Source organism: Achromobacter xylosoxidans (assembly GCF_001457475.1).
Classification (GTDB): domain Bacteria; phylum Pseudomonadota; class Gammaproteobacteria; order Burkholderiales; family Burkholderiaceae_B; genus Achromobacter; species Achromobacter xylosoxidans.
This window is the reverse complement of the sequence record NZ_LN831029.1, coordinates 2896609-3127294: the sequence shown is the minus strand read 5'-3', so window position 1 is coordinate 3127294 and position 230686 is coordinate 2896609. Positions and strand designations below refer to the sequence as shown.

Sequence of the window (230686 nt, the reverse complement as noted above, 5' to 3'; positions counted from 1 at the left end):
TCCGATGCCGCCTGCGCCTCGGGCGCGGCCGGCGCCGCGGACTCGGCCAGGTCCGGGCTGCGGGCGCCGATGTCGCGCTCGAACTGGTCGAAGGCGCGCTGCAGCGCCAGCGCCTCCTCGGTGTGCTGGTCGAGCCTGCGGCTGGTCAGCGCGACGCTGTCGATGGCGCGCCAGGAGATCAGGCTGATGACGGCCATGATCATGATGGCGATGACGACTTCGATCAGGGTGAAGCCGGCCTGGCGCTGCCCGGTCATGGCGGGCGGTTCTCCACGATTCCCGACAGCGTCGCCAGGCGCGGCGTCGGGCGCTGGTCCAGGTAGACCTCGACCGTGACCCTCCGCGCGCCCTGGCGGGCGTCGGCATAGCGGCTGTCGCACACCAGGTTCAGCGCGCCCTGCGGGCAGGCCGCCTTGTCGCGGCTGGCGGTCAGGGCCGGCGGCGCCAGTTGCAGTTCCACCAGGCGGTTCTGCGCCGACAGCAGCGCCAGCGCGCGCTCGCGCAGCACGCCATTGTTGGTCGTCAGCATGCCGGTGGTGCGCATGACGGCGGCCAACGCCACGCTGACGATGGCCAGCGCGATCAGGATTTCCAGCAGCGTGAAACCCGCGGCCCGCGCCAGCGGGCGCGGCGGACGGGACGGCGGCGCGCGACGGATCATGCGAGGCTCCGGCTGCATGGCGGACGGCTCATTGGACCAGGAAGCGGCCGTTGGCATCGCGGCGCACTTCGACCTGCCCCGCCGCGCTGGACAGCGTCAGGCGCCACGGCTGCCCGAACCACTCCGGGGTCAGCAGCACCGGCACGGCGGGCGCCACCCGCACCGGTCCCGCCTGCCATTGCCGCGGCCGCAGCGCCGGATCGCGCGGGAAATCGTCGATGCGCGTCGGGTCCAGCACCGGCACCGGCCCGTCCAGCATCCAGGCGCCGCGCACGAAACGGTAGCCGTCGGCGTCGGCCTGCCAGGCGATCGCGCGGCCATCGATGCGCACCTCGCTTTGCGCCGCCGCCAGCCGTTCGACCAGCCGCTGGGCGTCATCGCGCAATTGGCGCGCCGGGTCGGAGCGGATGCTCAGGCCAAGCGCGGCGGTGGCCACGCCCACGATCACCAGCACCACCATCAACTCGATCAGCGTGAAGCCGCGCTGCGTCCGCCGCGAGCGTGCCGGGCGCGCCGGCGCGGCGCTCGAAGGCCGGGCGACGGCGCGACCGTTCATGCCTGCAACCGGGCCGCCTGGCTTTCGACATGCTGGCGGGCATCGCGCAGATGGCGCCTGACAATGCGGCCGGACACCCCGTAGCGCGCCGCTGCCTCGCTTTGCAGCATGCCCTCGATGCGCACGCCGATGTAGATCTCGCGCTGTTGCCGCGGCAAGGCCTCGATCAGGCGCATCAGTCCGCGCATCGACGAGCGCGCCTGCGCGATGCGCAGCGGGCCGGGCGCCGCGTCCTCGACGTCTTCGAGCACGACGTCGGTGGCGCTGAACGGCCGTTCGGCGCGCAGCCGGTCGATGGCGATGTTGCACGCCATGCGGAACACGTAGGCGCCCGGATTGGCGATGGCGGGCGCTGGCGGCGCCGCGCCGTCGGCCAACCGCAGCCAGGCGTCGTGCAGGCTGTCGGCGGCCAGGTCGGCGCATCCCAGGTGGCCGCGCAGCGCCTGCATCAGCCGCGCATAGTTGGCCGCGACGAATTCGCCCAGGCAGGCCGGCCGCGGACGCGCCGCCAGGGCGCCGCCGGCGCAGTATTCGTCGCGGCGCCGCTGCGCCTGGGGCGCCGGTTCAAGGCATAAGGACATGGCGGTTCTCCGTGGCGGCCCTGCCCCCGGGCGCAAGCGGGCGCCGTCCGGTGCCGGCCGGACGCTGGGCGGCCCGCTTGCGCATTGCCCAGTTGGCGGGCGCCAGCAGGCCATCGTCGAGCGCCTGGCGCAGCAGCGCGGCGACGCCGGCATGCGCGGCGATCGCCTCCAGTTCCTGATCGAAGCTGGGCGCGCATTCGCAGCCATTGCCTTCGGACAGGCCGGCGAACCAGCGGAACAGCAGGTTGTAGGCGATCTGTTCATGGAAATACGGTTTGCTGCCGGCCGGATACAGCAATTGCAGGATATGCGTGCGGCACAGGATGGCGGCGTCCAACGTCAGCCCGCACTCGGCGCTGGCCGCGCGCAGCAGGTCGGCATGCGCCCGCAGCGTGTCGTCGACGTGCTCGCGCAAGGCCACCAGCGGATGGCGCGGCGGCACATAGCGGGTCAGCTGGATCTGGCCGATCCAGGTTTCGTGCGACACCACCCAGACCCACGGGGATCCGTAGCGGGACACCGATACGGGTTGCTGCCTGGCGCAATCGAGCACCTTGGACAACTTGCGATCCAGTTCGAGCATGCCTACGTTGACGGTCGCCGACACAACGCTCTCCCAGGGCCGGATGGGCCCATGTCCGGTTGGCCGCGCTGCGTGTGGCGCGGCCTGTACCCCTAAGACGACACGGCGCGGCGGAACCCGCCAGGTTTTTTAATCAGGACGGATGGCGCGTTCACGCCAGGCACGCAGCAGCGCCCGGTTCAGGGCGATGCCGGTGGCCTGCTCGATGGGGGCGACCGGCGCGCCGGCCAGCGCCCGCCCCAGGATGTCGACAATATCGGCGCTGGCCAGCGCCCGTTCGAGCGCGTGGCCGAAATCCTGCGGGCTCCAGATCTCCTGGTCCAGCGACAGCCCGACGAACCAGCGGAACAGCAGGTTGCACGAGACCTGCTCGTGCAAGCCCGCCTCGGTGTCGATGCCATAGAGCAGCTGGATCACCAGCGCCCGCAACAGCGGCGGCGCCTCGATGCGCAGCATGGCGCGGATCGCGGCCGCGTGCAGCCGCGGCTGGCTCGCCGCGAGCGCGCGATCGACGTGGTCGCGCAACGCGGCCAGCGGATGGCCGGCCGGATTGAACTCGACCCGGCGCGTATTGCGCGACCAGACCTCGTGCGACACGATCCACACCCACGGCGAGCCGTAACGGTGCACCGACACGGGATGCTCCCATGCCGAATCCACCACCGCCGACAGATTCTCCTTCAGTTCCCGGATACCGATATTCGGTTTACGCGACACGACTGCTCCCCATCGCGCGGACGCGGCATGCGCCCTCGATGGCGGATATGCGCGGCCTGCCTTCTTAGGACGACATGGGCGGGCCAAACCCGCCACCGCGCGCGCCAGGCCGGGCAAAGGCGTCGTCGCGGCGCCTCAGGCCAGCACCACCACGTTGCCCGGCAGGTGCGTGGCGCTCAGGCCGAACGCCTTCTCGATCTGCACCAGCACCTTGTCGGTGTCGCGGATCTCGAAGCGGCCGCTCAGCGCGCTGGCGCCACGGGCGCCGTCCAGCAGCACCACGCGGCCGCGGCGGTAGCGGTTGATCTCGGCCACCACCTCGGCCAGCGGCGTGTTCCGGAACACCAGCGAGCCCTGGCGCCAGGCCGAGGTCTCGGCCGGATCGATCTGCTGCACCGCGCCCAGGCCCCGCCGGTCATAGAACAGCCGTTGGTTCGGTCCCAGCACCGTGGCGCCATTGCCCAGGGCTACGCGCACCGAGCCGGACAGGCAGGTGACGCAGACCGTGCCGTCCAGGTTGCGCAACTCGAAGCGCGCGCCGCGGGCCTCGGCGCTGCCGCGCCCGGCCACGACGGTCAACGCGGCGGACGAGGACTGGCCGTCGAAGGCGGCTTCGCCGGCGATCAGCTCGACCCGCAAGGCGCCCGGCTGCTCCGAGCGCAAGGCAATGCTGGTCTGGGTGTTCATGTCCACCTGCACCCGTTCGCCCAAGCCGAACTGGCGCCGGTCGCCGGTGTCGGTGCGATAGTCGGCCAGCCATTCGTCCCACGCCGGCCACAGCCGCAAGGGCGGCGCCACCACCGCCGCCACGGCCGCGGCGGCGGTGCCCGCCAGCGCCGTGCCGAGGAAGGCGCGTCGGCCCCAGCCCGGGGCGGGGCCACGGGCGGGTTGGCGGGCGCGCTGCCGTTGCAGCGCCAGGCCGGCCGGCGCCATCAGGCTCCAGAGCTGGCGCTGCGCGGCAAAAGCCTGGGCGTGCCGTTCGCTGGCCGAGCACCATTGCCTGAGCGCATCGGCTTCGCGCAGCGTGGCCTGCCCGGACGCGATCAGGCGGATCCAGGCGCGGGCCTCGCGTTCGATATCCGCCTGTCTGCGATCGGCGGGCTGGCTTGCGGTCTTCATTGCTCACTCTCTCGATGCCGCCGCGCCGCCACTGCGGGCGTTGGCGCGCGGTTTTTCCCCTTGACATCCATAGGACGACTCTCGCAGCCGGAACCCGCCTCATGGTGACAATAATTTACGTGTTCGCCGCGCACAGTACTCATGGGCGTTGCGCAGTTCGCGTTCGACGGTGCGCAACGACACGCCCAGCCGCTCGGCGATGTCGTTCTGCGGCAGCCCCTCGACCCGCACCGCCAGCAGGATGTCGCGCTGGCGCGCCGGCAGCTCGCCCATCGCGCGGGTCAGCGCATCGAGTTCGGCGCGCCCCTCGGCGATACGCTCGGGCCCGGGTGCCGGGTCGGCGATGTGCAGCAGCACCTCGGCCTCGGCGACGGTCAGGCGCCGGTTTTCCACGCGCTGCTGGTCGACCGCCACATTGACCGCCATGCGCATCAGATAGGGACCCGGGCTGTCGACCGGGCCGAGTTCCTCCTTGCCTTCGAGGCGCAGCCAGGTGTCCTGCAATGCGTCGCTGGCCAGGTCCGGGCAACCCAGGCGCCGCGTCAGGCGGGCCTTCAGGTCGTCGTAGCGTTGCAGCATGAAATCGCGCAGGACCGACAGGCTGGAGGGCATCATGGATCGCGGGGCAAGGATTGACGGCGCGCGTCAGTACGCCGGGCAGCCCCGGTCGTGTTCCGGCGACTGCGGCATGACCAGCATCACGAACGGCTGCAGCAGGTCCGGTGGCGGCGCCTTGTCGAACACGGCCTGGTCCAGCGCCAGCACGATCTCGTCGTCCTTGGCGCGGTCGCCGGTCGAATCGAGCACGCGCGCCCGCTCCACCCGGCCCATCGGCGAAACTTCGAAACTGATGGCCGCGCGGTAGTCCCCGGCACGGGTGGCGGGGTTGCGGCACAGCGCCTCGCGCACGCCGGCCTGGACCACGCCGTAGTAGCTGCGGTAGAAGGCGCCGCGGCTGCCGTCGGTGCGGCGCGTGGCGGACGTCGCGCGGTCCTTGCGGGCGGCGTGTCGCAGGATGAATGCGTTGGCGGCCGTGTATTCGGCCGCCAGTCCCGAACCTTCGATCAGCATGCGCAAAGCCGCCTCCGGCGTATGGATTCCCTTGACCGCGGCCGAACGCCGCCCCACCGCCAACGCGGCGCGATACACCACCGAACTGCCGGTGACATTGCTGTATTGCTCGAGCGCCGATTGCAGCGGTTGCGCCGGCAGGTCGAACTCGAAGACCCGCAACAACGGTTCCTGGGCCATGGCCGGGCGCCAGCACAAGGCCGCGCAGACCCCCCACAGGATCCACCAGCCCAACCATTGGCGCCCCTGGCCACGCGCCGGCCGCTTGCCCGCCCTGATTGGCTCCAGATGCATGCCCTGCCCTTGTCGCGCCCCGGCGGCTGAGGGGGAGCCGCAACACGTCGTGCTAATCGGTGAATGGGCAATGTAGGTCGCGCTTGTGACTGCGGCATGACAGCGGATCGTCAGCTTTCCAGCTCCTAGCCACCTGACAGGCCACGCTGCTCCGGTTCGGTCAGGCGGGCCTTCTGCGCCGCGTCCAGCTCGCCGTTGCCGACCATCTGGAAGATGCTGCGCGGGTCGTAGCCCTGTGTCGCGGCCGCCGCGCCCGGCCCCGGATTGCGGCCGGCCGGCGCGGTGGCGCCGGGCGATCCCGCGCCCGACAGCGGCTCGCTGCCATTGCCCAGGATCTGCACGCTGATGATGGACGGCAGGTTGCGGCGCGCCGCCGCCTGCTGCTGGCGCGAGGTCTCCTGCGCGCCCTGGGTCGCCCCCGCCGCGGCCGCGCTGGCGCTGGTCAACGCCGCGACGTTCACCGCCGCCAGCGCCGGCACGCCGGTGGCCTTGCCCTGCCCCACCACGTTGGCCGCGTTGACCACCTGCAGCGCCGCCAGGTTGACGTTGCCCGAGTAGCGGATGCCCGCCTCGCCCGCGTCGATGGTGCCCAGCGGCGCCACCAGGTCGACGTCGCCCGGCGGCACCTCTGGAATCGGGTTGAGGGTGGCGATCCCGGCGCCGGTGCTGGGCACGGTGGGCGACAGCGTCACGTTGCCGACGTCGTCATACAGGCGCCGCTGCGGCGTATACACCACGGTGCTCTTGGCGCCCCGGCCGCTGTTGATGTCGCCCTCGGCCGACCAGCCCAGGATGTTGCCGCCAAAGGTGGTCATGACCCGGCTCTGGCCCAGCAGGATGCTGCCCTTGGCGTACATCTGGATGTCGCCGGCGCCCTGGGTGATGATGCCGGCGGTGGACGGCGGCGCCACGCCCTCGACGCCGAAGACCACCTGGCCGCCCGGCGCCATCAGGTGGATCGAGCCGCCGTACAGCGTCTGGATGCCGGAACCGCCGAACAGCGTGATGTCGCCCTGGTAGCGGATCGGCCGGCCATCCGCGCCGGTCGTCGGGTACAGCTCGGCGATCGCCTGGCGACCGCGGGCGTAGCTGCCGGCGCGCGGCCCGATCGGGTCGTTGTACTCGCGGCCGCCCGCCGTCAGTTCGGCGTAGTAGACCTGGCGCAGGAACACGCGCTGCTGCTCGGCCGGCAGCGCATCGAAATAGGCGCGCGCCCCGTCCGCGGCGCCGCCGTAGCCATGCTGCGCGCGCAGCCAGTCGAGCAGTTCGCCTTCGTAGGTCTTGGCCGTCTTGCCCGCCTGGCCGGACAGCGGCTGGCCCGGATCGGCGCGATTGGCCGGGTCCAGGTAGCGGCGCGCAAACGCCGCGTAGTCGCCTTGGCCGCCGGCGCTGGCAACGATGCCTGCACCGCCCTTGCCGGTGGTCTGCCCGCCGTTGATCGGGCCGATGCTGGTGAGGCGGCCCTTGTCTTCCTGCGTCAGGTTGCGGCCGGCGCTGACTTCCAGCCAGCCGGGGCCGGCCACGTCGACGTTGGCATAGAGGATGTCACGGCCGGCGACGACGCGGGAAACGTCGTTGGGTTGGTGATTCAGGACCAGGGCCTTGAGGTTGACGATGTCGCCGCCAGCCTGGATGCTGACGGGACGGGCGGCGTGGTACTCGATGCCGTCCTTGGTCGTTATCGTGCTGCCGGTAGACAGGCCCACGATGTCGCCACCCGCATAGAAGCGCGCGATCCCCGCGTTGGACAGGGCGGGACGCCCCGCCGCCGAGTCCGTGCCGAAGGCGAGCAGGCCGCCCTCCAGGCCCACGGCGTTGCCGGCGCTGACCGCCCCGCTGTCCCATGTGGCCTGGTAGGCGGGGCGTTCCGGCGCCGCGATCGACGTCGGGTCGGCGCCCGACACGCCGGTGCGATAGCCGCCGCCATAGAGGCCGCCGCGCGCAAGCATTTCCACGCTGCCCTGGCTTCCCGGCGCAAAGGACCATTCCGTTGCGGCGTTGGCCGAGCTGGCGTGATAGAAAATGCTGCCCGAAGCCGCCACCACGCTGACGCGCGAAGGATAGGCAAAGACGTTCGCATACCCACTGGCACTGTATTGGTACTGGTTCTTGGTCGCCAGGTTGTCGTTGTGGCCGGCGGTGATCGGCGTCAAGGCGCCGCCCGCGGCGAACAGGTCCAGCGAGGTCCTCGCCGTCCACAACGAGAACCAGCTATTGGCCCCGCCCGGCTGTTCCACGCCCTCGTGAATGAAGGGGGTGGCCGACAGCTGGTACATCCTGCCGGCATCGCCCACGCCGCCCAGGACCAGATCCCCGCGTGCGTTCAGCGCGGCGGTGGCGTCGCCGGCCACGATGGCCGGACCGCCGGATGGCGCCGCCAGCGTGGGACGCAATGGGTCCAGGCCACGGGAATCCGATCGGTCCACCGCCCGATACAGCGGATCGACCCGTCCGATGCTGCGCGCGTCCACCTTGATGGCGCCGCGCAGGTTGGTCAGGACGCCGTTCAGATCGGAGTACGGCGCGGAAATGTCATTGACCCCATCGCTCGAGCTGGTTCGCAAGGGATTCAGCGCGCCGCCGACGCGCAGGCTCAAGTCCCCGCCACCGGTGGACACACGCTTGCCGTCCGGCGTGATCCGCCCGGTGCTGCCCACGGCAAGCGCCAGACCCTGCATGGTGGGATAGGTATTCTGCAACGCCACGGGCTGGGTCAGCACGCCTGCGTCGCCGCCCACATTGACCGACAGATTGCCGCCACCGAGCGTGCCGAAGCCGGTAAAGCCTTCCACCGATACGCCCGGTGTCTCGAATATGGAAAAGTACGGCGACGGCAGGTAAGTCCCGAAGTTGATCCACCAGGCCGTCTGCTGGCCGATGCCGGCGCCCCCCTGGCGCCACAGCCAATAGCCGGGGTAGCTTCCCGGCGCGGGCGCCGCGCCACGGGGATCCTGGCCGTCGAACTTCGACGGCAGGCCCCGCACCGCGCCGCGCATGTCGCCTTGCACATTCAACAGCAGGTCGCCGCCCCGCTCGGGATACCAGGCGGCATACTGCCCGCCGGTGACGAGCGGCTCGTAATTGGCCGCGGCGGCGCCGAGTACGGAACCGTAGCCATCCGCGCGGCTCATCAGCTCGTCATAGGCCCGCGGCAGGTTGTAGGCGTCCCTGCCCAGCGCATCGAGAATGGGATTGCCCTGGGCGTCGCGCACGGCGTCCGACGGCGTGCCGGCGGTGTAGATGCCGTAGTAGGAACCCTGCTGGAAGTTGCCGCCGGCCAGGATGTCGAGATCGCCGCGGCCGGTGCGGATCACGCTGAAGATGGGCGATTCGCCCAACAGGCCGAAGCTCAGGTCCTGCAGGTAATGCGGATCCGACAGCTTCACATGCCCGCGGTCGCCCAACTGGAAAGCCGGCAGCAGCGCGCGGGTGTCGGCCGAATCCAGGTCGGCGCCGCCGGCCAGCCGCAGACTCCAGGACGAAGCGCCCCGGCCCAGCATGGGCGCGACGGCCCAGATGCGGCCCTGTACCCCATCGGCGTTCAGGTCCCGCAGTTCCACCGTGCTGCCGTTGAAGCGCAGGTCGGTTCCGCTGGGCAGGTAGGCGCCGGCCGCCAGCGGCAGGTCGGCGGCCAGGGCCAGCGGGGCATTGAAGATCGACAGCGGCGTGCCTTTGGGCACGGTGAAGGTCCGCACGGAGATCGCCTGGTTCAATGCCATGCCCGCGCCCAGGCGGGCGCCGGCCGTCAGCGTCAAGGCGGCCGGCAGCACGCTGCCCTTGGCGTAGAGCGTGCCGTCCGCCGCGCGCACGTCGGCCTCCAGCACGGTGCCGGCCGCCAGGGTCAGGGGCTGAGCCAGTTCGACCTGGGCCGGCAGGCGCGCGTTGGCCTTGATGGTGTTGGGCTGGATCGGCAGGTCGAAATTCAGCGATTCGGTCTCGGTGTTGGGAAACACCGTGCCGCCGGCCAGCGTGACCGCGCGCGGCAGAATCAGGCTTTGGCCGGCCACGTCCACGCCATTGGCGTCATCCGGCCCCGCCCGGCCGATCAGGCGCCAGGCGCGGACGTCGTCATCGGTGCCCAGCGGCGGCGCGAAACCGTCGGTGATGCTGCCGTAGATGTTCAGGTCGCCCTTGGCGCGCACCAGCAGCACGCCGGCCGCGCCGAAGCCGCGGCGCGCCGGATCATTGCGGTCCGCGTCGGGGCCATAGCGGTAGTTCGACAGGTCCAGGTCGCCCTCGACGCGCAGATCGCCGTCGGCGGCGCGGCTGACGATCTCCACGCCGGGGCGCAACCCGTAGCCCCGCAGCCGCGCGCCCAGCGCGGCGTTGGCCAGCGCGGCGTTCATGTAGGTGACGCTGTCCGCGTCGATCTGGTCCAGATAGGCCTGGGTGATCACCTGCGGCGTGCGGCCGGTGATGTCCGGGGCCGTGGCGAGGGGCGCGTCGTCGTAGCGCCGGAAGGCATTGACCGACACGCGCTCGGCGCCCAGCACGTTGGGCGTGCCGAGGATGTCCAGCGCCACGTCATCGGCGCCCAGGCGCGGCGCGTTCAGGTCCAGCGTGCCGCGCGGGCGGCCATCATGCTGGCCGGGGCCATTGCCCGCCGCCACGCCGGTGCCGGCCCGCAGGTCGATGGCCGCGTTGGCGCCGAGCACCAGACGGCCCTGCGTGGCGGTCAGTTCGACCACCGCGCGGTTGGGGCTGTCGATGATGTCGCCCCGGCTGTCCACGCGCAGCAAGGCGCCGTGCGCGTCCAGCAGGCCGTTGACGATCAGGTCGCGCCGGGCCGACAGGCGGATGCTGCCGACCTGCGCGCCGCCGGCGTCGACCACGCCATTGACCGTCAAGCTGCCGCCGTCGACCGCGATGTTGATCCGCCGGGCCTTGATTTCATTGCCGATCACCAGGTCGCCGCGCTTGAGCTGGAAGGCGCGCGAGCCGGTCACGCCGCCTTCGGTCAGGCGCTGGTTCAGCGCCACGAAGTCGGCGATGGCCTGGGCCCGCAGCGCGATGCCGCCAGCCTCGAACGGCACCAGGGTGCCGCCGGCATCGTACTCGCCGCTGGACTGCCCCTTGATTGCGCCGCGCAGGTCGATCAGGCCGGCGCCGGCGTCCAGCGCCGTGGCCGTGAGCCTGCCGGCCTGGTTGTAGCGCGCCGACAGATCGATGATGGACCCGGCCGCCTGGACGATATCCCCCTTGCGGCTTTCGAGCTCCACGTCGCCGCCCCAGCCATAGCGCGTCTGGTCGCCCAGGGTCACGGCGCGACCGCCCAGGTCGAGCCGCGCCCCGCTGGCCAGCGTCAGGCCATGCTCGGCCTGCGCCACCAGCTTGCCGCTGGGCAGCACGATGGCGCTGTCCAGCTCGACTTTGCCGCCTTGCAGGGTCAGCGTGGCGCCCCACGGCGCTGCGGCGTCGGCCGGCGCCGCGCCGGTGCCCGTCAATTGCAGCAGGTCGCCCGCCGTCAGGCGCGTGACCGAGCCGTTGCCGCCCGTGAGCATGGGCGTGCGCAATAGCAGCGAGCCGCCCTGGTACTGGAACTTGCCATCGACGAAGTCGCCGCGCGCCTGGTGGACCTCCAGGCTGCCCTCGCCGCCCGCGGTGATCTGCTCGGCGGCATCCATCCGCACGCTGGAGAAGCCCAGCGCCTGGCGCCGCATCTGCTGGTGCGGCACCTGCAGCGTGCCGTTGGCGTCGCCCAGCACGATCCGGCGCGCGCTCAGGTTCAGCGTGCCCAGGCCGGTTCCCGCCCCGCCGGCCGCGATCGGGGCGGGCTCGGCGTTGGCGACGCCGTTCCAGACCAGCGTATCGGTGGACAGGGTGGCGACGTCGCCGGCGCCGCCGTAGCCATAGATGGCGGGCGTGTTCAGCACCAATTGCGCCAGGCTGGAGTTGCCGGTGGCGGCATCCAGTGTGCTGAGATTGACGTTGCCGAAGAAATTGACCGAGTCGCGCAACGAGAAGATCACCCGTTCCAGCGCCGGCGCGCCGACGCTGGTGTCGCCGTCCAGCAGGCGGCGCAACAGGTCCTGCGACAGGCGCAGCCCCGCGGGCAGAACGCCGCGCGCCATCGCGTCCGCCAGCGCGGCATCGCCGCCCGCGTTCAGGCTGCTGGCGGCCACCACCAGGTTGCGGGTGCCATAGCGCAAGGCGTCGTGCAGCACCAGATTGTTGCTGCCAAAGACCACCGTGCCATCGGAGTAAAGCTGGGTCGTGCCTGCGCAGGCTGTCGCCGGGCAGGCGCCAAGCTCGATGCGGCCGGATTGCGCGCCCAGCCCATTGCCGAAATCCAGCCAGCCATTGGAGATGGCCAGGATGCTGTTGTTTCCTCCCGCGCTGCCGAACCGGTAGCCCTGGCGCGCGTCATAAGGGGCGGCGCCCATCCCCAGCGTATTGATGGCCGCGCCGCGTTCGACCACGATCGACTTCGCCTGGTCGACGATCAGCAGCACTTCGGGCGCGCGCAACTGGGCGCCGGCGCGCACGATGACGTCGCCGCCGGAGCCGGCTGCCGTGCCCAGCTGGCGGTCTCCCGCCGTCACCGGCTGGTACGCCCAGCCGCCGAGCGACAGGCGGTTGGCGGCCACCGCGTTCAGATCCCTGTCCCGCAGCGCGATGCCGGCCGGCGAGGCCGTGGACGCGTCGTTGACGATCTCGAGCGCCGCGCCGTTGGTGCGAACCAGCAACTGGCCGCCATAGCCGTCCCTGGCGGGCGTGAAGCGGGCCTGGCCGTCGAACCGCAGCGCCGGCCCGGCGCCGGGCAGGTTGCGATAGTTGAACTCCAGCGCCGCCGCGTCGGCGGGCAGCATCGGCCGCGGCTGGCCACTGCGCGCGGCCTCGGCCAGCACGAAGGCGCTGTAGTCCATCTCGTTGTACTGGGCATGCCGCCGCAGCACGTCGCCGGGGGTGACCAGCGCCTGCCGCGGCATGGCATCCACGGCGCCGGTGTTGGACAGGCCGCGGATGGCCGCGACCGACCAGGATCCCCCCCGCAGCGTACTGGCGTTGCCGCCCAGCGCGCCCTGCCCCAGCTCGACGCGGTAGGCGCCGGGCAACAGGGCGTAGTAGGACGGCAGCAAGGTATAGGTGCCCGCGGGCAGGCCGGGCACGCCGGCGCCGATCGTGATGGTCTCGCCGGCGCGCGGACGCGAGCCGGCGTAGCCGCTGGCTTCGTCGCGCGGCGCCACCGGCGCGTAGCCGTCGGCCAGGCCCGGCATGATCGCGTAGACCGGCCGGTCCGACAGCGCCGGCAGGTCGAATTTGCCGCTCGCGGCATCGAACCGCGGCAAGGGATGGAACAGCGGATCGGTGGAGCCGCCTCGCCCGCTGATGAACCCCGCGCCCGCCAAGGTGCCTCCGCCGGACAGGTCGATGACCGCGCCGGCATCCACCGCGATCGATCCGCCCAGCAGGGAAATGCCCCTCACCACCTGGAAGATGTTGGTGCCGCCGACGCCCACGGCCTCCACCGGCGCGCCTTGGTAAAGGTAGCTCAGGCCGTCGACGGTGCCGCCATAGGGCACGGTGAGGCCCGCCGCGCTGACGGAGGTCAGGCTGCCGGGCAGCAGCCGCACCTGGCGGGTATCGCCGTTGATGCCGATGCCCATGACGATACGTCCCAACGGCGCAAACACGTTACCGCCCTGCTCCACGTTGGGCGCGTTCAAGGTCAGCGCGCCGAACACGGACAGCGGCGCGACGCCAGCCTGCGGACCGGCCACGCCCTCGATCCGCAACACCGCGTCGGCGTCATAGGGAACGCCGCCGCCGCGCCACCCGGCCACCGCCAACCCCTTCGCGCCCGTGGCGGGATAGACCCGCTGCCCGGCCAGCAGCAGGTTGCCCGCCGTCAGGACGGCGCTGGTGTCGCTCTGCCCGCTGATGGGGATGTCGGTGGCGCCCGCGGTGGCCAGGAACCGCAGGTCACCCCGGCTGCGCAGGGCCACGTTGTCGTAGCCACGACGTTCGATGGCCAACTGGCTGCCGCCGCCCAGCCTGGCCGCGCCGGACATGCCGGCATTGACGCGGTTGCGGATATCGATCTGGTCGGCGTCGACTTCAAACAGCGCGGCGCCCGGTAGCGTCGACGGCTTCCACGCGTTGAGCGTGGCCTCGACCTGCTGCACGATCGCGGGAGTCAGATTGGTGCGGCCGCTCAACAGCACATAGGGCGCGATGATGCGGACGGTGGCGCCCGCCCGGGTGTTGCCCAGCGCGCCCTGGTACAGGCTGATCGATTGCCGCGCCTGCAGCGTCACGTCGCCGTCGAAGGTCAACAGGTCGCGCGCATACAGCGACACGTCGCCAAAGCCTCCCGCCGCGATCTGGTCCATGCCAATACGGCCCAAGCCATAGTCCAGCGCGGCGCTTTCCGGGGCGATGCCGGCCGGCAGCAGGCTCGCGCCCGCCGTCTGCGAAATGCGCAGCTCACGCGGCCGTATCAGGGCCTGCTGCGTGCCGGTCGCGTACAGCGGGGTTTCCAGCTTCAGCGACAGGGCTCCGCCCGCGGCGCTGGCGCCGCCCGCCGCGGCCCGCATCGCGCCATCCAGGTAGAGGCCGGCGGTGGCGGCCAGCGCGATCTCGCCGCCCTTGCCGCCAACCCGCCTGGCGCCCGCGCCGGCGCCGTCATCCACCGGCACGTCCACGGTCATCGCCGAACCCGACGCTTCCAGCTCCGCGCCCGGCCGAATGACGACGAACTCGCCGTCGATGGCGATGCGCCCGCCATCGAGCTGCTTGCCGTAGCGGCGGCCACGGGCGTCCACGGCCGTCGCCGCAATGCCGCCCACGTCGAGCCTCGCGCCCGATTCGATCCAGACCGAGTTGGGCAGGCCGCCCAGTTGCGCGGTGGCCCCCTGGTCATCCGCGCCCCGCGCCACCACGATCTGGCCGCCGGGCGCTTGCAGCGTGCCTTGCACCCGCATCAGCCCGCGCGATTGCAGGCGGATGGTCTGGCCCGGGTCGACCCGCAGTACGGCATCCTGGCCGATCCGCAAGGCGCCCACCGTCTGCGGCGTCGCCGCAACGAAGGCGGACAGCGACAGGCTGGCCCCGAGCCGCTGGCTCATCCGGCCGGTGACGGCATTCTCCTGGAACAACGGCGGCGTCCACAGCGTCAGCGCGTCATCGAAGCCGGCCAGCTGCGGATCCGGCGTCTCGGACCTGGGACGATAGACCGGCATCGCCACGTCCAGCGCCATGCCGTCGGCAACGGTCAAGCCCTGCGCGCCGTTGATGTCGTAGCGCGCGAACCCGCGCTGGAACAGGTCGCCGCGCAACACCAGGCCATCGGCGCCGGCATCGGCATCCGCCGCATCGCTGATCAACACGCGGTTGGCGCCGACCCGCAGGGTGCCGCCGCCGTTGACGCCGTAGCCATATACCGTGCCGGCCAGCGACACCCCCACGGGTCCCGGACCGGGCACGCTGCCGTTCAGCGCCACCTGCTCCAGCGCCACGTCGCCGCCCTTGCCGCCGCTCAGCCGGCCCTTGACGTCCAGTGTCGCGCCCGAACGCGCATCCAGCACGCTGCCCGCCGCCACGGCAACCGCGCCGGTGCCGCGCAGCGCGATCTGCCCGCCATTGCGCCAGGCCAGCGCATCGACGTCTTGCGGCGCGCGCCGCAGATTGGCCCACAGGCCGCTGACATCGATGCTTGTGCCGGGCGCGACCTCGACCCGCGCCGAGGTATTGGCGGCCGGCGCCAGGAAAACCTCGCGTTCGACGCTCTGCAGCACATTGCCGGCAGCCACGCGGCCGCCGCGCGCCGTCAGGTCGCCCTGGATGGAGACGTTCGGCGCGTATAGCTCGATCAGGCCCCCGGACGCGACCCGCAGATCCTGCCCGACGGTCACGTCCTGCGCCGCCACGGCGGTGACCTGGCCCAGGCCCGCGCGGCTCAGCGCCGCAGCATCGAGCCACACGGTATCGCGGCGGTCCGCCGGCATGGCGCCGTCCAGCCCGAGCCTGTCGGCCAGCGGCGGCATGGCATCGGTGAACAGGATCTGCCTGGCCGCGGCCGCCAGGTCGTACCCCCACGAAGTCGTCGTTGCGCCGGTGATCTGGCGTGCCACATAGCGGCCAACGATCAATTGGCCCGCCTGCGCCCGGGCCAGCTGCGACTGCTGGTAGCCGGTCTGCTGCCGCAGGCCCGCCTCCACCGCCTGTCGCGCCTGGGTCTGGCGTTCGCCCTGGAAGGCCTCGCCCACGATACTGCCTTCCATCACCGCGGTGCGCGTGCCGATGACCAGGCGGCCCGCGTCGCGTCCGGCCGTATAGCCGTCTTCGTAGCGCTGCCGGGGCGCCAGCAAGGCGCTGTAGAAATAGCGGGTGGCGCTCTGGCCCCAGCGCGCGTGGGTGTCTTCGAAGCCGCGATACAGGCCCTTGTAGAGCAGGTCGCCGGGCGCGCGCGAGACTTCGTACAGGCGGCCGTCCTCGCCCCGCAGCCAGCTCTGCTGGATGTTGCCGCCCGCCACGTCCAGCGTGCCGCCCGAGATGTTGATGAGCGCCCCCCGGCGGGCGACCAGCTCGCCGCCCTCCACCGTCACCGTGCCGCCGATCGCCGCCCACTCGCCGATGCCGTGGCGCTCGGTGCCCAGGTAGCCGCCCACCTCCAGCAGCCCGCCGGCGGTGTACCAGCGCTCGCGTTCATAGCCGTTCACGCCCTTGGCCACCTGCACCAGCGCGCGGCGGTCGATCCAGATTTCACTGTTGTTCAAGACCTTGCCATCGCGGTTGAGCGGCGCGTCGCGCAGTTCGTTGCCCTGGATATTGATCTTGAGGTTGTTGGATTCCATCGTCACCTTGACGCCGACCGCGCCGGCGACGTCCAGCAACGCACCGTCGTTGAGCAGCGTGCGGCGATTGGCCGCGATGGCGATCTGCCCCCCCGTGGCCAGCGCCAGCGCGCCGTCCCGGGCCTCGACCGTGCCGCCGCTGGTCACCTCGATGCGCGACTGGTCGCGGCGATCGGGCAAGGCGCTCAGGTGATCGAAAGCCTGGCCCGCGGTCCGATGATTGTCGCCCTCCTCCGGCGCTGGACGCACCAGCGTGTCGCGCTGCGCATCCAGCGCGACGGTGCCGTCGTTCTCGATCAGGATGGCGGTGGTGGAATCCCGGCCGAACACGACGCTGCCGCTGGCGTCGCTGGCCGAATTCAGCAGATGCACCGTGCCGCGCGTGGTCACCGACGTGGTGGCGATGGCCGCGCCCTGCTGGCGGACCTCGTGTCCGGTCAGCGTGATGTCGCCCAAGGGCGACTGGATCAGGCCGGTGTTGGCCGCCACGCCCGCCTGGCTGCCCGCATTGCGGCGCGCCGATACCTCGTTGCCACGGGTGGTGGAACGGACGTTGGCGTCCGATCCCAGGCCGCGGCGGATGATGAAGGTATCGCCCGCCGCCAGCACCGTCTGGCCGCTCGGCGTCGTGATCTGGCCGGCGTTGTGGACTTCGCGGCCCAGCAGCAGGACGTAGCCGCCGCCCTGGGTGACGCCGCCAGGCGCGCTGGTCTGGATGCGCGCGCCGGCCTCGACGCGCACGTCGCCGGTGGCGTTGCCGGCGCGGGCGGCGTCGCCCTGGCCGACCAGGTCGTTGCCGAAGCTGGGCGTGTAGCGCTCGTTGGCGCTTTCACCCGTCTTGCCACTGTACAGGCCGCTGCGGAACTGGGCGTCGCTCATCCCCACCGCGGCGGCGACCAGGTTGCGCGTATTGACCTGGCTGGAACCGCTGAAGACGATGCCGTTGCGGTTGACGATCATGACGGTGCCGGGCGCTTCGATCTGGCCCTGTATCTGGCTGGGCCGCGCGCGCGGGTCGTTGACCCGGTTCAGCACCGACCACGAACTGGCCTGCTGCTTGAACGATACGGTGGTGTTGCGGCCGACGTTGAAGGTCTCCCAATTCAGGATGGCCTTGTCGGCGGTCTGGTCGACCGTGACGACGGTGCGGCCGCCGCGCGAGGATTGCGAGCCGGGCGTCAAGGGACGCGCATTGAGCCAGCCGGCAGTCAGCGGATTGGTGTCGACCTTCAACCCGTCTTCGGCCATCCCGTCCGGCACCGGCGACCCCTGGTGCAGCGCCGCCTGGCGCGCCGCGGCCTGGGCCGCCTGCTGCGCCGCGATCGCCGCCGCGCCCCGGTTCAGGTTGGCGAGCGAGCGCTGCAGCTGCTGGTTGGCGCGCTGCTGGTCGCGCAGCGTCGACGGAATGCCGGCCAGGCCGCCGCCGGGCAGGCGCCCGGTCGCCGCGGTCTGCGCCTGCGTGGCGCGCTTGTCGGAGAACCAGCCGGGACCGAACGCCGGGCCGGCCGCCAGCGCCGGCGCCGCCGACAGGGCGAGGACCAGGGCGTGCATGGCTGGCGACAGCCGGAATGCGGGGGCGCCCCGTTGTCCGCCCTTGTCACGTCGGGTCACGCTGCCTGTCTGCTGGTTCATGCCGTATCTCTGATCCTGGGTATGCGCCGCTGCGAAAGGCGGCTGTCGATATGGGTGCCGGGCCGGGCGCGCTCGCGGCATGCGCGAACGCGCGGCAAATGGCCGCGACACCGGCAATGATGTGTCCGCCAGATGACAGCGGCGGGAAAAAAGGTGTGGAGTGGCGTAACAGTGCGGCGCGCGCCTCAGCCACGGCCGGCGACGTCGCCGCACACGGCCGCATTGCCGAGGTTCAAGCGCGCCGGCGTCCCCGCGGGGCTGACGAAGGTGGCCAGCAGGTGCGCGCGCAGCGTGGCGGGCAGCGGCGCCAACTGATGGCTGGCGATGGCCGCGGGGTCCTCGTACAGGCGCTTGAGAAACACCCGCAAGGCGCTCGTGACGATGGTATCGGCATAGCACTGGCTCAGCACCAGGTTGGTGGAGCCCACGATCGGATAGCCGCTGGGCGGATCCGCCACGATCCGCACCCAGTTGGCCGGATTGCCCGGATTGTCCGGCGACGACCAGCCCGGCGCGCCCGGACCGCGCCCCACCGCCGTGCCGTTGGGCAGCGCCGGCGCGCCGGTCGATTCCATTGCCGCGAGGACATTGGCGGACGTCGGCAGGTAGGCCACCCCATCATGCAGGTTGACCAGCCAGGCCTGTTTGATCCCGGCGGTGTAGGCGGGGTCCGGTCCGATATAGGTGATGGCCGAGACATTCCCCGCCATCGCCGCGGCGGCGCCGTCGTCTCCATGCGCCTCGACGAAATGGGCCGGCAAGGGCCCGGGCGGGAACTCCTCCCGGAACACACTCTTGCCAGTGAACCGCAAGGCGCCGCCGGTTTCGCAGACGGCACGCAGATGACGGGTCAGCAACGCGGTAGTGCCGCTGCCGTCTGCACGGTAGACCAGCTTGAAGGCGTCCAGCGAGGGCGGCACCGACACACCCAACTGGCTCCAGCGATCCACCATGCCCGAGAAGATCGCGCAAAGCTGCCGGGAACTCAGCGTGACGGGCTGCGACGGGCCCTTGTAGGAAATCGTGACGGCCACATACGCGGCCGGGATCTGGATCAACGGCCCATGGCCGGCGGGGTCGCCCTGCCGGCCCCAACCCTGGACCAGGTAGTCGGCGATCTGCGCCTGGGTCAACGGCGTCTCGCTGCCAATCCAGTGGACTGCCCCGTTGCGGCCGAACGTGTCCGCGGTATTGAGCAGGAACGCGCGCAATCCGGCCGTGCTGCCCGTGCCCACGTAGGACGGAAAAATCCCCGGCGGGAGTTTGGCGAGGGTCTCCTGGTACAGCGGCAGGGGCAAGCTGGCGCCGCCCGAGACTATCGTCTGGCCGGCGGCCGCGCCGTGGATGCAGGCCTGGGCCAGCAGGCACAGCGTGGCGAAGCGGCGAAGGTAATTGCTCATGGCGAACTCCGGGCATCGGGCGCCTGCCGGCATGTAGCGCCGCGCCCTGGAAAAAAAGGGCGAAGCCCCGTTGCCGGTTGCTCCGCCCCGCTCTGCCTTGACGGCCAGTGCTAGCGAACCATCGTGAAATCAACCACGGCCGGCGTAGCTGCCGCAAACCGTCGCGTTGTTGATGTTCAGGTTGGCGGTGGTGCCGTTGATGAAGGCGGCCAGCACGCGCGTGCGGTTCGCCGGGGTCAGCGGAACCAGCTTGTGCTGGTCGATCTTGCCGGGGTTGCTGCCACCGACCGTCGAGTTGGCGGTCGAGTAGTGCGTGGTCAGGAAGTTCTTGATCGCCGTGGCCACGGCCGCGTCGGTGTAGCACTGGCTGAACACGAAGTTGGTGTAGCCCACGATCGGGTAGCCCGAACCCGGGTTGACCGTCGAACGCACCCAGTTGAACGGGTTGGCCTGGTTGTTCGTGTCGGTCCAGTTGGCGCCGGCCGGGTCACGTTGCACCACACCGGTGGCGGGCGGCAGGGCCGCCGCGCTACCCAGGGCGGTGCTGACGTTGGCCGAGGTCGGCGCGTACGCCACGCTGTTGTTCTTGTTGATCAGCGAGGCCTGTTCGAGCGCAACGGTGAAGGAGGGATCCGGGCTCAGGTAGGTGATGGCCGAGGCCTGGGCGCTGATGGCCGTGGCCACGCCGCCGCTGCCGGCGGCGGCCAGGAAGTTGGCCGGCGGCGTGTTGCCCGGGAATTCCTGGGCGAAGGTGCTCTTGCCGCTGAACGCGACGTTGGCGTCGGTGCCGCAGACGGCCTGCAGGTGGCGGGTCAGCAGTTCGGTGGTGCCGCTGCTGTCCGAACGGTAGATCACCGTGAAGGCGTCGGGCGCCGAGCCGGAGGAGACACCGACGTCGCTCCACTTGGTGTACTTGCCCGACAGCACGCCGCACAGCTGCGCCTTGTTCAGCGTGACGCCGGCCGCGGGACCCCTTGTACGAGATCGTCACGGGCGTGCCCACCGACGGGATCTGGACCAGCGGGCCATGACCCGAGGTATTGCCGATCTTGCCCAGGCCGGTCGTCAGGTAGTCGTTGATCTGGGTCTGGGTCAGGATCGAGTCGCTGCCGATCCAGTGGACCACGCCGGTGCTGTCGAAGCCGACGGCGCTGTTGGTCAGGAAGGCGGTCTTGCCCGCGCCGCTGCCTTTGCCGACGTAGGCCTTGAAGGTCGACGCCGGGAAGCTGTTGATTTCATCCTGGTACAGCGGTTGGGGCAGCGTCGCGCCACCCGACACCACGACCTGTTGCGCCAGGGCGGCGCCCGACAGGGACAGCATGCCGACCGCCGACAGCGCGGCGACCAGGGAATTGCGATTGAACATGTCTTGCTCCTTGCACTCGTTTAGGAGAGAACTGCGTGGGGAGAAAAGAACGAATGGACCCGAGAACGCATCCGGCGGCGCTCTGCAAAGACCGGCCTGACGCGTTGGAGACATGTTGATCAGACGAGGTGACAGCGACGGGAAAAAAGGTGTGGAGTGAGGTAAGAATGTGCGGAGATGTGCGGAGTTCGCCACGCCCGCGCGGATTGCGCTTTCACGTTGCGGCGCGCGTGTCGATACCGTCTCAGCCCACCATCTGGTTGATCTCCATGATCGGCAGCATCACCGCCAGCACGATGGTCAGCACCACCCCGCCCATGATCAGGATCATCAGCGGTTCGAGCATCGCCGTCATGGCCATGGCGCGCCGCTCGATGTCGGCGGACAGCGTCTGCGCGGCGCGGTCCAGCATGCGCGCCAGCGTGCCGGTCTTCTCGCCGCTGGCGACCAGGTGGCAGAGCAGCGGCGGAAACACCTTCTGCTGGCGCAGCGCCGCGCCCAGGCCCGACCCGCCTTCGATGCGTTCGGTGGCGTCGAGCACCGCGCGGCGCAGGCAGTCGTTGGCCAGCGTCTGCCGCGCGGCGTCCAGCGCGCGCAGCAGCGGCACGCCGGCATCGGCCAGGATCGCCAGCGTGGCGGCGAAACGCGCGGTGTTCACGCCCAGCGCGAAGCGGCCGATCATCGGCAGCCGCAGGATGCGCCCGTGCCACGCGAGCCGCGCCGCCTCGGCGCGCTGCGACAGGCGCCACAGGCCGAACAGCAGCGCCGCGACCAGCGCGTTCAAGCCGCCCCAGGCGCGCACGTAATCGCTGGCGGCGAGCATGGCGCGGGTGATCCAGGGCAGCTCCTGGCGGGCCTGCGAAAAGGCGCTGACCACCTGCGGCACGACGTAGGCCAGCAGGAACACCACGATGCAGATCGACACCACCCCGACGATGGCCGGATAGATGAACGCGGTCAGCACTTTCGAGCGCAGCGCATTGCGCCCCTCGATGTAGTCGGCCAGCCGTTCCATGATGCGGGCCAGGTCGCCGGAGTCCTCGCCGGCCTTGATCAGGGCGCGGTAGATCGGCGGGAAATCGCGCGGCCGGGCGCTCAGGGCATCGGAAAAGCGTTGCCCGCCGCGCACGTCGGCGCGCACGCCGGAAAACGTGGCGGCGATATGCTTCTTTTCGGCCTGCTCGACGGTGGCCGACAGCGCGCCTTCCAGCGGCAGCCCGGCGGCCAGCAGGCTGGCAAGCTGGCGCGTGGCCCAGGCCAGATCGCTGTCGGACAGCCGCGCGGCGAACAGCTCCGCCGAGCCGGCTCCGCGCCGGGCCGACAGGCGCACCGCCAGCGCGGTCAGCCCCTGGGCCCGCAGCTGCGCGCGGGCGGCGCGGGCGCTGTCGGCGCTCAACACGCCGCGCTGGATCCTGCCGAGCGCGTCGGCCGCTTCGAAACGAAAATCCGGCATGATTCGCCCTACCCGTCCCGCGTGACGCGGATGATTTCCTCGCGCGAGGTCTGGCCGGCAAGCACCCAGCGTTCGCCGTCCTCGCGCATCAGCTTCATGCCGGCGCGCTGCGCGGCCACGCGCAGCTGCTGTTCGCCGGCGCCCTCGTGGATCAGGCCGCGCTGGGCGTCATCGACGATGTACAACTCGTGGATGCCGGTGCGGCCGCGATAACCCGTGTGGTTGCAGGCCGGACAACCCACGGGCTCGAACAGGCCCGGTTCCTGCGGCGATGGCCGGCGGCAGTCCGGGCACAGGCGCCGCACCAGGCGCTGCGCCAGCACGCCCAGCAGCGACGAGGCCAGCAGGAAGCGTTCCACGCCCATGTCGGTCAGCCGCGTCAGCGCCGAAACGGCATCGTTGGTGTGCAGCGTGGCCAGCACCAGGTGGCCCGTCAGCGAGGCCTGCACCGCGATCTGCGCGGTCTCCAGGTCGCGGATCTCGCCGATCATGATGACGTCCGGGTCCTGCCGCAGGATGGCGCGCAGCGCCACCGCGAAGCTCATGTCGATCTTGGCGTTGACCTGGATCTGGCTGATGCCCGGCAGGTCGTATTCCACCGGATCCTCGACCGTCAGCACGTTCGAGGTGGCGGCGTCGATCTGGCCCAGCGCGGCATACAGCGTGGTGGTCTTGCCGCTGCCGGTGGGCCCGGTGACCAGCACGATGCCATGCGGCTGGTGCACCAGGCGATCCAGTTCGCGCAGCACGCCCGGCGCCATGCCCAGCTTCTCCAGCCGCAGGCGGCCGGCCTCCTTGTCCAGCAGGCGCAGCACCGCGCGTTCGCCGTGGCCGGTGGGCACGGTGGAAACGCGGATGTCGATCGGCCGGCCGCCCACGCGCAGCGCGATGCGCCCGTCCTGCGGCAGCCGTTTTTCGGCGATGTCCAGGTGCGCCATGATCTTGATGCGCGAGATCAGCGCGCCGTGCAACGCCTTGCGCGGGCTGACCACGTCGCGCAGCCCGCCGTCGACCCGGTAGCGCACCACCGAATGGGTTTCATAGGGCTCGATGTGGATGTCGCTGGCGCCGTCGCGCGCGGCCTGCGTGAAGAGCGCGTTGATCATGCGGATCACCGGCGCGTCGTCCTGCGCGTCCAGCAGGTCGGTGACCTCGGGCATCTCGTGCAGCAGGCGGTCCAGGTCGACCTCGTTCTCGGCCGCGCCGACCACCGAGGCGGCGTCGCCGGCATCGGCGTAGGCGGCGGCCAGCAGCCCGTCGAACTCGGCGTCGGCGGCGCGGCGCAGCGCCATGGGGCCATGGCGACGCCGCGCCTCGATCACGGCCCAGGCCGGCGTCTGGTCGGTGATGATCAGTTCGCCGACACCCCCGCCCTGCCACTGCAGCAGCGCCCGGTGCTGCCGCGCCCAGGCATAGGGCAGCTTGTGACGCGGGCTGGCATCGCGCGCGTTCATGGCGCCAACGACGATGCCAGGGGCGGCACGCGGTCGATCGATACCTCGGCCACGGGACCAGCCTGCCGTTGCTGGGACGCGCACCCCGCCAGCGCCAGCAGCTTGGCCATGCTGGCGGCGGTGCGGCGGGCGGACGCGCGGTAGACGGTGCGCTGCAAGGGGTACTGCGTCACGGGATTACCTTTCGTTGGGGGAAATGGGACCGAGCAGCACCACGCCGGCCAGGCCTTCGCCCGGCGCTACGCCAGGCTCGGCGGGCTCGGCTTCGTCCTGGCGTTGCAGCTCGACGCGCGTCAACGCCAGCGGCAACGGCGCCGGGCCGGCCAGCAGCCAGGCCGCCAGCGGCGCGGCGGGCGCGTGGTCGAAGCGAATGCGCCAGGCGCCGGCGGCGTCGGCGCTGACCTCGTAGCGGCCCGCCAGTCCGGCCGCATCGAGCCAGCGGCCCAGTGTTTCGGCCGACACCGTCGCCTGCCGCGCCTTTGGCGGCGGGCCGGCCTGGCGCAATACGGCATCGAGTTCGCGCGCGCCCGCTTCCAGCTGCCGCAGCGCTTGCCGGCTGCGCTCGATGCGCGCCAGCGACGGTTCGATCACCGCCAGCCAGCACAGCGCCGCGCCGACGACGCAGGCACAAAGCGCCAGCAGGCGCTTTTCGCTGTGCGACAGGCGCGTCCAGGCCGCCACGCCGCGGGCTTGCCAGGCCTGGCGGCGCGCGCGCCAGCGACCGCGCCAAAGCGCCGGCAGGCCCAGCGGTCTGGGAGGAGGCGCCAGCGTCATGAGCGTTCCGCCTTCCCGGCCTCGGCATCCGCCGGCGCGCGGCGCAGGCGCCAACCGGTCGCGGTGGCCTGGACCGCCAAGCCCGCCTGGCGCGCCGCCTGGACCCAGCCGGGCGTAGCCGCCGGCTTGCCGTCGGCGGGCGCATCCGGCGTCCCGGGACGGGCCGCGGGCGGCATGTCCAGCTCCAGGCCGCCCGCCTCGTAGCGCCAGGCCAGCACGTCGCCCGCGGCGAAGGCCATGTGTTCGCGCGCCGCCCGCAACAGGAACCCGAGTTCGCGCCAGTCATCGCCCGTGCCGGCGCGGCGCGCGGCCAATTGCCGGCGCGCCTGCGCCAGCGGATCGACCACCGTGGTGATCGACGGAAACACCTGGCGCAACGCCTGCGCCTGTTGCTGGCGCAGGGCCTGCGCGCCATGTTCCAACCGGGTTGCCTGCAATGCCAGGCCGGCCATCCATACCGCGGCCGCAGCCATGGCCAGCGCGGTCGCCCTGCCCCAGCCCCATGCGCCGGCCGCCGCATGGCCGTCGGCGGCGGCCGCGATGCTCCAGGGGATATCGGCCATCACGCCGCAGGCCGCCTCCGGCAACACCGGGTCGGGCGCATCGCCACGCCACTGCGCCGGCACGGCGCCGATCCACTGGCGGGCGCCGGCGGCGCAAGCGGCGGCGTCCGGCCCCAACGTCCGCGCCAGTGTCGACGGCGTGTCGTCATCGGTCATTTCCCGCGCATACAGCGCGCCGCGTCCGTCGGGCTGGCGCGCCACCAGGTAGCCATCCAGGCAATACAGCGTCCAGCCCGACGCGGTCTCGGGCAGCCACAACGGCGTCGGCGCGAAGGCCGCCAGCGACAATCCGTTGGCGGAGAGCAACGACTGCGCATCCGCGGCCGCCTGGGCGTCGACCCAGGCCACGGCGACCCACCCATCGGCGTCGCGGGCGCCGTGGCCGATGCGCAAGGTGTCGGGTTCCCCCAGCGCCAGCGGTTCGATCGCGCCTTCCACCGCGATCCGCAAGCGGGCCCGCGTCAGCGGCGGCAACGACACCGACGTCAGCGTGAGGTCTTCGGGATGCAGGAAAACGGTGACGCGCGCGCCCGGCCAGCGCCGCCCCAGTTCCGCCAGGGCCAGGGGCGCCTGGCGGCGCCAGCCGGCCTTCTCTTGCACCGCCAGGGGCAGCGGCGTATCGGCCGCGAGAATGCGCAATGGCGGCAACAGCACGCGGATCGAGGCCATCACGCGCCTTCCCGCGACCAGACGATGCGCGAGGCGCCGTCGCTGGTGCGCGCCAGCAGCGCCTTCAACGGCAGGATCGCGCCGCCCAGCCGGGCCGCGCCGGTCAAGGTGAACCAACCGCTGGCCACCGCCACGCGCGGCGCTTGCGGCGCCGCCACGGGGGTGTCGCCGCGGGCGTTGTTGCTGGCGTTGCCGCTTGCGTTGTTGCCTGTATCGGCGCCCGCGGCCTGTCCGGCGCCGCTGGCGCTGGCCAGGCGATTGGCGAAGTCGCCCTGGTTGACGAACCAGAGGCCGCCGTCGCGCTGCGCCACCATGGCCCTGGCCTGCTCCAGCGACATGCCCGGCACGCGCGCCGCGATGACTTCGGCGCTGGCGGTGTTGACGTTGACCAGGGTGACGCGCGGCAGCACCGTCACATGGCGCCGCAGCCGCGCCAGCACCGCCGCGTCCACGCCCGCCACGCCGGCAAGCTCCTCCAGGCCGCGCGGCGCCGGCAGCACCGCGCCCGACGCCGCCCCCGGCTGCGAATCGAGCATGCGCTGGGCGATGGCCATGCCCACCTCGGGCGCCACGCCAACCAGGGCGCACAGGCGCAGCAGTTCCTCCACGCCGTCCTGGTGCAGCCGTCCTTCGAACACCAGGTTGCGCAGGTTGAACTTGCCCTGCTCGTCCTCCAGCCGGCCGACGAAGGCGGTATCGCGGCCGGGCGGTTGCAGACGCGTGTCGATGATGGGCGCGGCCCAGTCGCCATCGGCGCGTGTCGCGGCCTGGCGCCGGCTGTCCTCCCGCAGCAACTGGCGCGCCAGGCCCAGCCCGGCTTCGAGCACGGCCTGGGCCTGGGCGCGCGTCTGCGCCGCCTGCACCGCGCGCAGGAAAGTGTCCTGGCGCTGCAGCAACGACGCGACGATCATCGTCACCGCCGCCACCACCAGCAAGGCGCTGATCACCGCCATGCCGCGCTGCCGGTCACAGCTGCCAGGAACCGATGTCGGCATTGCCCGCGTCTCCATCCGGCTTGCCGTCCGCGCCCAGCGAAAACACGTCGATCTCGCCCCGGGTGCCGGGGTTCAGGTATTGATACGGGTGGCCCCAGGGGTCATTCGGCAGGCGGTCCAAGTAGGCGCGCCAGGCGCTCGAGGCGCCCGGCCCCGAAGCCGGTCGTTCGACCAGGGCGCGCAGGCCCTGCTCGGTATTGGGGTAACTGCCGTTGTCGAGCCGGTACAGCTTGAGCGCCTGCATCAGCGCGCTGATGTCCTGGCGCGCCGCCACCGCGCGCGCCTGGTCGGGCCGGTCCAGCAGCCGCGGCACGATCAGCGCCGCCAGGATACCCATGATGACGATCACCACCATGATCTCGATCAGCGTGAAACCACGCTGCCGGCGCCTGGGCGGGTACTGCCTATCCGTCATGAACCGGCCTGCTTTCATCGCGCTTGGACTCCGGGGCAATCACACGGGGAGCCCGGGGGACGGCATGGCGGGTGGCGGCGAAACCGCCCGCACCGCCCCTCGGGTCCGCACAGTGTGGCCAACCCGGATTTCACGCATTTGACCCATTGTGTGGAGCTTTGAAAGGCAGTCGACGCGCGCGCCGGCGGCATTTGCGGCGCCTTTGGATCCCGCAACCGCCTAGGGATTTCCCGCGTTTTGCCGGTGGCCTCGCCGGGGCGCCGCAATTTTTTCCGTTTCCTGAAAGGTGAACGGAAGTTTGGATTTTTAGACTCCCGCATTCATTGGAATGTCAGCTTTTTTTCAGATCCAAGTCAGTCTCGGAAGAAAGCCACAACAAAGGGAGGAAGGAATCCAATGCAATCCAAACGCAGCGTCATCAAGCGCGAGGCGTGGGCCGCGGGCACGATGATCGTGCTCGGCCTGGGCGCCATCGCGCAGGCATCCACGTACACCATCGGCAGCCTGGCCCGCATGGGCCCGGGCATGTTCCCCGCCATCCTCGGCGTGCTGCTGGTCCTGCTGGGGCTGGTCATCGCGCGCACGGCCTATTCGCCCCTGGCGGCGGAAGAGGACGCCGAGGACATCCCCCCGCCGGAATGGCGCGGCTGGGGCTGCATCATCGGCGGCCTGATGGCTTTCATCCTGATCGGCAAATTCGGCGGCCTGGTGCCCGCTACGTTCGCGCTGGTCTTCATCTCGGCCATGGGCGACCGCCAGCACACCGTGCGCAGCGCGGCGCTGCTGGCGGTAGGCGTGACGCTGCTCGGCGTCGCGGTGTTCTCGTGGGCGCTGCAGCTGCAGTTCCCGCTGTTCCGCTGGGGTTGAGCCATGGAAATCCTCAATAACCTGATGCACGGGTTCTCGGTGGCGTTCGCGCTCGACAACCTGTTGTGGGCCGTGTTCGGCGTGTTCATGGGCAACCTGATCGGCGTGCTGCCGGGCATGGGCGTGCTGGCCGCCATCTCGATCCTGCTGCCGCTGACCTACACCATGACGCCGACCGCGGCGCTGGTGATGCTGTCGGGCATCTACTACGGCTCGCAGTATGGCGGCGGCATCACCTCCATCATGCTGAACCTGCCGGGCACCGCCTCGCACGCGGTGGCCTGCCTGGACGGCAATCCGCTGGCGCGCAACGGCAAGGCCGGCTCGGCGCTGTTCATGCTGATGTTCTCGTCGTTCTGCGGTGCCTCCGTCGGCATCCTGGCGATGATCCTGTTCTCGCCGCTGCTGGTCGACGTGGCCTTCAAGTTCGGCCCGGCCGAGTACTTCTCGATGATGATGCTGGGCCTGCTGGCCGGCGCCACGCTGGCCAAGGGCTCGGCGATCAAGGGCGTGGCGATGGTGGTGGTCGGCCTGTTGCTCGGCGTGATCGGCACCGACGTCAACACCGGCACCATGCGCTTTCACTTCGGCATCCTCGAACTGAGCGACGGCCTGCAGATCGTGGCGCTGGCCATGGGCCTGTTCGGCGTGGCGGACTTCCTCAAGAACATCAACCAGATCGGCGGCGACACCAAGGTCACCAGCACCAAGGTCAGCATGAAGTCGATGCGGCCGGAAGCCGGCGACATCAAGCAGTCGCGCGGCGCGCTGGTGCGCGGCACCGCCATCGGCGCGGCATTCGGCATCCTGCCGGGCACCGGCCCGACCATCGCCTCGTTCATCTCGTACGCGGTGGAAAAGAAAGTGGCGCGCGAGCCGCGCCGCTTCGGCCGCGGCGCCATCGAGGGCATCGCCGGCCCCGAGGCCGCCACCAGCGCCTCGACCCAGACCAGCTTCATCCCCACCATGAGCCTGGGCATCCCCGGCGACCCGGTGATGGCATTGATGCTGGGCGCATTGATCATCCACGGCATCCAGCCCGGACCGCAGATGATGGTCGAGCACGCCGACATGTTCTGGGGGCTGATCGCCAGCTTCTGGGTCGGCAACGTGCTGCTGCTGTTGCTCAACCTGCCGCTGATCGGCATGTGGGTGCGCCTGTTGACCGTGCCGTTCCGCTACCTGTTCCCGGCGGCGCTGTTCTTCGTCTGCGTCGGCGTCTACAGCACCAACAACAACCTGTTCGACGTGGGCATGGTGACGCTGTTCGGCGCGGCCGGTTATGCGTTGATACGGTTGCGTTTCGAACCGGCGCCGCTGCTGCTGGGCTTCGTGCTCGGGCCGATGGTGGAAGAGAACTTCCGCCGCGCCCTGCTGCTGTCGCGCGGCGACCTGGCGATCTTCGTGACGCGTCCGATCAGCCTGGGCTTCGTGCTGGCCTGCGTGATGCTGATCGCCCTGCTGCTGGTATCGGCCGTGCGCCACAAGAACAGGATGCAGGCGGCCCTGCGGCAATCCGGTTCGGCGGCCTGAGCCACGCCGCGCCGATGGACGGCCGCCCCCGGGGCGGCTGTCCCATTTGCAGAGGCGCGACTCGCGCCGCGCCCGCGCTTACGCCCCGGACGGATCTTCGGGCGCGGCGCGATGGCCGTCGATATGGCCCAGCGGCCGACCCGGATCGAGGCGGTCGCGCACACGTTGCTTGAGCACCTTGGCCTCGGGAAAGCCGCCATCGCGCTTGCGGTCCCAGAGCAGTTCGCCGTCATAAGTGATCTGAAACACGCCGCCGGTGCCGGGCTGCAGCGCCACTTCGCCCAGGTCGGTGGCGAAGGTGGACAACAGTTCCTGCGCCATCCAGCCGGCGCGCAACAGCCATTGGCACTGCGTGCAATAGAGGATGACGATGCGGGGACGGGTGGCGGCGGTAGTCATGGCGCGGATCATTCTACGCCAGCCCGATGCCGCCGCGCGTTTGCCAACGCCTGGGCGGCCTTCGCCCGGCCCCCAGGCGGGGCGGCTTTCAGGGTGGACGCAGGCTGGTGGATAATGTCGGGTTTTCCCGGGCGTGCAACGCGCCCCGAGCCTGCCATGAAGTCTGCATTACCCGCCGCCCGCCGCCAATCCTGGCTGATCGGCCTCCTGATGGGGCTGGTCACGCTGACGCCCATGGGCATCGACATCTACCTGCCCTCGCTGCCGGCCATGGCGGCCGGCTTCGAGCAGCCGATCAGCGCGCTGCAGGCCAGCATCACCCTCTTCATTTTCGCGGTCGGCGTCGGCCAGGTCCTCATCGGCCCGCTGGCCGACCGCTACGGCCGGCGGCCGGTGGCGCTGGGCGGCGCGCTTGCCTACCTGCTGGGATCGGCGCTGGGCGCGGCCGCCACCTCGCTGGAATTGTTCTATGCCGCCCGCGTGATCCAGGGCCTGGGCGCCTGCTCGGCCTCGCTGGTGGCGTTCGCGGCGGTGCGCGACCGGTTCAGTCCCGCTGTCGGCGCGCGTGTCTACAGTTACCTCAACGGCGCCCTTTGCACGGTGCCGGCGCTGGCGCCGATGCTGGGCGGCGCCCTGGCCGTGCACCTGGGCTGGCGCAGCACGTTCGTCTTCATGGTGCTGTTCGCGCTGGCGCTGGCCCTGCTGCTGGCCTGGCGCTTCGACGAAACGCGGACCGCGCCGCCGGCCGGCCGCGCGCCGCTGTACAGCCTGCGCCGCTATGCGCCCATCATCACCAGCGGCCGCTTCCTGTACTTCGCCGTCTTCGGCATGGCCGGCATGGCGATGATCCTGGTATTCGTATCGGCCGCGCCGGTGGTGCTGGTGCAGCAGCTGGGCTATTCCGAGCTGGGCTTCTCGGCCTGGTTCGGCGGCAATGCCGCCATCAATATCGCGGCGTTCTTCCTGGCGCCGGTATTCATCGCGCGTTTCGGCCGCCATGCCATGCTGCGGGTCGGCATGGCCGCGCTGCTGCTGGCGGCGCTGATGCACCTGGCCGCGTGGCGCTGGGCGCCCTCGGCCGCCTGGATCTTCATGCTGCCGGTGGCGGTGCTGACCGTCGGTTTCTCGCTGGCGCTCGGTTCGGCCCTGAGCCTGGCGCTGGAACCCTTCGCCGACCGCGCCGGCACCGCCGCCGCCGTCTACGGGCTGTTCCAGATGAGCGGTTCGGCCGTCATCGCCACCGCCCTGCTCGACCACGGCGTCGCGCCGCAGGCGGCGATGGGACTGATCGGCGTGCTGATCGTGGCGCCGCTGCTGTGCCTGTCGGGCCTGATGGCACGCCGCGCGGGCGCGGGGCGCTGACGCCACCGTCGGCGCGCTCCGGCGCCCCGCCTCAGGCCGCGGCGCGCGGCGCGTTCGACAGATGCATCAGCAAGGCGCCGCCCGCGATCAGCGCGGCGCCGGCCAGGCGCCCGGGATTGAGCGCGCTGCCCACGAAGCCCACCAGCGCATAGCGATCCAGCAGCAGCGCCGCCAGCATCTGGCCCGCGATCACCGCCGCCAGGAACGCGCCCGCGCCCAGACGCGGCGCCAGCATCAGTGCGGCCGTGATGTAGAACACGCCCGACAGCCCGCCGGTCCAGCCCCACCACGGCAGCCGGCCGATCTCGCCGAAACTGGGCGCGGGCACCCGCAGCAGCGCCATCACCACCATGGCCGCGACAGCGCTGACCGCCAATGACACCATGGTGGCCCACAAGGGATGGCCCAAATGGCGCCCCAGGGCGGCGTTGGCGCCGGCCTGGATCGGCACCAGCGCGCCGGCCAGGACGGCGGCAGGAATGACGTAGGCGGTCGAGAAATTCATGGCCGGACTCCGGTAATGGATGAATGGGGAATGGGAATGGCGCTATTCTCATATTCATCAACCATTGAATCCAATTCGATATTCGTCTTTTGGATATGCACATCACGAATAATCTAAGGGCAATCGACCTGAACCTGCTGGTGGTGCTGGATGCCCTGCTGCATGAACGCCACCTCACCCGCGCCGCCGCCCGGCTGCCAATGAGCCAGCCGGCCATGAGCCACGCGCTGGCGCGCCTGCGGGTGTTGCTGGGCGACCCCCTGTTCCATCGCACCCGGGGCGGCTTGCGCCCCACGGCCCACGCGCTGGCGCTGGAGGCGCCGCTGCGCGATGTGCTGGCGCAGGTGCGCCGGCTACTGGCGGGCGCGGTGTTCGAGCCGGCGGCGAGCCGGCGCGCGTTTCGTCTGGCCATGTCGGACTACGGCGCGCGCGTGGCGCTGCCGCCGCTGTTGCGCCACATGCGGCGCGAGGCGCCGGGCATCGACCTGGAAATCAGCTATGCCAGCCGCAGCGGCATGATCGCCGGCGTGGCCGATGGCCAGCTGGACCTCGCGCTGTCGGTGTTTGGCGAAACACCGGCCGACATCCGCCGCGCGGTGCTGTTCCTGGAGGATTTCGTCTGCGCCGCCGATGCCGGCCAGGGCGTGCCGTCGACCTTGCAGGCGTATCTGGCGCGGCCGCACGTGCTGGTCGCGGCCGGACCGGACCAGCGCGCCGCCGAGGTCGATGCCGCGTTGGCCCGCCTCGGCCACGCGCGCCGTGTGGCGGTGCGCCTGCCGCACTGGACCGCGGCGCCTGCCATGCTGGCCGGCACCGATCTGCTGCTGACGGTGGCGCGCCGCACGGTCGACCCGGTCCCGCCGGGATTGGCGGTCGGCGCGGCGCCGTTTCCTATCGCGCCCCTGGCCTTCGAAATGATCTGGCATGAACGCGCCGATGCCGATGCCGGCCTGGCGTGGCTGCGCGCGCAGCTCGGCGCCGCGCTCGCCTGACGCATGCCGACGCGGCGCCGCCCGCTCGCTTTGGCCTACTATCGGCATATCCCTCTCTCCAGGAGATGTCATGCCATCCGAGCTTTCGACGCCTGCACGGCCCGCAACCGCCCCCGCCACGTCGCCAGACCCCTTGCTGTCGCACACGCTGCGGGACGGCGTCGCCACGCTGCGCCTGAACCGGCCGGCGCAGTTCAATGCGCTGTCCGAAGGCCTGCTGGACGCGCTGCGCGCCGCCATCGATGCGCTGGCGCGCGCGCCGGACCTGCGTTGCGTGGTGCTGGAGTCGGCCGGCCGCGCCTTTTGCGCCGGACACGATCTGCGCGAGATGCGCAGCCAGCCGTCGTTCGATTACTACCTGGCCCTGTTCCGCAAATGCAGCGGCGTGATGCAGGGCCTGCAGGCCCTGCCGGTGCCGGTAATCGCCAAGGTCCGCGGCGTGGCCACCGCGGCGGGCTGCCAACTGGTCGCCAGCTGCGACCTGGCGGTGGCCGAGGACACGGCGCGATTCGCCGTGTCGGGCATCAACGCCGGCCTGTTCTGCTCGACGCCGGCCGTGGCCCTGAGCCGCAACATCGCCGCCAAACGCGCTTTCGAGATGCTGGTCACGGCGCGCTTCATCGACGCCGAGCAGGCGCGCGACTGGGGCCTGCTGAACGACGTCGCGCCCGCGCAGGAGCTGGATGCGAGGGTCCAGGCCCTGGTTGACGTCATCGTGGCCAAGAGCCCCGCGGCCATCCGCTACGGCAAGCGCATGTTCTACGCCCAGCGCCAGATGCCGCAGGCCGAAGCCTACGAATACGCCGCCGAGGTCATGGCCCGCAACATGATGGAGGAAGACGCGGGTGAAGGCATCGACGCCTTCCTGCAGAAGCGCGCGCCGCGCTGGCGCCAATAGGCTGCCAGCCGCCGCGGGCGCGCCACGGCGGGCGCGGCGTCGCGCCGCCGGCGCGCGCAGTATCCTCGCGGCCGCTGGCCGTCAGGCCAGCCAGCCCAGCGCCCAACCGCCCGCGGCCGCGGCCAGCACCACCCACAACGGCGACCAGCGCGCATAGACCAGCAGGCCGAACAGCGCCAGCGCCAGCGCGAAATCCCACTTGCCGCGGATCGCGCTGGTCCATACCGGGTCATACAGCGCCGACAGCAGGATACCGACCACCGCGGCGTTCACGCCCGCCACCATGTTGCGCACGCCCGGCCGTCGCCGCAGGCTTTCCCAGAACGGCAAGGCCGCCGCCACCAGCAACGCGCCCGGCAGGAAGATGGCCACCAGCATCGCCAGGCCGCCGGCCCAGCCCGACAAGGGGCCGGCCGAGGCCGAGCCAAGAAAGGCGGCAAAGGTGAACAAGGGGCCGGGCACGGCCTGCGCGACGCCGTAGCCGGCCAGGAAATCCGCGTCCGGCACCATGCCGCCGCCCACCGCCGCCGTCTGCAGCAGCGGCAGGACGACATGGCCGCCGCCGAACACCAGGGCGCCGGCACGGTAGAACCCCGCCAGTTGGGCCGCCAGCGGCGCGCCCGACAGGTCGGCCCACAACGGCAGCGCCACCAGCAACAGGATGAACAGGGCCAGACAGACGTAGCCGCCGAGGCGCGACGCGCCCTGGGTCCGGTTGGCCAGGAGGGGCCGCGGCGGCACCTGCAACAGGGCGGCGCCGGCGACGGCGCCCAGCGCGATGGCGCCGATCTGCCCCAGCGTCGACGGCAGCGCCAGCGTCATCAGCGCGGTCACCATCGCCAACCCGGCGCGCGGACGATCGGGGCAGAGCGATCGGCCCATGCCCCATACGGCCTGGGCGATGACGGCCACCGCCGCCACTTTCAGGCCGTGCACCGCCGGCAGGCCCGCCAGGCCGCCAAACCGCGCCAACCCCAGGCCCAGCAGGATCATCGCCAACGCCGACGGCAGCGTGAACGCCAGCCAGGCGGCCAGCATGCCCGCCCACCCCGCCCGCTTCAGGCCCAGGGCCATGCCGACCTGGCTGCTGGCCGGCCCCGGCAGGAACTGGCAAAGCGCCACCAGATCGGAAAAAGCGTAATCGTCGAGCCAGCGGCGGCGGTCGACGAATTCCTCGCGGAAATAGGCCAGATGCGCCACCGGACCGCCAAAAGCCGTCAAGCCCAGGCGCAGGAAAGCCAGGAAGACCTCCATACAGGAGCCCCGTCCGGCCGGGACGGCTTCGCTGGCCGCCGTCTTGCTGGCGACGTGTTCATCATGAAAAGGCGGCTGCGGCGGCATCGGGGCGGCACTCTGACACGGTTGAAGCCCCCCGGGATGGCGGGTCTCCATGATTCAAGCTTATAGCCGGGCGGCGTCATCGTTTCAATCGTCCACCCGCCGCCGTGTCCGGATCACTACATGAATTTTCACAATTTCCATACAAATGCGGGCGGATTGCGATAGCCGCCTTCGGTAGCATTCCGCAGCCCACCGCGATGGAACTCGATGCGCCCGGACGGCAGATGTGCGGCCCTCGCGCCCCACAGGAATCACAGCATGCTCAAGTTCACGATCCGTATATTCGTGGTCGCCGCCATTGCCTATATCGCCGCCTCCCAGCTCGTGAACCGCAGCCTGGAATACCTGCTCGATTCGGTCAGCGCCGACCTCTCCTACCAGGCGGTGCGCGGCCAGATGTATGCGCTGCACAAGGAGCTGGACCCGATCGAACCCGAATCGCGCGCCGCCTTCATCCGCGATTCGCTGCGGCCCCATTACGGGCTGGAGCTCAAGCTGGTGACGCCGGAACGGATCGAGACCACCGAGAAGGAACGGCAGGACTTGGCCACGCGCGGCTTCATCATGCGCGACGAGTACAACACCTATCTGGCGCCCCTGCCCGGCGAGCCGCGCCAATGGCTCGAAATGCGCCTGCCGGGCGAACCGTCGCTGGAAAAATGGATCACCTGGGGCGCCTGGCTGGCGCTCTGCATGGTGCTGGCGATGGTGCTGCTGCTGTTGTGGGCGCTGCCGGTCTGGCGCGACCTGGATGCCCTGCGCAACGCCACGCTGCGCATGGGCCAGGGCGACCTGGCGGTACGGGTGCGGCTTTCGCATTTCTCCGGTATCCGGCACGTCGGCGAGAGTTTCAACCAGATGGCCGAGCGCATCGCCGCGCTGGTGGAAAACCAGCGCAGCCTGACCAACGCGGTTTCGCATGAACTGCGCACGCCGCTGGCGCGGTTGTCTTTCGAGGTCGACATGCTCGGCCAGGAAAAATTCCTGCCCAAGCGCGACCAGATCCTGCACGACATGCGCACCGACATCGGCGAGCTCGAGGCGATGGTGGGCGAACTGCTGGTGTACGCGCGGCTGGAGCGCCCCGCCGAAGACGTCGTCACCCAGGAAACGGTGGACGTGCGCGACTGGCTGGGCGAAGCGCTGGCCCAGGTCGCGCACCAGGCCGACGCGCGCGGGGTGCGCTGCCACGTGCGCGATGGCCTGCCGGCCCATGTCCAGCTACATCCGCGCTACATGAGCCGCGCGCTGCTGAACCTGGTGCAGAACGCGGTGCGCTACGCCAGCGGGCGCATCGAGATCGCGCTCACCAGCTGCCCCGCCGGGGGCTACGAATTGGTGGTGGACGACGACGGCCCGGGCATCCCGCTTGAACACCGCGGGCGCATCTTCGAACCCTTCATCCGCCTGGACGAAAGCCGCGACCGCGGCACCGGCGGCGCCGGCCTGGGCCTGGCCATCGTCAAGCGCGTCGCCGCCAGCCACCAGGGCACGATCGAGGTGCAGGACAGCCCCCTGGGCGGCGCGCGTTTTGTCCTGCGGTGGCTGTCGGCGCCGGTGACGGCGGATTGATCGCCGCTTCCCCGCCGCCCCGGCGAACGGCGCCCAAGGCTGCATGGCCCGTATCAGAACACCAGCGTGGCCGAGGCCATGAAGGTGCTGCTGCTGTCCAGGCGATTGGTGCTGCTGATGGTCGGCACCCAGCGCAGCCCGAGCGACAGCGATCGTTTGTCGGCCAGTTTGCGGTCGTAGGTGATGACCGGGCCGAGCGCCCAGTCGCGGCCCTTGAAGCCGTTCAGGCGATCCGCCGTCGGCCCGCTGTCGCTGCCCAGCTGCTGCTGCGTGCCCAGCACCAGCCCCACGGCCAGCCCGTTCGAAAAGGTCTTGCGCCCCATCACGTCTATGCCGAAGATCGGCGCGTTGCGGTAGTCGGTATCGTTGTTGCGGGTGTAGAACTGCACGCTGGCGACCGTGTCGAGCTGCAAGCCCGACTGCGGGAAGATATGGGTATAGGCCACCTGCGGGATGAAGGTCCAGTTGTTCAGGCTGGGATTGGCCAGGGCGTTGGCATCGTACTTGCCAGTGGGCGCCCACACGTTCAGGCTCAGCGCCATGTGCGAGGTTTCCGAAAAGTGGTAGCCGGCGATGATCGGCGAGAAATACAGGTCGAACAGGTTGGACGCGGTATCGCTCTCGCCCGTGCTGCGGCCCAGCGGCCCGGAAGCCCGCGCGTTCACCTTGGTCCAGACATAGGGCAATGTGACGCTGGACGCGAAGTTCCAGCGGCCCGGCCCGGTGTCCCAGGTCTTGAGCAAGGTGGCCAGCGTGAACGCCACCTTGCCCTCCACGTCGGCCGACACGCGCTTGCCCAAGGGCACGTCGCGGCCGCCGCCGACCTTGCCGTCCAGGTAGATCTCGGCGAAGTTCACCGCCCAGATGGGCTCGGGCGACACGATGCCGGCATTGGGCTGCACGCTGGTGCCCGTCACCTGTCGCCCCAGCGCGCCTTCAGTGGCATGCGCCGTGAAGGGCACGGCCAGCAGCGCCGCAGCCAGCAACGAAACGCCGCAAGAGCGCGAACTGCGATGACGCGACACTATCGACATGCTGCGACTCCCGCTGGGTATTGAAGGGGATGCGCGCTGCCGCCGAACAGCCTGGGCGTGTCGTGATTCTGGAAATTGAGCGAAGGAGCGAGATTGAGCGGATTATTGCTCTGGTTTGCGTCGTCCGCCGATTGCGCCCAGGCCTGGGCGCCGAGACATAATGGCGCGCAGGCGCCGATCAAGGCCAGAAAGCCTGGCCGTCCCCTTGTTCTGCCCGCAAACAACATCGTGCCCATGCTTCGTTCCCCATTGAATGGTTCATCGTGCAAAGACAAATTCGCTGCTGGTGCCGCCGATTTATTCGGCCCTTGCTGAATGAAAACTTATTATTAGCGGGCCGAAATTTTCGACAATATTCTCATAATCTTTTGAATTGACCAATAGTGCGATCAATCACGCCGTCGCCCACCCGGGTTGAAACGAATGCGTGGCCGCCCGTCGCCGTGAGAATACGGGAATGCCGCCACGGCATTCCCGCAGCGCGCGTGTAAACCACAGGCGGCGGCAGGCCGCGATCAGGCCGCGCCGGTAGCGGCGGTGGCGTCGGTCGCCTTGCGCGCATGGACCTGGTCGATGCGCAGGCCGTCGCGGCGCGTGACCTCGAAGCGCCAATCGCGCCATGCGACCACATCGCCGGTTTCCGGGATACGCCCCTCCGCCCTCAGCAGCAGGCCGGCCAGCGTGGCGTCATCGGCGTCATCGGCCAGTTCCGCCGCGTCCAGCAGCCGCGCCGCCTCGGCCAGCGCCAGCCGGCCATCGAGCAGCCATGATCCGTCCGACAGTTGCAGCGCCTCCGGCGGCGCCTCGGCATGTTCCGGAAGCTCGCCCGCCACCGCGGTCAGCACGTCCATCGGCGTCACCAGCCCTTCGCACACGCCGTGCTCGTCCACAACGATCAGCATGTGGTCGCGCGACGCCCGCAGTTCGTCCAGCACCTTGAGCACCGGCGTGGTTTCCATCACGTAGCGCGGCTCGCGCGCCAGTTCCACCAGGTCGATGGGGCCGGGGTTGCGCAGCAGCGCCAGCAGGTCCTTGAAGTGCAGCACGCCCAGCACGTTGGCCGGATCACCGGCGCACAGCGGCAGGCGCGAGTGGCCCGAGGCGAACTTGCGCACGATATGGTCGGGTGTGTCGGCGACATCCAGCCAGACCATGTCGCCCCGCGCCACCATGATGGCGCGCACGTCGTGCGCGCCGATGGCCAGCACGCGTTCGATCATCGAGCTTTCCTCCGGCGCGAACGCCGGTTCCTCGCCGACGCTGTCCACCAGCGCCACCACTTCGTCAGCCTGCTGCGGCACGTGGCCGCCACGGCCGGCGCGCAACAGCCGCAGCACCGCCTGCGCGGTGCGCTGGCGCCGTCCCAGGGCGTGCGTGCCCTTGGCGCGGTTGCGGCGCGCCAGCTGGTTGCACAGCTCGATGAGGATCGAGAAGCCGATCGCGGCGTACAGGTAGCCCTTGGGCACATGGAAGCCCAGGCCCTCGGCCACCAGGCTGAAGCCGATCATCAGCAGCAGGCCCAGGCACAGGATCACCACGGTCGGATGGCGGGCGACAAAGCCCATCAGCGGACGGCTGGCCAGCATCATGACGGCCATCGCCACCACCACCGCGATCATCATGATGCTCAGGTCCTGCACCATGCCGACCGCGGTGATCACCGAGTCCAGCGAGAACACCGCGTCCAGCACCACGATCTGCAGGATCACCTGCCAGAACACCGCGTGCTGCGGCTTCTGGCCGGAATCGTGAGCGCTGCCGCCCTCGACCCGTTCATGCAGTTCCATGGTGCCCTTGAACAGCAGGAACAGGCCGCCCAGGATCAGAATCAGGTCGCGCCCGGAGATCTCGGCGCCCAGCACCGTGAACAGCGGCGCGGTCAGCGTCACCACCCACGCGATGCTGGCCAGCAGGCCCAGGCGCATCACCATGGCCAGCGTCAGGCCGATCATGCGGGCGCGGTTGCGCTGCGCCGGCGGCAGTTTGTCGGCCAGGATGGCGATGAACACCAGGTTGTCGATACCCAGCACGATTTCAAGAATGACCAGCGTCGCCAGGCCAAGCCAGGCGGTCGGGTCGGACATCCAGTCGAAAATCATCAACGTTCCACAAAGAAAATTCGGGGCGGGCGGGCGTGGGCGCCCGGCAGCCCGCAAGCCGTCGGCAGGGACGGACGGGAAAGCAAGGGATCAGGGCCCGCGGCCCGTCCGGGAATCGCGGGCAAGAGGCGGCCCGGCGGCGCGCGTCCGCCTATGCGTGGCGTCGGCGCCGTCGCGCAATCATGGGGAGTCGGCCAGCAACGGCCGGATGCCGGAAGTCGGCAGGGAGGAGAAACCGGGCGCCGCTGCGTGAGCGGCGCCGTACTAGGAGGCGGGTCGTCGGTCATAGATGGCGAAACCGTCCTTGCTTGCCGTGGCAAACGCGGGCCGCATGTTCCGCCGCGCTCTCATTCTTTCAGGAACCTGAATATTAGCTGAAATGTAAAGAGAAGAAAAACCCGGGTTGGCCCGGATGCGCCAGTTGTCGCGGCCCCCAAATCAGTGACAAACTCAGCACACGAACACATATGCTGTCGCGGGATCCCTTTCACTCGGGAGCCGAACGCTCCGGAGGTCGTTGCCTCGCGGGCCGCAGCGCCGCAGGGCAAGCCTCGCCGGACGCCGGCTCCGCCGCTGGAGCGATGCATGGACGACCAACCAGTTTCCGGACGGCGCGGATTGCTCAAGGCCCTGGCCGTGGGCCTGCCCGGCGCCGCGTGGGCCCCGCGGCCCCAGGCCGCGCCCGAGCCCTCCCCGCCCGCCGCCGAACCGCCGAACCGCACGCTCAAGTTCTTCAATGCGCAGGAAGCCGCTGCCATGGACGCGATCGCCGCGCGCCTGATTCCGGCGGACGAGCTCGGCCCGGGCGCCAAGGAAGCCGGCGTGACCCAGTTCCTGGACGGCCAGTTGGCGGGCGCCTGGGGCGCGGGCGAGCAGTTCTATCGCCAGGGGCCGTTCGAAAGCGGCACCCCCGAACAAGGCTACCAGCTGTCGTTCACGCCCGCCGAGATGTTCCGGCGCGGCCTGGCCGCGCTGGACGCCGCCACCCGCAGGCAGGACGGCAAGCCCTATGCCGAACTGGACGCCGCGCGCCAGGACGCCTGGCTGCATGACATGCAGGCCGGCAAGCCCGACTTTTCACCGCTGCCATCGGACGTGTTCTTCCAGGCGCTGCTGGACGCCACCATCGAAGGCTTCTTCTCCGACCCCTTGTACGGCGGCAATGTCGACATGGTGGGCTGGAAGCTGGTGGGCTTTCCAGGCGCCTATGCGTCATTTTCCAACGACATCGAGCGCCATGGCGTGATCTGGGCCGGCAGGCCCGTCTCCATCGCCAACGCGCGCGGCCACATGGGCAAACCGGGAGACGGCCATGGCTAAGACGCTGCCCGCGGTGGATGTGGCGATCGTCGGCGGCGGCTGGACCGGCGCCATCATCGGCAAGGAGCTGGCGGCCGTCGGCCAGCGCGTGGTGGTGCTCGAGCGCGGCGAGGCGCGCTGGCCCTCGCCCGACTTCCAGGGCCCCTACGTCCATGACGAACTGAAGTACACGCGGCGCCACGAACTGCACCAGAACGCGGCGACCGAGACCTTCACCTTCCGCAACAACACCGACCAGAAGGCGCTGCCGATGCGCCGCTGGCAATTCGCCTATCCCGGCACCCACCTGGGTGGCGCCGGCAACCATTGGTCCGGCGCCTATTACCGCTTCGATCCCACCGATTTCCGTCTGCGCAGCCACTACACCGAACGCTACGGCGCGAAGATCTTCGATCCCGAACTGACCTGCCAGGACTGGCCGCTCACCTATGACGAACTGGAACCCTATTTCGACCGCTATGACTACCTGATCGGCGCTTCCGGCCAGGCTGGCAACATCAAGGGGCAGAAGCAGGAAGGCGGCAACCCGTTCGAGCCCTGGCGTTCGCGGCCCTACCCCAACCCGCCGATGAAAGTGCCGTACGCGCCGGCGCTGTTCGGCGAGGCCGCCAGACAGCTCGGCTATCACCCCTATGTGCAGCCGTCGGCGCTCTGTACCCGGCCCTACGTGAACAGCGAGGGGCTGCACATGAGCGCCTGTGTGTATTGCGGCTTCTGCTCCAACTTCGGCTGCGAACATTTCGCCAAGGCTTCGCCGCAGGTCTGTATCCTGCCGGTGGCGCTGAAGCTGCCGACCTTCGAGATCCGCACCGGGGCCCACGTGCTGCGGGTCGAACTGACGCCCGACAAGAAGCGCGCCCGCGGCGTGACCTACGTGGACGCGGCCGGCGCCGAGATCTTCCAGCCGGCCGAGATCGTGGTGCTGTGCGCCTTCGGCATCAACAACGTGCGCCTGCTGCTGCTGTCCGGCATCGGCCAGCCCTACGATCCGGTCACGGACAAGGGTGTGGTGGGGCGCAACTACACCCACCAGACCACCTCGGGCGTGAACCTGTTCTTCGACGAGTCGGTGAACATCAATCCGTTCATGGGCGCGGGCGCCGTGGCCGTCACCATGGACGACTTCAGCGCCGACAACTTCGATCATGGCCCGCATGGCTTTGTCGGCGGCGGCTATCTGCAGATCCAGGTGGTCAGCGGCGCGCCCATCGGCTTTCACCCCACGCCCAAAGGCACCCCGGCCTGGGGCGCCGAATGGAAGAAGGCGGTCAAGCGCTACTACAACCACGCCGCCAACATCACCATCACCGGCTCGGCCCAGCCGTGGCGCGGCGGCTACCTGAGCCTGGATCCGACCTACAAGGACGCCTGGGGCCTGCCGCTCCTGCGCGTCACCTACGACTTTCCCGACAACGACATCCGCATGTCGGCGTTCCTGACCGAGCGCGGCGACGAGATCGGCCGCGCCATGAAGGGCGTCACGCGCACCGAGCCCGGTCCTCGCAAGCGGCCGTTCTCCGCCACGGCGTACCAGTCCACCCATCTGACCGGCGGCGCCGCGATGGGCAACGACCCGGCCACCAGCGTGGTCAACCGCTACGGCCAATCCTGGGACGTGCCGAACGTCTTCGTCACGGGCGCAGCCTTGTTTCCGCAGAATTCGGGCTACAACCCCACGGGCACGGTAGGCGCCACCGCCTACTGGATCGTCGAGAAAATCAAGGCGGACTATCTGCGTTCGCCAGGGCGGCTGGTGTCATCATGATCGAACATCGCAACGGCATCCTGATCGCGGTGGCGCTGATGGTGGGCGTGCCCGCCATCACGCTGGTCGCCACCCTGCACCAGATGTTCGGCACTGGCGGCGAGGGCCCCATCCGGGCCAGCGCCGTCCAGGCCCCCGCGGCGGCGGCGCCGGCCGCATCGCCATCGCCATCACCATCGACAGCGGCGCCGACACAGGCCCCCCGCGCCGCGGCCGGCGCCACCCCGCCCGCCTCCGCCGCGGCAACGCCAGCCGCGCCCGCGCCGGTGCCCGGCCGCGGCGCGCTGGACTTCAGCGCGTCACGGCCGGTCTGGGAAGGCTATCTGCGCGGCGCCGACCCGGAACAGGGCAAGCAACTGGCCGCCGCCGGCAAGCCGGCCGCCGGCGTGCAGGCCTGTGTCGCCTGCCACGGCCAGGCCGGCATCACCCCCAGCGGCGGCATCTTCCCCAATCTCGCGGGACTGACCGCCGAGTACATTGCCAAGCAATTGGCCGATTTCCGCCAGGGCACGCGCAAGCAACCGCTGATGAACACTATCGCCCAAGGGTTGAGCGAGCAGGAGATCGGCCAGTTGGCGGCCTACTACGGCAGCCTGGCCGGGCCGCCACTGCACGTGGGCGAAGCCGGCGGCGAAGCGGCGCGCAAGCTGGACCAGGTTGGCGACGGCACCCGCGCCCTGCCCGCCTGCGCCAATTGCCATGGCCTGCGCGGCCTGGGCGAAGGCCCGCTGCTGCCCCGGCTGGCAGGCCAGTCCAAGGAATACTTCGCAGACCAGATCAACGCCTTTCGCAACGGATCGCGACAGAACGACGACGTCGGGGTGATGCGGGCGTTCGCGCAACGCCTGACCGACAGCGAGGTCGAGGCGCTGGGCCAGTATTACGCCGGCACGCGCTGAAGCCATCGCGGTGCGCGGCGGGCCCGGGCAAGCAGCCGGCCCATTGCCGCGCCGCTTGCGGCGCGCGCGCCGCCGCCGACGTGTCGAACAGGAATTTTCCCTTGGTGTTTTCCCTTATCCGTTCTTATAATTGCGGCACCTTCAACCACCCCGAGATCATTGTGGACAACGACGGATGTAGTCGATACACGACTGCTTGCGCCGCTTGACGCAGGATCCGCAGAGTTTTCTGCCGAGTCCTGCGTAAAGCCAGGACAAGGCCATCCGGCCCGGACACCAGCCCGCTCGCGCGCGCATCGACCGGCCCCGGCCCTCTCCCCCATCAGCTTGCCGACGCGAATCGCGGGCCTTGTCGCGCCCGCGCCGCGACCGGCTGGCGGCGCATGCATGTGGACCTTCCACCGTACTCCCCCTGGAGACGACCATGCGCATCAAGAAATTCCTTCCCTTCCTGGATGGCGGCGCCGCCGTGCGCGGCATGACGCCGGCGGCCCCGGCCGCGCGCGCCGCCACCCCCACCTACCAGTTCACCATCGTCAGCGTCGCCGACACGCTCAACGCCCTGCGCAAGCAGCTGTACTTCGAACTGCAGGCGCTCGACCTGCGCGTGCTGAACGTACGCATCTCGCGCCAGGAGGCCGGCCAGCTCGCCAGCACCACGGTCACGCTGCAGTGCCCGCCGCAATTGCGCGGCCTGCTCAGCGCCGTCGCCCTGCGGCTGGGCCAGAGCCCCGACGTGCGCCGGGTGCATTGGGAAAACGAGGACGGCGCCCGCATTGCCGTGCTGCCCGCCTGAGCCATGGAAAGGAGACTGTCATGAAAGACCCGTACAAATGCCTCCTCGTTGCCCGGGTGGTTGCATTGCTGCTGCTGTGGCTGGTGGCCTTCGGGCTGACGCTGGCCTCCGTCTGGCAATTGCCCTGACCCGGTCCGATACGACGCGACCTGCCGAATCCGAGAACAACAACATGAAGAACTTCGAAAACATCCAGCTGCTGACGCTGGCCAATACCCTGATCAGCCTGGCGACGGCATTCGTGCTGGGCTCCATCGTCGGTTTCGAGCGGCAGTACCGCCAACGCACCGCGGGCCTGCGCACCAATGCGCTGGTGGCGGTGGGCGCCGCGATCTTTGTCGACATGGCCTTTCGCGTCGGCGGTCCCGACGGCGGCGCGCGGGTGATTTCCTACGTCGTGTCCGGCGTGGGATTCCTGGGCGCCGGCGCCATCATGCGCGAAGGCGGCAGCATCCGCGGCCTGAACACCGCCGCCACGCTATGGGGTTCGGCCGCCATCGGCGCCTGCGCCGGCGCCTCGCTGATCCTGGAGGCGCTGGCGGCCACCGCCTTCGTGCTGGCCGCCAACACGTTGCTGCGGCCGCTGGTCAGCCACATCAACCGCCAGCCGGTGGATGCGCAGACCACCGAAGTCACGACCGTGATTCACGTCATCGCGCACGTGGACCAGCGCCAGGCTGCCATGACCGTGCTAGAGGACGTGCTGGAGGCCGAGCAACTGCCCCTGTCCGAACTGAAGATCGACCAGTTCGGCGAGAACGAGGTCGAGATCGAGGCCGCGCTGAGCGAGGCATCGGTCGACGAACTGGACCTGGACCGCGTCACGGCCCGCATCGCCGCCGCCCCGGGCGTGCGCACCGCCTTCTGGGCCGCCCGCACCGTGTAGTTCCCGGGCGGCGGCAAAACCTTCTAGAATGGGCGTCGACCATGCGCCCCCGCTTCATGCCCCTTGCCCGCAACGCCGCCTGCCTTTGGCTGGTGCTGGCGCTGTTTGCGCTCAAGGCGCTGGTGCCGCCGGGCTTCATGCCCGCGACGCCGGGCGGCGGCACGCTGATCCAGTTGTGCTCGGCCGCCGGTCCGGTCTGGGTGGCCGGCCCCGCCAAGCGCGGCGACGCGCCCGACGAACGCCACGCGGCGCAGGCCGCCACCTGCCCCATGGGCGCCATGCTGGCCGCGGTGGCGCTGCCCTCCGCGCCGGCGGCGCTGATCGCGGCCAGCGCCCTCATGACCCATCCGCTGGCGGCGCGCGCGCCGCCGGCCGTGGCCGAAGGTTCCCCGCCCGGCCCGCCACTGGGCGCCCGCGCCCCGCCCGCTTTCCCGGTACCCCGCTGATCGCTCCGCCGCGCCACGCGCGGCTTCATTGGCTTACCGAGAAATTCCATGTTCCATTCCCCCGCCAGGACGCCGCGCGTCCTGACACGGCGCCTGGCCGTCTGGGCCACGCTCGCCTGCGCCCCCGTCGCGCAGGCGCAATCCACGCCTCCCTCTTCTTCACCCCCCGCTGCGTCCACGCCGCGCGACGTCGCCACCCTGCCCGCCATCGCCGTGTCCGCCGATGCTCCCGCGCCCACCCTGCTCGAGCCGGCCAGCACGGGCACGCTGCTGGGCCTGCGGCCTTTCGATACCCCGGCCAGCATCGAAATCCTGGACAACGAACAACTGCGCGCGCGCGGCGCGGTCACCGTCACCGATGCCATCACGCAGGCCGCCGGCCTCAGCGCCATGCGCCATCCCGGCAACGGCGGCTCGTCGCTGTCGTCGCGCGGTTTCACCGATTCGAACTCCGTTGCGCAGTTGTACGACGGCGTGCGCCAGTTCGGCGGCGTCGGCCAGACCTTCCTCTACGATCCCTGGGCAGTCGACCGCATCGAAGTCCTGCGCGGCCCGGCCTCGGTGCTGTATGGCGAGGGCGCCATCGGCGGCGTGGTCAACGTGATTCCCAAGAAGCCGACCCGCGGCCCGATCGAGAACGAAATCCAGACCACCGTCGGCACCCACGACACGCAGCGCCTGGGCTTGGGCAGTGGCGGCGCGCTCGATGACAAGTGGTCGTACCGGCTCGACATCAGCGGCAACCATACCGATTCCGGCCTCAGCCTGGGCGACTCGCGCGATTTCGCCGTGACCGCGGCGTTGCGCCTGGACGTCTCGCCCGACCTGAATTTCACGCTGACACAGGCCTACGCCTGGCAGGAGCCGACACGTTACTTCGGCACCCCGCTGATCGACGGCAGGATCGACTACGGCCTGCGGCGCCAGAACTACAACGTGGCCGACAGCAAGATCATCTACCGCGACAACCGCACCGAGCTGAAGGCCGAATGGTCGCCCAACCCGGCAGCCCGCGTGCGCAGCCGCGTCTACTACATCGGCAGCGACCGCGACTATCGCGACGCCGAGAACTACACCTGGCAACCCGCCAGCGGCCTGATCCAGCGCAGCGCGTACACCGATATCCGCCACGACCAGCAGCAGGTCGGCACGGTCACCGACGCCGCCTTCGACGGCCATCTCTTCGGCCTTGCGAACAAAGTGGCGGTCGGATTCGAGCTGAACCACGCCTCGTTCAAGCACACCAACAATTCGCCGTACTCGGGCACCTCGCTGGTGGATCCGTACGATGTCGACCACGGCCGCTTCATCAACCTCGCCGGCACCACGCCGCGCTACCGCAACACCGCCGACCAGTACGCCCTGTTCGCCGAAGACCGGCTGATGCTGACACCCGGCTGGTCGGTGCTGGCGGGCTTGCGCTATGACCACATCGACCTGAAGCGGCGCGACCTGGTGGCCGGCCAGACCGCCTTCGACACCACGTTCAACAATGTCGGCTGGCGCGTCGGCACGGTCTACGACCTGCTGCCCACCCTGTCCGTCTACGGCCAGTATGCCGAAGCCGCCGACCCGGTCGGCAGCCTGTTGTTGCTGTCGCCGGCGAACAAGGACTTCGAGTTGTCCAAGGGACGCCAGGTGGAAGTCGGCCTGAAGCAGACGTTCTGGGACGACAAGGGCCAGTGGACCCTGGCCGCCTACCATATCCGCAAGGATCACCTGGTGAGCCGCGATCCCAATGACCCCGCGTTGCGCATCCAGGTCGGCAAGCAGTCCTCGCGCGGCCTGGAAGCCACGCTGGGGGTCGAACTGACGCCGGCTTGGCGTGTCGACCTGAACGCGGCCGTGCTGCGGGCTCGCTATGACGATTTCAGCGAATCGGTCAACGGCGTCGCCGTGTCGCGCGCCGGCAATGTGCCGACCGACGTGCCGCAACGCGTGGCCAACGCCTGGGTCAGCTGGAAATTCGCGCCGCAATGGACCGCCAGCGCCGGCCTGCGCTACGTCGGCAAGCGCTACGCCGACGCCGCCAACCGGCTGGAAATGGCCGGCTACACCACCACCAACCTGGCCCTGCAATGGGAACCGCGCCGCGACTTGAGCCTGGCGTTGCGGGCATTCAACGTGTTCGATCGACAGTACGCCGAGACGGCCTACTACAACCAGACGCAGTGGCTGCTGGGCGAAGGCCGCCGGGTGGAATTGAGCGCGAACTACCGCTTCTGACTCATTGGGTGAACAGGTCGGAAATCGCGTCGCCCAGGTCTTTCACCGCGCCGGCAACGCCCCCGGCCGCGCCTTCGGCCCCCACGCCGATGGCGCGGCCGAAGCCGCTCGCGATCTGCGCGGCGAACCCGCGCGAGGCCGAAAACTTGGGGTTGTCCAGGCTGCCGGAAAGCTTGAATTCCATACGCAGGACTCCCTTGCGATTCTCCAGCGCCGCCAGCACGGCTTTGCGCGGCAACGAAAACAGCGAACCGTCGCCGCTGAATGCCAGGTCGCGCAGCGCCACCACGCCCGACGCCTCCAGTTGGCGCCGGGCGATGGTGGTGCGCATGTCCAGGTCCATCGCGCCGCCGGACAGCGATCCCGCGCCGTTGCCGGCCAGGTATGGCGCGGCGTGACGGACGTCCATGTTGCGCACCGCCACCGTGATGTCGGCATCGCTGCCGCCGAGCGTCAATGTGCCGTTGGCCTGCACCGTGGACGCGCCGCCGCGGTTGTCGCGCACCGCGCCCTGGAACGTGATGTCGCTGCGCTGGTCGTTGGCGGGCAACACCAGCGGTTGCAGGCGCGCCGAGACGTGGTCGAAGGCAATGCGATGCGGCGGCGTGGCAACGGCGGCGTCGATGAAATCCAGCCGGCCTTCCTCCAGGATGACGGCATCGGCCCGCAGCGGCCGCCGGCCCCGCGCCGCGGCGTCGCCGCCGTGACCTTCACGCAGGGCGGCCTGCAACGCCGGCGAAATCTGCATGTCGCCGTCGGCGCCGCGCAGCACCGCAAAATCGAAACCTTGCACGGTGATGCGGCGAAAGACGGCGACCTGCCCCAGCAGCGAGCGCCATTCGGGTTCCGCCACCACCCGCCGCGCGCTGGCTGGCGCCATGCCCGCGGCGCCGGCAATCCTCACGTCCGTCAACACCACCTCGTTGAAGCCCAGCCGCACCTCGCCAACCTGCGCGCGCGGCCCCAGCAGGCCGGCGATGCGCCGCTCCGCCACCCGGGTGCCGACCCAGGCCAGCACGGCCAGCAGCACGGCGGCCGCCAGGAGGATGACGAGGACCTTGCCCAGGAGCGAGCGGCGGCGCGGCGTGGCGGCATTCATGGCGATGGAGTGTCTCGTTCTGTCGATGGCCGCTGCGCGATCGCGTGGCGGCGGGCCTTGGAGCGGCCCTGCCCTGGCACCTTAACGACGGGCCGCGCATGGCGCAAGGCGGATGGCATCACCGGTATGCGTGGACCATCCAGGGCGGCGCGGCGCCGTGCCGCCGCCAGAGGCGCGATGCGCCGCCGGCGGCACGGTGCTCGCGGACAAGACGATGCCCGCGCAGCACGGGTTGCGCGGGCATCGTCACGACTCGAGTGCGCCGGTGGGCGCACCGGCCTGTGCCAGGCTTGTTCCGCAAAAACCGGTATACCCGGGTTCAGGGTGTCAACGCTGCGTCTGCGAACGCTGGCCGCCCTGCTGGCCCGGCTGTTGGCCCTGGCCACGGTCCTTGTCCACCTGCTGGCCGCCAGGCTGCTGCCCCTGAGAACGGTCGCGGTGCTGCGGATTTTCCTGGGATTGCTGCTTTTGCTGCTGCTTTTGCTGGTCGGGCTGATTGGGGTTTGCCATCGCAAGTCTCCTGAGAGGCGGAACCATTCCGCCAGGGACTTGCCAGCAACTGGCGTGCCCGGCCCCCCCGCCCCTTGCGCCGTCAGCGGCTGTGGGGAATTTTGGCGGCAGTGGGCAGAAAAGGCGGCACGGCGCGCAGGCGCGGGAAAGACCGGACGCGGCGCGACTGCCGCGGCCTTATTGCGTGGTGACGTGCGCCGGCAGGCCGGCCTCGGCGTCCTGCGGATCGAAGGCGTCCAGCCAGGCCGAGGCATAGGTGGCGGGCGCGGCCAGCGGTTCGCCTCGGTCGCGCTGGACACGCAACCGCGTCATCAGGTCATCCAGCGGCATCGGCCGGCCCAGGGCGTAGCCCTGCCCGTAGCGGCAGCCGGCAGCCCGCAGGGCGGGAATGTCGGCAACGTTCTCGACGCCCTCGGCCACCACCCGCCAGCCCATCCGCGTGGCCAGTTCCGCGGCCGTGCGCAGCACCTCGAACGCCACCGCGCTGCGCCGCATCCGGGTGACGAAATACTGGTCGATCTTGACCTCGGACAACGGAATGGCCGACAGCAGTTTCAGGGAGGCGTGGCCGGTGCCGAAATCGTCCAGGCTGACCTCGCAACCGGCCTGTTCCAGCTTTTCCAGGGTCGCACGCAACGCCTCCAGTTCCTTGATGGGCTGGTCTTCGGTCAACTCGACCCGCAGCAGCGAAGCCGGCAGTTCGGCGGCATGGATGCGGCCCAGCAGGAATTCGACCGCGCGCTCGTCCGACAGCGTCGACGCCGGGGCATTGATTGCAATGGGAACCGCCATGCCGGCGCGCCGCATGGTCTGCAACATGTCGATGACGCGCTGCGCGACCCGCTCGAACAGCGTCCTGTCAAGCCCGAGCCGGTTGACGGCGGGCACGAACTCGGCGGGCATCACGATGCCCAGCTTGGGATGCTGCCAGCGCGCCAGCGCCTCGGCCGAAACGATGCGGCCGGTCAGCAGGTCGACCTGCGGTTGCAGCAACACCCGCAGGCCGTCTTTGCCTGAAATCATGGCGGCGACTTCCTGGTCGCTCACCACCGAGCTTGTGGAAGCCTCGTCGGTTGGCGTCATGTTCGCTCCTGAAGCACCCCGGAATATGACCTGCGCTGTCCGGGCGCATAACGGGGCGCATTGGACATGAGTATTCACATTCGGCCTGCAGGAATATGCTTACCGGCTCGTGTACTACCCAGCGTATTCGATCGCCAATGTTTTTTTATGCGATTTTGCGCATTTACTCCAGGCAATTCTGCGCCTGTGCGGCGCCAAAGTCACATATATGTAACCAGTAGTATTCAAGGCGAAGGATTCATGAAAATCGCATTATTCGGACGCTCGAATATTTCTTTGCGATTTCGCCTTGTCGACATGGTAGCGTTGCGCCTTTTCCGCCATTGCGGACTATCGTCCATTCGTGGTTTCCCGCGTGACTACCCTGCTATCCCGTTGGCGCCTTTCGCTGCGCCACGTCCTCTGGCTGGATGCCCTGCAAGCCGCCGCCATCAGCGCCGCGCCCGTGATCCTGGCCGTGCTCGCGCACGAGCCGCGGCTGGGCTGGACCGCCATCGCCGCGTTCTGGGCCTGCTTCGGCGATCCTGGCGGGCCCTTGCGCCAGCGCGCCGGCTCGATGCTGGCGCTGGGCCTGATCGGGGCGTTGTTCTGCTTCCTGGCCAGCGCCAGCGCCGGTCATCTGTGGCTGTTGTTGCCCTTGACCTTCGCCTGCTGCACCTTCGGCGGCCTGCTGCGCGTGCTTGGGCCGGCGGCCGCCATTGTCGGCACCCTGCTGTCGGCCGGCTTCGTGGTGGCGGCTGAACTGCCCGCGCCCACGCTTGCCGCCAGCCTGTCGTACACCTTGTTCTTCGTGGCCGGCGCGCTGTGGGCGATCCTGATGACCGCGCTGGTGTGGCGCCGCCGTCCCTGGAAGGACGCGACCCACGCGGTCGCGCACTGTTATCGTGGCCTGGCCGATTTCGCCGACGCGCTGGCCCGCATGTATTCGGGCCTGGCGCCGGCCGCCGGTCCGCAAGCCTGGAGCGCGGTCACCCGGCCCCAGCGCAGCGCACTGCGGGCCGCGCTGGAAGCGGCGCGCGTGCGCATCCGCGAGGTGCAGGATGCGCGCCCGTCGCGGCGCACCCGCGCCCAGCAATTGTTCTATCTGCTCGACAGCGCCGAAGACAGCTTCATCGCCCTGGTGGCCGCCGCCGACCTGCTGGAGTCGAACGCGCCGCGCTGGCTCGGCCGCGCCGCCGGCGCCCACCTGTCGCACGCCTTCCATCGCTACGCCAGCGTCGCCAACGCCATCGCCAGCACCTCGGACGTCGGCGACGCGCGCCAGGCCGAATGCCTGCGCGAACGGCTGGCCCACTTCGGCGCCGGCCTGCACGAGCTGCGTGGAGCCGCCATGGCCCATGCCCCCGACCTGGCGACCATGGTGCCGGTCCTGGACCGCCTGCAACAGACCGCCCAGTCGATCGCGCAGGCGCTGTTCGAGCGGGACGGGGCCCCGGTCGCGCCCGCGCCGGCGGCGCGCGCGGCCACGCCGGCCCGGCTGGCGTGGCGCAGCCTGCGGCAGAACCTGCGTTTCGAGTCCGACGCGTTTCGTCATGCCTTGCGCGTGGGCATCGGCGCCACCATCGCGGTGGCGCTGTCCAGGACCTTCGAGGTCAATCACGGCTATTGGATGTCGCTGACGCTGGTGTTCATCCTGCAACCCTATTTCGCCGGCACCTGGCGCCGCACGCTCGAACGGGTGATCGGCAGCGTGGCCGGCGCCATCGGCGCGTCGCTGCTGGGACTGCTGCTAAGCACGCCGCTGTCGGTGGCATTGGCGGTGCTGCCGATCGCGCTCGGCACCTTCGCCGCGCGCACTGTCCACTATGCCTTGTTCACGTTCTTCCTGACCTCGCAGTTCGTGCTGGTCAGCCACATCCAGCAACCGGACATCTACGAACCGATGCTGGCGGCGCTGCGGGCCTTCAACAGTGTCCTGGGCGGGGTGCTGGCGCTGCTGGTCGGTTTCCTGGTATGGCCCGAAAAGGAACCCCGCCAACTGGCGGGCGCGCTCAGCCGCGCGCTGGAACACCATGCCGCCTACGCGCTGGCGCTGATCCGCGCCAAGAGCGGCGCCGGGGCGGCCGGCGACATTGTGGGCCTGCGCCGCCAGGCCTGCCTGTCGGCGGACAACGCCGAGGCGTCCTTGCAGCGGCTGCAACAGAATCCCGTGCATCGCGACCGCAAGGTGGATACCGCCGTCAATCTGTTGAACGCGATGCGCCGGGTGACCGCGGCCGGCACGGTGCTGGAGATCCAGCCGCCGCTGCCCCCGGACAGCCCTGCCGCGCCGGCCCTGCGCGACTACGGCCTGGCGCTGGCGCATGCGCTGCATCCGCAGGAACCCGAACCGGCCGTCGCCATCCGCCAGCTGGCCTTGCCCGCCGCGGTGGCCGCGGCCGCGCCCACATTGGCCGGGCCGCTCGAACGCATCGCGCAGCAGGCGCGCCAGGTGCGGCAACTGCGCGACCGGGTGCAGCAGGCCTGATCCCGGCGCCGCCGCGCCCGCGGGTTGCGGCAACGCTTGCAAACTGCGGACCGGTTGACGCCCATCAAGGGCGTTGGCGCGGGAACGCGCAACGATGGAGGCCTACCGCACTCAAAAGGAGGCCGCCATGTACCGCCGCATTTCCGTCCACCTGGACCACGGATTCGATTGCCCCCGCCGCACCGCGGTGGCCCTGGCCCTGGCCAGGCGCCACAAGGCCGAATTGGTCGGCATCTACGCCAGTTCCGCGCCCCTGCAGTATTACTACGGTGAATCCGTGATGATGTCGCGGACCCTCGATGTGATGCGTGACCTGCAGGCGCAGAATCGCGGCGCGGTGCAGAACGCCTTCCTCGAAGCCGCCGCCGCGGCCGACGTGCCGGCCGTGGTGCGCGCCGGCGCCAGTTCGCCCAGCGCCAGCGTGGCGCTGCTTGGCCGCACCAGCGATCTGCTGGTCGTCAGCCAGCAGAACCGCGAGGACATCGAGGCCGCGCACGAAAACGAATTCGTCGAGCAAACGCTGCTGGCCGCCGGCCGGCCGGTGCTGGTGGTGCCGTCCAGCGGCGACTTCCCCGTGATCGGCGATCGCGTCCTGTATTGCTGGGACGGCAGCCGCGAGGCCGCGCGGGCGCTGGCCGATGCCGCGCCGCTGCTGCGCCTGGCCGCGCATCTGGTGGTGCTGACCATGGACGAAGGCGCCGCCACCCGCAAGGAGGAAGCGGTGCCGTTCGAGGACCTGGCCACCTATTGCATCGCCCAGGGCATGCCGGCTCCGGATCACGCGCGCCGCGACATCAAGGGCGTGGGCGTGGGCGGCACCATCCTGAACGCGGCGGCCGACTACAGCGCCGACCTGGTCGTCATGGGCGCCTACGGCCACAGCAAATTCCGCGAATGGGCGATGGGCGGCGCCACCGCGTCGATCCTCAAGAGCATGACCGTGCCGATCATGTTCTCGCATTGATCCCGGGCCGCGCGCCCGCGCCGCGTCAGCCGCGAGGCGGGGGCACCGGCGTCAGCACGGCCTGGCCGGCGAAATGCGCGCCGGCATTTTCCAGGAACAGGGCCACCGTCGCCGACACCGCCTCGGGCGAACGTCCGGCGCTGTGCGGCGTCAACACCACGTTGTCCAGCGCCAGCAGCGCCGGCGGCACCACCGGCTCGCCTTCCACCACGTCCAATCCGGCGCCGGCGATACGGCGGCCGGCCAGCGCGGCGATCAGCGCATCGGTATCGACCACGCTACCGCGGGCGATGTTCACCAGATAGCCTTGCGGCCCGAGCGCGTCGAGCACCGCGGCGTCCACCAGGTGGCGCGTTTCGGCGCCGCCGGGCGTGGCGACCACCAGAAAATCGCTGGCCTCGGCCAGCGCCCTCGGGCTGTCGTAGTACGCATAACCGCAATCGGGCCGCGCCCGCCGGCTGTAATACCCCACCGTCATGCCGAAGCCATTGGCGCCGCGCCGGGCGATTTCCAGGCCGATGCTGCCCAGGCCCAGGATGCCCAGGCGCTTGCCCGATACCTGCGGTCCCATGAACCCGCTCCAGTGTCCCTGGCGCACCCAGGCGTCGGCCTGCGGGAGGTGCCGCGCCACGCCCAGCAGCAGGGCCATGGCATGGTCGGCCACCGAGGTGGCGTTGGCGCCGGGACCGTGCGTGACCTGCACCCCGCGCGCGCGAGCGGCGGCCAGGTCGATGTTCTCGAAGCCGACGCCCAGCGAACAGATCAACGACAGCCGGGGCAGCGCCGCCATCTCGTCGACGCGAAAGCCGGTGGCCCCGCGGGTCAGCACGACCCGGATCTCGTCCGCATGGTCACGAATGGCGCGGGCACGTTCCTCTGGCGTGGTGGCGAGGATGCAGCGAAAGCCACGGTCTTCGATCGCGGGCAGGAAATCGTGCACGCTGTCTATCAATATCAACAAGGGGATCTTCATGTCGCTACAGGAGGGAGGCAGTGAAAACTCGATGGCGCCAAAAAGCGCCGGCAGATCTTACGCCTCGGTACAATTGCGCGCCACCCGCCTCCCCCGCCATCGACCGCGCCATGAAAGCCAAGCTCCGAAAATCCCTGCGCACCGCCGTGTCATTCCTGCACCGGTGGACGGGCCTGGTCCTGGGCGTGGTGCTGGTCCTGGCGGGCCTGAGCGGCAGCCTGCTGGCCTTCGATCATGAATTGGATGGATGGTTGAATGCCCGCATGCTGCGCAACACGGCCGGCGCCTGCAACACCGCGCAGCCCCCTTCGGCCGCCGCCGGCGCGGTCCAGCGAGCCTGGCCCGGCGCCGAGATCGGCGCCATCACCCTGCCCCAGGCCGCGGGCGACAGCTATCGAGTGCAATTCAGGCACGACGCGACCGCGGACAACGAGGCAGGCGTGGACGCCTGCTCCGGCCAGTTGCTGGCCAGCCGCAACCGCGATGCGGTCGCGCTGGACCGGTCCCATGTGATGCCATTGCTGCTGCGCTGGCACATGACGCTGTTGCAAGGCAAGACCGGCCGCGAAATCCTGGGTTGGCTGGCGCTGGCATGGCTGGCGCTGTTGGCGGCCGGCATCTATCTGGCGTGGCCCCGGCCCGGGCACTGGCGTCGCTCGGTGACCGTGACGCGCGGCGTCGGCGCCTTTCGCACCAGCTACGAACTGCATCGCGCCGCCGGGCTGATAGCCGCGCTATTCCTGCTGGTGGTGGCGGGCACCGGGTTTTTCCTGGGCCTGCCGCAACTGGGCCGGCAACTGGTCGCCAGCGTGGCCACGGTGCCGGTGGATGCGCGCGCCGCCGTTCTGCCGGCGCTGGGTCCGGCCGAACCGGAGATCGGCTGGGACGGCGCCGCGACCCGGGCGCGCGGCCTGGCGCCGGCCGACGCCACCCTGGTGATGCTGCGGCGCGATCCGGCGCGCGGCGTCTACCAGGCGCGCGTGCGCCGCGCCGATGACTGGCAGCCGGTCGGCACCCTGCGCATGTTCATCGACATGCGCAACGGCGCCCTGGTATCGGCGGCCGACCCCATTTCAGGCACGGCCGCGCAACGCTTCCTGGCGATGATGTTCCCGCTGCACTCAGGCAGCCTCTACGGCTTGCCGACCCGCATCCTGACGGCGGTGCTCGGCCTGCTGCCGCTGCTGTTCTTCGCGACCGGGGTGATCATCTGGATCAGCCGCCGGCGGCTGCAGCATCGCGGCCGGCAGGCGGCGCAGGCGCGCGCACGCGCGGCGCGGCAAGCCTGAGCCGGCCGTCGCGCCGCGCGCACGCCGCACGGCCCGTCCAGGGGCGGGTTGGCGGCGGCCCGCCCCTGCTCCCGCAGGGGCGGACGCGCCCGGGACGCCGCGCTACAGGCGTCCTGTCAGCAGCAGCACGATCAACACAATGAGCACGATCCCCAGCAGGCCGCTGGGGTAATAGCCCCAGCCCCGGCTGTACGGCCACGCGGGCACGGCACCGATGAGAAGGAGGATCAGGACGATCAGCAGAATGGTAGACATGATGGCTCCGTTTGTTCTTGGTTCAAGCGCGGCCCGCGCGCTCAGTGGACCGTGGCGGTCTTGTCCCGGGCGGGCGGCGGTTCAAGCGGCGGCAGGTCGACCTCGGGCTCATCGGTGTCCGGATCGACCGGCAGGTCGCCCGGCGGCGAGCCTGGCGGAATCGGCTCCGGCTTCGGCGGAACGTGCAAATACAGATGGTCTGGCATGGCGCTCTCCTGTAAATACGCTGCGGGTCGCGCGGCCGGGCGGTTCCCGGTCCGCTCCCCTCTGGACACGCTGGCGCTCAGGGGCGCGCCAGCGCAAAAACGCGCAGCAGTTCCCGATTGAATGCGGGGATGTCGTCCGGCTTGCGGCTGCTGATCCAGCGGCCATCCACCACCACTTCCTCATCCACCCATTGCGCACCGGCATTGCGCAGGTCGTCGGCCAGCGACGGCCAGCTGGTCATCTTGCGGTCCTTGACCAGGCCCGCCGAAATCAGCAGCCAGGCGCCATGGCAGATCACCGCCACGGGCTTGCCGGCCTCGTGCAGGGCGCGCACCAGCTCGCGCGCGTCGGGATGCAGGCGGATTTCGTCGGCGTTGACCACGCCGCCCGGCAGCAGCACGGCATCGAACCGGTCCGCTTCCGCGCGCGCTTGCGCGAACGTCAGGTCCACCTGGACGCGCTCGCCCTTGTCGTGGTGGCGCATGCCCTGCACGTCGCCGTGCCGCGCCGACACGATGACGGTGCGCGCTCCCTGCGCGCGCAAGGCGTCGCGCGGGTCGGTCAGCTCCACCTCTTCAAATCCGTCCATCACCAGAATGGCGACGTTGAAGTCCTGTAGTGTCTGTGTCATTCAATACTCCCGGTTTGCGGCAAGACATCCCTCAGCAAGCGGCGTGCCCGTTCGCCAGTGACTTGCCGCGGCCCCGCGGCGGGCCGGGCACGCGGCTTGCTCCAGGCCGGCGCCACCTGCAGGAGGGCCCATGGCAAACCGCAGCCCCGCGCCGCCCGAGCGCGGCGCCGATGACGCGCTGGTCTATATGGACGACACCGGGCCCGGCTATTCCCGGGTGCGGGTCAACGGCGCGACCTTCCATTACCTGGATACGCATGGCAGGCGCATCACCCGCGCGGCCGAATTGGCGCGCATCCGCGCCCTGGCGATCCCGCCGGCGTACGAAGATGTCTGGATCTGCCCATTGCCGCATGGCCATCTGCAGGCGACCGGACGCGATGCGCGTGGCCGCAAGCAATATCGCTACCACCCCGCCTGGGCACGGTTGCGCGACGCCGACAAATACCAGAGCCTGGGCGCGTTCGGCCTGCAGCTGCCCCGCATCCGGCGCCGGGTGCAGCACGACTTGCTGATGCCGGGCCTGCCTCGGGCCAAAGTGATCGCCGCGGTGGTGCGCCTGCTGGACGACACCCTGATCCGCATCGGCACGCGTGAATATGCGCGCGCCAATCGCTCCTACGGCCTGACCACCCTGACGCGACGCCACGCCAGCGTCAGTGGCGACCGCCTGCGCTTCCGATTCCGCGGCAAGAGCGGCGTGGCGCATGACGTGACGGTAAGAGACCGGCGCATCGCCCGGGTGGCCAAGCGCTGCCTGGAGATCCCCGGCCAGCAATTGTTCCAGTACCTGGACGAAACCGGCGAGGCCCATGGCATCGATTCGGAGGCGGTCAATGCCTATCTGAGGGAAGCCGGCGCCGCCGATTTCAGCGCCAAGCACTACCGGACCTGGGCGGGTTCCGTGCTGGCCTTCGCGGCGCTGCAGGCCTGCCCCTGGGTCGATGAACGGCAGGCGCGGCAGGCAGTGGTGGACGTCATCAAGCAGGTATCGCGACGGCTGGCCAATACGCCGGCGGTCTGTCGCGCCTGCTACGTGCATCCATCGATCATCGAGGAATACCTGGCGGGGCGACTGCCGCCGCGCGCCGCCGCGCCCGCGCGGCCGCGCGGCCTGAATGCCGACGAGCGGCGGCTGCTGGCCTTCCTGCGGGACGCCTGAGCGACCCCTGGCCGGGGTCGCTCAGAGAATCGACGAGCGGGCGTTCTTGGCGCGCGGTTGCGGCTGGGCGTTGTCGGCCCAGTTGGATTCGGTCTGGTCGTCGGCCACCCGGCGGCCGTCGCGGGCGGCTTCGTCCGGGGTGGCCGCGTCAGGCCTGGGGGGCTGGCGCGGCACGTCGACCGGCGACTGCGGCGGCAATACCTTGCCTGAAGCCGCAGCCGCGGCGCCGCTGCGCGCCTGCCGTTCGGCGCGGGGCTTGCCAGGCGATGATGATGGCGTGGAGGTCTTGGATGAAGTCATGCGAAACGCTCCCGATAAATCCGCTATGGTCCGATCCATGCTACGGCATGCGCCACCTGGACAGCATGCGCGCACGGCTCAAATTGCAAGCGGATGTGGCAGGACCCGCAGGAGCGCCGGTTCACGGTAAAACGAACATTCACAACGAGATGCAATGCAAGATCCCTACGGGGCCGATACATGCCAGCCTTTTCTCCATGCGCCGCGCCCGCGACGGAACGCGGCCATGTTTTCGCCAACGCAGACTCCAGGAGCTTCCCATGGCCAACAACCATACCCCCGCGCCCTCGGACTTTCCCGAGAACGGCCCCGACGACCGCGGCGCGCGCCGCCGCCGTCACCCCGAAAGCTGGATCGACGATCTCGAGGCCACCCTCAGCGACGCCTCGGCCACCGACCTGGAGGCCCTGAAGGCGCGGCTGGCCGAGCAGTTGCGCGATACCCGCCACAGCCTGCGCAACGCCTCCGACAGCGCCCAGGACATGGTGCGCGAGACCATCGACTGCACCGAGCAGTACATCCATGCGCGTCCCTGGCAGGCGATCGGCCTGGTGGCCGGCGCGGCATTCCTGTTCGGCGTGGTGGTGGGACGCCAGTAAGGCAGGCGGGTCGCCCGCGCGCGCCGCCGGCGCGCGCGGGCATGGCAGTTGCTCGGGATGGCCCGAGGGCGCACCGGCGCCCGCCATCCAGGGAGATCCGCATGACGCAATCCGACGACGCCGCGCCTGGCTCGCGACCCCATCCGACGCCGCCCATGCCGGCCCAGCACCTGCCCAAGCCTGGCGAAGAAGCGCGCATGGCGCTGCGGCCGCAGTATCTGGCGCCCGGCTACCAGGGCAGCGGCAAACTGGCCGGCATGGCGGCCATCGTCACCGGCGGCGATTCGGGCATCGGCCGCGCGGTCAGCGTGCTGTTCGCGCGCGAAGGCGCGGACGTCGCCATCGTCTATCTCAACGAACACGAGGACGCCCGCGAAACCGAGCGCGCGGTGCAGGCCGAAGGCCGGCGCTGCCTGCTGATCGCCGGCGACGTGCGCGAATCGGCTTTCTGCGACCGGGCCGTGGAACAGGCGGCGCAAGCCTTTGGCCGGCTCGACGTGCTGGTGAACAACGCCGCGTACCAACAGCACGACGAAGGGCTGTCGGCCATCAGCGACGAAAAGTGGGACAAGACCCTGCGCACCAACATCTACGGCTATTTCTACATGGCGCGCGCGATCCTGCCCCATCTGCGCGCGGGCGCCGCCATCATCAACACCGGCTCGGTCACCGGCCTGCGCGGCAGCGGCGGCCTGCTGGACTACTCCACCAGCAAGGGCGCCATTCATGCATTCACCCGCTCGCTGGCGTCGAACCTGACCAGCCAGGGCATCCGCGTCAATGCGGTGGCGCCGGGACCGGTCTGGACGCCGTTGAACCCCGCCGACCGCGACGCCGACGAAATCCCGTCTTTCGGCCAGGACACGGAACTGGGCCGGCCGGCCCAGCCCGAGGAAATCTCGCCCGCCTATGTGTTCCTGGCGGCGCCGGCCTGCTCCAGCTACATCACCGGCATCGTGCTTCCCATCACGGGCAGCGCGGGCGACTGAGGCCGCGGCCAGCCTGCGCCTGCGGACTGGCCTATTTCTGTGGCGCCACCGTCTCCGGGGCCACCGAGGCGGGCGCGCTGCGCTCGGCCGGCGACACCGGCGGGGGTTCGCCCTGTCGGGCAGGCGGCGCCGCCGCGTCCGGACGTGCCGCCGGATCCCGCTTGAGCGCGCGCGCCAGCGCAAGCTGGTCGGCCAGCACCGGCTGATGGCGCAGGGCGAAATCACGCACCTGGGCATCGGCGCTTTGCTCGGCCGCGGTGCGATACAGACGCTCGCTCTTCTCATGGGCCAGCAGCGCTACCTGCTCGATATAAAGGCTGTCGAACGCTTCTCCGGTCTTGCCGGCCATCGCTTCCAGCGCGCGCTGATCGCCGGGCTCCGCCTTGGCCGGCAGCGTGATCCGCTTCGCTCGCGCCAGTTGCCGCAGGCTGGCATCCCGTTCCTGGTAGCTCGAGCGCATCTTCTCGGCGAAGGCCCGCACTTCGGTGCTGGCCGCGCGTTCGCTGGCCAGGCGCGCCGCCTGCAGCTGAAAGGCATCGGCGGCCGCGGCCGCCTGCAGGAAGTGGCTGTCCGCCGGCGACAACTGCGCGGCGCGGGCAGCCAGGGGCGCGGCCAGCAGCATGAACAGGCAAGCGGCAAGCAGCGCTTGCAGCAGGGTTCTGTGATTCATCTGCGTCTCCTTGCCGCCATCGGCGGCTCATGGCGCCACCGACGGCGCCTCGACGTGGCGCGGCGGCTTCAGGGGATCGAAGTCCTGCCACTTGCCGTCCTGCCAGCGGCCCTGGGCGCGTTCGATATCGTGCCCTCCCGCCTCGCGCAGTACCCGCCGCGCCAGGGCTTCGCGCTCCGGGGACACGGGCAACGCCAGCATCACCCCGGCCTGTCGCAGGGCCGGATGCGCCTCGGCGGGTTCGGGCGCAGTCCTTGCCGGGCGCCGGCGGTTCTTGCCCGCCACCCGCAACGCGCCGGCCAGGGCGCCGATATAGGCTCCCGCGCCGGCCGCCACGATCACCACCAGCGTCGCGGCGCCCGACCACAGGGCCACCAGGCCGCCGGCCAACGCCAGCAGCAACCCCAGCACCGCGGCGCCCGCCAGCGCGCCCAGGTGCGCGCCGCGGGCATCCGGATCCGCGACGCGATCCCCGCCCAGCGGAAAGCGCGCATGCTCGCCCGCCGTGTTGATGTAGAACGTGTGCAGCTCGTCCTCGGAGAATCCTTCGAGACGCAGGCGCTGCGCCGCCTCGGTCGCCTCGTCGAACGTCTGGAAGCGCGCGGCAACAATCAGGGACATGGCAATCTCCTATCGGCTCGGACCCGTCGTGGGCCATGCCCTGCCGGCAGCAATTGGCATGCCCGGCCGGGTACGCGGCACGCCGCTTGCTGCATCGCCACCGGGGAAAGCGTGGTGGTTGCCGGCCGCGGTTGCGGCGCGCAAGCCATCCCGCGCCGCGAAGCGGCACCACCGCCGGCGGCGCATGACCCGCATGCCGCTGGCATCGGAGTGCGACATGCAAACCTATGGCGACGACGACGATCTCGCTTTTGCCACGAACGGCGACAACGTTGCCGGCAGCGCCCGCGACCGCCACGGCCTGCGGCCGCTGGATTGGACCGCCCTGGTCACGCTGGTGGCCGGCGGGTTGAACTGCGGCCTGATCGCGGCCGTCAACCTGGATGTGTTCGCGCGCATGCTGCCCTGGCCGCTGGCCGGCCGCGTGGCCTACGGCCTGGTCGGCTTGGCCGCGCTGCATTGCGTGGTGTTGCTGTTCCGGCTCGCCGCCGACGAGGCCTGAAGGTCGTCGGCCGTGCCCGCGCCGCGCTCACCGCCCCGCGCCGGGCTTGCGGGTGCCGGGATACTGGCCGCCTCGGGCTTGCGGGTGCCGGGATACTGGCCGCCTTCTTCATACTCGGCCCCCTTCGGATGGGGATGCTTGTCCGCGCGGCGAGGAGCCGCCGGCGTATCGCGCCCGGGTTGGTCCGCCCCGAACTGGCCGCTGCGGTGAGCCGCCGCCGTGTCGTCCTGCGGCGTGTTGGCTTTGCCGGCGTCGATGTCCCCGGAATGGCTCGCGGCGCCCGTCGCGCCGTCCTGGTTGCGGTGGCTGGTCGGCTGGGCGGTGGTGGTTTTGCTCATGGCTATCTCCCGATGTCGCGGATGCCGCGGACGGCACCCTGTCGGGCAGTTGCGCTGCAAGTGGCGTGCCTGGGCGGCGGCGGGCACGCCGCTTGCTCACCCGCGCACGGCGGCCCATTTTCCGGCCCGCCCTATTCCCATCCGAAGGAGCCATCCATGAATCTGTCCAAGATCCGCCTGTCCCTGACGCTCATTCCGGCCGCGGCGCTGGGCCTGTCCGCGCTGGCCCTGCCCGCGGCCGCGCAGACCGCCTCGGGCGCCTCCTCCGCCGTGCGCAGCAACGAACAGATCGACAATCAATACAAGATGGACAAGAAACAGTGCGACGCGATGAAGGGCAACCAGAAGGACGTCTGCGAGCAGCAGGCGCAGGCCACTCGCGACAAGGCCAGGGCCGACGCCAAGGCCGGCAAGGAAAAGGCTGAAGCCAATCATGACGCGGCCAAGGCGCGCAACGAGGCCGACTACAAGGTCGGCAAGGAAAAATGCGATGCAATGTCCGGCAATGCCAAGGACACCTGCCTGGCCGACCTGAAGACCCGCCACGGCAAGTGACGGGAAGCGGCGGGATACGAGGCGGAAGGCGGCCTCAGCGCGCGCCTTCCGCCGGCGCCTCGCCGGGCAGCGTGTAGCCCGCCGCCGCATACTCCTCGAGCCGGTTGTAGAGCGTCTTCGGGCTGATGCCCAGCACGGCCGCCGCCTGCTTCTTGACGCCCTTGCAGCGCTCGAGCGTGGCCAGGATCAGGCGACGGTCCGCTTCCGCCAACGTCTCCCCGACCGGCACGCTGACCTGCCCGCCTGCCACGTCGCCGCTGGGCGACACCTGCGGCGCCAGCAGGTCGGCATCGAGTTCGTCGCCTTCCGCCATGATGAAGGCGCGGCGCACGAAGTTCTTCAATTCGCGCACATTGCCGGGCCATTCGTATTGCGACAGCGCCGCCGCGGCACGCGCCGAAAACGCCTTGGAGCGGCCGGTCTCCTCGTTCTGCGCCTGCAGGAAGCGATCGGCCAGCAACAGGATGTCCTCGCCGCGCTCGCGCAGCGGCGGCAGTTCCAGGGGGAATACGTTCAGGCGGTAATACAGGTCCTCGCGCAGCTTGCCTTCCTGTACCGCCTGTTCGGGGTTGCGATTGGTGGCGGCGACGATGCGGATATCGCAACCGATTTCGCGATTGGTTCCGACCCGCATGAACTGGCCGGTTTCAAGCACCCGCAACAGCTTGACCTGCAGGTCGAGCGGCATCTCCGTGACTTCGTCCAGGAACAGCGTGCCGCCATCGGCGCGCTCGAAATACCCCTTGTGCTGGCGGTCCGCGCCGGTGAAGCTGCCGCGCTCGTGGCCGAACATTTCGCTTTCGATCAGGTGCGGCGAAATCGCGCCGCAGTTGACCGCGATGAACGGCCGTTGGCGCCGCGTGCTCAATTCGTGGATGGCATGGGCGGCCAGTTCCTTGCCCGTGCCGCTCTCGCCGACCAGCAACACCGTGACGCCGGTGGGCGCGACCCGGCCGATCTGGCGATACAGCTCGCGCATCGGCGCCGAGCTGCCGTACATCTTGCCGAAACGGCCGGGCGCCTCGAACGGCGTGCCCGGCAGTTCGCGGCCGGTATTGGACATGATGCGCGCCAGGATGCCGTTCAGCCGCTCCATGCAGATCGGCTTGACGAGATAGTCGGTGGCGCCGAGCCGCAGGGCCTGGACGGCATTGTCGACGGTGCCGTGCCCCGTCATCACCACGACCTCGGCGCTGGCCACCGCCACATTCTTGAAGATGTCCATGCCGCTGCCGCCAGGCAGGCGCACGTCGGTCAGCACCAGATCGGGCGCCTGGCGCTCGAGCTGGATCAGCGCGTCCTTGACACTGGCGGCCAGCGCCACCGTGAACCCGCTGTCGCGACCGAGTTCGGCCAGGGTTTCACGAATGGCATCGTCGTCATCGACGATCAGCAGGTGTGGCATGGCGTCTCCTGTAACCTGGGGCCCGGGCAATGGCGCCTGGCGCCGCTGCGGCCACGTTCGAGCATAGCGAAGCTGCGGCGGCGTGACGTAAATATTCGATACGATCCACTAAAGTTTTCGATTACTTGCAACTGGTCGCATCGCTGGCGCGTAGCGCCCACTACCATGGATGGCATCATGAACGTTTCCGGCCTGTCCCCCGTGATGCAGAAGCTGGCCACCCAGGTACGCCTGGCGGCCGAAACTGACGCCAGCGTCTTCATCGTCGGTGAAAGCGGCGCCGGCAAGGAAGTGGTGGCGCGCGCCATCCACGAAGCCAGCGAGCGCCGCGACCATCCCTTCATCGCCGTCAACTGCGGCGCCATCAGCGGTTCGCTGGCGCATGCCGAATTGTTCGGCCACGAAAAAGGCAGTTTCACCGGCGCCGTGGCGCAGAACGCCGGCTACTTCGAATCGGCCAGCGGCGGCACCCTGTTCCTGGATGAAGTGACCGAAATGCCGCCCGACATGCAGGTGCATTTCCTGCGCGTCCTGGAAACCGGCACTTACCAGCGCGTGGGCGGCACCGACCTGCTGCGGGCCAATGCGCGCATCCTGTGCGCGAGCAATCGCGATCCGGCGGCCTCGGTGGCCGACGGCCGCCTGCGGCAGGACTTCCTGCATCGGCTGCTGGTGATCCCCCTGCGCGTGCCCCCGCTGCGCGAGCGCGATGGCGACGCGGTGACGCTGGCGCGACACTTTCTGAATGAACTGAACGCCCGCCACGGCACCAGCAAGACATTTTCGCCACGGATGCTGCAGGCCATCGGCCGGCACGAATGGCCGGGCAATGTGCGCGAACTGCGCAACGCCGTGCAGCGCGCCTACATCCTGTGCGACGAGGAACTGGACGCGGAATTGCCGCGCGCGCGCGCCGCGCCCCACGCCGAGTTCAAGGACGGCGCCCTGAGCTTCCCGGTGGGCACCGCCCTGGGCAACGCGCAGCGCGACTTCATTCTCGCCACCCTGGCCCATCACGGCGGCGACAAACGCCTGACGGCCGAAACCCTGGGTGTCAGCCTGAAGACGCTATACAACCGCCTGGACGTCTACGAAAAGGATGTGGGCGGCGCCTGAGCGGCGTACCGGCGCGCGCGGCGGCGGCGACGGGATCGCTCCGTCCCCAGCCCGGGCGCAATATTTACCGTCTTGTTGTAAACCCGGCCGGCGCCGCAGGCGCCGCAAGCCGCGCTCCCGCCCGCTGGGCGGCTTGGCATGATTATTGCATCGTTCCAGGAATGCGCCGCCCTTCCGGCGGCCCGCGTTGCAGGAGAGTTTCTTGGGACACCCGATGCAAGAATTGCGCCTGCGCCAGCAGATGACGCTGGCTCCCCGGTTGCAGCAGTCCGTCAAGCTGCTGCAGATGTCGGCGCTCGAATTCACCACCGCCGTCGAGTTGGCACTGGCGAGCAATCCGTTTCTCGAGGAAGTCGAGGAGCAAGTGCCGGACCCGGCGCAGGACGCCACTGAACCCACCGCGCCACCCGTCGGCGATCCGTCCGAACCCGAAACACCAGCGGGCGAGACCACGCAGGTCACCCTGGAACCTGCCGCCACCACGCCCGAATACGCGGGCGACTATCCCGTTCCTTCCCGTGGCGACGGCGAAGACCACGACCTCAGCCAGTGGGCCAGCGCGCCCGTGTCGATGCGCGAAAAGCTGTCGCTGGAGCTGGGCAACTACCGGCTCGGGCCGCGCGACCGGTTGCTGGCCGAATTCATCATCGATGCGCTCGACGAGGACGGTTATCTGCGCACGCCGACCGCGAACCTGTGCAATGCCCTGAACGCCGATTTCACCCCCCCGCCGGATGACAGCGAATGGCTGGCGGCGCTGCGCCTGGTGCAGCAACTGGATGTGCCGGGCCTGGCCGCGCGCGATCTGCCGGAGTGCCTGGCGCTGCAACTGGAAGCCGCGCCCGGCATCGACGCGTCGCTGCGCAGACTGGCGCTGGATATCGTGCGCGGGCAGATCGACCGGCTCGCCAAGAACGACGTCGCCGGCTTGCGGCGGGCGCTGAACTGCTCCGACGACGCGTTGCGCGAGGCCTGCGCGCTCATCCGCAATCTGGACCCCAAGCCGGGTCGCCGCTATGACGGGCAGGCGCCGGTCTATGTGGTGCCGGACGTGTTCGTCGACAAATGGCGCTCGCGCTGGCGCGTCGTGCCCAATCGCAGCGCGATGCCGCAGGCCCGCCTGCACCAGGTCTATGCCGACCTGTTCCGGCGGGCCCGGCTGGACGACCGCAGCCCCATGGCGCAGGAACTGCAGGAGGCCCGCTGGCTGGTGCGCAATGTGGAGCAGCGCTACACCACCATACAGCGTGTCGCCGAGGCCATCGTCAAGCGTCAGCAGACCTTCTTCGAATACGGGGAAGTGGCGCTGCGGCCGTTGATGCTGAAGGAAGTGGCGGATGACCTCGACATGCATGAATCCACGGTGTCACGCGCCACGGTCAGCAAGTACATGGTGACGCCCCGCGGCGTCTTCGAGTTCCGCCATTTCTTCTCGCGTGAGCTGGCCACCGACTCGGGCGGGACCTGCTCGGCCGCCGCGGTGCGCGCGCTGATCAAGGAACTGATCGAGGCCGAAGACCCCGCCATGCCCTTGTCCGACGTCGCCCTGGCCCAGCAACTGGCCGCCAACGGCATCGTCCTGGCACGCCGCACCGTGTCGAAGTATCGTGGCCAATTGCGCCTTCCTCCCGCTGAATTGCGACGCGCCCATTGACCGTCTTGTCGTGTTGAAACGCCACGCGGGGAGCGATCAGGATCGCTCCCCGCGTGGCGTCCAGGGCCGACACGGCCCGCGCGCCCCGGCGGACGCGCGGGCCGCCGCCACATCTACTTGCTGCCGCCGGTGTTGGGATAGCCCGGAGGCGGCGTGGCGCCCGCCGCTGGGGTGCGCGGCACATTGTCATTGGCCTCGCTATTGCGGTTCGGCATTTCGCCGCTGCGCTTGTCCGAGGACGGCGTGGTACCCCGCTTGTCCACATTGGGCGGCATGCTCTGCGTGCTCGGCGTGGCGTTCGGCGCCGGGGCGGCCTGGCCCGGCGGCACCGGCCGGTTCGGTTGCACGGCGGTGCCGTCATTCGGGGTGGTGGATGGCGCCGTGGGGCTGGCGGATTGCGCCCAGGCGGAGGAGCCGCCCAGACTGGCGGCCACGACGACGGCATAGGTCAACGCACGGATTTTCATGGGTTCACTCCTTGGTCAGGTTGCCCTGTTCCTATAGCAATCCCCATTCCCGTGGCCCACCGCCCGCGGACGGCGTTGCGCCAGCGGCAATTTTTACCGCCGCTTGAAACCTCGTCATGCCCCCCGCACATGCAACCCGGTCATCGCGTCGGCAGGCGTGCGCTATCGGTATGCGCGCCGGAGGATTCCAGCATGCGTTGCACCCGCTGCGCCAGCGCATCCAGCGCGAACGGCTTGACGATCAGCTCCATGCCGGTGTCAAGGAAGCCCGAGCCCCGCGCGGCGCTTTCCGCATAGCCCGTCATCAACAGCACTTTCAGGCCCGGATGCGTGGCGCGCGCGGCGTCGGCCAGTTGGCGGCCATTCAGGCCGGGCAGCCCCACGTCGGAGATCAACAGGTCGATATCGGCATGGGCGCGCAGCCGTTCCAGGCCCGTGTCGCCGTCTTCCGCCGCCAATACCCGCATGCCGAGCTCGGCCAGGCATTCGCAGACCATTTCGCGCACATTGGCCTCGTCCTCCACCACCATGACCACCGCCTGGCGCGCTCCGCCGGCCACGGGCCCGGCCGTGGGCGCCAACGCGGCCGGCGCGATCGTGACGCCTTCGAAGCGCGGCAGGAAAATGCTGACCGAGGTGCCGGCGCCCACCTGGCTTTCCAGGGTCACGATGCCCCCCGCCTGCTTGGCGAAGCCGTAGATCATCGACAGGCCCAGGCCCGTGCCCTGCCCCAGCGGCTTGGTGGTGAAGAAGGGATCGAAGGCATGCGCCAGCACGTCCGGCGTCATGCCACAGCCCACGTCGGTCACCCGCAGCTCGACGAACGCCCCGGGCGGTATGCCCGGATAGGGCAGCAGGAAGCTTGCGTCCAGCTGTGTGTTCGAGCCCGACACCGTCAATGTGCCGCCGTCAGGCATCGCGTCGCAGGCGTTGATCACCAGGTTCAGCACCGCGCTCTCGAACTGGTTGCGATCGCAGCGCACCGGCCACAGGCCGGGTTCCAGGTCGAAGACCAGTGACACGGCCTCGCCGGTATAGCGATGGAACAGGTCCACCATCGACTGCAGCGTGGCGGCCACCGCGAATGGCTGGGGATCGATCGGCTGGCGCCGCGAAAACGCCAGCAGGCGCTGGGTCAGATGGGCCGCGCGGTTGGCCGAGTCCATCGCCACGCCGACAAACCGCGTCGCCTGCTCCGGCGTGCCCGCCGCCAGCTTGCGCTGGATCAGATACAGCGCGCCGGTGATCCCCTGCAGCATGTTATTGAAATCGTGCGCGATGCCGCCGGTGAGCCGGCCCACCGCCTCCATCTTCTGCGCCTGGCGCAACGCATTCTCGGTTTCCAGCAGCGTCTCGGCCTGCGATTTCAGGTCGGTGTCGTCACGGCCCGCCATGTACAGGCTGTCCTGCGCCCAGGACATGCTCCAGGTGATCCAGGCGTAGCTGCCGTCGCGCTTGAGGATGCGATTCTCCAGGTGCCGCACCCCCTGCGATGCCGGCGCGTGCCGGGCCTGCGCCAGCGCCGCGCGCGTGGCCTCGTAATCGTCCGGATGGATCTGCTGGCGCAATCCCATCGCCAGGAATTGTTCCGGGGTCCACCCCAGGATCGATCGCACCGCGGGATTCACGCTGGCATAGCGCCCCTGGCTGTCGATCACCGCGAGCAATTCCGGCGACAGGCGCCAGATGCGATCGCGCTCGGCGATGGCATGCTCGACGCGCTGCTCCAGCATGCGGGCGTACTGCGACCGCTCGACCGCGCCGCAGAGGCGCTCGGCCACCTCCTCGATGCAGGTGATATCGCCGCGCCGCAGATGGGCGCCGGGCGCCGGCCGGGCCACCAGCGCGCCGCCCTGGCGCCCCCAGCGGCCCATCGGCACCACGATGGCGGACGGCACGATATCTCCATCGGGCTGGGCCAGCAGCGGTTCCATGAAAGCGGTGCGCCCGCCGCGCAGCGCCTCGCACAAGCGCTCGTCCAGGAGCGTGGCGTCCGCCCCCGCCTGCATCGCGTCGCGGGCCGTCAGCGGCCGCCATTCGGTCGAGAGCACCGGTTCGGTCCCCTCCCCCGGCCAGTCCACCACCGCCACCAGGCCAAGCGCAAGGTGCTGGCCCAGGCTTTCGCAGGCAAGCTGCTCGATCGCCGACTGCTGCTGCAGTTCGCGCATGCGGTCGCCCAGCCCCAGCATGAAATTCTTGCGGTGCTGGCCTTCCCACAGCTCCGCCTCGGCGGCCTTGCGCGCGGTGACATCCAGGAACAGCGCCATCATCTGGTTATCGCCCTGGCGCCGCGCGCGCGCCTCGTACCAGGCCTGGCGCGGCGCGGGCACGGCGAACTCGAACTGCGCGGGCACGCCACTTTCGACCACCTGCGCAAACGTGTCCAGGATCTGGTCCGGCACGCCGGGAATCATCTCGCGCAGCGTATGGCCGAGCGTATCGCCTTCCTTCATGCCGCTTTGACGCTCGAATGCCGGGTTGACCTCGATAAAACGGAAATCGACGATACGGCCTTGCGCGTCGCGCAGCGCCTCGCTCAGGAAGAACGCCTCCTGCATGCCCTCGAACATGGCGCGCCAGCGTTCGCCGCTGCGGCGCAGCGCGGTCTCGGTCAAGTGCCGCTCGATCGCCAGCGCGGCGCTGCGCGTGACCACGGCGATGGCGTCGATATCATCGGCCGTGGGAGAGCGCGGCGCCATGTAGTAGTTCGAAAACACGCCGAGCAGATGCCCATCCGCCGCCTTGATGGGCGTGGACCAGCACGCCCTCAGCCCGTGCGCCAGCGCCAGCGAGCGCCACCGCGCCCAGGCCGGGTGGGTGGCGATGTCCTCGACGTACACCGGACAGCCGCAATGCGCGGCCGCGCCCCACGAGGCCATCTGCGGCCCGATCGGCGCCGGATCGATCGCGGCATTGAACGCCGCCGGCAGGCTGGGCGCGGCGCCATGGCGCAGGAATGCGCCGGTTTCGTCGACCAGCGCGATCGAGGCGCGCAGTTCAACGCTGGATTGGGCCTCGATGGCGTGCAGCATGTGCCCCAGCACCTCGGCCAGCGGCACGCCGGCGGCAATGCGTTGCAGCATGACGCGCTCGTCCTCGAGCCGCGCGAGCGTGTCGGTCCAGGGATGGGATACGCGGTCTCGCTGGGTCAGCATGGAATCTCCTGCAGGGTTTCCAGACTGTATTGCGAGCACGCCGCAACAGCCGCAACCCTAGGTAACGCGGCATTACGGCGATATAGCAGGACCCAGGGGGGGACTCAGCGCGGCGATTCGGCGCTTTCGCGCGCCAGCCCCAGCGCCGTCAGCGCCTCGGGCTTGTCGACCAGCACGCATTGCTTGCCGGTGCGGGTGCAGTGGTCCTTCACGCGCCAATAGGCGCCGTGGCTGACGCAACCTGTCTGGCAGATGACCAGGTCCGCCGCCACCAGGCTGGCTTCGAGGGTGTCGCCATCGGTGCTTTCACCGCCGCAATGGCCCAGGTAGCGCCCGCCAGCCATTTCCACCACCTTTCGCGTCAACATCAGGGCCATGGCATCCTCGCCCACGCACAGCACGGATTTTTCGCGCAGCGTGGCCGCGGCAATGACCGCGGCGGGCACCGTCGGCTCCGCCGCGGAATCGAGCGGATGGGCGCGCGCCTGGGCGGCACGGTCCTGCCAGGCCAGGCGCTCGCGCATCAGGTTCTGCACCCGCTCCATCAATTGCGCCACGCGCCGCGCCAGCGCCACGCGCCGGGGCAGCCCGGGGATCGCGCCCTCGAGCGCGGCGCGATCTTCCCGCGCCCAGGCCAGCGCCGTATCGCGCTGGATCACCGCCGCGCGCAGCTTGAAGACCTCGGCTTCCAGGCATTGGATGCGCTGCGCCTGGGCGCTCAGCAGGCGGCTGCAGCGCGCCTGGGCCTGGCCGTAGGCGACGAGCAAGGCCGCGTGTTCGCGGTGCAGCGAATTGGGCGCCTGGAAAGCTAGGGTCATCGGAGGCCTCTCGGAATGGCGGGCAACATGGCATCCGCGTGGGCGGCGCCGTCGACATGCGAGGCATTATAAATGAGAATGCGTCTGTTTACCGATATAACGATATCCCCCGCCCTGCTGCGGGAAATCCATTACTGACGGCCCCGGACCGCTTAAATATGATCAACGGACCATACCGGCACACAAGCCCGCGGCACGCAAGCCCGCCGGCTTGATCAGACGCCCCTCCAGGACGCTCGCGCCTTGTCTGTTCCCGGCCGCGGCCGCCTGGCCGCGGACTCAATGAAGTGAGGGGCACCCGATGCCGAGATCCGCCGAACTTCTGCGCGACATCCACGAAACCAATCTCATGTATCTGCTGCTGTTGCAGCGGATGGCGCGCACCGGCAACCTGCCGGCGCTGGCGGGCATGCAGATGTCGGTCCAGGCCTGCCAGTGGCTGGCCGCCCTGGGGCCGCAAGACCTCGCCCGCCTGTCCCGATGCAGCGTGGTGCTCGCCCAGTTGAGCCTCGAACCGCACCTGTTGCTGGCGGCCCTCAGTCAGGGCATGGACGCGACGCTGGCGGCCGAGGCGCCGTGCGCCAGTACAGCGCCGCGCTGATGACCAATGCCAACGCCAGCAGGCCGCCCGCCATGGCGGCCACGCCCGGCCAACGGCCATCGGTCCAGAAATGTCCGCCCAGCGAACCCAGCACACTGGAGCCGACGTAATACACCAGCAGGTACAGCGAAGCCGCCAAGGCCTTGTAGCCGCGCGACATCTGGCCGACCCAACCGCTGGCCACCGCATGCGCGGCGAAGAATCCGAAGGTGAACACCACGATGCCCGCGATCAGCAGCGGCAAGGCATCCGACAGGGTCAGCAGCAGGCCCGCCAGCGCCAGGCCGGTCGCGGCCGCCAGCATGGCGCCGCGTCCATGGCGATCGGCCAGGCGGCCGAAATAGGTGGAAGCGAAAATGCCGACCAGGTACACCACGAAAATGAAGCCGATGAACGTCTGGCTCAGCGAAAACGGCGGCGCCAGCAGGCGGAAGCCGACATAGTTGTAGACCGTGACGAACGCGCCCATCAACAGGCCGCCCATGGCGAACAGGCCGCATAGCGGGCCGTTGCGCAGATGCGCGCCGATGCCGGCGCGCACGTCGCCGGCCACGCCGGCCCAGCCGCGCGGGCGCCGCGGCGTGAAGCGCCGCGAGGCCGGCAGCAGCCAGATGAACAGCACGGCCGCCACCACGCCCAGCAGCCCCAGCGTGCCCAAGGCCGCGCGCCATCCGAAATGATCCGACACCAGGCCGGTGATGACGCGGCCGGAGAGCCCGCCGAAGGCGCTGCCGCTGATGTACAGCCCCATCGCGAAACCCAGCGTGTCGGGTTCGACTTCCTCGGCCAGGTAGGCCATGGCCACCGCCGGCACCCCGCCCATCGCCACGCCTTGCAGGGCGCGCAACGCCAGCAGGCTGTGCCAGTCGGGCGCGATCGCCGCCGCCGTGCCCAGGATGGCCGAGGCCAGCAGCGACAGCGCCATGATCCGCTTGCGCGGCAACGCCTGGGAAAACAGGCCGACCAGGAAGATGGCGATGGCCAGCAGGCCGGTACAGAGCGACAGCACCAGGCTGCTCTCGGCCGGGGACACGCCAAAGGCCTGCGTGAACAGCGGCATCAGCGGCTGCACGCAATACAGCAGCGAAAAGGTCGAAAAACCGGCCGCGAACAGCGCCCATTGGGCGCGCCGCAGGGCCGGCGTGCCGCGCGCCAGGTAATCGGGCTGCGGCGCGGGGGACGCGGCGCCAGGGGCGGAGGCGGAAGCGGCGGAAGCAGTGGACATCGGGATTCTCGAAAAACACCGGGCAACGGCCCGTGCGATCAAAGTAGACTTTTCCCCTGCATATGTCCAATATATGAAACCGGCACTCGCTATATTTAATAACGATGGAACTGAGACACCTGCGCTATTTCACCGTGGTCGCCGACGAGCTGCACTTCACCCGCGCCGCCGCGCGGCTGGGTATCGGCCAGCCGCCGCTGAGCCAGCAGATCCAGCAACTGGAGCGCGAGATCGGCACGCCGCTGTTCCTGCGCCTGCCGCGCGGCGTCGAACTGACCGAGGCCGGCGCCCAATTCCTGGAAGACGCGCGCGCCATCCTGGCCAGCGCCGACCGCGCCATCGACACGGCGCGCCGCCTCGGACGGGGCGAGCATGGCGCCATCACCGTCGGATTCACGGCCTCGGCCGTGTTCCATCCCTATCTGCCGCGCGCCATCCGGGCGTTCCGCGACCGCTATCCCGACGTGCGCATCAGCCTCACGGAAAGCAACACCATCAGCCTGCTGCGCGGCCTGCGCGAGAACGCCGTGGACGTGGCATTCGTGCGGCCGCCCTACGTGCTTGACCCGGAGTTCGAATCCGAGCGCGTGCTGGACGAACCGATGTTGATCGCCCTGCCTCCCGGCCATCCGCTCAGCCGCAAGCGCAGCGTGCCCATCGCCGCCCTCGCGGACCAGGATTTCGTGCTCTATCCGCGCCCGATCGGCGCCGGCCTGTACGATGCCATCCAGGGCGCCTGCCTGCGCGCCGGCTTCACGCCCCGCGTGATCCAGGAGGCGCCGCAGATGGCGTCCATCGTCAGCCTGGTGGCGGCGGGCGTGGGCATCTCGATCGTGCCGGCGGCCATGCGCCACATGGGCGCGCAAGGCATCGAGTACCGGCCGATCAAGGGCGATGCGCCGCATGCCTTGCTGGACATGGCCTACCGCCGCCACGACCGCTCCATCGCCGCGCGCAACGCGGTCCAGATGCTGCGGGGGCTGGCCCACCCGGAACACGCGGCGCCAGCGTGAAACCCGCCCGGTATCGCCTTGTCGCCTTTGTCACCTCCTGTAAACCCCGGCGGCGCGGCGCCCTGTAAATTGTCGCGCTATCGCCGCAGAGGCCCCCTGGCGGGGCCCGGCCGGCGCAACCCGCCCATAGGTGCACACGTGCAACGTACTCTCCTGGCTGTGGCCCTTGCCACGCTTCCCGGTCTGGCCGCGGCGGCCGGACTGGCCTCCTCCATCGGCGCCGTCACGGTCTACCAGGACCGCGCCGTGGTCACCCGCGCCGCCAGCAGCGACCTGCCGGCCGGCGAGCACGAGCTGGTGCTGGAAAAGCTGCCGGCCAGCCTGCAGGAAAACTCGCTGCAGGTGTCCGCCAAGAGCACCGGCCAGGCCACCCTGCTGGACGTGCGGGTGCGCGACGCCTTCCAGGCCGATACGCCCAACGACCGCGTCAAGCAGCTGGAAGATCAGATCCGCAAGATCGAGGGCCAGCAGGCCGCGCTCGACGACGAGGCGGCGGTGCTGGAGAACCAGCGCGAACTGGTGGCGATGATGCAACGGGGCGCCACCGAACCGGCCAAGGAGGGTCCGCGTCCGACCCTGGATGAACTGAAGGCGATCCAGTCGCTCAGCGCCGACACGCTCAACCGCGTGCTGGCCGGCCTGCGTCGTGTCGCCGAGCAACGCGAGGACCTGGAGCGCCAGTTGTCCGCCGCCCAAGGCGAATTGGGCCAGCTGCAGGGCCAGATCAACCGCCGCACCAAGACCGTCACGCTGCGCGTCAACCTGGCGCGCGCCGGCAAGCTCGACCTGAACGTCTCCTACGCAGTCGCCGGGGCCCGCTGGACGCCTGCCTACGACGCGCGCCTGCGCCCGGCCGACCGCAGCGTCGACCTGGGTTATTTCGGCGTCATCCGGCAGAACACCGGCGAGGACTGGAACAACGTCAAGCTGACGCTGTCGACCGCGCAACCAGCCCTGGGCGGCGGCGCGCCCAAGCTGAATCCGTGGATCATCGACGTGGCGGCGCCGCCGCAACCTGTCAGGCCGATGCCGGCGACGGCCCCCGCGCCGGTCATGCGCAACGAATCTCGCGCGCGCATGAGCCCCAAGGCCAGTGCCGAGATGGCCGCTGACGAGGCAGCGTATGCGCTGGAAGACGTCAAGGATTCGACCGCCGCGGTACAGTCGGAGGCCACCAGCGCGTCGTTCCAGATCCGCGCCCCGGCCACGCTGCCGTCGGACAACAGCGTGCAGCGCGTCGCCATCACCACCGCCAAGCTGCCCGCCACGCTGCAATACCAATCCACGCCGGCGCTGCGCGAGGCGGCCTTCCTGACCGCCCTGGCCAGCAACGGCACCGACTACCCGTTCCTGGCGGGCACGCTCAATACCTTCCTGGATGACGCCTTCGTCGCCGCCTCTTCCATGAAGACGGTGATGCCGGGCGAGAAACTCGAACTGGCGCTGGGCGCCGACGACGGCATCTCGATCAAGCGCCAGTTGGTCAATCGCTTCACCGAAAGCACCGGTTTTTCCGGCAACGGCAAGCGCGTGACCTACGAGTACAAGATCACCGTCAAGAACAACAAGGCCACCAAGGAACAGGTCACCTTCAAGGATCGCCTGCCGATCTCGCGCAACGAGAAGATCGAAGTCAAGCTGCTGTCGCCCGCCGAACGCGACATCAAGCGCGAAGACGACGGCGTGCTGGTCTGGAACTGGGAAATGGAACCGGGCAAGTCGCGCGACGTGGTGTTCAAGTTCTCGGTCGATCATCCGGGCGACATCGACGTGGCCGGCCTCTGACGACGACCGTCTTCGCGGCTGCCGCCGGGGCGCTCATCGCCGGCGGCAGAACGCGATGAAATCGTCCGGCGGCAGCGGCACCGAAATCCCATAGCCCTGCGCCACCTTGCAACCGAGTTCGCGCAGCAACTGGATGTCGCGCTCCTGCTCGACCCCTTCGGCCACCACCCGGCGCCCCAGGACGCGCCCCATTTCGATGGCGGCCGCCACCACCGCGCGCGACGCCGGCTCGCGGTGCATGTGGACGATGAAATCGCGGTCGATCTTCAGTTCCGTGAACGGCATGGCCGAAAACAGCCGCATCGACGCAATGCCGGCGCCAAAGTCGTCCATCGCCAGCTCGAAGCCGCGCACCCGCAGCAGGTTCAGCGCCGACGACAGCGTCAACCAGTCGGTGACCGGCTCGTCCTCGGTAAGCTCCACCTTGACCAGGCGGGTCGGCAGGCCGGCCTGCGTCACGCGCGTTTCCAGCGCGTCCGGCAGGCCGGGCGCGCACAGCGTCGAGGCCGATGCGTTGATCGCGATCGGCACCGCGATTCCCTCCGCGTGCATCGCCACCTGCACCTCGACCACGCAATCGGCAACGCGGTTGAACAGGGTCTGGTCCAGCCCCAGCCGGTGCGCGGCCGGCACGAAGTCAACGGCGGGAATGGCGCCCAACGATGGATGGGTCCAGCGCGACAGCGCTTCGGCCGCGACGGCGCGACCGCTGTCCAGGTCGACCTGCGGCTGCAGCACCACGCTCATGCCCTCGCCCGAACTCAGCGCATGGCCCAGTTCGGCCTCGATTTCATCGCGCCGCACGGCCGTCTGGCGCGGCGAAGCCGTCGTGCCGTGTTCGATGCTGTGCAGGGCCATTTTGACGGCATGCTGCATGGCGTTGCGCGAGACCGGCTTGGACAGCGCCAGCGACGACGGGCAGCCGCCCTGCAGCGCCAGCCGCACGTGCGACTGCAGCAGTTCGTCCGACAGGCTGCTGATCCAGATGATGGGCGGCATGCTCTTGAGCCGGCCTCCGTCGACCAGCTGGCGCAACTCGGTCGGCAGGCGCGTGCCGTCACCTTCGCCCATGACGATGTCGCTGATCACCACGTCGTAGGCCTGGCGCGCCAGCGCGCTGACGGCTTCGGTGCTGCTGCCCACGCCCGCGACCCGGCGATAGCCCAGCGCCAGCAGCATATTCTGCAGATAGGCCCGCTCCACGGGGTGGTCTTCCACCAGAAGGATCCGTCGGTTGGCACCGGCGTCGGTCTTGGGCATCGCGCACGTCCTCGGGATGTCGGCATGGTCCCTCCATGCTACGGCATCTTCCGCGACTGTAGCGCCGGCGACGACGGGCTAGGTCCTATTGCGCCCCCGCGGCCGCCGATCGGCCTAGACCGTGGGGGACATAGCCCGGACGGACGAAGCCCGCCGGTGCGATAATGACGCTCTTTTCCGCATCTATGGCACGGAGCTTCCCTTGACCCGCATTGACGATCCCCTGCACGACCGCGAGGTCGGCACGGCCGACGCCACCCAGGACAACACCCGCACGGACGACACCCGCATCAGCGCCGTGCGGCCGTTGATTTCGCCCGCCCTGCTGCAGGACGAACTGCCGGTTTCGGCCGAGATCCAGACGCTGGTCGAAGACAGCCGCGCCCGCATCGCCGACGTGCTTCACGGCCGCGACGACCGCCTGGTGCTGGTGGTCGGCCCCTGCTCCATCCACGACCACGCCCAGGCCATGGAATACGCGCGCCAGCTGCGCGCCGCCGCCGACCAGTATCGCGATGACCTGCTGGTCGTCATGCGCGTGTACTTCGAAAAGCCGCGCACCACCGTCGGCTGGAAGGGCTACATCAACGACCCGCGCCTGGATGGCAGCTTCCGCATCAACGAAGGCCTGCGCCGTGCCCGCGAGCTGCTGCTGGACATCAGCGGCCTGGGCCTGCCGATCGCCACCGAATTCCTCGATCTGCTCAGCCCGCAATACATCGCCGACCTGATCGCCTGGGGCGCCATCGGCGCGCGCACCACCGAAAGTCCCAGCCATCGCCAGCTCAGCTCCGGCCTGAGCTGCCCGCTGGGGTTCAAGAACGGCACCGACGGCGGCGTGCAGATCGCGGCCGACGCCATCGTCGCCGCCAGCGCCAAGCATGCCTTCATGGGCATGACCAAGATGGGCATGGCCGCCATCTTCGAAACCCGCGGCAACGTGGACACCCACGTGATCCTGCGCGGCGGCAAGCAAGGCCCGAACTACGATGCGGCCAGCGTCGACGCCTGTTGCGCCGTGCTGCGCGCCGCCGGCCAACGCGAACAGGTCATGATCGATTGCTCGCACGCCAATTCCAACAAGTCGCACCTGCGCCAGGTCGACGTGGCGCGCGACATCGCCGCCCAGCTCAGCCGCGGCGATCGCCGCATCACCGGCGTGATGATCGAAAGCCACCTCGAGGAAGGCCGCCAGGATCTCAAGCCGGGCCAGCCGTTGCGCCATGGCGTGTCGATCACCGACGCCTGCCTGGGCTGGGCCCAGACGCTGCCGGTGCTGGACCTGCTGGCGCAAGCGGTGCGCGAGCGCCGCGCCCACGCCTGAACCGGCGCCGCCTCAGCGGTTCAAGGCGTAAGGCGCCGGGTCCATGTCCGGCGCCTGCCCCGTCACCAGGCAGGCCAGCAGCTTGCCGGTCACCGGCCCCAGCGTGAAGCCGTGGTGCGCATGGCCGAACGCCAGCCACAATCCCGGATGGCGCGGCGCCGGGCCGATCACCGGCCGCATGTCCGGCATGCACGGCCGGCATCCCATCCAGGGCGTCTTCTCCACCGCGGCGCCCAGCGGCAGCAGTTGCGCCGCCAGCGCCCGGGTACGCGTCACCTGTACCGGCGTCGGCGCCGCGTCGCGCGGCGCGAACTCGGCCCCGGTGGTCAGGCGCAGGCCCAGCGTCATGGGCGATACCACGAAACCACTGTCGATATCGGCCACCGGCCGCGACAGCGCGGCGCCGCCCTCCAGCGCGAAATGCTGGTGATAGCCGCGCTTGACCGCCATCGGTATGCGATATCCCAGCGGCCGCAATACATCGGGCGACCAGGGGCCCAGCGCAACCACCACGTCGCGCGCCTCCAGCGGCCCCGTCGCCCCACGCACCCGCCAGCCGCCGGACACCGACTCCAGCGTGCGCGCATCCCCCCGCGCCAGTATGCCGCCGCGTTGCTGGAACAAGGCCGCGTAGCCGCGCGCCACCGCTCCCGGGTCCGATACATTGACCGGATCGCGCCAATGGATCGCGCCCACCAGGCGCGACGACAATGACGGTTCCAGCGCCGCCAGGCCCTGGCGGTCCAGCACCGCGTAATCCAATCCGTAGGCCGCCAGCGCGGCGGCCTCGGCGACCGCGCCATCGAGGCTGGCCTGGGTCCGCATGCCGTCGATCCAGCCATTGCGGCGGAACAGCCGGCCGATGCCGGCCGCGTCCTTGAGCGCGTCGTGCTCGGCCACGCTGCGCTCGATCAGCGGCAGCATGGCGGCGGCCGCCCGCGCCAGCCGGGGCGGCGCGGAATGCCACCAGTAACGCAGCAGCCAGGGCGCGATGCGCGGCAGGAAGCGCGCATGGTAGCGGACGTCGGGCCGGCGGTTGCCGGCATAGCGCAACAGGCTGCGCCAGTCGCGCGGAAAGGCATAGGGAATGACGCTGGCGCGTTCGATCAACCCGGCATTGCCGTAGCTGGTTTCCTCGCCCGGACCGCGCCGGTCCAGCAGGGTCACCGCGCGGCCGCGCGCCTGCAGATGCAGCGCCGCGCTCACGCCGACGATACCCGCGCCCAGGACTACCACGTCTGTTTTCATGCGCGGCATTCTGCGCCGCCGCGAGGGGTTCGGCAAGCCACGACCGCGGGCGTAGAATCATCCGTCGCCCCGGGGAGGCCTGCCACGACGGTCCGCGCCCGACCCCGACGCGCTCACGGAGCCACGCCATGCCCGCCCCCGCTTCCCTTCAACCGGTCACGCTCGATGGCCAGATCGTGCGTCTGGAACCCCTGACGCTGGACCACGCGGGTCCGCTCGCGCAAGTCGGCCTCGATCCGGAACTGTGGCGGCTGCAGCCCGAACCGGTGGCGTCGGCCGCGGACATGCGCCGCTATGTCGAACGCGCCCTGGCGGGCCAGGCGGCGGGCGCCTGCCTGCCGTTCGCCATCGTCCGCCGCGCCGACGGCCAGGTCATCGGCACGACCCGGTACATGGATATCGCGCTGCCGCACAGGCGCCTGGAGATCGGCGCCACCTGGCTGACACCCGCCAGCCAGCGCAGCGGCGCCAACACCGAAGCGAAATATCTTTTATTGCAGCACGCCTTTGAAACAATTGGTATCATACGCGTCGTATTCAAGACGGAGGCGGCCAATGTGCAATCGCGGCAAGCCATCCTGCGCATCGGCGGCGTCGAGGAAGGCGTGTTTCGCAAGCACCTGATCGCGCAGTCCGGACGCACCCGCGACATGGTCTATTTCGCCATTCTCGACGACGACTGGCCCGCCGCCAAAGCGCGCCTGCTGGCGCGCCTGCGGCGCGCGCCCTGAACGTCGCGGCGCTCGCTCTTTGTGGTTTCATCATGGCCGGCACTCAAGTTCCCGCGACTCGAGGCCGTTAACGCAGTACCGCGGGACGGGTTCTGCCCCTCCCCGCCCTTCTCAAGTCAGGTATGGATCGTTCTCCCCTCGCCCCGCCCGCGTCGCTCGGGCACAATCGCCGCAGCATCTTCATCTACACCGAAGAGCAACGGGGCAACCAGCTGGTCGAGTCGCCGGTCATCGGCATGCTGTCGGACGTCTCGGGCTCGGACAAGCTCGTCGTCGTGCGCGACCCGTTCAGCGGCATCAAATTCATCTACCGCGTCGACCACGAAAGCAACAACCTCGACGCGGCGGCCATTACTGAGCAGGACGAGTCTGCTTTCGATGGCAAGAACGCGGTGCAGATCAACTCCATGTCCTACAAACTGGGAACCGCCGAGAATGCGATGAAGCTGCTGCGCGGCAAGACCCAATGGATCCAGGACAAGGGCGCGGTGCTGTCGGTCCTGCTGCAGAATGCGGCCGCGCGCAAGACGCGATTCGCTCCGCCCCGCATCGAACGCGACCGCGTGCGCCGCGTGCCGCAGGGCGTGCCGGTCGAATACCTGGCGGACCCGCGAACGGGCGCCGAGTGATGGCGCCCTGGCGGTGAACAACTTCCAGCCGCTGTTTTTTATCCACAGTTTCTGTGGATAAAAAAGTCGCCCGCGCACGGCTGCTGGCCGTTCCCGCCACACGGCAGGGGCTGCGCATTTTTTGATCAGCCCCATTTCCTCGGCCGGACCGGCCGCGTCGGGCGCGTTGCATCGCAATATGCGGCGCCGCCGCAACGGCGATAATGATATTCTCCGCGAAGCGCCTCGAGGGGACCACACCGGTTGGCGTGCCTTCCGGTCCTGCGCCCGCGCCCGGCGGACTCACCCACACCAATAAGAAGCCGTAGCATGAAAGGAGCGGAAAGCGTGTTTGCCCTTGGAGCGCCTCGAGCACAACCGCTAGCTTGTCCGGCGCCGTGACCATCATCATCGTCGACGATCACGGGGACTGGCGCGACACCATCGCCGAATTCATCCACGACCTCGGCCTGGGCGAAGCCATCCTCACCGCCGGATCGCTGGCCGAGCTGGACCAGTTGCTGCTGAGCGTCACGCCGGGCATCCTGGTGCTGGACGCCATGCTGCCGGACGGCGATGGCCTGGCGCGGGTGTCGCACTTGCGCACCACCTATCCGTCAATGGGCATCATCATGCTGACCGGCCGCCTGCTGAGCGAAGACAAGGTGTCGGGATTGAGCCTGGGCGCTGACCATTACCTCACCAAGCCCGTCAACCTGGCCGAACTGGGCGCGACGCTGGTGTCGCTGTCGCGACGCCTGCGGGTGGTGCCGGCCGTCGACCCCGAAGCCCCCTCCGCCGAGATCTGGCGCTTCGACCCGGCGCGCCGCATGCTGGTGTCGCCCAAGCGCGTCCACGTCGACATCACCGATACCGAAAGCCGCCTCATCGGCGCCTTGATCCAGGCCGCCCCGCTGCCGCTTTCGCGCGGCCGGCTGGTCGAGGCCCTGGGCGCCAGCGCCGAAGCCTACGACACGCATCGGCTCGATGCCCACATGCACCGCCTGCGCCGCAAACTGCGGGCGCAGGCGGGCGCCGACATGGGCATCCGCACGGTCTATGGCGTCGGCTACGTCTGCACCATGCCTGTGCAGATCGTTGGCAACCTCCAGTCCTGAACAATCGCCGCCATGCCACTGACCGCACGCCCTCGCCGTTCCGTCCTCTACATGCCTGGCGCCAATGCGCGCGCCCTGGACAAGGCCCGCGACCTCGACGCCGATGCGCTGATCCTCGACCTCGAGGACGCGGTCGCGCCGGACGCCAAGGCGCTTGCGCGGCAACAGGTGGTGGCCGCCCTGCGCGCCGGCGGCTACGGGCGGCGCGAATGCGTGGTCCGCATCAACGCCCTCGATACGCCGTGGGGCCTGGACGATGCGCGCGCCATCGCGCGCGCCGGCGCCGACGCGGTGTTGCTGCCCAAGGTGCAATCGGCGGCCGAACTCGATGCGCTGGCGCGCGCCCTGGATGCTGCTGGCGCGCCCGCCACCTTGCCGCTGTGGGCCATGGCGGAAACGCCGCTGGGATTCCTGCGCCTCGACGCCATCGCCGGCGGCCATCCCCGCCTCGCCGCGATCGTGGTCGGCACCTCCGACCTGGTCAAGGACCTGCATGCGCGTCATACCCCGGAACGCCACGAAACCCTGCTGGCGCGCTCGCTGGCGGTGCTGGCGGCGCGGGCCCATGGCCTGGCGGTCCTCGATGGCGTGCACCTGGACCTGGACGACGACGCCGGCCTGGCCGCCGCCTGCAAGCAGGGGCGCGACCAGGGGTTCGATGGCAAGACACTGATCCACCCCAGGCAGATCGCAGCGGCCAATGCCGCCTTCGCGCCCACCGACGCCGAGCTGGCCAGCGCGCGCAGGCGATTGGAAGCCTGGCACGCGGCGCGGGCGGCGGGCCGGGGCGTGGCGGTGGTCGACGGCGCCCTGGTCGAGAACCTGCATGCGCGCGAAGCCGAACGCCTGCTGGCCCTGGCCGCCGCGATCGCCGGCCAACCGGATCCGGACTGAACACCACGCGGGGCGACGGTCCGCGCGGCCAGCTACAATAGCGGCCGCGATCGGATGGGCGCCCTGCCCCATCCGCCTGTCGCGCCTGGCGCGGCCCACCCTGCCACGCCGCCGGCGCGATTCCTCCACGGTTCCCCTTTTTGCGCCGCAGCTTGTGGCGGGAGCCTTGCCGCGCGCCCTGCGCGCCCTCCAGCCACACGATTCATGATCCGCTTCCAACAAGTTTCACTGATGCGCGGCGTCAAGCCCTTGTTCGACAAGGTCGACCTGCTGCTCAACCCCGGCGACAAGATCGGCCTGATCGGCGCCAACGGCGCCGGCAAGTCGAGCCTGTTCGGCCTGCTGCGCGGCACGCTGCACGCCGACCAGGGCGACCTCGATTATCCCGCCAGCTGGCGCATGGCCTACGTGGCGCAGGAAACGCCCGCGCTGGACCGTCCCGCCATCGAATACGCCATCGACGGCGACGTCACGCTGCGCAGGCTCGAAGCCGAGCTGGCCGCGCTGGAAGCGGAGCCCGAGAGCGCCGAGAACGGCCTGCGCATGGCCGATATCTACGCCGCGCTGGCCGACGCCGATGCCTACACGGTGCACTCGCGCGCCGAGCAATTGCTGACCGGCCTGGGCTTCACGCAGGCGCAGATGCAGCTGCCGCTCACCAGCTTCTCCGGCGGCTGGCGCATGCGGCTGAACCTGGCGCAGGCGTTGATGTGCCCGTCCGACCTGCTGCTGCTGGACGAGCCCACCAACCACCTGGACCTGGACGCCATCATCTGGCTGGAGGATTGGCTCAAGCGCTATCCGGGCACGCTCATCGTCATCTCGCACGACCGCGACTTCCTGGACGGCGTGGTCAACGTCATCGTCCACATCGACGAACGCAAGCTCAAGCGCTACTCGGGCAACTACTCGTCGTTCGAGCGCCAGCGCGCGGCTCAACTGGAACTGGCGCAGGGCATGATCGAAAAGCAGATGCGCCAGCGCGCGCACCTGCAATCCTTCATCGACCGCTTCAAGGCCCAGGCCAGCAAGGCGCGCCAGGCGCAGAGCCGCATCAAGGCGCTGGCCCGCATGGAAGAAGTGGCGCCGCTGCGCGCCGCGGCCGAGTTCTCGTTCGAGTTCCGCGAGCCGCTGCGCGCGCCCAATCCGCTGTTGACGATGGACAAGGTCAGCGCCGGCTACCGCAACACCGACGAGGACAGCGGCGTCACCTCCGACAGCATCATCGTGTCGGGCATCGACTTTTCATTGCAGGCGGGCCAGCGCCTGGGCCTGCTGGGCATCAACGGCGCCGGCAAGTCGACCTTCATCAAGACCATCGCCGGCGAGTTGCAGTCGCTGGCCGGCGAGACGCAGTTCAACAAGGGCCTGTCGATCGGCTACTTCGCCCAGCACCAGGTCGAGATGCTGCGCCACGACGAATCGCCGCTGTGGCACATGACCAAGATCGCGCCCACGGTGCGCGAACAGGAACTGCGCAACTTCCTGGGCAGCTTCAATTTCAACGGCGCCATGGCCACCAGCTCGATCGCGCCCTTCTCCGGCGGCGAGAAGGCGCGCCTGGCGCTGGCGCTGATCGTCTGGCAGCGCCCCAATCTGCTGCTGCTCGATGAACCCACCAACCACCTGGACCTGGAAACCCGCGAAGCGCTGACCACCGCGCTGGCGCAGTTCGAAGGCACGCTGGTGCTGGTCTCTCACGACCGCCACCTGCTGCGCGCCACCACCGACCAGTTCATCATCGTCGCCGACGGCCGCTTCAGCCCGTTCGACGGCGACCTGGACGACTACAAGGACTGGCTCTACAAGACCAAGCTGTCGGCCAAGGCCGCCGCCTGAGCGGGCGCCGCCGCAAACACCTTCCGACAGGAGGTCCACTGGCGGGACGAACGCGTTACAATCGCGTCGTTTGCACGCCGGGCGCAGGCCTATTCGCGTCAACCCCAACCACGTCCCGCTGTCCGCGGGACGCGTTTTTTAGCGCCCTAGATGCCGATCAAAGACCAACTCTTCCTCGCCAGCCAATACCTCGCGCCGCATCACCTGGTGTCGCGCCTCTTCGGCTACGCCTCGGACTGCCGGGAACCCGCGATCAAGAACTGGATGATCTCGCGCTTCGTACGCAAGTACGGCGTGGACATGCGCGAAGCCGAGCAGGAAGACGCGCTGGCCTTCGATTGCTTCAACGATTTCTTCACCCGCGCCCTCAAGCCGGACGCCCGTCCGCTCGATGACGAGCCCGGCGGCGTGCTGTGCCCCGCCGATGGCGCCATCAGCCAGATGGGCGCCATCGAACATGGCCGCATCTTCCAGGCCAAGGGCCACAGCTACGGCCTGACCGAACTGCTCGGCGGCGACGCCGAACGCGCCGCGCCCTTCCAGGGCGGGGAATTCGCCACCATCTACCTGTCGCCCAAGGACTACCACCGCGTCCACATGCCGGTGGCCGGCACGCTGCGTGAGATGATCCATGTGCCGGGCCGGCTGTTCTCGGTCAACCCGCTGACCGCGCGCAACGTGCCGCGCCTGTTCGCGCGCAACGAGCGCGTGGTCTGCCTGTTCGACACCGAACACGGGCCGATGGCCGTGGTGCTGGTCGGCGCCATGATCGTGGCGTCGATCGAAACCGTGTGGGCCGGGCTGGTCACGCCGTACAAGCGCCGCGTCAAGGCGGTGCGCTACGACGACGCCGCGCGCGCGCCGATCCATCTGGCCAAGGGCGCCGAGATGGGCCGCTTCAAGCTGGGTTCGACCGCGATCGTGCTGTTCGGGCCGGGCAGGATCCGCTGGGCCGACACGCCCTCGGTGCGTGGCCCGGTGCGCATGGGTGAATTGCTGGCGCTGCCGCGGGACTGAAACCGACGGCATGGGGCGGTTCGCGCGACTGCGCAAACCGATGAGCGCGTCGGTTCGCGCGACTGCGCAAACCGATGAGCGCGTCGGTTCGCGCGACTGCGCAAACCGATGAGCGCGGCGGTTCGCGCGAACGCGCAAACCGATGAACGCGGCAGTTCGCACAGCGGCGCCGTGTTGTCCGGAAAAAGTGAACAGGCAATAGCGGTTTTATTCGCTTTATACGATCAGGCGGGCTGGGTAGATTGGAGGTTTTTCGCCTCCTCCAATGACTACGAGCGTCCTGCCCGCCCCCGCGTCCGCGACCCGCGCCACGCCCCGTCCCGCCCGCGCCCTGGCGCGCATGCTGTCCCTGGACGATTTCGAGGCCGCCGCGCGCCGGCGCCTGCCACGCCCGATATTCGGCTACGTCGCCGGCGCCGCCGAGGACAACCAGTCGCTGCAAGCCAATCGCGACGCCTTCGGCCGCTACGCGTTCCAGCCGCGGGTGCTGGTCGACGTGTCGGGCCGCAGCCAGCACACGGAACTGTTCGGCCAGCGCTACGAATCGCCATTCGGCATCGCGCCCATGGGCATCAGCGCACTGTCGGCCTATCGCGGCGATATCGTGCTGGCGCGCGCCGCCCGCGAACAGGGCATTCCCGCCATTCTCAGCGGCACCGCGCTGATCCCCCTGGAAGAAGTCATCGAGCAGGCGCCCGGCACCTGGTTCCAGGCCTACCTGCCCGGCGATCCCGCGCGCATCGACGCGCTGGTGGCGCGCGCGGCCCGCGCCGGCTATGAAACGCTGGTGCTGACGGTGGACATCCCCGTCTCCGCCAACCGCGAGAACAACGTGCGCACCGGATTCTCGACGCCCCTCAAGCCCAGCCTGCGGCTGGCCTGGGACGGCCTGACCCGGCCGCGCTGGCTGGCCGGCACCTTCCTGCGCACGCTGCTGGCTCACGGCATGCCGCATTTCGAGAATTCGTTCGCCACTCGCGGCGCGCCCATCGTATCGGCGTCGGTGCTGCGCGACTTCAGCGCGCGCGACCATCTCAGCTGGGAACACGTGGCGCGCATCCGCCGCCAATGGCCAGGCACCCTCATCATCAAGGGCATCCTGCATCCCCAGGACGCGCGGCTGGCGCGCGAACACGGCGCGGACGGCATCATCGTCTCGAACCACGGCGGCCGCCAGCTCGACGGCGCGATCTCGCCGCTGCGCGCCCTGCCCGGCGTGGTGGCCGAGGCAGGCGCCATGCCGGTGATGATGGACAGCGGCGTGCGCCGCGGCGGCGACGTGCTCAAGGCGCTGGCCCTGGGCGCGCGCTTCGTGTTCGTCGGCCGCCCCTTCAACTATGCCGCCGCGGTCGGCGGCCAGGCCGGCGTGGCCCACGCCATCGGCCTGCTGCGCGCCGAAGTGGACCGCAACATGGCCATGCTCGGCATCAATCACCTGGAAGAGATGAACGCCGGCCTGCTGGCGCCGGCATGAACCGGGAGGCCGGGCGCGGCCGCGGCGCGCCGGCCCGCGGGCGCACGGCATAGAATGGCGGTTCCCCCGCTATCGCCGGGCGGGCCTGCGCGCCCGCCCTCGCCCCGCCGCCCGTGTCCCTACGCCAATCCTCGTTTTTCCTGCGCTTCCTGACCCTGGGCGCGCTGGCCCACGTCTATGTGGGCGCCCGCCTCATCCCCGATGCCGGTTTCGACGGCCCCGGCGCCGCCGCCGCCATCCTGCTGCTGATCCTGTCGTGCGTGCTGATTCCGTTGGGGATGCTGGGCCGTTCCTCGGTGCATCCGCCCTGGGGCGACCGCATCGCCTGGGTGGGCCTGATCGCCATGGGCCTGTTTTCGTCGCTGTTCGTGCTGACGGTGCTGCGCGACGCCGCATTGCTGGTGACATGGCTGGCCGGCCTGGCCATCAGCGCGGACCTGCCCTGGCCCGCGCTGCGGCGCGCCAGCGCGCTGGCGGTGGCGGCGCTGGCGCTGGCCGCCACGCTGCTGGGCTTCTACAACGCCCGCCGGCGGGCGCGCGTGGTGACGGTGGATGTGCCCGTCCGCGGCCTGCCGGCCGACCTGGACGGATTCACCATTGCCCAGATCAGCGATATCCACGTCGGCCCGACCATCAAGCGACGCTATGTGCAGGCCATCGTCGACGCCGTCAACGAACTGGCGCCGGACATGATCGCGATCACCGGCGACGTGGTGGATGGCAGTGTCGAGCAACTGGCGGCCCAGGCCAGCCCGCTGGGCCAGTTGCGCGCGCCCTTCGGCGCCTACCTGGTGACCGGCAACCATGAATATTATTCAGGCGCCGCGCCCTGGGTGGCGGAGTTCCGCCGCCTGGGCCTGCGGGTGCTGATGAACGAGCATGCCGTGATCCACCCGGCCGGCCTGCCGGTGGTGGTGGCCGGGGTCACCGACTACAACGCGGGCGCATTCGACCCGCAGCAGCGCAGCAATCCGGCCGCCGCCCTGGCCGGCGCGCCGCCCGACGCCCAGGCCAGGATCCTGCTGGCGCACCAGCCGCGCAGCGCGGCCGCCGCCGCGCCGCTGGGCTACACCTTGCAGCTGTCGGGCCACACGCACGGCGGCCAGTTCTTTCCGTGGGGCTTTTTCGTGCGGTTCCAGCAGCCCTACACGGCCGGCCTGCACCGGCTCGGCGGGATGTGGATCTACATCAGCCGCGGCACCGGCTACTGGGGCCCGCCCAAGCGCCTGGGCGCGCCTTCCGAGATCACCCGCCTGCGGCTGCGGCCGGCCACGCCTTGACGGCACGTCTGCGGCGCTCCCGCGCCCGGCCGGCGCCGACGCCAGGCGGGCCGCGCCTCAGGCATCCTCCGGCAACGGTCCGCGCTCCAGGTAGCTGGTGAGCGCGATATCGCTGGTGGTGTTGGTGATGCCCTCGATCTGGTGGATGCGCGCCAGCAGTGCCTCGAGCGCCTGGGTGTCGCGCACCCTCACCTTGAGCAGCATGGCGCTCTTGCCGGTAATGGTGTGGATCTCCTCGACTTCGGTCAGCTCCGCCAGGCCCAGCACCTGCTGGGTGATGCTCCAGTTGTTGGTGTCGACGTGGATGAATGCCAACAGCGGACGGCCGATGCGCGCGCCATCCAGCTTGGCGGCGATGCCCTTGATCAGGCCGTCACGCTTGAGGCGCTTGACCCGTTCGTGTACGGCGGGCGCCGACAGGTTCAGCAATTTGCCCAATTCGGCGTAGCTCGGCGAGGCGTCATCCGCCAGCAGCGTTAATAGTTTTCGGTCGCGGTCGTCGAGATCTGGCATTGGAATCTGGTTCTGCCTAACGGCATTCGAACTTTTACGGGATAAGGGAATATCGGTATTAACCCTTATTTTATTCCAATAAAATCCTCGCAATGCAGAACCGCAACACCGCTCGCGAGCCCGCGCGCCGCCAGCCGCTTCCCCCCGCCATTCCCGCCTTGATGTTCGCCGTCAGCGTAGTCGGCTCCAATGGCCTGGCCCTCAGTCCGATCCTTGCCGATGTGGCGCGCTCGTTCGCCAGCACGCCGCTCACCGTCAGCACGGCGATTTCGGCCTATGGCGCGGCCACCGCCGCCAGCGCCTTTCTACTGGCGGCCCGGATCGACCGCTGGGGCATCCGCCGCTCGCTGCTGATCGCGATGGCCGTGCTGATCGGCGCCCTGCTGCTGTCGGCCGGCGCGCCGCACTGGATCGTCCTGACCCTGGCCCAGGCAGTGGCCGGCGCCGCCGCCGGCGTGATCCTGCCCGCCGCCTATGGTTCGGCGTCGCTGGTGGCCGCCGCCGGACAGGAAACGCGGGCGTTGGGCCGCGTGATCTCGGGCTGGTCGGTGTCGCTGGTGGCCGGCGTGCCGCTGTCGGCGCTGATCTCCGACGCCATCGGCTGGCGCGCCACCTACGGCGTGCTGGCCCTTTGCGCGGCGGTGGCCCTGGCCGGCCTGCGCAAGCTGCCCGAACGCCGCGGCGCCCATGCCGCGCCGCCGCGCCTGTCGCGCCTGCTGGCGCCGCTGTCCTGCCGCGACGTGCCAGTGCTGCTGCTGGGCTGCCTGGCATTCTCGTCCGCATTCTATGGCGTCTATGCCTTCCTGGCCGACCACGTGCGGACCCTGTTGGCCTTGTCCGCGGGCCAGGTCGGCTTCATTGCGTTCGCCTATGGCGCCGGCTTCCTGCTGGCCGGCCTGGCCGGCGCGCCCCTGATCGAACGGCTTGGCCCGCGCCGCGCATTGCCATTGGCGCTGGCCGCCCTCAGCGCGGTCTATCTGGCGTTGTTGCCCGCGGCGCATGCGCTGGCCGCGGTATTGGCCCTGGCCGTGCTGTGGGGCGCCGCTTCGCAACTGAGCCTGAACCTGCTGGTGCTGCTGTTGTCGCGCGCCCGCCCGGAGGAACGCGGCGCGGTGCTGGGTCTCAATACCTGCACGACTTATCTGGGCGCCAGCGTCGGCACGGCCGTGGCCGGCACGCTCTATACCCACGCGGGTTTCGAAAGCCTGGGGCTGGTCGCCGCGGCCGCCTTGGCCCTGGCCGCGATCGGCCTGCACTGGCGCCTGAACGGCCGCCGCACGCGTGAAGGCCGCGTCACCGCCTGACGCCCGGCCTCAGGAGGGCAGCACCACCGCGCAATCACGTCCGGCGCGCTTGGCCTGGTAGAGCGCCAGATCGGCGCGCCGCAACACATCCGACATGCTGGCGTCGGTTTCCAGGAAACCGGTCACGCCGCCGCTGGCCGACAGCACCAGCGCCTGGCCATCGATATTGGCGGGATGCTGGCGCAGGCTGAGGCGCAATCGATCGCAGACCGCCAGCGCCACGTCCTTGTCGGCGTCGGCCAGCAACACCACGAATTCCTCGCCGCCCAGGCGGCCCACCGAATCGCCTTCGCGCAGGCAGGCCCGCAACTGGTCGCAGAAATGGCGCAGGGCCGCGTCGCCGCCCAGATGGCCATAGCGATCATTGACCTGCTTGAAATAATCCAGGTCCAGCATCAGCGCCGTATGGCGGGCGCCGCGCTTGGCGGCCTCCAGCATCGCTTTCATGCGCTGCAGGATTTCCGCGCGGCTCCAGCAACCGGTCAGGCCATCGACCTTGGCCAGGCGTGCCAGGGCGGCCTCGTTGCGACGGCTCTCGGTCATGTCCATGCCGATGTTGATCACGCTGCCGTCCGGCAGTCGCACATTGGACCACAGCACCGACAGGCGCTCGCCGTCGCGCGCCAGCGGGTGCCATTCACGGAACGAACGATGCGCCGCGAATCCGACGCTGTCGAGCACGCGCGCGCGGATGTCCGGGTCGGGATAGAACAGCGCCAGCGGCTCGGCGTGGCGGTTGATTTCCTCACGGGTCCAACCGAAGCGGCGTTCGCAGGCCTCGTTCCACAAGCTGCATTTGCCATGTTCGTCGAAGGCGTTGATCAACACCGGGGCCTCGTGGAACAGGGCCTCGTATTGCGCCACCACCTGGCGCAGGCGCGCCAGTTCCTGGTCGCGCGGGTCCCCGGCGTTGCCGCTGTCGGTCTCGGCGACGCGCGGCTGCGGCACAGTCAGGGCGTCATTCGAGGAAACGAGTCGCATGGGTTCGCTGGCAGGAAGAATCGTCGCGGCCCGGCGGCATTCGCCTGGGGCGTGAGAAGGCGCGGCCAGTATACGTGCTGGCCGCCGCCGTGACTGCCAAGAAACGTCAATTCGCCGTCATGCCCGGCGGCGTCTACCAGGGAAAGGCGATCAGGTCGCCATACAGGCTGCGCAGCCTGGCCTTGACCGCCTCCGAGTTCTGGTAGATGGCAATGAATTTCAGCAGCCGCGGGTCCTGCGCGTGATCGGGCCGGACGACCCAGCGGATCGCGTAGCGGCGCACATTGGCCGGATCGGTGTTGTCGAAGGCCAGGCCATCCTTCTCGTCCAGCCCGGCCTGCTTGGCGAAGGTGGTGTAGGTAACCGACGCGGTCACGTCGTCGAAGACGCGCGCCGATTGCGAACCTTCGATCTGCACGAATTTCAGGCGCTTGGGGTTGTCGGTCACGTCTTCGATCGTGGCCCGATGCGCCACGCCCGGCTTGAGCTTGATCAGCCCGATCGACTCCAGCAACAACAAGGCGCGGCCGGTGTTGACCGGATCGTTGGGGACCGCGACCGTGGCGCCGTCCGGCAGGGGCTGCCCCTTCTTGAGCTTCTTCGAAAACAGGCCGATGGTGGTGGAATAGCCATAGGCGATGGGAACGAGGCCGGCGCCGCGCCGCGCGTTGAACAGTTGCAGGAACGGTTCATGCTGGAAGAAGTTGGCGTCGATCGAACCGTCGGCCACGGCGATATTGGGCAGCACCCAGTCGCTGAACTCCACCAGTTCGACTTCCAGCCCCGCCTTGCGCGCCTCGGCGACCGCCAGTTCGGTGGCGCCGTTGGCCACGGACGGAATCAGGCCGATGCGCAGCGGCTTGTCGGCGGCCAGCGCCGGGGCGGCGCAGGCCAGCCCCAGGGCGGCCGCGGCGGCGCCACGCGCCAGAATGAGGAACAGGGAGTGCAATGACATGGAATCGTCCGGAAAGAAATCGCTCGACCCGGGTATTGTGCCGCAGCGCCGCCGCCGCGCGGCCAAAGGCCTTGGTCGCGCAATGGCGATGGCGTCGCGCCACGGCGCTACACTCGATGCCAGCATTGAAACCCCGCATGACGGAGCCTGATCTTGCAAAACACCGCCACCCTGCCCACCCAAGTCACCCTGATCGGTGCCCCGACCGACATCGGCGCGGGCGCGCGCGGCGCCTCGATGGGCCCCGAAGCGCTGCGCGTGGCCGGCATCGGCCCCGTCATCGAGGCGCAGGGCTTCCAGGTCACCGATCGCGGCAATCTCTACGGCCCGGCCAATCCGTGGCAACCGCCCGTCGACGGCTATCGTCACCTGGACGAAGTGACCGCCTGGAACCAGGCCGTGCACGATGCCATGTACCAGGCCCTGACGCAGGGCGCGTTGCCCATTCTGCTGGGCGGCGACCATTGCCTGGGCATCGGCTCGATCAGCGCGGTGGCGCGCCATTGCCGCGCCGTGGGCAAGAAATTGCGCGTGCTGTGGCTGGACGCGCACACCGACTTCAACACCAACGCCCTGACGCCGACCGGCAACATCCACGGCATGCCGGTGGCCTGCCTGTGCGGCCATGGCCCGGCCCAGATCACCGGCATGTCGGGCCAGACGCCCGACATCGATCCGTCGTGGGTGCGCCAGATCGGCATCCGCAGCGTCGACGAGGGCGAAAAACGCCTGGTGCACCAGGCCGGCCTGGAGGTGTTCGACATGCGCTACCTGGACGAAATGGGCATGCGCGCAACGATGGAAGCGGCGTTGGCCGGGCTGGATGAAGACACCCATCTGCACGTGAGCTTCGACGTCGACTTCCTCGACCCCGAGATCGCGCCCGGCGTCGGCACCACCGTGATGGGCGGACCAACCTACCGCGAAGCGCAACTGTGCATGGAAATGATCGCCGACACCGGGCTGATGCGCTCGCTGGATGTGGTCGAACTGAACCCCGCCTTCGACGTGCGCAACAAGACCGCCGACCTGGCGGTGGACCTGATCGAAAGCCTGTTCGGCAAGTCGACGCTGGTGCGCCGCGGCGCCTGACGCTTCAGGTCTCGCCGTCGCGGCGCACCGCCTCGGCCGCCGCCGCCAGGCTTTGCACGTGGGCCTCGCGGCGCGCCCGTACCCGCGGCGTGGGCCCCGCCAGGCACAGCGCGTACCATTCCCCGGCCCGCTCCAGCGCCACCGCCAGGCCGGTCAGGTCCGCCACGCTTTCGCCGGCATTCTCGGCCCAGCCCTGGGCCTCGGCCCGGGCCACGTCCGCCAGCAGCGCGGCCCGCGTGGTGCGGGTGTGATCCGTGTAGCGGCGGAAATCCGCCGCCGCCAGCACCGCCTCTCGCTCGCCCGGCGCCAGGCGCGCCAGGATCGCCTTGGCCACCGCGCTCGTGTGCAGCGGCCGCCGTTCGCCGGGGCGGGTGGCGTAATGCACCGGCTGCGCCGATTCGGCCACCTCCAGGAACAGCACCCCGCCGTCCTGGATCTTGCCCAGCATCACCGTCTCGTCGGTCCGGTCGCGCAGCGCCGCCAATTGCGGCCGCACCCGCTCCAGCCAGGGGTCGCCCGCCTGGATCAGGCCGCACAGCGCCTGTAGCCGCGGCGTCGGGTAGTAACCGCCGCGCCGCCGCACCTCGTAAAGATAGCCGCGTCCCACCAGCGTGCGCACCAGGGCCAGGCAGCTGGACATCGGCGCGCCCAGCCCTTGCGCCAGTTCGGTCAGCGACAGCGGGCGGCGCGCCTGCGCATACAGCTCGATCAGTTCCAGCGTCCGGACGACCAGTTTGACTTCCATGGCGATGGCCCCGCGATGATGTGTTGACTTTTCATATATGGGAACATAAATTCTTGCACAAGAATTTTTATTCACCAATAAGAATAAATTTTCAGCCGGATGGAGAACCGGCGCCCCGGCCCAGCATTCGCGTCACCCAAGAAAACCGATATTCGGCTCGCCCGACGGGCCGTGGAGACAAACCGATGCGTATCAATCCCTTGTGCGCGGCCGTGGCCGCCACGCTGGCCGCCTGTGCCATGCATGTTCCGGCCGTCCAGGCCCAAGCCGCCGCCGGCGCCGACGTCGTGCGCCTGGGCGTTTCCAACGACCGCTCCGGCATCTATTCGGACCTGGGCGGGCTGGGCTCCGAAGTGGCCGTGCGCATGGCCGTGGAGGACTTCGGCGGCAAGGTCGCCGGCAAGACGGTCGAGGTGGTCGGCGCCGACAACCAGAACAAGGCCGACGTGGCCTCGGCCCTGGTGCGGCGCTGGTTCGATACCCAGGGGCTGGTGGCGGTGGTCGATGGCGGCGCCAGCTCCGCCGGCCTGGCGGCCCAGGGCGTGGCGCGCGAGAAAGGCGGCACCGCGCTCATCAGCGGCGGCTTCGCCGGCGATTTCAGCGGCAAGCAATGCAGCCCGCTCAGCACCCAGTGGGCGCCCGACACCTACGCGCTGGCCAATGCGGTGGTCAAGAGCGTGGTCGAAAGCGGCGGCAAGTCCTGGTATTTCATCACCACCGATTACGTCTTCGGCAAGTCGCTGGAGGCCAACGCCAGCCGCTTCGTGCAAGGGGCCGGCGGCAAGGTGCTGGGCAGCACGCGGCACCCGCTGGGCGCCATGGATTTCGCCTCGTTCCTGGTGCAGGCGCAGGCCTCCAAGGCCGACGTGGTCGGCCTGGCCAGCGCCGGCGGCGATCTGGTCAATCTGATCAAGCAGGCCCAGGAGTTCGGCCTGACGGGAGGCAAGCAGCGTTTGCTGACCTTCCTGACCTTCATCAACGACGTGCAGGCCATGGGCCTGCCGGTGGCGCAGGGCCTGACCTTTCCCACCGGCTTCTACTGGGACGCCGACGACGACACGCGCGCCTGGACCCGCCGCTGGCAGCAGAAGATGGGCGTGACGCGTCCGCCTTCGATCGTGCAGGCCCTGAGCTACGTCGCCACCACGCATTACCTGCAGGCCGCGCAGGCCGCGGGCAGCTTCGAAGGCGCCGTTGTCAACCGGAAGATGCGCGAGTTGCCCATCACCACCAAACTGATCAAGAATGCCCGCATACGCCCCGAAGACGGGCGAGTCATCATGGACCTGTATCTGGTGGAAGTGAAAAAACCCGCGGAATCCAAGTACCCCGGCGACTTCTACCGCATCCTGTCCACGGTGCCCGGCGAGAAGGTATTCGTCTCGCTGGCCGACAGCGAGTGCCCCTTGATCAAGAAATAAAGCCAATTCCCCGAGGAGACATCCCATGAAGTGCTATTGCGTCGTCAACTTCCGCGAACCGCTGCAGCAGATGGACCAGGCCACGCCCGCGCCGCAAGGATCGCAGGTGCTGCTGAAGGTGCGCGCCGCGGGCGTCTGCCACAGCGATATCCACTTGTGGGAAGGCGGCTACGACCTCGGCCAGGGCCGCACGCTGTCGCTCAAGGACCGCGGCGTATCGCTGCCGCTGACGATGGGCCACGAGACCGTGGGCAGCGTGGTGGCGGCCGGTCCCGACGCGCGGGGCGTGGAATCCGGCCGCAACTACCTGGTCTATCCATGGATCGGCTGCGGCGCCTGCCCGACCTGCCTGTCGGGCCAGGAGAACCACTGCACCGCGCCGGCCTGCCTGGGCGTGCATCGCGCCGGCGGCTATGCCGACCACATCCTGGTGCCGCACCCGCGCTACCTGATCGACATCGGCGACCTGGACCCGGCCCGCATCGCGCCCTACGCCTGCTCCGGCTTGACCACCTATTCGGCGCTCCGGAAGATCGGCGAGGCCGTCTACCGCGAGCATCCGGTGGTCATCTTCGGCGCCGGCGGCCTGGGCCTGATGAGCCTGACGCTGATCAAGGCGCTCGGCGGCAAGGGCGGCATCGTGGTCGATATCGACCCGGCCAAGCGCCAGGCCGCGCTGGAGGCCGGCGCGCTGGCCGCCATCGACGGCGCCGCGCCGGACGCCGCGCAGCAGATCATCAAGGCGGCGGGCGGCAAGCCGCTGCAGGCCGCCATCGACCTGGTCGGCGCGCCGTCCACCACCGCCCTCGCCTTCGACTTCCTGACCAAGGGCGGCAAGCTCATCATCGTCGGCCTCTTTGGCGGCGCCTCGTCCTGGCCGATCGCGCTGATTCCCATGAAGGCCATGTCCATCATCGGCAGCTACGTCGGCAACCTGGCCGAACTGCGCGAGCTGATGGACCTGGTGCGCGCCGGCAAGGTGCCGCCGATGCCGGTGCACCGCTATCCGCTGGACGAGGCCGACAGCGTGCTGGCGTCGCTGCGCGCCGGCAAGGTGCTGGGCCGCGCGGTATTGACGGTGGATTGAAGTTGGCTTGAAGTTGGATTGAAGGCGGCGCCCCTCGCCAGGGCCCGCCCGGACGGTCGCGGCGAATGGGCCTATCATGTCATCTGCACACCCGCCCATCTTCCAGCAAAGGACCTCGCATGACCGACCGCCAGCTCACCATCCTCGCGGCCATCAATCTGCTGATCGCCGTCGGCGCCGGTGCCTTCGGCGCGCACGGCCTCAAGCGCCTGGTGACGCCCGAGCTGCTGTCGGTCTGGCAGACCGGCGTCATGTACCATCTGGTGCATGGCCTGGGCCTGTTCATCATCGCGCTGCTGGGCGCGCGCTACGGTTCGCCGTTGCTGTCGGCCGCCGGCCTGGTGATGTTCATCGGCATCGTGCTGTTTTCAGGTAGCCTGTACGTCCTGACCCTGACCGGCACCCATTGGCTGGGCGCCATCACGCCCGTGGGCGGCGCCGCGTTCCTGGCCGCCTGGGCCATGGTGGCGCTGGCCGCCTACCGCGCCCAGGGCTGAATCCACGCCGGGCCGGCGCCCGGCAACCCCGCATTACCCCTTCTGGCGGCCTCGGCCGCCTTTTCCGCTGAACCCCGATGTCGTCCCCTACCGTTTTTCCCGCCGCGCGTGACCACTCCGCCTTCGCAGGCATCGCCTGTGTCGCCGGCGGCATTTTCTTCCTGACGCTCAGCGATGCCAACGCCAAATGGCTGGGCACCACCTACAACCCGCTGCAGATCCTGTTCCTGCGCGCGCTGATCGCGCTGCCGTTCGTGACCGCGCTGGCCATCTGGCTGGGCGGGCGCCGGGTGCTGCGCACAGACCATCCCGCACTGCACCTGACGCGCGGCGCCATCAACGTCGTGTCGGCCTGTTGCTTCTACCTGGGGCTGCGCGCGCTGCCGCTGGCCGAAGCCACCGCCATCGCCTTTGCCGCGCCGCTGTTCGTGACGGCGCTGTCGGTGCTGATCCTGAAGGAACGGGTCGATGGCCGGCGCTGGCTGGCGGTGTTGGCCGGCTTCGCGGGCGTGCTGATCATCGTGCGGCCGGGCACCGATGCCTTCCAGGCGGCCACGCTGCTGCCGCTGACCACCGCGTTCCTGTATGCCGTCATGATGATCACCGCGCGCGGCATCAGCCGCGGCGAAGGGATGCTGACCACCACCTTCTACATCGTCGCCGGCCAGCTGGTGTGCAGCGCCGTGGCGCTGCCCTGGGTCTGGCATACGCCGGCCGTGGCGGACCTGCCCTATTTCGCCGCGGTGGCGCTGTTCAGCACGCTGGGCCTGGCGCTGATCACGCAGGGTTTTCGCATCGCGCCGGCCTCGGTGGTGGCGCCGTTCGACTACACCGGCCTGATCTGGGCCACGCTGCTGGGCTGGATCTTCTGGCGCGAGGCGCCCGACGCCTACGCCTACCTGGGCGCCCTGTTCATCGCCGGCAGCGGCGTCTACATCGCGCTGCGCGAGGCGCGCGGTTCGCACAAGCGACGCGCCAAGGCGTAGGCGTCCGGGACGCATTGGCCGCGGCGGCATCGCCGTGGCCAGGCGTGCGAGCTACTCGGTCGGCGGCGGGAAATTGCGCTTGAGCACGCGCGCCACGTTCGGTTCCTGCGCCGCCTGGCGCGCCACCGCCGTCAAGGCCGGACAGTTGGCCTCGAACCAGGCCGGGCCGGGCCGCCAATGCGTCATCACCGTCACGTACAGGTCCAGCGCCGAAAAGCGGCGGCCCAGCATGTGCGGGGTGCCGGCCTGGCGCTCCAGTTCCAGCCACACTTCGGCGCGGCGGCCGTGTATGCGTTCACGCAGCAGCTCGGCCGGCGCGCCCGGCGTGGTCCATTGCGGCGGGTCGTCGCCATAGGTGAAGGTCGGATAGACCGCCGCCACCAGCCGCACCAGCAGGTTCAGGAAGCGCGCGCGCTCGGGCCGCGAGGCTTCCGGCGCCAGGCCCGCCTGGGGCGCCACGTCATGCAGATGCAGCACCATGGCCGCGCTTTCGGTCATCACCTCGCCGTCCGGCGTGATCAGCGTCGGCACCTGCCCCAGCGGGTTCAGGCGCAACAGCCGCTCGCGCTCGGGCCCGGGCTTCAGGTACGGCACGTCGGTCAGCGTGTGCGGCACGTTGGCCAGCGCCAGCGCCATCTCGACGATGGCCGAACCGCAGCCCTGCGAGCCGATCAATTCGTAGGTTTTCATCATCGTGGTCATCCTCCGGTTTGCGCCGGCGCGAGCCGCAGCAGTTCGCCGGGCGACGCGTCGGTCAACACATAGACATAGCCATCCGGGCCTTGCCGCACGTCGCGGATGCGCGCCTTGCGTTCACCCAGCAGGCGCTCCTCGGCCACCACCCTGTCGCCATCCAGCGTCAGCCGGATCAGGTCCTGGTCGGCCAGCGCGCCGATGAACAGGGAACGGCGCCACGCCGGGAAACGGTCGGCGTCGTAGAACGCCATGCCGCTGATGGCCGGCGACCTGGCCCACCAGTACAGCGGCGGCTCCATGCCGGCCAGCGTCTCGCCCTTGGCTTCCGGTATCGGCTGGCCCGAATAATTGATGCCATAGGTCGCCAGCGGCCAGCCATAGTTCCTGCCGGCCTGCACCAGGTTGATTTCGTCGCCGCCGCGCGGACCATGCTCGTGCTCCCACAACGCGCCTGTCCACGGATTGAGCGCCATGCCCTGCGGATTGCGATGGCCGTACGACCAGATCTCGGGACGCGCGCCGGCCTTGCCGAAGAAGGGATTGTCGGGCGGCACCGAACCATCGGGCGCGAGGCGCACCACTTTGCCCTGGAGCTTGTCCAGATCCTGCGCGGTGGGCCGCTGGTTGTTCTCGCCGAGCGAAATGAAGAGGTGGCCCTTGCCGTCGAACACCAGGCGCGACCCGAAGTGCTGCCCTTGCGACAACTTGGGCGCCTGGCGGAACAGCACCTGGAAATCCTCCAGCGCGCCGGCGTCGGCCGACAGGCGGCCGCGGCCCACGGCGGTGCCGCTGCGCGAGCCGTCCGATTCGGCATACGAAAGGTAGACGTAGCGATCCCGCGCGAAGTCCGGCGACAGCGCCACGTCCAGCAAACCGCCCTGCCCCTGCGCCGCCACCTTCGGCACGCCCGCCAGCGGCTTGGACAAGCCGCCGGGCGTGCGCAGCAGGCGCAGGTGGCCAGGCCTTTCCGTGATCAGCACGCCGCCCCCGGGCAGGAATGCCATCGACCACGGGTGGTCCAGGCCGCCCACGACCACCGTCACCTGCGCGCGCGCGGCGGGCGGCTGGCCGGGGCTTTTCTGTGGCGTGGCCCAGGCCGCGGCCGTCCATAGCGCGGCGCCGGCGAAAGCGATCAGGGACGAGACGCGACGGATCGCGGGCGGGCGTGACGGCATGGACATCTCCGGCGGCTGGGTGAGGCGCGGCGGTGCTCGGCGGCGCCTTGCGGGTGGCGTACCATAGGAGCCTGTGACGGGCGGCCTCCCCGTCCTTTCCTTTCAGGAGACTCCCTTACATGAAACTGTACTACATGCCCGGCGCGTGCTCGCTCGCTTCCCACATCGTGCTGGAATGGATCGGCAAGCCGTACGAAACCCGCAAGCTCAGCCGTGACGAACTCAAGGGCCCCGAGTTCCTCAAGGTCAATCCGCTCGGCGCCGTGCCCGCGCTGGACGACGACGGTTTCACGCTGACCCAGAACGTCGCGATCCTCGAATACCTGGCCGAACAGGCGCCGCAAGCCAACCTGCTGGGCGACGGCTCGGCCCGTTCGCGCGCCGACGTGCGCCGCTGGCTCGGTTTCATCAATTCCGACATCCACAAGACGTTCTCGATGATCTTTGGCGCCGGCCGTTTCCTCAGCGAGGAAGCGCCGCAGCAGGAACTGGCGGCGTCCGCCTCCAAGCTGCTGACGCGCCTGTTCGCGCTGCTCGACGCCCAACTGATCAACCAGCCCTACCTGGGCGGCGAGGCGCCGTCGATCGCCGACGCCTATCTGTACGTGGTGCTGCGCTGGGCCCACGCCAAGCAGGTCGACCTGTCGGGCCAGGACCACCTGGCCGCGTTCTTCAAGCGCATGCAGGACAACGCCGGCGTCAAGGCCGCGCTCAAGGCCGAAGGCCTGGAATAAGCCCGCCAGGCCGGCATGACCGGCCGGCGCGAACGCCCCGCCGCCCTTGCGCGCCGGGGCGTTTTCTCTTGCGCGCCGGCCTGATTTCCTTCAGCCGCCGACCAGCGCCGGGGCCGCGCTGTCCAGCGTCTTCCTGACCGCCGCCAGGAAGCGCCGCGCCAGCAACGGCGGCGCGCTCAGGTTCGAATGCGTGGCCCAGATCTCCACGCTGGCGCCCGGCGCGATGGGCCGCAGCACCATGCTTTCGGTCTGGTCGGGCGACACGCACCAGGCATCCACCAGCGCCGGACCGAGCCCCTGCTGCACGAACGAACAGGCTGTCACCGGCGAATGCACTTCCACCGCCGCCGGACAGGCCGGCGCGCCGCCAAAGAACGATTGCAGCGCGCGTCCCAGTGGGGTGTCGCGCGGGTAGCCGATCCAGGCCGCCGAGGCGAAATCCTCCGGATGCACCACCTCGTGCGCCGCCAGCGGATGCCCCTTGGGCAGGACGCAGATCACCGGCACCGTCGCCAGCCTGACCGAGGTCAGGTTGGGATGGTCGGGCGGCCGCATCGAGATGCCGATATCGGCCTGGCCCGACAGGAAATACGCCGCCAGTTCGTCGAACGTGACGCTGCGGTAGTCGACCCGCGCGGCGCCATTGCGGTCGCGCAAACGCCCCAGCGCCATCGGCACCAGCCGCTGGCCGTAGCTGGCGCTGGCCACCACCTTGAGCATGCCCGCGCCCGACTGCCCCAACGCGGCCGCCAGGTCGTTGACGCGCTGGATCCCGCCGTAGACCTGTTCGACTTCGGCATACAGCCGGCGCGCCTCGGCGGTGGGCGACAGGCGGCTCTTGACGCGTTCGAACAGCCGGTAACCCAGGCGGCTTTCGGTCAGCGCCAGCACCCGGCTCACCGCCGGTTGCGAGACGTGCAGCATGCGGCCCGCGCCGCTGATCGAGCCGGCCATCATGATGGCGCGGAACACCTCGATCTGGCGCAGGTTCAGCGCGCGGCCGGCGCTGGGCGCGAGCGCGTCGGCATCGTCGTGCGCATCCATTTCGTTCCCCTTGGTCAATAACGGCGGATTATAGGTTTTCGACATTTTTCGATGACGCGGTGCCGCAACCCCGGTGCTAATCTGCCCGCCTCCACACAACAAAACAAGGGGAATCCAGCATGCAACGCACCATTTTCCGCAGTCTCGCCGCCCTGGCCCTGGCCGCCGCCTTCAGCGCCGGCGCACAGGCCGCCGGCGCCTATCCCGACAAGCCCATCACCTTCATCGTGCCCTCCGCGGCAGGCGGTTCGCCCGACGTGCTGTCGCGCCTGATCACCACGCAACTGGCCAAGGACACCGGCGCCACGCTGGTGGTGGAAAACCGCCCCGGCGCCGCCGGCAACATCGGCATCGCGCTGGTCAAGCGCGCCGCGCCCGACGGCTACACCGTGGGCTACGGCAACATCAACACGCTGGCGGTGAACCGCTCGCTGTTCAAGCGCCTGCCCTACGACGTCGACCAGGACCTGACGCCCGTGGCCCACATGTTCGACCTGTACAACGCGCTGATCGTGCCGGCCGATTCGCCCGTCAAGAGCGTGCAGGACCTGATCGACCGCGCTCGCAAGGAACCCGGCCGCCTGTCGTACGGGGCTTCCGGCGTCGGCACCACCGGCCACATGGGCGGCGAACTGTTCAAGGGCATGGCCAAGGTCGATGTCATGTTCATCCCGTACAACGGCGGCCCGGCCGCCATCCAGGACCTGCTCGGCGGACGCCTGGACTACCTGTTCGTCAACACTTCCGAAGCCACCCCGCTGGTCAAGAGCGGCAAGGTGCGCGCCATCGGCGTCAGCAGCTTGAAGCGCCTGGCGCTGATGCCCGACGTGCCGACGCTGGACGAAGCCGGCCTGAAGGGCTATGAGACCGTGGCCTGGGGCGGCGTGGTGGCGCCCAAGGGCACCCCGCCCGAGGTCGTGGCGCAGCTCAACGCCGCCATCCAGAAAGCCTTGCAGGCGCCCGAGGTCCGCACCGGCCTGGAAACGCTTGGCGCCGAACCCGCCAGCGGCAGCCCGGCCGAATTCAAGCAGCTGATCGATCGCGAAACCGCCAAGTGGAAGCACATCATCGAAACCGCCGGCATCGAGAAACTGGACTGAACCTGGCCATGACGGACCGCAGCACCCTGGACGACGCTCCCGCGCAAGCCGACTTCATCATCGCCGGCGCCACCCTCATCGACGGCGGCGGCGGCCCCGCCCGCCAGGGCGACCTGGCGGTGCGCGGCGGGCGCATCGTGGCGCTGGGCGACTTCGCCCATGCGCCCGGCGTGCCGGTGATCGATGCCCGCGGCCTGGCGCTGGCGCCCGGCTTCATCGACTCGCACACGCACGACGACGGCTACCTGCTGGCGCATCCCGAGATGCTGCCCAAGGTTTCGCAAGGCATCACCACGGTCGTCACCGGCAACTGCGGCATCAGCCTGGCGCCGCTGTCGCGCCGGCAGATCCCGCAGCCGCTCGACCTGCTGGGCCCGCCCGAGCTGTTCCGTTTCGCCACCTTCCGCGACTGGCTGCGGGCCCTTGCCGAAACGCCCGCCGCCGTCAACGTGATCCCGCTGGTCGGCCACACCACGCTGCGCGTGGCCGTCATGGACGACACCGGCCGCGCCGCCACCGACGCCGAACGCGCGGCCATGCGCGCCCTGCTGGACGAAGCGCTGCAGGCCGGCGCCTTCGGCGTCTCCACCGGCACCTTCTACCCGCCCGCCAGCGCCGCGCCCACCGACGAGATCATCGACGTCTGCCAGCCGCTGCGCGGCCGCGCCGGCGCGATCTACGCCACCCACCTGCGCGACGAGGCCGACCACATCGTGCCGGCCATGGAAGAGGCCCTGCTGATCGGCCGCGAACTGGACTGCCGCGTGGTGTTCTCGCACCACAAGCTGGCAGGCGAACGCAACCACGGCCGCAGCCGCGAAACGCTCGACATGATCAGCCGCGCCGCCGCCACGCAGCGCGTCTGCCTCGACTGCCACCCCTACCCGGCCACCTCGACCATGCTGCGGCTGGATCGCGCCCGCCTGGCCAGCCGCACCCTGATCACCTGGTCCAAGGGCTACCCCGAGGCCACCGGCCGCGACTTCGCCGAGGTCATGGCCGAGCTGGGCCTGGACGACGAAGCCGCCATCGCCCGCCTGGCGCCCGCCGGCGCCATCTACTTCCTGATGGATCCGGCCGACGTCAACCGCATCTTCAGCCATCCGCTCACCATGGTCGGCTCGGACGGCCTGCCGTTCGACCCGCACCCGCACCCGCGCCAGTGGGGCACCTTCACCAACGTGCTGCGCACCATGGTGCGCGAACAACGGCTGCTGTCGCTGGAAACCGCCATCCACAAGATGACCGGCCTGGCGGCGGCCCAATACGGCCTGACCGAGCGCGGCCTGCTGCGGCAGGGGTATCATGCTGACCTGGTGCTGTTCGATCCCGCCAACGTCACAGACACGGCCACTTTTTCAGCTCCCATTCAGGTCAGCCAGGGCATCCACGCCGTGTGGGTCAATGGCAGGCAGGTCTGGGATGGGGAACGGACCGGCGCCGAACGCCCGGGCCAGGTACTGGCACCCGGTGATGCAATACCTTGGAGTCAACAAAGTGAATAGCTATTCCCAGGGCTGTTACCTGGGTGTTCTGGGCGGCATGGGCCCCATGGCCGGCGCCGCCTTCGCGCTCCGCCTGGCGGCGCTCACGCCCGCCGACGCGGACCAGCAACACATCCCCACCCTGCTGCGCAACGACCCGCGCATCCCCGATCGTTCCAGCGCCTACATGGCCGGCGGCGAGAATCCCCTGCCCTACATGGTCGAAGGCGTGCGCTTCCTGGAACGCGCCGGCGCCCAGCTCATCGCCATCCCCTGCAACACCGCGCACCTCTGGTACGACGACATCGCCGCCGCCACCCAGCGCCCCGTGCTGCACATCATCCAGGCCGTCATCGACGACCTGCGCCGCCTCGGCCTGCAGCAGGGCCGCATCGGCCTCATGGGCACCGCCGCCACGCTCAAGCTCGGCCTCTACCAGCGCCACCTCGAAGCCCAGGGCTACGAATGCATCGTTCCCGACGACGATGAAGTCGAACGCTATTGCATGGCCTCGATCCGCGCCGTCAAGGGCAACCAGCTCGAAGCCGCCTTCGCCCCCGCCGCCGACTGCATCGCCCGCCTCAAGGCCCGCGGCGCCGACGCCGTCGTCCTCGGCTGCACCGAACTGCCGCTGGCCGTGCCCCACGCCCTGCGTCCCAGCCTCGGCATCACCCTGACCGACTCCATCGACGCCCTGGCCCGCGCCGCCATCGCCCACTACCTGGCCGACCAGCCCGAGCAACGCATCGCGGCGTAGGCAAGGCCTGCGAGTTGCACAACCGCGCGACAACCGGGAGAATCGATCCGTGGGCCACCCTGTCGGTGGCCCCGGACCATTCAGGAGTCAAGGACGTGCGCAACCCCGTTCTCGCGGCAATACCGGCCAGCGCCATGAAAGGCCGGCGCCGGCAAAGCGCTCAACGCAAACCCGCGATTGTGCACACCGTGGTCTGCGCCGTCCTCGCCAGCGCCCCGTTCCTGCCAGTCAAAGTCGCCCACGCCGCCGGCTTCGACTGCAAGGCCGCGAAAACCCATGTCGAACATCTCATCTGCGCCGACCCATCGCTGTCCAGGCTGGATGATCAGGTGAAGGATCTCTACGACAAGATCCAAGCCGAAACCGCCGGCCGCGACGGTGAAACCGGTGAACGGCGCGATCCCGTGGCGAACGAGCAGACGCAATGGCGCACCACCGTGCGCGACCGTTGCCCCGACGCCGCCTGCCTGAAATCCGCCTACGAGGACCGCATCGCCGCCATGAAAAAGAACTGGGCAGAAGCGCTGGGCCCCGCGGGCAAGTAATACGCGACGCGCTCCGGGGTGGTCGAGTTTTGCTATTTGAAAGCTCAGGCGCCCCGATCCCAGTGCCGGAGATTGAAGGCTGCTAACCGTTGAATTCGATATCGTCCGGGCTCCATGTTTGATGCAGTTCGGCATATCCCTCTCTCTCCCCTCCCCGGCGGGTCACCCCCTCCCCAAGCGCACAGCGTCATCCTCCCGACGCAAAATCAGCGCGTATGCAAAGATCGGCCGCCCGCGCGGCCGATCTTTGCGGGCCCCGCAAACGTCGCCCCTTACCCCACGCTCCAGCAACGCGACAAGCCTCGCAATCCGCAGCCCGAGGTGGGTGGCCGGTGGGCGCGGCGGGCCGTCGATGCGCCCGAGGGAAACCGAAGGGAGCCGAAGGCGTACGAGGTTGACGCAGGGGAAGTCCGGCGCCCGCGCGCCGGACCGCAATCGTTGGCCTGCCGTGCCCACCGGCCACCCGCCTCGGGCGACCTACGAAGCACCATCCGCGCCGACAAGACAAAAAAAGGGCGCCCCTTTCAGCAGCGCCCAAATTTCCCTTCGCGGGGAATAAACCGTAATTCGAATCACCCGCCCAGATACGCCTTCCGAACCTGGTCATTGACCAGCAGATTCGCCCCCGTATCCTGCAGCACGACCCGCCCGTTCTCCAGCACGTAGCCGCGATCCGCCACCTGCAGTGCCTTGTTGGCATTCTGCTCGACCAGGAACACCGTCACGCCCTGTTCCCGGATCTCGCGGATGATGTCGAAGATCTGCGCGATCACCAATGGCGCCAGCCCCAGCGTCGGCTCGTCCAGCAGCAGCAGGCGCGGCCGCGTCATCAACGCCCGCCCGATCGCCAGCATCTGCTGCTCGCCGCCCGACATCAACCCGGCGCGCTGGCTGGCCCGTTCCTTCAGGCGCGGGAACAATCCATAGACGTGGTCAATCCCCGCCTGGATCTCCTCGCGCTTGGAGAAAAAGCCCCCCATCTTCAGGTTCTCGGCCACCGTCAGGTCCTTGAACACGCGCCGCCCTTCCGGCGAAATGGCGATGCCATTGCGCATGATGTGGTGGGTGTCCTTGTTGGTGATGTCCTCGCCCTCGAAGGTGATTTTGCCTTCCTTGGCTCGCGGATTGCCGCAGACCGTCATCAGCAGCGTGGTCTTGCCGGCGCCGTTGGCGCCGATCAGGGTCACGATCTCGCCCTTGTTGACGTCCACCGACACGCCGTTCAGCGCCTGGATGGCGCCGTAGTAGGTGTGGATGTTTTCCAGCTTCAGCATTTATTCCTCCCCCAGGTACGCCTTGATGACGCGCTCGTCGTTGCGCACCTGCTCGGGGGTGCCGGTAGTGATGGGCTTGCCGTGTTCCATGACCAGGATGCGGTCCGAAATGCCCATGATCAGGCTCATGTCGTGCTCGATCAGCAGCACCGCCACGCCGAACTCGCGGCGCAGCTGGTCGATCAGCGATTGCAGATCGCGCTTTTCCTGCGGGTTCAGGCCGGCGGCCGGCTCGTCCAGCATCAACAGGCGCGGCTTGGTGATCATGCAGCGCGCGATCTCCAGGCGGCGCTGGTGGCCGTAGGCCAGGTTGCCGGCCTCGCGGTTGGCGTACTCGCGCAGTCCCATGAAATCCAGCCACTGGGCCGCGCGCGACAACGCATCGGCCTCCGCCTGGCGGTAGGCCTTGGTCTTGAGCAGGCCGGGCAGCAGGCGCGCCTCCACCTGCGTATGCTGCGCCACCAGCAGGTTCTCCAGCACCGTCAGCTGCTTGAACAGCCGCACGTTCTGGAACGTGCGCACCAGGCCATGGCGCGCCACCTTGTGGCTGGGCAGGCCGGTGATGGACTTGCCGTCCATCACGATATCGCCGGCCGTCGGCGCGTAGAAGCCGCCCACGCAGTTGAACACGGTGGTCTTGCCGGCCCCGTTGGGGCCGATGATGGCGAACACCTCGTCGGATTTGACTTCGAACGCCACGCTGTCGACGGCCAGCAGGCCGCCGAAGCGCATGGTCAGTCCGGATACTTTCAGCAATGCCTCGCTCATTTAGCCAGCTCCACGTGGGGACGCTTCATGGGCAACAACCCCTGCGGACGCCACATCATCATCAATACCATCACCAGGCCGAACATCAGCATCCGGTACTCGGCGAACTCGCGCGCCAGCTCGGGCAGCACCGTCAGCAGGATCGCCGCCAGGATCACCCCGACCTGCGAACCCATGCCGCCGAGCACCACGATGGCCAGGATCAGCGCCGACTCGATGAAGGTGAAGGATTCCGGATTGACCATGCCCTGGCGCGCCGCGAAGAACGCGCCACCGAAACCGGCGAAGGTCGCGCCCAGCGTGAAGGCCGACAGCTTGATGCGGGTCGGGTTCAGGCCCAGCGAACGGCAGGCGATCTCGTCCTCGCGCAGCGCCTCCCAGGCGCGGCCGACCGGCATGCGGATCAGGCGCGTGGAGACAAACAGCGTGACCAGCGCCAGCAGCAGCGCCATCATGTACAGGTAGATCACCATGTGCTGGTTCTGGAACGTCAGGCCGAAGAAGTCGTGGAACGTGGTCGCGCCCTCCTCGCTTGCCCGGCGCGTCATTTCCAGGCCGAACACCGACGGCTTGGGAATGCCCGAGATGCCGTCCGGACCGCCCGTGAGCGTGTTCAGGTTGATCAGCAGCAGGCGGATCATTTCCCCGAAGCCCAGCGTCACGATGGCCAGGTAGTCGCCGCGCAGGCGCAGCACCGGAAAGCCCAGCACGAAGCCGAACAAGGCGGCCATGGCGCCCGAGAACGGCAGCGCTTCCCAGAAGCTCCAGCCGCCCCAGTGGTACAGCAAGGCATAGGTGTAGGCCCCCACGGCATAGAACCCGACGAAGCCCAGGTCCAGCAGCCCGGCGAAACCGACCACGATGTTCAGGCCCAGGCCCAGCATCACGTAGATCAGCACCAGCGTGGCGATGTCGACCGAGCTGCGGCCGGCGAAAAATGGCCAGGTGACGGCCACCGCCAGGATCAGCAGCATCAGCAGCTTGTTGTTCTTGGCCGGGGCCGACGGCAGCGTCGGCAGGCCCACCTTGAGCTTCTGGAACGGCTTGGCGATCCAGGGCCGCAGCAGCTGGAACACGAACACGACCGCGGCGGCGATGGCCACCAGCGACCAGTGCGACTCCATCGAGGTGCGCGCGCCCTGGCGGATCAGTTGCAGGCCGAAGACGGGGGTGACGATGACGGCGGTCAGCACCGCCGCCATGGTGGCGTTTTTCAGGTTGTTGTTCGACATCAGACTTTTTCCACCTCAGGTTTGCCCAACAGCCCGGTGGGACGGAACAGCAGGATCAGGACCAGCAGCGAGAACGCCACGATGTCCTTGTACTGCGACGAGATATAGGCTGCCGCGAACGTTTCGGCCAGGCCCAGCAGCACGCCGCCCAGCATGGCGCCGGGAATGCTGCCGATGCCGCCCAGCACCGCCGCCGTGAAGGCCTTGATGCCGGCCAGGAAGCCGATGAAGGGATTGAGCTTGCCGATGGTGATGGCGATCAGCACGCCGCCCACCGCCGCCAGGATCGCGCCCATCACGAAGGTGAACGAGATCACGCGGTTGGTGTCGATGCCCAGCAGGTTGGCCATGTGCATGTCCTGCGAGCAGGCGCGCGAGGCGCGGCCCATGCGGGAATACTTGATGAACAGCGTCAGGCCGACCATCAGGGCGACGGTCACCAGGATGATCATGATGCGCGAATACGGCACCGTCACATCGAAGTCGGAACCCATGTGGAACTGCACCGCGCCGGACACCAGCGAAGGCACCGCCATGTCGCGCGCGCCCTGGCCCAGGGCGACCCAGTTCTGCAGGAAGATCGACATGCCGATGGCCGAGATCAGCGCCACCAGGCGGGGGCTGCCCCGCACCGGGCGGTACGCGACCCGCTCGACGCTGAAACCGTAGATGCCGGTGACGACGATGGCCACCAGCAGCATCGCGGCGATGATGAACGGTACCGGCAGGCCGCTATTGGTGCCGATGGCCGTCAGGGTGACCAGGCCGACATAGGCGCCGATCATGTAGATTTCGCCGTGAGCGAAGTTGATCATACCGATGATGCCGTAGACCATTGTGTAGCCGATGGCAATCAACGCGTAGATCGCGCCCAGAGACAATCCGTTGAAGAATTGCTGGGTAAGTTGGGGTATGAGGTCGGACATTATTTCTCTTGCTCCAAATAGTTCCGGCTCCGGTAGAGAGACCCGGAGCCGGAAACCTGGGCGTATTTTAAGGGCCTGTGATCACCGCCTGCCGGCCGCACAGCGCTTTTGGCGCATCGCTACGCGGATTACGGCACAACGACGACGACAGGCCCTCGCGCCGGCACCACGCCGGCGGAATCGCGGGAGTTTACAGCTGGGTCTTCTTGCCGTTCTTGTCCCACTTGTAGACGGCGAACTCGAAGTTCTTCAGGTCGCCCTTGGCGTCGTACTCGACCTTGCCGATACCGGTGTTGAAGGTGGTCTTGTGCATGTAGTCGGCCACCTTGGCGGGGTCCTCGCCCACCGCGGTGATGCTGTCGGCCAGGATCTGGACCGCGGCGTAGGCCGGCATCTGGAAGGCGCCGTCCGGATCGCGCTTGGCATCCTTGAAAGCCTTGACGATGCTTTCGTTGGCCGGCAGCTTGGTGAAGTCGGCGGGCAGCGTGACCAGCAGGCCGTCGATGGCCGGGCCGGCGATCGCCACCAGGTCCTGGTTGGCGGTGCCTTCCGGACCCATGAACTGGACCTTCAGGCCCTGTTCACGCGACTGGCGCAGCAGCAGGCCCAGTTCGGGGTGGTAGCCGCCGAAATAGACCAGGTCGACGCCGGCCGACTTGAGCTTGGTGATGATGGCCGAGTAATCGCTGTCGCCGACGTTAATGCCTTCGAACAGCGCCACGTTCACGCCTTCCTTGGCCAGGGTGTCCTTGACCTGGGTGGCCACGCCCGAGCCGTAGGTCTGCTTGTCGTGCAGCACGGCGACCTTCTTGGGCTTGAGGGTGTTGGCGATGTAGCGCGCGGCGTACGGACCCTGCTGGTCGTCGCGGCCGATGGTGCGGAAGAAGAAGTGCGGCTTGATGGTGTCGGTGACCAGGGGCGAGGTGGCGCCCGGGGTGATGCCGACGATGCCTTCCTGTTCGTAGACGTTGACGGCGGCCACGGTCACGCCCGAGCACGCATGGGCCACGGCGAACTTGGCGCCGGAATTGACCACGCGGTTGGCGGCCGGCACGGCCTGCTTCGGTTCGCAACCGTCGTCGATGAGGATCGGTTCGAGCTTCTTGCCCTTCACGCCGCCCTTGGCGTTGATGGTCTCGATGGCAGTCAGCGCGCCAGCCTGGATCTGGTCGCCGTACTGGGTGTTGGGGCCCGTCATGGGCTGCGGGATGCCGATCTTGATCGTATCGGCGGCGTGCACGGAACCTGCCAGGGCAAGCGCCCCGAATGCCATAGCTACCGGGGTAAGGCGATGCAGAAACTTCATGCGGAGTTCTCCAGCGAGGTTTTGAGCGGCTCTGTTCGATCCGGTTTATCGGGTGGATACCCCTAAACCCGCATCGCCCGTCGCCGGCTTCTTGGGCAAAAACACGGTGTGGGCGGTATTCTGGAAGCAAGCAGACATACTGTCACTGCGTGTAATCCCCAATATTTCAGGAGAAACCTTTAATCGTGACGGATTAGTACGACAAGTGCGTGAAATCGCAGGGGAAATCCGCGCCGCGCCTTGGATTGCCCATGGCGCGGCGCGCGAATCGATGGCAGGTGATTTATATGAATAATCATTAATACGCCGTTTGACCGCGCATTTTCATACAGTACTTACGCGAGTCTTACGGATAATGATTATCCCGTTAATTAATCCCGACTGATTTTCGACAATCACACGCTGGCCGGCTTGGCCAGGTTCCACATCAGCGCGCGGAACGGCGCCAGCATGCTGATATTGACCGCCAGCTTGATCGCCAGGTCGCCCATCATCCAGGTGACCCACGGCGCGCCGCTGGCGGCGAAGGCCACGCTGAAAAACACCGCGGTGTCGAGGATCGCGCCCAGCACGCCGGAAACCAGCGGCGCGCGCCACCAGCGCTGATCGCGCAGGCGATCGAACACCTGGATGTCGACCAGCTGCGCGCAGATGTAGGCCAGCCCCGAGGCCAGCGCGATGCGCGGCGACGCCACCCACACCGACACCACCAGCGCCGCTGCGAAACCGAACCACACCACGCGGCGCGCGGCCGCGGGGCCGAAACGGCGATTGAGCACGTCGGTCACCAGGAACGCCACCGGATACGACAGGCCGCCCCAGGTCAGCCAGTCGTTCAGCGGCACCTGCACCAGGATGTTCGAGCCCACCACCACCACCAGCATGCACAGCACGGCGATGCCGAACTGCGCCCGGCTCATGGGGGCAAAGCGCGCAACGGCGTGACTCACTTGCCGAACTCCTCGGCCAGCTCGCGCGAACGCCGCGCGGCCGCGGCCATGGCGTCCTCGACGATGCCGGCAAAGCCGGCGGCGTTGAACGCGGCCAGCGCCGCGGCGGTGGTGCCGCCCTTGGAGGTGACGCGCTCGCGCAGCACCGAGGGCGGTTCGGAGGATTCCGCCGCCAGCCTGGTGGCGCCCGCGAAGGTGCCCAGCGCCAGCTGGCGCGCCTGCTCGGCCGTCAGGCCGACCTTCTGGCCGCCGGCGATCAGGGCTTCCAGGAACAGGAAGACATAGGCCGGGCCGCTGCCCGACAGCGCCGTCACGGCGTCCAGCGCGGCATCGTCAGCCACCCAGACCACTTCGCCGACGCTGGCCAGCATGGTGGCGGCCAGGTCGCGGTCGGCCTGCCCCACGCCATCCAGCGCCGCCAGGCCGGTGATGCCGGCGCCGACCAGCGCCGGCGTGTTGGGCATGCAGCGCACCAGGCGGCGCCACGGCGCCTCGGGCGTGCCCAGCCAGCCGGCCAGGGTGTCGGCGCGGATCCCGGCCGCCACGCTTATCACCAAAGTGTCGTCGCGCAACCACTGACGCGTGGAAGCCACAACGTCTTTCATGTTCTGTGGCTTGACCGCGAACACCCATACGCGGCAGCGCGCCAGGGCCTCGTCCGGGGCGGTCGCGGTGGTCATGCCGCGAGCCTGCCAGGCAGCGTGCGAATCCTGGTTAATGTCAATGACATGAATGCTGCCGGCGGGGCATACTTTGCCCGCAAGACCCGAGGCCAGCGCGGCGGCCATATTGCCGCCGCCGATGAACGCAATCGAAAGTTCGTTTTTCATAGGATGCGATTGTAAACCGGGCCGCCCCGGCGGGAAAAAAAAGAAAATGTTCGTTCGCGCCTGAAACGCGCAATTTGACAGGCGTTTTAACTGATGTGAAAGTCACGGTTTTGTCACAAACAATTCATAAGGTGACGTGTTTTCCGCGCCGGGACAACCCCGGTCGCGACACGACCAACTGGAGGAAACCTCTCATGCGATCCCACCGAATTGCCCTTACCTTCGCCGCCGTGATGGCGGCCTTTGCCGGCGCCTCCGCGCACGCGGCCACCGAAATCACGTTCTGGCACTCGATGGAAGGCGCGCTGGGCGACCGCGTCAACGGTCTGGTCGACGAGTTCAACAAGAAGAACCCCGACTACCAGGTCAAGGCCGTCTACAAGGGCAACTACGGCGAATCGATGAACGCCGGCATCGCCGCGTTCCGCGCCGGCAACGCCCCGGACATCCTCCAGGTGTTCGAAGTCGGCACCGCCACCATGATGTACGCCAAGGGCGCCATCAAGCCGGTGCAGCAGATGTCGGAAGAAGCCGGCAACCCGATCGACCCGAAGGAATTCATCGGCGCCGTGGCCGGCTACTACTCGTCGGCCGACGGCAAGCTGGTGTCGATGCCCTTCAACAGCTCGACCGTGGTGTTCTACTACAACAAGGACGCCTTCAAGAAGGCCGGCCTGGACGCCGACAAGCCGCCCAAGACCTGGGAAGAACTGGCCGCCGCCGGCCAGAAGCTCAAGGCCGCCGGCCAGGAATGCGGCTACACCACCTCGTGGCCGTCGTGGGTCCAGCTGGAAACGTTCTCGGCCTGGCACAACGTGCCGTACGCCACCAAGGATAACGGTTTCGGCGGCCTGGACGCCCGCATCGCCATCAACACCCCGCTGCACGTGCGCCACCTGGAAAACCTGGCCAAGCTGGGCAAGGAAGGCATCTTCATGTACGGCGGTCGCGGCGACGAGCCGAACTCGCTGTTCATCAGCGGCAAGTGCGCCATGATCACCGGTTCGTCGGGCCTGCGCGCCAACATCGCCAAGAACGCCAAGTTCGAGTTCGGCACCTCGACCCTGCCCTACTACGGCGACGTGCAGGGCGCGCCGCAGAACACCATCATCGGCGGCGCTTCGCTGTGGGTCTTCGCCAACAAGAAGCCGGAAACCTACAAGGGCGTGACCGCGTTCTTCAAGTTCCTGGCCAGCCCGGAAATTGCCGCCCGCTGGCACCAGCAGACCGGCTACGTGCCCGTCACCAAGGCCGCCTACGAGCTGACCAAGAAGGAAGGCTTCTACGACAAGAACCCGGGCACCGAAGTCGGCGTCAAGCAGCTGAACGTCGAAACCACCGCGCAATCGCGCGGCCTGCGCCTGGGCTTCCTGCCGCAGATCCGTGAAATCGAGGACGCTGAAATCGAACGTATCGTGTCGGGCAAGGTCTCGGCCAAGGACGGCGCCGAGAACATCGTCAAGCGCGGCAACGAACTGCTGGAAAAGTTCGAGAAGAGTGTAAAGTAACGCCCGTTCCGTGGCTTGCCGGCAAGTCCCGCGATGCACGATTCCCGTTGTGCAACAAGGACTTGCCCCTGGCGAACAAGGCTTAAAGCCCTGGTTTTTTAGGGCTTTAAGCCTATCGTGTTTTATGAGTACCGGCGCATCCCCGCGCCGCAGGCCGGCCGGCCCACCCCGGCGGCTGTTTCACCAGGCGGCGGTTAATCCAACCGCCGCTTTTCGTACCTTGGGTTCCCCCTATGGAAAAACGTGTCGTCTTCGGGCATAAGACCCTGCCCTATCTGCTGCTCCTGCCGCAGATCGTCATTACCGTGGTCTTCTTCTTCCTTCCCGCCGGCCAGGCCATGTGGCAGTCGATGCGGCTGGAAGATGCGTTCGGCCTGTCCTCCGAGTTCGTCGGCCTCGACAACTTCATGGAACTGTTCTCGCAGCAGGCCTACCTCGATTCCTTCCGTGTCACGGCGGTGTTCTCGATCCTGGTCGCGGTGGTCGGCCTGGGCGTGTCGCTGCTGCTGGCCGTCATGGCCGACCGCGTGATCCGCGGCGCCGGCCTCTACAAGACCCTGCTGATCTGGCCCTACGCCGTCGCGCCCGCCGTGGTCGGCGTGCTGTGGCTGTTCCTGTTCTCGCCCTCGGTCGGCATCCTGGCCGTGGCCCTGCGCCAGGCCGGCGTCGACTGGAACCCGCGCCTGGACGGCAACCAGGCCATGATCCTGGTGCTGATCGCCGCCGTCTGGAAGCAGGTCTCGTACAACTTCCTGTTCTTCCTGGCCGGCCTGCAATCGATCCCGCGCTCGCTCATCGAAGCCGCCGCCATCGACGGCGCCAGCCCGTCGCGCCGCTTCTGGAGCATCGTGTTCCCGCTGCTCTCGCCCACCACCTTCTTCCTGCTGGTGGTCAACATCATCTATGCCTTCTTCGACACCTTCGCGGTGGTGGACACCACCACGCAGGGCGGTCCGGGCACGTCGACCTCGATCCTGGTCTACAAGGTGTACAGCGATGGCTTCCGCGGCCTGGACCTCGGCTCGTCCGCGGCCCAGTCGGTGGTGCTGATGTTCATTGTGATTGCCCTGACGGTCGTGCAGTTCCGCTACGTCGACCGCAAAGTGCAGTATTGATTCTCGAGGCAGATAACAATGGTTGAACGCCGTCCCTGGCTGGATATTCTGGCCCACGTCATCCTGCTGTGCGGGGTGGCCATGGTGGCCTTTCCGCTCTACGTCACTTTCGTCGCGTCGACCCAGACCGCGCAGGAAGTGGCTTCCGCGCCGATGTCGCTGATCCCCGGTCCGCACTTCGTCGACAACTACATGCAGGCGCTCTTTGGCGGCTCGTCCGGCGGCTCGTCCGGCGCGCCGGTGGGCCGCATGATGTACGTCAGCCTGATCATGGCGCTGGCGATTTCCATCGGCAAGATCGCCATCTCGCTGCTGTCGGCCTTCGCGGTGGTGTATTTCCGCTTCCCCGGCCGCATGTTCTTTTTCTGGATGATCTTCGTCACGCTGATGCTGCCGGTCGAAGTGCGTATCGCGCCCACCTACAAGGTGGTGGCCGACCTGGGCCTGCTCAACAGCTACGCCGGCCTGACGCTGCCGCTGATCGCCTCGGCCACGGCCACGTTCCTGTTCCGCCAGTTCTTCCTGACGGTGCCGGACGAGCTGATCGAGGCCGCCCGCATCGACGGCGCCGGCCCGGTGCGCTTCTTCCGCGACGTGCTGCTGCCGCTGTCCAAGACCAGCATCGCCGCGCTGTTCGTGATCCAGTTCATCTACGGCTGGAACCAATACCTGTGGCCGCTGCTGGTGACCACGCAGGAAGACATGTACCCCGTCGTCATCGGCATCAAGCGCATGATCAGCGGCGGCGACAGCGTGACCGAATGGAACATCACCATGGCCACCGCCATGCTGGCGATGATCCCGCCGGCGCTGGTCGTCATCCTGATGCAGAAATGGTTCGTCAAGGGTCTGGTCGACACTGAGAAATGAGACCCCCACGCCGCGCCTTCGGCTTGCTGCCCCCCGAGGGGGCGCTCTCATCTTGAGGCGGCTCGGCGATGAAAAGTGAAGATTGCCCGCGATCGCCTACCCGACAACGACTCCGATACGAATAACTCATGGCTACTCTCAGCTTTCGCAACGTAAAGAAAACCTACGCCGGCAACGTGCCGGTCATCCATGGCATCGACATGGATGTGAAGGACGGTGAATTCATCGTCATCGTCGGCCCCTCGGGCTGCGGCAAGTCCACGCTGATGCGCATGGTCGCCGGCCTGGAAACCGTGACCAGCGGCGAGATCGTGATCGACGACAAGGTCGTCAACAACCTCGAGCCGGCCGAACGCGACATCGCGATGGTGTTCCAGAACTACGCGCTCTATCCGCACATGACCGTGTTCGAGAACATGGCGTACGGCCTGAAGATCCGCAAGTTCTCCAAGGACGAGATCAAGAAGCGCGTCGACGTCGCCGCCCAGATCCTGGAGCTGACCCACCTGCTGGACCGCCGCCCGCGCGCCCTGTCGGGCGGCCAGCGCCAGCGCGTGGCCATGGGCCGCGCCATCGTGCGCGAACCCAAGGTGTTCCTGTTCGACGAACCGCTGTCGAACCTGGATGCCAAGCTGCGCGTGGCGATGCGCCTGGAAATCATGAAGCTGCACCGCCGCCTGGGCACCACCAGCCTGTACGTAACGCACGACCAGGTCGAGGCCATGACGCTGGCGCACCGCATGATCGTCATGTACCAAGGCGTGCCCGAGCAGATCGGCACGCCCATGGAAGTGTTCGAAAAACCCGCCTCGACCTTCGTCGCCGGCTTCATCGGCTCGCCGCCGATGAACCTGATGGAAGTCAACGTCGCGGGCGACGGCACGGTGCAGACCGTCGACGGCCTGGCGCTGGAAATCTCGCCGCTGCAGGTGCCGTCGCAGGTGCGTGGCCGCAAGGTGATCATGGGCATGCGCCCCGAGCACATGCTGCTGAACACGCAGGGCGTGCCGGCCGAAGTCGAGATGGTCGAAACGCTGGGTTCCGAACAGCTGGTCCACTGCCGCTGCGGCAAGTCGACGCTGGTGGTGCGCTGCACGACGCGCCAGTTGTCCGAGTCCTCGGCCAAGGTCGGCGACCGCGTCAACGTCGGCCCCGACGGCCGCCATCCGCTGCACTGGTTCGAGGCCGACACCGGCCGCCGCGTGCAGGGCCTGTAAGTCTCCTCAATGCGCGGGGCCGGCGGCAATCCGCCCGGCCGGCCCCGCCGCCACCCTGCCCGTCCGGGAAGGGACAAGCTCAATACGTGTACGTCACCATGGTGCCGATGGAGTACTGGTTGCGCTCCTTGACGATGGGGCTGTCGGCCGCATCGCCATACAGGCGGCGCGCCTCGGCGGCCACGGTCCACGACCACTCCTTGCTCAGCGGCAGCACCCAGCTCGCGCCCAGGCCCACGCTTTCCAGCCCGCCCTTGGGGTTGTAGCGGCGATAGCCCGAATTGGCCGACTGCCTGTCGCTCACGCCGTACCAGGTGCGCATGTAGTTGCCGTCGCCGAAGGTGCCGTTCAGCGACAGCGAGATCGCGCCCGCGGAACCCTCGTACACGGTGGTGCTGGCGCCCAGGTCGAACAGGGTGTAGCCACTGCCCACGTCGCTGTGTTCACTGCTTTTCTTGAAGGCGTGCGCCACCGTGGCCGACAGGGTCACCGGACCCAGCGTGGTCTCGGCGTCCATGCCGATCTGCGCGCGGCTCTTGATCTCGCCCATGCCGCGCAGCTTGTTGGAGCCTTCGAAGCCCTTCTTGCGGTCCTTGCGCGAGGCGCTGGCGCCCAGGTAGAAGCGGAAGGTGCTGTCCAGCGCCTGGGTCTCCCAGCCCAGGCCGCGATCGGTATTCAGGAAAAAGCCGCCCGGGCTGCGGATGCCCAGGCCGACGATGGGCAGCGCCGAGCTTTCGTCGCTGCCGCTGTAGCGCGGCGCGTAGCCGACGCCCAGCGTGCCGTAGAACTTCCATTCATCGGCCGGCTTTTCGGTTCCGGTCGACACCTCGATGCCGCGCGAGCTGGCGCCGCGCGAACCATAGACCGAGTTGTCGGCGACCTGCTGGCCGCCCGCGGCGAACGACAACGCTGGCAGGCTCGCCAGCAGACACGCCGCGCCGGCGCGGCGCTGCATCAGGGACATAGAGGGATATCGCTTCATAAGTACATCCGGGAAACGAGGTTGTGGGGAAATCGAACACGCGCCGCGGCCATCGCGGCGCGGACCTACTCTTGCGCCACGCCCTTGGCCTGGCGCATCAGGTTCATCGCCAGGCTGGAGACCGAGGTCACCAGCGGTTCGGCGCTATCGGCATTGCTCATCACCAGCACCGCCAGCTTTTCGCGCGGCGCCAGCACCCAGCGCGCATGGAAGGCCTCGGTCGCGCCGCTGTGTTGGCGCAGGGCATCGCCGGCGATGTAGTCGCGGTCGCACGGCGCCGCCAGCCACGACAGCGCCAGGCGGCATTCCAGTTCCATGCCGCTGGCCACGGTCTCCAGATTCAGCAGGGCCAGCGCGGATTCGTCCTTGAGGATGCGGCGGCCCTGGTAGGTGCCGCCCGCGAACAGCATGCTGGAGAACCGCGCCATCTCGGCCGAGCTGGCCCACAGGCCTTCGGCAGCCTCGTTGGACTGCGGTTGCTCGGTCCACGGCATGCCGCGGCGGTAGCCGGCGGCGCGCAATTCGCGCACCTCGTCGCCTTCGGCCGCAAGCCGGAAACCGGCGCGGGAGATGTTCAACGGCCGCAGCAGCGTGCGCCGCACGTAGGCGTCGAACGGCTCGTCGGCCACGTGCGCGACCATGTCGCCGAGCAAGGCGTAGCCCATGTCGGCGCGGGCCCGGCCCATGGTGTCTTCCAGCGTATCGGGCCGCAGCGCCAGCAGGCGGCGCGCGGTGAACGGATAGGTGCCCATCCAGTGCATGGCGACCCGCCGCGGCTCGGCTTCCCAGTGCGGCAGCGCCTGGGCCGCGGGCACGTCGAGCGACAGGCGGCCGTCGTCGGCGGCACGCAGCACGCCGGCGGCGGTGACGATCTTGGAAATGGCGCCTACGCGGTACAGCGTGTCGCCGGTGGCATTGCGGTGGCGCGCCGCATCGGCGTAGCCGAAGCCGCCGCTCCAGACCGTGCGCTGGTCATCGACGATCGCGATCGACAGGCCCGGCACCCGCTGCGCATCCATGTCGTAGGCGATGCGCTGCTTCAGGTACGCCACCACCGCCGGATAGTCGCCCTTGGCGATGGCGGGCGGCGCGGCCGGGGCGACGCCCTGGCAACCGCCCGCGACGATCAGGAGCATGGCAACGGCGGCCAGGCGGGTAAGCGTGAACATGACGAGCGGACGACCCTCTTTGGAGAACTGCCGTCATGCTAGTCAGGGATGCCGCGCCGATCTTTCCCGCTTTGTATGGAGTTTGTGAAGAATGCCGGGGCAGATTGTGAAGTTTGTTAAAGGCGTGCCGGATGCCCCGCGGGGCCGCTCAGGCCGCCTTCCAGCTCACGATGAAACGGGCCCCGCCGAGCGGGCTATCGGCCGCCTCGGCGCTGCCGTTGTGCCAGCGCGCCACCCGGCTGACGATGGCCAGCCCCAGGCCGGTGCCGCCGGTGCCGCGGTCGCGGCTTTCGTCCAGGCGGATGAACGGTTCGAAGATCCGCTTGCGATCCGCGGCCGGAATGCCGGGGCCGTCGTCGTCGACCATCAGCACATACTCGCGCGGGGCCGGCGACACCAGGCTGACCTGCACCCGGCCGCTGGCATAGCGGATGGCGTTCTGCAGCAGGTTCAGCAACGCCCGTGTCATGTAGCGCTGATGCAGGTGCACCTCGCGCACCTGGCACAGCACCACTTCGCAACGCACGCCGGACTGCTCGGCCTGGAACGCGGCGTGCTGCACAACCGAATCGAGCCAGCTGCGGGCGTCCTGCGGCTGCAGGGTGACGCCGTCGCCCTTGTGCTCCAGGCGGGCGTACATCAGCAGTTCGGAAGCCATGCTGTCCAGTTCGGCGACGTCGCTTTTCATGTCGTCGATCAGGCGCTTGCGCTCGAGCGGCTCTTCCGCCCGGCCGATCATGTCCAGTTCGAACGACAGGCGCGCGATCGGCGTGCGCAGCTCGTGCGAGACCGCGTTGGTCAGTTCGCGCTGGTTGTTGATCAGCGCGCCGATGCGCTCGGACATCTGGTTGAAGGTGTCCCCCAGGTTGCCGATGCTGGAATGTCGCGACAGGCGGGCCCGGGCCTGCAGGTCGCCCTGCCCCATGCGCAACGCCGCCGTCTTGAGGGCTTCCAGGTCGCGCCAGATCGGCAGCGCCCACACCAGCATGAAGGCGCACAGCAGCAGGCCCAGCGCCGAATACACCGCAGCCACCACCCACGGGCCGAATGACGGCTCGGGCGGCAGCTTGACCTCCAGCCATTGGTTGCCCGGCCCCGGAATGGCGGCCACGAAGGTCTGCATCTTGTCGCGGATGAAGAAGTCGCCCTTGGCGGCGATGCGGCGTTCCTTGTCGCTGGCGTTGTAGTCCGCGGCGTTGAACACCCGCAGCCCCAGGCCGTAGTACGGCGCCAGTTGTTGCTCGATGTGGGCCGCGCGGGCGCCCGGCTCGACCTTCGACAGTTCCTGCACCAGGCTGTGGATCTGCCCGCGCACCGATTCGCGGGTGTAAGCGTCGCTGACCGGCTCGAACAGGTAGTTGGCGGAGCGGTCCACGACTTCGTTGGAAATCACGAAACCGATCGCCAGCACCACGAAGAGCCGCAGGACGAATTTAATCATCGCCGTCCTCGTGCGCCTTGGGCGAGAACAGATAGCCCTTGCCCCACACGGTCTTGATGCGCGCCGGATCGCGCGGGTCGTCGTCCAGCTTGCGGCGCAGCTTGCTGACGCAGACGTCGACGCTGCGGTCCAGGCCGTTGAACTCGATGCCGCGCACCGCATTGAGCAGGTCGTCGCGCGTGAGCACCTGGCCGGCCTGGCTGGCCAGGGCCCACAGCATTTCGAATTCCATGGTGGTCAGGTCGACCTCGACCCCGCCGTGCACCACCGCCCGGGTGCGCCGGTCGATGACCAGCGGCCCGAACTCCAGGCGCTCCGGCGGTTCCTCCAGCTGGCTGTGGCGCCGCAGCAGCGCGCGGATGCGGGCCAGCAGCACGCGCGGCTCGACCGGCTTGATGACGTAGTCGTCCGCGCCCGACTCCAGGCCCAGGATCTGGTCCAGGTCGTCCTCGCGGGCGGTCAGCATCAGGATCGGCGCCGACGAAAACGCGCGCAGGTCGCGGCAGACCTGCAGGCCGTCGCGGCCGGGCAGCATGAGGTCGAGGATGGTGATGGCCGGGTCATGGCGGCGGAAAGCCTCCACCGCGTGGTCGCCGCGGTAGGCCTGGGCGACATTGAACCCGTGTTGCTCCAGGAACTGCGCGATCAGGCGCGACAGCTTCGGATCGTCTTCGACTAGCAAGGCCTTGGTCATGGGGTGTCCGGACAGGAAAAGAGAGTTCGATTTGGCCGCATTCTACGCAAAACCGCGCAAGCGGCGTTCGACCGGGGGACCGGCCGATCGGTTCCCGAAGGCAGCCGCCCACGCAAAAGCCGGGCGGGAAGACGCTGCTTCCGGCCCGGCCGAAGGGTCTGGCGCCTGGCGCGCGTCCGGGGCGGCAAGGCCGCCCGGCGCACGCCAGGTGCTTACTTGTAGACGGACTTGGAGCCGTCCTTGTGCCACACGAACACGTCGAACTGGAAGTTCGTCAGGTCGCCCTGCTTGTTCCAGCTGACCTTGCCGATCGGCGTGTCGAACGAATTGGCGTGCAGGTACTTGGCGACCTTGGTCGGGTCTTCGCTGCCGGCGCCCTTGATGCCGTCGGCGATGACCTGGGTGGCGGTGTAGGCCGTCATCTGGAACGCGCCGGCCGCATTGCGCTTCTTGGCGGCGAAGGCCTTGACGATCTCGGCGTTGGCGGCGTTCTGGGTGAAGTCGGCCGGCAGCGTCAGCAGCATGCCTTCGACGGCGTCGCCGGCAATGGCGTTGATGTCCGGGTTGCCCGTGCCTTCCGGCCCCATCCACTTGGCCTTCACGCCCTGCTCGGCCGCCTGGCGCAGCAGCAGGCCCATTTCGGGGTGGTAGCCGCCGTAGTAGACGAAGTCCACGCCCTGGCTCTTGAGCTTGGTGATGACGGCCGAGTAGTCGCTGTCGCCAGCGTTGATGCCTTCGAAGATCGCGACCGGCACGCCGCCCTTTTCGAGGTCGTTCTTGACCGCGGTGGCGATGCCCTGGCCATACGACTGCTTGTCGTGCAGCACGGCGGCCTTCTTGGGCTTGAGCTTTTCCAGGATGAACTTGGCGGCGGCGGGGCCTTGCTGGTCGTCGCGGCCGATGGTGCGGAAGATGAACTCGTAGTTCTTGCCGTCGGTCAGGGCCGGCGACGTGGCCGAGGGCGTGACCATGACCACGCCTTCGTTGTTGTAGACGTCGGCGGCGGCGATGGTGGCGCCCGAGCAGACGTGGCCCACGACGAAGCCGATCTTGCTGTTGACCACGCGGTTGGCGGCGACCGGACCCTGCTTGGGTTCGCAGCCGTCGTCGATGACCACGGTTTCCAGCTTCTTGCCATTGATGCCGCCGGCGGCGTTGATGCGCTCGACCGCCGTGTCGACGCCTTCACGCACCATGTCGCCGTACTGGGTGACCGCGCCGGTGGTGGGGCCCACCACGCCGATCTTGATGGTCTGCGCCTGCGCGCCGGCGCTGAACGCCAACCCCGCGGCGACGCCCAGCGCCGCGATGACCGGGGTCAGACGAAATGCTTGCTTCATGAGTGGACTCCTTTAATGGCTTGTAATCGTTGGTTTTCGCACCGGGCGGACAGCCGGAAATGTGTTGGTCACGCCCCGTTACGTTGCATTAGCACGGCAAGCATACACTGAAAAATACCGGCATTTGCAGGGGGTTCCGGCCCGACTTGGGCGAGGTTTCGATATTGCGGTGCCGCATCGGCGACCCCGGCGCCGCCCCTCTCCCCGGCCGATTTCCTTTATGCCCACCACCGTATATGCAAAAGCGCATTTATTCGTTTGCGTTACTAAGACGGCGCGGCATCATGGCCGCCATGAGACTCCAACCGATCATCGTCCCCGGATGGAAAGACTCCGGACCCGACCACTGGCAATCGCGCTGGGCGGCCCTGCTGCCGCACGCGGTCAGGGTACGGCAACGCGACTGGGAAAATCCGGTCAGCGCGGAATGGATTTCCACGCTGGCGGCGCAGGTCGACCAGGCCCGCAGCCCGGTACTGCTGATCGCCCATAGCCTGGGCTGCCTGATCAGCGCGGCGCTGCCGGTGCCGCTGCGCGCCAAGGTCGCCGGCGCATTGCTGGTGGCGCCGGCCGACGTCGAGCGCGCCGACGCCCCGGAATGCCTGCGCGGCTTCGCGCCGATCCCGCGGCACTCGCTGCCGTTCCAGAGCGTGGTGGTGGCCAGCGACAACGATCCCTATTGCCGGCTGGAACGGGCCCGCGCCTTCGCCGAGCACTGGGGCAGCCGTGTGGTGGTGATTCCGGGCGCCGGCCACATCAACGCCGACAGCGGCCTGGAAGACTGGCCGCAAGGCCTCAAGCTGTTCGGCGCGCTGCGCCGCCGCGCCTCGTGGCGGGTATCGCCGCCGCCCGAGCGCATCGCGCCGATTCCCGAGCGTCCCCTGTCGCACCAGGCCTGAGGCCGCCGGCTCTCTTGCCCGCCACGCGCGCGTCGGCCCGCGGCAGGCGGGAAACCCATCGCCGCCCGTCACCCTGCGCAGTTCGTCCCGACCCGTGATGCGGGCAGCGGGGTATCGCCGCTGGTGTTCCCCGCGTGCTTGCGGATGCGCTCCGCCAGCTCGGCCGAGGGCTTCTCATACCCATAGCAATAGGGCGGCGTCGGCGCGGCTTCCGGGCGATAGTCCTGCAGCACCGGCTTGGCGTCCCCCAGGTAGAGGTTGTCTTTCAGGCGCAGGAATGCCTTGAAGTCGCGCGTATAGCCGTGCACGGCCTTCAATTGCTGGTAGGCGCCCTCGTCGGAGGCGCCGTTGTCCAGCGCGCTGCGCTTGGCGGCCATGGGAATGTAGCGGCAGTAATTCACCTTGACGCCTTCCACCGTGGGGAAGAATTCCGGCTCCACGCACTCGCGCTTCGAATCGTTGTTGAAGATATTGCCTTCGACCAGCGCCTTGGCCTCCAGGCTGAAACTCATGCCGTAGAAATCCCAATTCTCCAGCAGATTGTTGAACAGGTGGAAGGTGCCGAACTGGCCCCTGGGGTTGCGCTGCACCGTGTTGAAGAAGTAATTGTGGTGCAGCGTCACGCGCGCGATGGAATCACGTTCGTAGTTCGCGAACAGGTCCTTCGAGGTGATGTTGTTGAGCAGCATGACCTTGTTCGAGTTGTGGAACTTGGTCCAGGAAATTGTCACGTCGGTCGAGCCGTTCTTCACGTTGAGCAGGCGGTCGGACATGCGCGACAGATCCATGTGGTCCACCCAGACATCGCGGCTGTCGTTGGCGATGTTCACCGCCTGCGTCAGGCGGTTCAGGCGGCCATCGATGGTCAGGTGCGTCAGGATCACGTTCCGGCTGCCATACACGCCCAGCCCGTCGTCGATCAGGGCCACGTGCCTGCCGCGGCCATCGATGGTCGTGTTCGACGGCACCCGCAGTTGCGATTCCAGCACGATGGTCATGTCGGAGGCGAAACGGATCCAGGTGGGTCCCTTCTTGGCCTGCGCCAGCGCGGCGCGCAGCGTGCCCGGTCCGGCATCCTGGTCGGATGTGACCTCGATGAACCGGCCGCCCAGGCCGCCCGTGGCGCGGGCGCCATAGCCCTCCCGCTGCTGCAGCAGCGCGGACACGAATGGACAACGCTCGTCCGGGCTGGCGCAGGACTCGTTGGCGGCCGCCGCGCCGCCGTACAGCATGGCCAGCGCCGCCAGCCAGGCCAGCGCGCGCGGCAACCGCTTGGACCAGCGCCTGGCCCATTGCGGCGCCCTGCTCCCCATACTCTCTCTCGAATTCGTTCGCGGATTCATCGAAACTCGCTCCCCAACACTGCGCCGGCGGGCCGCGCGGATCGATCCGCGGGCTGCACGTGGCGCCAGATGCCGCCGCTCAGGCGCAGGTTTTCCGGCGGACCGGCCACATGCGCCCTCAGGTGTTTGAAATACGCCTCTTGCCAGCGCTGCGCGTACGCATCGGCGTCCTCGCCGGGTTCCACCGCGGGCAGCATCTCCAGCGTATAGGCGACGCGGCCGTTTTCCCAGCGCGGGGTGTAGAACACCGATGGCACGCCCTGGCGGTGCGCCAGGTGGGCGGCGAAACTGGAATAGGTCACCGCCTGCCCTTCGAACTGGGTGCGGGGCGCCGCCGGGTTGGCCGCGCCGTCCACCGCCAGGCACAGCACATTGCCCGCCGCCAGCGCGCGCATGCAGGCCTTGGCGACCTGCGCCTCGGTCTGGTCGGCGGTGGAGATCAGGGCGGCGGCATAGCTGCTCTGGGCGATGCTGGGCGCGGTGGCCAGCCAGCGGGAAGGAATGCCCAGCAGTTCCAGCGCCATCAGCCCGGCATACATGGGGCCGACGTGCGCCGTGGCCACCACCACGCCCCGGCCCGCCGCCAGCAGCGGCGCGAAGAAACGTTCGCCGGTGTCCAGTTCGCCCAGCATTTGCATGGCTTCCTCGACGCTGTCTTCGCGGCATTCGAGCCAATCGAACAGCAGGTGATCCACCAGGTGGCCCCAGCGCGCCCGCCGCTCCCATTGCGCGCGATCAGCCCCGGCATCGCCACGCAGCGACCAGGCCCAGTCCAGTCGCGCCTGCGGTATGGGCGCGGTATCCAGCTTCTGCTCCAGTTGTTCCAGCGCCTGCTGGAACGTTGGCGGCAGCGCCCGGCCGCGTTGCCCGACATAGCGCTCGAACAAGGCTTCGGCTTCCTGCTTGCGCCCCGCTTGCGAGAGCGCGCCGATGGCGGCGCGCTGCCAGAGTTGTTTGTCGGGCGATTTTTCGACCAGGTGCAGCAGTTGATCGGCGGCCTCCCCGTACTGCAGCGTGTAGCGCAGCGCGCGGGCATACAGGGCGCGTGTCTGCTCCAGTTCGGGGGCCAGCTCCATGGCCTGGCGCAGCGGCGCCACGGCGTCCTTGTAGCGGCCCGCGCGCAGCAGGGTTTCTCCGTGCAGCGTCAACAGCCGCACGTCGGTCGGGGCCGCTTCCAGGCCCGCCTCGAAGTGCGCCAGCGCATGCACTTTGCGGTCGTCGTCCGTGGCGCGCCGCAGGTGCGCCAGCCCCAGCGATGCGCGCAACGCCGGGGCATCGTGCCCCGCGTCCAGCGCCGCATTGCCCAGCAGGATCGCCGCCTCGACCCGGTCGTCGTCGAGCAGCGCGCGCACCGCCACCGTCGCCACGCGCGCATTCGGCAGGTCATCGGCCTGCAAGGCCATGGCAATGCCGGCCGCCTCGACCGCGTCGCCGTTGCGCGAAAACGCCAGCATCCACCAATGCGCGTCGCCCGGCGCGGCCGCCGCCAGGGCGGCGGTCTGGCGCGCGACGTCGGCCGCCTGCGCGATATGCCCGGCCTGCACCCGCAGTTGAATCCGCGCGGCCTGCAGCGCCGAGGAATCCGGCGCGATGGCGGCGGCCGCATCCGCCTGGGCGATGGCGCGCTCCCACTGCTCGGTGCGGCCCAGCAGGCTGGCGAGCAGGCGGCGGTCGTCGGTGCGCGCCGGATAGGCCTGGACCAGCCGTTCCAGCGCGGCGATCGCCGGTTCCAGTCGCCCCACCCGCACGAACGGCGACACCAGCAGGCGGCGCGCATCGCGCCAGCCCTCTTCCACCCGCGCCAGCGCCGGCCCGAGCTCGGCCATGGCCTGCAAGGGGTCGTCCGCCTCCAGGATCCGCTTGATGACCGCGCGCAGGCGGCTGGTGGCATCGCTCGCGGCGGTGTTTGCGACGGCGGCGGGCGCCGCCGATGCCGGTGCCGTGGCGGTGCCGGGGCGTTCTATCGTCGTATCAACCATGGCGCAATCCTCTAAGCAAGGCCATCGCCGCGCGCAGGACGAACATGAGCACGAAGCCCAGCGCCAGCGCCTGCAACAGCAGCACGCCGGTGCGCGGACTGCTGGGCCGGTCCGTGGAGACCGGCTGCGCGATGATGGACAGGTAACGCTGCAGGCGCAGGGCGTCGGTCACGGCCTGCTGGTACGACTGCTGCGCCAGCGTCAGGTTCGAATCCGCAAAGGCCTGGGTGTTGCGCAGCGCCTCGTAGGATTTCAGTTGTTTCGCTTCCGTGTTGCCTTCGCCGCTCAGGCGCTGGCGCACGCTGGCGAGCCGTTTCTTCAGGGCCACGACCTGCGTTTCCGCGGGCTTGAGCATGAAGTGGTCCTTGTTGCCCAGCGCGCGGATCTTGTCCAGGTTGATCTGGGCGCTGCTCAGTTCCGCTTCGAGCTGGCTGGACAGGTTCAGCAGCATGGCCACCGTGGCGGTCGGGTCGATATTGCCGTGCGTGGTTCGCCACGAGGTCAGGGCTTCGCGCGCGGCCAGCGCCTTCTGCTCGGCCTGCCGGACCGATTCCTCGCTGACCTTCAGCTTGTCCGCCACGCCCTTTTCGTTCATGGAGCTGACGAAGTCCTCCGCCAGGCCGATCAAGGCCTTCGATAGCATTTCGGCGTCTTCGGGCGAATACGCGCGCACCCGCAGCACGTCGATCTGCTCCAGCGCATTGAAGGAAACCTGGACCGAGGCCCGGTAGGCGCGATACAGATCGTCCTCGCTCGAATCCTCGGACAGGTGGTTGGCCGGGTCCAGGCCGGCGTTGCGCAGGTACTGCCGCAACCCGACCTTCTTGTCCAGCTGCCGCATGCTGTCGCGCGACCGCAGGAAATCGCTGACGGCCCAGCCGTCGACGAAACCGCCGAGCATGCCGCCCGAATTCCCCGTGGTGAGCAGGCTGGCCGCCATGGCGCCGCCGCCCTGCTGGCCCGAGCCCGATTGCACGAAGAAGCGCGATTCCGCTTCGTAGCGCGGCGTGGCCACGAACAGCACGTAGACCAGCGCCAGGGCGACCGGGGCGACGACGATGAAGGCATTGACCCAGCGGCGCCGGCGACGTTCGTCCAGCGCGGCCTGCCGCTCGCGGCGCCGGCGCTCGATCTCGGAACCGCTCTCAGAAGCCGAGCTGGCCCTCGTCGAAGCCGCCGAAGACGTCGTCGCCTGTTCCGGATTCGCTGCGTGATCGTCGCGGGGGGAACTTACTGATGCACTGGTCGAGGTCGTCTTCGATGCGGAGTGCGCTTCGTTCATAAATCAGGCCCTTCAGGCAATAGTCCGCCAATTGATTCTGGCGGTAACTGGAAAGAATGAGCGTCCTGCCGACCAGGCGTTCTTCGAACAGCGCCAGCCAGAGACGGGTGAAACGGCAGGGTTCGAAGGGAATCGCCCCTTCGATCACGTAGATGTCGAACGCCGGCGCCAGCGCCAGCGCGAACGAAAACTCCTGCCTCGCATACAACGGCCAATGTTCCATCGGCCGGCTCAGGCTCCTGGGGTCGCTGATCAGGTCGGCCACCAGTTCGTACGTCGCATCGGCATCGATCTCGTACATCTGGCTCACCAGCTCGATCATGCTCAGGCCGTTGGCCTTGCCACGGATGAAGCCCTGCCGGCCGATGGCCCAGGACACGTTGCCCTCGTGCCGCACGAAGCCCTGGCGCGGCGGACGCAGGCCGCACAGCAGGTCGATGATCTGGCGATGCAGCTCCGGCGCGGGCGAAAGCAAGGCGTAGCGGCCGACGGGAATGTCGAGATGGGCGCCGGCCAGCAGCGCCTGCCGGCTGCCGAAGGCCAGGGGTTCATCCGTCACGCCATTGAGATGAATCATCGTCGTTCCTCACATGGGCTGGATATTGGGACGGGCCAGCCGCTCGGCCGCCAGGGCGACCACCATCAGGAAAACCAGGCTGGTCAGGAAATATCCCAGGCTCGCGTCCTGCGACGTGTAGGCGTCGAAATAGGCCGATCGCAACAGCTGCATGCCATGGGAGAAAGGCAGCCACAGCATCCAGGGCCGCAATTGCTCCGGCAGCTGCTCCGAGACGAAAAAGACGCCGGAGAAAATCTGCAGGAAGCGCTCGATCACCGGCGCCAGCCGCAGGAAGAAGTGCCAGAAGGTCGCGATCGCGCCGAACAGCAGGCCCATCGCGGCGGCGCAGCACGCCATCAGCACCACGTACAGCATGAAGCCCGGCCAGCTCTTGGGCAGCGTGATGAGGTCCAGCGCATGGCCGGCGCCGATCAGCACCACGAACACCACCAGGTACACCGACACGTACAGCAGCGCCTGCACCAGCGCGCACATCAAGGGCGAAACGCCCTGGAAATTCAACAGGCCGCGGGCCGACACGTACGCCGTGCTGCTCCTGAAGATGATCTGCCGGAACATGATCCATGTGGTCGCCCCCAGCAGCGAGAAGGTCTGCACGTCCATCCCCAGGATGTAGTGCGTGCCCATCAGGATGTACAGCGACGAAATCAGCGTCAGCAGCACCACCGGGCCCACCAGCGCCCACAACAGGGCGATGCGGCTCTCGCCGTGCATCACATGCAGCTGGTAGACGAACAGCGCCAGCAACGTGCGTCCGCCTGGCCAGCCGCGGCCGGCCAGGCGCGGATGATGCCCGGCATGCAACCCGCGCAGCCGCTCCCGCAGGATCTCCAGGTCGCCGGCCTCCCCCGGGGGCAGCTCCATTTCCAGCGCGACGTCGTTGCGCGACGCCTCGCGGCGGGCCTCCCGCGCCTCGTCCTGCCTGCGTCGCTCCTCGCGCCGCGCATGCGCCTCGGCCAGGCGCCGGTCCTCCGCCACCAGCCGGGCCGGCATATAGCCCGGCGCGAACACGTCGACGCCCGCGCGGATGTCCTGCTCCAGCAGGCGCACGATGATGCGCAGGCGCCGCCGGGAGAAGTCCGCCAGCGTCTCGTCGACCTTGGCGCGCGCAATCTCCGCGTCCAGCTCCGCCTGCACCGCCTCGTACACCGCCCGCCGGGCGGCCACGGAGTCATGCGGCTCGCCCTGCAGGCGCGCCAGCAAAGGCCTGAACAGCACGGCCGGCTCGGCCTTCGCCTCGAACAGCGCGGCGGGATCCAGGCGCCACGCGGCGACGCCCGAACCCACCGCGTAGCTGCTGTCCTTTCTCCGCGCGCGCCAACCCTTGATCCGATCCTCGTTGCTCATCGACACGCTACTGGCTGACGCCGCTGGAGGAACTCGAGCCGGAGTCGGAGTCGATGGCGCGCGTCGCGCTGAAGCCGGCGCTCATGGTCACGCGGAACGCCGAAAGCACTTTCTGCACCTGCGTGAACGGCGCGTCGGAGATATAGATCGCCTGGCCCTCGTGCACGCTGAATTCGCGCGCCAGCGCCACCTGCTCGGCGCGCGTGAGATCGAACTGGTACACCACCGGCAGCAGGTCCGGCTTGCCGTCCACGCCGGCCTGCGCGGGCGTGAACAGGAAGACCGAACGCGGGTCCGCCGTCTTGTCATCCAGGCCCCTGGCGTCGGCCAGCGCGTCCAGCACGCTGTAGTTGCGCTTGCTGATCGCCACGCGGCCCTGGTTGCCGGCGGCGCCCAGCACCGTCAGGAACTCGCGCGATTCATACGCGGTGATGACATCGCCCGGGCGCAGCAGGATGTCGTTGTTCTGGTTGCGGTAGATGTCCGAGAGGCGCACCGAGGCGACCTGATTGTCGCGTCGCAGGCTGACGACCAGTTGCTCCGGATTGGTCTGCACCGGCGCGGCCTGCGCCAGCGCGCTGCTCAGGCGCTGGGCGGTCTGCGTGATGGGATACATGCCCGGCTTGGTCAGGTTGCCCTGCACCGTCACCATCTGTCCGCGGGCGTCGGCCACGCGCGTCACGCTGACGTCGGCGCCGGCCACCAGCCGGCTCAGGCGCCCGACGATGGCGTCGTGCAGTTGCGCCAGCGTCATGCCGCCGGCCTGGAATTTGCCGAGAATGGGAAACGCGACATTGCCGTTGCGGTCCAGTTCCTGGTTGCCCAGGTCGCTCACGCCGGACGGGTCCGCCGTGAACACGCCCAGCCCGCCGCGCTCCCACACTTTCACGTTGACGCCGTCGCCCGGCACCAGGCGGTCGAAACCGGCCTGGGTCAGGTCGCGGTAGCGCACGGGAAAATCCGAGACCTCGGCAACCCGGCTCGCGCGCGCGAGCTCGCGCGAGGCCTGCATCACGACCACGTCCTTGGCGTCGTGGGCGCCTGTCACCTCACTGAGCATGGGGCCGGAACGCGGCAACTGGCAGCCGCTGAGCGTAAGCACGGTAATCAGCAGCAGGGCCGGCGCCGCGATGCGGCGCGGGCCCGCGGCCGGGACGTTCATTTGCATAGTTTCCTTTATCTTCGAAACCAGGGGACCTGGAGGGGACCTGGGTAAGGCGGGCGTTCAGGCCTGCATCAGGCGCATCGGCGGCATATCCATGCTCTCGTCGTTCTCCGACTCGGGCATGGCCGGCATGCACAGGCTCAGGAACTTGGCCAGCATGGCCTCCAGCGAGAACAGGGTCTGCGCCCGATGGCGGCTTTGCGCCCTCAGGCTCGCGTCGGCGCGCACCCGATCCACGATCGAGGCGACCTTGTCGCAGGCCTCGTGCAGGTCCGGATGTTCGACATCGCCCAGCAGGTGGCCGGTCTGGTCCTCCTCGAAACACTCGCCCGCCCCGCCGGCCGGCGTCGAGACCACCGGCACGCCGAGCAATTGGGCTTCGATCAGCACGTTGGGCAGGCCCTCGTAGCGCGACAGCAGCACCTTGGCATCCATCTGCGAATACCAGTAGCCCACGTGGTTCGACAAGCCGACCAGCAGCAACCGGTCCATCACGCACAATTCCTGCGCCAGCGCCACGATGTTCTCGTGCAGGCGGCCGTCGCCGACGATGACGAAGCGCGCCTGCGGACGCTGCTTCAGGTAGAGCGCCGCGAGCTTTATCCATAGTTGCGGCCGCTTGTCCGGCTCCAGGCGGAACACGCCGCCGATGGTCTCCGTCGCGTCGGCGGTGCTTTCCTGGAAGGCGCGCCACTTTTCCTGGTCCGTCGCCGCGGCATCGGTGGCCAGGTCCGGCACGCCGTTGTACAGCACGTGGAAGCGCACGATGGGAATGCCGAGCCACTCCGCGTAGGCCTCGGCGGCCTTGCGGCTGTTGCTGACGAAATGCACGCCGGGCACCTGCGCCAGCGCCTGGTACAGCTCAGGATACTCCTCGCGGAAGCGGTCCTTGCGGATGTTCGGCGGCAGGCCGCGGAACACCAGGTGGATGGTCGGCGCGCCGGCCAGCAGCGCCGCCAGGGCGCCGAACAGGCACGTGCCGTCCTGCCACAGGCTGACCACGTCGAAGGTGTTGGCGCGCAACACCGGCGCCAATCGCGTCACGCCGTAGTGGACCGGCGGCGGCAACTGTTCCAGCAGCCGGCTCAGGCTGCCGTCCGGCACCGACTGGTGGGCCACCGAGATCGCCGGCAGCTTGTTGATTTCCGTGACCGGAATCCGCGCCTTGACCAGCACCGACAGGAAGAAGTCCAGCCCCTGCTTCTTGGTGGAACCGGCCGGCTCGGTGTGCTGCTTGACCAGCACCTCGACTTTTTCCGGCTTCATCGGCACGTCGGCGGGCCGCGGGGCGGGCGTATCCGCCATGCGGGCCAGTTCCCCGGCCAGCCGCGTCAGCTGCCGTTCGGCGCCGCCGGGCCCCAGGCTGCCGGTCACCAGCGCGACCGAGACGGGCTTGTCGGGCGAGTATTCCGGAATCTGCCGATTGCGGAAATGCAGGATCGCATGCTTCATCGAGACGATCCTGATGTCCTTGCCGGCCAGCGCGGCTTCGGGCTCCAGGCGCTGATAGAAGGCGTAGTCGCTGGCCAGGCCGTCGGCCAGTTCCGCCGCCTTGCTGCCCGGCGCAAGATGCTTGGCCACGGGCGCGATGACGTCGAAGGCGTCCGCCAGCAGGCCGCGCTTGCGCAGGCGCTTGGCGAACTCGACGCGGATGTTGCGGTCCGTATGCTGCAGGATCAGCCGGCGGAACAGCTCGTCGGACTGCTCATGCGCGCGGATATCGCTCAGCAGCTTGGCGCGGGCGAACAGCCGCGACGGATTGTCCGTGGACTCGGGCAGGTGCCGCTCGACCAGCGCCAGCGCGTCGTCGACGCGGCGCTCCTTGACCAGCCGGGTCGCGCAATAACGCACGATCTCCAGGTCGTCCGGGCACTCCCGCAGCAGCGTGGCCCATTGCTCGGCCATGCCCTCGTTCAGGCCGGCCGCTTCCTTCAGCCGGAGCAGCAGGAAGCGCACCTTGGAGTCGGCCATGTGGCCGCGCGCCAGGGCTTGCGCGTCGACCAGGTTCGCCTGCGCCACCTGGACCCGTCCCGACGCCGCCACGATTTCCTCCAGCCGCGTCTTGACCTCCTGCAGGTCGGACGCGGTGTTCTTGCGTTCGGTAGTCAGTGGCGGATTCATGCGGCCTTCCTGCGGTTGGCCTTGTCGATCCACACCAGGCAGCGCTGGATGTAGTGGTCGTACTGGGCCGGATTGTCGGAACGTTCCTGGAGCGCGCGCCAGTAGGGCAAGGCCTGTTCGAAGCGGTGCAGCCGCATGGCGCCGACCGCGGCCAGGCGCAGGCCGATGGGATCGTCCGGCACCAGCTGCAGGATGCGCTCACCCAGCGCCAGGCGCTCGGTGGTGCTGGACGAGTCCAGCGCGCGCGATTCGGCGTACAGCACGGCCAGGATTCGCCGCTTCTCGTGGTCGACTTCCGTCATCTGCGGCCACGACTGCGCCACGCGCTCGAGCAGGTTCCAGGCCGCCTTGGGATCGCCCGCCGACAGGATTTCGCGGGCGCCGCGGATGGCGCGCGGTCCCAGCCTTCCCAGCTGGCGTTCGGCTTCCTCCTTGGCGCTCTGGTCGGCCGAGCCATGGGCCAGCACCATCTTGTAGGCGTCGATGGCCTCGCCGAACCAGCCGCCGTTGAACGCGACCCGCGCGAAATGCAGCTGCGTGCTGAAAGGCGCGGATTCGTTGGCGGCGGCCTGCTCCAGGTGCCGCATGGCGGTCTGCTTGTCGCCCAGCGCGTCGGCCGCGCGGCCGCGCATCGCATGCAGTTCCGGGAACTCGACGCCGGTGTCCAGCGCGATGTCGGTCAGGTCGATCACTTCCTTGTGGTTGCCCGCCACCAGCGCCGCACGCACGCCCAGGCGCATGGCGCGCTCGAAGGCGCGCTGCGCGCGCACGCCGGCCAGGGCGTCGGGGTTGAGCAGGCGGTGCGCGCAGATGCGCTCGGCGGCATCGCGCAGGCGGCCTTCTTCCAGCGCCTGCGCGCCCTCTTCCGCCCAGGCCGTGGACTGCGCGCGCAGCCAGGCCGAAATGTCCTCCTGCTCGCTGTCGGCCAGTTTGCAGGACACGGCCAGCGCGGCGGCGGCCATGATGCATCCGCGCCAGGTCGCTTCCTTGACCAGTTCCAGCGCCTCCACGTCCTTGAGCGTGGGCGACTCGGACGCCAGCGCTCGCAGCCCCGTACGGTCCCCGGCGATCAACCGGTCGCGCCACAGCATGGCGAAGCTGCGGCCATGCGACGGAATCGCGGCGCGCACTTCATGGACCCAGCGCAGGGTGGCGTCCATATCGCTGCCGGCCTGCAGCAGCGAGAGCACGGTGTCGGCCGCCTCCGTGGCGGTCGCGTCCTGCGGCGCGGAAATGCGGAACAGCTGCTTCCAGTTGCCCAGGGCTTCGTCCACGAATCCCAGGTGACCGGCCGAAATCGCCGCGATGCGCACGATTTCCGGCGTCTCGATCTCGTCGCCCAGCAGGCCGGCGGCCAGCGAGTGCGCCAGGTCATAGCGACCCAGCTTGAAGTGGTTGCGCATCAGGATCTGCTCGGCCTTGCTGCCGGTGGCCAGCGTGCCGTCCGCGCCGCCCAGCAGCGCCAGCGATCCTTCGTAGTCGCCCAGCTCTTCCTGGATGCGCGCGAACAGCAGCGTGTGGTCGGGCAGGCCCGGATGGCGGCGCAGCACGTCGCGCAGGCGGCGCGAGGCTTCGCGCAGCTCGCCCGCGTCCCAGATCTTCTCGATGCGCTCCGCGCTTTCTTCGGCGCCCAGCTTGGGCACGCTCAACTGCGGGGTGGAGGCGCTCAGGCGCGGACGCACGAAGGTCTTGAACCACTCGGTGTACAGGCGTTCGGCGAACAGCGGGGTGTAGTGCGTCAGGTCCAGCCCGCCATCTTCCATCGCGTCGGCCTGCCCGATCTTGTTCATCAGCGGCGTCGGATCGTAGCAAGGCACGCCGATGCGCTGGGCGCTGGCGGTCACCGCGGCGATCAGCTGGGCGCGTTGTTCGATCGGCACGTTGTCGGGCGTCATGGCGTTGACGTGCGTGACGAACACCACCTTGTCCCGGCCCAGCAGGTCGACCAGTTGCTGCATCTGCTGCTCGATCTCGTCGTCCGTCTGCTCACGCTTGACGATGCGGGCAAGCAGGTCCCGATTGTCCGCCGACAGGCTCTTGAAGACGGGATCCTGGTCCAGCCATGCGCGCCGCTCGGCGAGCCGTTCGTCGCTGGCCTGCGCCCAGAACGCGCGGGTGCGCGCCCGGTCGGCGAAGAACTCGCTGAAGTAGCGCCCCAGGTAGTTGGACTGGATCGGATAGCCGCCGACGGTCAGCAGCTTGCGCGAGGACAGCTCGACCATATACAGGTCGGCCGGCTTGTGCACGCCGCGCCGGGCCTGCTCGCCGTTCGACGGACGGAAGATCACGCGCTGCACGTCGGTGGGAATCTCGGCCTGGCCGAACATGAAGCGGGCCTGCTGCAGCGCCTCGGCGCTGGTGTGCACGAAACCGTAGTTGCGCCCGAGCTGTTGCTTGATCGGGTAGCGCGCCACGGCATCGCGCAGCGGGGTATGGATGCGGCAGGTGCCGATCGGAGCGATGGTAAAGGCTGTCATTCCGGGCCTCTCCTGTGTTTGATGGGTTGCGGCGGGCCTGGACTCAGAGCGTCCAGTACAACAGGTCGGACTGAAGCCGGCGGCTGTCCAGCACCGACTTCAGGTCGCACACCATGCCGCCGGCCTTGACCAGGTGCGGCAGGTCTTCCCAGATGGTGTCCATGGTTTCGCGGTGCGGCACGGCCAGGATCAGCACGTCCATGTCGCGGAACTGGTCGCGCTCCACCAGGCTGATGCCGTACTCATGGCGCATCTGTTCCACGTCGACCATCGGGTCGCAGGCCACCGGCGTGATGCCGTAGTCGCCCAGCGCGCGATACAGATCGACCACCTTCGAATTGCGGATGTCCGGCACGTTTTCCTTGAACGTCATGCCGAGGATGCCGACCCGGGTCGAGGCGTTCAGGCGACCATTGCGCGCCAGGGTCTGCACCACGCGCGAGGCCACGTGGCCCGCCATGCCGTCGTTGATGCGGCGGCCCGACAGGATGACCTCGGGGTGGTAGCCCAGCTCCTGCGCCTTGGACGTCAGGTAGTAGGGATCCACGCCGATGCAGTGGCCGCCGACCAGGCCGGGCGTGAACTTGAGGAAGTTCCACTTGGTGCCCGCCGCTGCCAGCACCTCGGCGGTGCGGATGCCGACCAGGTCGCAGATCTTCGACATCTCGTTCATCAGCGCGATGTTGATGTCGCGCTGCGTGTTTTCGAGCACCTTGGCGGCCTCGGCCACCTTGATGGAAGAGGCGCGATGCACGCCCGCGTCGATGATCTGCTCGTAGACGCCCGCGATAATCTCCAGCGATTCCTCGTCCTGGCCGGACACGATCTTGACGATCTTCTCCAGCGGATGCTCGCGATCGCCCGGATTGATCCGTTCGGGGCTATAGCCGAGCTTGAAATCCACGCCGCAGCGCAGGCCCGATGCCTTTTCCAGCTCCGGACCGCAGATTTCCTCGGTCGCGCCGGGGTGCACGGTGGATTCGAAAACCACGATGCAGCCGGGACGCAGCACCGGGCCGATCGACCGGCAGGCGCGCACCAGCAGGGAAAAATCAGGATTATTTTTCTCGTCGACGGGCGTCGGCACGGCCACGACGAAGAAATCGCACCCTTCCAATTCGCTCACCTGGTCGGTGAACTGCATGGGGGAAGCCAGCAATGCATCACGCTCGATCTCGCCGGTCCAGTCCTCACCCTCTTTCAGGCTCGTGATCCGCCGCTTGTCCACATCAAAGCCGACGACATCAAAACGCCTGGAAAATGCCACGGCCACGGGCAGGCCGACATATCCTAGACCGCACACTGCGATTCTCTTTACCACGGGGGACCTCACTGTTTTCGTCGTGTCGAAGACACTAGAAACCGACACCCGGGCATTACCGAATCGATGCGGAATCGCACCGCATTTGCCTGCCCGGGGTGGACGCGTTGCTCAAAATTGATTACATCTCGATACCCCGTCATACGGTCGGGTAGCGAGCCAACGAATCGTAGGCCGGGCAGACAGCAAATTTTTTTCTAAAAGTTTTCGATGCTATGGAAATAAGTCGCCGAGGTCGTAATAAACGTGGGGAAATCCCTGAAATAATCTCTTTTCCAACACAATTTGAAATGAATGAGATCGTTTGTCTTGTTAGCAAATATATAAAGTCGTTTTCTTATCTTGGCTTAATAAAACTGCAAGGAATGAGCATTCGTTCGGGAGCAGCAGTAAGCGCCCTGGGATAAATGTCTTTATTGCAACTTCAAGTCACGGATGGCGTCCGAATTTCCAAAAAATATCGTGCTAGAAGGGAATCGAAAATACTCACGCCGATTGACCATTTCCAAAGGCCGTGGCATATGCGCCCGCGAGTGGCGTACCCGGAAATCTGTCCTGATATTGAAATGACTTCCACCGATGACAGGCCGGTGGATTACACATTCGAACAAGTGCGCCAAAGGGTGGCCGCCGATCCGCGCATATACCCGCCCCGCCTTCCGGATAATGCGCCCGGCGTCCCGGCGGGAAACCGGAGCGCGGCCGCATGAAAAAGCCCCCGGGAACCGCAAGGTCCCCGGGGGCTTGGCATGCCGCTGGCGCCGGCCAGGCGCCGCCCGGCCTATTGCAGCAGGCTGCGCAGCATCCAGGCGTTCTTTTCGTGCACGTCCAGGCGCTGGGTCAGCAGGTCTGCGGTGGGCTGGTCATTGGCGGCATCGGCCTTCTCGAAGGCGGCGCGGGCCGTCTTGGCGACCGATTCGTTGGCGTTGACCAGCAGGCGCACCATCTCCAGGGCTTCCGGCACGGACTCGGGCTCGGCGATGGACGACAGCTTGGCGTATTCGCGATACGTGCCCGGGGCGTAGTGGCCCAGCGCGCGGATGCGTTCGGCGATGCTGTCCAGCGCGTTCCACGACTCGGTGTACTGGGTCATGAACATCAAGTGCAGCGTGTTGAACATGGGCCCCGTGACGTTCCAGTGGAAGTTGTGCGTCATCAGGTACAAGGTGTACGAGTCGGCCAGCAGCTTGGACAGTTCACCGGCGACGGCGGCGCGGTCCTTGTCCGAAATGCCGATGTTGATGCGCGGAACGCTGGGGGTCTTCTTGGAGGACTTTGCCATTGCTAGCTCCCTGTGGGGTTGGTAGACAAAACGAGGATAACACCGCGATTGCGACAATCCGGCCCAAAGGCCGGCCGGCGCGAGGCGGCTTGATCGAGCGCAAATGCGCTCGCAATTTCAATCCTGCACGGCCGCGGCTTCGTCCGACAGCATCCGCACGCCGGGCAGCTCGCATTCGTACACCGCCTGGGCCAGCGCCTCGATCGCCGCCAGCCTCGGGAAGCTGCGGCGCCAGGCCAGCACCACGCGGCGCTCGGGCACGTGGCCCTCGAACGGCAGGTAGCGCAGCAGGCTGTTGGACGGCGGCTGCTCCGGCACCGCCGTCACCGGCAGCACCGTCACGCCGATGCCCGCGGCCACCATGTGGCGGATCGTCTCCAGCGAAGAGCCCTCGAAGGTGCGCTGGATGCCGTCGCTGGCGGCCGAGAAGCGCGACAGTTCCGGACACACCTCCAGCACCTGGTCGCGGAAACAGTGGCCGCTGCCCAGCAGCAGCATGGTCTGCTGCTTCAGGTCCTGCGCGTCGATCGATTCGCGCTGCGCCAGCTCGTGGTCTTGCGGCACCGCCACCACGAATGGCTCGTCGTACAGCGGCTGCATCACCAGCCCCGCTTCCGGCAGCGGCAACGCCATGATGGCGCAATCGATCTCGCCCTGGCGCAGCAGCTCCACCAGCCGCACGGTGAAGTTCTCCTGCAGCAGCAGCGGCATCTGCGGGGTGCGGCCGATCTGCACCGGCACCAGGCGCGGCAACAGATACGGGCCGATGGTATGGATCACTCCGACCCGCAACGGGCCGGCCAGCGGGTCGTGCCCCTGGCGCGCGATCTCCTTGATGCTGGCGCTCTCTTCCAGCACCTTCTGGGCCTGGGCGACGATGCGCTGGCCGATGGGCGTGACGCCCACTTCGGCGCCGCCGCGCTCGAACAGCGTCACGCCCAGTTCGTCCTCGAGCTTGCGGATCGCCACCGACAGCGTGGGCTGGCTGACGAAACAGGCCTCGGCCGCCCGGCCGAAATGGCGCTCGCGCGCCACGGCCACGATGTATTTCAGTTCGGTGAGAGTCATGGTGGACTACGCCCCCGGGAGTTGAGCGCGCGCCCGGCGGGCGGCGCTGGAAAATGGGAAGGTCATGGTGGCATTCATCCGCTGGGGCCTAGGTGCGCAGGAAGTCTTCCCGGCCCCGCATCCAGCGGGCCAGGTGCGCCTCGACGGCGGCGGGATGTTCGGCGCGCAGCCAGACCGCGGCATCGCGCGCCTGTTCGGCGATCTCGGCGTCGGTTTCCAGATCGGCAAAGCGCAGCAGCGCCATGCCCGACTGGCGCGTGCCCAGGAATTCGCCGGGGCCGCGCTGCTCCAGGTCGCGGCGCGCAATCTCGAAACCGTCCGAGGTTTCGAACATGGCGCGCAGGCGTTCGCGCGCCACCTGCGACAGCGGCGTCTGGTAGAGCAGCACGCAGACCGATTCGGCGGTGCCCCGCCCCACCCGGCCGCGCAACTGGTGCAGCTGCGCCAGGCCGAAGCGTTCGGCGTGTTCGATGACCATCAGCGAGGCATTGGGCACGTCCACCCCGACCTCGATCACGGTGGTGGCCACCAGCAGGTCGATCTCGCCCTCGCGGAAGGCCTGCATCACCGCCGCCTTCTCGGCCTGCGGCAGGCGCCCATGCACCAGGCCGATGCGCAGGTCCGGCAGGTCCACCCGCATGCCTTCGTAGGTATCGACGGCGGTCTGCAGTTCCAGCGCTTCGCTTTCCTCGACCAGCGGACAGACCCAATACGCCTGCTGTCCGCCGCGCGCGGCCTGCGCGATGTGGGCGATGACTTCCTCGCGGCGCGCGTCCGACACCAGCTTGGTCAGCACCGGCGTGCGCCCCGGCGGCAGTTCGTCGATCACCGACACGTCCAGGTCGGCAAAAAAGGTCATGGCCAGCGTGCGCGGGATCGGCGTGGCGCTCATGTTGAGCTGATGCGGCACGATGCGGCCGCGCACCGTCTCGCCCTTGCGCGTCAGCGCCAGTCGCTGGCCGACGCCAAAGCGGTGCTGCTCATCGACGATCGACAGGCCAAGGCGCTGGAATTCGACATGGTCCTGGATCAGCGCCTGCGTGCCCACCACCAGTTGCACGCTGCCGTCGGCCGCGGCGGCGGCGGCCTCGCGGCGCGCCTTGGCGGTCAGGCTGCCGCTGAGCCAGGCGACGTTCACGCCCAGCGGCTGCAGCCACGACACCAGCTTGCGGAAATGCTGTTCGGCCAGGATCTCGGTGGGCGCCATCAACGCCACCTGCGCGCCGCCGGCAATGGCCTGGGCCGCGGCGATGGCGGCGACCACGGTCTTGCCGCTGCCGACGTCGCCCTGCAGCAGGCGGTGCATCGGGTACGGCCGCGCCAGGTCCGCCGAAATCTCGGCCACCACGCGCTGCTGGGCGCCGGTCAGCTTGAACGGCAGCGCCTGGTACAGCCGGTCCACCAGGCCGCCCGGCTCGTCGCGCACGGGCAGCACCTCGGCCTCCTTGACCCGGCGCGCGGCGCGCGCCGCCGCCAGCGACAGCTGCTGGGCCAGCAGTTCATCGAATTTGATGCGACGCCAGGCCGGATGCACCCGGTCCAGCAGCGCCGCTTCGGATTCGCCCTGCGCCGGCGTGTGCAGCGCGCGGATCGCCGGCGCGAACGGCGGCAGGTCGTAGCGCGCCAGCGCTTGCGGCGGCAGGGTATCGGACAGGTCGGCGCGGTCGAGCGCCTGGGCGATGGCGCGCCGCAGCGTCAGCTGCGGCAGGCCCTCGGTACTGGGATAGACCGGCGTCAGGGCGGTGGGCAGCGGCGCGTCGGCATTGGTCAGGCGCGGATGCACCATCTCGCGTCCGAACAGGCCGCCGCGCACTTCGCCGCGCGCGCGCAGCCGCTTGCCGACAGTGACCTGCTTTTGCTGGCTGGGATAGAAATTCAACCAGCGCAATTGCAGTTCGCCGCTGTCGTCCGCCAAGGTGGCGGTGAGCTGGCGACGCGGCCGGTAGAGCACTTCGGATTTGGTGATCTCGCCTTCGACCTGGCCGGCGAAGCCGGGGCGCAACTGGCTGATCGGGATCACCCGGGTCTCGTCCTCGTAGCGCAGCGGCAGGTGCAGCACGAAGTCCTCGGGCAGCACCAGACCCAGGTTACGCAGCTTGCGCTCCGTATCCGTCATGGCTTTGCCGGCGCCTTTGGTATCGGCGCCGGATCGCTTGGTAGCCACGGCCGCGGCCGGCATATCGGGATGAAACCCCTGGGAAAACGCGTGGTGGCGTTACAGGACCAGGATGGCCTCGACCTCGAACTGGGCGCCCTTGGGCAGGCTGGCCACGCCCACCGTCGAACGGGCCGGGAACGGCTGCGGAATCAGCTCGGCCATGATGGCGTTGGCGGCGGTGAACTTGCCCAGGTCGGTCAGGAACAGCGTCAGCTTGACCACCTGGTCCAGCGTGCCGCCGGCGGCCTCGACCACCGCGGTCATGTTGGCGAATGCCTGGCGCACCTGCGCATCAAAGTTCTCGGAGACCAGGTCGCCGGTGCCGGGTTCGAGGCCGATCTGGCCCGACAGATAGACGGTCTTGGAGCCGCTGACGGCAACCGCTTGCGAGTAAGGGCCGACGGCGGCGGGCGCGGCGTCGGTATGGATGATTTGCTTGCTCATGGGCGGAATCCTTCTGGTGACGGATAGCTACAACTATCGGATTTTAATCGGCAATAGGGTTTTGCGAAAGGCTCATGCGAGCCGACCCGAGCCTTCCATGTTACCCACACTTCACGGCGCGCAAGGGCAATCCGTCATCGGAACGCCGCGCCAATCTCCGCCCGGCTGGCCCACAGCAGGTCGTACAGCGCCTGGGCCGCCAGCGGCAGGCTGCGCCCCTGGCGCCACACCAGGTACAGCGGCCGCAGCAGCGCCTTGCCCGCCAGCGGCACGATGCGCAGGTCCGGCCCGCCGAAATGGAACAGCGTCATCGCCGGCACCACCGCCACCCCCAGGCCGGCCCGCACCAGTCCCGTGACGGTCGCCAGGTGCTCGACCTCGAACACCGGCGGCGGCGCATCGGCGCCGAAGGCCGCATCCAGATGCTTGCGCACGCTGCTGTTGCGCGCCAGCTGGATCACCGCATGGCGCGCCACGTCGCGCAGCCGCACCCGCGCCATCGCCGCCAGCGGATGGTCGGCGCGGCACACCAGGAAATAGCGGTCGGCGTGCAGGAACTCGCTGTCCAGGTCGCTCATGTCCGGCCGCCTCGACGCCACCGCGAAATCCACCTGGCCGTCGCGCACCATGTCCAGGCACGGATCGAGCAAGGCGTCGCGCAGGTCCACCGCGATACCCGGATGCTGCTCGCGGAACCGCGCCAGCAGCGGCGGCAGCCAGCCCGCCGCCAGCGACGGCAGCGCGGCCAGCGCCACCCGGCCGCGGCGACGGGCCGCGTGGTCGCGCAGGTCTTCCATTACCAGGTCCATGTCGGCCAGCAGGCGGCGCGCCGAGGCATCCAGCACGCGCCCTTCCGCCGTCAATTCCACGTTGCGGGTATTGCGATCGAACAGGCGCAGGCCAGCGCTGTCTTCCAACTGGCGGATCAACGCGCTGAAGGCCGGCTGCGTCAGGTGGCAGCGCTGGGCGGCGCGGGTGAAGTGCCTTTCGTCGGCCAGGGCCACGAAAGCGCGTAATTGCCGGGCGGATAGATTCATGGCTTTTCTGGATTAATTGATCCGATATTTCTATTTTACGGATGAGCGGGCGCTGCCTATAGTGGGCTCCGGCTTCCCCTACGCGACTTTTATGCCTTCCTCTCCCCTGCTCATCGGCTGCGCCTCCGGCTTCTCGGGCGACCGCAGCGACGGCGCCGCCGCCGTGGTGTGTACGCTGGCCGCCCGGGGCGGCGGCACGCTGATCTTCGAAACGCTGGCCGAGCGCACCCTGGCGCTGGCGCAACTGGCGCGCAATGCCGACCCCCGCCGCGGCTTCGAGCCGCTGCTGGACGAGCTGGTGGCGCCGGTTCTGGCCGACTGCCTGCGCCACGGCATCGCCATCGTCAGCAACTTCGGCGCCGCCAACCCGGTCGGCGCCGCGCGCCGCATCGCCGAGCTGGCCGCGCAACAGGGCTTGCCGGCGCCGCGCATCGCCGTGATCCATGGCGACGCCCTCGACACGCCAGACCAGCGCGACCTGCTGCGCCAGCGCCTGGGCGCGGCGCTGGACGGGGTCGAGGTGGTCAGCGCCACGGCCTACCTGGGCGCCACCGAGATCGCGCAGGCGCTGGCCGCCGGCGCACAGATCGTCGTCGCCGGTCGCGTCGCCGACCCGTCGCTGACACTGGGTCCGGCGCTGGCCCACTTCGGGTGGCGCCACGATGACTGGCCGCGCCTGGGCCGCGCCACCATGGCCGGCCACATGCTCGAATGCGGCCTGCAGGTCACCGGCGGCTACTTCTGCGTGCCGGGCCTGAAGGAAGTGCCGGACGTGCATGCCGCGGGCTTTCCCATCGCCGAGATCCACGCCGACGGCGAGTTCGTCATCGGCAAGGCCGCCGATACCGGCGGGATGGTGGACGCCCGCACGGTCAAGGAACAACTGCTGTACGAGGTGCACGATCCCGCGCGCTACCTGACCCCCGACGTGACCGCCGACCTGAGCCAGGCGCGCGTCGAGGAACTGGGCCGCGACCGTGTCGCCGTGCGCGGCATCACCGGCCACGCGCGCCCGGCCGAACTCAAGGTCAACGTCTGCCACCACGGCGGCTGGCTGGCCGAGGCCGAAATTTCATACGCCGGCGTGCAGGCCGAGGCGCGCGCGCGGCTGGCCGCCGACATCGTGCACAAGCGTCTCGGATCGGCGCTGCGCCTGCGCGCCGACCTCATCGGCGCCATCAGCATCCTGGACAACGACACGGGCGCCCTGCGCCACGACCATCCCGGCGGCCAGGCGCGCGACGTGCGCCTGCGCATCGCCGGCGAGCACGCCGAGCGCGCCATCGCCGAACGCGTGCTGCGCGAGGTCACGGCGCTCTATACCTGCGGCCCGGCCGGCGGCGGCGGCGTGCGCACCGCGCTGCGCCCGCGCCTGAACATGGTGTCCTGCACCATTCCCCGCGAGGCCGTAACCAGCGGCTGGCGCTTCCTGGACGAGATCCCGCAATGAACCCAGCCCTGACCTCCGTGCCCCTGTACCGCCTGGGCCACAGCCGCTCCGGCGACAAGGGCGACACCTCCAACCTCAGCCTCATCGCCTGGGATCCCGAATGCTATGAGGTGCTGGCCGAGCAGGTCACCGAAGCGCGCGTGGCCGCCTGGTTCGGCTATCGCCGACCGGCCCGCGTCACCCGCTACCTGTTGCCGACCCTGCACGCCATGAACTTCGTGCTCGAAGGCGTGCTGGACGGCGGCGTGAACGACGCGCTCAATCTGGACGCGCACGGCAAAAGCCTTTCCTTCCGCTTGCTGGACATGACGGTCCAGGTCAGCCCCGCGCTGGCCGCCCGCCTGCCCGACATCGCGGGCGACCACCCCGCCCCCGCCTGACCCCCGCAGTCCCTCACCACCACAACAACACACAACACACGACAGGAGACACACCATGCGCTTTACCCTCAAGGGCCGGCTGGCCCTGCTGCTGGCGGCCCTGCCGCTGACGGCCCTGGCCCAGGGCACGGCGGCGACGGGCTTTCCCGCCAAGCCGATCACCTTCATCGTGCCGTTCGCGGCCGGCAGCGCCACCGACCAGATCGGCCGCGCCATCGGCCAGGGCGTCACCGAGCAGACCGGCCAGGCCGTGGTGATCGAGAACAAGCCCGGCGCCAGCGCCATGATCGGCGCCGCCACCGCGGCCCGCGCCGCGCCCGACGGCTACACGGTGCTGATCACCACCAACACCACCCACGCCGCCAACGAGCATCTGTACAAGACGCTGACCTACCACCCGGTCAAGGACTACGCGCCGATCTCGCTGCTCGGCAAGGGCGGCCAGATCATGGTGGTCAACCCCAACTCGGCCGCCAAGTCGGTGGGCGACTTCCTGGCGCAGGCGCGCCAGTCGCCCGGCAAGCTGAGCTTCGGCAGCGGCAGCTCCAGCAGCCGCATCGCCGGCGAACTGCTGCAGCAAATGGCCGGCGTGCAGTTGCTGCACGTGCCCTACAAGAGCAACCCGCTGGCCGTCACCGACCTGCTGGGCGGGCAGATCGACATGATGATCACCGACACCGCCACGGGCCTGCCACAGGTCAAGTCCGGCAAGCTGCGGGCCCTGGGCGTGACCGGCCAGGCACGCTCGCCGCTGGCGCCGGACGTGCCCACCATCGCCGAGTCCGGCGTGCCGGGCTACGAGATGGGCTATTGGTTCGCGGCCTACGCGCCGGCCGGCACCCCGCCGGACGTGGTCAAGCGCCTGAACGAGCTGCTGGTCAAGGCCACGCAGAGCGCTCCGGCCAAGCAGTTCTATGCCCAGACCGGCACCGACCCGGCCAGTTCCACGCCCGACGAACTGGCGCGGTTCCAGCAGGCTGAGTCCAAGAAGTGGGGCGACATCATCAAGAAGGCCGGCATCCAGCCCGAATGACGTCCCCGGGGCGGCGCGCCCGCGCTGCCGCCTTTATCGCAACGCCGGAAACAAAAAGCCCCGTCGCATGTGCAACGGGGCTTTTTTGCCACGAAGGAAGGACCGCGCCTTATTTGTCCACGAAGGCGCGCTCGACCACGTAGTCGCCCGGCTGACCGACGCCCGGGGACACCACGAAACCGCGCTTGTCCAGCATGGCGCTGATGTCGGCCAGCATATGCGGGCTGCCGCAGATCATGGCGCGATCGGTTTCGGGGTTGATCTGGGGAATGCCGATGTCTTCACACAGCTTGCCGTTTTCCATCAGCTCGGTGATGCGGCCCTGGTTGCGGAACGGCTCGCGCGTGACGGTCGGGTAATAGACCAGCTTTTCGCGCACCACGTCGCCGAAGAACTCGTTGTTGGGCAGTTCGTTCTCGATGAAGTCGGCGTAGGCCAGCTCGCTGACCCAGCGCACGCCATGCACCAGAATGACCTTGTCGAAGCGCTCGTAGACGTCCGGATCCTTGATGATGCTCATGAAGGGCGCCAGGCCCGTGCCCGTGCCGAACAGGAACAGGTGCTTGCCGGGCTTGAGGTCGTCGACCACCAGCGTGCCGACCGGCTTGCGGCTGACCAGGATGGTGTCGCCTTCCTTCAGATGCTGCAGGCGCGAGGTCAGCGGACCGTTCTGCACCTTGATGCTGAGGAATTCGAGGTTCTCTTCGTAATTGGCGCTGGCGATGCTGTACGCCCGCAGCAGCGGCTTGCCTTCGACTTCCAGGCCGATCATGACGAAGTGGCCGTTGTGGAACCGCAGGGCCGCGTCACGCGTGGTGGTGAAGGAGAACAGGGTGTCGTTCCAGTGGTGCACGCTCAGCACGCGCTCGGTATTGAAAGCAGCCATGTCGTATCTAGTAAGGGCGGAACCAGGGGTCGACGGGAAACCGCAACGGCCTCGGCTCGTTCCGCGAGGGGTTCGCCATGGCGCACAAAAGACGCGCCCGGCATTAGGGTTGTCCCTATTCTACAGGGACTTGATGATAATTGCTCTCATTATTCCGTAATACCCTTATGCCGTATTGATGGGGATCAAGGGTCTTATGCACAGTCTTACATTGAGTTGAATACGATAAAACTTCCTGTTATCGTCCCGCTCTGACTTGATAATCATTTTCGTTAGCAGACCGCTTTGCCGGAGTCCCTATGTCCAAGCGTCCCCAAATGACCACCCTGCTGCGCGCCCTGGCCCTGGCCGGCGCCGCCGCCTTCGCCGTCCCGGCCCACGCGGCCGAGGAAGTCAGCCTCTACACCACCCGGGAACCGAAGCTGATCCAGCCGCTGCTGGACGCCTTCACCAAGGAAAGCGGCATCAAGGTCAACACCGTCTTCGTCAAGGACGGCCTGCTCGAACGCGTCAAGGCCGAGGGCGCCAAGTCGCCCGCCGACGTCCTCATGACCGTCGACATCGGCAACCTGCTCGACCTGGTGGACGGCGGCGTGACGCAGTCGATCAAGTCGCAGACGCTGGAATCGGTCATCCCCGCCAACCTGCGCGGCGCCGATGGCAAATGGTACGCCCTGTCGCTGCGCGACCGCGTGCTGTACGTCGAAAAGGACCTGAAGCTGGAATCCTTCCGCTACGAGGACCTGGCCGACCCGAAATGGAAGGGCAAGGTCTGCATCCGCTCGGGCCAGCATCCCTACAACACCGCCATGGTCGCCTCCATGATCGCCCATGACGGCGCCGAGGCCACCGAGAAGTGGCTGCGCGGCGTCAAGGCCAACCTGGCCCGCAAGGCCGCCGGCGGCGACCGCGACGTGGCCCGCGACATCCTGGGCGGCATCTGCGACATCGGCCTGGCCAACGCCTATTATGTCGGCCACATGAAGAACGCCGAACCCGGCACCGACGCGCGCAAGTGGGGCGACGCCATCAAGGTGGTCCGCCCGACCTTCGCCAACGAGAAGAGCGGTGGCACCCACGTGAACGTCAGCGGCGCCGCCGTGGCGGCCCATGCGCCCAACAAGGCCAACGCCATCAAGCTGCTCGACTTCCTGGTGTCCGAGCCGGCGCAGGCGCTGTACGCGCAGGCCAACTACGAGTACCCGGTGCGCAAGGGCGTCAAGCTCGACCCGGTCATCGCCAGCTTCGGCGAACTGAAGGTCGATCCCCTGCCCCTGACCGAGATCGCCAAGTACCGCAAGCAAGCCAGCGAGCTGGTGGACAAGGTCGGTTTCGACAACTAAACCGCAGCCAGGCGGCGCCCACGGGCGCCGTCTCGCGGCACTCAGGCCTGCCCTTGCTCGCCCGGAAAACACCCGGACGGGCGACGGCAGGCCTTGACGCTACTATAGGCGCCGCCCGCGCGGCGTCTTCCCCGCAGTAAACCTTCTGAAGCATGCATACAGATTCCCTGCCCCGGCCACTGCGTTTGCGCTGGGCTGAACGCGGCACCGGCTGGCTGGCCGGCGCCGCCCTGATCGGCCTGGCGGTGCTGGCGCCGGTGCTCACCCTGGTCTGGTGGGCGCTGGGCGGCGATCTGTCGCACTGGCGGCACCTAGCCACCTACGTGCTACCGCAGGCGCTGGCCAACACCGCCGTGCTGCTGGCCGGCGTCGGCGTGCTGGTGACATTGCTGGGCACCGGCTCGGCCTGGCTGGTGACGGCCTACGAATTCCCCTCGCGGCGCGCCTTGACCTGGGCGCTGCTGTTGCCGCTGGCGGTGCCGACCTACATCATCGCCTTCGCCTATCTCGACCTGCTGCATCCGATCGGCCCGATCCAGAGCGGCATCCGCGCGCTGCTGGGCTACGACAGCCCGCGCCAGTTCCGGCTGCCGGACCTGCGCTCGATCTACGGCGCCATCTTCGTGCTGGGCTTCGTGCTGTATCCCTATGTCTACCTGAGCACCCGCGTCATGTTCATGACGCAGGCGGCCAGCCTGCTGGAAGCGGCCCGCACGCTGGGCGCCGGCCGCTATGCCGTGTTCTTCCGGGTGGCGCTGCCGCTGGCCCGGCCGGCCATCGTCGTGGGCGTCAGCCTGGCGCTGCTGGAAACCCTGAACGACATCGGCGCCTCGGAATTCCTGGGCGTGCAGACGCTGACCGTATCGGTCTATACCACCTGGGTCACGCGTTCCGATCTGGCCGGCGCGGCGCAGATCGCGCTGACCATGCTGGCCATCGTCATCGGCCTGATCCTGCTCGAACGCCATGGCCGCAAGCGCCAGCGCTACGCCAACACGCAACGCATGCGGCCGATGCAGCCGCGGCGGCTGCGCGGCGCGGCCGCCGTGCTGGCGGCGGTGCTGGGCTGGATTCCCGTGGTGGTCGGCTTCGCCGCGCCGGCGCTGTATCTGGTCGTCGAGACCTACAAGCGGCTGCACCTGGTGGGCGGCGTTTCCAGCCAGTTGCTCAACGGACTGGGCAACACGCTGATCGTGGCGTTCAGCGCCACCCTCGTCACGCTGGTCTGCGGTCTGGTCGTGGCCTGGGCCGGCCGCACGCTGCGCGAAAGCGCCGGCTTCAATCCGGGCCGCGCCTGCGCCCGCGTCGCCAGCCTGGGCTACGCCGTGCCGGGCACCGTGCTGGCCATCGGCCTGCTCACGCCCTTCGTCTGGATCGACACCGCGGTGGCCAAGGTCTTCGGCGGCAGCGGCCTGTTCCTGATGGGTTCGATGGCGGCGCTGGTGTGCGCCTATGCCATCCGCTTCCTGGCCATCTCCACCGGCGCGCTCGAAGCCGGCCTGGCGCGCATTCCGCCGTCGCTGGAACAGGCCTCGCGGCTGCTGGGCGAAAGCTCGGCGGGCACCTTGCGCCGCGTCCACCTGCCGCTGCTGCGCCCGGCGCTGGCGGCCAGCGCGCTGCTGGTGTTCGTGGACGCCATGAAGGAATTGCCGGCCACGCTGCTGCTGCGGCCCATGAATTTCGACACGCTCGCCACCTGGCTCTATGCCGAAGCGGCCCGCGGCACCTACGAGGAAGGCGCGGTCGCCGCGCTGGCGATCGTGCTGGCCGGCCTGCTGCCCGTCATCCTGCTGGCCCGCACCAATCTGAAAATGGGACATTGAACATCGTGCCCGAACTGCTTGAACTCGATCACATCTCGCTGGCCTACGACACCCCCAAGGGCCTGCGGCCCGTGGTGCAGGACCTGACGCTGGGCCTGCCCGCCGGCCACATCGGCTGCCTGCTGGGCGAATCCGGCTGCGGCAAGACCACCGTGCTGCGCGCCATCGCCGGCTTCGAACCGGTGCGCGCCGGCCGCATCCTGCTCGATGGCGCGGTCATTTCCTCGCCTGCCGAACAGGTCGCCCCCGAAAAACGTCGCGTCGGCATGATGTTCCAGGACTACGCGCTGTTCCCGCACTTGTCGGTGGCGCAAAACGTTGCCTTCGGCCTGCGCCGCCTGGAACGCGCCGAGCGAGCTCGCCGCGTCGAAGAGATGCTGGCCCTGGTGGGCCTGGCGCACGCCGCCAACAGTTATCCGCACGAGATCTCCGGCGGCCAGCAGCAGCGCGTGGCGCTGGCGCGGGCCCTGGCGCCCTCGCCCGACCTGCTGCTGCTGGACGAGCCGTTCTCGAATCTGGACGTCGACACCCGCGAACGCCTCGCCTTCGAGGTGCGGGAGATCCTGAAGACCACGGGCCACACCGCCATCCTGGTGACGCACAACCAGGCCGAGGCCTTCGCCATCGCCGACCGCATCGGCGTCATGGCGGCCGGGCGCATCGCGCAATGGGACACGCCCTACAACCTGCACCACCACCCGGCCGACGACTTCGTGCGCGACTTCATCCGCCGTGAAGCGCTGGTGGAACAGCGCGAGCAGGTGTTCGCCCGCGGCCGCTGATCTTCCAGCCGGTTCGCCGCGCCCGCGGCAAGGGCGCGACACGCGGTGATCGCGCCCGCAGTCAGCGCTTGCGACCGGTTCGGCCAACCGCGCGGCACGCGCCGACGACGTGCCGATCAGTCAGCCGACAGTTTCACCTTCTGCGACAGCGCCTTGAACGACTCGTATTGGCTGCGCGTCAGGCGCTCCACTTCCGCCGGCGTCGAGCCATAGGGCATGAAGCCGGCTTGCTCCAGCTTGTCCTTGACGTCCGGCATCGCCAGCGCGGCCTGGAAGGCTTCGCTCAACGCGTTGGTGATTTCCGCCGGCATCCTGGCCGGGCCATAGACCGCGAACCACGGGTCCACCACCGCCCCGCCGTAGCCCAGTTCGGCCAGCGTCGGCACGTCCGGCAGCGCCGGCGCGCGCTTGCTGCCGGTGACGGCCAGCGCGCGGACCTTGCCCGACTTGATGTGCGGCAGCGAAGCCGGCAGATTGTCGAACATGATCGGCAGATGGCCGCCCAGCAGGTCGTTCAGCGCCTGCGCGCTGCCCTTGTAGGGTATGTGCTGCATGCCGGCGCCGGTGAGCTGGTCGAACATGACGCCGGCCAGGTGCATCGAGGTGCCGGTGCCAGGCGTGCCGAAGGCGGTGCCAGGATGCTGCCTGGCGTAGGCCACCAGGTCCTTGACGCTGTCGGCCTTGAGCGACGGGCCGGTTTCCAGCACCACCGAGGACGCGCCCAGCATGCTGATGCCGGTGAAGTCCTTGGTCGGGTCGAACGGCATCGACGGATAGACGAAGGGATTGAGCGCATTGGTGGAGATGGCGCCGAAGCCGATGGTGTAGCCGTCCGGCGCGGCCTTGGCCACCGCATCCATGCCGATGTTGCCGCCCGCGCCGGGACGGTTCTCGACGATGACGGGCTGGCCCAGTTTCTCGGCCACCTTGGCGCCGGCGGTGCGCGCCACCAGGTCGGTGGTGCCGCCGGCGGTGTACGGCACGATGAACACGATGGGCTTGGCCGGATAGCCGGCGGCCTGCGCCACGGCGGCGCCGTGGACCAGCGCCAGCGCGGCCAGGCCGCGCAGCGCGTTCAGGGTAAAACGTTGCATGATGTCTCCATCCCGATTGTTATCACGTTAGGGATGCGCATCATACTGTGTGGCGCAATTCAGACGCCATGAAGAACGAAATCGCGGTTCTTCGCGCGCGCCCCGATCCATCCGCCGCGATCGGTGATACAGTGCCGACTTCCCGGCAAGCGGCGCCTTGATTGCGTCCCGGCTTCGCCAGCCCCGAGGCGCCGCGCCCGATGCGCGGCCCCGCCCATACCCACCGACTGCACAGGAGGAAAGCACCATGCAACAACAGACTTCCGCCGTTGCAGGCCGCGTCTAGCACGTTCGAATTTCCTTGCCGCTCATAGCGGCAGACCGTTCGCATTGCCCTGGCCCGGACCTGCCTGACAGGGTCTCTCATTCGTATCGCAATGAGAGCAGCCCTTCTCATGACCTAATCTGGAATTTCCATGGGCAATTGCATTCAAGCATTGTCCGAGCGCGTCACATTGATCGCCTCGGACGACACCTGGATCGAAGGCAACGCGATCCAACAACTACACACCACCGCCAGGCTCGCCGGCATGCGCCGCGTCGCGGGCATGCCGGACCTGCATCCCGGACGCGGCTATCCAGTGGGCGCCGCGTTCTTCTCGCTCGGCCGCCTGTATCCGGCCTTGATCGGCGGCGACATCGGCTGCGGCATGGCGCTCTGGTCGACCAACCTGGAAAGCCGCAAAGTCGCGCCGGACAAGCTCGACAAGCGGCTGCGCAACATCGACGAACCGCTGGACGACACGTGGCAGGCACTGGTGTCGGAACTGGCGCCCGCCGGCGTGGGCCATCGGCAGGCGCTGGGCACCATCGGCGGCGGCAACCACTTCGCCGAGTTGCAGTGCATCGATGAAATCCACGATGCGCAGGCATTGGCGGCCTTGCGCATCGACGAGAAAAAGCTGCTGCTGCTGGTGCACAGCGGTTCGCGCGGCCTGGGCCGCTCGATCCTGGAGGAACATGTCCGTCGCCATGGCCATGACGGCCTCGAGCAGGACAGCGCCGCATGCCGGGATTACCTGGCGCAACACGACGACGCGTTGCGGTTCGCGCAAGCCAATCGCCACCTGATTGCGCGCCGCATGCTGGCGCGCTGGGGCGTGGACGGCGAACAGGTACTGGATGTCGACCACAACCTGGTGACCCCGGCCACCATCGCCGGAGAAGCGGGCTGGCTGCACCGCAAGGGCGCGACCCCGTCCGACGGCGGACCGGTCATCATCCCCGGTTCGCGCGGCGATTTCAGCTATCTGGTGGCGCCGATCGCCAGCGAGGCCAGCCTGTTCTCGCTGGCGCACGGCGCGGGCCGAAAATGGATGCGCAGCGAGTGCAAGGACCGGCTGTTCAAACGCTACAGCCCCGCGCAACTGAGCAAGACCCGGCTGGGCAGCCACGTGATATGCCAGGACAGGCAGCTGATCTACGAGGAAGCGCCGGAAGCCTACAAGCCCGTGGACAGCATCATCGCCAGCCTGCAGCAAGCGGGCCTGCTGACGGTGCTGGCCAGGCTGCGCCCGGTGTTGACCTACAAGACCCGGGGGGAGTGCTGCTGATGATGCTGCTACAGTTATCCGCGGCCCAGGGGCCCGACGAATGCTGCCTGGCGGTCGCCAAGGCCCTCGCCTACCTGTTGCGCGAGGCCGAGGCCCGTGGCGTTGGCGTCGATATCCTCGAACGGGAGAGCGGCGCCAAGGCCGGCACGTACCGCTCGGTGCTGCTGGCCCTGGACGGCCCCGGCGCGGCCGGCCTGGCCGCGTGCTGGGAGGGATCGATCCAGTGGATCTGCCCCAGCCCCTATCGCCCTGGCCATCAACGCAAGAACTGGTTCATCGGCGCCTTGCGCTGCGACCCGCCCGCCAGCCGCCTCGACGCGGAAATACGCTTCGAAACGACGCGTTCATCCGGGCCGGGCGGCCAGCACGTCAACAAGACGGAATCCGCGGTGCGCGCGACGCACGTGGCAACGGGCATCAGCGTGAAGGTGCAGTCCGAACGCAGCCAGCATGCCAACAAGCGCATCGCCGCGCTGCTGATCGCGCATCGGCTGGCCCAACACGAGCAGGCCGCGCACGCCACGGAACGCGCCCGGCGGCGGCAATTCCACCACGAGGTGGCACGGGGCGGCCCCGCGCGCGTGTTCAAGGGAGAGGCGTTCGAGTTGCTGAAAGCCCGATAGGCGTCGAATCGGCCGGAGCCGCCGGGCGCATGCCGCCCCGACGCTCCGGCCGCCGACGTCAGGCCCGCGGCGGCGGCAGCGGGATGAACTCGGTCTCGTCGCCCGGCACGGTCTGGCCGAAGCGGTTGCGCTGCCAGTCTTGCTTGGCCTGCTCGATGCGGTCCTTGCTGCTGGAGACGAAGTTCCACCAGATGAAGCGCGGGCCTTCCAGCGGCTCGCCGCCGAGCACCGCGAAGCGCGCGTCGGTACAGGCGCGGATCTGCACCGGGCGGCCCGGCGCGAACACGATCAGGCGGCCGCTTTCGAACACCTGCCCATCCACCTCGACGGAACCGACCGCCAGGTAGGCGGCGCGTTCTTCATGTTCGGCGGGCAGCACCGTGACGGCGCCGGCCCGCAACTGCATGTCGCCATAGAACAGCGGCGAATGGGTCTTGACGGCCGAGGTCTTGCCGAACAGCGAGCCGGCCACGACCTGGGCGCGCACGCCCTCGCCTTCGACCACGGGCTGGGCGTCCAGGCCGTAGTGGGTGAAGCCGGGATCGGTTTCCTCGTGCGCCTTGGGCAGGCCGACCCAGATCTGCAATCCGGTCAGGCGCTGCGCGGCCTGCCGGCTTTCGGGCGAGGAACGTTCGGAATGGACGATGCCGCGGCCGGCCGTCATCCAGTTCACTTCGCCCGGCAGGATGGTCTGCGTGTTGCCGGCGCCATCGCGGTGCACCATCGAGCCTTCGTACAGGTAGGTCACGGTGGACAGGCCGATGTGCGGATGCGGGCGCACGTCAATGCCCGAGCCCGCGGCGAATTCGACCGGGCCCATGTGGTCCAGGAACACGAACGGGCCGACGGTGCGGCGCTGCGCCGAGGGCAGCGCGCGGCGGACTTCGAAGCCGCCGAGATCGCTGCTGCGCGGCACCACCACGGTTTCGATCTGGCTATCGCCGGGTTGGGACAAGGTGGACATGGAAATGCTCCTGTAGGTTGGCCGTCTTGGGACCATGTTAAGGCCCCGGGGGCCTTTGCTGAACCGCCTGCCGCGCCATCGCCCGACGGCGGACCGGCCACGCATCGAAAACAGGCCGGGCGGACCATTGGTCCGCCCGGCCGCCGGCCGTCAGGCCAGGTCGAACACCAGCACCTCGGCGTTGTCGCCGCCGGACAGCGCCACCCGCGTTTCATCGCTGATGGCGACCGCGTCGCCGGCCGCCAGGGCGACGCCATTGACCGTCAGGCCGCCGCGCGCCACGTGCACCCAGGCACGGCGGCCGGGGGCCAGTTCCAGCGTGGCCGACTCGTCGCCGTTGAACAGGCCGGCGTAGAGCCGCGCGTCCTGGTGGATGATCATCGAACCATCGACGCCGTCGCCCGACACCAGGGCTTGCAGGCGGCCGCGCTTTTGCGCGTCGCTGAACGCCTTTTCCTCGTACTCCGGCGCGATGCCGGTGACGTTCGGCTCGATCCAGATCTGCAGCATGTGCGTTTCCTTGTCGGCGCGCGGGTTGAACTCGGAATGCATCACGCCGCGGCCAGCGCTCATCCGCTGCACGTTGCCGGGCTGGATGGTGGAACCGCTGCCCATGCTGTCCTTGTGCGCGATGGCGCCGTCCAGCACGTAGGTGATGATCTCCATGTCGCGGTGCCCGTGGGTGCCGAAGCCGCGGCCGGCGGCGATGCGGTCATCGTTGATCACGCGCAGCGCGCCGAAACCCATATGGGCCGGATCGTAGTAGTTGGCGAACGAGAAGGTGTGGAACGAATCGAGCCACCCGTGGTTGGCGTGACCGCGTTCGGCGCTACGGCGAATGGTAAGCATAGTGGACTCCCTGTTTCAAATAAGTGAATGGTTTCGCGGTGGCTGGCTTCCCTGCTTTCCGGTCGGGAAGACAACGCTGCGCAACCGGCATGAATGACATTGTGCGCGTACTTGGAAGCCGATTTGACGCTATGATTTGAAGAAACCATTCAAATTATTTGAACGATATTTTCCGGAGCCCGTCCCCATGCAACAGCCGATCACCCCCGAATTGCTGGTCCTGGTGGACGCGATCGCGCGCCACGGCAGCTTCGCCAAGGCGGCGCGCGAGCTGGACAAGGTGCCCTCCGCCGTGACCTACGCGATCCGCAAGCTGGAGGATGGGCTGGACGTGCTGCTGTTCGACCGATCCGGCCACCGCGCCGTGCTGACGCCAGCCGGCGAGACCCTGCTCAAGGATGGCCGCCACGTATTGCAGTCGCTGGACGATCTGGCCTGCCGGGTCAAGCGCATCGCGACCGGCTGGGAGGTGGAACTGCGCATCGCGGTCAGCGCGGTGCTGCCGTGGCGGCCGCTGTACGACCTAGTTGAAGAGTTCCAGGCGCTGGGCAGCGCGACCACGCTGCGCTTTTCGACCGAAGTGCTGAGCGGCAACTGGGACGCGCTGACCTCGAACCGCGCCGACCTCGTGATCGGCGCGGGCGCGGCGGGCGAGCCCACCGGCCCCTACCGCTCACAGACCATGGGCCAGGCCCAGTTCGGCTTCTGCGTGGCCGCGCATCACCCGCTGGCGTCGGCGCCGCAGCCCTTGAGCCGCGCCGACATCACGCGCTATTGCGCGGTGGTGGTGGCCGACACCTCGCGCAACCTGCCGCCTCAATCCCGCGGCATCCTGGCCGAGCAACCGACGCTGGTGATGCCGACGATGCAGGCCAAGATCGAGGCGCAGATCCGCGGCCTGGGCTGCGGCTACCTGCCGCTGACGCTGGCGGCGCCCTATCTGGCGCAGGGCGTGCTGGTGGTCTGCGATACCGACGAGGGCATGTCGCTGACCGAGCACGTGGCGTATGCGTGGCGGGCGGAGGCGCCGGGCGAGGCGTTGAAGTGGTGGCTGCAGAAGCTGAAGTCGCCGCGCCTGTGCGAAGGGCTGCTCGGCATGGCGTGAGCGCGTCGTTTCCGCGAGAGGAGGCCACGCGGGCGACGCAGCGCCGCCCGCGTGTTCCAGGCAAATGTGCCCTACTCGTCTTCGATGCCGAGTTCGCGCAGCTTGCGGGTGATGGTGTTGCGGCCGATGCCCAGCCGCGAGGCGGCTTCGACGCGGCGGCCGCGGCTGGCGTCCAGGGCGCTTTGCAGCAGGATTTTCTCGAACTGGCGCGTCAGGGTCGCCATGACGGCGGGTTCGCCGCGTTCCAGGCGGTACTGGGCGTCGCGCAGCAGCGAGTCCTGCCAGTTGCGTGGCGCGTCGTCGTCGATGGCGGCGGCCGGCGCGTGCTGGACCACGGTGCCGATGGCGGCGACGCTGGCGCCGGCCGGTGGGCGCGGCGAGACCGTGCCGGCGACCGGCGCGTGTTCCATGGCGCGGATCTCGGGCGGCAGGTCGGCGCGCTCGACCGTCTGGCCCGGGGCCATGACGGTGAGCCAGTGGCAGAAGTTCTCCAGCTGGCGCACGTTGCCGGGAAAATCGAACTTGGTCAGCACCGCCAGCGCCTCGGGCGTCAGCCGCTTGACCGGCACGCCCAGCGAGCGCGCGCTGGCCGTCAGGAAATGCTGGGCGAGCGCGGGAATGTCCTCGACCCGCTCGCGCAGCGGCGGCAGGCGCAGGCGGATCACGTTCAGGCGGTGGAACAGGTCTTCGCGGAACAGGCCCTGCTCGACCCGTTGTTCCAGCGGCTGGTGGGTGGCGGCGACGATGCGCACGTCGACCCGCACCGGCTGGGCGCCGCCGACGCGATAGAAGCTGCCCTCGGCCAGCACGCGCAGCAGGCGGGTCTGCAGCTCGATCGGCATGTCGCCGATTTCATCCAGGAACAGCGTGCCGCCGTGGGCTTCCTCGAAGCGGCCGCGGCGCAGCGTGTTGGCGCCGGTGAAGGCGCCACGCTCATGGCCGAACAGTTCGGCTTCCAGCAGGTCGCGCGGAATGGCGGCGGCGTTCAGCGCCACGAACGGGCCGCTGGCGCGCACGCCGTGGCCGTGCAGCGCGCGCGCCACCAGCTCCTTGCCGGTGCCGGACTCGCCGGTGATCAGCACGGTGACCTTGGACTGCGCCAGCCGGCCGATGGCGCGGAACACTTCCTGCATGGCGGTGGACGAGGACTGCGTCATCATCCAGCGCTCGTTGTTCTGGGCTTCGCCCTGCCCTTCGGGGCTCTCGGGCTGGGCCGATTCCTGCATGGCGCGCTGGATCAGCGCGACCGCCTCGTTCACGTCGAAGGGCTTGGCCAGGTAGTCGAAGGCCCCGCCCTGGAAGGCCGACACGGTGCTGTCCAGGTCGGCGAAGGCGGTCATGACGATGACCGGCAGGCCCGGATGGCGTTCCTTGAGCTGGCGCAGCAGTTCGAGGCCGTTGCCGCCGGGCATGCGGATATCGGAAACCAGGGCGACGGGCGTCTCGTGCGACAGCGCTTCGAGCACGTCGGCGGCCTGGGAAAAACTACGGGTGGGGACACCGGCGCGGGCCAGGGCCTTTTCGAGGACCCAGCGGATGGCCTGGTCGTCGTCGACGATCCATACGGGTTTCATCAGAGTGCGGGCTCCATCGGTAGGACCAGGCGAAACTCGGTGCGCCCGGGTCGGGATTCAAATTCGATGATGCCTCCGTGCTGCTGCACGAAATCCTGGGCCAGGCTCAGGCCCAGCCCGGTCCCGCCGGCGCGAGCGGTGACCAGGGGGTGGAAGATGCGGTCGCGGATGTGGTCCGGCACGCCGGGGCCGTTGTCGATGATGGACAGTTCCAGCGCCAGGCGGTGCTGGCGGTGCGCCAGCATGACCTGCCGCGCGACGCGCGTGCGCAGCGTGACCACGCCCGGCTCCAGCCCGGGCGCCTGCGGCCGCGCCACCAGTTCCTGCGCGGCGTTGCGGGCCACGTTCAGCACCGCCTGCATCAGGCGGGCGGCGTCGCCCTTCAGGTCGGGCATGGAGGCGTCGTAGTCGCGCACCAGCGTGACGTCGTTGCGGAATTCGGCCTGGATCAGCGCGCAGACGCGCTCGCAGATCTCGTGGATGTTCACCGGCCGCGCGTTCAGCGGCACGCGCTGCGGCCCGCTCAGGCGGTCCACCAGCGCCTGCAGGCGGTCGGCTTCGGAAATGATGACCTGGGTGTATTCGGCCAGCGCCGCGCTCGGCAGCTCGGCTTCCAGCAGTTGCGCGGCGCCGCGCAAGCCGCCCAGGGGATTCTTGACTTCATGCGCGAGGTTGCGCAGCAGCTCGCGGTGCGCCTCGATCTCGTCGACCAGGCGGTGATTGCGGTCGGCCAGCACGCGCTGCTCGATCTCGCGGGTCTCGATCAATGCGGGCCAGGGCTGGCCGCTCAGTCCCACCGTGGTCACCGCCACTTCCACCGATTCAGCGGCGCGGCGCAGCGATGCCAGTTGCCGGACGTCGGCATACCTGCCAGCGGCGGCGCGGTCGATGGACGACTGAATGTTCTCAGGATTGTCGAACAGCGTGGCGGCGGAATGGCCGCGCAGCTGCTTGCGGGAACGGCCGAAAAGATCCTCGGCGGCCGCATTGGCGTATTCGATATGACCGCGTTCGTTGACCAGGAAAACGGACGTGGCAAGCAGATCGAGAGCTTCTACATTCATTTTTCAACGTACCCGAATGACTACATGGGGGAAATCGGCACGCCGGTCCGGCGGCGCCCGCGAGCGCGGCGCCCTGCCCGCCGGCGCGGGGCCGGACGGGCAAGCCTTTGGTCGGCGACCTGGCGGTGCGCGTGGTGTCGGCCCTGGTTTCTGCCTACATCATCGCGCTCCCCCAGCCACGGCCCCTGGGATCAGAGGCTGTAGTACATGTCGAATTCGACCGGATGCGTGGTCATGCGCAGACGGTTCACATCGGCCATCTTCAGGTCGATGTAGGCGTTGAGCATGTCGTTGCTGAACACGCCGCCGCGGGTCAGGAACTCGCGGTCGTTGTCCAGCGCTTCCAGGGCCTGTTCCAGCGAGGAGCAGACGGTCGGGATCTTCGCGTCTTCTTCCGGCGGCAGGTCGTACAGGTTCTTGTCGGCCGGATCGCCCGGGTGGATCTTGTTCTGCACGCCGTCCAGGCCGGCCATCATCAGGGCCGAGAAGGCCAGGTACGGGTTGGCCAGGGGGTCCGGGAAGCGCGCTTCGACGCGACGGCCCTTCGGGTTGCCCACGTACGGGATGCGGATCGAGGCCGAACGGTTGCGGGCCGAGTAGGCCAGCTTGACCGGGGCTTCGTAGTGCGGAACCAGGCGCTTGTACGAGTTGGTGCCGGGGTTGGTGATGGCGTTCAGCGCGCGGGCGTGCTTGATGATGCCGCCGATGTAGTACAGCGCGAATTCCGACAGGCCGGCGTAGCCGTTGCCCGCGAACAGGTTCTGGCCGTCCTTCCAGATCGACTGGTGCACGTGCATGCCGGAACCGTTGTCGCCGACGACGGGCTTGGGCATGAAGGTGGCGGTCTTGCCGTAGGCGTGGGCCACGTTGTGCACGATGTACTTGACGATCTGGGTCCAGTCGGCGCGTTGCACCAGGGTGCTGAACTTGGTGCCGATTTCCAGCTGGCCGGCGCCGGCCACTTCATGGTGGTGCACTTCGACCGGCACGCCCATCTGTTCCATCAGCAGGCACATTTCCGAACGCATGTCCTGGAACGAGTCAACCGGAGGAACCGGGAAGTAGCCGCCCTTGACCGCGGGACGATGGCCGGTGTTGCCGCCTTCGAATTCCAGGCCGGTGGACCAGGAGGCCTCTTCCGACTTGATCTTGACGAAGGTGCCCGACATGTCGGTGTTCCAGGTCACGCCGTCGAACACGAAGAATTCGGGTTCCGGACCGAAGTAGGCGGTGTCGCCCAGGCCCGAGGCCTTCAGGTAGGCTTCGGCGCGCTTGGCCAGCGAACGCGGGTCGCGGTCGTAGCCCTTCAGGTCGGACGGCTCGACCACGTCGCACGACAGGATCAGGGTCGGCTCTTCGCGGAACGGATCCAGGTTGGCGGTGGCCAGGTCGGGGATGAGCAGCATGTCGGAGGCTTCGATGCCCTTCCAGCCCGGGATCGACGAACCGTCGAAGGCCTGCCCGCTTTCCAGCTTGTCTTCATCGATCGCGGTCGTGGGCACCGACACGTGGTGCTCGCGGCCGACCGTATCGGTAAAGCGGAAATCCACGAATTTGACTTCGTTGTCGGCGATCTGTTTCAGGACGTCTTTCGGGCTTGCCATGTCATCTCCATTAGATAAAAGGGTCGAGGGCTGTGCCGCTCGACTGGCATAAAAGAAGGAAGCAATAAGCGTGCCAGGTTTTACCCCCGGGATTGCCCGGGGAAGGCGGCAAGGCGATGGGAAAATGTAGCACCAATTTGGTGCAAAAGATGGGGCATGATTGCCCCATCCTGGTGCCTGATTGCTACAGGAACATTTCCTGCAGGTCGTTCAGGAAGCGCCAGCCCAGGGGCGTGGCCCGCAGCCGGGTGGGATCGGCGTCCAGCAGGCCCTTGGCGGACGCTGCCTCCAATTGGTGCGCAATGGCGGCCAGCGACAGGCCGGTGCGCTCGTTGAACAGGGTGGCGGCCACCCCGTCCTTGAGCCGCAAGGCATTGAGCATGAACTCGAACGGCAGTTCGTCCGGGCCGACCTGGCGGCTCTCGGCCAGGTGGCTGCCGTCGCGCGCGGCGGCGGCCCGCAACCAGGACTCCGGGCTGCGCAGGCGCGCCTCGCGCACGATGCGGTCGTGGAATGACAACTTGCCGTGCGCGCCCGGCCCCAGGCCAAGGTAGTCGCCGAATTCCCAGTAATTCAGGTTGTGGCGGCAGCGCGCGCCGGGCCGCGCGTACGCCGAGACCTCGTAGCGCGCCAAGCCGGCCGCGGCAAGTTCGGCCTCGACCGCGTCCTGCATCGCGGCGCTGGTGTCGTCGTCCGGCAGGTCTTCGGGGGGAAACTTGGCGAATACCGTGTTCGGCTCCATCGTCAGGTGATAGAGCGACAGGTGCTCGGTGCCGAAGCCGATGGCCTGGCGCAGATCGTCCACGCAGGCCGCCAGGGTCTGCCCGGGCAGCGCGAACATCATGTCCAGATTGACGCGCGGCGCGGCGCGCTGGGCCATCTCGATGGCGGCGCGGGCCTGGGCCGAATCGTGGATGCGGCCCAGCTTCTTCAATTGGGCGTCGTCGAAGCTCTGGATGCCCAGCGAAAAGCGCGTCACGCCGCTGGCGGCGTAGTCGCGGAACCGGCCGGCCTCGGCGGTGCCGGGATTGGCCTCCATGGTGATTTCGGCGTCGGGCCATACGTTCAGACAGGCGCGCAGCATCGCCAGCAGCTCGTCCAGGCCGGCGGCCGAGAGCAGGCTGGGCGTGCCGCCGCCGATGAATACCGAAACCACCTGGCGGCCCCAGATCGACGGCAGCGCCTGCTCCAAGTCGCTGCGCAATGCGTCCAGGTAGGCGCGTTCGGGAATCTCGCCGCCGGGCGCCGCATGCGAGTTGAAATCACAGTACGGACACTTGCGCACGCACCATGGCACGTGCACATAGACCGACAGCGGCGGCAGGCTGGTCAGCGTGGCGCCGGCCGGGGTGATCAGGCGCGTACGGGCCGCGCCCGATTCGGCGCGGATGGGGATGGTGATGGACATTCGGTGTTCCTGGGCGCCACGGCGCCCGTGTCAAGCCTGGTTCAGCTTGCTCAGCAATTCGCGCAGGGCCCGGGCGCGATGGCTGATGGCATTCTTTTCCTCGGGTTCGAGCGCGGCGGCCGTCAGGCCCTGATCGGGCAGATAGAAATGCGGATCGTAGCCGAAACCGTTCACCCCTTCGGGCTGGTCGATGATCTCGCCCTGCCACAGGCCTTCGCCGATCAGGGGACGCGGATCGTTCTCGCCGCGCACCAGGGCCAGTACCGCCACGTAACAGGCGCTGCGGTCGCTGGCCGCCGCCAGCTTCTCGACCAGCAGCGCGTTGTTGGCCTGGTCGGATTTCTCGCCGCCATGCATCTTGGCGTAGCGGGCCGAGTACACGCCCGGCGCGCCGCCCAGCGCGGCCACGCAAAGGCCCGAATCGTCGGCCAGCGCTGGCAGGCCGGTCAGGCGGCTGGCGTGGCGCGCCTTGGCCAGCGCGTTTTCGACGAAGGTGACGTGCGGCTCCTCGGCTTCGGGCACGCCGAGTTCGCCCTGCGGCACCAGCTCGATGCCGAGCGGCGCGAACAAGGCGGAGAACTCGCGCAGCTTGCCGGGGTTGTTGGACGCCAGCACGACGCGGCGCAGGGAATCGGGAATCTTGGGGGATGTCATGGGCCAAATTGTATAGGGCGCGGGGCCGATGCCCAGGCGTAACCGCCGCGATGGCGAAACAACGCCGACATATTTCGTTGTCAATATGATCAATCTTGTCACTGATCGTATCTGAACGCCCCGGCGATGAACCCACTTCACGCTTTGCCCCGGCCGGCCGCGGCCAGCGCGCCTCCCCTTTCCACCGGCGCCGCGACGCCCGCGCCGGTCAGCCTGGCGGGCATCCTGCGCGAACGGCTGTTGCGCCCCCGTTTTCAACCGGTGATCGACCTGTCCCACAGCCGCATCTATGGCCACGAAAGCCTGATCCGCGGCCCGGTCGACACCACCCTGCACTTTCCGGACGCCCTGTTCGCCGAGGCCCGCCGCCAGGGCCTGCATCCACAACTGGAGCTGGCGAGCTTTCGCGCCGGCGCCCAGGGTTTCAACCAGAACCCGGCTGCCGGCAAGCTGTTCCTGAACCTGTCGGGTTCGGCGCTGATCCACTACTGGTCGCTATGGGGGGACGAAATGCCCTTGCGCCTGCTCAAGGACTGCACCCTGGCGCCGTCCGACATCATTGTCGAACTGACCGAGCAGGACCCGCTGTCCGAGCACATGTCGACGCTGGGCAGCGCCTTCGCCTGCCTGCGCGAATATGGCATGCGCATCGCGCTGGACGACTATGGCGTGGGCAATTCGAACCTGCAGCTATGGGCCGAAATGCAGCCCGACCTGGTCAAGATCGACCGCTACTTCTTCAATGGCATCGGCCACGACGACCGCAAGCAGAACATGGTGCGCGCCATCCTCAAGGTGGCGCAGTACCTGGGCACGGCCATCGTCGCCGAGGGCATCGAGACCGCCGAGGACCTGGCGGTGGTGCGCGACCTGGAGATCCGCTACGCCCAGGGCTGGCTGCTGGGCCGTCCCGACGAAACCCTGCTGACCGAACTGACCCCGCCGCTGCGCGACTCGCTGCGGGTGCGCGCGCCGGCTCCGCTGTCGCAACGATCGGCCGGCGGCACCGCCGCCAGCCTGCGGGTCGAGGCCCCGGCCGCCTTGCTGAACAAGCACACCAACGACGACGTGCATCGTCTCTTCATCGAGCACAAGAGCCTGCACGCGGTGGCCGTGGTCGACGCCGACAACCGGCCGGTGGGCATCATCAACCGCCGCGATTTTTCCGAGCACTATGCGCAGCGCTACACCCGCGAGCTGTTCGGCCGCGACGCCTGCTCGACCTTCATGAACGCCGAGCCGGTGCTGGTCGACCTGGACGTGTCCATCGACCAGTTGAGCCACGTGCTGATCTCCGAAGACCAGCGCTACCTGATGGACGGGCTGATCATCACCCGCGACGGCCGCTACGACGGCCTGGCCACCGGCGAGACGCTGGTGCGGTCCGTGACCGAGATGCGCATCGAGGCCGCGCGCTATGCCAATCCGCTGACCTCGCTGCCGGGCAACATCCCCATCAGCCGGCACATCGCCACGCTGCTGGACGACGCCGCGGACTTCACCATCTGCTATGGCGACCTGAACAACTTCAAGCCGTTCAACGACGTCTACGGCTACTGGCGCGGCGACGACATGATCATGCTGACCGCCGACGTCATCAAGCGCCACTGCGACCCGCTGCGCGATTTCGTCGGCCACGTTGGCGGCGACGACTTCGTGGTGCTGCTGTGCAGCCCCGACTGGAGCGAACGCATCCAGCGCATCATCGCCGAATTCAATGAACGCGCCATCGACCTGTACGACGACGAAGGCCGCCGCAACGGCGGCATCGAGGCCGAGGACCGCTACGGCGTGCCGCGCTTCTTCCCGTTCGTGACACTGGGTGTCGGCGCCCTCACCGTCACCCCGTCCCTATGCGAGCGCATCCGCCCGGAGGACATCGCGTCGGCCGCCGCCCATGTCAAGCACAAGGTCAAGCATGGGAACCTGTCGCTGGTGGCCGAGCGCTACAGCGGCGCCAGCCTGCCGCAGGTCGCCGCCTGAAGCGTGGCCGGCTGCCTGCGCCTGGGCGATCTGGAATACCGACACCGCCCGGCGCAGATGCTGCGCCTGCAGCTCCAGCGCGGCCGCGGCGGCGGCCGTCTGTTCGACCATGGCGGCGTTCTCCTGGGTCGAACGCTCGATGTCCGCCACGGCGTCATTGACCGAAGCGATACCCGCGGCCTGCTCGGCCGTGGCGCTGGAGATCTCGGCCACGATCTGCGTCACGCGGTCGACCGACACCAGCATGTCGCGCATGGTGTCGCCGGCCAGATTGACCTGGCGCACGCCGGCCTCGACGCGCGAATTCGAATCCTCGATCAAGCCCTTGATTTCCTTGGCCGCCTGCGCGCTGCGCTGCGCCAGCGAGCGCACTTCACCCGCCACCACCGCGAAGCCCTTGCCCTGCTCGCCGGCGCGGGCCGCTTCCACCGCCGCGTTCAATGCCAGGATGTTGGTCTGAAAGGCGATACTGTCGACCACGCCGACGATCTCGCCGATGCGCCGCGCGCTGTCGGCGATGCCTTGCATGCTGGTCACGACTTCCTCCACCGCCTGCCCGCCGCGCTGCGCAAGCTGCGTGGCGCCGAGCGCCTGGCGGCTCGCCAGATCGGCGTTGCCCGCGGTCATCTGCACCGTGTGCGCCAGCTGCGTCATGTTGGCCGCCGCTTCCTGCAACGACCCGGCCTGGCGCGCGGTGCGGTCCGACATGTCGGCGCCGCCGGCGGCGATCTCGCCCGAGCCCGTATGGATTTCCTCGACGCCATGGCGCACCGACGCCACCGCCGCCGACAGGCCGGTCTGCATGCGGCGCATGGCCGAATACAGCACGCCGATCTCGTTGTCGCCATGGACGGCGATATTGCCGGTCAGGTCGCCGTCGGCGATGCGGTCGAAGTGCGCGCCGGCCTCGTTCAACGGGCGCAGGATGCGCCGGCGCACGGCCAGCCGGATCAGCACCGCCAGCACCAGCACGAAGCCGAGCACGGCCGCGGCCACCAGCGTCACCCGCTGCATGGTCTGGCTGGCGCCGGCCACCGCCGCCTGGCCCTGCTGGCGCGCGTAGGCCTGGTAAGCCTCGGCCTGCTTGACGTAGGCCGAGCCGGACACCGGCAGCACCTTGTCGACCAGCCGGTTGACCTCGATGCCATTCCAGCCCTTGATCGCCTTGAACATCGGCGCCAGGGTCTGGTCGGCAAAGGCGGCATAGGCCGCCAGCGTCTGGTCGAACAGCGGCGCGCCCTGCGCGCTGGTGTCGGCATTGGCGCGCAGCCGCGCCTGGCTGGCCGCCGCCTGCTTGAGCAGCGCGTCGGCCTGGTTCAGCGACTGGTCGCGCGCCTCCTCCAGTCCGCCTTCCATGGCGGTTTTGGCGTCGGTCAGCGCGGCGCGCGCCTGGAACAGCCGGCTGGTCATGTCCGACAGGTCGCTGGCGCGCTCGATGCTGCCGCGGCCCAGCGCCTCGATGTCGGCGCGGTTTTCGCGCAGCACGAAGATGCCGGCCGCCGCGGCCAGCGCAAACAGCGCCACAAACACCGCCAGAATGGCGGAAACCGCCGTCGTCACCCTGAGATTTTTCCGCATATCCATCCGTCTGTTGCATCGCCACCTAGGCGTATCGGGGCGATTATGGGGATGCAGTTTGGCAATTTCTTGACACAACCCCGCTCCCCGCATGACGAACGGCGGTCACATAAATGCGCTTTTGCGAACAGGAACCCCGTATTAATGAATTGTGAATTGGCAGGCGCGGCGCCTTGCGGCACATTCGATCCTGTCCCGAATTCCCTTTCATTGTCGACATCGCAACCCACCCCATGCCTCAAGCCTCCCACGCCTACCAGGACATCCGCGAAGCCGTCCGCGACCTGTGCGCCCAGTTCCCCGCCGAATATTTCCGCAAGATCGATGAAGAACGCGGCTATCCCGACGCCTTCGTGCGCGCCCTGACCGAGGCCGGCTGGCTGGCGGCGCTGATCCCGCAGGAATACGGCGGCTCGGGCCTGGGCCTGACCGAAGCCTCGGTCATCATGGAGGAAATCAACCGCAGCGGCGGCAATTCCGGCGCCTGCCACGGCCAGATGTACAACATGGGCACCCTGCTGCGGCATGGTTCCGAGGCGCAGAAGCGCGAATACCTGCCGCGCATCGCCGCCGGCGAACTGCGCCTGCAGTCCATGGGCGTGACCGAACCCACCACCGGCACCGACACCACCAAGATCAAGACCACCGCCGTGCGCCGCGGCGACCGCTACGTCATCAACGGCCAGAAGGTCTGGATCTCGCGGGTGCAGCATTCCGACCTGATGATCCTGCTGGCCCGGACCACGCCGCTGGACCAGGTCACGCGCAAGTCCGAGGGCATGTCGATCTTCCTGGTGGACCTGCACGAGGCGGTCAAGCACGGCATGTCGATCCGCCCGATCCCCAACATGGTCAACCACGAGACCAACGAGCTGTTCTTCGACAACCTCGAGATCCCGGCCGACAATCTGATCGGCGAGGAAGGCAAGGGTTTCAAGTACATCCTGGACGGGCTGAACGCCGAGCGCACCCTGATCGCCGCCGAGTGCATCGGCGACGGCTACTGGTTCGTCGACAAGGTCACCGCCTACGCCAAGGAACGCATGGTGTTCGGCCGCCCCATCGGCCAGAACCAGGGCGTGCAGTTCCCCATCGCCCGCGCCCACATCAACGTCGAGGCGGCCAGCCTGATGCGCTACGAGGCCTGCCGCCTGTTCGACGCCCACGAACCCTGCGGCGCGCAGGCCAACATGGCCAAGCTGCTGGCCGCCGACGCCTCCTGGGAAGCTGCCAACGCCTGCCTGCAGTTCCACGGCGGCTTCGGCTTCGCCACCGAATACGACGTCGAGCGCAAGTTCCGCGAAACCCGCCTGTACCAGGTCGCGCCGATCTCGACCAACCTGATCCTGTCCTACGTCGCCGAACACATCCTGGGCCTGCCGCGCTCCTTCTGACCATGACCACCGACACCTCCCCCCCCAGCGCCACCCTCGCCGCCTTCGCCGCCAACCTGCGTTTCGAGGACATCCCCGCCCCGGTGCTGCGGCGCGCCGAAGACCTGCTGCTGGATTGCCTGGCGTCGATCCTGGCGGGCGCCTCGGCGCGCCCGGTGCTGGCCATCGACCGCTACGCCGCCGCCATGGGGCCTGCGGACGGTCCCAGCGAGATCCTGATCAACCGGCGCCGCACCTCGCCAGTGTTCGCCGCCATGGTCAACGCCGCCGCCGCCCACGTGGTCGAGCAGGACGACGTACATAATGGTTCGGTGTTCCACCCCGCCGCCGTGGTGTTCCCGCCGGCGCTGGCGGTGGCCCAGGCGCTGGGCCGCAGCGGCCGCGACCTGCTGGTGGCGGCCGTGGCCGGCTACGAGGTCGGCATCCGCGTCGGCGAATTCCTCGGCCGCTCGCATTACAAGATCTTCCACACCACCGGCACCGCCGGCACGCTGGCCGCCGCCGCGGCCACCGGCCGCCTGCTGGGCCTGTCGCCCGCGGCCATGCTGGACGCCTTCGGCTCGGCCGGCACCCAGGCCGCCGGCCTGTGGGAATTCCTGCGCGATGCCGCCGATTCCAAGCAGCTGCACACCGCCCGCGCCGCCGCCAACGGCATCGCTGCGGCCTACCTGGCGCAGGAAGGCTTCACCGGCGCGCGCCACATCCTGGAAGGCCCGCAGGGCATGGCCGCCGGCATGTCGAGCGACGCCGACCCGGCCCGCCTGACCGACCGCCTTGGCACGCGCTGGGCGCTGGCCGAGACCTCGTTCAAGTTCCATGCATCGTGCCGCCACACCCATCCGGCGGCGGACGCCCTGCAACAGGTGCTGCGCGAACACAAGCTGGCCGAAAGCGACATCGCGCGCGTGGTGGCGCACGTGCACCAGGGCGCCATCGACGTGCTGGGGCCGGTGGTCGATCCGCGCACGGTGCACCAGTCCAAGTTCTCGATGGGCACGGTGCTGGGCCTGATCGCGCGCCAGGGGCGCGCCGGCCTGCCGGAATTCGATGCCGCGCTGGACGATCCGGCAGTGGCCGACTTCCGTGGCCGGGTCACGATGGAACTGGATCCGGAGGTCGACGGCGCCTATCCACAACGCTGGATCGGCAAGGTCACGGTGCATACCCGCGACGGCCGCGTGCTGCACTGCCGCGTCGACGAACCCAAGGGCGATCCCGGCAACACCCTGTCGCGCGACGAGATCGAGGCCAAGACGCTGAGCCTGGGCCGCTATGCCGACGCCGCCACCGAAACCGAGCTGCGCGGCCTGATCGACGCGATCTGGAGCCTGGAGCGGGCCGGCAAGGTGGGCGCCCTGCTGCCCTGAGGCCCGCGCCGGCCGCTTAGGCCAGCGCCGCCCGCTGCGCCCGCACCAGGCCGGCGATGCCGTTCTCGGCCAGGCCCAGCATCGCGTCCAGTTCGGCGCGCGTGAAGGTGGCGCCCTCGCCCGTGCCCTGCACTTCCACGAAGGCGCCGCCGCCCGTCATGATGACGTTGACGTCGGCGTCGCAGGCCGAGTCTTCCTCGTAGTCCAGGTCCAGCACCGGACGGCCCTGCACCAGCCCGACCGACACCGCCGCCACCGCGTCGCGGATTGGATTCACGGCCAGGTCGCCGCGCTGCATCAGCAGCGCCACCGCGTCGGACGCCGCCACCCAGGCGCCGGTGATGCTGGCGCAGCGCGTGCCGCCGTCGGCCTGCAGCACGTCGCAATCCAGGTGCAGCGTGCGCTCGCCCAGCGCCCGCATGTCGAACACGGCGCGCAGGCTGCGGCCGATCAGGCGCTGGATTTCCTGGGTGCGGCCGCTCTGCTTGCCGCGCGCGGCCTCGCGGTCGCCGCGGGTGTGGGTGGCGCGCGGCAGCATGCCGTATTCGGCCGTGACCCAGCCCTCGCCCTTGCCCTTGAGGAACGGCGGCACCTTTTCCAGCACGCTGGCGGTGCACAGCACGTGCGTATTGCCGGCCTTCACCAGCACCGACCCTTCGGCGTAGCGCGTGAAACCGCGCTCCAGGCTGAACGGGCGCAGTTCGTCGACGGCGCGGCCCGACGGGCGGGCAATGGCGTTGGCAGTGGTCATGGCAAGGCTCCAATCAGATTCGGTTGGCGGCATTGTACGGGTTGCCGGTCGCTGCCCCGCCCGGGTTTGGAGTATCCTGCCGCGATACACGGGTTGCATATACCCGCCCGCGTCCGCGCACGACGGACAGGCGGAACCGGCGCGGCCCGATCCAAAACAAGCAACAGGATATCGACACCATGATTCGCAGCATGACCGCCTTCGGCAACGCCCGGGCAGACCTGGAACAAGGCACGCTGGCGCTGGAACTGCGCAGCGTCAACAGCCGCTTCCTAGACCTCTATTTCCGCCTGCCCGACGAGCTGCGCCACGTCGAGACGCCGCTGCGCGAACTGCTGACGGCGCAACTGGCGCGCGGCAAGGTCGAGATCCGCGTGTCGTACACGCGCAATGCCAGCACCGACCTGTCAAAGCTGGAACCGGCCTGGCTCGAAAGCCTGGCCGAACAACTGCAGGCCGCGCGCCGCATCCTGCCCGACATCGCCGCGCCGCGCCTGGTGGAACTGTTCAACTGGCCCGGCCAGCGCGCCAATGACGCGCTCGACCCGCAAGTGTGGGGCGCGGCCTGCATGCAGGCCGCCCAGGAAGCGCTCAAGCAGCTGCAGGAAGGCCGCGCGCGCGAAGGCGAACGCCTGGCCGGCATGATGCGCGATTGCGCCGACGGCGTGGCCGGCATCGTCGAACTGGTGCAGAACCACCTGCCGCAACTGCTGGCCGACCACCGCGACAAGCTCGCCGCCAAGCTGCGCGAAAGCGTGGAATCGGCCTTCCCGGGCGGCTTCACCCACATCTCCGGCGCCGAGCTGTCCGAGCGCCTGTCGCAGGAGGCCAACCTATTCGCGCTGCGCATCGATGTCGCCGAGGAACTGTCGCGCCTGCGCTCGCACGTGGCGGAACTGCGCCACCTGCTGACCGATGGCGGCGGCAAGGCCGCGGGCAAGAAGAACGCCGGCAGCGCCGGCAAGCGCCTGGACTTCCTGTTCCAGGAAATGAACCGCGAAGCCAATACGCTGGGTTCCAAGGCAGGCAGCATGGAAGTCACGCGCGCCGCCATGGACCTGAAGCTGCTGATCGAGCAGATGCGCGAACAGGCGCAGAACATCGAGTGAGGTGCAAACGCCGAGGCCGCCGCATTACCTAGCGGCCTTGGCCGGATGCAATAGGGCCGCGGAGTTCCGCGGCCTTTCTTCATCGCCCGCCAGTGCCCGGCGCAGGCGCCGTCTCCGGCCCGACCGTGGCCGGCTCGCCGCGCAGCGCCGAGTCCAGGTAGGCGCTGCGCGCCCGGGCGTCCGGGAAGGTCATGTCCTTGTAGCTGACGAAGCGCGAACCCTTGACCAGGCGGTAGCCCAGCCAGATCAGCAGGAACAGCGGGATGCCGATATAGGTGGCCGCCACCCCGCCCCAGTCGATCCGGTGCTCCAGGAAGGCCTGGTAGTTCTGGCCCAGCGTGATGATCAGGCACAGCACGAAGGCGAAGATCGGGCCGAACGGGAAGAACGGCGAGACGTAAGGCAGGTCGGCCAGGTTGCGGCCCTGCTTGACGTAGCCGCGGCGGAAGCGGTAGTGGCTGATCGCAATGCCCAGCCAGGCGATGAAACCGGTCATGCCCGACGTGTTCAGCAGCCAGATGTAGACCGCCTTGGGGCTGAAGATGAACGAGAAGAAACAGAGCGCCGCCACCACCGTGGTGGCCAGCAGCGCCCACAGCGGCACGCCGTTGCGCGCCACGCGGCCGAAGATGCGCGGCGCCTTGCCATCGCGCGCCAGGCTGTAGAGCATGCGGGTGGCGGCGTACATGCCGGAGTTGCCGGCCGACAGCACCGAGGTCAGCACCACCGCGTTCATGATCGAGGCCGCCGCCAGCAGGCCGGCGCGCTCGAAGATCAGCGCGAACGGACTGACGCTGACGTCGGTGACGTCGTTACGCAGCAGGTGCGGATCGGTATAGGGAATCAACAGGCCGATCACCAGGATCGCCATCACGTAGAACAGCAGGATGCGCCAGAACACCTGGCGCACGGCACGCGGCAGGTTGCGCGCCGGATCCTTGGATTCGCCGGCGGCGATGCCGATGAGTTCGGTACCCTGGAACGAAAAGCCCACCACCATGGCCACGCCGATCAGCGCCGCGAAACCGCCGGCAAACGGCGCGTCGCCCACGGTCCAGTTGGCCACGCCGCCGTCCTCGCCGCCGCGGATGATGCCCAGCAGCATCATCACGCCCATGGCGACGAAAGCCAGCACCGCGATCACCTTGATCAGCGCGAACCAGAATTCGGCTTCGCCGAAGCCGCGCGCCGACAACGCGTTCAGGCCGAACGTGATGGCCAGGAACAAGGCGCTCCAGTACACGCCCGGCACGTCGGGAAACCAGTAGGCCATCACCAGCTGCGCGGCCACCAGGTCCACCGCCACCGTGACGGCCCAGTTGTACCAGTAGTTCCAGCCCAGCGCGAAGCCGAAGCCGTCCTCGACGTAACGGGCGCCGTAGGTCGAGAACGACCCGGACACCGGCATGGCGGCGGCCAGCTCGCCCAGGCTGGTCATGAGGAAATAGACCATCACGCCGATCAGCACATAGCCCAGCAGCGCCCCGCCCGGTCCGGCCTGGGCGATGGTGGCGCCGGAGGCCACGAACAGCCCCGTCCCGATGGAGCCGCCCACCGCGATCATCGTCAGGTGGCGCGCCGACAGGGCGCGGCGCAATTCGGACGGTTCTGCCGCCCCCTTCTTGCCGCCGGCGCGGTGCTGGTCGTGTTCCGTCAATGCCAAAGTCGTGTTCCTTCAGAGCAAAAAAGCCCCCGCGGATTGTGCCCCCGGGCGCCGTGGGATTTCCACGCAACGCGCGAGCATAGCGCAACTGCCCCCGGCCGTCGAAACCGCGGGGGAGCCGGCGGGGATCCGTCCCCACCCGCGAAGACCTCGCTACAGGTCTATTGAAACGCCGTTTCCATGAAGGTGCGCAACTTGCGCGAGTGCAGCCGCTCCGGCGGCATGCCGCGCAGGCGCTCGAGCGCCCGGATGCCGATTTCCAGGTGCTGATTGACCTGGCGACGGTAGAACGCGCTGGCCATGCCCGGCAATTTCAGCTCGCCATGCAGGGGCTTGTCGGACACGCACAACAGCGTGCCGTACGGCACGCGGAAACGAAAACCGTTGGCCGCGATGGTGGCCGACTCCATGTCCAGCGCGATGGCGCGCGACTGCGCGAAGCGCTCGACCAGCTCGACATGGTCGCGCAATTCCCAGTTGCGGTTGTCGATGGTGGCCACCGTGCCCGTGCGCATGATGCGCTTGAGGTCCCAGCCGGACAGGCCGGCCACCTCTTCCACCGCCTGCTCCAGGGCCACCTGCACTTCGGCCAGCGCCGGCACCGGCACCCAGGTGGGCAGGTCGTCGTCCAGGACGTGGTCCTCGCGCACGTAGCCGTGGGCCAGCACGTAATCACCCAGGCGCTGCGAATCGCGCAGGCCGGCGCAGTGGCCCAGCATCAGCCAGGCGTGCGGGCGCAGCACCGCGATGTGGTCGGTGATGGTCTTGGCGTTGGACGGCCCCACGCCGATGTTGACCAGCGTGATGCCGGAGTGATCGCCGCGCACCAGGTGATAGGCCGGCATCTGCGGCAGGCGCTGGCCCTGGCCTTCGTCGGCCGGGCCGGATTCGCCGCGCCGCGTGATGCGGTTGCCCGGTTCCACCAGCATCTCGTAGTCCTCGTTGCCGCTGGCCATCAGCGCGCGGGCGCGGGCGCAGAACTCGTCAACGTAGAACTGGTAATTGGTGAACAGCACGAAATTCTGGAAATGCGCCGGCGCCGTCGCGGTGTAGTGCTGCAGGCGATGCAACGAATAGTCCACCCGCTGCGCCGTGAACGGGGCCAGCGGCTTGGGTTCGCCCTCCTTGCCGCGCCAGGAGCCGTTGACGATGGCATCGTCCGTCACCGCCAGATCCGGCACGTCGAACAGGTCGCGCAGCGGGCGCTTGAGGGCCTCGAGGTGCTCGCCTTCGACGTAGGCGCCTTCCGGGAAGGCGAAATGCAGCGGGATCGGCGAATCGGATTCGCCCACTTCCACCGCCACGCGGTGGTTCTGCAGCAACTGGCCGACCTGCTCGATCAGGTAGTCGCGGAACAGGGTCGGCTGGGTGATGGTGGTCTGGTAGATGCCGGGCTCGGCCACGTGGCCATATGACAGGCGGGTATCGATCGGGTCGTAGGTCTCGACCAGGATGCGGATGGCAGGGTAATAGGCGCGGGCCCGCTCGCGGCCGCTGGTGGAGCCCTTCAGGACATCGCGAAACGCCGCGCGCAGGAAGGCCGTGTTGCGCGCATAGATTTCGGCCAGCCGGTCCACCGCCGCCACGGCGTCATGGTAGGGCTCGAAAGGAATCGCCTCGGGCCGGTTCATCGAGGACAAAGGGTGTACTGCGTTCATCATTGAGCTTGGCTCCGCTTTCTTATGGTCTTCTTTCAGCGGCCGCTCGCGGCGATCAAGCCGGGAGGGCCGATGCCAACGATTATGCCCGAGCCTAGGACTACATGAAGCGTCATATTCGGCCGCGTTGCGCGGCCGGATGCGCGGGCGCGCATCGCCACAATCAAAGAAACAATATATCATTCCGATTTTTCGCCTTTCCGCCCCGCCCATGCCGCCGGCTTCCCGCCTCCATCCCGCTGCGCGCCCTGCCCGATGGGCAGTGCTGGGTTGGCTGTGCGCCTGCCTGTTGCTGTCACCGCTGGGCGGCGTGCGGCACGCGCTGTCGCACCTGTCGGGGAGTCCCGCTTCCAGCCAGGACGACGCGCACACGCCCGACAAGCTGGGCCATTGCGACCTCTGTCATATCTGGGATCTGCTGGACGCCACGCTGCCGGCTTCCTTTCCCGCATTCGCCTGCGGCGCGCCGCGCATCGCGGCGTCCGCGCCGGTGCCAAGCGGCACCACCCTCATCGCCACGCCCTGGTTCCAATCGCGCGCCCCGCCCGCCGCGGCCTGACACCCGCCCGCCCGATTTCAACCGCCGCCGCCCGCCGGCCGGCAACCAGGATTGCCACCATGCTTTTTGCTGCTTCCCATGCGGGGACGCGTTCGTCCCTGCGCGCCTTTTCCCTGAGCCCGCTCGCCCTCGCCTGCCTGCTCGCCTTACCGCCGGCCGCCCGCGCCCAGGCCGACGCGCCTGACGCGGCCACGCTGTCGCCCGTCATCATCACCGCCAACCCCCTGGGCAGCGAAGCGCTGGCCTCGCCGTCGACCGTGCTGCAAGGCGCCGGCCTGGACCTGCGACGCGCCTCGAACCTGGGCGAGACGCTCAACGGCCTGCCGGGCGTATCGACCACCACGTATGGCCCGATGGTGGGCCGCCCCATCATCCGCGGCATGGACGGCGACCGCATCCGCCTGCTGAACAACGGCGTCGGTTCGCTCGACGCCTCGTCGCTGTCGTTCGACCACGCCGTGCCGCTGGATCCGCTGTCCACCAACCGCGTCGAGATCCTGCGCGGGCCGGCCGCCCTGCTGTATGGCGGCAGCGCCATCGGCGGCGTGGTCAACACCATCGACAACCGCATCCCCACCGAGCCCATCGACGGCATCCACGGCGACGTCGCCGGCAGCTACGGCGGCGCCAACAACGACCGCAACGGCGCGATCCAGCTCGAAGGCGGCGACGGCACCTTCGCCATCCACGCCGACGCCTTCAGCCGCAAGACCGGCGACCTGCGCATTCCCGGCTACGCCCGCACCTCGCGGCAACGCGCGATCGACGGCCCCGACCGGGACCAGCCGCGCGGCACCCTGCCCAACAGCGACGGCCAGGCCAGCGGCGGCGCGCTCGGCATGTCCTGGACCGGCGACCGCGGCTATGCCGGCCTGTCCTACAGCGGCTACGACTCCGACTACGGTTCGGTGGCCGAGCCGGACGTGCGCATCAGGATGCGCCAGGAACGCTTCGGCTTCGCCAGCGAGCTGCGCGACCTGGAAGGCCTGTTCACGAGCGTCAAACTGAATTTCGCCTACACCGATTACCAGCACAAGGAGATCGAGGACGGCGAAACCGGCACCCTCTTCAAGAACCGCGGCTACGAGGCCCGCATCGAGGCGCGCCACGCCGACATCGGCCCGCTGCACGGCGTGGTCGGCCTGCAACTGGGCCAGACGCGCTTCTCGGCCCTGGGCGAGGAAGCGCTGGTGCCCACCACCGACACCGACGCCATCGCGCTGTTCGCGCTGGAGGAATGGAAGATCAATGATCGCCTGACGCTGAGCGCCGGCGCGCGCGCCGACCATACCCGCCTGACCCCGGGCGGCGGCGGCAACGAACGCTTCGACGGCTCCAACCGCCGCACCTTCACCGCCGGCAGCTTCTCGCTGGGCGGCATCTACAAGCTGGACAGCGCCTGGTCGGTGGCCGCCAACACCGCCTACACCGAGCGCGCGCCCACCTTCTATGAGCTGTACGCCAACGGCCCGCACGCCGCCACCGGCCAATACCTGGTGGGCGACCAGAACCTGGCCAAGGAACGCGCCTGGTCCGGCGACCTGTCGCTGCGCTACAAGAAGGACGCCGACAGCGCCAGCGTGGGCGTGTTCTACAGCCGCTTCTCCAACTACCTTGCCGAGATGAACACCGGCCGCTTCCGCGACGATGACGGCGATCTGGTGGCCGCCGGGGACGACGAGGCCCTGCCCGAGGCCCGCTACCAGGGCGTGTCCGCGCGCCTGTACGGCGTGGAGGCGGAAAGCAGCACGCGCGTGCTGCAGCTGGGCGGCCACAAGCTGGACCTGGGCCTGTCGGGCGACTACACGGTGGCGCGCAACAGCGATACCGGCCGCTCGCTGCCGCGCATTCCGCCGCTGCGCCTGCGCGTGGCGCTGGACTACGGCTACGGCCCGTACAGCGCCGGCTTGAGCGTGTCCAAGGCCTTCGCCCAGCACAGCCGTCCGGACAACGACACCGCCACCGCCGGCTACTACAGCCTGGACGCCAACGCCGGCTACCGCTTCAAGGTCGCGGCGGTGCAGTGGCAGGCCTACGTGCGCGGCATCAACCTGACCAACCAGGACATCCGCTACGCCACCTCGGTGCTGCGCGACGTCGCGCCCGAGGGCGGCCGCGCCGTGATGGTCGGCCTGCGCGGCAGCTTCTGACCCTGGCGCCCGGCGCCCGTTACCTTTTCCCGACCGGATCAGGTAACGGGCGGCCCGCCAGGATGCTGCATTGCACTACAAATGTAATGAAACTTTATTCCATTACAATGCGATGGCAGTTCGTGAAGCTCAAGCCTCCCCTGCCCCCTTTCCGCCGGCTTGTCCCCCGTGGACAAAGCCATGCCGCCCACTCCGATTTTTGAAGTGACGTAATGACGCCGCCCACGCGAAAAGCCCGCCTTGCCTTTTTCCGCCTTCCCGCTTTGCTGTCAGCGCCCCTGCTGGCCCTGACGTTCTCCTGGTTACCCGGCGCCGCCCAGGCGTCGATCCCCTCCGAGCAGGCCCGCGCTTCCCTGTCCGGCCTGCGCCTGGCGCAGGACCCCACCGTGCCGACCCTGCGCGAACGCGTGGTGCAGGCCGGCCTGGCCGCCATCGGCACGCCCTACAGCTGGGGCGGCGACGATGCCGCCGAAGGCTTCGACTGCAGCGGCCTGGTGCTGTACGTCTACCGTGAGATCGCCGGCCTGGAACTGCCGCGCACCGCGCGCCAGCAACGCACCCAGGGCGACACGGTGAACAACAAGAAGCAGCTCAAGCCCGGCGACCTGGTGTTCTTCGCCACCCGCGGCCGCGGCATCACGTCGCATGTGGGCATCTACATCGGCCAGGACAAGTTCGTGCACGCCCCGCGCCGCGGCGCCAAGGTGCGCGTGGACGAAATGAAGAATCCGTACTGGTCCAAGCGCTACCTCGGCGCCCGCAGCTACATCGATACGGCCAAGGGCCAGATGCTGGCGCAGAAGTAAAATCCTGAATAAGGGCCGCCGCGCGGCGCGCGCTTGCAGCCTCCCCTCCGAGGGCGCTGCCTTGTCGCGAGGCCGCCGGCGCCATCGCTCGGCAGCACGCTTCGATTCAGCACGGCCGGCACCTGATAGGCGGTCTTTGCCGGCACGCGCCATTACTCCACGCGTTCCTTGCCGCGACGCGTAAAATGCCGCGGCGGCGGGCGATCCCCCAGCGATTGCGGCGGCCACACGTCCGACGCCCAAGTTGGCCACGATACGCCGTTTGGCGCTGGCGGCAGTGGACCGCACTTCTCTAATTGGTAGCACGGGGGAACGAACTGATAGCCCTTCTTCTGCATGCAGCGTTTAAGCTCATCGAACAATGCCTCTGACTCCTTCCGATACTGTTCGTCAGTAAGCTCGTTCTGGTTCTTAAGATAGAACCTTCCGTCTTCAGCTCCGCCGCATGCTTTCCAATCCATCCACCGGCCTTCCTCTGTTTGGCCATTTAGCGGCCAATACCACTCCATCGGTAGGACCACGTACCCAATCCAAGCTTTTGTCCGGGGCGACCTGCACATATACCGCGGAAGCGTGAGGCAGCAGCCCGCCGCTAATAGCAATAAAGCTGATGAGAAAAATAGCCTTATCGTTGTTTTCATCGTTTCATCCTCAACAAAATGTCCAGTGCTTTCCATGCTTGGGGCGGCAGCGCTTCTGATAACGCAAAAGGAGTGGCGGGCACGAGCGCAATGGCGGTCCAGGTTTCATATATGAAATCCTGCACGGGCGTCAGGCCGCGCCGTGCATTGCCCTGCTCGTCGTAATATCCGCTCAGGGTGCCGCCAATGAAGTCATGCGAGCCGCCATAAGCCTCATGCGCCAGATCCAGAATTCCCCCAGGCGAATACGCAAAACCGAGAAGCGTTCCAGGTCCGCCCTGGTTTCCGCCAGTGGGTCCGGACATTTCCTTGCCTAGATCGGATTCGAGAAATTCGGCCATCGTCATCCCGACCTGGGATGGATCAAACCGGACGCGCCCATTTCCATCCAACTCAAGTTTCGGAATGCCGTTTGCATCGAGTACGGATTTGCCGTTCGCGTCGAGCTGAGTCCTGCACCTTTCATTCACCTCGCCGCACAGTTTGTCCAACACCACCCGCGTCCCCGCCGTCTTAAATCCATCGCCCCGAATACCCGCGCTTTCCCCGCTCTTGTTATCCAGCGTCGTCTCGCCGTCGGTAATACCGGCGAACTTCTCCGAGTCCCCAATCGTGTACCGCCGCATGCGGTCGGCCGCCTCCGACAAGCCCGCCTGCAGCGCCGCCACGCCGCCCGAACCGCCCAGCGCGCCCACCGCCACGTTCAGCAGCCGCTCCTGGGTATTGATCTCGTTGATCTGTGCCTGCAGCGCCTCGATCTTTTCCGGGTCTTGCGTGGCCTTGATCTGCTGGCGCAATTCCGCGCGCTTCTGTTCCGCGTGGCGCTCGATGGCCGCGCCGGCTTGCTGGCCGAACGCCGCGATGATTTCCGCCTCGGCCTGGACTTGCCGGCGCAGCTTGTCGCCATTCCATTTTTTCGTCAGGCCGCCGGCGCCATCGCCCGCCAGCACGCTTCGATCCAGCATGGCCAGCACCTGGTCGGCGGTCTTGCCGGTGCGCTCCCATTGGACGTTTGGGTCGGTGATGGTCACGGCCGCGCCGCTGATACCGGTGCGCGTCATGCTGTTTTCGCTGCCCTTGCGCACGCTCATGCCCGGCGCGCCGGCGCTGGCGCTGTTGCCGAAGTTCCGTACCGACCAGGCATCACCTTTGCCCGCGACATTGCTGGCCGCGGCCTCATCAGCCTTCCTGGCGCTGCCGCCGCCTTCTTTCTGGCCGTCTGACTGCTTGCCATCGCCGGCAACGCTGAAGCCTCCCGACAGGCTCACCCCCGTCGCCTTGTAGCGGCTGTGGTTCTCGATGTCACTGACGGTCAGGCTGCCTGTCATCACGGTATTCAACCCCCGCTTCACCGCATCTTCGGACGAGGCGATGGCCGCGCCCCTGAGGTCGATGTTGTCCCGGGCTCTGATCTGGAAGCCGTCATCGCCTGCTTCAAGGCGCGATCGCTCGACGACACTGGCGAAATCGCCATCCACCTGGCTGCTGGCGTAGCTGCCGCTGGCCGAGAAGCCCGCGCCCACGGTGACGCTGCCGCCGATCTGGGAGTCCCTGCTCTTGAAGGTACTGGTGTCTTGCAGGCTCTCGATGTTGAGGCTGCCGCCCGCGTCGGCCATCACCAGTCTGCCGCGGGCCACCGCCCCGCGCAGGCGCATGGCGCCGCCGGACTCCAGTGTCAGGCGTTCGCCGGCAGCGACGTGGTTGTTGGTCCAGGTCACGTCCTTGCTTTCGCCCTTGCCTCTGGCCCCGCTCGCATTGGCGGTCACGCCGAACGCCGGACCACCTTGGCCCATGGATATCGCCGCGCCCACACCCGCGCTGGAATTGCTGGTCTTGCGGTCGGTTTCAACGGTGTTTCTTGCCGCCAGCAGGTTGATGTCGCCGTCGGCCTTCAGCACGGCAGCTCCGGCCGCGCTGATCTCGCTGCCGCGCATGGTCAGGTCGGAGTTCCGGCCGCCGCCGGTGGCGCTGATGCGCACATCGCCGCCCGCCGCCACGATGGACCCGGCCGCTGTGTCATGGGTGGCGGTGGATTTGCTGTCGCTTTTGCTGGCGCCAACGGTGATGGAAATATTGACGCCGCCCGCGGCTTTCGGATCCGCGCGAACGGCATCGTAGGCGTTCTTGGCCGCCAGCCCCGTGGCCGCGCCTGCCAGCGCCTGCACGCGTCCATCGCTCGTCTGGCTGGCGGCGCGCGTCATCTGTCCGGCGGTTTCAATGGCAGACAGGACCGGCGCGGAGATCGCCACGGTCAGGCCGGATTGGCGGAATTTGTTTTCCTGGACGCTGCGGCGGGTTTCCCGCGCCTCGACGATATCCACTTTCTTGGCGTCGATATCGATATCGCCCCGCAGCGCCAGAACATGGCTGCCAATCTGCTGGTAGTGGTTACCCGCCACCAGCATGACGTCACCTCCCGTGGAGCCCGCGGTCGAGGCGGCGGCACGGGTATTGATGTCCTTGCGGTCACCGCTTTGCATCTGGTCGCCGATGGTGAAGGCAAGTCCCCCGTTGTAGAGGAAGCCACTTTTCCGGGTTTCGCTGAAATGGCTTTCCTTGCTGGTTTCGGTGGCGGCCCGGAGGATAAGGTCGTTGTGAGCCATGATGACGGTGCCAGCATCGGAAACGACATTGCTACCGGTGACGGTGACGTTCTGACCGCGAACCGCGACGGTGTCGCCGCTGAAGGTGCTGGCAACCGCCCGGGCTTCTTCCAGGCTGTCGCGGGTAGTCTTTTTGCTGGAGCCCAGCAGGCTCCTGGACTTGTGCTGGCGGCCTTCGGCCCAGTAACTGCTCGCTTCGCCAGCCAGGATGTTCACGTCGCCCTGCGCCACGGCAGCCAGGACGCCCTGCTCGCTGGTGACGCTGGCGGCGGTGGCGTTCAGGTCGCGCCCGGCTTGCAGGCGCAGGTCGCCTGCGGTGCTGATCTGGCTGCCCACATCTTCCACGTAGCCTTGTTTGAGATAGTTGTGAGCGTTGCCGACGTTGTTTTCCTGTTCGGCGATCCTGACCGTGCCCAGCGCCAGGTCGCGGCCGGCGACGACAGTCGTCTGACCCTCTTTGCCGCTGTTGACGACCCGGCCAGCAATCAGACCGACGTCGCGACCCGCCGAAGCGAGCAGGATGCCGCCGGGGTTGGTGACGTAGAGGCCCGCCACGCGGTCCAGGCTGGCTCGGCTGAAATCGCTGCGCCCGGCCTGCCTGGCGCCGCTGTGGGTGGTGCTGACGACATTGAGGTCGCGTCCGGCCATGAGCTCCAGGGCGCTACCCGCGTCCAGTGTTCCACCGATGTTGTCGATGTCGGTCCGGGCGTCAAGCGCCACGGCATCGCCGGTGATGTGCCCGCCAATATTGCGCAGATTCTCGCCAGTGAACCTGACCACAGCGCGTCCGGCGACGGTCCCGGTATTGACGAGATCGCCTTTCAGGTTGAGATCGACGGTACTGGCGGCCAGCAGCGTACCGTTGCCGTCAATGTCGCCGGGTTTCACGCGGACGTAGACCTGCGGCACCAGGGCGCGCGTGGTGCTGCCGTCGGCCAGCGTCACGTCGCGTTCCACCAGCCAGACGATATCGCTGGTGAGCCGGGCCATCTGCGCCGCGCTCAGGGCCACGCCAGGACGCAGGCTCCACGCCTTCGCGTAGGTGGCGCCGGCTTCAAGCAGGGCGCGATACTGCGCTTCGTCGTCGGCATGACCGTCGAGGAAACGGCGGCCAGTCAACTGGCCTACCTGGTCGCGAACCAGTTGCTGCTCGTAGAAACCATCGCCCAGGCGCTTGTGCACGGTGGCCGGATCATAGCCAAGCTGGGACAGCATGTAGTCGGAGCTGAGCCAGTTGCGATAGTCGGCAAAACGCGGGTCGGTCTCGACCAGATAGCCACTGGCATCAGGGACGATGCGGAACAGACTGCTGGCGGGCACGTCGGTGTCCACCCGAACGGTACGAACGATCTCCGGCGCACCGCCATTGGAGCCCGCCACCTCCTGCCCCGGGATCTGGACGGGACCATTGCCGTCAGTGGCATGTGTCTCGGTGACAGCCCCCGGACCGTGGACGCGGCCGACATCCACCCGGACTTCCGTTATCTGCCCCGGGCCGATGCCGCCGGTGGCGCGGACACCGCCGCCCACCCTGGCATCGACCGGAGGGTTCTGGCGGTCAGTCACCGCGAAGCCGCTGCCCTTGCCAGCGGCGTTCTGCACGATGCTGGAAACATCGAGGTCGAACGTTTTCACCATGTCGGCTGGGGCGTAGGCTATCTTTCGGTCCCATTTGCGCTGGTGGTACTGTCTCCTGCCGCCGCGCCACCTTGAGCGGGTGTACTGGCTGGTGCCAGCCTGATGGATCACGTGCTCGCCGATGGCTGCCAGATTGTCGAGGTGGTCCAGATCGCCCCGCAGGACGCCGCCGGCGATGATCCGGCTCTTGTCGTTGACCAGTTCTTCCCCTCGCAGGATCACGTCGCCGCCGGCGCGAATGAGCGCGGGCGCGCTTTCAGTCACCCGCGTCTCGTACTCGCTTTGATTGACGTCGTACTGGGTCCAGTCCTGGATCTTTGCGCCGGTTTTCCCGTGCCGATAACGTCCGGCCCTGCTCCAACGTTCCCAGCGGTACTCGCTGGCATCGTGTTTTTCGGGATCGCCCCCAGGCTGTATGTACAGGCGCCTGGTCGGGCCGCTGATCTGTGCCAGTTCGGTACGGAAATGCAGATTGCGATTGAGCAGGCGGGCGCCGTCCAGGGTCAATCCGCCCAGCGACTCGATAGTGGCGCTGTCGTTGAGGATGAGGTCGGCGCTTGCGGTCGCTTGGTCGTTGGCGTCCAGCATGCCGCCGATGTTCAGCGCATCGCTGCTTCCGCCCGCGCTGAAAATCAGCGCCTTCTCACGGTTGTTGATGATGCCGGCACCGATATCCAGCCGCTGGCGCGCCGCCAGGACCGCGGCGTGGCCGTCTTCCTCGCGGTTGTTGGCGGTACCCGCCCCGATGGCAAGATGGTCACCATAAAGTCGCCCGCTGCCCACGTTATCCAGGGTACCGGCGTCGATACGGGTCTGGCTGCCGTCGATGAGTCCGCGGTTGGTCAGGGTGTTGTGCGCGGCAACGGTGGTGCGCATGCCGCTCATCTCGCCACTGGCATTGTTGTTGACGTCGGCTCCGTGTACCTCGAGGTCGCCAGCCCGCATTACGCCATCGTTGGTCAACACACCCGCAGTGCGGATGACGGCGTGGCCGTTGGCCGTGATTTCCCTGAGGTTGGCGAAGTCCTGCTGAAGACTCAGGCTCAGGTCGCCTCCGGACAGCAGGCGGCCATCGCCACCCAGGCTGTCGGCGGCCAGGTCGAGCGTTCGGCCGGCAATCAGTGTGCCTTGCGGATTCTGGACGCGGCTGACGGTCACGTCGATGCCGCCGCCCGAAGAAATGTTGCCGTGCGTGTTGTCGAGCAGGCCTGCCGCATCCGGACCGCGGATATCAATGAGGCTGTCGGCTGCGATGGCGCCGGCAGTATTGTCGGTGCGACTGGCAGTCAGTACCACGCTGTCGCCCTGCAGTCCGAGCGGCAGGCCGGCATCCGCGCTCTGCGTGTCGCGGTTGAGGATTTGCGCGGCGTTGAGCGCCAGGCCATTCCCGGCAACCATCAGGCCGCCATTATTGTTTGCCACACCAGAGAGGGCGGCCTTCAGGTCATTGGCCGCCTGGACCCTGCCACCGGCGTTGTCGAGCGCCGTTGCTCCGATATCGGCATCAGCGCCGGCCCCCAGTTGTCCGGCGGTATTGTCGATGTCGCCAGCGCGGGCGACGAGCTCCCCCTGGCTGTACACGACACCGTCGCGATTATTCAGGTTGCCGCTGCTCAGTGCCAGCGTGTCGCCGCTGAGAATACCGCCGGTGCTGCCGGCATAGGTATTGGTCAGCGTCTGAGCGTGCGTGTCCACGTGCATTCCCTGCCGGGACTGCAGGAGACCGCGGGCATTGTTCAACGCACCGCTGTCGATACTGAGTGTCCCGTCGATACTGGCGATGGTGCCGCCGGTATTGTCGAGCGCAGCCAGATGCGTATCGACGGCGACGCTGGCGCCGAGCACCGTGCCGCCGGCATTGTCGAGTCCGCCACTGGCCAGACTGACGTCACCCGCGCCCTGCGGCGTGCCACCCGCGTTCCCGGTGTGGCCGGGGGTGGCCACGCCCAGCCGGCCTTCGGTGGAGACGATCTGTCCATCACGGTTGTCCAACGTACCGCGAACCCTGACATCCAGCCGTCCGCTGCTGCGGAGCGTGCCTCTGGCTGTAGTCAGTGCGCCGGTGTCTATCCTGACGGTCCTGGCCTGGGTGGTGGCGCTGGTCAGATCGGTGGTGTCGCCTTTGAGGTCCAGCATGCCATTGCTGGCGATGTTGCCGTTCCCACCGTGCAGGGCGGCAGCGTTGATAGCGAGACGGCCGTCGCCGGCGTGCAGAATGTTGCCATTGGCATTGTCCAGGGTGGCAGCGTTGATACGAAGATCGCCATTGCCGGCAATGGCGCCACTGTCGCTGTTGTCAAGCAGCCCCGTGATCCGGATATGAGTATCGGACCTGTCGCTGTGCCGGAAGGCGCCGGCGCGGTTGGAGAAGTCCCGCGCGTTCAGGACCACGGGACCGTCCAGTTGCATCAGGCCGGCATCGTTATTGAGCAGACCCGTCGTGATGCGCGCGCCGGCGGCAACCCTGATTTCACCCCTGCGATTGCTTAGGCCGCCGCCGCTCACTGCAAACTGGCGTACGCCAAGATGTCCGGTGTCGTTGTCCAGACCGTCCCTGGCGATAAGGTCGATATGCCCGCCGGCCATGATGTGGCCACCCTCATTGTCGAGCGTGCCGGCGATGTTGAGTACGCCACCGGGCAATGATGCAATGCCGAAGGCCGGCTGAGTACCATCGCCGCCAGCGTTCGCGCCATGCGGCGAGTCACCTGAAGTGCTGCTGTTTCCGCCGCCAGTTCCGCCACCCATACCCGCTTTCGGCGCTTCCCCCTCGCCCGAAGACGTATCGGTCTGCGGCGCAGCGATGCCGATACGCCCGCCATCGCGGTTGCTGATCTGACCAGCCTGAAGCGCCAGGTCCTGCAATCCGGTCTGCCCGATAACCCCGCCGCGGTTGGTCAGGGACTGCGCAGTCACATCGACGCGCCGCGCATTGAGCGTCCCCCCGCTGTTGTCGATATCTTCAGGGGTGTAGACCGTCAGTTCGCGGCCGGCGCTGAGCATACCGGCATTGGCAAGCCCCCCGACCGCGTTGATGCGGGCGTCGGCCCCGGCCTGCATTGTGCCCAGATTATCCAGGCGACCGTCGGTGGTGACCACCAGTTGCCCAGCCTGAGCGCCCACCATGCCAGCGTTGCGAACGCCGACTCCATGTTCGGTGCCCACCAGCACGATCTTCTGGCTGTACATGCCCCCGAGCGCGCCCACATCCAGCGCGAAGACGGGCGCATCACCGCTGGCGGCAATCGTTTGTACCCGGGCGTGATCGGCACTGACCTCATTGGTGCCTGTAGTGACTTGAAGCTGCCGCGCCCAGATCCCGGCATTGGCCTCCACCGAGCGGGCTATCAGATCCGTGTAGTTCGTGGCACTGGCGTCCATGCCCTTGCCGTTAACCTGGATTGCACCGCGCTGAACGCGATAACTCTCCAGCGAACCGCCGTTGATGACCGGCCCGCCTGTGGTGATGGTGGCCCGGTCAGCGTTGATGAAGCCGCAACCGTCGCAGGAAATACCCGCCGGGTTGGCGATGACGAGCTGCGCCCGGTCGCCAGCGACTTCAACATACCCGTTGAGCCGGCTCGGGTCGCTGGAGTTGACTTCATTGAGGATGACCCGGGCGGTACCGCGCGCCAGCCACGGATTACCCTGTACCCAGCCGCCAAGCTGCGTTTGCGTGTTCGTGCGGGCGTTGTTAAGAATGGCGCCCTGCTGCCCGACATCGAACTGCCTGTAGGTATTGCGCGAAACGCCGGCCTCGCTGGGGGTCTGGATATTGACCAGCGGCACACCATTGGGCGCTTCCAGCACCGTCGGTCGCTGGTTGCCGGGCGCGCCGGGGTCGGCCACAATCTGCGCGTTCGCCTGAGGAACGATGACCGCCTGACCGAGAGCGAACGCTACGGCAAAGCGCAGCGGACCGAGTGTTGCAAGGAAGCGGCTACGGGCGGCACTCACCCTTGGACCTGTCCGCCGTCCGTCACGCCGGGCTATTTCCGCCACAACCTGAAACAGCCCCAGCGTCCGGTTGAAAACGATGCGATAGATATTCCTGTTCATGCCATCACTTCCCTTGCTTACGCGCAATCGATACGGATTCAGCACGACCAATTGAGGGTGAAACCGGCTGTCAGCGACCCACTCCGGAAACCCCTGGGTCTGGAAAGTGGCGTACCGGCAAACAGATCCCACCCGAAGCCAGCCATGCCACCGCGCAGGCCCATGACCGAGCCGGCCAGGTTGCGCCCCTGGAGCCAGCCAGTGGAAGGACCGGACACGTGGCCATAGTCGGCTCCGAAATAAAGTTCCTGGCCGGTACCGAGCAACAGACCGATTTCGTTGCGCCAGACCCAGCCTCGCTCGCCCATGAGCGTCAGTTCGCCGTCAAAGCCACGCACGGTGTAACGACCGCCGATCGAGAAACGGTCTTGCGGTACCAGCGGCGTGCGCTCCCATTGCGCGCGCCAGCTACCGATGTAACGGGCGCGCTGCGAACCCATCAGGAACGGGATCATCAGTCGGACATCGGCGGTGATGACCTTCATCCTTGAGGTCCCTTCGCCGAAGTCTTCCTCGGGCGCGGCCATCGCCTTGAAAGCACCGGTGCCGTGCCGCCAGGCGAGACCGGCGTCAAGCGCGCTTTCGTTCAGGTATTCACGGTGAGTCAGGCCCAGTTCCCAGCCGCCGGTGCGGCGGCGCTGGACCTCGATTTCCGTGTCATCAATGAAATTGCTGGACCTGCGCATCCAGCTGCATCCGTAGAGCGAGGTCTTGCGGCTGGCATCCCGATAAACCAGACGCGACAGGCGCATTTCGGCGTTGTTGCTGGTACCGCCGTAGACATAGTCTTGACTGTATCCGGCAACGGTCTGGTGATACCTGTAGCCGCTGACGGTGGTACTGAGGATCCAGTAGCCCCAAGGCACGCTGTAATGCGTGGTGTAGCCCCGGGTGCCCTTGCCACTGGCGTTGAAGATGTCGTGACCGAGGTTGATGTAAAACAGGTCGTTCCACGACAGTGGCGAGTCGACTGAAAGTGTGGCTGCGCCCTGAAGCCTGCCGGTCGCCCGGCCGCCAGCGTCGTCCAATGACACGCTGAATCGGACGGGAGGGGAACGCTGCCGCCAGAGGATCACCAAATCGCTGTCGCCGGGGCCAGCATCGTCTCCTTCAGCGGGCGTGATTCGAATGTCGGCCTCTACGGTGGGCACGCGCCTGAAATTTTCCAGCGCCTGTTCGATATCACGCAGATTGAGCAGGTCGCCGCGACTGGCCGGCACGGCATTCCTGGCGGTGGCCTTGAGCGACGTACCGGGCGCGAAACGGATGGCGCGGATGCGGCCAGGCACAACGGTCAAGGTCAGAATGCCGCCTTTCAGGTCTTGGGGCGAGGCGAGAATGCGGGTGGTGACGAAACCCCGCGCAACGACGGCGTTTTGCACACGCGCCATAACCACGCTGATGCCCTCGGCGCCAAGGCAGCGCCCCGTGGCGGTGTCGTTCTCGGGATCGGCGGCGCTCAGGGACCAGAGAAAGCGCTGCGCGCCCTCGCCATCAAGACGGATGCGTTCGATCGGGAAGCATGGTGTCTCGTTCCGTGGCAGCAGTTCCGAAGACGGTGCGTGCGCGGGCCGTAGCCACACCCGCGGAGCGGGTTCCTGTTGCTCGCGCAGTAGCTTTTCGCGTTCCTGATGGCGCAGCAATTCCTGCGCGGCGCTGCCCTGCGTCTGTGCGGACGCCGATACCGTGAACACCAGCAAGCTGAACGAGATCCATGCCCCCCGCCGCAACCACCCGACCATCCTCGTCCCCTATGTACCCGTGTGCAATCATGCTTCGGCATTGGATGGCGACAAGGCGGACATTGGGATGCCGCGAGCTGATTTGTCCGACCAGGCGCTGGTCGGAAGTCACGTTCTCGGATCAGATAACCTATTGACGGTGAACGGCGGCAGTGCCTCGAGCTTCATGCCCTGCGAGAGCGAACCGGAAACCAGCGAGAAAAGCGCCCAAGGGCCAATGCCAGTCAGTTGAGCGAACGAAGGGCTGCGAATCACGCAAAAAGGAGCGCAAAACGCGCTCCTTTTTGTTCAATGTGGAATGAAAAAACGCCCTTCAAGGCTTAACGACTGGCATTGGCCCGCGGCGTTTTTTTGTTGCCGGCGAAAATCCCTTCAGCCGCGCCCGACGAACGGCATGTTGGTCGCCATGATCGTCATGAACTGGACATTGGCGTCCAGCGGCAGGCGGGCCATGGCGGCGACGGCCTGCGCGACGTGGGCCACGTCCATGCGCGGCTCGACCTTGGTGCTGCCATCGGCCTGCAGGATACCGGCGGCCATGCGTTCGGTCATGTCGGTGGCGGCATTGCCGATATCGATCTGGCCGCAGGCAATGTGGTACGGACGGCAATCCAGCGAAATCGACTTGGTCAGGCCCGTCACCGCGTGCTTGGTGGCGGTGTAGGCGATCGAGAACGGCCGCGGCGCGTGCGCCGAGATCGAGCCATTGTTGATGATGCGGCCGCCCTGCGGGGTCTGCGCCTTCATCACGCGGATCGCGGCCTGCGCGCACAGGAACATGCCGGTCAGGTTGGTGTCGACCACCTCGCGCCAGAGCGCCACCGGCAGTTCCTCGATCGGCATCGCCGGCGCGCCGCGGCCCGCGTTATTGAACAGCACGTCCAGGCGCCCGTATTCGCGCTGGGTGGTGTCGAACAGCTCGCGCACCGCCTGCTCGTCGGACACGTCCGTGGGAACCACCAGGGCCCGCACACCATCTTCGCCCGCCGCCGTGCGCGTGGCTTCGAGCGGCTCGCGCCGACGACCGGCCAGCACCACGCGATAGCCTTGCGCCAGGAATTCCAGCGCCACCGCGCGGCCAATGCCGGTGCCGGCGCCGGTGACCAGCGCAACGCGGGGAGGGTCGATCTCGTTCGTGTGCATTGGATGCTCCTTGTTATCTGTCGGCGAAATGCTACCCGAATCATTCTGGCGATGGTGCAAGCGAACGTTCCATTCGCTACGCGCCGAGTGCGGCTGGGCAAGCACGGATCAGGAAACGAGCCGGCGAACGGATGCAGCGCCGTCGCGATTGCCGCCATCGCTGTTGCAAATTGAACGCGCGCAAAACCCCTGGCGGGCTTTGATCTGTCACAAATTTCCATATAATTTCTGGAAATTAACTTATTACCAAAATTCCAATAAATTTCGGAGTTTGATCATGGCATTACTGCCCTTTTCCACCGTCCGTTGGGCGGGCGCGCTGGCGCTGGGCGCCGGCGTGCTCGGTGCGCTGCCCGGTCCCGCGCAGGCCGCTCCCGATGGGCGCCAGATCAGCACACAGGGCGCCAACGGCGCGCCGGCCTGTATGACCTGTCACGGCGCCAACGGCGAAGGCAACCCCGCCGCCGGCTTTCCCCATCTGGCGGGCATGGGCGCCGCCTATCTCGCCGAACAGCTCGAAGCCATGGCCAACGGCTCGCGCGTGAGCCCGGTGATGGCCGCCACCGCCAAGGCGCTGGACCCCGCGCAGCGGCAAGCGGTGGCCGCCTATTACGCCGGCCTGCCGTCGCCGCTGAACATCGACCGATTGGCCGCCACGGCCCGGCAGCCGGTCAAGCCCGACGATACCGGCGCCTGGCTGGCCACGCGCGGCGCCTGGGACAAGAACGTGCCAGCCTGCAATCAATGCCACGGCCCGGGCGGCATCGGCGTGGGCGCCAACTTTCCCAGCCTGGCCGGCCAGCCCGCCGCCTACATCGCGGGCCAGCTGCGCGCCTGGCGCCAGGGCCAGCGTCCGCCCGGCCCGCTCGGCCTGATGCCGGCCGTGGCCACCCGCCTGACCGACGCCGAGATCGACGCCGTGTCCGCCTACTACGCCGGCCTGCCCAAGGCCGCCGACCTGCTTGCCGCGCAAGCCAACACCGCCGCGGGAGCCAAGCAATGACCCCGATCCGTCACCGACTCGCTCATCTTCTGTTCGCCGCCGCGGCAACCAGCGCGTTGCTGTCGACCGGAGCGGCCGTGGCCGCCGATGCGCGCCCCGACTTCACGCCGCCCAGCGCCGCGTCGCTACCCGACAGCGAATTCGGCAAGATCGTGCGCCAGGGCGAGCAGATCTTCCTGCACACGCCGCAGAACGCCAGCAAATTCGTCGGCAACGACCTGAACTGCGCCAGTTGCCACCTGGACGCGGGCCGCCGCCCCGATTCCGCGCCGATGTGGGCAGCCTACGTGCTGTATCCGGCGTACCGCGCCAAGAACGGCCACGTCAACACGCTGGCCGAGCGCCTGCAAGGCTGTTTCCGCTTCAGCATGAACGGCAAGCCGCCCGCGGCCGACGACCCGGTGCTGACCGCCTTGCAGACCTATATGTTCTGGCTGGCGAGCAAGGCGCCCACCGGCGTCGCGCTCAAGGGCCAGGGCTACCTCAAGCTGCCCAAGCCGGCCCAGAAGGCCGACTACGTGCGCGGCAGCGAGGTCTACGCCCAGTACTGTGCCGTCTGCCACGGCGCCGAGGGCAAGGGACAGAAGAACGGCGAGCACTGGGTATTCCCCGCGCTGTGGGGCCCGGATTCCTTCAACTGGGGCGCCGGCATGCACCAGATCGGCAACGCCGCCGGCTTCATCAAGGCCAACATGCCGCTGGGCCAGGCAGGCATGCTGAGCGACCAGGAAGCGTGGGACGTGGCCTACTTCATGAACGCCCACGAACGCCCCCAGGATCCGCGCTACACCGAATCGGTGGCCAAGACCCGCGCCAAGTACCACGACTCCGACGACTCGCTCTACGGCATCGAGGTGAACGGCCACCTGCTCGGCAGCGACGCGCCCGCGCCGGGCGGCAAGCTGACGCAGGCGGCGGCGCGCTGATCCGCGCCCGCGCGGCGGTCCCGCCACGGGCCGCCGTTCGGGGCCGCTTTCTTGCGGGGCCGCATCGCGCGCCCCCAACCCGCAGGTGGTTGGCATTGACGACGCGCGCAGGGTTTTCCCCCTGCCGCGCTGCGCGATTTGCTATTCTTCGGGTCTCGGCATCACACGCTCGTCACATTCATGCACGCCACTTCCGGCAATGTCTTCATGGTCGTCGCCCCCAGCGGGGCCGGCAAGTCCAGCCTGGTCAAGGCCTTGCTGCAGCAAGACCCGTCCATCCTCCTGTCCGTCTCCTGCACCACCCGCGCGCCGCGTCCCGGCGAGGAAGACGGCCGCGAGTACCGCTTCATCGGCATCGACGAATTCAAGCAATTGCGCGACGAGCAGCGCCTGCTGGAGTGGGCCGAGGTCCATGGCAATTTCTACGGGACGCCGCGCGATCGCATCGACGAAGCCACCCGCGAGGGCCGCGACGTGCTGCTGGAAATCGATTGGCAAGGCGCGCGCCAGGTGCGCCAGCGCTTTCCCGGCGCGATCGGCATCTTCGTGCTGCCGCCTTCGATCGAGGAACTCGAAAGCCGGCTCAAGGCGCGCGGCCAGGATGCGCCGCAAGTGATCGCGCGCCGGCTGATGGCCGCGGGCGGCGAAATCGCGCACGCGCCTGAATGCGAATATGTTATTATTAATCAAGAATTTAGCGTGGCCTTGTCGGAACTGACTCAAATCGTCAGCGCCGCACGGCTGCGTTTTTCGTCTCAGGCCGTGCGCCACGCCGAATTGTTTGCGCAGCTCGGCATCCCGGCGGCGCACTGAAACGAAACCGCATTCTCCCTATCCACCATCAGCACCAGGTGTCCTAATGGCTCGCATTACCGTCGAAGACTGTCTGAACCAGATCCCCAACCGTTTCAAGCTCACGCTGGCCGCCACCTACCGCGCCCGCGAGCTGGCGCAAGGCCATGCCCCGCGCCTGGACAGCAAAGACAAGCCCACGGTCACTGCCCTGCGCGAAATCGCGGGCGGCCTCACCGGCGTGGAAATGCTGCGCAAAGTTCCCACCTGATCTTTTCCGGGGGGCGGCAAGCATGGCTTTTCCCGGGCTGAAGTACGCTTCATCAGGTCTGCTTGCCGCGCTACGTGCCGGCTCCCGTCTCGGGCGCCGCACGGGCAAGAAAGACAAGAATTCCCCCACGCCACCCTCCGTCGCCGCGCAAGAAGCGGCGGATGCGACCGCCTCGCCGGTCGCCTCGCTGGCGCCGCTGACCGAAATCATCGGCAGCTATCTCGACAAGAAAGATGTAGAACGCGTGCGCGAAGCCTATCGCTTCGCCGACCAGGCGCACCTGGGCCAGTTCCGCGCCAGCGGTTCGCCCTACATCTCACACCCCATCGCCGTCACGGAAATCTGCGCGGGCTGGAAGCTCGACGCGAATGCGTTGTCCGCCGCCCTGCTGCACGACGTGATGGAAGACCAGGGCATCGCCAAGCACGAGCTGGCCGAGAAGTTCGGTCCTGAAGTCGCCGAGCTGGTCGATGGCCTGTCCAAGCTGGACCGCCTGGACTTCGCCACCAAGGCCGAGCAGCAGGCCGAAAGTTTCCGCAAGATGCTGCTGGCGATGGCGCGCGACGTGCGCGTCATCCTCATCAAGCTGGCCGACCGCCTGCACAACATGCGCACGCTGGACGCGGTCAACCCCGAGAAGCGCCGCCGCATCGCCCGCGAAACGCTGGACATCTACGCGCCCATCGCCCACCGGCTGGGCCTGAACCTGCTGTTCCGCGAACTGCAGGACCTGTGCTTCGCGGCCATGTACCCGAACCGCTACCAGGTGTTGTACAAGGCCGTGCTGGCCGCGCGCGGCAACCGCCGCGAGGTGATCGGCAAGATCGCCGACTCGGTCCGTGCCGCGCTGCCCGCCGCCGGCATCGAGGCCGAAGTCACCGGCCGCGAGAAGACGCTGTTCGGCATCTACCGCAAGATGGTCGACCAGAAGAAGTCGTTCTCGGACGTGCTCGACATCTATGGTTTCCGCGTCATCGTCCACACGCTGCCCGAGTGCTACCTGGCACTGGGCACGCTGCACCAGCTGTACCGGCCGGTGCCCGGCAAGTTCAAGGACTACATCGCGATCCCCAAGGTCAACGGCTACCAGTCGCTGCACACGACGCTGGTGGGCCCCTACGGCACCCCGGTGGAATTCCAGTTCCGCACCCGCGACATGCATCACGTGGCCGAAGAAGGCGTGGCCTCGCACTGGCTGTACAAGGGCGCCGACCTGACGCTCAACGACCTGCAGAAGCGTACCCACCAGTGGCTGCAATCGCTGCTGGACATCCAGAGCCAGACCGGCGATTCGGGCGAATTCCTCGAACACGTCAAGGTCGACCTGTTCCCGGACGCCGTCTACGTCTTCACCCCGCGCGGCAAGATCATCTCGCTGCCGCGCGGCGCGACGCCGGTGGATTTCGCCTACGCCATCCATACCGACATCGGCAACCAGGCGGTGGCGGCCAAGGTCAACGGCGAGTTCGTGCCGCTGCGCACGGAACTGAACAGCGGCGACACGGTGGAGATCGTCACCTCCCCCGCTTCGCGCCCGAACGCGCAATGGCTCAATTACGTGCGCACCGGCCGCGCCCGTTCGGAAATCCGCCACTACCTGCGCACCGTCAAGTACGAGGAATCGGTGGCCTTCGGCGAGCGCCTGCTGGGCCAGGCCCTGCAGGAATTGCACATGCCGCTGCCGGCCACCGACGACCCGGCCTGGCAGAAGCTGGCGCGCAGCACCGGCGCCAGCTCACGCGAGGAAATCCTGGCCGACATCGGCCTGGGCAAGCGCCTGGCCGCCGTCGTGGCGCGCCGCTTCGCGCCCGAACACCAGCTGGTGGCCACCACCGCCGCGGCGGTGGACGAGCTGACCTCGGCGCGCAGCGCCCCGATCCTGATCCAGGGCAACGAAGGCCAGGCGGTGCAGTTGGCGCCGTGCTGCGGCCCGCTGCCCGGCGACCCGATCATCGCCGGCATGCGCATGGGCCATGGCCTGGTGGTGCACACCGCCGACTGCCCGGTGGCCATGCGCCAGCGCCTGCGCGAACCGGAACGCTGGATCAACGTCGCCTGGGACGCCCACACCGCCAAGCACCTGGCCACGCGCCTGGACATCGTCACGCGCAACGAGCGCGGCGTACTGGGCCGGCTGGCCGCCGAAGTCACGGCGGCCGACGCCAACATCATGCATGTGACCATGCACGATGACGCGGTCTCGACGGTGTCGCTGCACCTGACCATCCAGGTGGACAGCCGCAAGCACCTGGCGCAGGTGATCCGCGCCATCCGCCACGTGCCGCAAGTGCAGAAGATCGTGCGCGTGAAGGGCTGAGCGCGGTTACGGCGAATTGCGATCAAAGGGGTGCTCCGGCGCCCCTTTTTTCTTGCCCCACCGCTGGGGCCGCGCAGTTGGACGTTCGCGTTGCCGTGCCGTCCGCTTCAAACGCGCTGCGCCTACGCTGCCCGCCGCGGTCCGGGCGCCTGGCGGAACTGGCGCCGGTAGGCGCCAGGCGACACCGAGAACGCGGCGGCGAAATGCTGCCGCAGTGACGCCGCCGAGCCGAAGCCCACCAGGCCGGCGATGCAGTCGATGCCGTGGTCGCTGGTTTCCAGCAGGCGCTGGGTCGAGGCCAGCCGGTGGTTCAGCAGCCACTGCGAAACGGTGGCGCCGGTCTGCGCCTTGAAGTGGCGCGTGAAATTGCGCCGGCTCATGCTGGCGCGCGCCGCCAGTTGGTCCAGGCACAACGGCTGGTCCAGGTGCTCGATGGCCCAGTCCAGCGTGGCGCGCAGGCGGTCGCCGCCCGCGGCTTTCGGCAGCGGATGCTCGATATATTGCGCCTGGCCGCCGTCGCGTTGCGGCGCCACCACCATGCGGCGAGCGACGCGGTTGGCGATCTCGGCGCCATGGTCGCCGCGCAGCAGGTGCAGGCAGCAGTCGATCGCCGCCGCGGTGCCGGCGGAGGTCAGGATGTCGCCGTCGTCCACATACAGGACGTCCTGGTCCAGCCGCACGCGGGGATAGCGCTTGCGGAAATCCCCGGCCCAGACCCAGTGGGTGGCCGCGCGGCGGCCGTCCAGCAGGCCGGCCTCGGCCAGCACGAAGGTGCCCAGGCACAGGCCCACCACCCGCGCGCCGCGCGCATGGGTGGCGCGCAGGGCACCGAGCAGCGCCGGCGGCGGCGGTTCGTCCGGATCACGCCAGGCCGGCACGATGACCGTGTCGGCCCGCGCCAAAGCGGACAGGTCGTGCGGCACCTCGATATTGAAGCCCGACATGGTCGGGATCAGGCCCCGGCGCTCGCCGCAGACCAGCAGCTCATAGCGCGGCACGCCCAGCCGCGCCAGGTCGTCGCCGAACACCATGCAGGGCACGGACAGGTGAAAAGGACTGATGCCTTCGAAGGCCAGCACGGCGACGGTGTGCATGGGTGCGCTCGCAACGGAAACCGGAATGGCCCGATCCTAGCGCATATTGGCTTTCGGGCCACTTATCGCGGGCAAGCCTGGGCCGGATACTGGACGCCTTCCCCCCAACCTGTCGAGGTATCCATGCACCACCCCACGATCCGCACGATGGCCGGCGCGACCGCGCCGCAATCGCTGAACCCCGGCGCCACGGCGCTGCTGGTGATCGATTTCCAGGAAGAGTATTTCAGCGGCCGCATGCCCATTCCCGACGGGCTGCGGGCCCTGCGCAACGCCCGGCGGCTGGTCGAGCACGCCGACCGCGCCGGCATCGCGGTGATCCACGTGCAGCATGTGCTGCCCCCTGGCAGCCCGCTGTTTCCGGAGGATGGCCCCGGTTCGCGCTTCCACCCCGAGCTGCAACCCGCGGCGGGCCACGGCGTGGTGCGCAAGACCCAGGTCAGCGCGTTTCCCGGCACGGACCTGCACGAACGGTTGCAGGCCGGCGGCGTCGGCACGGTGGTCGTCGCCGGCCTGATGACGCACGCCTGCGTGGCCGGCGCCGCGCGCGACGCGGTGCCGCTGGGCTACCAGGTGATCGTGGCGGAGGATGCCTGCGCCACGCGCGACATCGACGGCCGTGAAGGCGTGGTGCCGCACGCCACGCTGCACCGGGCGACGCTGGCGGCGCTGGACGACACTTTCGCCGACATCATGACGACGGAACAGGTGCTGGCCCTGCCCGCCAAGCCCGCGTCGCGCTAGCGGACCCGGACGCCACGCGCCCCGAGGGCCGGCGCTTGGCCGCGCGAACGCCAAGCGGCCAGCCGCCACGCGCCCGATGGCGCGGCGGGCGGCGACGCCGCTCAGGCCACGTGTTGCAGGAAGTCCCTCAGGCGCTGGCTGGGCGGATTGTCCAGCAACTCGGCTGGCGGACCGTCATGCGCGATCTTGCCGGCGTCGATGAAGATCAGGCGGCTGCCGACCTTGCGCGCGAATTCCATTTCGTGCGTGACCACCACCATGGTCATGCCCTCCTCGGCCAGGTCGCGCATCACCTTCAGCACCTCGTGGCGCAGTTCCGGATCGAGCGCCGAAGTCGGCTCGTCGAACAGCATCAGCTTGGGCTTGATCGCCAACGCGCGGGCGATCGCCACGCGCTGCTGCTGGCCGCCGGACAGTTCGGATGGGTAGTGGTTCATGCGCTCGGCCAGCCCGACCTTGCCCAGCAGTTGCTCGGCCAGTTCGCGCGCCTCGTCGCGGCTCTGTCCGCGCGTGTGCACCGGCCCGAACATGACATTCTGCAGCGCGGTCATCTGCGGGAACAGATTGAACTGCTGGAACACCATGCCGGCCTCGCGCCGGATCTCGCGCACCTGGGCGGCGCCGCCGTGCACGCTCAGGCCGTCGACCAGCAGATCGCCGCCGTTGATCGTTTCGAGCACATTGATGCACCGCAGGAAGGTGGACTTGCCGGAGCCGGACGGCCCCACCACCACGACCACCTCGCCCGCGTCGATGTTGAGCGAGATGCCGTCCAGCACCGTGGACGCGCCGAACGTCTTGGTGACGTCATGAAATTCAACCATGCTCATAGTATGCGCATCCTTTTTTCCACCAGGTGCAGGATCAGCGCCATCGTGCCCGTCAGGATCAGGTAGACGATGGCGATCGCCGACCAGATCTCGACCGCGCGGAAGTTGCTGGCCATGATCTCCTGGCCCTGGCGGGTCAGTTCCGCGACGCCGATCACGATGAACAGCGACGAATCCTTCAGGCTGATGATGCACTGGTTGCCCAGCGGCGGAATCATGCGGCGGAACGCCACCGGCCCGATGATGTGGAACAGGATCTTGTGAAACGGCAGGCCCATCGCCTGCCCGGCTTCCTTCAGCCCCTTGTGGACCGACAGCAGCGAACCGCGCACGATCTCGGAAATATAGGCGCCTGAATTGATGATGAGCGTGACGATGGCCGCCCACTCGGCGTCCACCCGGATGTTCGCCAAGAGCGGCAAGGCGAAATAAATGAACATCACCTGCACCACGATCGGCGTGCCGCGGATCACCGCGACATACACCTGGGCGATGCCCGACAGTATCGGATGCCCGTAGGCCCGCGTCACGCCGGAGAGCGCGCCCAGCAGAAAGCCGCCGAACAGGCCCCAAAAGGTGATCTTGATGGTCATCTGCGTGCCCACCCACAGGTTGGGCAACGCCTCCATCACTACATTCCAGTCAAAATCCACGAATTACCCCTCAATGGCGCGCCCGCGCGCCGCATCATGGCGGAAACGCCCGGCGCCGCAAGCGGCTCGGGGCCGCCCCGTCCCGGGCCCGGCGTCGCCGGAGCGAAGCGCCGGGGCCCCAGACTGCCGGGCGGCCCCGAAATGCAACATCAATCCGACGGAAAAGCTCAGGGCTTCTTGCCGAACCACTTCTCGTAGATGGCGTCGTACTGGCCGTTGGACTTGAGCGTGGCCAGGGCCTTGTTGACCTGCGGCACCAGTTCGCTGCCCTTGGGGAAGGCGATGCCGTAGAAGTCGCCGCTCTTGACCGAGCCGACCACCTTGACGCGGCCCTTGCCAGCCGTGTTGGCGTAGTACTGGACGTTGGGCGTGTCGTGCACGGCGGCATCGACCCGGCCGGTGGCCAGTTCCAGGTAGGCGTTGTCGATGTTGGGGAACAGCTTGAGCTTGGCGTCCGGCACCTGGGCCTTCAGGAAGTCCACGGTGGCCGTGCCGGTCTTGACCGCGACGGTCTTGCCGGCCAGCGACTTGGCGTCCTTGATGTCGGTGTTCTTTTCGCCGACCAGGATGGCCAGGCCGCTTTCGTAGTAGGGATCGGAGAAGTCGATCACCTTCTTGCGGTCATCGCGGATGGTGATGCCGGCCAGCGCCACGTCGATGTTCTTGGTCTGCAGGCCGGGGATGATGCCGTTGAAGTCCATCGGCTGCAGCTTGTACTTGACGTTCAGTTCCTTGGCGATGGCCGCCCACAGGTCCACGTCGAAGCCGGTATAGGTGTTGCCCTGCTTGAACTCGAACGGCACGAACGCCGTGTCGGTGGCCACCACCAATTCCTTGCCTTGGGCGTAGGCGCCGGAGGCGGCGCCGAACATGGCCACGGACAGGCCGACCAAGGCGGCGGCGACTTTACGTTTAATCATGAAACTCTCCTCTTGGGGCCGATAGCACCCGGGGTTGTAGTTAGGACATGATGCGCGGGCCACACCGGGATCGCCGGAGCAACTTACGGGGAATCTTAACGCATCCGTCCCCACCGGACAGAGCTTAGAAAAATTACAATCCGCATGACACCCCGGAGAATCCCCATGCCCTACAAGTATGTACGCATCGCCGGCAACCGGCGCCAGGTCGGCGTGGCGCTAGGCAAGCTGGCCCGCCCGCTGATGGCGACCTACCTGGACCAGAGCGCCACCTGGAAGGCGCTGCGCCCCTGGCGCGGCCACCCCTACGTGGCGGAACTGGGCGAACAGGCCCGGCGCGCCCTTCCCGCCGTGTGGGACGAACTGGAGGGGCTGGCCGAGGGGCTGGGGATGCCGCTGGCGGACGTGTTGCTGTGGAACTGCCGGGGCGACCTGCTGCACAGCAGCGGCAGCGGCGACGGCTGCACGTCGGTGGCGCTGAAGGCGGCCGACGGCACCCGCTGGATCGGCCACAACGAGGACGGCGATCCGTTCCTGTACGGCCGCTGCCATCTGGTCGACGTGGCGCTGGACGACGCGCCCGGCTACCTGAGCTTCTATTACCCGGGTTCCCTGCCCGGCCACACCTTCGGGGCCAATCGCGCCGGCCTGGTGCAGACCATCAACAACCTGCGCACGCGCCTGCGCCAGCCCGGCGTGCCGCGCATGCTGCTGGCGCGCGCGGTGCTCGACTGCGCCACCCTGGACGAGGCCGTGGCGTTGCTGCGCGACGCGCAGCGCGCCGGCGGCTTCCACCATACGCTGGGCTCGGCCGCCGATGCCCGCGTCTTCAGCGTCGAGGCGTCGCCCGGCGCCGCGTCGGTCCTGGAGATCGGCACCCGCTACGGCCATGCCAACCACATGGTGCACCAGGCCAGCCGCGGCCAGACGCAGATCATCACCGACTCGTCGCGCGAGCGCCAGCGCCGCATCGAGGGCATCGTCGACACCTGGTCGCCCGCCACCGTCGGCGCCGACCTGCTGACGGCGTTGCATGACACCGAGGGCGAACTGCCGATCCTGCGCACCGATCCCAAGGACCCGGACGGCGAAAACACGCTCGCCACCGCGATCTTCGAGATCGGCGATGGCGAGGTGACGCTGCGGGTCTACGACCGCAAGCCGAAGGCGGACATCGTGCTGGATGTGATGAACGATCCGGAGTAGGAATACTTGCGCGCAGAACCGCGCGCAAGTATTAGCAATGCACTGAGATGCTAGCCAACGAATGTCAGGGGGCCCTCTCCCTCACGACGGTTCTTGGTATACACGGCATGCAGGTGACCTCGCGCAATTCCGGCAAATCCCGGACCAAGCCCAATCGAAAAATACCGCGACCAAAAATAGAATGAGACTCAATATTATTTGAGAGTCTCATGCGTATTTCGCGCCTTTGTGCCAGCCTAATTTTAGCTATCCCCCTCCCAGCGTGGGCTGAGTTGCCTCTTACGGTGGAGAACCTGATCACCGACGCGGGAAAGCTCAGGATGGAATTATCGTTGGCCTACGCCAACACAGACCGCGCTGGCATATCAATCGGCGAACCGATTATTGTCCAGACGGGGCCGACGTCATTCATCACCGTGCCCACCTCGCTCGGAGAGAGTCTCGGTAATAGCGACACCGTGGTAGGCACACTCGGCCTGCGATACGGCCTGACAACAGACACCGAGCTATACGCCCGAATAAGCGGCCTCTCATCAAACCAACGCAATAGCGGTGTCGACGGCACAACCACCAGCAGCGAGTCGAGATTCGTCGATGCTTGGGTAGGCATCAACTATCAATTCAAGCAAGACGACGACGGTCCTGCCGTACTCGGATTTGCGGAAATCGCTTTACGGGAAAAGCACAGGCAAGGCAGCGCCAGCCTCAAGTCGGCCATGCTAGGCGTCACCGCCTACCACGCGATCGACCCAATCTTATTCTCATTGACGGCCGCCTATCAGTTCAACCGAGCCCGTGCAGATGGTTCTTACCGATACCAGCCTGGCAACTTGCTATTGCTCAACCCGTCGGTAGGCTTTGCCGTCAACGACCGCGTGACACTGACCACCGGCGCGCAATGGACATATCGGCAGGCCGATCGGCTGGACGGTCATAGCCAAGGTATCAATCGCACCTCGACTGATCTATTACTTGGCGCCGGTTACGGCCTCACAAGCGATAGCACACTGACCACCACCCTAAAAGCCAATGTATCGGGCCGTAGCGGTTCGGAGCTGCGAGCCAACTGGCTGTATACATTTTGATTTTGGGTGTGATCGTAAGAAAAAGGGCGGCAAGCCGCCCAAAAAATTGCCGGTGACGCAAACACCGTCAATAGGTGCCTTGAGAGTCTATTTCAAGGCTGGTTGTAGTTCCTAGAGAGTCTATATGAAACAGTTAACACGCTTAGCGCTAATACTACTAACCGCCGGCCTTCTGTCATCGCAGGTATATGCCAGCTCACCGCAGACACGCGGACCGATTGCAGTTTTCAATCAGACCGATATAAATTTGATGTTCGAACCTTCGAATAGCCCAATGCAACTGGCGACGTTGTCACAGCAGGAAATGAAAGAGACAGAGGGTGCATGGTGGCGGTACTACATGTATTTTTATGCCCCTCGTCTTTCTGCTGCCGGATGGTCGGTCTATCAAGCCGCGCCATATATGCGGTTCTACCATTTCCGCAACCTTGTTGAGTATTACTGGCACAGACGATAACAACCGGAGCACCATCTTACAGTCGCCAAGGTAGCCATAGTCGCCTTGGCGACCTCAAAACGGAGCAAAGCTTGGAGCCACATGAGTAAAAAAATCCGTAACTATTTTCGTTCGATAAAGTGGAGCGACCCTGGCACTATTTTTTTCGTATGTGAATTCATCCCCTTCCTGTTATTTGTGATTGCCATACTATTAGTGGGTGTTCTAGCAATTCGAGATTGGCTATCTCTTTGAATCACCCTGATCAGAACGCTATGCCATCACAACGTTGAATTATTACGATCAAGCGCTCCAGACAGCAACGCATCTGTCAGTTGCTGCGGTTACCACTATGCACCCCAAACGTTCTGACAGACGCCATCAATCACGGTGCATTTAAGCGACAAGCCCCAATGATCGCCTCTTCCCTCTCCCTCTTTTGCCTGAGCGGACTGCCCTTCTCGCGGTTCGATTTCCCTCGCTGGCGATCCGCGCTAGCCATCACGATCCTCGGTTTGGCAGGCGGTTTGATTTCCGGGGTGCTGCCCCCAGAATCGAATTGGCCTGCGGTCCCCATGTGGGTAACCCTATGCGGAGCAATAATCTCCACCTGGGCCGCCTTTCTTATCATCGTCTGCGCATTGCGAGCCTGGATGAAACGCGATGGCCGATGGGATGGCCAAGGCAATCTATTCAACCTGGTGGCCACCTCTTGGCTCCTGGCCGACCTGCTCGGTATCGGCCTGGCCGCCATGGGTGTGTCCCTGCTCGCTACGCTGCTGTTGTGGCTATATTCAGTGTGGGTCGGGGCCAATGCCCTCTCGAGCGCGATCCCCAAAGCCAGTATCGGCTACAGCATCGGCGGCATTGCGATCGGTCTGATTCCAGCCATCTTGGTCACAATACTTGTGTATACGGCGCTTGGCGTCATCCTGGCCATGTTGGGAATGGCTTTGCCGCTCCCGCCCCTCGTCATCCCGGCGCAATGAACCAGACATATTTCATCATGCCGCGGCTTCTCGCCGTTGCCGCGCTGGCAGCGGCCAACGCTGTTGCGGCCGGCGCGTCGAGCAATGCCATTCTTCCCGGCCCGGTAGGCGTTCTGCTCCTGACGCACTCCAGCCATGGAATCGTTCCGGTAAGAAGCTGGAAACATTTGCGCGACGACCGGATAGTCAAGCAGGATCTGGACTACTCTTGCGGCGCCGCATCTCTCGCCACCCTACTCGACAGCCACTATGGTCAGGCAATCACCGAAGAACAACTTCTTAAGGCCATGGACAAGACCGATGGAAGAGCCAGCTTCGAGGACATGACAAATGCTCTCGCCCAGTTCGGCTTCAAGGCTCAAGGCTTTGCCGCGAGTTTTGACCAATTGGCCCGGCTTAGAATGCCAGTCATCGTTTACATGAAGCACCGCAAGGACGACCACTTCAGCGTCTTGCGAGGCATCAACGGAGACACCGTATGGCTGGCGGATCCATCGATGGGCAATCGTACATTCAGTCGTACACAGTTTGAATCTATGTGGAATGTGAGGGGAGAGGCGCTTTCAGGGAAATTCTTGGCGGTGTTACCGATTGACCCCGAGACAACAGCTGCAAACACTTTTTTTTCCAAGGCGCCTCGCCGTCAAACCGCCAATACAGTCAAGCAACTGACGATTCATCCGATACCCTAAGCAGTTCGTAACGATACAGAAGCCTGCCGATCCTGCGCACGGATGCCGAGGACCCGGACGGCAAAAACATGCTCGCCACCGCGATCTTCGAGATCGGCGATAGCGAGGTGACGTTGCGAGTCCATGACCACAAGGCCAAGGCGGAGATCGTGCTAGATGTGATGAACGATCCGGAGTGACGGAGCGACCCGTGATGACTATCCCGGATCGCCCCGCCCTCACGCCACCGACTCAACGAGCGCCGTAGCCCCCGCCTCCCGGCGTTTCCACCACGAACACGTCGCCCGGATGCAACTGGGCGCTGTCCTGCGGACCAAGCTCCTCGATCGAGCCGTCCAGCCTTTCGATGTAGTTGCGGCCCATCGCGCCCGGTCCGCCGCCGGCCAGACCGAATGGCGCGTGCAGGCGGTTGTTGGACAGGATCGCGGCGGTCATGTCTTCCAGGAAGCGGATGCGGCGCACGCCGCCGTTGCCGCCCGGATAGCGCCCCGCCCCGCCCGAGCCGTGACGGATCTCGTACGACTCCAGCCGCACCGGGAAGCGGAACTCCAGCACTTCGGGGTCGGTGAGGCGCGAGTTGGTCATGTGCGCCTGCACCACCGAAGTGCCGGGGAAGCCTTCGTCGTGGGGACCGGCGGCATCGATGCGCACGGGACCGGCGCCCGTACCGCCCGAGATGGTCTCGTAGTACTGGTGGCGCGCGTTGCCGAAGGTGAAGTTGTTCATGGTGCCCTGGCTGGCGGCCAGCACGCCGAGCGCGCCATACAGCGCGTTGACGATGCACATGGACGTTTCGACGTTGCCCGCCACCACCGAGGCCGGCGGGTTCGGGCGCAGCATCGAGCCTTCCGGCAGGATGATCGACAGCGGCACCAGGCAGCCGTCGTTCAGCGGGATGTCGTCGTTGACCAGGGTGCGGAACACGTACAGCACCGCGGCCACGGCGATGGCGCCCGGGGCGTTGAAGTTGTTGTCCAGCTGGTCCGACGTGCCGGTGAAGTCGACCACGGCGCTGCGCGCCTGGTTGTCCACCCGCACCGCGACGCGGATGACCGCGCCGTTGTCCAGCGGATACTCGTAGCTGCCGTCCTTGAGCACCGAGATCACGCGGCGCACCGCCTCTTCGGCGTTGTCCTGCACGTGGCCCATGTAGGCGCGCACCACGTCCAGGCCGAAGTGATCGCACATGCGCAGCAGTTCCTGCACGCCCTTTTCGTTGGCGGCGATCTGCGCGTGCATGTCGGCGATGTTCTGGTCCGGGTTGCGCGCCGGCCAGCGGCCGGAGCCGAGGATGTCGCGCGCGGCCTGTTCGCGGAACTCGCCGCCCTTGACCAGCTGGAAGTTGGTGAACAGCACGCCTTCGTCTTCGACCGTCTTCGAATCGGGCGGCATCGAGCCCGGGGTGGTGCCGCCGATATCCGCATGGTGGCCGCGCGAGCCGACGTAGAACAGGATCTCGTTGCCCTTGCGGTCGAACACCGGCGTGATCACCGTGACGTCCGGCAGGTGGGTGCCGCCGTGGTACGGGTCGTTGACCACGTAGGCGTCGCCCGGCTGCATGCGGCCGGCGTTGGCGTTCATGACGGTGCGCACCGATTCGCCCATGGAGCCCAGGTGCACCGGCATGTGCGGCGCGTTGGCGATCAGGCGCGCCTGGGCGTCGAAGATGGCGCAGGAGAAGTCCAGGCGTTCCTTGATGTTGACCGAGTACGCCGTGTTCTGCAGGCGGTAGCCCATCTGTTCGGCGATCGACATGAACAGGTTGTTGAACACCTCCAGCATCACCGGGTCGGCCTGGGTGCCGACGGCGCGGCGCTCGGGGCGGGCCTCGACGCGGCGGATCACGAAGTGGTCCTGTTGCGTCAGCTCGGCCTGCCAGCCGGGCTCGACCACGGTGGTCTGGTTCGGCTCGGAGATGATGGCGGGGCCCGCCACCAGGTCGCCGCCAGCCATGTCTTCACGCACGTACAACGGCGTGTCGCGCCAGGCGCCGCCGCTGTACATGCGCACCGCGCGGCGTGGCGCCAGCGCGCCATCGCGGCTGCGCGAAGCGGGCGTCTCGGTGACGCGCTCGCCACCGCCGGTGGCTTCCACCGAGATGGTCTCCACCACCAGTTCTCGGTTGGGCATGAGGAAGGAATAGCGCTGGCGATAGGCCGCCTCGAAGTCCTTGCGGGCCTGGTCCAGGTCCGAATACGGCACTTCGAGCGCGGTGTCGGTGCCGCGGTACTTCAGGTGCAGGCGGCGTTGCACGCCGATGTCGCTATCGGCCACGTGCTGGCGGCGCAGTTCGCCCACGGCCTGCTCGGCCAGCGCGTCCAGTTCGCCTTGCAGTTCGGCCATCAGCGCGGCGTCGAGCGTTTTCTCGACGGTCTTCTGGCGCATGTCGGTCTGGTCGGCCAGGCCCATGCCGTAGGCCGACAGCACGCCGCCCAGCGGGTGCGCGAAGACCGTGGTCATGCCGAGCGCGTCGGCCACCAGGCAGGCGTGCTGGCCGCCGGCGCCGCCGAACACGGTCAGCGCGTATTCGGTGACGTCGTGGCCGCGTTGCACCGAGATGCGCTTGATGGCTTCGGCCATGTTGCCGACGGCGATTTCCAGGAAGCCTTCGGCCAGCTGTTCCGGCGTCATGTCGCGGCCGGTGGCGGCGCGGACCTCGTCGGCCATGGCCTCAAAGCGCTGCACGACGGCGTCGCGGTCCAGCGCTTCGTCGGCGTCGGGACCGAACACCTTGGGGAAGAAATCGGGCTGGATCTTGCCGAGCAGCACGTTGCAGTCGGTCACGGCCAGCGGCCCGCCGCGGCGGTAGCAGGCGGGGCCGGGGTTGGCGCCGGCCGAATCCGGGCCGACGCGCAGGCGCGCGCCGTCGAAATGCAGGATCGAACCGCCGCCGGCCGCGACCGTGTGGATGCTCATCATGGGCGCGCGCATGCGCACGCCGGCCACCAGGGTCTCGAACTCGCGCTCGAATTCGCCGGCGTAGTGCGACACGTCGGTGGAGGTGCCGCCCATGTCGAAGCCGATGATCTTGTCGAAACCGGCCTGCTCGCTGGTGCGCACCATGCCGACGATGCCGCCGGCCGGGCCGGACAGGATGGCGTCCTTGCCGCGGAAGCGGTGCGCGTCGGTCAGGCCGCCGCTCGATTGCATGAACATCAGGCGGATGCCGGGCAGTTCGCCGGCCACCTGGTCGACATAGCGCTTGAGGATGGGCGACAGGTAGGCGTCGACCACGGTGGTGTCGCCGCGCGAGACGTACTTGATCAGCGGGCTGACCTCGTGCGAGGCCGACACCTGGGTGAAGCCGATCTCGCGCGCGATGCGGGCGGCGCGCTGCTCGTGGCCGGTAGCGTGCCAGGCGTGCATGAAGACGATGGCGACGGTGCGGATGCCGCTGTCGTAGGCCGCCTGCATGTCGCGGCGCAGCGCGGCCTCGTCCAGGTCGCGGATCACTTCGCCGTCGGCGGCGACGCGCTCGTCGGCCTCGACCACGGCTTCGTAGAGCATTTCCGGCAGCAGCACGTTGCGGTCGAACAGGCGCGGACGGTTCTGGTAGGCAATGCGCAGGCCGTCGCGGAAACCGCGCGTGGTCACCAGCAGCGTGCGTTCGCCCTTGCGTTCGAGCAGCGCGTTGGTGGCGACCGTGGTGCCCATCTTGACGCATTCGACCTGCTCGGCCGGCACCGGCTGGCCGGGCGCGATGCCCAGCAGCTTGCGGATGCCCGCCACCGCCGCGTCGCGGTACTGCTCGGGATTTTCCGACAGCATCTTCGCGGTGGTGGTGGTGCCGTCGGGGCGGCGCGCCACGATGTCGGTGAAGGTGCCCCCACGATCAATCCAGAATTGCCACTTCATAACTATCCTCGGGTACAAGAAGCCGCCACGGCGCTGCCGGCCGCGGCGTGCGGGTTGCGGTACGGGGCGCTGCCCCGCGTATCGGTTTACAGGGAGGTCGCGGCGCGCGCGGCCTGGTCGTACAGGCCGGACAGGGCGCGCAGCGTGTGCGCCAGCTGGCGGCTGAATTCCAGGCCGCCGCCCCCCGGCGCGTCGAGGCCGGCGGTCAGGCATTGCTCGCGGATTTCGCCGTAGCGCTTGATGATGGCCGCGCCCTCGGGCGTGACGCTGTAGAACACTTCCTTGCTGGCGCGCTCGCCCTTGACCACGCCCAGGCGGTCGAGCTTTTTCAGCGCGTAGTTGACGATGTGCGTGTCCTCGACATTCAGCGTGAAGCAGATGTCGGCCAGCTTCTTGGGGCGCTGGCGGTGGAACACGTGGTGGAACACCATGACGTCGGTGGGCGTCAGGTCGGGCAGGCCCGCCGCCGCCATGCAGCGCACGGTCCAGCGATCGAAGGCGTGGCTGGCGATCATCAGGCCGAATTCGACTTCGGACAGGTCCGGCGCGCTGCCGCCGGCCAGGTGGGCCGACGAGGCGATCAACGTGGAGGTCATAAGGGCCGCGCAACAAGTTTATCTGCGCGAAATACTAATAATTTATCTATATTTCATCAATAAAAAACAAAACAGGGACGGAAAAAATCCCTCGATTCGAGGGAATACCCCTAGGATGAGCCCGCCTAAGGCGCGCGCAGCACTCCCGCGCCTTGCTATGGCGCGTCCCAGCCAGCCGGCAAATGCGCGCGGATCAGCGAACCGGCAATGGAGATGCGCGCCGCGATCTCTGGCATCGGATCGCCCGGACCGAACCAGCGCGCGTCGGCGATCTCGTCTTCCTGCACGCGGATCTCGCCCGACACGTATTCGGCCGTGTAGGCCACCATCAGCGAATGCGGGAACGGCCAGGATTGGCTGCCGAAGTACTTCAGGTTGCCGACCTTCAGGCCGACCTCTTCCAGCACCTCGCGGTGCACCGTCTGCTCGATGCTTTCGCCCGGCTCGACAAAGCCGGCCAGGGCCGTGTAGCGCCCGGCGGCATTGGCGGTGTGGCGCGCCAGCAGGATGCTGTCGCCCTTGCGGATCAGCACCATCATGGCCGGCGAGATGCGCGGATAGGCCGAGAAGCCGCAGGCCGGGCAGCGCTGGCAGAACTCGCCGCTGACGCGCGTGGTGGCCGTGCCGCAGGCGCCGCAGAAGCGATGGGTGCGGGCCCATTCGGCGATCTGGTAGGCGCGCCCGGCAAGCGCCATGCGTTCCTCGTCCAGCACCCCGAACAAGGACCGCAGCTTCTTGAAGGCGTAGCCGTGCGGCGCTTCGATGCCCGGTTCGACATGCGCGGCGCGGGCCGGCGAATCCGGCGTGGCCCAGACCGGCTGCAGGGCGTCGGCCCCAAGCCCGGCGCGCCCACAGGCATCCAGGTCCGGCAACACGCTGGTGGCTTCCTCGACCAGCAACTCGTCACGACGAAAAACGAAATTCACACGACCCTCTGCGACACGACTGCGATGACGAGATCTTAGAAGAAAAAGACGCCGCCGCAAGACAACGTCCGGCCCGTGGGCACACTATTTCAATCGTCAAGCATTTCGGACCGGCGGCCTAGGAATTACCCGTAAACACGCGCTTGCAGGCACTTTGTGACCAAGAGGCAACATAGAATGGCACGGCTTTTCAGCTATGCGTCATGCCGCGCCGCGCGCTTTTTCGCAATGCCTCCGGGCCCTGCCCGCACTCATCATTCGCAAAGAAGGACCATCATGTTCAAGAAGCTCTCGCTGTTGACCGGCTCCATCGTCCTGGCGTTCAGCGCCGGCGCCCAGGCCCAGACCAAGTGGGACCTGCCCAGCGCCTATCCCGCCAGCAACTTCCACGTCGAAAACCTGACGACCTTCATCAAGGACGTCGACACACTGTCGGAAGGCAAGCTCAAGATCACGCTGCACAACAACGCCTCGCTGTACAAGGCGCCCGAGATCAAGCGCGCGGTGCAAGGCAACCAGGCCCAGATCGGCGAGATCCTGCTGACCAACTTCGCCAACGAGGACCCGATCTACGAACTGGACGGCCTGCCCTTCCTGGCCACCGGCTACGACGCCTCGTTCAAGCTGTACCAGGCGCAGAAGCCGTTCCTGGAAAAGAAGCTGAATTCGCAGGGCATGACGCTGCTGTACGCGGTGGCCTGGCCGCCCCAGGGCATCTTCGCCAACAAGGACATCAAGCAGATCAGCGACATGAAGGGCCTGAAGTGGCGCGCCTACAGCCCGGTGACGGCCAAGATCGCCGAACTGGTCGGCGCCCAGCCGGTGACGGTGCAGCAGGCCGAACTGTCGCAGGCGCTGGCCACCGGCGTGATCGACTCGTACATGTCGTCGGCCTCCACCGGCTACGACACCAAGACCTACGAGTACATCAAGAAGTTCTACGACACCCAGGCCTGGCTGCCCAAGAACGCCGTGATCGTCAACAAGAAGGCGTTCGACGCGCTTGATCCGGCCACACAGGAAGCCTTGAAGAAGGCCGGCGCGCAGGCCGAGGAACGCGGCTGGAAGCTGTCGCAGGAAAAGAACAAGTGGTACCAGGAAGAACTGGCCAAGAACGGCATGGAAACCGTCAAGCCCACGGTCGAACTGAAGGAAGGCCTGTCGGTGATCGGCAAGCGCATGCTGGATGACTGGCTCAAGAAGGCCGGCGCCGACGGCCAGGCCATGATCGACGCCTACCGGAAGCAGTGATACGACCATGCGCCGCTTTCTGGATGGACTTTACGGCGCGGCCGGCCTGCTGGCCGGCCTGTGCACGATCGGTGTATTGGTTGCGGTGCTGGCCGCGATCGTCGCGCGCCAGCTTGGCCTGAACATTCCCGGCACGGACGCCTATGCCGGGTATTTCATGGCCGCCGCCGGGTTCCTGGCGCTGGCCAGCACCTTCAAGCATGGCGAACACATCCGCGTGACGCTGCTGCTGAACGCGCTGTCGCCGGCCGGCAGCCGCCGCCTGGATATCTTCGCGCTGGCGGCGGGCACCCTGATGGCCGCCGCCTTCGCCTTCTTCAGCGTCAAGCTCACTTACGACTCCTGGCAGTTCAACGACATCTCCACGTCCAACGACGCCACGCCGCTGTGGATTCCGCAGCTCAGCATGGCCGTGGGCACGGTCCTGTTCCTGATCGCCCTGCTCGATGAGCTGGTACGTCGTTCACGCGGCCTGGCCGCCGCCACCTCGCAGCAAACCCATGAATGAACTTCTCGTCATTACCCTGCTGGTCGTCTCGATCTTCGCATTCCTGGGATGCGGCGTCTGGGTCGGCCTGACGCTGGCGGGCACCGCCTGGATCGGCATGGAGATGTTCTCCAGCCGCCCGGCCGGCGATGCCATGGCCGTCACCATCTGGGGCGCCTCGTCCAGCTGGACGCTGACCGCCCTGCCCCTGTTCCTGTGGATGGGTGAAATCCTGTTCCGCACCCGCCTGTCGGAAGACCTGTTCAAGGGCCTGGCCCCCTGGCTCAACCGCCTGCCGGGCCGGCTGCTGCACACCAACGTGATCGGCTGCGCCATCTTCGCGGCGGTGTCGGGCTCGTCCGCGGCCACCTGCGCCACGGTCGGCAAGATGACCATCCCCGAGCTGACGCGCCGCGGCTACCCCGAATCGAAGATCCTGGGCACGCTGTCGGGCGCGGGCACCCTGGGCCTGCTGATCCCGCCGTCGATCATCATGATCGTCTACGGGGTGGCGGCGGACGTGTCGATCGCCAAGCTGTTCATCGCCGGTATCGTGCCGGGCATCCTGCTGGCGCTGTTGTTCATGGGCTACATCGCGTGGTGGGCCATCCGCAATCCGGACGAAGTGCCCGCCGCCGATCCGGGCCTGACGTTCAAGGAAAAACTGTCGCGTTCGCGCCACCTGATTCCGGTGATGCTGCTGATCGGCGCGGTGCTGGGCTCGATCTACACCGGCCTGGCCACGGCCACCGAGGCCGCGGCGGTGGGCGTGGTCGGGGCGCTGATCCTGTCGGGCCTGCAAGGGTCGCTGTCGCGCGCCACCTTCATGCAATCGCTGCTGGGGGCCACCCGGTTGTATTGCATGATCGCCCTGATCCTGGCGGGCGCGCAGTTCCTGACGCTGGCGATGGGCTACATCGGCCTGCCGCGGGCGCTGGCCGAGTGGATTGGCGGACTGGGCCTGTCGCAGTTCTGGCTGATCATGGCGCTGATGGTGTTCTTCATCGTGCTGGGCTGCTTCCTGGACGGCATTTCCATCGTCGTGCTGACCATGGGCGTGCTGCTGCCGACGGTGCAGGCGGCCGGCATCGACCTGATCTGGTTCGGCATCTTCATCGTTTTCGTTGTGGAAATGGCACAGATCACGCCGCCGGTGGGCTTCAACCTGTTCGTGCTGTCGGGCATGAGCGGGCGCGAGCTGCCCTATATCGCCCGCGCCTCGCTGCCGATGTTCTTCCTGATGATCCTGGCGGTGCTGCTGCTGTACCTGGTGCCGGGCATCGCGACGTGGTTGCCGCTGCACATGACGCTCTGATCCGCACACCACCCGCCCAAAACCCCGTTCCTGCAACGGGGTTTTTTTTGGAACAATGCCAGGATTGTTCCAGTCATCGCCTTTTTTGCATTTCTGTAAACCCAGGGAAAACGCGAAAAAGATAAACGCACTACACAAGCCGTAACTTTTCTAGAATCCTCGTGGCGTTCTGGATTGGCACCACTATGGCGCACGGAACGTACAGAGGGCCCATGCTCCGGACCCGCGCCAACCCCTGGCGTCGGTGCAACGGCCCAGCTCCAGGCGAACCGCCAGGCGCGTCCAGCCGAGCCAAAAGCCCGGCCCACGCTAAGAACAGAAACATTAGGAGAAGCCTCAGTGAAACGCATCACTCTTACGCTCGCCGCCGCCGGCCTCGGCCTGGCCGCAGGCGCCGCTTCCGCTGAAACCAGCGTCACCCTCTACGGTATCGCCGACGTCAGCATGCGCTACGTCAATACCGGCTCCGGCGCGTCCGGCGAGGACGGCAGCCGCCTTTCGATGGAAAACGGCGCCATCTCCAACAGCCGCTGGGGCCTGCGCGGCTCGGAAGACCTGGGCGACGGCAACCGCGCCTTCTTCCGCCTGGAGCAAGGCTTCAACGTGCAGAACGGCAACTCGTCCAGCTCGGGCAAGACCTTCAACCGCCTGGCCTACGTCGGCCTGGACGGCGGCAGCATCGGCGCGTTGACGCTGGGTCTGCAGAACACGGTGATCCAGGACCTGATGGCGGACTACTTCGATCCGCTGACCGTCGGTAACTACAACGAAAACTCGTGGCTGCCCGCCGCCATGGGCCGCGTGCGCAACAACAACACCTTCCGCTACTCGAACACGCTGGGCGACCTGAACGTGATCGCGTCGTGGGCCAACGGCGACAAGTGGTCGGACCGCAAGGCCGGCCAGCAGATGGGCGTGAGCCTGCGCTATACCGTTGGCCAGCTGGGCCTGGGCGGCGCCTTCATGCGCACCTACGAAGGCAACGACTCCGAACTGCGCCAGCAAGTGTGGAACTTCAGCGCTTCGTACCAGTTCGAAAGCGCCAAGGTCTTCGCCGGCTACTTCAACGGCCGCGACCAGACCGGCTGGGTCAACGCCGTCATGGGCGGCACCACCACCGCCCAGCTCGACCGCAAGGACAACGGCTACTTCGCCGGCGTGACCTGGCAGGCCACCCCGCGCTGGGCCATCACCGGCGCCGCCTACTACGACCAGAGCAAGAACGTGGTCGAAGACGGCGACAAGGGCAAGCGCTACGCCCTGGTGGCCGTGGCCGAATACGCGCTGTCCAAGCGCACCCAGGTATACGGCACCGTGGACTACAACAAGGTCCGCGACGCCGCCACCGGCGAAATCGCCGGCCGCACCAGCCAGCTGGGCGCCGGCGTGGGCATCCGCCACATTTTCTAAGTCCTTCGCGACTTACGGCCCGCCCCCGGCCGCATGTCAAAAAGCCCGTCGCCTCGCGCGACGGGCTTTTTTTTCGTCCAGCGCCTTGCCCGCGCTACATGCCGAGATACGCCTGCCGCACCTCGTCCGACGCCGCCAGTTCGGCCGCATTGCCGGACAGCGCGACGCGCCCGCTCTGCATCACATAGGCGCGCGCCGCGACTTCCAGCGCCTGCGCCATGTTCTGCTCGACCAGCAGCACGGACAGGCCGTCGTCGCGGTTGAGCGCGGCCAGCGCGTCGAACACCTGCTCGACCAGCAGCGGCGACAGGCCCAGGCTGGGTTCGTCGATCAGCAGCAGCCGTGGCCCGCTCATCAGGGCGCGGCCGATCGCCAGCATCTGCCGCTCTCCGCCGGACATGGTGCCCGCCAGCTGTTCGCGGCGCTCTTTGAGGCGCGGGAACAGCGCGTAGACCTTGTCAAGCCGTTCGCGATAGACGCGCTCGTCGCGCACCGTGTAGGCCCCCAGGCGCAGGTTTTGCTCGACCGGCTGGCGCGCGAACACCCGCGCGCCCTCCGGAATCATGGCAATGCCCTGCTTGACCAACTGGTCCGGCGGCGTTCCCGTGATGTCGCGCCCTTCGAAGACGACCCGGCCTTCCTTGGGTTTGACCGAACCGATGATGGCCAGCAGGGTGCTGGACTTGCCGGCGCCGTTGGCACCCAGCAGCGCCGCGATTTCGCCCGGGCGCACTTGCAGCGACACGTCGCGCACGGCCTGCACGCCGCCATAGGCCACGCTCAGGTTGTCGACCTTCAACATCACGTCAGGCACGGTGCTTCCTCCCCAGATAGGCTTCGATCACGGCGGGATTGCGCACGATGTCCTGCGGCGCGCCTTCGGCGATCATCTGGCCGAAGTTCAGCACCAGCACCCGCTGCGCCAGCCGCATGACCACCTCCAGCACGTGCTCGACGATGATCAGCGTGACCCCGGCAGCGTGGATGCCGCGCAGGATCTCGGCCAGCGCGATGGCTTCGGCCGGATTCAGGCCGCCGGCCACTTCGTCCAGCAGCAGCATGCGCGGCTCGGTCGCCAGCGCGCGCGCCAGCTCCACCCGCTTCTGCCCCGCCACGTTCAGTTCCGCCGCCAGCGTGTCGGCGCGGTCGGCCAACCCCACCAGTTCCAGCACCCGCGCCGAGGCGCGGCGCGCGTCGGGCAGGCGCGGATGGCGCAGCAGCGCGCCGACCATGGCGTTTTCCAGCACCGTCATCTGGCCGAAGCTGCGCGGGATCTGGTAGGTGCGCACCAGCCCCATCGCCGCGACCTGCTCCGGCCGCCGGCCGATCATGGACTCGCCGGCGAACGCCACCGTGCCGGAGGTCGGCTCGTGATGGCCGACCAGGCCGTTGAACAGCGTGCTCTTGCCGGCGCCATTGGGGCCGATGATGGCGACGATCTCGCCCGCCTCGACCGACAGCGAGATGTCCTTGTTGGCGACCAGGCCGCCGAAGCGCTTGGTCAGGTTCTTAACGTCGAGCAGAGCCACGGCGCCTCCTCAATGTCACCAGACCGCCTGGCAGGAACAGGGTGACGAGCAGGATCGCCAACCCGAAAATCAGCAGATCCAGGCCCAGGCCCGAACTGCCCCACAGCACCCGCGTGCCTTCCGACAGCGGCAACAGCACGGCCGCGCCCAGCCACGGGCCGACCAGCGTGCCGACGCCGCCCAGGATGGCCACCAGCACCACCTGCACCGACATCGTCAGGCTGAACATCGATTCGGGATCGATGAAGCCCACGTACATGGCGAAAAAGCCGCCCCACACCCCGGTCATGCCGGCGGACAGCACGAACGCCAGCATCTTGTAGCGGTCCGCCGGCACGCCCAGGCTGCGCGAGGCTGCTTCGTCGCCGTTGATGGCGCGCCAGTAGAAGCCGGTCTTGGAGTGCACCAGGAAGTACGTGGCGCAGAACGTCAGGAACGCCAGTCCCACCGCGATCCAGTAGTACGGCACCTTGCTGCGGAACAGCAGCATCCAGGCGGCGTCGCCGATCGGCGCTTCCAGCCCGACGGCGCCGCCGGCCCAGTCCCAGTTGATCATCAGCAGCAGCCCGATCTGCAGCAGCGCGATGGTGGCCATGGCGAAGTAATGGCCGGACAGGCGCAGCGTCGGCCCGCCCACCAGCCAGGCCAGCGCCGCGCTGATCAGGCCGCCCAGCGGGATGCCCAGCAGCGGCGTCAGCTTCAGGTGATGCAGCAGCAGCAAGGTGGTGTAGCCGCCCACGCCCACGAACACGGCGTGGCCGAAGGAAATGCGCCCGAGAAAGCCGCCCACCAGGTTCCAGCACGCGCCCAGCGCGCCGAACATGATGGCCAGCAGCAGCACCTGCAAGGTGAACGAGTCGGTCACCACCAGCGGCACCAGCGCCAGCAGCACCGCCGCCGCCAGCGCCACGGCCACCGGCCATTTCGGCACGCCCGAGCCGGCGCCGTCCTTTTTCTGTGTCGTCGTCATGTCACCACCGCCCGAACAGGCCGCGCGGCCGATACCAGAGAACCAGGATGAAGAGGATGAAGACGCTGACCGTCTTCAGCGCGGGCGCCACGAAGTAGCCCGTCATGGCCTCGATGATGCCGATCAGGATGCCGGCGATGAAGGCGCCCGGCAGCGAGCCGAAGCCGCCCATGCAGACCGCCACGAAGGCCAGCAGGCCAAACACCGTGCCCACCGAGGGAAACACATAGAAGAACGTGGTCAGCAGCGCGCCGGCCAGGCCGACCGCGGCGCTGCCCAGCATCCAGACCTGGGCGTTGACGCGGTCCGGCGAAATACCGACCAGCGCGGCCACCTGGCGGTCTTCGGCCACCGCTTGCAGGGCGTGCCCCCAGCGCGTGCGGTACACCAGCACGAACAGCGCGGCCACCACCACCAATGCCACCAGCCCGGTCACCACTTGCGGGCGACCCAGCGAAACGCCGGCCAGCGTGACGCTGCCGGACACCAGGGTATCGGGCAGGCTGCGGTAGTCCGGGCTGAAGGCGATGAACGCCAGCTGGCGCAGCACCAGGCCCAGGCCGAAGGTGGCCAGGATCACCGCCATCGCGGGTCCCTTCTGCAGGCGCTTGATGATCAGCGCATAGGTGAGGAAACCGACGAAGGCCAGCACGATGGCGACCAAGGGCGCCGACAGCGTGGGGTCGATATGACCCAGGGTGTAGAGCCAATAGGCGGCATACATGCCGAGCATCAGGAATTCGCCATGGGCGAAATTGATGACGTCGGTGATGCCCCAGATCAGCGCCAGCCCCACCGCCACCGCGGCATAGATCAGGCCGTTGAACAGGCCTGCCGAGAGAGCTTCGAACATGGAGTGCTCCTGTGGCGGGCCCCCGCGGCCCGCCACGGCTGATGATTACTTCCAGGAGAACGGCAGCGTGGGCAGCGTCTTGTCGGTGCGGTACTTTTCCGGCCATACCGTCTGGTAGGACGAACCCTTCAGTTCCAGGATCAGGCCGGAACCCTTGGTGTTCTGGCCCTTGTCGTCGAACTTCACGCCGGCCCAGGGCATGGCCACTTGCGCCTCGCCCAGGTCGGTGGCCGCCAGCGCCTTGCGGATCGCTTCCGGATCGGTGGAGCCGGCGCGGTTGATGGCGTCGGCCAGCACCAGCACGCCCTGCATCGAACGGGCGTTATTGCCGTTCAGGTCCTTGCCGGTCTTGGCCTTGTACATGTCGTTGATCTTCTTCAGGCCGGCCTTGGCGGCGGCCACGTCGTTGCCCCAGACGTCGCGCGTCAGCACGCCCTGCACCTGCGGGCCCACTTCCTGCACGAAGCGCGAGTCGATGAAGCCGGCGTCATTGGCCAGCAGCACCGGCGGGGCGTACTTGCTTTCGCGCATGGTGCGCACGAACAGCATGGCGTCCGAGGTGTAGCTGGCGAAGATCGCCACGTCCGGCTTGGCGGCGGCCAGCTTCTGCACTTCGGCCGTCACCGAGGCCGAGCCGGCGCTGTAGGCGATGTTGGCCACCACCTGGCGCTTGTACTGCTTGGCGAACTTCTCGACCGCCTTGTAGGTGTTGACGCCAAAGTCGGTGTTCTCGTAGACCACCGCGATCTTGGCGGTCGGCGTGCCCTTCACGCCGTCCAGGAACTGCATCATGTTCTCGACGAAGGTGTCGTCGTTGGGCGAGGTGCGGAAGAACCACTTGTAGCCGCGCTCGGTCAGGTCCGGGCTGCTGGACTCGCCATTCAGGTAGGGAATGCCGCGCTGCTCGGCGATGCGGCTGGCGGTCTTGGTGACGGCCGATTGGTAGGCGCCGGTCAGGGCCACCACTTTCTCCTGGTCGATCAGGCGCTGCGCGTCGGCCAGGCCCACTTCGGGCTTGCCCTGCGAATCGCCGAACACCACTTCGATCTTGGCCCCGCCCAGCGCCGGCAGGCCGGCGCCCGCGGCCAGCGGGATCCCTTCGAGTTCGGGATGCGGGTTATTGACGATGTCCACGGCCAATTCCACCGCGGCCTTGATCTCGGCGCCGGTGGACGCCAGCGCGCCGGACAGGGGATAGATCGCGCCGATCTTCACGGTCTTGACCTGCGCCTGCGTCGGCGCGGCGGCCAACAGCGCCAGACTCGCGGCGACACCCGCAATGAGCTTCATCTTCATTACCTGACTCCTGGAAAAAATCCCACTGTGAAAGCAATGCAATCCACGGGGCGCGCGGCCCCGGGCCCGGCGGATCCGGGCCTGCGGCGGCCCCGTCCCGCCGGCATGCCGGCAGGCGCTGGGCCTGAAACTTCTGTCGCCTTTTCCCCTTGTCCTTTCATGGATCTTTCTGGAGGCAAAACCAAAGCTGCGGATACGCCATGACAGGCGCCATGAGGGTGCCATGAGGGTGCCACGAGGACACCGCGAGCGCGTCATGGGGACGTCACAAGGACGCCAGGTACGGCTGATTCCTGATCGATGCGATTCCTGTTTCTAGCGGTTTTCCGCTGACGGTTGACTGAGAATGGCCGGTGGCGACTACCGATGGCGACTACAGGATCGCCATGCGGCTGTTGACGAGATCCGTGACCAGCATGTGGCCGGGCGCGTGCGTGATGCAGAAGTCGGGGCGCACCGCGGCCACCACCGACTGCGGCGTGACGCCGCAGGCCCAGAACACCGGCATTTCGCCCGGACGGATCTCCACGGGATCACCATAATCCGGCCGGTTGATGTCGGCAATCCCGATCAATGCCGGGTCGCCCAGGTGCACCGGCGCGCCATGGACCGAGGGAAAACGCGAAGTCACCTGGATGGCGCGGATGGCGTCGGCGGCCTTCAGCGGCCGCATCGACACCACCAGCGGACCGCCGAACACGCCGGCGGCATGGGTCGGGATGCTGGTGCGGTACATCGGCACGTTGCAGCCCTGTTCGATGTGGCGCACCGGCAGGCCGTTGTCGAGCATTGCTTCCTCGAACGAGAACGAGCAGCCGATCAGGAACGACACCAGGTCGTCGCGCCACCAGTCGCGCACGTCGGTGGGTTCGGCCACCAGCTCGCCGTTCTGCCAGACGCGATAACGCGGGATGTCGCTGCGGATGTCGATATCGTGGCCCAGCTCGGGCAACGCCGGATCGCCCGGCTCGGACATGGCCAGCAAGGGGCACGGCTTGGGATTGCGCTGGCAGAAATGCAGGAAATCGGCCGCCAGGGCGCGCGGCAGGATCGCCAGGTTGGCCTGCACATGGCCCGGGGCCAGGTTGGCGGTGGGGCCGGCCAGCTTGCCGCTGCGGGCATCGAGCCGCGCGCGGCGCGCCAGTTCCACGCTGCTGCGGACCGCCGAATCCAGTGCCATGTCAATTCCCCTTGCATCGATGTTGGTATGGGGACATTGCACAGGAACTCGGCCGCAGCGTCTAATCACATGTTGCGATAGACCCCGATCAGAATTCCTTATCAGGGTTTTGCCGGATGGCGCAGCGCTTCTTCGCGCGCAATCTGCTGCGCGGCCTCGGCCACGGTGCGCGGCACCTGGCTGTCCGGCCCCTGCATCCAGCAGGCGGTGTAGTGCAGCGGCGGCAGCGGCGGCGCCTTCACGTCGAGCAGCCGCAATTCGCCCTGCGCCAGCTCCTTATGCAGGATGACGGGCGCGATCACCGCCGTGCCGATGCCGTCCAGCGCCATCCGCACGATCACGCTCAGCGCCGAACTGCCGTACATGCGCGGCGCGTCGACGCCGGCCTGCTGCAGCACCTGCCGCACCGCGCGGTGCGGATCGGTGGTGGACGAATAGGTGATCACCGGCCATTGCCCCAGCCGCTTCAGGCTGATGGGCTGGCGCCCCACCTTGAGCTTGGGGCTGGCGACCCAGCTGAGCGGGTAATTGCACAGGTACAGGTTTTCGATGCGCGGCTCTTCCATCGGCCCCAGCAGGAACGCCAGGTCGATCTGGCGCGAGGCCAGCTGGGTCTTGAGCATGGTGGTGGTGTCGACCTGGATCTCGACCATCAGCGCCGGGTAGGCGTCGTGCAGGTACTCCATCAGCGTCGGCAGCCAGGTGTGGACGATGGTCTCGGACACGCCCAGCCGCAGGGTGCCGCTCATCACGCTCTTGGCGCGGGCCGCCTCCTGCATGTCGCGCCGCAGCTGCAGCATGCGCTCGGCATGCGACAGCAGCTCGCGGCCCTTGCCGGTCAGCTTGATGCCGCGCACGTCGCGGTCGAACAGGCGGATGCCCAGGTCGGACTCCAGCGACGCGATGCGCTGGGAAATCGCCGGCTGGGTAGCGTTGAGTTTTTCGGCCGCGGCGCGAAAGCCGCCCAGCGTGGCCACCCAGAAAAACGTCTCGATATTGCGCAGATCTATCATGGCGCCCAAATCCTGCCCCGTTGCGCGGCCTGTCCCGTCGCCATGTTAGCGTCGGAAGGACAATGCCGATATGGCGGAAAACACCGCCCTGCCCGCCCGCACCGTGGGACGGCGGGAAAGCGTGGGCCGCGACGCAACGCGGCCCCGGCGCCGGTTCAAGCGGCGAGCAATTCCTCGACCGCCAGGCCGATCGCCAGCACGCGGCGGTCGGCGCCATTGCTGGCGGCGATCATCAGGCCGACCGGCGCGGTGCCCGCGGCATGGCACGGCAGCGACAGCGCGCAGCCATCCAGGAAATTGATCAGGGTGGGATTGCGCAGGATCAGGCCGTTGGCGGCGTAATAGGCTTCGTCCGAGGCTTGCAGATCCGCCACCGCCGGCGCCACGATCGGCGTCGTCGGCATGATCAGGGCGTCGTAGCCGGCGATGCGGCGGTCGACCGCGGCCACCCAGGCTTCGCGCGCATCCAGCAGGTCCAGATAGTCGGCGGCGCTCATGTCCTTGCCGCGCAGAATGCGCGACACCACGCGCGGATCGTAGCGCTTGCCGGCGCGCGCGATCAGGTCGCGGTGCCAGGCCCAGGCCTCGGCTGCGGTGAAGCCGCCCTTGGCATTGATGTTGGCCAGTTCGGCGAATTCCGGAATGGCGATCTCGTCGACCAGGGCGCCGGCTTCCTTCAGGCGCGCCACGGCGCGGGCGAAGGTGTCGGACACGTGCTTGTCCATGCCGTCCAGCGCCAGCGTCCTGGGCACCGCCAGGCGCAGGCCGCGCAGCGGCAGCGCCTCGGGCACCGGGCCGCCCTCGCCCGACAGGATCGCGTCCAGTTCGGCGCAGCAGCGCACGCTGGCGGCGATCGGGCCGATGGAGTCCAGGTTGGCCGACAGCGGCAGCACGCCTTCCATCGAGACGCGCCAGGCGCTGGGTTTGAAGCCGGTCAGGCCGCACAGCGCGGCGGGAATGCGCACCGAGCCGCCGGTGTCCGAGCCGATGCCGGCCACGGCCATGCCGTCGGCCACCGACACCGCCGCGCCGGAGGACGAGCCGCCGGGAATGCGGCCGGTGGCGCGATCCCAGGGATTCAGCGGCGTGCCGTAATGGGGATTGATGCCCAGGCCCGAATAGGCGAATTCGGTCATGTTGGTGCGGCCGATGATGACCGCGCCGGCGGCGATCAGGCGCTGCACCACTTCGGCGTTGGCGTCGGCGGCGGGTTCGCCCTCGCGCGCCACCGAGCCGGCCATGGTGGTCTCGCCCTCGATGTCGAACAGGTCCTTGATGCTGATCGGCAGGCCCTCGATGGCCGAGCGCACGATGCCGGCGGCGCGCAGCGTGTCCGAGGCGCGGGCCTGGGCCATGGCCGATTCGGCATACAGCCGGGTGAAGGCGCGGGCGCCCTCGCCGGCCGGATCGCCGGCGCGGGCCAGCGCGGCTTCGGTCAGTTCAACGGAGGTGCTGCGACCGTCGTTCAAGGCGGCGGTCAGGTCGTTCAAGGTCGGATACATACGATTCCAGGTGCCGCGTCACGGCATGAAAGTGTTGGACCGGCGCGCCCCAACGGGGCGCGTCATGACAAATCAGGACGCCAGCCGGGCCTCAGGCCACCACCGGCAGGATCTCGACATGATACCGGTGGCGCAGGCTGCGTTGGCGGCGCGGATCGTACAGCTCCATGGCGAATCCGGCCGACGGGCGGATGCCGCCGATGGCGCCGACCGTGCCGCAGGTCATGCCCGCGCCTTCCGGCAGCGTCGCGGCCCCGCCGGTGTAGCCGGCGATCAAGTCCTGCGGCGTGCGCAGCGAGGCCAGCGGGCCTTCCTGGTACAGCACCTCGGCGCCGTTCTCGACGATGTACGAACGGATCACCAGCTCGTCCCAGTAGTCGGCCACGTCGGCCAGGCGCCAGGCCGTGGTCGCCACCGGCTTGACGCAGACCTGCTTGGACATGGCCACGCTGACCGTCTCCAGCTTGCGGTCGGTGTGGTCCGAGGCAATGCTTACGAACATTTCGCCGCCGGCCGCGAACACGAAGGTCTCGACCTCGCCGGACGAATCGCCGCCCACCGCCTGCACCCGTTCGGCCTGGGTCAACTGGTTGTCGGCGATGCGGTAGTACAGCGGCACGCTGGTGGGACGCGGCACGCCGATGGCGGCCAGTTCCTCGATGTGGTGCTCGATGGCGGCGATGTCGCGCCCGGCCCAGCCGGCCACGATGAGGGTATTGAAGTCCACCTCGACCTGGCGGGGGGAATCGGCTTCGATCTGGAATACGGCTTTCATGAAAAGTCCTGCGGAGGTAAACGGGAAAGAATGGGCACGGCCGCGCGGCCGTGCCCGAAGGGATACAGGGGCTAGCCGAACACCCGCGGCAGCCACAAGGCCAGGTCGGGCCACCATGCCAGCAGCGCCAGCATCACGAACATCGCCAGCACGAACGGCAGGCTGCCGGTGATCACGGCGCTCATCGAGCCGCTCTTGCGCAGGCTCTGCACCACGAACAGGTTCAGTCCGACCGGCGGCGTGATGAGCGCGGCCTCGACCAGGATGATGATGATGATGCCCAGCCAGATCGGGTCGTAGCCCAGCGCGATCATGATCGGCGCGACGATCGGGATGGTCGTGATCATCATCGACAGGGTCTCCATGAAGCAGCCCAGCACCAGGTAGAACACGATCACGATCAGCAGCATCCAGCCCGGCGACAGACCCAACCCGGTGATGGACTGGGTCAGCGCGTCGGTCAGGCCGGTGGCCGACATGACGAAGTTCAGGAAGCTGGCGGCCACCACGATCAGCATGATCATGGCGGTCGAGCGCATGGTGCCTTCCATGGCTTCGCGCAGCATGGTCCAGGTCAGGCGGCGGAACCAGGCGGCCAGGATCAGCGCGCCCAGCACGCCCAGCGCGGCGGCCTCGGTCGGCGTGGCCAGGCCGGCGTAGATCGAACCCACCACCAGCAGGAAGATGCCCATCGGCGGCGCCAGGTGCACCAGGCTGGCGAAACGCTGGCCCCAGGTGGCCTGGATCTTCTTGCCGCCCCAGGACGGCTTGGCCACGCAGGCGATCATCACCGTCAGCATGAACAACGCCGCCATGGCGAAGCCCGGGATGATGCCGGCCAGGTACAGCTTGGGCACGGACGAATTGGTCAGCACGCCGTAGATGACCAGGTTGATCGAGGGCGGGATCAGGATGCCGAGCGTGCCGCCGGCGGCCAGGCTGCCCAGGAACAGCGGCTCGTTGTAGCCGTACTTGCGGATCTGCGGAATCGCCACCGTGCCAACCGTGGCGGCGGTGGCGACGCTGGAACCGGAGGTGGCCGAGAACAGCGTCGAGGCGCCGATGTTGGCGTGCATCAGGCCGCCCGGCAGCCACGACAGCCACAGGCTCATGGCGCCGTACATGCGCTCGGCGAAGCCGGCCCGCAGCAGCACCTCGCCCAGCATGATGAACAGCGGAATGGCGACCAGGAGGAACTCGTTATTGGTGCTCCAGGAGATCTCGCCGATCGCGCGCGACAGCGGCAGCATCGAGAACATCGGGTCCAGGATCAGGCCCAGCACCCCGAGGGCCGCGCCCACGGGGATCGACAGGCCGATCAGGACCAGCAGCAGGGTCAATGCGGTGGCGATCATGCGGCGGCTCCCTTGACCATGCGCTCGCCGGCGGCGGCTTCCTCGTCGGCCTCTTCCTGCGCGGAACGCACGCCGCAGATTTCCTTGACCAGTTCGATGTCGCCGGTCACCAGCGCGGCCGAGGCGCGCGCCAGCATCAAGGCCACCGTGACGCACATCCACGCCAGGCCGAGCAGCCACAGGCCCTGCGGAATCCACAACGGCGTGGCCAGCGGCGTGTTGGCGGCGGACTTCTGCGCCCACGACATCTGCACCACTTCATAGGCGTAATAGGTCAGGAACACCATGAAGACGGCCAGCGCCACCATGGAAACCCAGTCGAGCACGGCCGACAGGCGCACCGGCAGCTTCTGGTACAGCACGTCCACCCGCACGTTGGCGCGCTGCAGCGTGGCGAAGGCCAGCGCCCAGGAGGTGCTGATGGCGAAGGCGTAGCTGGACAGTTCGTCGGCGCCGCCGGTGGTAAAGCCGAGGAACTTGCGGGCCAGCACGTCGAAGGAAATGAGCAGCACGCTGGCGATGGTCAGCGCGCCGCCCGCCCATACCGCGACGCGCGAGAAGGTCTCGGCGCGCCGCAGCAACCCGCCCAGCAGGCGGAAATGTTCGGATCGGGTCATGGGGACAGCCTTACTTGCTGGCGGTCACGCCCAGCGTCTTGCCGACGGTGGCGTTGAAGTCCTTGACGCACTGCGCCGAGCAACGCGCGGCCCACTTGGGCAGCACGGCTTCCTGCGTCACCTTCTTGAGCAGTTCGCGGTCGGCGTCCGAAGGCTGCACCAGCACCATCTTGCCCTTGACCGGGAACGGGCACGCCGCCGCGCCGGTGTTGCAGTCATAGCCTTCCTGGGTCTGGCGCGCCGCGGCGTCCCAGATGTTGTCGACCAGCGTCTTGACGTTGGCCTGCAGGAAGGTGCGCACGTTGGGGTCGAGCTTGTCCCAGGCCTTCTGGTTAACGGCGTGGATCTGCTGGTTCCAGTTGATCGGCAGCGCCACCAGGTGGGTCGACACTTCGTACCACTTGGCCGAGTAGCCCGACAGCGAGCCGGTGATGGCGCAATCGACCACCTTGTTCTGCAGCGCCGGCACCACTTCGCCGAACGCCATGGTGACGCTGGAGCCGCCCAGCGCTTCCACGAATTCGGCGGTGGTGCGGCTGCTGGTGCGGACCTTCTTGCCCTTGATGTCGGCCAGGCCCTTGATCTCGGCGTTGCAGAACAGCACCTGCGCCGGATAGGTGGAGATGCCCAGCAGCTTGACGTTGCTGCCCTCGCCGTACAGGCGCGCGTAGACCGGCTCGAAGGCGTTGGTCACCTCGCGCGCCGTCTTCACGTCCGGCGCCAGGCCGGCCAGGTCGATGGCTTCGTTGATCGGGTTGTCGCTGGCGAAGTACGACAGCGTGGCGGTGCCGAACTCGACCACGCCGGTCGACATCAGGCGCAGCAGTTCCGGGCCCTTCAGGCCCATTTCGTTGAAGCCCTTGATGTCCGCGGTGACCTGGCCCTTGGACGCTTCCGGAATGGTCTTGGTCCAGAACGGCTTTTCGTAATCGTTGTAGGCGGTCAGGTTGGACAGGCCGCCCACCACCTTGAGGTGGGTCTTGGGCAGGTCTTGCGCCTGGGCGGCGCCGGCCAACAGGCTGGCGGCGACGGCGGCGAGAGCGAGCGACTTCTTCATGGACGAAACTCCTGGCTGGCGGGATGGTCTGGCGCGCGCGGGTCCCCGTTACCTTGAGCGCGCGGGTAGAAATCGGAACGTCAGAGGAGCAAAGGTTTTCCCCCGGGCCTGTCTTTCCAGGCGATCTTCTTGATGTGCCGCCATTGCAGCGTCAGGGGCGCCGAGCGTCCAATCGTATGTTGCGATGTGGGGGTATAAATATTTCTTTGGTCTCGCCGGCCGGCCGCCCGGCGCCGGGCGCAGAGCCAGCAACCATGCGGCCTGGCGCGGGATCGCGGGGTCGGACGCTGGCGCGCCGCGAGCGCTTCGCATGACCGCCCGCGCGCCTGGCGCTGGGGAAAACACCTAGGCGCGCGCGCCGCGGCGGATCATGATGCGCGCCGTTGCCGGCGCGGCCCGGGGGGCCGCGCGCGGCTTCCTTTCGCGCGAACAGGCGCTAGGACGACGCCACGCCGTCGCCCGCCTGCGCGGCCACTTTCTGCGCCATCTGCGCGATCAGCCGCGCCGCGTGGCTGTCCGGCCCCTGCACCCAGGTGGCCGTGAAACTCAATTCGGGCAGTGGATCGGCGTCGACTTGCAGGATGCGCAGTTCGCCGCGCGCCAGTTCCTTGCCCAGGAACACCGGCGCGATCACGCTAGTCCCGATGCAGTCCTGCGTCATCCGCACCACCATCGACATCGAGGCGCTGCCGTACATGCGCGGCGACGCCACGCCGGCGCGCGTCAGCATGTCGCGCACCACGCGGTATGGCGCGCTGTTGGACGGATAGGTGACGATCGGCAGGCGGCCGATGCGCTCCAGCGTCAAGGGCTCGGGGCCCAGTTCCAGCAGCGGGCTGGCGACCCAGGCCAGCGGATAAGTGCACAGCGGCAGGTTCTCGACCCGCGCTTCCAGCACCGGCCCCATCAGGAAGGCCAGGTCGATCTGGCGCGACATCAGGTGCGAGCGCAGCACATGGGTGGTGTCCACCTCGATCTCCAGCACCAGCGCCGGATACGCGGCGTGCACCAGCTCGATCAGCGTCGGCAGCCAGGTCTGCACGATGGTCTCGGCCACGCCGATGCGCACCGTGCCCGTCATCACGTTCTGCTCGCGCGCGGCCTCGAACATGTCGCGCCGCACCTGCAGCATGCGTTCGGCGTGCGACAGCAGTTCATGGCCCTTGGCGGTCAGCTTGACGCCGCGGGCGTCACGCTCGAACAGTCGCACGCCCAGATCGGCCTCGAGCGAGGCGATGCGTTGCGAGACCGCCGGCTGCGTGGTGTTGAGCTTGTCGGACGCGGCGCGGAAGCTGCCCAGCGTGGCGACCCAAAAGAATGTTTCTATGTTGCGTAGTTCGATCATGAACCTTTCCCCCTGCCGCGATGAGCGTATCATGTCAGCCGCCCCGTGGCCCCCGCCCGGGATTGATCGCGCACAAGGAGTCCGTCCATGTCCCCGGCCGATACCGGTCGCCCGCGCCCCGGCGCGCCCGCCGCCAGCGGCCCGCTCGTCGGGATCCTGCTGCTGGTGCTGTCGATGTGGACGCTGTCGTGCCTGGACGCCAGTGGCAAGTGGGTCATGAACGCCGGGGTGCCGCTACTGGTGCTGTCGTGGTTCCGCTACGCGGTGCACCTGGTGCTGGTGCTGGCGCTGGTGCTGCCCACGCGCGGAACCGGCATCCTGCGCAGCAAAAAGCCCCGCGAACAGATCCTGCGCGGCGGCTCGATGTTCCTGGCCACGCTGATGTTCTTCACCACGCTCAGCTACATTCCCCAGGCCGAGGCCACCGCCATCAATTTCCTGGCGCCCTTGCTGGTGCTGTCGCTGGCGCCGTGGATCCTGAAGGAGCCGGCGCGCATGTCGCGCTTCGTGGCCGCGGGCATCGCCTTCGTCGGCGTCATCATCGTCATCCGCCCGGGCGGCGGCCTGCATCCGGTCGGCACCATTTTCGGCCTGCTGACGGCCTGTTGCTTCGCGGCCCAGTTCATCGCCACGCGCCGCGTCGCGGGCGACGATCCGTTCACCTCGCTGATCTGGAGCGGCGCCGTGGGCACCGGCTGTCTGACGCTGGCCCTGCCCTTCATCCTGCCCCCGGCGCTGCCGGTGCTGCAGGCGCTGACGCCGCTGGACTGGACCCTGCTGATCTCCACCGGCGTCACGGGCGGCCTGGGCCACCTGTTCCAGATCGCGGCCTACCGCCGCGCGCCGGCCTCGACCCTGGCGCCCTTCATCTACCTGCAGATCATCAGCGCCACCACGGTCGGCTGGCTGGTATGGGACCACTTCCCGGATCCCCTGACCTGGCTCGGCATCGCCATCATCTGCGCCAGCGGCATCGGCATCGGGCTGGTGGAATGGCGGCGCGGCCGCGCGTTGGCCGCGGCCGCCGCCGACGCGCGCTGAGCGCGGCGATCCGGGCCCGGGCGCCCTCGCCCGGCGCGCCGCCCCGCTCCCGTACAATCCGGAGCGGTCCCGCCTCTGGCGCGGGACACCGTCCCGGCATTCCCAGAACGAGGTCTTCATGATCATCAAACCCCGCGTGCGCGGCTTCATCTGCGTGACCACCCATCCCGTCGGCTGCGAGGCCAACGTCAAGAACCAGATCGACTACGTCCGCGCCCAGGGCCCGATCAGCGGGGGCCCCAAGCGCGTGCTGGTGATCGGCGCCTCCACCGGCTACGGGCTGGCCGCCCGCATCAGCGCCGCCTTCGGCTGTGGCGCCCAGACCCTGGGCGTATTCTTCGAACGCCCTGGCGAAGCGTCCAAGGCCGGCACGCCGGGCTGGTACAACAGCGCCGCCTTCGACAAGTTCGCCAGCGCTGCGGGCCTGTACGCCAAGAGCATCAACGGCGACGCCTTCTCCGACGCCATCAAGGCGCAGACCATCGCCGCCATCAGGCAGGACCTGGGCCAGGTCGACCAGGTGATCTACAGCCTGGCCGCGCCGCGCCGCACCCATCCGGTGAGCGGCACGGTGTTCAACTCGACCCTCAAGCCGGTCGGCCAGGCGGTGACGCTGCGCGGCCTGGACACCGACAAGGAAATCATCAAGGAATCGGTGCTGGAACCGGCCACCCAGGAGGAGATCGACGCGACCGTGGCGGTCATGGGCGGCGAGGACTGGCAGATGTGGATCGATGCCCTGCTAGAGGCCGGCGTGCTGGCCGAAGGCGCCACCACCACCGCCTTCACCTACCTG

At 68.2% G+C, this 230686-nt stretch carries 197 protein-coding genes and 1 pseudogene (2 of these 198 running past the window's edge); 87 read left to right on the top strand and 111 right to left on the bottom strand.

The genetic code is table 11. The annotated features are described in order from the left end of the window. The 12 genes from AT699_RS14085 to AT699_RS14030 all read right to left on the bottom strand — a co-directional run. Positions 1-257, bottom strand: partial view of a PulJ/GspJ family protein gene (locus tag AT699_RS14085; RefSeq protein ID WP_020927635.1) — the start only. The gene continues 406 nt to the left of window position 1, outside the view; the window shows 257 of its 663 coding nt (coding positions 1-257); its start codon is at positions 255-257; the stop codon falls past the left edge of the window. Then, the gene (gspI, locus tag AT699_RS14080; protein ID WP_006384581.1) at positions 254-661 is read right to left on the bottom strand and encodes a type II secretion system minor pseudopilin GspI; all 408 of its coding nucleotides are present in this window, start codon (positions 659-661) and stop codon (positions 254-256) included. The genes AT699_RS14085 and gspI overlap by 4 nt, the downstream gene beginning before the upstream one ends. Before the next feature lie 28 nt (positions 662-689). Beyond that, entirely contained in the window at positions 690-1217 is a 528-nt protein-coding gene (gspH, locus tag AT699_RS14075) for a type II secretion system minor pseudopilin GspH (protein ID WP_020927634.1), read from the bottom strand. Beyond that, on the bottom strand, positions 1214-1798 hold the full coding sequence (locus tag AT699_RS14070) for an RNA polymerase sigma factor (RefSeq protein ID WP_020927633.1): 585 nt from the start codon (positions 1796-1798) through the stop codon (positions 1214-1216). The genes gspH and AT699_RS14070 overlap by 4 nt, the downstream gene beginning before the upstream one ends. Beyond that, positions 1782-2405: a transposase gene (locus AT699_RS31905; RefSeq protein WP_020927632.1), complete on the bottom strand. Its 624-nt coding sequence runs from the start codon at positions 2403-2405 to the stop codon at positions 1782-1784. Before AT699_RS31905 ends, AT699_RS14070 begins: the two co-directional genes overlap by 17 nt. A gap of 105 nt (positions 2406-2510) precedes the next feature. Then, positions 2511-3098 (bottom strand): transposase, encoded by a 588-nt coding sequence (locus tag AT699_RS14060; RefSeq protein WP_024068830.1) that lies wholly within the window; start codon positions 3096-3098, stop codon positions 2511-2513. Positions 3099-3233: 135 nt separating this feature from the next. Continuing rightward, entirely contained in the window at positions 3234-4217 is a 984-nt protein-coding gene (locus AT699_RS14055; protein WP_024068829.1) for a FecR family protein, read from the bottom strand. Positions 4218-4316: 99 nt separating this feature from the next. Beyond that, positions 4317-4832, bottom strand: a complete 516-nt coding sequence (locus tag AT699_RS14050; RefSeq protein ID WP_006384896.1) for an RNA polymerase sigma factor — start codon at positions 4830-4832, stop codon at positions 4317-4319. Positions 4833-4862: 30 nt separating this feature from the next. Beyond that, entirely contained in the window at positions 4863-5582 is a 720-nt protein-coding gene (locus tag AT699_RS14045) for a TonB family protein (RefSeq protein WP_058207312.1), read from the bottom strand. Positions 5583-5707: 125 nt separating this feature from the next. Beyond that, positions 5708-18010: a filamentous hemagglutinin family protein gene (locus tag AT699_RS14040; protein WP_081247773.1), complete on the bottom strand. Its 12303-nt coding sequence runs from the start codon at positions 18008-18010 to the stop codon at positions 5708-5710. Positions 18011-18195: 185 nt separating this feature from the next. Next, the gene (locus AT699_RS14035) at positions 18196-19410 is read right to left on the bottom strand and encodes a substrate-binding domain-containing protein (protein WP_024068825.1); all 1215 of its coding nucleotides are present in this window, start codon (positions 19408-19410) and stop codon (positions 18196-18198) included. Between the two features lie 129 nt (positions 19411-19539). Continuing rightward, entirely contained in the window at positions 19540-20337 is a 798-nt protein-coding gene (locus tag AT699_RS14030) for a substrate-binding domain-containing protein (protein WP_024068824.1), read from the bottom strand. A gap of 100 nt (positions 20338-20437) precedes the next feature. Between AT699_RS14030 and AT699_RS32435 the strand changes: the two genes are divergently transcribed. Further along, a complete protein-coding gene (locus AT699_RS32435; protein ID WP_324610114.1) occupies positions 20438-20800 on the top strand; it encodes a hypothetical protein in 363 nt (120 codons plus the stop codon). Positions 20801-21020: 220 nt separating this feature from the next. Here the strand turns inward: AT699_RS32435 and gspF are convergent, their stop codons facing one another. The 7 genes from gspF to gspG are packed head-to-tail and all read right to left on the bottom strand — an operon-like array spanning position 21021 to position 27099. Continuing rightward, positions 21021-22229, bottom strand: coding sequence for a type II secretion system inner membrane protein GspF (gspF, locus tag AT699_RS14025; RefSeq protein WP_024068823.1), 1209 nt, complete (start codon positions 22227-22229; stop codon positions 21021-21023). An 8-nt stretch (positions 22230-22237) separates the two neighbouring features. Next, on the bottom strand, positions 22238-23683 hold the full coding sequence (gene gspE / locus AT699_RS14020) for a type II secretion system ATPase GspE (protein WP_024068822.1): 1446 nt from the start codon (positions 23681-23683) through the stop codon (positions 22238-22240). Further along, positions 23680-23856: a hypothetical protein gene (locus AT699_RS31525; protein WP_024068821.1), complete on the bottom strand. Its 177-nt coding sequence runs from the start codon at positions 23854-23856 to the stop codon at positions 23680-23682. Before AT699_RS31525 ends, gspE begins: the two co-directional genes overlap by 4 nt. Positions 23857-23860: 4 nt before the next feature. Continuing rightward, positions 23861-24457 carry a type II secretion system protein GspM gene (gene gspM, locus AT699_RS14015; RefSeq protein ID WP_024068820.1) on the bottom strand — a complete coding sequence of 199 codons (597 nt, stop codon included), beginning with the start codon at positions 24455-24457 and terminating at the stop codon, positions 23861-23863. After that, the gene (gspL, locus tag AT699_RS14010) at positions 24454-25689 is read right to left on the bottom strand and encodes a type II secretion system protein GspL (protein WP_024068819.1); all 1236 of its coding nucleotides are present in this window, start codon (positions 25687-25689) and stop codon (positions 24454-24456) included. Before gspL ends, gspM begins: the two co-directional genes overlap by 4 nt. After that, entirely contained in the window at positions 25689-26684 is a 996-nt protein-coding gene (gspK, locus tag AT699_RS14005) for a type II secretion system minor pseudopilin GspK (protein ID WP_158070840.1), read from the bottom strand. Before gspK ends, gspL begins: the two co-directional genes overlap by 1 nt. Beyond that, the gene (gspG, locus tag AT699_RS14000) at positions 26656-27099 is read right to left on the bottom strand and encodes a type II secretion system major pseudopilin GspG (RefSeq protein WP_026384969.1); all 444 of its coding nucleotides are present in this window, start codon (positions 27097-27099) and stop codon (positions 26656-26658) included. Before gspG ends, gspK begins: the two co-directional genes overlap by 29 nt. A gap of 396 nt (positions 27100-27495) precedes the next feature. On the opposite strand from gspG, the gene AT699_RS13995 reads away from it, so the two are divergent. After that, complete coding sequence (locus AT699_RS13995) at positions 27496-27966, top strand: tripartite tricarboxylate transporter TctB family protein (RefSeq protein ID WP_024068817.1); 471 nt, start codon at positions 27496-27498, stop codon at positions 27964-27966. Positions 27967-27969: 3 nt separating this feature from the next. Continuing rightward, positions 27970-29499 carry a tripartite tricarboxylate transporter permease gene (locus tag AT699_RS13990; protein ID WP_024068816.1) on the top strand — a complete coding sequence of 510 codons (1530 nt, stop codon included), beginning with the start codon at positions 27970-27972 and terminating at the stop codon, positions 29497-29499. Between the two features lie 78 nt (positions 29500-29577). Here AT699_RS13990 and AT699_RS13985 read toward each other — a convergent pair whose 3' ends face one another. After that, a complete protein-coding gene (locus AT699_RS13985; protein ID WP_054439895.1) occupies positions 29578-29898 on the bottom strand; it encodes an Rdx family protein in 321 nt (106 codons plus the stop codon). A gap of 156 nt (positions 29899-30054) precedes the next feature. Here AT699_RS13985 and AT699_RS13980 point away from each other — a divergent pair, with 156 nt between their 5' ends. Next, positions 30055-31260 (top strand): multidrug effflux MFS transporter, encoded by a 1206-nt coding sequence (locus tag AT699_RS13980; RefSeq protein WP_024068814.1) that lies wholly within the window; start codon positions 30055-30057, stop codon positions 31258-31260. Between the two features lie 31 nt (positions 31261-31291). Here AT699_RS13980 and AT699_RS13975 read toward each other — a convergent pair whose 3' ends face one another. Next, complete coding sequence (locus AT699_RS13975) at positions 31292-31765, bottom strand: DMT family transporter (RefSeq protein ID WP_020927613.1); 474 nt, start codon at positions 31763-31765, stop codon at positions 31292-31294. Between the two features lie 95 nt (positions 31766-31860). Here AT699_RS13975 and AT699_RS13970 point away from each other — a divergent pair, with 95 nt between their 5' ends. Beyond that, on the top strand, positions 31861-32757 hold the full coding sequence (locus AT699_RS13970; protein WP_024068813.1) for a LysR family transcriptional regulator: 897 nt from the start codon (positions 31861-31863) through the stop codon (positions 32755-32757). 70 nt (positions 32758-32827) lie between these two features. Continuing rightward, a complete protein-coding gene (locus AT699_RS13965; RefSeq protein ID WP_054499050.1) occupies positions 32828-33655 on the top strand; it encodes an enoyl-CoA hydratase in 828 nt (275 codons plus the stop codon). Positions 33656-33736: 81 nt separating this feature from the next. On the opposite strand, the gene chrA is transcribed toward AT699_RS13965, so the two are convergent. Further along, entirely contained in the window at positions 33737-34996 is a 1260-nt protein-coding gene (gene chrA / locus AT699_RS13960) for a chromate efflux transporter (protein WP_049054511.1), read from the bottom strand. A 258-nt stretch (positions 34997-35254) separates the two neighbouring features. On the opposite strand from chrA, the gene AT699_RS13955 reads away from it, so the two are divergent. After that, positions 35255-36568, top strand: coding sequence for an ATP-binding protein (locus AT699_RS13955; RefSeq protein WP_024068810.1), 1314 nt, complete (start codon positions 35255-35257; stop codon positions 36566-36568). Between the two features lie 53 nt (positions 36569-36621). Here the strand turns inward: AT699_RS13955 and AT699_RS13950 are convergent, their stop codons facing one another. Continuing rightward, positions 36622-37602 (bottom strand): SphA family protein, encoded by a 981-nt coding sequence (locus AT699_RS13950; RefSeq protein ID WP_024068809.1) that lies wholly within the window; start codon positions 37600-37602, stop codon positions 36622-36624. Positions 37603-38117: 515 nt separating this feature from the next. Further along, positions 38118-39701 (bottom strand): TerC family protein, encoded by a 1584-nt coding sequence (locus AT699_RS13945; RefSeq protein WP_024068808.1) that lies wholly within the window; start codon positions 39699-39701, stop codon positions 38118-38120. 585 nt (positions 39702-40286) lie between these two features. On the opposite strand from AT699_RS13945, the gene AT699_RS13940 reads away from it, so the two are divergent. The 7 genes from AT699_RS13940 to AT699_RS13910 all read left to right on the top strand — a co-directional run bounded on the left by AT699_RS13940 (position 40287) and on the right by AT699_RS13910 (position 48039). Further along, positions 40287-41021: a gluconate 2-dehydrogenase subunit 3 family protein gene (locus AT699_RS13940; protein ID WP_020927604.1), complete on the top strand. Its 735-nt coding sequence runs from the start codon at positions 40287-40289 to the stop codon at positions 41019-41021. Beyond that, positions 41014-42786, top strand: coding sequence for a GMC family oxidoreductase (locus AT699_RS13935; RefSeq protein ID WP_006386359.1), 1773 nt, complete (start codon positions 41014-41016; stop codon positions 42784-42786). Before AT699_RS13940 ends, AT699_RS13935 begins: the two co-directional genes overlap by 8 nt. Then, the gene (locus AT699_RS13930) at positions 42783-43685 is read left to right on the top strand and encodes a c-type cytochrome (RefSeq protein WP_024068806.1); all 903 of its coding nucleotides are present in this window, start codon (positions 42783-42785) and stop codon (positions 43683-43685) included. Before AT699_RS13935 ends, AT699_RS13930 begins: the two co-directional genes overlap by 4 nt. 424 nt (positions 43686-44109) lie before the next feature. Beyond that, positions 44110-44481: a hypothetical protein gene (locus AT699_RS13925; protein ID WP_024068805.1), complete on the top strand. Its 372-nt coding sequence runs from the start codon at positions 44110-44112 to the stop codon at positions 44479-44481. Positions 44482-44653: 172 nt separating this feature from the next. Then, positions 44654-45367, top strand: coding sequence for an MgtC/SapB family protein (locus tag AT699_RS13920; RefSeq protein WP_006386356.1), 714 nt, complete (start codon positions 44654-44656; stop codon positions 45365-45367). Between the two features lie 41 nt (positions 45368-45408). Beyond that, a complete protein-coding gene (locus tag AT699_RS13915) occupies positions 45409-45813 on the top strand; it encodes a DUF2946 family protein (protein ID WP_045953145.1) in 405 nt (134 codons plus the stop codon). A 48-nt stretch (positions 45814-45861) separates the two neighbouring features. Continuing rightward, positions 45862-48039 carry a TonB-dependent receptor gene (locus AT699_RS13910; protein ID WP_024068804.1) on the top strand — a complete coding sequence of 726 codons (2178 nt, stop codon included), beginning with the start codon at positions 45862-45864 and terminating at the stop codon, positions 48037-48039. 1 nt (position 48040) lies between these two features. Here AT699_RS13910 and AT699_RS13905 read toward each other — a convergent pair whose 3' ends face one another. From AT699_RS13905 to AT699_RS13895, 3 genes are all read right to left on the bottom strand, one after another. Next, positions 48041-49138, bottom strand: a complete 1098-nt coding sequence (locus AT699_RS13905) for a DUF748 domain-containing protein (RefSeq protein ID WP_024068803.1) — start codon at positions 49136-49138, stop codon at positions 48041-48043. 327 nt (positions 49139-49465) lie between these two features. Next, positions 49466-49648, bottom strand: coding sequence for a hypothetical protein (locus AT699_RS13900; RefSeq protein WP_045953144.1), 183 nt, complete (start codon positions 49646-49648; stop codon positions 49466-49468). A gap of 177 nt (positions 49649-49825) precedes the next feature. Beyond that, positions 49826-50731, bottom strand: coding sequence for an EAL domain-containing protein (locus AT699_RS13895; RefSeq protein WP_024068802.1), 906 nt, complete (start codon positions 50729-50731; stop codon positions 49826-49828). Between the two features lie 355 nt (positions 50732-51086). Between AT699_RS13895 and AT699_RS13890 the strand changes: the two genes are divergently transcribed. Together AT699_RS13890 and AT699_RS13885 are read left to right on the top strand one after the other, a co-directional pair. Further along, complete coding sequence (locus tag AT699_RS13890; protein ID WP_045953143.1) at positions 51087-53198, top strand: FUSC family protein; 2112 nt, start codon at positions 51087-51089, stop codon at positions 53196-53198. 127 nt (positions 53199-53325) lie between these two features. Next, the gene (locus AT699_RS13885; protein ID WP_006386350.1) at positions 53326-54162 is read left to right on the top strand and encodes a universal stress protein; all 837 of its coding nucleotides are present in this window, start codon (positions 53326-53328) and stop codon (positions 54160-54162) included. A gap of 25 nt (positions 54163-54187) precedes the next feature. Here AT699_RS13885 and AT699_RS13880 read toward each other — a convergent pair whose 3' ends face one another. After that, positions 54188-55135, bottom strand: coding sequence for a 2-hydroxyacid dehydrogenase (locus AT699_RS13880; protein WP_024068801.1), 948 nt, complete (start codon positions 55133-55135; stop codon positions 54188-54190). Positions 55136-55245: 110 nt separating this feature from the next. Between AT699_RS13880 and AT699_RS13875 the strand changes: the two genes are divergently transcribed. Further along, complete coding sequence (locus AT699_RS13875; protein ID WP_024068800.1) at positions 55246-56424, top strand: PepSY-associated TM helix domain-containing protein; 1179 nt, start codon at positions 55246-55248, stop codon at positions 56422-56424. A 102-nt stretch (positions 56425-56526) separates the two neighbouring features. Here the strand turns inward: AT699_RS13875 and AT699_RS30935 are convergent, their stop codons facing one another. From AT699_RS30935 to AT699_RS13870, 3 genes are all read right to left on the bottom strand, one after another. Beyond that, a complete protein-coding gene (locus AT699_RS30935; RefSeq protein WP_006386347.1) occupies positions 56527-56679 on the bottom strand; it encodes a DUF3309 family protein in 153 nt (50 codons plus the stop codon). Between the two features lie 41 nt (positions 56680-56720). After that, the gene (locus tag AT699_RS31970; protein WP_020927593.1) at positions 56721-56885 is read right to left on the bottom strand and encodes a hypothetical protein; all 165 of its coding nucleotides are present in this window, start codon (positions 56883-56885) and stop codon (positions 56721-56723) included. Positions 56886-56962: 77 nt separating this feature from the next. After that, complete coding sequence (locus AT699_RS13870) at positions 56963-57517, bottom strand: type 1 glutamine amidotransferase domain-containing protein (protein WP_006386346.1); 555 nt, start codon at positions 57515-57517, stop codon at positions 56963-56965. 130 nt (positions 57518-57647) lie between these two features. On the opposite strand from AT699_RS13870, the gene AT699_RS13865 reads away from it, so the two are divergent. Continuing rightward, complete coding sequence (locus AT699_RS13865; protein WP_058207311.1) at positions 57648-58679, top strand: DNA topoisomerase IB; 1032 nt, start codon at positions 57648-57650, stop codon at positions 58677-58679. Between the two features lie 21 nt (positions 58680-58700). On the opposite strand, the gene AT699_RS13860 is transcribed toward AT699_RS13865, so the two are convergent. Continuing rightward, on the bottom strand, positions 58701-58979 hold the full coding sequence (locus AT699_RS13860; protein ID WP_024068798.1) for a hypothetical protein: 279 nt from the start codon (positions 58977-58979) through the stop codon (positions 58701-58703). 260 nt (positions 58980-59239) lie between these two features. Between AT699_RS13860 and AT699_RS13855 the strand changes: the two genes are divergently transcribed. Both AT699_RS13855 and AT699_RS13850 read left to right on the top strand, forming a co-directional pair. Continuing rightward, positions 59240-59578, top strand: a complete 339-nt coding sequence (locus tag AT699_RS13855) for an ElaB/YgaM/YqjD family protein (RefSeq protein WP_020927590.1) — start codon at positions 59240-59242, stop codon at positions 59576-59578. Positions 59579-59679: 101 nt separating this feature from the next. Then, entirely contained in the window at positions 59680-60567 is an 888-nt protein-coding gene (locus AT699_RS13850) for an SDR family oxidoreductase (RefSeq protein ID WP_024068797.1), read from the top strand. A gap of 31 nt (positions 60568-60598) precedes the next feature. Here the strand turns inward: AT699_RS13850 and AT699_RS13845 are convergent, their stop codons facing one another. Together AT699_RS13845 and AT699_RS13840 are read right to left on the bottom strand one after the other, a co-directional pair. Then, positions 60599-61237 (bottom strand): DUF4142 domain-containing protein, encoded by a 639-nt coding sequence (locus tag AT699_RS13845; RefSeq protein WP_024068796.1) that lies wholly within the window; start codon positions 61235-61237, stop codon positions 60599-60601. Between the two features lie 27 nt (positions 61238-61264). Then, positions 61265-61858: a hypothetical protein gene (locus AT699_RS13840; protein WP_024068795.1), complete on the bottom strand. Its 594-nt coding sequence runs from the start codon at positions 61856-61858 to the stop codon at positions 61265-61267. Between the two features lie 217 nt (positions 61859-62075). On the opposite strand from AT699_RS13840, the gene AT699_RS13835 reads away from it, so the two are divergent. Then, entirely contained in the window at positions 62076-62360 is a 285-nt protein-coding gene (locus AT699_RS13835; protein WP_026383478.1) for a DUF378 domain-containing protein, read from the top strand. On the opposite strand, the gene AT699_RS32200 is transcribed toward AT699_RS13835, so the two are convergent. After that, positions 62288-62698, bottom strand: coding sequence for a hypothetical protein (locus tag AT699_RS32200; protein ID WP_058207310.1), 411 nt, complete (start codon positions 62696-62698; stop codon positions 62288-62290). The genes AT699_RS13835 and AT699_RS32200 overlap by 73 nt on opposite strands. A gap of 156 nt (positions 62699-62854) precedes the next feature. Between AT699_RS32200 and AT699_RS13825 the strand changes: the two genes are divergently transcribed. Then, entirely contained in the window at positions 62855-63253 is a 399-nt protein-coding gene (locus AT699_RS13825) for a hypothetical protein (RefSeq protein WP_020927585.1), read from the top strand. 34 nt (positions 63254-63287) lie between these two features. Here the strand turns inward: AT699_RS13825 and AT699_RS13820 are convergent, their stop codons facing one another. After that, entirely contained in the window at positions 63288-64658 is a 1371-nt protein-coding gene (locus tag AT699_RS13820; protein WP_024068794.1) for a sigma-54-dependent transcriptional regulator, read from the bottom strand. 204 nt (positions 64659-64862) lie between these two features. Between AT699_RS13820 and AT699_RS13815 the strand changes: the two genes are divergently transcribed. Together AT699_RS13815 and AT699_RS13810 are read left to right on the top strand one after the other, a co-directional pair. Then, a complete protein-coding gene (locus tag AT699_RS13815) occupies positions 64863-65774 on the top strand; it encodes a sigma-54 interaction domain-containing protein (protein ID WP_045953520.1) in 912 nt (303 codons plus the stop codon). Positions 65775-65988: 214 nt separating this feature from the next. Further along, positions 65989-67428, top strand: coding sequence for an RNA polymerase factor sigma-54 (locus AT699_RS13810; protein WP_024068792.1), 1440 nt, complete (start codon positions 65989-65991; stop codon positions 67426-67428). A 113-nt stretch (positions 67429-67541) separates the two neighbouring features. On the opposite strand, the gene AT699_RS13805 is transcribed toward AT699_RS13810, so the two are convergent. From AT699_RS13805 to AT699_RS13795, 3 genes are all read right to left on the bottom strand, one after another. After that, positions 67542-67895: a hypothetical protein gene (locus AT699_RS13805; protein ID WP_006386061.1), complete on the bottom strand. Its 354-nt coding sequence runs from the start codon at positions 67893-67895 to the stop codon at positions 67542-67544. A 140-nt stretch (positions 67896-68035) separates the two neighbouring features. Continuing rightward, positions 68036-71050 (bottom strand): GAF domain-containing hybrid sensor histidine kinase/response regulator, encoded by a 3015-nt coding sequence (locus AT699_RS13800; RefSeq protein ID WP_024068791.1) that lies wholly within the window; start codon positions 71048-71050, stop codon positions 68036-68038. Between the two features lie 104 nt (positions 71051-71154). Next, positions 71155-71868, bottom strand: a complete 714-nt coding sequence (locus AT699_RS13795) for a DUF2325 domain-containing protein (protein ID WP_024068790.1) — start codon at positions 71866-71868, stop codon at positions 71155-71157. Between the two features lie 301 nt (positions 71869-72169). Here AT699_RS13795 and AT699_RS13790 point away from each other — a divergent pair, with 301 nt between their 5' ends. Beyond that, positions 72170-72469, top strand: coding sequence for a flagellar transcriptional regulator FlhD (locus AT699_RS13790; RefSeq protein WP_006384637.1), 300 nt, complete (start codon positions 72170-72172; stop codon positions 72467-72469). Here AT699_RS13790 and AT699_RS13785 read toward each other — a convergent pair. Further along, a complete protein-coding gene (locus tag AT699_RS13785; protein WP_024068789.1) occupies positions 72405-73694 on the bottom strand; it encodes an MFS transporter in 1290 nt (429 codons plus the stop codon). The two genes, AT699_RS13790 and AT699_RS13785, sit on opposite strands and share 65 nt — an antisense overlap. A gap of 104 nt (positions 73695-73798) precedes the next feature. Between AT699_RS13785 and AT699_RS13780 the strand changes: the two genes are divergently transcribed. Together AT699_RS13780 and AT699_RS13775 are read left to right on the top strand one after the other, a co-directional pair. After that, positions 73799-74707: a LysR family transcriptional regulator gene (locus AT699_RS13780; protein WP_006386065.1), complete on the top strand. Its 909-nt coding sequence runs from the start codon at positions 73799-73801 to the stop codon at positions 74705-74707. Positions 74708-74845: 138 nt separating this feature from the next. Next, entirely contained in the window at positions 74846-76492 is a 1647-nt protein-coding gene (locus AT699_RS13775) for a mucoidy inhibitor MuiA family protein (protein ID WP_058207309.1), read from the top strand. A 33-nt stretch (positions 76493-76525) separates the two neighbouring features. Here AT699_RS13775 and AT699_RS13770 read toward each other — a convergent pair whose 3' ends face one another. Next, positions 76526-77752: an EAL domain-containing response regulator gene (locus tag AT699_RS13770; RefSeq protein WP_006386067.1), complete on the bottom strand. Its 1227-nt coding sequence runs from the start codon at positions 77750-77752 to the stop codon at positions 76526-76528. A gap of 202 nt (positions 77753-77954) precedes the next feature. Between AT699_RS13770 and AT699_RS13765 the strand changes: the two genes are divergently transcribed. Beyond that, on the top strand, positions 77955-79076 hold the full coding sequence (locus AT699_RS13765; protein ID WP_006386068.1) for a 3-deoxy-7-phosphoheptulonate synthase: 1122 nt from the start codon (positions 77955-77957) through the stop codon (positions 79074-79076). A 12-nt stretch (positions 79077-79088) separates the two neighbouring features. On the opposite strand, the gene AT699_RS13760 is transcribed toward AT699_RS13765, so the two are convergent. Further along, the gene (locus AT699_RS13760) at positions 79089-80324 is read right to left on the bottom strand and encodes an NAD(P)/FAD-dependent oxidoreductase (RefSeq protein ID WP_058207591.1); all 1236 of its coding nucleotides are present in this window, start codon (positions 80322-80324) and stop codon (positions 79089-79091) included. A gap of 128 nt (positions 80325-80452) precedes the next feature. Between AT699_RS13760 and AT699_RS13755 the strand changes: the two genes are divergently transcribed. From AT699_RS13755 to AT699_RS13720, 8 genes are all read left to right on the top strand, one after another. Beyond that, the gene (locus AT699_RS13755; RefSeq protein WP_024068785.1) at positions 80453-81055 is read left to right on the top strand and encodes a GNAT family N-acetyltransferase; all 603 of its coding nucleotides are present in this window, start codon (positions 80453-80455) and stop codon (positions 81053-81055) included. A gap of 122 nt (positions 81056-81177) precedes the next feature. Then, a complete protein-coding gene (locus AT699_RS13750; protein ID WP_006386071.1) occupies positions 81178-81684 on the top strand; it encodes a hypothetical protein in 507 nt (168 codons plus the stop codon). 377 nt (positions 81685-82061) lie between these two features. Then, positions 82062-82781 (top strand): response regulator transcription factor, encoded by a 720-nt coding sequence (locus AT699_RS13745; protein WP_035182282.1) that lies wholly within the window; start codon positions 82062-82064, stop codon positions 82779-82781. Positions 82782-82793: 12 nt separating this feature from the next. Further along, positions 82794-83675 (top strand): HpcH/HpaI aldolase/citrate lyase family protein, encoded by an 882-nt coding sequence (locus AT699_RS13740; RefSeq protein WP_006386073.1) that lies wholly within the window; start codon positions 82794-82796, stop codon positions 83673-83675. A gap of 204 nt (positions 83676-83879) precedes the next feature. Continuing rightward, positions 83880-85514 (top strand): ATP-binding cassette domain-containing protein, encoded by a 1635-nt coding sequence (locus AT699_RS13735; RefSeq protein ID WP_020927567.1) that lies wholly within the window; start codon positions 83880-83882, stop codon positions 85512-85514. A gap of 150 nt (positions 85515-85664) precedes the next feature. Then, entirely contained in the window at positions 85665-86531 is an 867-nt protein-coding gene (gene asd / locus AT699_RS13730) for an archaetidylserine decarboxylase (protein WP_006386075.1), read from the top strand. Between the two features lie 265 nt (positions 86532-86796). Beyond that, complete coding sequence (locus AT699_RS13725; RefSeq protein WP_024068784.1) at positions 86797-88005, top strand: alpha-hydroxy acid oxidase; 1209 nt, start codon at positions 86797-86799, stop codon at positions 88003-88005. Between the two features lie 113 nt (positions 88006-88118). Beyond that, complete coding sequence (locus tag AT699_RS13720) at positions 88119-89285, top strand: metallophosphoesterase (protein ID WP_024068783.1); 1167 nt, start codon at positions 88119-88121, stop codon at positions 89283-89285. A gap of 57 nt (positions 89286-89342) precedes the next feature. Here AT699_RS13720 and AT699_RS13715 read toward each other — a convergent pair whose 3' ends face one another. After that, positions 89343-89798 (bottom strand): Lrp/AsnC family transcriptional regulator, encoded by a 456-nt coding sequence (locus AT699_RS13715; protein ID WP_006386078.1) that lies wholly within the window; start codon positions 89796-89798, stop codon positions 89343-89345. 92 nt (positions 89799-89890) lie between these two features. Here AT699_RS13715 and AT699_RS13710 point away from each other — a divergent pair, with 92 nt between their 5' ends. Continuing rightward, the gene (locus AT699_RS13710) at positions 89891-91102 is read left to right on the top strand and encodes an MFS transporter (RefSeq protein WP_024068782.1); all 1212 of its coding nucleotides are present in this window, start codon (positions 89891-89893) and stop codon (positions 91100-91102) included. Positions 91103-91111: 9 nt separating this feature from the next. On the opposite strand, the gene AT699_RS13705 is transcribed toward AT699_RS13710, so the two are convergent. Beyond that, positions 91112-92083 carry a GGDEF domain-containing protein gene (locus tag AT699_RS13705; RefSeq protein ID WP_006386470.1) on the bottom strand — a complete coding sequence of 324 codons (972 nt, stop codon included), beginning with the start codon at positions 92081-92083 and terminating at the stop codon, positions 91112-91114. Between the two features lie 133 nt (positions 92084-92216). Then, complete coding sequence (locus tag AT699_RS13700; protein WP_006386469.1) at positions 92217-93038, bottom strand: MetQ/NlpA family ABC transporter substrate-binding protein; 822 nt, start codon at positions 93036-93038, stop codon at positions 92217-92219. On the opposite strand from AT699_RS13700, the gene AT699_RS31520 reads away from it, so the two are divergent. Beyond that, positions 93037-93189, top strand: coding sequence for a hypothetical protein (locus AT699_RS31520; RefSeq protein WP_155523066.1), 153 nt, complete (start codon positions 93037-93039; stop codon positions 93187-93189). The two genes, AT699_RS13700 and AT699_RS31520, sit on opposite strands and share 2 nt — an antisense overlap. 2 nt (positions 93190-93191) lie before the next feature. Further along, positions 93192-94130 carry an arginase gene (gene rocF, locus AT699_RS13695; RefSeq protein ID WP_006386468.1) on the top strand — a complete coding sequence of 313 codons (939 nt, stop codon included), beginning with the start codon at positions 93192-93194 and terminating at the stop codon, positions 94128-94130. 4 nt (positions 94131-94134) lie between these two features. On the opposite strand, the gene AT699_RS13690 is transcribed toward rocF, so the two are convergent. After that, complete coding sequence (locus AT699_RS13690; RefSeq protein ID WP_054438478.1) at positions 94135-94875, bottom strand: IclR family transcriptional regulator; 741 nt, start codon at positions 94873-94875, stop codon at positions 94135-94137. Between the two features lie 185 nt (positions 94876-95060). Here AT699_RS13690 and AT699_RS13685 point away from each other — a divergent pair, with 185 nt between their 5' ends. The 4 genes from AT699_RS13685 (at position 95061) to AT699_RS13670 (ending at position 98866) form a co-directional block, all read left to right on the top strand. Next, positions 95061-96296, top strand: coding sequence for an ABC transporter substrate-binding protein (locus AT699_RS13685; RefSeq protein WP_006386466.1), 1236 nt, complete (start codon positions 95061-95063; stop codon positions 96294-96296). Positions 96297-96321: 25 nt separating this feature from the next. Next, positions 96322-97383, top strand: a complete 1062-nt coding sequence (locus AT699_RS13680) for an alcohol dehydrogenase (protein WP_006386465.1) — start codon at positions 96322-96324, stop codon at positions 97381-97383. A 119-nt stretch (positions 97384-97502) separates the two neighbouring features. Next, a complete protein-coding gene (locus AT699_RS13675; RefSeq protein WP_006386464.1) occupies positions 97503-97880 on the top strand; it encodes a DUF423 domain-containing protein in 378 nt (125 codons plus the stop codon). 77 nt (positions 97881-97957) lie between these two features. After that, complete coding sequence (locus tag AT699_RS13670; RefSeq protein ID WP_024068779.1) at positions 97958-98866, top strand: DMT family transporter; 909 nt, start codon at positions 97958-97960, stop codon at positions 98864-98866. Positions 98867-98917: 51 nt separating this feature from the next. Here AT699_RS13670 and AT699_RS13665 read toward each other — a convergent pair whose 3' ends face one another. Together AT699_RS13665 and AT699_RS13660 are read right to left on the bottom strand one after the other, a co-directional pair. Continuing rightward, on the bottom strand, positions 98918-99556 hold the full coding sequence (locus AT699_RS13665; RefSeq protein ID WP_026383493.1) for a glutathione S-transferase family protein: 639 nt from the start codon (positions 99554-99556) through the stop codon (positions 98918-98920). A gap of 8 nt (positions 99557-99564) precedes the next feature. Then, the gene (locus tag AT699_RS13660; RefSeq protein WP_024068778.1) at positions 99565-100737 is read right to left on the bottom strand and encodes a PQQ-dependent sugar dehydrogenase; all 1173 of its coding nucleotides are present in this window, start codon (positions 100735-100737) and stop codon (positions 99565-99567) included. Between the two features lie 119 nt (positions 100738-100856). Between AT699_RS13660 and AT699_RS13655 the strand changes: the two genes are divergently transcribed. Beyond that, positions 100857-101471, top strand: coding sequence for a glutathione S-transferase family protein (locus AT699_RS13655; protein ID WP_006386460.1), 615 nt, complete (start codon positions 100857-100859; stop codon positions 101469-101471). A 90-nt stretch (positions 101472-101561) separates the two neighbouring features. Here the strand turns inward: AT699_RS13655 and AT699_RS13650 are convergent, their stop codons facing one another. Then, complete coding sequence (locus AT699_RS13650) at positions 101562-102515, bottom strand: LysR family transcriptional regulator (RefSeq protein ID WP_054470164.1); 954 nt, start codon at positions 102513-102515, stop codon at positions 101562-101564. Between the two features lie 119 nt (positions 102516-102634). Between AT699_RS13650 and AT699_RS13645 the strand changes: the two genes are divergently transcribed. The 4 genes from AT699_RS13645 (at position 102635) to AT699_RS13630 (ending at position 106401) form a co-directional block, all read left to right on the top strand. Beyond that, positions 102635-103615 (top strand): Bug family tripartite tricarboxylate transporter substrate binding protein, encoded by a 981-nt coding sequence (locus AT699_RS13645; protein WP_024068776.1) that lies wholly within the window; start codon positions 102635-102637, stop codon positions 103613-103615. A gap of 8 nt (positions 103616-103623) precedes the next feature. Then, on the top strand, positions 103624-105120 hold the full coding sequence (locus tag AT699_RS13640; RefSeq protein WP_024068775.1) for an N-acyl-D-amino-acid deacylase family protein: 1497 nt from the start codon (positions 103624-103626) through the stop codon (positions 105118-105120). Between the two features lie 46 nt (positions 105121-105166). Next, on the top strand, positions 105167-105856 hold the full coding sequence (gene cuyB, locus AT699_RS13635; protein WP_233639140.1) for a cysteate racemase: 690 nt from the start codon (positions 105167-105169) through the stop codon (positions 105854-105856). A gap of 95 nt (positions 105857-105951) precedes the next feature. Next, positions 105952-106401: a lysozyme inhibitor LprI family protein gene (locus tag AT699_RS13630; RefSeq protein ID WP_024068773.1), complete on the top strand. Its 450-nt coding sequence runs from the start codon at positions 105952-105954 to the stop codon at positions 106399-106401. 572 nt (positions 106402-106973) lie between these two features. Here AT699_RS13630 and AT699_RS13625 read toward each other — a convergent pair. The 5 genes from AT699_RS13625 to AT699_RS13605 all read right to left on the bottom strand — a co-directional run bounded on the left by AT699_RS13625 (position 106974) and on the right by AT699_RS13605 (position 111907). Beyond that, a complete protein-coding gene (locus AT699_RS13625) occupies positions 106974-107675 on the bottom strand; it encodes an ABC transporter ATP-binding protein (protein WP_006386454.1) in 702 nt (233 codons plus the stop codon). After that, positions 107676-108443: a high-affinity branched-chain amino acid ABC transporter ATP-binding protein LivG gene (livG, locus tag AT699_RS13620; protein WP_006386453.1), complete on the bottom strand. Its 768-nt coding sequence runs from the start codon at positions 108441-108443 to the stop codon at positions 107676-107678. Then, positions 108440-109675, bottom strand: a complete 1236-nt coding sequence (locus AT699_RS13615) for a high-affinity branched-chain amino acid ABC transporter permease LivM (protein ID WP_006386452.1) — start codon at positions 109673-109675, stop codon at positions 108440-108442. The genes livG and AT699_RS13615 overlap by 4 nt, the downstream gene beginning before the upstream one ends. Then, complete coding sequence (livH, locus tag AT699_RS13610) at positions 109675-110601, bottom strand: high-affinity branched-chain amino acid ABC transporter permease LivH (protein ID WP_020927547.1); 927 nt, start codon at positions 110599-110601, stop codon at positions 109675-109677. Before livH ends, AT699_RS13615 begins: the two co-directional genes overlap by 1 nt. Positions 110602-110791: 190 nt before the next feature. After that, positions 110792-111907, bottom strand: coding sequence for a branched-chain amino acid ABC transporter substrate-binding protein (locus tag AT699_RS13605; RefSeq protein ID WP_006386450.1), 1116 nt, complete (start codon positions 111905-111907; stop codon positions 110792-110794). A 52-nt stretch (positions 111908-111959) separates the two neighbouring features. Between AT699_RS13605 and AT699_RS31515 the strand changes: the two genes are divergently transcribed. Beyond that, positions 111960-112202, top strand: coding sequence for a hypothetical protein (locus AT699_RS31515; protein ID WP_127481436.1), 243 nt, complete (start codon positions 111960-111962; stop codon positions 112200-112202). Positions 112203-112302: 100 nt separating this feature from the next. Here AT699_RS31515 and AT699_RS13600 read toward each other — a convergent pair whose 3' ends face one another. After that, positions 112303-112827 (bottom strand): queuosine precursor transporter, encoded by a 525-nt coding sequence (locus AT699_RS13600; protein ID WP_047993491.1) that lies wholly within the window; start codon positions 112825-112827, stop codon positions 112303-112305. Between the two features lie 26 nt (positions 112828-112853). Beyond that, on the bottom strand, positions 112854-113687 hold the full coding sequence (gene proC / locus AT699_RS13595; protein WP_006386448.1) for a pyrroline-5-carboxylate reductase: 834 nt from the start codon (positions 113685-113687) through the stop codon (positions 112854-112856). Between the two features lie 194 nt (positions 113688-113881). On the opposite strand from proC, the gene ugpB reads away from it, so the two are divergent. The 4 genes from ugpB (at position 113882) to AT699_RS13575 (ending at position 118397) form a co-directional block, all read left to right on the top strand. Continuing rightward, positions 113882-115195 (top strand): sn-glycerol-3-phosphate ABC transporter substrate-binding protein UgpB, encoded by a 1314-nt coding sequence (gene ugpB / locus AT699_RS13590; RefSeq protein WP_006386447.1) that lies wholly within the window; start codon positions 113882-113884, stop codon positions 115193-115195. Between the two features lie 233 nt (positions 115196-115428). After that, positions 115429-116310, top strand: a complete 882-nt coding sequence (gene ugpA / locus AT699_RS13585; RefSeq protein ID WP_006386446.1) for a sn-glycerol-3-phosphate ABC transporter permease UgpA — start codon at positions 115429-115431, stop codon at positions 116308-116310. An 18-nt stretch (positions 116311-116328) separates the two neighbouring features. After that, a complete protein-coding gene (gene ugpE, locus AT699_RS13580) occupies positions 116329-117180 on the top strand; it encodes a sn-glycerol-3-phosphate ABC transporter permease UgpE (protein WP_006386445.1) in 852 nt (283 codons plus the stop codon). Between the two features lie 128 nt (positions 117181-117308). Then, complete coding sequence (locus AT699_RS13575; protein WP_020927546.1) at positions 117309-118397, top strand: sn-glycerol-3-phosphate import ATP-binding protein UgpC; 1089 nt, start codon at positions 117309-117311, stop codon at positions 118395-118397. A 79-nt stretch (positions 118398-118476) separates the two neighbouring features. Here the strand turns inward: AT699_RS13575 and AT699_RS13570 are convergent, their stop codons facing one another. The 5 genes from AT699_RS13570 to AT699_RS13550 form a co-directional block, all read right to left on the bottom strand. Further along, positions 118477-119361: a MipA/OmpV family protein gene (locus AT699_RS13570; protein ID WP_024068771.1), complete on the bottom strand. Its 885-nt coding sequence runs from the start codon at positions 119359-119361 to the stop codon at positions 118477-118479. A gap of 83 nt (positions 119362-119444) precedes the next feature. Next, positions 119445-120548: a serine hydrolase domain-containing protein gene (locus AT699_RS13565; protein WP_024068770.1), complete on the bottom strand. Its 1104-nt coding sequence runs from the start codon at positions 120546-120548 to the stop codon at positions 119445-119447. 148 nt (positions 120549-120696) lie between these two features. Next, positions 120697-121989, bottom strand: a complete 1293-nt coding sequence (locus AT699_RS13560) for an ATP-binding protein (RefSeq protein WP_020927543.1) — start codon at positions 121987-121989, stop codon at positions 120697-120699. After that, entirely contained in the window at positions 121982-122683 is a 702-nt protein-coding gene (locus AT699_RS13555; RefSeq protein WP_006386440.1) for a response regulator, read from the bottom strand. Before AT699_RS13555 ends, AT699_RS13560 begins: the two co-directional genes overlap by 8 nt. Before the next feature lie 212 nt (positions 122684-122895). After that, a complete protein-coding gene (locus AT699_RS13550) occupies positions 122896-124023 on the bottom strand; it encodes a branched-chain amino acid ABC transporter substrate-binding protein (RefSeq protein WP_006386439.1) in 1128 nt (375 codons plus the stop codon). Positions 124024-124316: 293 nt separating this feature from the next. Between AT699_RS13550 and AT699_RS13545 the strand changes: the two genes are divergently transcribed. Next, entirely contained in the window at positions 124317-124922 is a 606-nt protein-coding gene (locus AT699_RS13545; protein ID WP_045953516.1) for an RBBP9/YdeN family alpha/beta hydrolase, read from the top strand. Between the two features lie 68 nt (positions 124923-124990). Here AT699_RS13545 and AT699_RS13540 read toward each other — a convergent pair whose 3' ends face one another. The 14 genes from AT699_RS13540 to AT699_RS13475 form a co-directional block, all read right to left on the bottom strand. After that, a complete protein-coding gene (locus tag AT699_RS13540) occupies positions 124991-126154 on the bottom strand; it encodes a pectate lyase family protein (RefSeq protein ID WP_050807735.1) in 1164 nt (387 codons plus the stop codon). Between the two features lie 107 nt (positions 126155-126261). Beyond that, positions 126262-128244, bottom strand: coding sequence for a Vi polysaccharide transport protein VexE (locus AT699_RS13535; protein ID WP_024068769.1), 1983 nt, complete (start codon positions 128242-128244; stop codon positions 126262-126264). Continuing rightward, a complete protein-coding gene (locus AT699_RS13530) occupies positions 128237-129268 on the bottom strand; it encodes a sugar ABC transporter (protein ID WP_006386435.1) in 1032 nt (343 codons plus the stop codon). Before AT699_RS13530 ends, AT699_RS13535 begins: the two co-directional genes overlap by 8 nt. Positions 129269-129389: 121 nt before the next feature. Further along, positions 129390-130103: a P-loop NTPase family protein gene (locus AT699_RS13525; RefSeq protein ID WP_006386434.1), complete on the bottom strand. Its 714-nt coding sequence runs from the start codon at positions 130101-130103 to the stop codon at positions 129390-129392. Positions 130104-130112: 9 nt separating this feature from the next. Then, positions 130113-131453: an ABC transporter permease gene (locus AT699_RS13520; RefSeq protein ID WP_035182498.1), complete on the bottom strand. Its 1341-nt coding sequence runs from the start codon at positions 131451-131453 to the stop codon at positions 130113-130115. 7 nt (positions 131454-131460) lie between these two features. Next, on the bottom strand, positions 131461-132621 hold the full coding sequence (locus AT699_RS13515) for a polysaccharide biosynthesis/export family protein (RefSeq protein ID WP_006386432.1): 1161 nt from the start codon (positions 132619-132621) through the stop codon (positions 131461-131463). Between the two features lie 57 nt (positions 132622-132678). Next, a complete protein-coding gene (locus AT699_RS13510; RefSeq protein WP_006386431.1) occupies positions 132679-134739 on the bottom strand; it encodes a glycosyltransferase in 2061 nt (686 codons plus the stop codon). Then, the gene (locus AT699_RS13505) at positions 134736-137216 is read right to left on the bottom strand and encodes a capsular polysaccharide biosynthesis protein (RefSeq protein WP_020927536.1); all 2481 of its coding nucleotides are present in this window, start codon (positions 137214-137216) and stop codon (positions 134736-134738) included. The genes AT699_RS13510 and AT699_RS13505 overlap by 4 nt, the downstream gene beginning before the upstream one ends. A gap of 43 nt (positions 137217-137259) precedes the next feature. Next, on the bottom strand, positions 137260-138519 hold the full coding sequence (locus AT699_RS13500) for a nucleotide sugar dehydrogenase (protein WP_006386429.1): 1260 nt from the start codon (positions 138517-138519) through the stop codon (positions 137260-137262). Between the two features lie 799 nt (positions 138520-139318). Beyond that, positions 139319-139819 carry a Dps family protein gene (locus AT699_RS13495; protein WP_006386428.1) on the bottom strand — a complete coding sequence of 167 codons (501 nt, stop codon included), beginning with the start codon at positions 139817-139819 and terminating at the stop codon, positions 139319-139321. 117 nt (positions 139820-139936) lie between these two features. After that, positions 139937-140887 carry a LysR substrate-binding domain-containing protein gene (locus AT699_RS13490; RefSeq protein WP_006386427.1) on the bottom strand — a complete coding sequence of 317 codons (951 nt, stop codon included), beginning with the start codon at positions 140885-140887 and terminating at the stop codon, positions 139937-139939. Positions 140888-140975: 88 nt separating this feature from the next. Then, positions 140976-143066: an ATP-dependent DNA helicase RecG gene (gene recG, locus AT699_RS13485; protein WP_006386426.1), complete on the bottom strand. Its 2091-nt coding sequence runs from the start codon at positions 143064-143066 to the stop codon at positions 140976-140978. A 36-nt stretch (positions 143067-143102) separates the two neighbouring features. After that, complete coding sequence (locus AT699_RS13480; RefSeq protein ID WP_024068767.1) at positions 143103-143489, bottom strand: Rid family detoxifying hydrolase; 387 nt, start codon at positions 143487-143489, stop codon at positions 143103-143105. 134 nt (positions 143490-143623) lie between these two features. Further along, positions 143624-144526 (bottom strand): LysR family transcriptional regulator, encoded by a 903-nt coding sequence (locus tag AT699_RS13475; protein ID WP_024068766.1) that lies wholly within the window; start codon positions 144524-144526, stop codon positions 143624-143626. A 91-nt stretch (positions 144527-144617) separates the two neighbouring features. On the opposite strand from AT699_RS13475, the gene AT699_RS13470 reads away from it, so the two are divergent. Genes AT699_RS13470 through AT699_RS13460 form a run of 3 tightly spaced genes read left to right on the top strand, consistent with a single transcriptional unit; the run spans position 144618 to position 147389 of the window. Next, on the top strand, positions 144618-145976 hold the full coding sequence (locus AT699_RS13470) for an acyclic terpene utilization AtuA family protein (RefSeq protein ID WP_024068765.1): 1359 nt from the start codon (positions 144618-144620) through the stop codon (positions 145974-145976). Beyond that, on the top strand, positions 145973-146356 hold the full coding sequence (locus AT699_RS13465; RefSeq protein WP_006388243.1) for an AtuA-related protein: 384 nt from the start codon (positions 145973-145975) through the stop codon (positions 146354-146356). The genes AT699_RS13470 and AT699_RS13465 overlap by 4 nt, the downstream gene beginning before the upstream one ends. 55 nt (positions 146357-146411) lie before the next feature. Next, a complete protein-coding gene (locus AT699_RS13460) occupies positions 146412-147389 on the top strand; it encodes a Bug family tripartite tricarboxylate transporter substrate binding protein (protein ID WP_006388242.1) in 978 nt (325 codons plus the stop codon). Positions 147390-147498: 109 nt separating this feature from the next. Here AT699_RS13460 and AT699_RS13455 read toward each other — a convergent pair whose 3' ends face one another. Beyond that, positions 147499-148275, bottom strand: coding sequence for a ferredoxin--NADP reductase (locus AT699_RS13455; protein WP_006388241.1), 777 nt, complete (start codon positions 148273-148275; stop codon positions 147499-147501). 299 nt (positions 148276-148574) lie between these two features. On the opposite strand from AT699_RS13455, the gene AT699_RS13450 reads away from it, so the two are divergent. The 3 genes from AT699_RS13450 (at position 148575) to AT699_RS13440 (ending at position 152223) form a co-directional block, all read left to right on the top strand. Beyond that, positions 148575-149618, top strand: coding sequence for a Fe(3+) ABC transporter substrate-binding protein (locus AT699_RS13450; RefSeq protein WP_006388240.1), 1044 nt, complete (start codon positions 148575-148577; stop codon positions 149616-149618). Between the two features lie 152 nt (positions 149619-149770). Next, positions 149771-151441 (top strand): ABC transporter permease, encoded by a 1671-nt coding sequence (locus tag AT699_RS13445; RefSeq protein ID WP_054472154.1) that lies wholly within the window; start codon positions 149771-149773, stop codon positions 151439-151441. Between the two features lie 5 nt (positions 151442-151446). Then, positions 151447-152223 carry an ABC transporter ATP-binding protein gene (locus AT699_RS13440; protein ID WP_026383520.1) on the top strand — a complete coding sequence of 259 codons (777 nt, stop codon included), beginning with the start codon at positions 151447-151449 and terminating at the stop codon, positions 152221-152223. 116 nt (positions 152224-152339) lie between these two features. Here the strand turns inward: AT699_RS13440 and AT699_RS13435 are convergent, their stop codons facing one another. Further along, on the bottom strand, positions 152340-153317 hold the full coding sequence (locus AT699_RS13435) for a Bug family tripartite tricarboxylate transporter substrate binding protein (protein WP_020927529.1): 978 nt from the start codon (positions 153315-153317) through the stop codon (positions 152340-152342). Positions 153318-153733: 416 nt separating this feature from the next. Here AT699_RS13435 and AT699_RS13430 point away from each other — a divergent pair, with 416 nt between their 5' ends. Further along, a complete protein-coding gene (locus AT699_RS13430) occupies positions 153734-154870 on the top strand; it encodes an RNA ligase RtcB family protein (RefSeq protein ID WP_024068763.1) in 1137 nt (378 codons plus the stop codon). Further along, entirely contained in the window at positions 154870-155493 is a 624-nt protein-coding gene (gene prfH / locus AT699_RS13425; RefSeq protein WP_020927527.1) for a peptide chain release factor H, read from the top strand. Before AT699_RS13430 ends, prfH begins: the two co-directional genes overlap by 1 nt. Before the next feature lie 58 nt (positions 155494-155551). Here the strand turns inward: prfH and AT699_RS13420 are convergent, their stop codons facing one another. Both AT699_RS13420 and AT699_RS13415 read right to left on the bottom strand, forming a co-directional pair. After that, positions 155552-156457 (bottom strand): pirin family protein, encoded by a 906-nt coding sequence (locus tag AT699_RS13420; protein ID WP_006388236.1) that lies wholly within the window; start codon positions 156455-156457, stop codon positions 155552-155554. Between the two features lie 150 nt (positions 156458-156607). Then, positions 156608-157306, bottom strand: a complete 699-nt coding sequence (locus AT699_RS13415; RefSeq protein ID WP_024068762.1) for a pirin family protein — start codon at positions 157304-157306, stop codon at positions 156608-156610. A gap of 187 nt (positions 157307-157493) precedes the next feature. Between AT699_RS13415 and AT699_RS13410 the strand changes: the two genes are divergently transcribed. Beyond that, the gene (locus tag AT699_RS13410) at positions 157494-158411 is read left to right on the top strand and encodes a LysR family transcriptional regulator (RefSeq protein WP_006388234.1); all 918 of its coding nucleotides are present in this window, start codon (positions 157494-157496) and stop codon (positions 158409-158411) included. A 71-nt stretch (positions 158412-158482) separates the two neighbouring features. On the opposite strand, the gene ntrC is transcribed toward AT699_RS13410, so the two are convergent. The 5 genes from ntrC to rdgB all read right to left on the bottom strand — a co-directional run bounded on the left by ntrC (position 158483) and on the right by rdgB (position 164715). Continuing rightward, the gene (gene ntrC / locus AT699_RS13405; RefSeq protein ID WP_024068761.1) at positions 158483-159985 is read right to left on the bottom strand and encodes a nitrogen regulation protein NR(I); all 1503 of its coding nucleotides are present in this window, start codon (positions 159983-159985) and stop codon (positions 158483-158485) included. Then, positions 159985-161049, bottom strand: coding sequence for a nitrogen regulation protein NR(II) (glnL, locus tag AT699_RS13400; RefSeq protein WP_006388232.1), 1065 nt, complete (start codon positions 161047-161049; stop codon positions 159985-159987). Before glnL ends, ntrC begins: the two co-directional genes overlap by 1 nt. Positions 161050-161240: 191 nt before the next feature. Then, entirely contained in the window at positions 161241-162653 is a 1413-nt protein-coding gene (glnA, locus tag AT699_RS13395; protein ID WP_024068759.1) for a type I glutamate--ammonia ligase, read from the bottom strand. A 184-nt stretch (positions 162654-162837) separates the two neighbouring features. Beyond that, positions 162838-164061, bottom strand: coding sequence for a radical SAM family heme chaperone HemW (hemW, locus tag AT699_RS13390; protein ID WP_006388230.1), 1224 nt, complete (start codon positions 164059-164061; stop codon positions 162838-162840). A 30-nt stretch (positions 164062-164091) separates the two neighbouring features. Next, the gene (gene rdgB / locus AT699_RS13385) at positions 164092-164715 is read right to left on the bottom strand and encodes an RdgB/HAM1 family non-canonical purine NTP pyrophosphatase (RefSeq protein WP_006388229.1); all 624 of its coding nucleotides are present in this window, start codon (positions 164713-164715) and stop codon (positions 164092-164094) included. Positions 164716-164841: 126 nt separating this feature from the next. On the opposite strand from rdgB, the gene AT699_RS13380 reads away from it, so the two are divergent. Then, a complete protein-coding gene (locus AT699_RS13380) occupies positions 164842-166698 on the top strand; it encodes an EAL domain-containing protein (RefSeq protein ID WP_024068758.1) in 1857 nt (618 codons plus the stop codon). Between the two features lie 192 nt (positions 166699-166890). On the opposite strand, the pseudogene AT699_RS30930 reads toward AT699_RS13380, so the two are convergent. Beyond that, positions 166891-168276 (bottom strand): annotated as a pseudogene (locus AT699_RS30930) (methyl-accepting chemotaxis protein); the annotation flags it as partial. A 233-nt stretch (positions 168277-168509) separates the two neighbouring features. Here AT699_RS30930 and AT699_RS13375 point away from each other — a divergent pair. Further along, positions 168510-169670 (top strand): acyl-CoA dehydrogenase family protein, encoded by a 1161-nt coding sequence (locus AT699_RS13375; protein ID WP_006388226.1) that lies wholly within the window; start codon positions 168510-168512, stop codon positions 169668-169670. A gap of 2 nt (positions 169671-169672) precedes the next feature. After that, a complete protein-coding gene (locus AT699_RS13370) occupies positions 169673-171037 on the top strand; it encodes an MmgE/PrpD family protein (protein WP_024068756.1) in 1365 nt (454 codons plus the stop codon). 16 nt (positions 171038-171053) lie between these two features. Here AT699_RS13370 and rph read toward each other — a convergent pair whose 3' ends face one another. Further along, a complete protein-coding gene (gene rph, locus AT699_RS13365; protein ID WP_006388224.1) occupies positions 171054-171788 on the bottom strand; it encodes a ribonuclease PH in 735 nt (244 codons plus the stop codon). 179 nt (positions 171789-171967) lie between these two features. Here rph and AT699_RS13360 point away from each other — a divergent pair, with 179 nt between their 5' ends. Beyond that, positions 171968-172897, top strand: coding sequence for a YicC/YloC family endoribonuclease (locus tag AT699_RS13360; RefSeq protein ID WP_024068755.1), 930 nt, complete (start codon positions 171968-171970; stop codon positions 172895-172897). 79 nt (positions 172898-172976) lie between these two features. Here the strand turns inward: AT699_RS13360 and AT699_RS13355 are convergent, their stop codons facing one another. Further along, a complete protein-coding gene (locus tag AT699_RS13355) occupies positions 172977-174560 on the bottom strand; it encodes an amino acid permease (protein WP_024068754.1) in 1584 nt (527 codons plus the stop codon). A gap of 161 nt (positions 174561-174721) precedes the next feature. Beyond that, the gene (locus AT699_RS13350; protein WP_006388221.1) at positions 174722-176221 is read right to left on the bottom strand and encodes an AMP nucleosidase; all 1500 of its coding nucleotides are present in this window, start codon (positions 176219-176221) and stop codon (positions 174722-174724) included. A 259-nt stretch (positions 176222-176480) separates the two neighbouring features. Here AT699_RS13350 and AT699_RS13345 point away from each other — a divergent pair, with 259 nt between their 5' ends. The 3 genes from AT699_RS13345 (at position 176481) to AT699_RS13335 (ending at position 179733) form a co-directional block, all read left to right on the top strand. Next, entirely contained in the window at positions 176481-176777 is a 297-nt protein-coding gene (locus AT699_RS13345; protein WP_024068752.1) for a hypothetical protein, read from the top strand. Positions 176778-176836: 59 nt separating this feature from the next. Next, a complete protein-coding gene (locus AT699_RS13340; RefSeq protein ID WP_006388219.1) occupies positions 176837-178927 on the top strand; it encodes a TonB-dependent receptor in 2091 nt (696 codons plus the stop codon). 212 nt (positions 178928-179139) lie between these two features. After that, the gene (locus tag AT699_RS13335) at positions 179140-179733 is read left to right on the top strand and encodes a C40 family peptidase (protein ID WP_006388218.1); all 594 of its coding nucleotides are present in this window, start codon (positions 179140-179142) and stop codon (positions 179731-179733) included. Positions 179734-180370: 637 nt separating this feature from the next. Here the strand turns inward: AT699_RS13335 and AT699_RS13330 are convergent. Further along, positions 180371-188674, bottom strand: a complete 8304-nt coding sequence (locus AT699_RS13330) for a two-partner secretion domain-containing protein (RefSeq protein WP_081247850.1) — start codon at positions 188672-188674, stop codon at positions 180371-180373. A gap of 38 nt (positions 188675-188712) precedes the next feature. Next, positions 188713-190416: a ShlB/FhaC/HecB family hemolysin secretion/activation protein gene (locus tag AT699_RS13325; RefSeq protein WP_058207308.1), complete on the bottom strand. Its 1704-nt coding sequence runs from the start codon at positions 190414-190416 to the stop codon at positions 188713-188715. On the opposite strand from AT699_RS13325, the gene AT699_RS31925 reads away from it, so the two are divergent. Beyond that, positions 190361-190648 (top strand): hypothetical protein, encoded by a 288-nt coding sequence (locus tag AT699_RS31925; protein WP_162270074.1) that lies wholly within the window; start codon positions 190361-190363, stop codon positions 190646-190648. The genes AT699_RS13325 and AT699_RS31925 overlap by 56 nt on opposite strands. 140 nt (positions 190649-190788) lie before the next feature. On the opposite strand, the gene AT699_RS13320 is transcribed toward AT699_RS31925, so the two are convergent. Then, positions 190789-191559 carry an SDR family oxidoreductase gene (locus AT699_RS13320; protein ID WP_006388214.1) on the bottom strand — a complete coding sequence of 257 codons (771 nt, stop codon included), beginning with the start codon at positions 191557-191559 and terminating at the stop codon, positions 190789-190791. A gap of 277 nt (positions 191560-191836) precedes the next feature. Between AT699_RS13320 and AT699_RS13315 the strand changes: the two genes are divergently transcribed. The 5 genes from AT699_RS13315 to AT699_RS13295 all read left to right on the top strand — a co-directional run bounded on the left by AT699_RS13315 (position 191837) and on the right by AT699_RS13295 (position 196868). Beyond that, complete coding sequence (locus AT699_RS13315; RefSeq protein ID WP_024068749.1) at positions 191837-192562, top strand: c-type cytochrome; 726 nt, start codon at positions 191837-191839, stop codon at positions 192560-192562. Positions 192563-192567: 5 nt separating this feature from the next. Next, on the top strand, positions 192568-193488 hold the full coding sequence (locus AT699_RS13310) for a c-type cytochrome (protein WP_026383536.1): 921 nt from the start codon (positions 192568-192570) through the stop codon (positions 193486-193488). A 180-nt stretch (positions 193489-193668) separates the two neighbouring features. Beyond that, positions 193669-194301, top strand: coding sequence for a guanylate kinase (gene gmk / locus AT699_RS13305; RefSeq protein ID WP_020927510.1), 633 nt, complete (start codon positions 193669-193671; stop codon positions 194299-194301). 46 nt (positions 194302-194347) lie between these two features. Beyond that, positions 194348-194551, top strand: a complete 204-nt coding sequence (gene rpoZ, locus AT699_RS13300) for a DNA-directed RNA polymerase subunit omega (RefSeq protein ID WP_006219679.1) — start codon at positions 194348-194350, stop codon at positions 194549-194551. Between the two features lie 22 nt (positions 194552-194573). Continuing rightward, a complete protein-coding gene (locus tag AT699_RS13295; RefSeq protein WP_006388210.1) occupies positions 194574-196868 on the top strand; it encodes a RelA/SpoT family protein in 2295 nt (764 codons plus the stop codon). Between the two features lie 122 nt (positions 196869-196990). Here the strand turns inward: AT699_RS13295 and AT699_RS13290 are convergent, their stop codons facing one another. After that, positions 196991-197962, bottom strand: a complete 972-nt coding sequence (locus tag AT699_RS13290) for a GlxA family transcriptional regulator (protein WP_024068748.1) — start codon at positions 197960-197962, stop codon at positions 196991-196993. A gap of 123 nt (positions 197963-198085) precedes the next feature. Between AT699_RS13290 and AT699_RS13285 the strand changes: the two genes are divergently transcribed. Next, positions 198086-198706, top strand: coding sequence for a cysteine hydrolase family protein (locus tag AT699_RS13285; RefSeq protein WP_049054642.1), 621 nt, complete (start codon positions 198086-198088; stop codon positions 198704-198706). Between the two features lie 101 nt (positions 198707-198807). Here AT699_RS13285 and glnQ read toward each other — a convergent pair whose 3' ends face one another. The 3 genes from glnQ to glnH form a co-directional block, all read right to left on the bottom strand. Beyond that, on the bottom strand, positions 198808-199536 hold the full coding sequence (gene glnQ / locus AT699_RS13280; RefSeq protein ID WP_006388207.1) for a glutamine ABC transporter ATP-binding protein GlnQ: 729 nt from the start codon (positions 199534-199536) through the stop codon (positions 198808-198810). Next, positions 199533-200189 carry a glutamine ABC transporter permease GlnP gene (gene glnP, locus AT699_RS13275; RefSeq protein ID WP_006388206.1) on the bottom strand — a complete coding sequence of 219 codons (657 nt, stop codon included), beginning with the start codon at positions 200187-200189 and terminating at the stop codon, positions 199533-199535. Before glnP ends, glnQ begins: the two co-directional genes overlap by 4 nt. A gap of 167 nt (positions 200190-200356) precedes the next feature. Next, positions 200357-201109 (bottom strand): glutamine ABC transporter substrate-binding protein GlnH, encoded by a 753-nt coding sequence (gene glnH / locus AT699_RS13270; protein WP_020927507.1) that lies wholly within the window; start codon positions 201107-201109, stop codon positions 200357-200359. 165 nt (positions 201110-201274) lie between these two features. On the opposite strand from glnH, the gene AT699_RS13265 reads away from it, so the two are divergent. From AT699_RS13265 to AT699_RS13250, 4 genes are all read left to right on the top strand, one after another. After that, entirely contained in the window at positions 201275-202315 is a 1041-nt protein-coding gene (locus AT699_RS13265) for a C45 family autoproteolytic acyltransferase/hydolase (protein ID WP_024068746.1), read from the top strand. Positions 202316-202524: 209 nt separating this feature from the next. Continuing rightward, complete coding sequence (locus AT699_RS13260; protein WP_054499488.1) at positions 202525-203400, top strand: hypothetical protein; 876 nt, start codon at positions 202525-202527, stop codon at positions 203398-203400. A gap of 849 nt (positions 203401-204249) precedes the next feature. Then, positions 204250-204825 (top strand): hypothetical protein, encoded by a 576-nt coding sequence (locus AT699_RS13255; RefSeq protein ID WP_054499487.1) that lies wholly within the window; start codon positions 204250-204252, stop codon positions 204823-204825. Further along, positions 204822-205517, top strand: a complete 696-nt coding sequence (locus tag AT699_RS13250; protein ID WP_223203319.1) for a C39 family peptidase — start codon at positions 204822-204824, stop codon at positions 205515-205517. Before AT699_RS13255 ends, AT699_RS13250 begins: the two co-directional genes overlap by 4 nt. Positions 205518-205748: 231 nt before the next feature. Here the strand turns inward: AT699_RS13250 and AT699_RS13245 are convergent, their stop codons facing one another. The 3 genes from AT699_RS13245 to nudC form a co-directional block, all read right to left on the bottom strand. Then, on the bottom strand, positions 205749-209372 hold the full coding sequence (locus AT699_RS13245) for a hydantoinase B/oxoprolinase family protein (protein WP_024068742.1): 3624 nt from the start codon (positions 209370-209372) through the stop codon (positions 205749-205751). Positions 209373-209458: 86 nt separating this feature from the next. Beyond that, positions 209459-209968, bottom strand: coding sequence for a winged helix DNA-binding protein (locus AT699_RS13240; RefSeq protein ID WP_006388202.1), 510 nt, complete (start codon positions 209966-209968; stop codon positions 209459-209461). Positions 209969-210123: 155 nt separating this feature from the next. Beyond that, entirely contained in the window at positions 210124-210894 is a 771-nt protein-coding gene (gene nudC / locus AT699_RS13235) for an NAD(+) diphosphatase (RefSeq protein ID WP_020927504.1), read from the bottom strand. 276 nt (positions 210895-211170) lie between these two features. On the opposite strand from nudC, the gene dctP reads away from it, so the two are divergent. The 4 genes from dctP to AT699_RS13215 all read left to right on the top strand — a co-directional run bounded on the left by dctP (position 211171) and on the right by AT699_RS13215 (position 215357). Beyond that, the gene (gene dctP, locus AT699_RS13230; RefSeq protein WP_024068741.1) at positions 211171-212145 is read left to right on the top strand and encodes a TRAP transporter substrate-binding protein DctP; all 975 of its coding nucleotides are present in this window, start codon (positions 211171-211173) and stop codon (positions 212143-212145) included. Between the two features lie 7 nt (positions 212146-212152). Then, positions 212153-212653 carry a TRAP transporter small permease gene (locus AT699_RS13225; protein ID WP_024068740.1) on the top strand — a complete coding sequence of 167 codons (501 nt, stop codon included), beginning with the start codon at positions 212153-212155 and terminating at the stop codon, positions 212651-212653. Then, a complete protein-coding gene (locus AT699_RS13220) occupies positions 212646-213947 on the top strand; it encodes a TRAP transporter large permease (RefSeq protein ID WP_006388198.1) in 1302 nt (433 codons plus the stop codon). The genes AT699_RS13225 and AT699_RS13220 overlap by 8 nt, the downstream gene beginning before the upstream one ends. A 339-nt stretch (positions 213948-214286) precedes the next feature. Continuing rightward, positions 214287-215357, top strand: a complete 1071-nt coding sequence (locus AT699_RS13215) for a porin (RefSeq protein WP_024068739.1) — start codon at positions 214287-214289, stop codon at positions 215355-215357. Positions 215358-215451: 94 nt separating this feature from the next. On the opposite strand, the gene AT699_RS13210 is transcribed toward AT699_RS13215, so the two are convergent. The 13 genes from AT699_RS13210 to AT699_RS13150 all read right to left on the bottom strand — a co-directional run bounded on the left by AT699_RS13210 (position 215452) and on the right by AT699_RS13150 (position 228849). Next, entirely contained in the window at positions 215452-216159 is a 708-nt protein-coding gene (locus AT699_RS13210; protein ID WP_053501252.1) for an ABC transporter ATP-binding protein, read from the bottom strand. Between the two features lie 4 nt (positions 216160-216163). Continuing rightward, on the bottom strand, positions 216164-216886 hold the full coding sequence (locus AT699_RS13205) for an ABC transporter ATP-binding protein (protein ID WP_020927499.1): 723 nt from the start codon (positions 216884-216886) through the stop codon (positions 216164-216166). Continuing rightward, complete coding sequence (locus AT699_RS13200) at positions 216867-217856, bottom strand: branched-chain amino acid ABC transporter permease (RefSeq protein ID WP_020927498.1); 990 nt, start codon at positions 217854-217856, stop codon at positions 216867-216869. The genes AT699_RS13205 and AT699_RS13200 overlap by 20 nt, the downstream gene beginning before the upstream one ends. 1 nt (position 217857) lies before the next feature. Continuing rightward, positions 217858-218709, bottom strand: coding sequence for a branched-chain amino acid ABC transporter permease (locus AT699_RS13195; RefSeq protein WP_006388193.1), 852 nt, complete (start codon positions 218707-218709; stop codon positions 217858-217860). Between the two features lie 45 nt (positions 218710-218754). Further along, positions 218755-220005, bottom strand: a complete 1251-nt coding sequence (locus AT699_RS13190) for an ABC transporter substrate-binding protein (RefSeq protein WP_006388192.1) — start codon at positions 220003-220005, stop codon at positions 218755-218757. A 373-nt stretch (positions 220006-220378) separates the two neighbouring features. Next, complete coding sequence (locus tag AT699_RS13185) at positions 220379-221185, bottom strand: putative hydro-lyase (protein WP_020927495.1); 807 nt, start codon at positions 221183-221185, stop codon at positions 220379-220381. A 101-nt stretch (positions 221186-221286) separates the two neighbouring features. Next, positions 221287-222198 carry a LysR family transcriptional regulator gene (locus tag AT699_RS13180; RefSeq protein ID WP_006388190.1) on the bottom strand — a complete coding sequence of 304 codons (912 nt, stop codon included), beginning with the start codon at positions 222196-222198 and terminating at the stop codon, positions 221287-221289. Between the two features lie 155 nt (positions 222199-222353). Further along, positions 222354-223700 carry an amidase gene (locus AT699_RS13175; protein ID WP_024068737.1) on the bottom strand — a complete coding sequence of 449 codons (1347 nt, stop codon included), beginning with the start codon at positions 223698-223700 and terminating at the stop codon, positions 222354-222356. Positions 223701-223791: 91 nt separating this feature from the next. Next, positions 223792-224475 carry a DUF2848 domain-containing protein gene (locus AT699_RS13170; protein WP_024068736.1) on the bottom strand — a complete coding sequence of 228 codons (684 nt, stop codon included), beginning with the start codon at positions 224473-224475 and terminating at the stop codon, positions 223792-223794. 71 nt (positions 224476-224546) lie between these two features. Then, the gene (locus AT699_RS13165; RefSeq protein ID WP_020927492.1) at positions 224547-225830 is read right to left on the bottom strand and encodes a TRAP transporter large permease; all 1284 of its coding nucleotides are present in this window, start codon (positions 225828-225830) and stop codon (positions 224547-224549) included. Then, positions 225827-226447: a TRAP transporter small permease subunit gene (locus AT699_RS13160; RefSeq protein WP_020927491.1), complete on the bottom strand. Its 621-nt coding sequence runs from the start codon at positions 226445-226447 to the stop codon at positions 225827-225829. The genes AT699_RS13165 and AT699_RS13160 overlap by 4 nt, the downstream gene beginning before the upstream one ends. A 10-nt stretch (positions 226448-226457) precedes the next feature. Beyond that, positions 226458-227504: a TRAP transporter substrate-binding protein gene (locus AT699_RS13155; protein ID WP_006388185.1), complete on the bottom strand. Its 1047-nt coding sequence runs from the start codon at positions 227502-227504 to the stop codon at positions 226458-226460. A 436-nt stretch (positions 227505-227940) separates the two neighbouring features. Next, complete coding sequence (locus AT699_RS13150) at positions 227941-228849, bottom strand: LysR family transcriptional regulator (RefSeq protein WP_020927490.1); 909 nt, start codon at positions 228847-228849, stop codon at positions 227941-227943. Between the two features lie 87 nt (positions 228850-228936). Between AT699_RS13150 and AT699_RS13145 the strand changes: the two genes are divergently transcribed. Next, entirely contained in the window at positions 228937-229890 is a 954-nt protein-coding gene (locus AT699_RS13145; protein WP_024068735.1) for a DMT family transporter, read from the top strand. Between the two features lie 118 nt (positions 229891-230008). Then, a protein-coding gene (gene fabV / locus AT699_RS13140) for an enoyl-ACP reductase FabV (protein ID WP_024068734.1) crosses the window boundary here: on the top strand, positions 230009-230686 show its 5' portion. 519 nt of this gene lie beyond the right edge of the window; the window shows 678 of its 1197 coding nt (coding positions 1-678); the start codon lies at positions 230009-230011; its stop codon lies beyond the right edge, outside the window.

Coding starts and splice junctions, on each gene's coding strand:
- AT699_RS30935 (WP_006386347.1), bottom strand. CDS start 56,679: ATGTCTACCATTCTGCTGATCGTCCTGATCCTCCTTCTCATCGGTGCC.
- AT699_RS13655 (WP_006386460.1), top strand. CDS start 100,857: ATGAAACTGTACTACATGCCCGGCGCGTGCTCGCTCGCTTCCCACATC.
- AT699_RS13880 (WP_024068801.1), bottom strand. CDS start 55,135: ATGAAGATCCCCTTGTTGATATTGATAGACAGCGTGCACGATTTCCTG.
- AT699_RS13185 (WP_020927495.1), bottom strand. CDS start 221,185: ATGGCACTGGATTCGGCGGTCCGCAGCAGCGTGGAACTGGCGCGCCGC.
- AT699_RS13340 (WP_006388219.1), top strand. CDS start 176,837: ATGCTTTTTGCTGCTTCCCATGCGGGGACGCGTTCGTCCCTGCGCGCC.
- gspH (WP_020927634.1), bottom strand. CDS start 1,217: ATGAACGGTCGCGCCGTCGCCCGGCCTTCGAGCGCCGCGCCGGCGCGC.
- gspL (WP_024068819.1), bottom strand. CDS start 25,689: ATGGCCTCGATCCGCGTGCTGTTGCCGCCATTGCGCATTCTCGCGGCC.
- AT699_RS13335 (WP_006388218.1), top strand. CDS start 179,140: ATGACGCCGCCCACGCGAAAAGCCCGCCTTGCCTTTTTCCGCCTTCCC.
- AT699_RS13885 (WP_006386350.1), top strand. CDS start 53,326: ATGTACCGCCGCATTTCCGTCCACCTGGACCACGGATTCGATTGCCCC.
- AT699_RS13975 (WP_020927613.1), bottom strand. CDS start 31,765: ATGAATTTCTCGACCGCCTACGTCATTCCTGCCGCCGTCCTGGCCGGC.
- AT699_RS13840 (WP_024068795.1), bottom strand. CDS start 61,858: ATGTCCCTGATTGTTGCCGCGCGCTTCCAGACGTTCGACGAGGCGACC.
- AT699_RS13600 (WP_047993491.1), bottom strand. CDS start 112,827: ATGAGCCGGGCGCAGTTCGGCATCGCCGTGCTGTGCATGCTGGTGGTG.
- AT699_RS13795 (WP_024068790.1), bottom strand. CDS start 71,868: ATGACCCTAGCTTTCCAGGCGCCCAATTCGCTGCACCGCGAACACGCG.
- gspI (WP_006384581.1), bottom strand. CDS start 661: ATGATCCGTCGCGCGCCGCCGTCCCGTCCGCCGCGCCCGCTGGCGCGG.
- AT699_RS13760 (WP_058207591.1), bottom strand. CDS start 80,324: ATGAAAACAGACGTGGTAGTCCTGGGCGCGGGTATCGTCGGCGTGAGC.
- dctP (WP_024068741.1), top strand. CDS start 211,171: ATGTTCAAGAAGCTCTCGCTGTTGACCGGCTCCATCGTCCTGGCGTTC.
- AT699_RS13550 (WP_006386439.1), bottom strand. CDS start 124,023: ATGAAGCAAGCATTTCGTCTGACCCCGGTCATCGCGGCGCTGGGCGTC.
- AT699_RS13220 (WP_006388198.1), top strand. CDS start 212,646: ATGAATGAACTTCTCGTCATTACCCTGCTGGTCGTCTCGATCTTCGCA.
- AT699_RS13225 (WP_024068740.1), top strand. CDS start 212,153: ATGCGCCGCTTTCTGGATGGACTTTACGGCGCGGCCGGCCTGCTGGCC.
- AT699_RS13810 (WP_024068792.1), top strand. CDS start 65,989: ATGCAAGAATTGCGCCTGCGCCAGCAGATGACGCTGGCTCCCCGGTTG.
- AT699_RS13935 (WP_006386359.1), top strand. CDS start 41,014: ATGGCTAAGACGCTGCCCGCGGTGGATGTGGCGATCGTCGGCGGCGGC.
- AT699_RS13910 (WP_024068804.1), top strand. CDS start 45,862: ATGTTCCATTCCCCCGCCAGGACGCCGCGCGTCCTGACACGGCGCCTG.
- AT699_RS13240 (WP_006388202.1), bottom strand. CDS start 209,968: ATGACCTCCACGTTGATCGCCTCGTCGGCCCACCTGGCCGGCGGCAGC.
- recG (WP_006386426.1), bottom strand. CDS start 143,066: ATGCCGGCCGCGGCCGTGGCTACCAAGCGATCCGGCGCCGATACCAAA.
- AT699_RS13455 (WP_006388241.1), bottom strand. CDS start 148,275: ATGGCTGCTTTCAATACCGAGCGCGTGCTGAGCGTGCACCACTGGAAC.
- hemW (WP_006388230.1), bottom strand. CDS start 164,061: ATGTCCATCACCATCCCCATCCGCGCCGAATCGGGCGCGGCCCGTACG.
- AT699_RS13985 (WP_054439895.1), bottom strand. CDS start 29,898: ATGACTACCGCCGCCACCCGTCCCCGCATCGTCATCCTCTATTGCACG.
- AT699_RS13435 (WP_020927529.1), bottom strand. CDS start 153,317: ATGCAACGTTTTACCCTGAACGCGCTGCGCGGCCTGGCCGCGCTGGCG.
- AT699_RS13675 (WP_006386464.1), top strand. CDS start 97,503: ATGACCGACCGCCAGCTCACCATCCTCGCGGCCATCAATCTGCTGATC.
- AT699_RS13190 (WP_006388192.1), bottom strand. CDS start 220,005: ATGAAGATGAAGCTCATTGCGGGTGTCGCCGCGAGTCTGGCGCTGTTG.
- gmk (WP_020927510.1), top strand. CDS start 193,669: ATGCACGCCACTTCCGGCAATGTCTTCATGGTCGTCGCCCCCAGCGGG.
- AT699_RS13845 (WP_024068796.1), bottom strand. CDS start 61,237: ATGAATCACAGAACCCTGCTGCAAGCGCTGCTTGCCGCTTGCCTGTTC.
- AT699_RS13925 (WP_024068805.1), top strand. CDS start 44,110: ATGCGCATCAAGAAATTCCTTCCCTTCCTGGATGGCGGCGCCGCCGTG.
- AT699_RS13685 (WP_006386466.1), top strand. CDS start 95,061: ATGCGTATCAATCCCTTGTGCGCGGCCGTGGCCGCCACGCTGGCCGCC.
- AT699_RS31520 (WP_155523066.1), top strand. CDS start 93,037: ATGGAATCGTCCGGAAAGAAATCGCTCGACCCGGGTATTGTGCCGCAG.
- AT699_RS13165 (WP_020927492.1), bottom strand. CDS start 225,830: ATGATCGCCACCGCATTGACCCTGCTGCTGGTCCTGATCGGCCTGTCG.
- rpoZ (WP_006219679.1), top strand. CDS start 194,348: ATGGCTCGCATTACCGTCGAAGACTGTCTGAACCAGATCCCCAACCGT.
- ntrC (WP_024068761.1), bottom strand. CDS start 159,985: ATGAAACCCGTATGGATCGTCGACGACGACCAGGCCATCCGCTGGGTC.
- livG (WP_006386453.1), bottom strand. CDS start 108,443: ATGAGCGAGGCATTGCTGAAAGTATCCGGACTGACCATGCGCTTCGGC.
- AT699_RS13790 (WP_006384637.1), top strand. CDS start 72,170: ATGCCGAGATCCGCCGAACTTCTGCGCGACATCCACGAAACCAATCTC.
- AT699_RS13315 (WP_024068749.1), top strand. CDS start 191,837: ATGGCATTACTGCCCTTTTCCACCGTCCGTTGGGCGGGCGCGCTGGCG.
- AT699_RS13160 (WP_020927491.1), bottom strand. CDS start 226,447: ATGACCCGATCCGAACATTTCCGCCTGCTGGGCGGGTTGCTGCGGCGC.
- AT699_RS13145 (WP_024068735.1), top strand. CDS start 228,937: ATGTCCCCGGCCGATACCGGTCGCCCGCGCCCCGGCGCGCCCGCCGCC.
- AT699_RS13995 (WP_024068817.1), top strand. CDS start 27,496: ATGCAATCCAAACGCAGCGTCATCAAGCGCGAGGCGTGGGCCGCGGGC.
- AT699_RS13970 (WP_024068813.1), top strand. CDS start 31,861: ATGCACATCACGAATAATCTAAGGGCAATCGACCTGAACCTGCTGGTG.
- AT699_RS13900 (WP_045953144.1), bottom strand. CDS start 49,648: ATGGCAAACCCCAATCAGCCCGACCAGCAAAAGCAGCAGCAAAAGCAG.
- AT699_RS13825 (WP_020927585.1), top strand. CDS start 62,855: ATGAATCTGTCCAAGATCCGCCTGTCCCTGACGCTCATTCCGGCCGCG.
- AT699_RS13650 (WP_054470164.1), bottom strand. CDS start 102,515: ATGGATGCGCACGACGATGCCGACGCGCTCGCGCCCAGCGCCGGCCGC.
- AT699_RS13505 (WP_020927536.1), bottom strand. CDS start 137,216: ATGACAGCCTTTACCATCGCTCCGATCGGCACCTGCCGCATCCATACC.
- asd (WP_006386075.1), top strand. CDS start 85,665: ATGCCGATCAAAGACCAACTCTTCCTCGCCAGCCAATACCTCGCGCCG.
- glnQ (WP_006388207.1), bottom strand. CDS start 199,536: ATGAGCATGGTTGAATTTCATGACGTCACCAAGACGTTCGGCGCGTCC.
- AT699_RS14070 (WP_020927633.1), bottom strand. CDS start 1,798: ATGTCCTTATGCCTTGAACCGGCGCCCCAGGCGCAGCGGCGCCGCGAC.
- AT699_RS13905 (WP_024068803.1), bottom strand. CDS start 49,138: ATGAATGCCGCCACGCCGCGCCGCCGCTCGCTCCTGGGCAAGGTCCTC.
- AT699_RS13700 (WP_006386469.1), bottom strand. CDS start 93,038: ATGTCATTGCACTCCCTGTTCCTCATTCTGGCGCGTGGCGCCGCCGCG.
- AT699_RS13250 (WP_223203319.1), top strand. CDS start 204,822: ATGAACCAGACATATTTCATCATGCCGCGGCTTCTCGCCGTTGCCGCG.
- AT699_RS13470 (WP_024068765.1), top strand. CDS start 144,618: ATGCCTTCCTCTCCCCTGCTCATCGGCTGCGCCTCCGGCTTCTCGGGC.
- AT699_RS13180 (WP_006388190.1), bottom strand. CDS start 222,198: ATGATAGATCTGCGCAATATCGAGACGTTTTTCTGGGTGGCCACGCTG.
- AT699_RS13290 (WP_024068748.1), bottom strand. CDS start 197,962: ATGCACACCGTCGCCGTGCTGGCCTTCGAAGGCATCAGTCCTTTTCAC.
- glnH (WP_020927507.1), bottom strand. CDS start 201,109: ATGATTAAACGTAAAGTCGCCGCCGCCTTGGTCGGCCTGTCCGTGGCC.
- gspG (WP_026384969.1), bottom strand. CDS start 27,099: ATGACGGATAGGCAGTACCCGCCCAGGCGCCGGCAGCGTGGTTTCACG.
- AT699_RS13195 (WP_006388193.1), bottom strand. CDS start 218,709: ATGTTCGAAGCTCTCTCGGCAGGCCTGTTCAACGGCCTGATCTATGCC.
- AT699_RS13175 (WP_024068737.1), bottom strand. CDS start 223,700: ATGTATCCGACCTTGAACGACCTGACCGCCGCCTTGAACGACGGTCGC.
- cuyB (WP_233639140.1), top strand. CDS start 105,167: ATGGCCGGCGCCGCCTTCGCGCTCCGCCTGGCGGCGCTCACGCCCGCC.
- AT699_RS13150 (WP_020927490.1), bottom strand. CDS start 228,849: ATGATCGAACTACGCAACATAGAAACATTCTTTTGGGTCGCCACGCTG.
- AT699_RS13625 (WP_006386454.1), bottom strand. CDS start 107,675: ATGCTGAAGCTGGAAAACATCCACACCTACTACGGCGCCATCCAGGCG.
- AT699_RS13285 (WP_049054642.1), top strand. CDS start 198,086: ATGCACCACCCCACGATCCGCACGATGGCCGGCGCGACCGCGCCGCAA.
- AT699_RS13420 (WP_006388236.1), bottom strand. CDS start 156,457: ATGTCCACCTTGTCCCAACCCGGCGATAGCCAGATCGAAACCGTGGTG.
- prfH (WP_020927527.1), top strand. CDS start 154,870: ATGATGCTGCTACAGTTATCCGCGGCCCAGGGGCCCGACGAATGCTGC.
- AT699_RS13705 (WP_006386470.1), bottom strand. CDS start 92,083: ATGCGACTCGTTTCCTCGAATGACGCCCTGACTGTGCCGCAGCCGCGC.
- AT699_RS13865 (WP_058207311.1), top strand. CDS start 57,648: ATGGCAAACCGCAGCCCCGCGCCGCCCGAGCGCGGCGCCGATGACGCG.
- AT699_RS13525 (WP_006386434.1), bottom strand. CDS start 130,103: ATGATTCATCTCAATGGCGTGACGGATGAACCCCTGGCCTTCGGCAGC.
- AT699_RS14055 (WP_024068829.1), bottom strand. CDS start 4,217: ATGAAGACCGCAAGCCAGCCCGCCGATCGCAGACAGGCGGATATCGAA.
- AT699_RS13255 (WP_054499487.1), top strand. CDS start 204,250: ATGATCGCCTCTTCCCTCTCCCTCTTTTGCCTGAGCGGACTGCCCTTC.
- AT699_RS13375 (WP_006388226.1), top strand. CDS start 168,510: ATGCCTCAAGCCTCCCACGCCTACCAGGACATCCGCGAAGCCGTCCGC.
- AT699_RS32435 (WP_324610114.1), top strand. CDS start 20,438: ATGACCCGAGGTATTGCCGATCTTGCCCAGGCCGGTCGTCAGGTAGTC.
- AT699_RS13350 (WP_006388221.1), bottom strand. CDS start 176,221: ATGATGAACGCAGTACACCCTTTGTCCTCGATGAACCGGCCCGAGGCG.
- AT699_RS14035 (WP_024068825.1), bottom strand. CDS start 19,410: ATGAGCAATTACCTTCGCCGCTTCGCCACGCTGTGCCTGCTGGCCCAG.
- AT699_RS13895 (WP_024068802.1), bottom strand. CDS start 50,731: ATGACGCCAACCGACGAGGCTTCCACAAGCTCGGTGGTGAGCGACCAG.
- AT699_RS13815 (WP_045953520.1), top strand. CDS start 64,863: ATGCAGAAGCTGGCCACCCAGGTACGCCTGGCGGCCGAAACTGACGCC.
- AT699_RS13430 (WP_024068763.1), top strand. CDS start 153,734: ATGGGCAATTGCATTCAAGCATTGTCCGAGCGCGTCACATTGATCGCC.
- AT699_RS13640 (WP_024068775.1), top strand. CDS start 103,624: ATGACGGACCGCAGCACCCTGGACGACGCTCCCGCGCAAGCCGACTTC.
- AT699_RS14050 (WP_006384896.1), bottom strand. CDS start 4,832: ATGATGCCCTCCAGCCTGTCGGTCCTGCGCGATTTCATGCTGCAACGC.
- AT699_RS13875 (WP_024068800.1), top strand. CDS start 55,246: ATGAAAGCCAAGCTCCGAAAATCCCTGCGCACCGCCGTGTCATTCCTG.
- AT699_RS13750 (WP_006386071.1), top strand. CDS start 81,178: ATGGATCGTTCTCCCCTCGCCCCGCCCGCGTCGCTCGGGCACAATCGC.
- AT699_RS13660 (WP_024068778.1), bottom strand. CDS start 100,737: ATGCCGTCACGCCCGCCCGCGATCCGTCGCGTCTCGTCCCTGATCGCT.
- AT699_RS13325 (WP_058207308.1), bottom strand. CDS start 190,416: ATGGTCGGGTGGTTGCGGCGGGGGGCATGGATCTCGTTCAGCTTGCTG.
- AT699_RS13460 (WP_006388242.1), top strand. CDS start 146,412: ATGCGCTTTACCCTCAAGGGCCGGCTGGCCCTGCTGCTGGCGGCCCTG.
- AT699_RS13615 (WP_006386452.1), bottom strand. CDS start 109,675: ATGTCGAACAACAACCTGAAAAACGCCACCATGGCGGCGGTGCTGACC.
- AT699_RS13755 (WP_024068785.1), top strand. CDS start 80,453: ATGCCCGCCCCCGCTTCCCTTCAACCGGTCACGCTCGATGGCCAGATC.
- AT699_RS32200 (WP_058207310.1), bottom strand. CDS start 62,698: ATGAGCAAAACCACCACCGCCCAGCCGACCAGCCACCGCAACCAGGAC.
- AT699_RS13785 (WP_024068789.1), bottom strand. CDS start 73,694: ATGTCCACTGCTTCCGCCGCTTCCGCCTCCGCCCCTGGCGCCGCGTCC.
- AT699_RS13850 (WP_024068797.1), top strand. CDS start 59,680: ATGACGCAATCCGACGACGCCGCGCCTGGCTCGCGACCCCATCCGACG.
- AT699_RS14040 (WP_081247773.1), bottom strand. CDS start 18,010: ATGAACCAGCAGACAGGCAGCGTGACCCGACGTGACAAGGGCGGACAA.
- AT699_RS13870 (WP_006386346.1), bottom strand. CDS start 57,517: ATGACACAGACACTACAGGACTTCAACGTCGCCATTCTGGTGATGGAC.
- AT699_RS13535 (WP_024068769.1), bottom strand. CDS start 128,244: ATGGTTGATACGACGATAGAACGCCCCGGCACCGCCACGGCACCGGCA.
- rdgB (WP_006388229.1), bottom strand. CDS start 164,715: ATGACATCCCCCAAGATTCCCGATTCCCTGCGCCGCGTCGTGCTGGCG.
- AT699_RS13415 (WP_024068762.1), bottom strand. CDS start 157,306: ATGCTTACCATTCGCCGTAGCGCCGAACGCGGTCACGCCAACCACGGG.
- AT699_RS13575 (WP_020927546.1), top strand. CDS start 117,309: ATGGCTACTCTCAGCTTTCGCAACGTAAAGAAAACCTACGCCGGCAAC.
- AT699_RS13965 (WP_054499050.1), top strand. CDS start 32,828: ATGCCATCCGAGCTTTCGACGCCTGCACGGCCCGCAACCGCCCCCGCC.
- gspE (WP_024068822.1), bottom strand. CDS start 23,683: ATGAACGCGCGCGATGCCAGCCCGCGTCACAAGCTGCCCTATGCCTGG.
- AT699_RS13690 (WP_054438478.1), bottom strand. CDS start 94,875: ATGGAAGTCAAACTGGTCGTCCGGACGCTGGAACTGATCGAGCTGTAT.
- glnA (WP_024068759.1), bottom strand. CDS start 162,653: ATGGCAAGCCCGAAAGACGTCCTGAAACAGATCGCCGACAACGAAGTC.
- AT699_RS13380 (WP_024068758.1), top strand. CDS start 164,842: ATGAACCCACTTCACGCTTTGCCCCGGCCGGCCGCGGCCAGCGCGCCT.
- AT699_RS13990 (WP_024068816.1), top strand. CDS start 27,970: ATGGAAATCCTCAATAACCTGATGCACGGGTTCTCGGTGGCGTTCGCG.
- AT699_RS13955 (WP_024068810.1), top strand. CDS start 35,255: ATGCTCAAGTTCACGATCCGTATATTCGTGGTCGCCGCCATTGCCTAT.
- AT699_RS13835 (WP_026383478.1), top strand. CDS start 62,076: ATGCAAACCTATGGCGACGACGACGATCTCGCTTTTGCCACGAACGGC.
- AT699_RS13245 (WP_024068742.1), bottom strand. CDS start 209,372: ATGAAGTGGCAATTCTGGATTGATCGTGGGGGCACCTTCACCGACATC.
- glnL (WP_006388232.1), bottom strand. CDS start 161,049: ATGAATGTAGAAGCTCTCGATCTGCTTGCCACGTCCGTTTTCCTGGTC.
- AT699_RS13980 (WP_024068814.1), top strand. CDS start 30,055: ATGAAGTCTGCATTACCCGCCGCCCGCCGCCAATCCTGGCTGATCGGC.
- AT699_RS13475 (WP_024068766.1), bottom strand. CDS start 144,526: ATGAATCTATCCGCCCGGCAATTACGCGCTTTCGTGGCCCTGGCCGAC.
- AT699_RS13945 (WP_024068808.1), bottom strand. CDS start 39,701: ATGATTTTCGACTGGATGTCCGACCCGACCGCCTGGCTTGGCCTGGCG.
- AT699_RS13200 (WP_020927498.1), bottom strand. CDS start 217,856: ATGACGACGACACAGAAAAAGGACGGCGCCGGCTCGGGCGTGCCGAAA.
- AT699_RS13260 (WP_054499488.1), top strand. CDS start 202,525: ATGCGTATTTCGCGCCTTTGTGCCAGCCTAATTTTAGCTATCCCCCTC.
- AT699_RS13770 (WP_006386067.1), bottom strand. CDS start 77,752: ATGCCCAAGACCGACGCCGGTGCCAACCGACGGATCCTTCTGGTGGAA.
- AT699_RS13540 (WP_050807735.1), bottom strand. CDS start 126,154: ATGCTGTACGGCGGCGCGGCGGCCGCCAACGAGTCCTGCGCCAGCCCG.
- AT699_RS13855 (WP_020927590.1), top strand. CDS start 59,240: ATGGCCAACAACCATACCCCCGCGCCCTCGGACTTTCCCGAGAACGGC.
- AT699_RS13545 (WP_045953516.1), top strand. CDS start 124,317: ATGAGACTCCAACCGATCATCGTCCCCGGATGGAAAGACTCCGGACCC.
- AT699_RS13780 (WP_006386065.1), top strand. CDS start 73,799: ATGGAACTGAGACACCTGCGCTATTTCACCGTGGTCGCCGACGAGCTG.
- AT699_RS13920 (WP_006386356.1), top strand. CDS start 44,654: ATGAAGAACTTCGAAAACATCCAGCTGCTGACGCTGGCCAATACCCTG.
- AT699_RS13330 (WP_081247850.1), bottom strand. CDS start 188,674: ATGAACAGGAATATCTATCGCATCGTTTTCAACCGGACGCTGGGGCTG.
- livH (WP_020927547.1), bottom strand. CDS start 110,601: ATGTCCGACCTCATACCCCAACTTACCCAGCAATTCTTCAACGGATTG.
- AT699_RS13360 (WP_024068755.1), top strand. CDS start 171,968: ATGATTCGCAGCATGACCGCCTTCGGCAACGCCCGGGCAGACCTGGAA.
- gspM (WP_024068820.1), bottom strand. CDS start 24,457: ATGACGCTGGCGCCTCCTCCCAGACCGCTGGGCCTGCCGGCGCTTTGG.
- AT699_RS13800 (WP_024068791.1), bottom strand. CDS start 71,050: ATGCTGACCCAGCGAGACCGCGTATCCCATCCCTGGACCGACACGCTC.
- AT699_RS13410 (WP_006388234.1), top strand. CDS start 157,494: ATGCAACAGCCGATCACCCCCGAATTGCTGGTCCTGGTGGACGCGATC.
- AT699_RS13570 (WP_024068771.1), bottom strand. CDS start 119,361: ATGTCCCTGATGCAGCGCCGCGCCGGCGCGGCGTGTCTGCTGGCGAGC.
- AT699_RS13450 (WP_006388240.1), top strand. CDS start 148,575: ATGTCCAAGCGTCCCCAAATGACCACCCTGCTGCGCGCCCTGGCCCTG.
- AT699_RS13565 (WP_024068770.1), bottom strand. CDS start 120,548: ATGTTCACGCTTACCCGCCTGGCCGCCGTTGCCATGCTCCTGATCGTC.
- AT699_RS13155 (WP_006388185.1), bottom strand. CDS start 227,504: ATGAAGAAGTCGCTCGCTCTCGCCGCCGTCGCCGCCAGCCTGTTGGCC.
- AT699_RS13930 (WP_024068806.1), top strand. CDS start 42,783: ATGATCGAACATCGCAACGGCATCCTGATCGCGGTGGCGCTGATGGTG.
- AT699_RS13320 (WP_006388214.1), bottom strand. CDS start 191,559: ATGCACACGAACGAGATCGACCCTCCCCGCGTTGCGCTGGTCACCGGC.
- AT699_RS13710 (WP_024068782.1), top strand. CDS start 89,891: ATGCAGAACCGCAACACCGCTCGCGAGCCCGCGCGCCGCCAGCCGCTT.
- AT699_RS13740 (WP_006386073.1), top strand. CDS start 82,794: ATGCCACTGACCGCACGCCCTCGCCGTTCCGTCCTCTACATGCCTGGC.
- AT699_RS13295 (WP_006388210.1), top strand. CDS start 194,574: ATGGCTTTTCCCGGGCTGAAGTACGCTTCATCAGGTCTGCTTGCCGCG.
- AT699_RS13950 (WP_024068809.1), bottom strand. CDS start 37,602: ATGTCGATAGTGTCGCGTCATCGCAGTTCGCGCTCTTGCGGCGTTTCG.
- ugpE (WP_006386445.1), top strand. CDS start 116,329: ATGGTTGAACGCCGTCCCTGGCTGGATATTCTGGCCCACGTCATCCTG.
- AT699_RS13605 (WP_006386450.1), bottom strand. CDS start 111,907: ATGAAGTTTCTGCATCGCCTTACCCCGGTAGCTATGGCATTCGGGGCG.
- ugpB (WP_006386447.1), top strand. CDS start 113,882: ATGCGATCCCACCGAATTGCCCTTACCTTCGCCGCCGTGATGGCGGCC.
- AT699_RS13680 (WP_006386465.1), top strand. CDS start 96,322: ATGAAGTGCTATTGCGTCGTCAACTTCCGCGAACCGCTGCAGCAGATG.
- AT699_RS13645 (WP_024068776.1), top strand. CDS start 102,635: ATGCAACGCACCATTTTCCGCAGTCTCGCCGCCCTGGCCCTGGCCGCC.
- gspK (WP_158070840.1), bottom strand. CDS start 26,684: ATGCCGACATCGGTTCCTGGCAGCTGTGACCGGCAGCGCGGCATGGCG.
- AT699_RS13735 (WP_020927567.1), top strand. CDS start 83,880: ATGATCCGCTTCCAACAAGTTTCACTGATGCGCGGCGTCAAGCCCTTG.
- AT699_RS13555 (WP_006386440.1), bottom strand. CDS start 122,683: ATGACCAAGGCCTTGCTAGTCGAAGACGATCCGAAGCTGTCGCGCCTG.
- AT699_RS13520 (WP_035182498.1), bottom strand. CDS start 131,453: ATGAGCAACGAGGATCGGATCAAGGGTTGGCGCGCGCGGAGAAAGGAC.
- AT699_RS14045 (WP_058207312.1), bottom strand. CDS start 5,582: ATGCATCTGGAGCCAATCAGGGCGGGCAAGCGGCCGGCGCGTGGCCAG.
- AT699_RS13170 (WP_024068736.1), bottom strand. CDS start 224,475: ATGAAAGCCGTATTCCAGATCGAAGCCGATTCCCCCCGCCAGGTCGAG.
- AT699_RS13805 (WP_006386061.1), bottom strand. CDS start 67,895: ATGAAAATCCGTGCGTTGACCTATGCCGTCGTCGTGGCCGCCAGTCTG.
- AT699_RS13940 (WP_020927604.1), top strand. CDS start 40,287: ATGGACGACCAACCAGTTTCCGGACGGCGCGGATTGCTCAAGGCCCTG.
- chrA (WP_049054511.1), bottom strand. CDS start 34,996: ATGCCGCCGCAGCCGCCTTTTCATGATGAACACGTCGCCAGCAAGACG.
- AT699_RS13725 (WP_024068784.1), top strand. CDS start 86,797: ATGACTACGAGCGTCCTGCCCGCCCCCGCGTCCGCGACCCGCGCCACG.
- AT699_RS13465 (WP_006388243.1), top strand. CDS start 145,973: ATGAACCCAGCCCTGACCTCCGTGCCCCTGTACCGCCTGGGCCACAGC.
- AT699_RS13495 (WP_006386428.1), bottom strand. CDS start 139,819: ATGGCAAAGTCCTCCAAGAAGACCCCCAGCGTTCCGCGCATCAACATC.
- AT699_RS13490 (WP_006386427.1), bottom strand. CDS start 140,887: ATGACTCTCACCGAACTGAAATACATCGTGGCCGTGGCGCGCGAGCGC.
- AT699_RS13510 (WP_006386431.1), bottom strand. CDS start 134,739: ATGAATCCGCCACTGACTACCGAACGCAAGAACACCGCGTCCGACCTG.
- AT699_RS13820 (WP_024068794.1), bottom strand. CDS start 64,658: ATGCCACACCTGCTGATCGTCGATGACGACGATGCCATTCGTGAAACC.
- AT699_RS13480 (WP_024068767.1), bottom strand. CDS start 143,489: ATGAGCAAGCAAATCATCCATACCGACGCCGCGCCCGCCGCCGTCGGC.
- AT699_RS13715 (WP_006386078.1), bottom strand. CDS start 89,798: ATGCCAGATCTCGACGACCGCGACCGAAAACTATTAACGCTGCTGGCG.
- AT699_RS13210 (WP_053501252.1), bottom strand. CDS start 216,159: ATGTTGAAGGTCGACAACCTGAGCGTGGCCTATGGCGGCGTGCAGGCC.
- AT699_RS13670 (WP_024068779.1), top strand. CDS start 97,958: ATGTCGTCCCCTACCGTTTTTCCCGCCGCGCGTGACCACTCCGCCTTC.
- AT699_RS13665 (WP_026383493.1), bottom strand. CDS start 99,556: ATGAAAACCTACGAATTGATCGGCTCGCAGGGCTGCGGTTCGGCCATC.
- AT699_RS31970 (WP_020927593.1), bottom strand. CDS start 56,885: ATGCCAGACCATCTGTATTTGCACGTTCCGCCGAAGCCGGAGCCGATT.
- AT699_RS13515 (WP_006386432.1), bottom strand. CDS start 132,621: ATGCAAATGAACGTCCCGGCCGCGGGCCCGCGCCGCATCGCGGCGCCG.
- AT699_RS13370 (WP_024068756.1), top strand. CDS start 169,673: ATGACCACCGACACCTCCCCCCCCAGCGCCACCCTCGCCGCCTTCGCC.
- AT699_RS13860 (WP_024068798.1), bottom strand. CDS start 58,979: ATGACTTCATCCAAGACCTCCACGCCATCATCATCGCCTGGCAAGCCC.
- gspF (WP_024068823.1), bottom strand. CDS start 22,229: ATGCCGGATTTTCGTTTCGAAGCGGCCGACGCGCTCGGCAGGATCCAG.
- rph (WP_006388224.1), bottom strand. CDS start 171,788: ATGACCACTGCCAACGCCATTGCCCGCCCGTCGGGCCGCGCCGTCGAC.
- AT699_RS13560 (WP_020927543.1), bottom strand. CDS start 121,989: ATGATTAAATTCGTCCTGCGGCTCTTCGTGGTGCTGGCGATCGGTTTC.
- ugpA (WP_006386446.1), top strand. CDS start 115,429: ATGGAAAAACGTGTCGTCTTCGGGCATAAGACCCTGCCCTATCTGCTG.
- AT699_RS13445 (WP_054472154.1), top strand. CDS start 149,771: ATGCATACAGATTCCCTGCCCCGGCCACTGCGTTTGCGCTGGGCTGAA.
- proC (WP_006386448.1), bottom strand. CDS start 113,687: ATGAAAAACGAACTTTCGATTGCGTTCATCGGCGGCGGCAATATGGCC.
- AT699_RS13265 (WP_024068746.1), top strand. CDS start 201,275: ATGCCCTACAAGTATGTACGCATCGCCGGCAACCGGCGCCAGGTCGGC.
- AT699_RS13915 (WP_045953145.1), top strand. CDS start 45,409: ATGCGCCCCCGCTTCATGCCCCTTGCCCGCAACGCCGCCTGCCTTTGG.